Raw genomic sequence first — 230,686 nt, 5'->3', positions numbered from 1 at the left:
TTCCGCTACTGCACCTGTTAAGGAGTCACAAGAAGCAAACCTAGCAGCTTTCTTCCGTGATCAACATGCGCAAGTCGAAAATCAGCTAATTGTTGATTTACACAACACGACCAGCAATATGGGCGCGACATTGATTTTGTTGTCACACGTTCCTTTTTATCGGCAGATGGGAGCCTATGTGAAGCATCGTATGCCAGAGGCTAACGTATTGTTTGAAGACCGAAAACCATGGGCTGAGCAACCTTATTTATGCTCAGTCGGTCAATACGGTATTATGTTGGAAGTAGGAGCTCAGGCACATAGCTCTCTGACATATGAAACATTAGAGCTTATGAAGCAATTGCTCACTGCTATATTAGACTTTGTTGAACTGCATAATTTGGGTAAAGCGACCATGGGTGCAAGTTACGATGCCTATCGATATACAGAGGAAGTTTCATTCCCTCTGGATGGTGATGGGATGCGTCTTGCAACGGTTCATCCGACAGTTTGTGGGAAAGACTTTGAAGTTGTTAAGCCGGGGGAGCCACTGCTCGCTACTTTCTTTGGCTATGACGTGCATTGGCAGGGAGAGAAGGAAGTGTACCCGCACTTTATTAATGAAAGTGCCTATTGCACCAGCAATATTGCCATGGCACTAGCAGAGAAAATACGTATCACTCTATGACGATAGAAGCGGAGGGAAATGTGGCAACAATCCCTCCGAGATGATTAAGTGAGCAAGCAGGCCAGCAATTTCGCTTCTAGATTGTCGTCTAATTGCTGGGAAATGAATTCTACACGGCTTTCAAACCCATCATCCAATACCGCTTCGCTGAGCCCGTCTGAGGTCATATTGTAGCCGAGTACTCCTAAGTCAGTGATAAAGACGGCTTTCATACGCTCGACCTTGAGGTCAAGCAGCATTAGTGTCAGCTTCTTCCGGCAGAAAACTTTATCAGGTGAGAAGCGCCACCCAATACTTCGGAACCCTTCCCCTTGATTAACGGCTTTGATTATCCCACTTTCTGGCATAGGCAGATCTGCCGCTAAAACCTTGGGCTTACCGTGATCGTGGTGGTGATGAGCTTTTTCATTGGCCCGTGTTGGGCCTTCAAACTCGTGATAGGGTATGGCTCCGAACTTTGAAAAAATCACTCTTTTTTCTGAGCCCGATAGGGATTGTATATACGACTCAAGTTGTTGTTTCTCGTCGCCATGATATAAGTCGACCTTGTTACCTACTATAGTGTCAGAAATGGCGATTTGTTGGTTGAATGTATCGTGGTGTGTGTACTGTTTATCCGATAGTTGACGAGCGTCGACGAGAGTTAATGTTTTCTGTAAAGACAACACCTCACGATAGTGTGCTGATGACAGTACTTGTAATACCTCTTTGGGGTGCCCTAACCCTGTTGGTTCGATGAGAAGTCTATCTGGCTTGGCTTCGGTTAGCAGCTGGTTGAGCGCGATTTGCATAGGAAGGCCGGCCGCGCAGCACATACACCCACCTGGGACTTCACGAATGAATACTTGATCGGGTTGTTTGTGCTGACCTTTAAATAGACTGCCATCAACGCCAATTTCGCCAAATTCATTAACCAGAATTGCCCAGCGCTGATGGTCTGGCTTTTGTTTCATTAGTTGGAGAATTGCGGATGTTTTCCCCGCACCTAGAAAGCCAGTAATGATGTTGGTCGGTACCGCTGAAATTGGATGTTTAGAGCTCATTGATTATTCTCCTATATCCCTTAACCAAGGTGTGATTTGCAGAAACCACAGACTCTGAGAAAGCAGAATATTCAGGAGGCACTTTGGAAATGCTCGCTAACTGAAAATCTGCCCCAATATTGGTCATTGGCGGCACATGAAACCCTTCAGGTAAGTCCTGTCCATCAACAACGCAGTTATGGCGAATGACACACCCTTTGCCGATAGCGGCATTAAAAATCACGGAGTTAAAACCGATGAAGACATCATCGCGGATGTCACAGGGGCCATGAATAATTGAGCGATGGGCGATCGAAGAGCGTTCACCAATGGTTACTGAAGCGCCTGATTTTGAATGGATAACAACACCATCTTGAATATTGGTATCACGTTTAATGATAATAGGTTCCATATCGCCTTGGTCATTGACTTCATCAGCTCGAATGACGGCATAGGGCCCAATAAATACATTATCTTCGATAATCACTTTGCCACAGATGATGGCGGTTGGGTCAATGAATGCCGTTTCGGAGACGACAGGCATGTGCCCGCTCGGGTTTCTTCTTAACATGTAAGTATCTCAATGGTTTGATGTTACGTTAACGGTTGAATAGCAGTGCATGCGCGCCTGAAAATTGGCTGATGACGTGTTCGCCATCGAATACTTGTTGGCCGTTAACCCAAGTGCGTTGGACCTTTGAAGAGAAAGTATGGCCCGCAAAAGGACTCCATCCACAGTGATATAAACTATTGCTGTGGGTTACGTTTGTGGGGAAATTGATATCGACCAACACGAGATCAGCGTAGTAACCTTCACGTATAAAACCACGATCTTGAATGGCGTATCTGATGGCCGGGTTGTGCGATACCTTCTCTACCACTTGAGTTAGGCTTAGGCGGCCTTTACTGACGTGATCGAGTAAGCTCAGTAGAGCATGCTGTACCAGTGGCATCCCTGCAGGCGCTTGCTCATAAGGTACTTGCTTTTCTTCTAAAGTATGTGGCGCATGATCTGTGGCGATAATGTCGATGTGGCCTGTATGAAGAGCTCGGATCAATGCATCACGATCGCTAGGATATTTAATCGCAGGATTACATTTGATCAAATTACCTCGCTCCGCGTAATCTTGATGGCTAAACCACAAATGATGGACACACGCTTCTGCAGTAATGAGTTTTCCCTGAATTGGGCCTGGATCGAACAGTGAGAGTTCTTTCTCAGTGGTGATATGGAGAACATGCAGCTGAGAGCCATGTTTTTTAGCGAGTGACACTGCGTAAGATGAAGACGCATAGCACGCTTTATCATCTCGAATGTTTGGGTGATCCTTGATTGTGATCGGTTTGTTGGTTTGCTTTAAATCAGCAAGGTTTTGGGCAATGATTGGGCTGCTCTCACAGTGCGTGACAATTAATACTGGTGATTGTGCAAAGATGCGATCCAGAGCTTGTGGGTGTTCGACCAATAAATCTCCTGTCGAAGCACCCATAAAGACCTTGACACCACAATGCTTCGAAGGGTCAAGACGTTGTATTTCAGCTAAGTTATTCTCTGTCGCACCAAGATAAAATGCATAGTTGGCAGCGGAGTGCTGTGAGGCAATGGCGTATTTTTTCTCAAGAGCTTCAAGCGTGGTTGTAGAAGGGTTCACATTAGGCATCTCCATGTAACTGGTGATCCCGCCGGCTACAGCAGCTCTTGACTCTGAAGCGATAGAGCCTTTGTGAGTTAATCCTGGCTCACGAAAATGTACCTGATCATCAATCATGCCCGGTAATAGGTAGTGACCATTTGCGTCGATAACCTGATCATTAAAGTTTGCTGAAATGTTCACTTCAATCTTATCAATTCTCTGACCAACAATACGTACATCCATTTGCTTCACTATGCCTTCACTGACGATGTGGGCATTCTTAATTAGTATTGAGGCCATCACTTTTAGCAATCTCCTTTTCGATTATTGAATGTGGGAGTTATGAGGAGGTTTGACAGCATTCGTCGCACAGGCAATTAATTTCAACCTGAGGTGTGAGAAGCTTAAATCCAACTTGTTCAGCGTCTGATTCAAGGGTTGTGACCATGGAAGGATCTAAAGTCTGCTCTTGCGTTTTGTTGCATCGACGACAAATTAAAAACTGTGGGACACCGTGGGCGTGTTCGTGATGAATGTGAGCGCATGCGACGTATTTGCTAGAAACGTTAAGCCGGTGGACTAAGTGCTCTTCTTCTAAAAAATCCAAAATGCGATAAGCAGACATGGCTTGAATGGTTTCACCAAAATGTGCTTTTGCGTAATCCATTAACTCGTAAACAGATAGAGCTTTGTTAGCATGAAGAAGAGTAGCGAGCACTTGCTTCCTTTTTGATGTGAGTCGTTTACCTTTCGCTAGACAGTGCCTTTCTGCCTGCTTAACCATTGATTCGATTGTTTCCATAACCTTCACCCAAACTGCGTATTTTCTGGTGTTCCATTATTGTATTTTTAATATGTTATAACATAACATTTTTGGTCGCAATAAGCCCTTTCCCCATAATTGTCGAGCAAGAAAATGAACGTCTTCGAGCTTGGAGTGCTGTCTACCTCTTGCCTTTCTCTAAACACGCCAAATTATAAAAAATGTCATTGACCTCAAGTTAAGTTGAGCTTTTATAGTGCGTGAGAATTGAACATACAATAGAGAGAGCTAGAAATGTCAGATAAAACAATCACTTTTCATAATCCATCACATCTATTCAATCCTACGCCATATGGTTTTTGTCACACAGTAACGGCTCCATCTAATGGACAACTTGTCTATATCTCAGGTCAAAGTGGGGGAGAAGGCGTTGAGCACCGTTTAAGTGAAGACTTTCGCCAACAAGTACAGAGTGTTTTAACCAACTTGGATATTGCCCTGACTGCCCAGGCACTGAGTTTCGGCGATGTTTTAAAGATTACAGTGTTAATCGTTGATCATAATGAAAGCAAACTGAACATCTGGAGCGATGAGATGCTTAAGCGTTGGCCATGTGATCACTTACCAGCCAGTACGTTAATCCCAGTTCCAAGGCTGGCGCTTGATGGGATGAAAATAGAGGTGGATGCCGTTGCTTTTAAAGCGACGTAATTGATATTGCAATAAAACTTACTTGATTGAGAACGTAAATACACCAGTGAAAATGATGCACTTTAGGTTATCCAAATGATGTTTAAAAACTACTTAACGCTGCTTGCCATTGGACTCATTTGGGGCTTGCAGTTTATTTTTCAGAAACTCTCTTTAACAGGGTTTGACCCAGTTTGGATAGGTACATTTCGCGCCATCCTTGGAGCACTCTCGTTGATCCTAATTTGTAAGCTCATAGGAATTACAAGTACTAGCAAGCAGTGGGGGCTTTTCGCTTTGATTGGCTAATTGAGCCGTGGTACACGGACAAGCCCTTTTGTTACAATAGTGTGCAGACTGGATGAGCCGAACTCGCTATGACAATTAATGGCTTACCTTACCGCGTAAAGATTTGGTTTGTGACTTTATTCCCTTGGCTTTCAATCGCCTTTCTTTGGAGGCTCGGGTCGGTTTGGTAGGACGGCGCTTTTTTTGTACAACGTTAGCGGAGCGAATCAGCTCAGCGAGACGATTCAGTGCATCTTCTTTATTCTGCTCCTGAGTGCGATATTGCTGGGCTTTGATAGTAATAACCCCTTCTTTTGAGATTCGAGAATCCTGTAAAGCCAGTAAACGTTCTTTGTATATTGAAGGGAGTGTTGAATGCTTAATATCAAACTGCAAGTGTATTGCAGAGGAGACTTTGTTCACGTTCTGTCCACCAGCCCCTTGAGCACGGATTGCCGTTAGTTGAATTTCCCATGCCTGAAGTGTCACTGTGTTCGAAATTTTGAGCATGAATGGGGTGGGTTGCGGAGTGATAGGTCAAGTGTAAAGCGAAGAGAGGCTAAATACTATAAATCAAAGTGCTTAAACTTGATATCAATGCAGTAACTGGATCAGGTATTGGACGATCTAATCAGTGAGTAAGCCTATGTAGAGCTCGCTGGCTAAAAAACGAGATAAGATAATGGGAAGGCTCTGGTCAGTTTGAAAATAGCGAATCGTGGATTTCTTAGATTCGTCACAACTTCTTTCTTTTGTCACAAATAGTCACATTCGTTTCTATCACGGTGAGTTATAGTTCTTCTAACGTTCACTTGCTCACCTATCCTATGTTAACAGCCAACACGTATACGATAACTCTAGTTGAAGATGATGTGGAATTAGCTGATTTAATTAGAGATTTTTTGCAGAACTATGAGTTTGAGGTCAATGTTATCACCGATGGAATCCGCGCTGTAGATGCCATTTTGGAAGGGCAGCCGGATCTGGTCATTCTTGACATTATGCTGCCGGGCCAAAGTGGCATGGATGTCTGCAGAGCCATCAGAGCGGGTTATCAAGGTATGATCTTGATGCAAACAGCGCTGGATGACGATATTGATCAAGTGATGGGGCTTGAACTTGGCGCCGACGATTATGTGGTAAAGCAGGTTAAACCGCGTTTGTTACTGTCACGTATTCGTGCATTGTTACGTCGTCAGCAGCGTCAATCTGCAAGTAAACTCAATGATGAGTTGACGTTTGGGCACTTAATGATCAATTTAAAACATAGAGCAGTAACCATCGATAACCAGTTGATTAAGCTAACCACTTCCGAGTTTGACTTGCTCCATCTATTGGCTAAGAACGCAGGTCAAGTGGTGTCTCGCGATGAGATTGCACAATCGATTCGTGGCTTTGAATATGATGGCTTGGACAGAACGATCGATAGGCGTATTTCTCGTTTAAGGCGGACATTAAAGGATGATCCACAAGAGCCGGAGTTAATCAAAACAGTCCGAGGCATAGGTTACCAGTTGTGTGTATCTACAGAGGATGTGGCATAGTGATTCGAGCATTTTCTATTCTATGGTTGGCGGTGTTTGTTCCAATTGTCTTGCTGATTATTCCCACCTCTATTAATCCCATTCAACGTTTGAATGAGTCATTTTCAGAGCAGTTTTACAAACAAGTTTATGCCGTTAACTTTGATATTTTGAGTGGAAAGCTGCTCGCGCAACCACAAATACAATGGCAGGGTATTATCCAGTCCTATGCCGAGCATTTTGCTTATCCTCTAAAGTTGGAATCGCTTGATAAATACCAAGATGATGCAGAAGTCTTCCATTCTATTAAGAGTGGCGAGATTACCTTTCTGTTTGGGGACCCAATGGCACTGCTTAAACGCGTGGGCCAAAGCAATTACCTTATCTACTTTGCGTTAAATGAATCGACTCAATTGGCAGCATTGAATCAAGCTGCGGGTTCATTGTTCCTTGCTTCTGAACAGCTTCGGGCCTTGCCAAGAGAGGAGTGGCCTCAGGACTTAGCTGAGAAGAATACAATCATTCCGTTTCAGATTAGTTTAAAAAACGACGAGGACTTGTCTGACAATGCTTTATCAGCCATTGAAGAAAAGCCAGGAGAAATAGTCAGTTATATTAATCAACAAGGACAAATTGAGCTACTGGCCCCTGTTGCTGATGGAGTCTGGCTTCATGTCCATGATGATATGTCTCAAAGCACACAGTTAAAACTCACCTCTGCGATTGGTGGATTATTCTTCGTTATTATTTCTCTGGCCTTGGTTCTGTGGGTGCTTCCTCTTTGGCGAGATCTCAAGCGCTTGGTGCATACTTCGAACGAGTTTGGACAAGGGTTACTCTCCAAACGGGCAAAGGCTTCTCGCTTATCGGTGGTTTCGCAATTAAGCCATTCATTTAATACTATGGCGGACAACATTGAACGATTGATCGCCGGTCAGCGAGAGCTGACCAATGCGATAGCCCATGATTTACGTACCCCATTGTATAGGTTGCGCTTTGCTTTGGAGATGATAGAGGATGAGGCTTTACCTCGGGCACAAAGAGATAAATATCACACGACCATACAGTCGAGCATTGAAGATCTAGACCATTTGATCAATCAAAATTTATTGCTTTCAAGATACAATCGCATTGCAGATATAGCTCAATTTACCCAATGTTGTCTGGCAGATGAATTGGCGAAGGAGGTTGAATTTTTTCGTCTAGAGCATGTTGATCTGGAGGTCAAATTTTATTGTTCACCGCACTTACGCTCGCACTATGCCTTTATCGACAAAGCAGGGTTAATGCGTGCGGTGAAAAACCTTCTTGCGAATGCAAGTCGGTTTGCCAATAGAACAATATCGATATCTTTCGCTTATGAGAATGATGGGTATTCCCTCAATATTGAAGACGATGGTCCTGGTATTGATGAGCAAGATAAAGAAAAAATCTTTGAGCCTTTTATTCAGCTTGATAACCAAGAACGAAGCAGTGAGAAAGGGCATGGACTTGGTTTGGCCATCGTTCGTCAAGTAATGAAGTGGCATCAGGGTCAGGTGAATGTGACCTCATCACCATTGGGAGGGGCTCAGTTTATCCTGACATGGCCAACTATTAAAGGGTCAGCGCAACCAGTAGAAGATCAGGCTATAAACACAACGCCATGAATGCTAGCAGCAAAAGTATTACTGTGTTGCAGTTCCGCGCACTCATAGAGAGTGGCCATACCTAATCATATTTTGATGCACATGGCCATTTATTGCGCCTGTGAACTCCATTTATTTCTGCTTGTTGGTGGTGTCACGGTATATTCGACCGGAGTTTAAAACCGGTACATAGCCTGAAACGGTACGGTCTTCCATGATATTGACCGCAGATTCTGAGAGCGCTAATTCATGGTATCTGCCCCAAACATTGCCAAGTAAATGCACTTCTTTCAGCGATTCAATCGGCGCAGCCATTTCCGGTGGCTTCATGAAAGCCTTGCACACCGACTCACTGACTATGAGTTTATCGCCAACCCTAAGCTGAGTTGGGTCTGCATCATATTTAGGATTAAGCTGTAGCAAGGCTTTGGATGACAGCCCATATTGAGCGGCGATATCGGGCCATAATTCACGCTTACCTGTTTCAGGAACTCGCTGCACAATATGAGTCTGACTTGGCACGGTGTCATCTTGCTTTACTTTACTGGCTGGCTTTCGCTTAATGAGAGGTTTTCCTCGTTCAGCCACAATACCGGGTAAATCCAGAGTCATGGCATGTTGATTCAGCCAAGCATGATCTAGGCTTGCTAATGTTTCTGCGGAGAGTTTTTCTGAACGATATAGAAGGTGCTGGGGTGAGACTTCACGCCTTTCTATTTTATAGGGTAGTAATATGGCCGGGTAATGGTGCTCTGAGACTAATTCATCGGTTAGCAACTCATGAGTTGAGCGAGTGAGTTGCAGTGTCCATCGACCGTTTCCGACCACTTTGTATTCTTTTATAAGACGATTCTCAACAAAATGATAAAAATAGCCTTCTGTCGCCCAAGCTAACCGTGTTTCATTGGGCTGGATGGCTAATTTGACCGGGACAAACTCTGCATTGACATACTCTGAGGTGCATGTCGTTGAGGTAACCGTGTATGAAGTTGAGTGGCCTGCCTGTTGAAAAGCATCATGGTAAAGGGTTTTTTCTTCTTTTTCGAAACAGAGAGCTGTCAACAGTGTATTACCGTCATCAGACGACATTGCTGACCACTGCCTCACCGGCTTGTCCGCTTGGGTTCTACCAAGTGTCCATACTCCCACAGTTAATGCGTTCAGATCCTCTTTCTCACAATGTATTTTTATTCGACATTGATACTCAGGCGTCGGTTCAGGTGTATCGGGCGCAGAGTGGTAGAAAGAGGAGGATGTTTTAGGACGTTGAAAAGCGCCTTCTATGGGTTTATAGCCCGCATGAGTCACTCTTGTACGTGGTTTAAAATCCAATGCAGCCATAGGTGATCGTGTTTATTCATATGGTGAAGGGTGCGTATGGTAAACGAAAAAAGCCGCTTTAGCGATGAGTGGTTATGGGTGTATTAGTTAGGTTGGTGAAATTGTGACCATTGCGGACACAAACTGTCCATAACTGGGTGGAGATTGATTTGATTGGTGAATGTTACTTTTGATTGGCTTGATGAACAGTCACTCAAAAAGGAATTCGCATGTACGTCAGAACAAGGCCTTTATTGGTATGTCAATCACTACTTTTCATCATTTTTTCTCCGAGTACGTCTGCGCAAGTGGATCCATCAGTATTAGGTTTTAGCGGGGTCATTAGTGTTAATGCTGGTTATATACGCAGCCAATCCCAGCACAATACCCACGATGATAATGCTGTGACACAAGACTTATCCAACAGTGGGGAAAAAGTAAATCAAGTCTCGCCGATGTTATTAGGTCGCCTGCAGTACAATTTTGGTCAGACGATCATTTTCTTTGGCAATAGCGAAGATCAGGTAACAGAAGCCAACTTCCAAGCAGAGCTTGGTTTGTCACAAAAAGTAGGCAGAAACATGGCGATTACGACCGCTCTGTTTGGTAGCCTGCCTGGGCAAGATGAAGTGTGGCGAGACCCTTATTTAACGGGGGTTTCAAGAAGTGTCACCGACCATACGGTATCTGGCCTCAGGTTTGCGATGGATTTACATGGTCCATTGTCCGCTTCTTTAAAATATGCGTACGCGCAAAGTGAAGTCGAGACAGAAGAGATCGGTTTTTCTCAGTCACTGAGTGATGCGCAACGTTCGCTTCTCATGCGTGACAGTGATTACCATCGATTTGGAGTGGAGAGTGCTCTACCCATCAGTCGTTCGTTTACTCTTGTGCCAGCCATTTACTATAGCCTCAGAGATGCGGAAGGTCGTGCCCACTCTTTCGAGAAAATTGATGGCCAAATTGCTCTGGCGTTTCACCGCTCAAATCATACTTTGACCTCGACGTTCCGTCTTGGCTCCGCAGAGTATGACGCAGATAATCCCGTTTTCAATCGCAAACAAGATCAGCAAAGCTTCGGCTTTTTCTCGGTTTATAGCTATCAACGTTTACTTGGCTTACCTAATACCAATCTCAACCTGATGGCGGGATATCAACAAACAGACTCCGAGATCGACTTCTACAGCAGCGAAAACCTTTTTCTATCCACGGGTGTCAGCTTCCAATTTTAATGACGCGAGGAATAAGCATGTCTAATCTAGTTAAGTTTCTATTATTGTGCGCTTTGGTTATCTTGTCCGGGTGTGATAGTGATGCCAGCGATGCAGAAAAATATACCAAACCTACAGTTGATGCAGGCAGTGATAAGGTTTACAACCTACCCCAAAATACGATTTCACTCAGTGGCTCTGCAAAAACCTACCCGAAAAACGTCTACAGCATTAAAGAAACACAGTGGACACAAACATCAGGGCCAGTGCAGTTAGCTATTTTGAATTCTGATAGTTTAACTGCGACCTTAATTAACCCAACACAAACAGGCACTTACACCTTTGAGCTGTATGTAAAAGATAGTGGGGGAAGGACGAATACAGATAGTGTGAAAGTAGTGTTGACACAAAGTGCTCAAGTCGCAACGGTCCGAAGCAGCCTCGGTTACAGTGATGACTACGAGTTGATGTGGAAAACATTCGCTCAAGACACAAGCCGATATTCAGCGGTTGAAGATCAGTGGCAGCAACTCTATCAACCTTACCTAGTGGAAGCTGACCGTGTTAACTCTGATGAGGAATGGCAGGGGCTGGTGACTCATATGATCAGCGAGTTAGATACAGAACTTTTTGAGTTGCAAATTAATGATGAAACGACCAGTCAGCTGAATTCGACAACCGGCACAGTGTTTTGGGTAAAGCGCAATGGCGTAGGACGGATCGGATTTGAAACGATAGCTGCGTTGTCTAGCCACGAGTTGTTATCTTTGCTTTCTGCTGCTCTGCGCGATTTATCCGACTGTACGGATATTTACTTGGACTTTAGTGCCAGCGGTGACTTTGATGAGCAACTGTTCCTCACCTTAATTTCCACACTCGCTGCTCATGACGTCAGGATTTGTCCTACTGACGCTGACAGTGAGTGTGTAGAAGTAAACGCTAACCCTGATGCTGTTGATGCTCGATTTGTGGCCGAAGGAGCCAATAGCCATAAATACGCTCAACAAGTGGTCAGTTTCCTTGATTCTCAGGAACAAGGTGACGCGCGGTTTGTCTATCAACCCAGCTTATCTTTGACCTCAAAACTCATTTTGAAATGATGTGAAAAAAGTCTACCTTTAACTGATTGGGCAATACACAAGGAGAACAGGTTATGCAAACAAATCCGGTTGGTTGGTTTGAAATTTATGTTGATGATATGGAGCGAGCAAAGGCGTTTTATCAAACGGTTTTTGAGGTGTCTCTAGAGCAGATGAATGATGAAGCCAAGATGGGGGTGGAAATGTGGCTATTCCCAGCATCGATGGAGCAGTACGGTGCTACAGGCGCTTTAGCCAAGATGGAGGGCGTTTCCGCAGGAGGTAACAGTACCATGGTGTATTTTTCATGTCAGGACTGCAGTGTTGAAGAGGCGAGAGTGGCGGAGGCTGGGGGAAAGGTTGAACATTCGAAATTTTCTATTGGCCCGCATGGCTTTATCGCTATCGTATCCGATACGGAAGGGAATATGATCGGCCTACACTCTATGGCATGATCGCCGAATGCTTCCCTCACTGAACGATTCACCGAGGGAAGCATTGACATTATTCCCAAGAATAGCTCGTCTTTTTGTTTGGTTTACGCTTTTTCTCAACTTCTGTCACACAGAGGAAGTCTTCACGAAAGTCAGGATTGTCTTTTATTGCTAATGGCACGAATAGGCGGATCTTTGTGCCTGCGACTATTACGGTTTTGTTGCCCATTACGGCGATATCACCGCGATGTAATCTGATGCCTTTCATGGTTTGCACGGATGCACGAGAGGAAGAGAATACGACGGGGTAGCCAAACAGAGTCAGGTCTTGGTTGGTCAGAGTAACGGTTTCTTTGAATGTCACTTCGAAGTATTGCTCTTCAGAGCGAATGATGTTTTCCAGCTCACGTACTTTGTCTTCAACAGACGCGGAAAACACCCATTGACCGAGAATGCTTTCCCACTTTCCGCCTAATCTCAGGCATTTCTTGTAAAGAAACTGATTTTTACGACCACTGCTGAGTGTACAAATGTCGATATTATTTTGCTCTTCAAGGGGCAGCGTGAGTTTAAAGATGGCTTCGTTGGAGTAGTATTTGTATTTGTTCGAGACTTCTTCAACGTGCAACTCGACTTCACCGAGCGGCAAGTCGCGACTGTAATCGTCGATGATGATTTTACAATGGGAACGCCCTGTAGAAGCGAGAAAGAAATCTCGCTCTTTTTTTAGAATATTAAAGGTTCTCATCGTCGCCGTTTGTTTCTCGCAGAATTTGTTCCATTAAGGCTTGCTGTTCACGATCGATTTGTTCTCGCTTAGCTGGTTTTGTTGGCTCGGTGACGTCTTCCCATACGCTATGGTCTGTGTCTGGTTGAGGGGTAGCTTTCACAGCACCACGTAGCTTATCAATACGAGAAAGCATACTGCCGATTTTTCCACTAGGCCGTATTCCTTGAGCCATACGACGCTCAATCTCACGATCAGTGTCAGTCGGTTCTACTTTAAGGACACTCTGTTCTACGTCTTTTTCTCGTTGATCAAGTGTCTGATCGAGGTTGTTTTGTACTTCTTGATAAGCGTTGATGTACAGCACTTTAAATTCCTCGGCGAGATTTTTCTCAGACAGTGATTTTAGGTAGCTGTTTTTACGGTTGAAGATATACTTTTCAACGCGAGTTTGCGGATCCTTCTTAATTAAGATGCGATGGCGGGCTTCAAGAATTTCATTGTTGAGTGGTAAATCTTTTAACATCGAGAGCAAAGCGAGTGCGGGTGGCCACTCTTTACCTGCTACCAGACGTTCACGCAGATGGTGAACGATGCGCTCAACATCATCCATTGAAAGTTCTGATGCGAAAGCGGCAAATTCATCATCTGGTTCTGACCCATACATGTGGGTGAATTGGGTTGAGAAGTTCTCCTGCATTTTGCCGAAGAAGGCCATGATGTGCTTACGTTGTTCTACGGAATAAGGGCGCAGTACATCCTTCAACTCCTGATTAAACTCGCTATTGATTATTGCGTTTGAAATCGCCGCAGGAGTCGCAGGCTTTTGAGTCTGTTGCACCGTAGGGGGAGTCTGTTTGGTCACTGATTGAGTTTTCTGAACAGGCTTGTCCTGACTTTTTTGCTTCCAAGAAGAGGCGATCTCGTTGATATCTTTCATCTTTTACCTAATCGTCAAAATCAAAGTTGAAGTTTGCCATCTTTTTCTTGAAGGCTTGGTTGGGGGACATTTTCGTCGCTGCTGGCTTTTTATTACTGAAACCTTTGCCTTGCCCATAACTTTTTTCTGTATGCAGGTGTGCGTGAAGACGACTGTTCAGATCGTCTTGGTTCATCAACGGCTGACCAATGGCTTGAACTTTCTCTACGAAACTTGCCCAAACGTTGGTTTGATTGGCGAACCCACTGCGGAACATAATGACCTCCGCCCAAGACTCAATGACATTCGGTGACAGCTCTTCAACGTTAATCGCTTTACCCTTTGCACCAGAGGGATTGAGTGGTTTGACTTGAGTCTTGTGGAATTGCGGCACCTTGGCAATCGGTTCTGAAGTAGCATACACCGGAATAGAATGCTGGTTGCCCACATTCACTTTGCACTTAATATTGCCTTGCTTACGGGTGTATGTCTTGCTCAAGGAAATAATGGCTTGCTCAACCGCCAGTTTACCAAGGACATGATCAATCGTGGATTCAGAACCATTGGTCATTTCTTGTAGCTCTGCCATGGTGGTAATCACCGCGCCACTTCGATCGGACAATTCTGCCAGAGCGAGTAAGACGAGTTTTTCTTCCATAGTGACACAAGGATGAGACCAGGCTCGTTCAATAAACTTTGAAGACATGTTCTGAATCCAGCAATAACAGACTAATAAGGAAATTATACGATTTGATAGAGCGAACACCAACCATTGATCTTGGTGTTCGCCCTGATTTCATTATATCAATGACAGATTGGCGGCAGTTTGTTCGCCCATCTCGAACAGTTTGTCGAAAATACGCTCGCCGTCGGCTCTCAATCCGTTGTGCTCGTATTCATTGGTAATCCATGCTTTGGCATTAGGCATCATTGACAATGTTTCGCGGCTGATATCCATATCAACAAACATATCATCGGCGTAAACCGCGCAGGTCACAGGGACTTTATTTTGTGAAAGTTGAGTTTCACAGTACAGCGGTGACCAGTCCTGCTTTTCGGCCAACAACTCAGCGGCTTGTTTGAGTGGTTTTAGCGTTACATATTGGTCGAACATCCATGGGAATACCATTTCCCCAGTAAAGTAAAAGTCTTGCCCTTGCTGATAATTGAACGCTACGTTTTCCTGACGGATGCGATGTGCACTCCATTGTGAGGCGAATCCCTGACAGTAGATGGACTCATGCAAAATGGCATAAATTGGATTGGTCTGGAAATTTTGCTCCATGAGCATACTATTGAGGAATTCATAGCGTAGTTGAGGTTTCCCTTCTACGGTGATCAATGCATTTTCAAGTAAATAATACGTAGGCAAGAATGTATCACTAACGCCAAAGTTAATCCCAATCTGTTGGAACTGCTCAACGGTTAAACGCTGGCCATTGGGCAGGTACACTTCGTTGTGCAGAATATGATTGGCAATTTGCTGACATAATTGCTGTGCTTTAGGAAACTGACTGAAAAAGGCTTGGTTCTTTTCCATCGTGCGCTTAAACGTCGCACGATAGACATCGTCTGGGTGACGGGAAACAGAGGGTACGCCACCAGTGATGTAGCTTCTCGACAAGCTCTCAGGGAACAGAGACAGATAAGTCAGAGAGCAGAAACCACCAAAGCTCTGACCTAGGATAGCCCATTTATCGACACCGAACTGTTCACGGATGAATTCCGCATCTCGCACTATGTTGTCGGCGCGGAAATGACTCAGGTACTCTGCCTGTTGTTGCGGCTGTAAATGGGCCAATGTTTGGTGATTTACAACCGAGCTGTTACCAGTGCCACGTTGGTCAAGCAACAACACGCGATAGTTTTGCAACGCGCGCTTTATCCACCCGTTATTGCCGTTTTGGCGTGGTGATGGAAACCCAGGCCCTCCCTGAAAATAAACTAGCCATGGTTTAGACGAATTCTTGTCTGCAACGAGAGACACTTCACGAGCAAAGATATCGAGATGTCCTTTCTCCGGGGCAGAGTAATCTAATGGCACAGTGAATGAGTGGGGGATGTAATGCAGTCCTGCGTCGATAAATGCTTGAGCGTTCATTATTATTTCCTTTTGTGAAGTAGGCTACTTTACTCCGGTTGAAGCGGATAACCAATCCTATCAGGTCAAATCGGAGTGACAAAGGGGGTAAGCTTCAACTGGATGAGATGATATCGCTGTTCAAATATTTTGAATAACTAGCTCGAATCCTTAAGCTCAAGTTTCGATCAGAGGAAGATAGACTGTACTTATCACTCTTGAGGAGAAAAACAATGAGCCAGCTTCGAGAAATCCGTCAAATCATTTCAGCCCACGCCACATCTGATGGTGACGGAGTCAAAATTAGCCGTGTTGCGGGATTTAATAACGCCAACTTTTCACCATTTTTGATGATGGATGAGCTTAAGTCTGATCAACGTTCCGATTACATTGGTGGCTTTCCTCCTCACCCTCATCGAGGCATTGAAACCTTGACTTACATGTTGAAAGGGCATTTCCAACATAAAGATCATATGGGCAATGTCGGCGAATTACGTTCTGGTGGCGCTCAATGGATGGCGGCTGGACGAGGTGTGATTCATAGTGAAATGCCTATCATGCAGGATGGCGATTTGCATGGATTCCAAATTTGGATAAACCAGCCTGCGCGCGACAAGATGAAACCTGCTCAGTACCATGATTTCCAACCTGAAACTGTCACAGAATATCATAATGATAGTCATGGCTTACTACGGGTATTGGCAGGAGAGGTGTCGATCGATGGCCATTTAGAACAAGGACCGTTAAACAAAACCGGAGTGCTGTTATCAATTTCAGATTGGCGTTCTGAAACTCACCACAAGATTAAGTTAATCACGCCGCAGAAATTTAACATGATGCTTTATGTTTATCAGGGTGCAATTAGTGTGAAAGAACGCAAAGTGCAGCAAGGCGAAATGGCGCTTTTATCTGCGGGTGAGGCGGCTGAACTGGCGGCAATGGAAACCAGCGGCGTGCTGATTTTCCAAGGTGAACCGATCGATGAACCTGTGGTGCACTATGGACCGTTCGTGATGAACAGCATGCAAGAAATTGAACAGGCGATCAGCGACTACAACAACGGCGAGTTTGAAAAATATTGATATTAAACCGTGTGAATAGATAGTTGCACTATTTCGTCTAAACTTTACGTATTAGCTCCTGACTTTGGGGGCTATAAAACGCAAAAAGCGAATAATCCACTGCCATTCACTTTTTGTTTTGCCACGTGTCTAAGATACGTGGCTTTTTTCTTTATTTACTTCTTTTGATTTTTTAGAAAACCCCTTTGACCTACTTAAAGGTTAATCATTGTTAACTATTAATGATTACTCCATTTTGTCTCTATGCTCAGAAGATCAACTTTGAACAGAGTTAAAGTATGTCTACCCCCTCCTCGTTTACGATATTACGCCGAGCGTCTCTTTTCCTTATAACCACTTTGAGCCTGATAATGTGGCCATCTGCTAGGGCGGCGTGCACTACGGGCAGTCGGGTTGGAGATGCGAATTGGCAGTTTGATATCAGCCAGTATGACCAACGATTTCCGCTGAGCCTAGAATGGGCAAAGGCTGGAGTCAGAGGGGGGATTCCGTGTTTTGATCCTGAACGAGTGGTTGCGAAGATAACGTCTAAGGATGATATTCAAACTGCAATTGATAAAGTGGCTCGTGCTGGCGGAGGAATAGTAATACTGGAAGAGGGTGTTTATCGGCTGGCTAAAACGGTGGAGATGCGCTCAAACATAGTATTGCGTGGCAGCAGCAAAACAGAGACACATATTCTGGTAACCATGCGTAATACTTGGCAAGGCTATGGTACAGATAGATTTGCTTTCCAATTCTCGGATGTCTCTGGGGCGGGTTTGGAGAACATGACGATTCAGCTTGCGGTTGACGGATTTGAGCCTCTAGATAGAAACAATTTCGATGAGCCTCATGTTGAATCTGCGTGGCCATTTATCAATGACGTCAAGGTGGCTCGCTCTGGAGACAAAAACAAACCTATATCAGACCCAAACCTCTATGTCGGCTTGGTTAAGTTTTCTGAAAAGAGTCATGATTCTTGGGTACAAGATACCCGCATGTTGGAAGCAGGGACGAATCCCATCTTTGCAGCTAGCGATACCTCACACATGACATTTCGCGGTAATGATATCTACCGCTGCTACAACAAGGGAATCAATGGTCACTGTTATTACGATATACGCGGCCAGTACATTTTAGTGACGAACGAGAGGGTGCGAAAAATTCGCCATGTTACTCTGCATCAGCAAGCTAAATACAATGTGGTTTATGACAATCACCTTGAAGTGGACGTGAACTTTCACAATGGCGATGGTGGGAAAAATTTAGTTGAACACAACCTGATTCAGCTGCCGTGGAGCCATCATTGGCCTTTGATTGCGACTGGGGAGTTGGGCAAGCATCAAGCTCCGGGAGCTGACAATCTGATTTACCGTAACAACGTAGCACATCTAAGAGAAGGAAAGAACAATATTCCCAATTCCGAAAAAGTTTATACGTTAGCGGGCTTTGATGAGGTTATCGTGTTACCGAGTCACTTACAGCAACCCAAAGCTGGCACTTTATATCCGATGAAGCACTTTGACTGACATCATACGGCCTGCCAGCAACAGCTGGCAGGCTGGGGTGCGTTACAATACTGCTGATTTGACCATGCCAGCTTCCGCGTGTCCTGGGATGTTGCAGGCAAACTCAACGTTGTTGTCACCATGGAAATGCCACAGTAACTGTTTGGCTTTGCCCGGAGCAACCGTCACTGTACTGCCAGAATCATGAGCGTGGTTGCCCATTTTCTTCATCATCTCACGGTGCTTGAGTTGCTCTTGTGCTGAGCCTATTGAAAACTCATGGTCGATTTTCCCTTTGTTCATAACCACAAATTGGACTACGTCATTCGGTTCTATATCCACCTCTTTTTTGAATGTAATGCTCATATCATCGTCTAGGATCACGTGGACCACTTTGTCCGGTTTAGCACCTTTGGCAGGCATACCGACATCGGACATCTCGTCCATGTTCATTTGTGAGTGGTCCATCCCCTTCATATCGCCCATCATTTTCGAATGGTCCATACCTTCCATATTCATTTTGGAATGATCCATGGATGAGTGATCCATTTGAGCGAGAATTTGAGTGCTAGCCAGAGTCAGTGCAAGTGCCAGAATTGTTTTTTTCATCATTGTTTCCTTAAGTAGTAGGGTGCCCCGAAGCACTGAGCTACGGGGACATGGTTCTATGGTTATGAGTGACGTGAGATTTCTCTTTGTTTCCACAATTTGAAAATGGCCGGTAGTACCAGAAGCGTGAGTAGCAGCGCCGATGCCATTCCACCAATCATAGGGGCGGCGATTCGTTGCATGACTTCAGAGCCCGTACCTTCGCCGTACATGATTGGCACAAGACCTATGATGACGGTCAGAACTGTCATCATCACAGGTCGAACTCTGAGACCTGCGCCGTCTCGTATCGCCATCGACAGATCATCGGAAGTAATGGCGTGATTCTGCTCTTGGGCATCCAGCTTTTTGTAGTGCCAGGCTTGGTTGAGATACACCAGCATGATGACGCCAATTTCGACGGCGACACCCGCGAGAGCAATAAAGCCGACCCCAACGGCAATCGAGAAGTTATAGCCGAGGTAATGCATCAGCCATAAGCCACCCACCATGGCGAGAGGGAGAGTCATCATTATGATCAGCACTTCGCCAATGCGACGGAAGCTGAAGTAAAGCAGCAGCATAATGATCGCCAGCGTAATCGGTACCACGACACTCAAGCGCTCTTTCGCGCGTTCCATATATTCGTACTGCCCCGACCAAGCCAGAGAATAGCCAGCGGGCAGATTGAGCTGATCAGCCACGACTTGTTGCGCTTCTGCAACGTACGAACCGAGATCTCGTCCATCGATATCAACGAATACCCAGCCATTAGGGCGAGCGTTTTCTGTTTTGATCATCGGTGGGCCGTCTTCGTAACGAATATCAGCAACATCAGCCAGTGCGATACGAGCGCCATTTGGAGTAACCAGAGGTAGGTTCTGTAGTTTCACCACTGAATCACGGTAGTCCTGCGGGTATCGAACATTAATCGGATAGCGTTCCAGCCCTTCTATGGTTTCCCCAACGTTCATGCCTCCCACCGCAGTGGAAATCACGCGTTGCACATCTTTTATATTGAGGCCGTAGCGAGCGGCAGAGCGACGCTTAATATTGATAGTGACGTATCGTCCTCCAGCGACACGCTCAGCATAAACAGACGCCGTACCATTGACCTGATTGAGAATAGGCTCCAGTTCTGCCCCGATTTGTTCAATGACGTTAAGGTCAGGGCCTGCAATTTTGATCCCAATAGGCGTTTTAATGCCAGTTGCCAGCATGTCGATGCGGGTCTTGATTGGCATGACCCACGCATTGGTTAGCCCGGGGAACTGCACGAGATCGTCAAACTCTTTGCGCAGCGATTCGGTGGTTACGCCTTCACGCCATTGTTCGCGAGGTTTCAGCTGTATGACGGTTTCAATCATGGTCAGTGGTGCTGGGTCGGTTGCGGTTTCGGCTCGTCCGATTTTCCCCCATACCGTCTCAACCTCAGGGACGCTCTTAATCAACTTATTGGTTTGCTGTAACAGCTCGCGTGCTTTACCAATTGAGATGCCCGGATAGGTGGTCGGCATGTACATCAAATCACCCTCATCGAGTGGAGGAATGAATTCGCTGCCAAGCTTACTGGTTGGATAGTAAGCCGATGCCATAAGTCCCATCGCAATGACGATCATGGTTTTAGGGTAGTTCAGGCTCAGGTTGAGCAAGGGTTTGTAAAGCGAGACTAACCCTTTGTTGACTGGGTTTTTGTGTTCTGGGAGCACTTTGCCACGAATGAAATAGCCCATCAGAACAGGCACTAGCGTAATCGCTAAGCCAGCAGACGCTGCCATGGCGTAGGTTTTGGTAAATGCCAGTGGTGAGAACATTTTCCCTTCCTGACCTTCCAAAGCAAACACAGGAACAAAGCTCAACGTGATGATTAGCAGAGAAAAGAACAGCGGTGCGCCGACTTCCTCTGCAGCCTTGCCAATGACTTGCCAGCGATTCTTATCGGTGAGTGGAGTGCGTTCAATGTGCTTGTGAACGTTTTCTATCATCACGATTGCGCCATCGACCATGGCTCCAATGGCGATGGCAATACCGCCCAATGACATGATGTTGGCGTTAATCCCTTGCCAGTGCATGATCACAAACGCAGTCAGAATACCCACCGGTAAGCTCAAAGCGATTACCAGAGATGAGCGGATATGGAACAGGAACAAAGCACAGACAATCGCAACCACGATGAACTCTTCAGCCAGTTTCTTCCATAAGTTTTCTACCGCAGAGTCGATCAACGTAGAGCGGTCATACGTTGGTACGATTTCGACGCCCTCAGGCAAGCTGCGTTGCAGCTCGGTCAGTTTGGCTTTGGTTTTGGCGATCACTTCACTGGCATTTTCTCCGAAGCGCATCACGATCACGCCACCAACGGCTTCCCCTTCACCGTTGAGCTCAGAAATACCACGACGCATTTGTGGGCCAAGGTTAATATCCGCGACATCACCCAACAGAAGCGGGGTGCCTTTTTCGGTTACCTTAAGTGGCAGTGAGCGGATATCTTCGATGCTAGTCAGGTAACCTGTGGTGCGCACCATGTGTTCGGCTTCAGCGACCTCAATCACGGAGGCACCTGTCTCCTGATTGCCGTTTTGAATTGCGTTGTTTACCTGCTGTAATGTCAGGTTGTAAGCACGCAGTTTGGCGGGGTCAATCTGGACCTGATACTGCTTGACCATGCCACCTACAGTGGCAACTTCCGATACTCCATCAACGGTTTGCAGTTCGTATTTGAGGAACCAATCCTGCAAGCTACGTAACTGGGCTAAATCATGTTGTCCGGTTTTATCCTGAAGAACATAGCTGTAAACCCAGCCAACCCCAGTGGCATCAGGCCCCAGCGTTGGTTTGGCATTGGATGGCAGGTTTGGTGCGACTTGGCTGAGATACTCCAGCACGCGCGAGCGGGCCCAGTACATATCAGTGTCATCATTAAAGATGATGTAGACATAGGAATCCCCAAAGAAAGAGTATCCCCTGACGGTTTCTGCACCGGGTACAGCCAACATGGCAGTGGTTAATGGGTAAGTGACCTGATCCTCGACCACCTGAGGTGCTTGACCCGGATAGCTGGTTTTGATGATAACCTGAACATCCGATAAGTCAGGAATCGCGTCCACAGGTGTGTTTTTTACACTGTAAAGGCCAGCAAAAACAATAGCTAAAGTGGCAATCAATACTAGAAGTCTATTACTGATTGACCAACGGATAATTGCATTGATCATCGTTAGCCCTCATCCGTTGCCAATTGCTTGAGCAGGTAATCTGCACCTTGTCGTTCAACTAGAAATCGAACGCGCTGGCCTTCCTCAAAACCCGATAGGTCCACTTCATCGCCAACGGAGAAGTTCATCTCACCGGCCTGCCAGTTCCACTCCGCGACAGGGAGATGGTTTAAGGTGATCATGCCAAAGTCGGCCATCAGCATAGAAATATCGCCTTGCAACCAAAGCTCACCAGCAACGACAGAGTCATCCACTTTGTAGTCGACAATTTCGTACTGTCCAGACTCGGTTTTTTGCATTTCAAACTCTATGCTTTGACCTGTTGTGAATGCACTCGCATCGACGTCTTTAGCGAGAGTAAAATTCATGACCATGCCCGGCCAATCCCATTCAGGTACTGGCTGGTGGTTGATCGTCAACATGCCATGATCAGCCATGACGTCGGTGATCTCTCCCTTCGCCCAAACGGTCTCCTCATCTGGTTCAACACCATTAATGCGCGCAAGGTCGGCAGACTGGCTGGATTCAGAGTCGAGCATAAAGTGTGCGGAAGTCACCACTTGATCGTCTTGGGTTAAGCCCTGCAACACTTCAACCCGATCTCCGGCTTCACGGCCTGTTTCGATGCGAGCAGAGCGGTATTTTCCTTGGCCTTCTGCCAGAACGATGCGAGCCATGCCGCCAGAGCGTATTACCGCAGATTTAGGAATAGTCAGTACTGACTCTTCGCTAACAGGTTGAAGAGCAATGTTGGCGAACATATTGGGCTTGAGCTCGCCATCTGGGTTAGGGAATTTAAGTCTGACGCGCAGAGTACGAGTATTAGGATCAAGAATCGGGTAGACGTAGTCGACCTTACCCTGCCATTCGTTGCCCGGAATCGCATCTAATGTCATCGAGGCTTCACTGCCAGCTTTAATCCATTGCGCCTGACGCTCGAACACTTCTGCGTCTACCCAAACATTGTTCAGTGGGCCAGCGCTGATCACTGCTTGCGCGGGTGACAAATAACCCCCTTCGCGAATGCTCAAACTTGCAATCACACCGTTAGCTGGTGCCTTTATTTCAATGTTTTGTGACGCTTTACCGCGTTTTAGAATCGCTTTAATCTGTGCGCGGTCTACACCTAGTGTCACGAGTCGTTCAGTGGCACCTTTGACTAAGCCGGTTCGGCCTGTTCGGGAGGCATTAAGTAACTCTTCCTGCGCTTTCACCAACTCAGGTGAATAGAGCGTAAACAGCACATCGCCTTTGTTGACTTTTTCACCGATCGCATTGATGAACAGTTTTTCAACCCAACCCGCGACGCGTACGTTGGTTTGCCACAGCTGGCTTTCATCAAACGCGATGTAACCGACCGTTTCAATACGGGGCGAGAGAGGTTCTAGGGTTACGGGTTCGGACTTGACGCCGAGGTTGTTTTCTACCGAAGGATCAATCGTAATGGTTCCGGGCTCATCTTGTTCTCCCGCCATGTCTTCGGCGTAAACTGGAATTAAGTCCATGCCCATTGGTGACTTACCGGGCTTATCTCGCTTGTAGTTCGGGTCCATCGGAGCAACCCAGTAGAGAGGTTCAGCAGAATCAGACTCCGCTTTGGCGTCCATTCCCATGCTAGATCCGGCTAGGAAATGATTAGCGGAATAGCCCAGTGCGCCTCCTACCAACAGAGCGATAGCAGCGATTTGTAATGTTTTCATGTCAGATACCTTATTCTTGTTCGCTTTGAGCCAAAGTGACTGGCTCAACTTGATAATCAAAACCGTCCAGTAGGGCAGCTAAGTTGCTGTTCACAATGTTTAAATCTGCAATCAGACGTTGCTGTTCGAGTTGCAGAGCAAGTTCATCGGCAGAGGCTGTAATGACATCGTTAAACTGAGACGTGTTGTTCTGATAACCTCGCTCAACCGCACGAATTCGTGCGTTGGCCTGAGGAAGAAGGGTGGACTGATACCGTTCTAGTCGTTGGGCTAAATTGCTTCGGTCGACAAGCAAGGCGTTGACTTTGGCATTCATCTGAGCCAGTAACGTGTCTTTCTGGGACTTGGCCGCGCCGACCTGATATTGGGCCGCAGCGAGATTTCTGTCCTGACGGTTTCCCGTGAACAGAGGAATGTCCATGGTCAGATAGGCACTGACTAGGTCTGATGCAGGTTCTCCCATCATGCCGTTGGCCTGACGGTAGGCGTACATGACTTCAACGCCAAACTGAGGTTGGTAAGCCTGCTGTGCAATTTCAACCTGAGTTTCGGAAGTGGATATAGTTTGGCTGGCCATTTTTACCATTGGGTGCAGGCTGATCTGCTGATAATACTCGGAGCTTGCTAGGTTCTCGTTCAGCTGTTGGTCGAGCTTGGCCCAGTTAAGTTGATTGGATGCGCTGACGTTCTGAATCTGTTCAGACCAATTGGTTCCCAACCATTCTGAAAGCTGGGCCATCAAGCGCTGTTGCATCTGCTGATTAGCCTGAAGCTTCTCATCCAGTTTGCTCACTTGAAGCTGAGCATTGAGCAGATCCTGAGCTTCACTTTTACCAATCGAATAGTTGGTCTGAATGAAGTTTTCCATTTCTTTGAGCAAACGACGGTTTTCCAGCATGATGGTTTTCGCCTGCTGCTGATAACCCAGTTCAAGCCAGAGTTGGGTCATGCTGTTAATGACGTCCAATTCTCGAGCATCGATTTGTAAACCGACGCCATCCGCTTGTTGATTGCTTTTCTTTTGTTGTAACTCCAGTGTCGAGCCACGCTCAAATTGTTGCATCAATCCGACGGAAATGTTCGTCATCGGATCTTCGTCGAATTTGAAGCTGTCTACAGGTAGGCCACCGAAGCTAACTTTGATTTTGGGGTCCATAAGCGTGGCACTGGCAACGCCGGTTTCGCGCAAAGCTTGTGACTGAGCAAAATATTGCTTTCGATTGCTGTCGTTGTTGAGTGCCATGCTGATCAATTGTGATAGCACAGCTTGCGGCTGGTGAGTCTGCTCTTGCAAGTTGCTTGCTGATACAGGCGCGAACCAGACCGCGGCGCTGACAGAAAGCGCCAGAATCCTTGGTTTGATTTTCACTTTATTGTCCGTTTCCGAGTGCCTGACAGGCACGAAAAACCATCTCCCAAAGCAATAGGCTGGGAGTCGATAATAGAGAACGGATTACGCTATCGGAGGGCGATAGAGTGAGCTTAAACGGGTAATGACCTGACCTTGGACATCTGAATGGATCAGAGCCAACTGAGTTGAGATTAGTAGAGGTTTATCAGTTCGGGGAATGGGGGCGAAAACCGTTGCACACATCACGCTACAACAGTTATGAACCATCTCTTCGCTGGTTTCACAATGGTCTGATGGAATTGAAGAATCTGTCAGCGCTGAGCTCATGTTCATTGCCATGCCACAGTGAACCTGCTTGCTACCGGAATCGCTGAGCATTTCGAACGTCATTAGGGTTTCGCTAGTAGCAAAACTGGATACCAACATGGCGCTCATGCTGATAAATAGAATCCAGTATTTACGAATCGAAGGGAAGCCCATACGTAACCTAAAATGACGATAACTCGGCTAGCATAAAGCTTCCCCTAGGGGGAAGGTCAAGCGGTGTATTAGGATTCTGCCGTCGCTTCTAAATTTAAAATGGACTGTTTGATTTGCTCAGGTAAGTTTGCTTTGCAGTTGTTTTTAAAATCAAACATCACACAGGTGGCGCGCCCTACGGTACTGACTTTACCGACTTTCTTGCTCACAACCTGATACTCCATAGTGAATCTGTCTTCCTGAATGTCAACGACTTTAGACCCTATCATCAGAGTGTCTGGATAGGTGATGGGCATTTTATAGCGGCAGCTTGTTTCGCCCAATACTGGGCCGATATGGCTTTGGCTTAGGTTGACGAGAAGATTGATGTGCTCAAAGTAGTCGAGTCTTGCGGTTTCAAAGTAGCGAAAGTAAACCACATTATTGACGTGTTGCAGAGCATCCATTTCACCCCAAGCGACCGGAATTTCTGTGATGACAGGAAAGCCTTTTAGTAACGATTCCATGCGTGTTCCTTGCATTGGTTTTTAGAAGAGCTTTTATTCTAATGCTGAATCAAGTGGTTTGGTGAAAATGTTATCAAAATGTGATCTTTAATAACTAAGTCAATACCCGTCTTTACTTATACAGATCAGAGGAGTAGGTTTTAAGGAGGTAACCTGATGGAGGATCTGCAATGACCGCACCCGATGGTTTTAATCTCGCCAAAGTCGATAAGCGTACTGACTGGACGCCAGAGTTATTCAGTTTACGCCTTACTGGCGCCCCTCTCACCTTTAAAGCGGGCCAATTTACTAAGCTTGCACTATATGACGATGATGGCCAATTGGTCAGCCGAGCGTATTCAGTCGTCAACGCACCACTCAACAGCAGCGATATGCTGGAATTTCTGATTGTATCCAACCCAGAAGGTAAGCTGACTCCAAAGCTTCAGCAGTTGAAAGAGGGGGATTCTATCTACGTAGGAACTACTGCCTACGGGGATTTAATTTTGAGCTCCATCCCTAAACCGACTCAAGACTTATGGCTGCTTTCAACGGGGACAGGAATCGGTCCTTTCTTGTCTTTACTTGATGATATTAATGTTCGCCCGGGGTATGAAAAGATTGTTTTGGTACATGGTGTGAGGCATGAAAAAGACTTAGTGTATCGATACTTGATTGAGCAGTTAGTTGAACAATATGAGGGGCGTTTGGTTTATGTGCCTGTCGTGTCAAGAGAGCAGTGCCCTAATGCCTTGTATGGCCGCATTCCTCAGCTGTTGGATCAACGTGAAATTCAAGAAAGAGCGCAGGCAGAGCTCACTCAGGAGAACAGTTTTGTCATGCTGTGCGGAAACCCAGAAATGATCAAAGAGACCACCAAGACTCTGCAAGGGTTTGGGTTAGAAAAATTCCGTCGAGCGACAGGCGGTAATATTACTTTTGAGCGCTATTGGTAGGGCTCAATTATCGTAGGGAACTTGTTTGAGTTTCCACATTTCAACCGTGTGCTTGGTTTTATCGCATAACCCAAGCAGGATTTGATATTTAGGATCGTAAGGTTCGCCAATGTATGTTGTTCTGATCAACTCATTGGTTTTTAAATCCACTTGAGTGACAACTCGGCCTTTAAAGTTTTGGAAGATCACAAACTGCTCGCTTTCATACACCATCTGCTCGCGATAAAACCAAAAGTTGTCAGCAGTATGGAGTAGACGACATTTCAAAGGTAAAGCGCTCGCATCGACTGTTGGTGCGGGCGTTGTCAGCAATAGCAAGTGCAAAAGTAAAGGGCTCATCTCTCCCTCCTTTACCACCTCTCAAATTAACTTAAGTATAGGTAAGAGACTTTATTTTGCTGATCTAGGTTGGCAGGTAAAACAAAGGCCCTGAAAGGGCCTTCGAAAAAAGATTGATTTGCAATCTGAGATTAGAAAATCAGATGAGCAATACCGGCAATCACAGGCAGTGTGATTAAGGTACGTAGAATGAAGATGGCAAACAGTTCAAAGATGTTCACTGGGATACGGCTGCCAAGTAACAGCGCACCAACTTCAGACATGTAAATCAGCTGAGTGACAGACATAGCAGCAATAACGAAACGTGTCATTTCGTTATCAATAGACGACGCTAGAATCGCTGGGATAAACATATCAGCAAAACCAACCACGATAGTTTCAGAGGCCGCTGCCGCTTCTGGGATGCCTAATAGCTCAAGGAATGGGATGAACGGTTGACCTAGGAAGCTAAACACCGACGTGTACTCAGCAATCACTAGAGCAATCGTACCTAGGCCCATTACTACAGGCAGCACGCCAAATACCATGTCTACCGCGTTACGCACGCCTTCACCAAAGACATCTTTAAATGATTTTACTTGGCTCGCTTTTGCTAGTGCCAGCTCCATACCCCAAGACACGCTTGTATGGCCTGCAGGAATAGCATCGGCATCTTTTGCTGGTTCAGTACCATCGATGAAAGCGTCTTTCTTCATGCTTAGAGGAGGCAAGCGAGGAATGATGATCGCTGCCACAATACCCGCCAGACAGATTGCACCGTAGAAGGGTAGGAACAAGTGTTCCAGTTCAACCTGAGCAAGAACGACTAAGCTGAACGTGATGGATACCGCTGAGAATGTGGTACCCACGACAGCCGCTTCGCGCTGTGTGTAGAATTTGTTTTCGTATTGCTTGCTGGTCAGCAGGATACCGACTGAGCCATCGCCAAGCCAAGAAGCCATACAGTCTATAGCACTACGACCAGGTAAGTTAAACACTGGGCGCATCACTTTACTTAGCAGCGTGCCAAACAGCTCTAGCAAACCAAAGTTAAGTAGCAGTGGGAGCAGTAGACCTGCAAAGATGAATACTGAGAATAGCGTTGGCAGCAAACCTTCTAGTACTAGGCCGCCAGTATTTTCTTCCCATACGGCTTCAGGGCCAACTTGGAAGAAGGTCATCGCAACAGCAAGACCACCAATAACACGCACTGCCAGCCAAAGAGAGCTTGGGTTAAATAGGCTGTTCAAAAATGGGTTGTTAGCAATAAATGCAGGGTTCTTAATACGGCATAACAATGATGTTGCTGCCATAAACAAGATGATAGACGTGACCATGCCTACAAGGTGATCACCAAATACAGCTTGGATGGATTTTGCCAGTACGGCGACTGGAATGGTGATATCACCGTCATAGCTAATCGGCGCCATGAAAAGAAACAGACCCAGTAAAGAAGGGATAAAGAACATCCAAAAGTTGCCTTTACCTTTCGTCTGTTTGATAGATTGAGCGTTATTCTGCATTACAATTCTCGTGTTACTACTAGTCAATATGATAGGCCAATCCACCTGGCATATATATTCACTATACATCTGCATTTAATCATCGGGCGCAAGCCTACTGTCTTTCGAATACCTTTGCAATACTATTCAATAAAAATCGCTAAATATTCATGATTAAATGTGCTATTTTCGTTCAATGGTGGATTTTTGTTTTGTTGATGTTAATTTGATTGAAATTATGTTGCAACCGTGAACTGTGTGTGGTCTTTATTTTTATTTTGAATAATAGAGGTGGGACTCATAAATTCGGTCTTGAGTCGCTAGGCAGGGCAAGGTGTTGAGCGTTTTTAGGTGAATTAAAGTGGGTAGAGAGAAAAATGTCGAAATCGGATAAATAGACATTTTGAGAGAATAAAGTCAGCGATTTAATGGTGAAAATAAAAAAACCGCCCAGTCAGGCTAGGCGGTTTTTACTCAGTTATCGCGCCGTTTTACTTGCCGCTTACCTGACCAAGTTTCAGCCAAGTATCAATCACAGTATCTGGGTTAAGTGACACTGAGCTGATACCTTGCTCCATTAGCCATTCAGCCAGATCATCATGGTCAGATGGACCCTGACCACAAATACCGACGTATTTACCAGCTTTAGTTGCAGCATCGATAGCCATTTGCAGCATGGCTTTAACAGCAGGGTTGCGTTCGTCAAACAGGTGAGCCACGTCGCCTGAATCTCGGTCTAGACCCAGCGTTAGCTGAGTCATATCGTTAGAACCGATTGAGAAGCCGTCAAAGTACTTGAGGAACTCGTCTGCCAGTACAGCATTAGACGGTAGTTCACACATCATGATGACTTTCAGGCCCTGATCACCACGGCGCAGATCGAACTTTGCAAGAAGATCGATAACCGATGCTGCCTCACTTGGAGTACGCACAAATGGGATCATGATTTCAACGTTCTTCAGACCCATCTCATTGCGAACACGCTTAATCGCCTGAGTTTCTAGCTCGAAACAGTCTTCAAATACAGGTGAGATATAACGTGATGCACCACGGAAGCCCAGCATAGGGTTTTCTTCATGCGGTTCGTAACCTTTACCACCAACCAGGTTGCTGTACTCGTTGGACTTAAAGTCAGACATACGAACGATGACGCGTTTTGGCCAGAATGCCGCAGCGATAGTCGCGATACCTTCAGTCAGCTTGCTGACGTAGAAATCGATAGGATTTTTATAGCCACGGATACGTTGAGTGATTTCTGCTTTTAGCTCGTCACTTTGTGCGTCGAAGTTCAGCAGCGCTTTCGGGTGAATACCAATCATCTTGTTGATGATGAATTCCAGACGCGCCAAGCCAACACCTTCGTTTGGAATCTGCGCGAAGTCGAATGCACGGTCTGGGTTACCGACGTTCATCATCACTTTAGTTGGTAGCAGTGGTAGTTCGTCAACCGCAGAACGCTTCACTTCGAAGTCCAGCTCACCTTGATAAACGTAACCTGTCTCACCTTCAGAACAAGAGACAGTAACGGTAGCGCCGTCTGTCAGCTTTGAAGTGGCATCGCCACAACCAACGATTGCTGGAATACCTAGCTCACGCGCGATGATGGCTGCGTGACAAGTACGGCCACCACGGTTGGTGACGATTGCCGAGGCCTTCTTCATTACTGGTTCCCAGTCTGGGTCAGTCATGTCAGTAACCAGCACGTCGCCATCTTGAACCAAAGACATTTGGTCTAGCGAGTCAACCAGACGTACTGGGCCAGAACCGATGCGCTGACCGATAGCACGGCCTTCGACCAAAACTTCTGCTTTGTTGTTCAGCTCGTAACGCTCAATCACGTTCTGTTCACTTTGAGAACATACGGTTTCTGGGCGAGCTTGAACAATGTAAAGTTTGCCATCAATGCCATCTTTCGCCCACTCGATATCCATCGGACGCTGGTAGTGCTTTTCGATGATCATCGCTTGTTTTGCCAGTTCTTTGATCTCTTCGTCATTAAGAGAGAACTGCTCACGCTCTTGTGCAGAGGTATCAATGATGTCGACTTGCTTACCAATTTCTTGGTTGGTCGAGTAGATCATCTTGATAAGTTTAGAACCGAATGTCTTCTTAACAATCGGATGCTGACCCGCCTCAAGCATTGGCTTGTGAACGTAGAACTCGTCTGGGTTTACTGCACCCTGAACGACCATCTCCCCTAGACCCCAAGAAGACGTAATGAACACAACCTGATCAAAGCCAGATTCAGTGTCTAAGGTGAACATAACACCTGAAGAGGCTTTATCTGAGCGCACCATGCGTTGGATGCCCGCAGACAGCGAGATACCACGGTGGTCAAAACCTTGGTGCACACGGTAGGAGATAGCGCGGTCATTAAACAGAGACGCGTAAACGTGTTTCGTTGCTTCAAGTACCGCATCAATGCCTTGAACATTAAGAAAAGTTTCTTGCTGGCCGGCGAATGAGGCATCCGGCAAGTCTTCAGCGGTTGCTGAGGATCGAACGGCGACTGAAAGCTCTGTATTGCCTTCAATCAGTTCTTGGTAGTTTTCTCGAATATCCTGCTCAAGATCAGCAGGGAAGGGAGCTTCTAAAACCCATTGACGGATGGTGGCACCTGTCTTACGCAGAGCTTCTACATCCTCAACGTCTAGTTCATCGAGCAGCTGGTGGATTCGTTCATCCAGACCTTCATAGTCAAGGAATTGGTTAAACGCGTAAGAAGTAGTCGCAAAACCATTCGGTACTGAAACGCCAGCATTCGATAGATTTGAAACCATTTCTCCAAGCGAAGCGTTTTTACCGCCGACTTTGTCGACATCTTCCATGGATAGGCTATTGAACCAGAGGGTGTTCTTTTGCATGTCTTTCTCCAGAAACATTGCAGCTTTGTAGGGAAAGGCAAACGATTACGCGTGGGCTCAAAAAATTTTAACAATTTTTCAAAGCTGTGGGGGACGTAACTGTCAGCCGGGTTTTATTATCGATATTATGGTGACCATCCTACTCAAAAGAATTTTAAAGTTTAAATAAAACATGCAAATTGATATTCAAAGTCGTGATGTATTCTATGTTTCTGACGGAACGGCCATAACATGTGAGACATTAGGCCATGTTGTTTTGGGTCAATTCCCGTTTAACGCTAACGAAAAAACGTTTCCGTTTGTCGAAAGTGAAGATAAATTGGCTGATCTTCTCAAAGAGATTGAGCTGTCTTACCAAGAGCACGGAGTGAAACCTTTAGTGTTCTTTTCCATCGTCATTCCAGAGATCAAGCAGAAGCTACTCGAGGCTCCCGCATTCGGTTATGACGTATTGGCGAGTATTGTCCAGCAGGTTAAGGACGATATTCAAATGGAGCCGAAGCCGAAGCTGCAGCGCTCACGGAGTGTGGGTAAAGATTCTGATACTTATTTTGATCGTATCGCAGCAATTGAGTACACCTTAGCGCATGATGATGGAATTACGCTTAAGGGGCTAGATAAAGCTGACATTATCTTATTGGGTGTATCGCGAAGTGGTAAAACGCCAACCAGCCTTTATATGGCGATGCAATTTGGCCTGCGAGTTGTGAACTATCCATTCATTGAAGAAGACATTCGTCGCCTAAGACTGTTGCCAGAATTCGAAATTCATCGCCATAAGTTGTTTGGCTTGACGATAGATCCTGAAAGATTGACGGAAATTCGCGAGAACCGTTTGGCAGGTAGTGAATATGCCAGCACCGAGCAGTGCATCAATGAACTCGAGAGCGTGGAGGCGCTATTCCGTAGAGAAGCGATTCCGTATATCAATACTTCATCGTTATCAGTTGAAGAGATTTCAACTCGTATCCTTGAGAAAGCAGGGTTAAGAAGACGTTTACTGTAAAATGAGTCGGCTTGTCGTTGGATCAGACAGTCTTCACTTGGTCTGACGTTCTCTCAAACCTTTATCGAGAATCCTTTTCAGCGCTGGCCCATGCTCATACTGCTTAGAAATCAGCATATAAAACTTATGCTTAGGCATATTTGGAATCGGCTTAGATTCAATGTCTTCACTGACGTAAGTAATTCCCCAAACGTTTCTAATGCCTTCCAGTATCTCTTGCCAAGACAGAATAACCTCGCATCGTTGTTCTTTGAGTTCTGTAACGAGTTCATGCATGTTGTGTGAGTATTGGTCAACATTGTTAAGCCAGAAATCGCCATAGTTGTAGCCGTGGATCCCACAGACCTTGTATTGCTCTAATTCTGCGACGCTATCAATGTTTAACCCCTGAGGGAATCTCGACTTTTTGTATAAGTAGTGGGGGGTGACGTGATAGTACCAAGTTGTATACAGGTAGTGCTTGGCACGCTCTTCTGAGTGTGAAGCGCTGACTGCAATTTGGAATTCACCGCTCTTCGCACCTTTAAGGCAACGGGTCCACGATGTCATAGTAAAATTGAATGTGATGTTTTGTGGCAGCAAAAGCTCATTAAGTACTTCGAGATCAAGGCCTTTGACATCTTCTCCATCTAGGTATGTATAGGGAGGCCAGTCAATAGAGTCGCCGCAGATACTCAGGTGCACATCACGTAACTCTATCGCCTTTGCTAGGGTGTTAGAGCTCATCAGAAGAATCAGAAGGCAAAAACAAACTCGTAAATTCATCGGGGTGTTTTCATTGTCACTGTTAAAGACAAGTATAGGCACCCCGAGAGGGTTTAAGCTACCTTGCGCGCTGAAACGGTCTTAGGTGTTGGCCGAAAACGTTAATCAGTGCGCCAATAACGATGAGTGAGCCGCCTAAATATGTCCAATAGGATGGGATTTCGTTAAACACCCAAGCGCCAAGCAGAGCTGAGAAAACAATTTGTACATAGGAATAGGCTGAGGCTTTCCCTGCGGCTTGAGTCTGCATCGCTTTGGTTAGCCCATACTGACCTATCTGAGTAAAGACGCCAACTAGGATCAGCATCATGGTCAAAAATAGACTTGGCCACACAAAATCATCGCCTATCAACATCAGAGAGGTTGGCAAGGCCATTAGTGGAAAATAGAAAATAATCACTGAGCTGTCTTCTGTTTGACTTAACTTTCGAACGATGACATAAGCAATAGAACTACCCATGGCTCCAAGCAGTGCCATCATCACGCTGAATAGCGGTAAGTCTGAGCTGGAACCGGCTTGCATGCTGGGTTGTACCATGACGCCTAACCCTAAAAGGCAAAGTGCGATGCAAAGCAGGGTAGAGAATTGAATACGCTCTTTTAGGAAGAAAACGCCCAATAATGCAGTAAATACAGGATGAACATATTGAAGTATGGTTGCTTCCGCGAGCGGAAGGGTTGTCACCGAATAGTAAACACACATGAGAGCGACCGTACCGACTGCACCGCGAAGCATTAACAAGGGCTTATTGTGCCCCCATACTGAAATTCGCTTGCGCTTGACATCCAAGTAACTGATCACCAAAGAAACTAGTGCCCGAGCAGCAACTATCTCAAACACGGGAATACCATAGTTGCTTACGTACTTCACGCAGGCTGACATCAAGGCAAAGCCAAGTGCAGAAAGCAACATAAAGCGCACCCCGACAGGAATGATAGAGAAAGTGGTATTCATAGAAAATAGGTCGCTAGCAGAAAGTAGAAGTCGAACTTTAACATATTTGCCAGTTTGAAAGCGTTAGGCAGATGAAAGAAGGGTTGGGATATAAAAAAGCGGCCGTTCAAGCCGCTTTAAAACCATTACTGTTTCTACTCTTGTATTTTAGTGGTCGAGGCTTGTCTGGTGTTCACTAATCAACATGTCCAGTGCAAGCTCCGCTTTTTCTTCCGCCACTGCGAAGCTATCTGCCTCATCAAATGCTTCGACGACTTCGTAGTAGCACTTCAGCTTAGGCTCTGTGCCTGATGGGCGAACGATGACGCGTGATCCGCCAGATAGTTGATAGATCAGAACGTCACTGGCTGGTAGGTCAATAGATTCAGTTTTTCCGTCTGCAAAGGTACGTGTTGAAGACTTCAAATCTTCAATCACTTCGACTTTACGGCCCGCGATTTGACTTGGCTGCGCGGCTCGAAGCTTATCCCCAACAGGTGGCGCTTTCGGATCCAGTGCAGTGCTATGTTGAGCGTTAATATACATGCCGTGCTTGCGATAAATGCTTTCCAATTGATCCCACACCGTTTTCCCCTGACTCTTTAACTCGGCGGTTAGCTGAGAGAAAGCGACCAGAGCAGACAAGCCATCTTTATCCCACACTTTATTACCCACGGTGTAGCCTAGTGCTTCTTCATAAGCGAACAAGAATTGCTTCTCTGCGGTTTGTTTTTGCATGGCGATATTGGTCAGCCATTTGAAACCAGTTAGAGTTTGGTAGTATTCAGCCCCATGAGAAAGCGCAATCTTCTTGAGTAGAGTGGAGGACACTATGGTGTTACCAATCAGTTGTTTGGTTGCATCAGTACGGTTCAGTAGGTAGTGACCAAAGAGAGAGCCCACCTGATCGCCAGTCAGCATCTGGTATTCGCCATCAGGTCGACGAGCAGCCACTGCAAAGCGGTCTGCGTCAGGGTCATTGGCGCAAGCGATGTCGGCGTTGTTAGCTTTTGCCAACGCGACCACCATATCCATGGCACCAGCTTCTTCTGGGTTAGGGAAGTTGACGGTTGGGAAAGCACCATCCGGTTCACGCTGCTCAGCGACACTGTAAACTTTGCTGAAGCCAGCATCTTTTAACAATGTTTCTGCCATATCAGCACCGACACCATGCATTGCGGTATAGGCAATGCCAACCGCCTCTGGCTGTTGATGATTAGCCAGCAGTGGGTTGTCATTCATCGTTTGACGATAAGTCTCGTAGTAGTCTTGTTTTAGCCACACGAGAAGATCATGCTTTTCTGCATCATCAAGATTCATCAGAGGGATGGGTTTTGTGGCGGCTTCGTCGATTTCTCCAGCAATACCCGAATCATGCGGTGGAATGATTTGAGCGCCATTTTCCCAATACACTTTAAAGCCGTTGTACTCGGGTGGGTTGTGGCTGGCCGTGACGACAACAGCAGCGGCGGCATTAAAATGACGAACACCAAATGCAGCGATAGGTGTCGCAGCTACATCGTGTGTCAGGTATACCTTGATACCTAAAGAGGTCAATACAGAGGCGGTATCATGAGCGAACTGTTTTGAATCTGGGCGTCCATCATACCCAATGACAACACCGCGTTTTTCCGCGTCTTGCACCTGTTGGGTGAGGTAGTGGCCAAGTCCAGCAGCAGTTTCCTGAATAACCAGTCGGTTCATGCGGTTTGGACCACAGCCCACTTTTCCGCGTAAACCTGCAGTACCAAACTCTAGCCTCTGACTGAATCTGTCTGTTAATTCTTGGTATTGCTCTTCATCAATTAAACGCTGAAGTTCTTCACGTGTACGTGGATCCGGATCTTTTTCCAACCAACGAGTAACTTGTTCCATCATAACTTATTTCTACCTTTGACTATTGTTATCCCAAGTGTATGACATTTGAGAAATAATGGATGGATATTAAATGATATTGATTATCACTTGCGAGAGCGCAATCGTTAAATCAAGTATTGTGATCAATCTTCAATTTAACCTGCTCAAATAAGCAACATTTCCATTAGCACTTTCTTGCACAATTCTTAAAGGCCAACTAGCTTTTATTAACATAACTATAACAAAATACGTCAAATTTGCTGTTTACAAGGAATTTTCCGCACCCATTTGCCCAATAGGACTTTTTTGTGTCATTTAGGCTTAGGGCGCCTTGACTAAATCATCAGAGATGATGCCTCAGGCAGAGGAGAGGTCTTTTGAAAAGATTACAGGTTTCACTGTGGCAACTGATCAATTTTTTGTTTGTTGGTTTTGCTACTTCAGTTAATGCTGAAGAAAACACCTTGAACATGACTAAAGGTGTGACAGGTATCAGTAATGAAGTCTATGACTTACACATGCTGATTTTCTATATCTGTTGCGCTATTGCTGTCGTAGTCTTCGGGGCCATGTTCTATTCCATGTACCATCATAGAAAATCAAAAGGGGCAGTGGCAGCCAACTTCCATGAAAGTACCAAAGTGGAAGTGATCTGGACGGTCATTCCTATTATCATTTTGGTTTTAATGGCGATTCCGGCAACGCGCACACTGGTGGCGATGGAAGATACTTCCCAATCCGATCTGACGGTCAAAATTACAGGTTCTCAATGGAAGTGGCATTACAGCTACTTTGGTGAAGATGTCGAATTTTTCAGCTTGTTAGCAACCAGCCAAAAAGCCATTGATGGTATAGAGGACAAAGGCGCACATTACCTTCTTGAAGTTGATAACCCTCTCGTGTTGCCAATCAATCGAAAAGTACGATTCCTCCTGACTTCCGATGATGTGATTCACTCTTGGTGGGTCCCTGATTTTGCAGTGAAAAAAGACACTATTCCTGGGTTTATTAATGAAGCATGGACACGTATTGATGAGCCTGGTGTGTATCGAGGTCAGTGTGCAGAGTTATGTGGCCGAGCCCACGGATTTATGCCAATTGTCGTTCATGCCATGGAAGAGGATAAATACGACGCTTGGTTGTTGGCGAAAAAAGCAGAGATAGAGAAAGCGAAACAAGAAGCTGCCGCCTCTTTGACCGCATCGCTGTCGCAAGAAGAATTGATGACGATAGGCGAGAAAGTGTATGTCGACCGATGTGCCGTCTGTCATCAGGTCAGTGGTGCGGGTATTCCGGGGGCATTCCCTGCAATCACTGGTAGTAAAGTCGTGAATGGTGATGTTTCGAATCACATTGATATCGTGGTCAATGGCCGATCAGGAACAGCGATGCAGGCATTTGCTAATCAGTTATCTGACAAAGAAATTGCCGCTGTCGTGACTTACCAACGTAACGGTTTAGGAAACAGTACGGGTGATGTGGTGCAAGCATCCGATGTGAATGCATTTAAGGCATCCAAGGAGGGACAATGAAAACGTCCAAACCTGAGTCAATGAATTCTGAATCAGTAAAATCAGCACCAGCGGCTGATGCCGAGTTAGGAAGAGCAAACAGTGCGATTGCCATTGATGAACACGATGATCATGAGCATCACGAAGCGCCTTCTGGCATAGCCCGCTGGATTTATTCGACCAACCACAAAGACATCGGGACGCTTTACCTTTGGTTCAGTTTCATTATGTTCCTGACCGGTGGAGCGATGGCGATGATCATTCGAGCTGAGTTGTTCCAACCCGGTCTGCAATTGGTCGAGCCTCAGTTCTTTAACCAGATGACCACAGTTCATGGTTTAATCATGGTGTTTGGTGCTGTCATGCCAGCCTTCACTGGCTTAGCCAACTGGATGATTCCGATGATGATTGGCGCACCAGATATGGCGTTGCCACGGATGAACAACCTCAGTTTTTGGATCTTACCTTTTGCGTTCTTAATCCTGATTGCTTCGTTATTTACCGAAGGTGGAGGCCCTGATTTCGGCTGGACATTCTATGCGCCGCTTTCTACGACTTATGGGCCTGACAGTACTGCGCTGTTTGTGTTCTCAGTTCACATTATGGGGATTAGCTCGATCATGGGCGCGATCAATGTGATTGTCACCATCGTCAATATGAGAGCGCCGGGGATGACTTGTTTTAAGATGCCTATGTTTGTTTGGACTTGGTTGATTACTGCTTTCTTGTTGATTGCCGTCATGCCTGTACTGGCAGGGGCGGTGACGATGGTGCTTACCGATAAGTACTTCGGCACATCATTCTTTGATGCCGCGGGTGGTGGTGACCCTGTTATGTTCCAGCATATCTTCTGGTTCTTCGGTCACCCGGAAGTGTACATTATGATTTTGCCATCGTTCGGTATTGTGTCGGCAATTATTCCTGCGTTCAGTGGTAAAAAGCTGTTTGGTTATCACTCGATGGTGTATGCCACTTGTAGTATCGCGCTGCTGTCATTCTTGGTTTGGGCGCACCATATGTTTACAACAGGGATGCCCGTGTTCGCCGAACTATTCTTTATGTATTGCACCATGCTGATTGCGGTGCCCACTGGTGTCAAAGTGTTCAACTGGGTGGCTACGATGTGGCGGGGCGCAATGACGTTTGAGACACCGATGTTGTTCGCCATTGCTTTCATCATTCTGTTTACCATAGGTGGGTTTTCTGGTCTTATGCTGGCGATTGTTCCTGCTGACTTCCAGTATCACGATACGTATTTTGTGGTTGCGCACTTCCATTATGTGCTGGTTTCAGGAGCGGTATTCTCGATTATGGCAGCCGCTTATTATTGGTTACCGAAATGGACGGGGCATATGTATGACCACAAGTTGAGCTTGTGGCATTTCTGGTGCTCAGTAATTTCGGTCAATGTCTTATTCTTCCCGATGCATTTCCTTGGCTTAGCTGGGATGCCACGACGTATTCCAGACTATGCGATTCAGTTTGCCGACATCAATCAGATAGTGTCGATTGGTGGTTTTGCCTTTGGTTTGTCTCAGCTCATTTTCCTCTGGTTAGTAATTAAGTGTATCCGTGGAGGAGAAAAAGCCGAGGCAAAACCGTGGGATCGTGCTGAAGGGCTGGAGTGGACAGTGCCAAGCCCAGCACCGCACCATACATTCTCTACCCCACCGAAAGTGGATTGAGGGAAGCGCTATGGATGGACAACAGCAATCCAATAACAGATTAACCTTAAAGCTGCTGGCAGCAGTGGTGGCGATGTTTGGCTTTGGTTTTGCTCTTGTCCCGTTATATGACGTGATGTGCGAAGCTTTAGGAATCAACGGAAAAACCAATACTGAGTCTGCGCTACAGCCACAGGGTATGGTTCCTGACACATCACGTCTTATTCGAGTTGAGTTTATGGCACACAGAAATCAGGGTATGCCTTGGTTGTTCGAACCTAAGCAACAGTCAATGGATGTACATCCCGGAGAAGTGATTCAGACGGCCTACATAGCAACAAACCAGTCATCCATAGCAACGATTGGCCAAGCCGTTCCTTCGGTATCACCGGGCATGGGGGCGTCATATTTCAACAAAATCGAATGTTTCTGCTTTAATCACCAACCACTGGAAAGTCAGGCCAAGGCCGAGATGCCTTTAATTTTCTACATTGAGCCAGATATTCCGGAGTCGATTCATACATTAACGCTGTCGTATACCCTCTACGACATTACGGATAAGGTTCCACGACCCGTTGAAGTAGCACGAATGGAACCGAGTGGCGACCTCACACAGCAAGGAGCTAAGCCATGAGTTCAAAACATCAATCATATTATGTTCCCGCTCAAAGCAGCTGGCCAATTGTCGGAGCGGTTGCGCTGTTTCTTATCGCGGTTGGCGCGGGGATCACGGTGCAGAACATGGCCGAAGGTGGAGAAGGCAGTATCTTCGGTAAGTTGATTCTTCTGGCTGGATTCCTGTTCCTGCTCTATATGTTTGCGGGCTGGTTTAGCAATGTGATTACCGAGTCGATGACGGGTAAGTATTCTGAGCAAATCTCTCGCTCTTTCAGGCAAGGGATGAGCTGGTTTATCTTCTCTGAAGTGATGTTCTTTGGCGCCTTTTTCGGAGCACTGTTTTATGCACGCATGATTTCCGTTCCTTGGTTAGGTGGGGCGAGCAATAATGCCATGACTCATGAAGTTTTGTGGCCCGCGTTTGAAGCACTTTGGCCGCTGACGACCACCCCCGATGGTGTCACAACGACAGCGATGGGATGGCAGGGAATTCCGTTGATTAACACCCTGATTCTTCTGACTTCCTCTATCACTTTGCATATGGCCCATACGAGTCTTGAGCAGAACAAACGTATGGCGCTCATTGTATGGCTAGAAATTACGATTGTTCTGGCTGGTTTTTTCCTTTATTACCAAGGTGTTGAGTATGCCCATGCCTATCAGGACCTGAATCTTACTCTGCAATCCGGAATATATGGCAACACTTTCTTCTTATTGACTGGCTTCCACGGCATGCACGTTTTCTTAGGGACGACATTCCTAATCATACTGCTCGCCCGTGTGGCAAAAGATCATTTTACTCCTAAGGATCACTTCGCGTTTCAGGCAGGCAGCTGGTACTGGCACTTTGTCGATGTGGTTTGGCTATGTCTGTTTGTCTTTGTTTATGTGCTGTAGGTGTGTGCGCCCTTAGTAAGGGCGGACATTAGGTTCAATAAAACCTGTAAGAAGGGCGGCGATCAATAACACAACCGCGAGTGCAGAGAGGAACACCCGTCGGCCAAGGTAATAACTCATAGGCTTATCTTGGCGAGGCTCCTCATCACTTTCAGGTTGAGGCCCTTTCACCATTTCGAGCATCGCTCTTGCGAGGTTTACGATGATAAACAGTAGTAACACTACCAACAGCGATTTGAAGATGAATACCATAAAGTCTTCCTTATCCGTTCAGATGAAGTCGTACTCGTTTTGGGTTGGTCTGTTATTAACTGTGGTTGCCTTTTCTATTTTGGTCAACTTAGGCCTTTGGCAACTATCTAGAGCAGGAGAAAAGCAGCAAATGGAGCAGTTTTTGGATGCACGAGAACAGGCTCCTGCAATCGATATTACGCAGCTAAACGTTACCGAGAACCGCTATCTTACAGGTATGCGTGTTACCGCTGAATTAAGACCCATCGAGGGAAAGTACCTATTGCTCGACAATCAAACCTATCAAGGTGAAGTCGGTTATTTGGCTTATCAGCTTATGGAGTTTGGGGTTGATCGCGCGGTTTTGGTGGAACGTGGCTTTATTCCTTCAAAGGGCCAGCGAGACAACTTGCCCAACGTTGATTGGCTGAACAGCCCACTAAAATCAGAAGCGAGAGTTTACCAGCGTTCTTCGAATCCGCTGAGTGATGAGCTGTATATTGAGCCGGGTGTTCCGCATCGAATTCAAAATCTCAATATTGCTGAACTTGAACAATATTGGCAGCACCCAATAGAGCCTTACATTTTACAGCCCCGCACGTCAGATTGGCCCTATGGGCAGCCTTGGAAACCTGTCCCGCTGGGTTCCGCTAAACACACAGGATATGCCGTTCAGTGGTTTAGTATGGCCGTGGCCCTAGTGCTGTTGAGTGGCTGGGTTTTTATCAGAGCATTAAAACAAGGAGGTCAGGATGGCTAATCCAGTTACAAGAGGCAGAATCATTCTGGTTGCCTTGGTACTAATGTTTGCTTTGCCCGCAGTCATTGCCAAGACATTTCTCGCCAATCATTGGTATGAGTCTGGCGTGACAAACAAAGGCCAATTGATTGAACCAAAGCAAAGCTTTGACGGGCTTGGAATCAGCAACCCTTATGCAAGCGAGCAATGGCAGTTGGGGTATTTGATTCCGCAGCAATGTGATGAATTCTGCCAGAAGCAGGTGTACTTGCTGGGTCAAAGTCATTTAGCACTGGGTAAATATCAGAGCCGCGTGGCGCCTGTGCTGCTTGTCTCTGAGCTCAGCGATACTTCGGTACTGGAAAAGGGTGGGTTTGAAGCCATCAAAGTGAATCAAGCCTTCCATCAGGTTGTGTCTGATTTTGAGTACGTCATTGTCGACCCATTGGGCCAATTGGTGATGCGTTATCCCAAAGTGGAATCACAAGACGATTTGGTCCGCCAAAGCAAAGATGTACTAGCGGACTTAAGGAAGCTACTTAAGTTATCAAGAGTAGGCTAACAGCAGGGAAGGAGTTTGGTTATGGGATTGACCAATTTAGTTCGCCTAAGTCTCGTATTAACGTTCATCGTCATCATGCTTGGTGCCTATACCCGATTGGCTGATGCTGGACTAGGATGTCCCGATTGGCCGGGATGTTATGGTCAGCTGACCGTACCTAACGATCAACAAGAAATAGCACTGGCAAAATCCTTGTATCCAGAGCTCACTGTTGAAGCGAATAAAGCTTGGCTGGAAATGATCCACCGCTATTTTGCGGGCACGCTGGGTTTATTGGTGTTTGCTATTTCATTTCGAGTAATTAAAGAGAAGTCGTTGCCTTATGGTCTACCGATTGTGATCTCTTTAGTGGTGGTTTTTCAGGCGCTCTTGGGTATGTGGACGGTAACCATGAAGTTGATGCCACTGGTGGTGATGGGGCATCTTCTTGGCGGGTTTACACTGTTTTCTCTACTTGCACTTCTGTATTGGCGGCTACTTGATCGCAAGTCACATATTGAAGCAGTCCCTCATGTATCTAGTTGGTTAAAGTTTCTCGCCCCTGTCACTTTGTGTTTTGTTGTTATTCAAATAGCTTTGGGCGGCTGGACGTCGTCTAACTACGCCGCCTTAATGTGTACAAGTTTACCTGTATGTGAAGGGAACTGGACAGAGCATCTGGATTTCGACCGCGCTTTTCAGTTGATACAACCCAAGCAAGAAACCTACGAGTTTGGCACATTAGACTATGGCGCTCGAATGACCATTCATGTGACACACCGATTCGGTGCTGTGCTGGTGGCCCTGTTGTCCATCAGTTTACTTTGTGCGTTGCTATGTGCCAGAAATCCTAAGCTAACAAGTGCCGCTTTCAAAGTGGGTGTGTTGCTGATTCTACAAATCAGTTTAGGTATTGCTAATGTCCTACTTAGCTTACCGCTTGTGGTGGCGGTTGCGCATAACCTAGTCGCCGCTTTGTTGCTGCTTTCAGTCCTCCATGTCAATTATCTGCTGCGACAGAAAGTCACTGCTAATGCCCATTCCACTCGATTTTTTCGTAAGGAGAGTTCGCGATGAGTAATTCTATCAGTCACATTTCTGAACAAGACCGATCGTTATGGCGAACCTACCTCACTCTGACTAAGCCGAAGGTGGTTGCTTTAATGCTGCTTACGGCTCTGGTCGGTATGTGCTTGGCGGTGCCAGGATCACTACCTGTGCAACAGTCGGTTTTTGGTATGCTGGGGATTGCCTTGATGGCAGGCTCTGCTGCAGCGTTTAACCACCTGATTGACCGACGAATTGATGCAGTTATGGCTCGAACGTACAAGCGACCTCTGCCATCTGGTGAACTCAATGTGCGCAATGTGTTTGCGTTTGCCACTGGAATCGGGCTCGCTGGATTTGTGGTCTTGTATGTGTGGGTGAATGCGTTGACGGCTTGGCTGACTTTTGCCAGTTTGCTGGGTTATGCCGTTATCTATACCATGTACTTAAAGCGCGCTACGCCACAAAACATCGTCATTGCAGGGATTGCTGGTGCGATGCCGCCATTACTTGGTTGGACGGCTGTCACAGGTGAAATGCATGCCAATGCCTGGTTACTTGTGATGATTATCTTTATATGGACCCCTCCTCATTTTTGGGCATTAGCGATTCATCGCAAAGAGGATTATGCCAAAGCCGATATACCAATGCTGCCTGTCACGCACGGTGAGGAATATACAAAAACATCAATACTGCTTTACACCGTATTGTTACTTATCGTTTGCCTGTTCCCTGTATTGGTTGGGATGGCAGGAGTTTTCTACCTAGCCTCCGTAACAATACTGTCTGCACTGTTTGTCTATCACGCTTGGAAGCTGAAATTTGGTACTGACGAGAAGCAAGCCATCAAAACATTTAAGTTCTCTATTTGGCATCTGATGTTGCTGTTTTCAGCGCTATTAGCCGAGCACTATTTGATTTGAGAGAAGTACCTGTCTAGCCATTTGCTTGATGTTTTAATGAATGACGCTCAAGCCTTTTAAACAAGGCGGAAAGCGTCAGGCAAAATATCAGGTAAGTGGCGCCTACAATTAGCCAAATTTCAAAGATAAGGCCGGAGGAATTTGCCATCTCTGTGCCAACGAAAGTCATTTCCTGAATTGAAATCAGTGACACAATCGAGGTATCTTTGACCAGTGAGATGGCTTGTCCGGCAAGTGCAGGAGTAATTGCGGCTAATACCTGTGGGGCGATTACCAAACGGTACTTAGCCCAAGTGGACAGCCCTAATGCGTCCGCGGCTTCCCATTGTCCTTTTGCTATGCCAGCCAAACCTGAACGTACTATTTCAGCAACATAAGCAGAGGAAAGGATCCCGACACAAAGTACGCCAGACAGTAGATTTTCCCATAGGGACTTAGGCCCGAACAACATCGACTGCAACGCATTCGCCTCTCCGGAGTACTCCCTTAGAACTCCTTCCAACCCGATAGCGGGAATGAGCTGATTTGAGATAAAAAAGTAGAAGATAAACACAAAGACCAGCGGGGGAATATTTCGGATTAACTGGATATGCACATTAGCCAGTGAACGAAATACGTAAATGGAAGAATGCCTAGCTACACCAATGAGTGTTCCCAGGGTTAGTGCCAGTAGCATTCCCCAAACACTGAGCCGTAATGTCGAGATCACACCCTGAATGAAGTAGGGCAACGACCCATCAGAGCGTGAAGTAAAGATCAGCGTTAATGCTTCGCTCCATCGCCAAGTGTAATTCACTCCGATAGAAGCACGTTGGTAAAGCCAGAACCCAAATCCAGCTAAAACAAGCAATAAAACTACATCAAGTTTATTGAAGTTCCAGCTGGGTTTTCTGTCCTGACTGGCGGTCAGTAAATTCGATTTATTCACCTAACGTCCTGCTAATCTTTATGTCTCATCAATCATTCTGGGTTTAAGAAACGTGGTTATTGGCCCGTTGCAACTTGCTGCTGCCAGTCGAGCGTCGCGAACCAGTACTCGTATCTTTGCTCAAGCCAGCCATCCTCGGTACGGGCTTGTATCCACTGGTCGAAGAAGGCTTGTTTGTCGCTTTCACCAAGACGAACGGCGAAAGCCTCGTTGCCCTTAGACAGGCGCTCATTAAACGGGATAAACAGTTTGTCGGCATTCTTCACAGCTTCATGTTCAGGTTTAGGGCTAGAAGCAATCACAGCGTGAGCGTTACCATTGAGGACTTCCTGAAATGCTTGAGCATCATCGTCGAACTGAAGAATTTTAGCTTTTGGAAAAGCTTCTCGAGCGACTTGCACCGTGAATGCGCCACGTCGCGCAGCGATTTTAACGCGTCGAGAATTGAAATCGCTCATTTCAGAAAAGCCTGAAGCCAGTTCTTTATTGGCTGCCACCTGAACACCAGAGTGTGAATAAGGAGTGGTAAATAAGACACTCTTAGAGCGTTCGGGAGTCACGCTCATGCCGCCAATAATGACATCAAATTTTTTCGCCAGCAGTGCTGGAATAATGCCATCCCAAGCGGTGGGTACAAATTCAACTTTCCAGCCAGAGTCCGCGGCAAGGCGTTCAGCCACATCGATTTCGAAACCGATTAAATCTCCTTGCTTGTCGCGCATTGCCCATGGGACAAAGGTCGACATTCCGACGCGTAAGGTACCGCGCTCGTTAATCTTATCCAAATTTGGGGTTTCACTGGCAAGCGTTGGTAGCGCTACTGCTAGCCCAAGCAAAGCGGTAATCGCTTGCTTGAAAGCTCTCAACGAACGAATCTTTTGTCCTAAGTGTTTCATTTGATTTCCTTATTATTGAGCACGCCATTGGGCGCCAAGTTTGTGTTCTAGCCAAGCGGAGATTCCCGAGAGTGACAGTGTGAGCAAAAGATATATCGCTGCCACGCTAAACCAAATTTCAAATGGCATAGCGGTTTCCGAAACAATGTTTCTTCCTTCTGTCGTCAGGTCGAATATGGCCATTACGCTGACAATTGATGAATTCTTAACCAGAGAAACCACTTCATTGGTCAAAGGCGGTAACGTTCTTTGCAGTAACTGCGGGAAGATAACGTCGTAGTAGGTAGAGAAAGGGCTTAGCCCAAGGGAGCGAGCAGCCTCAAACTGACCTTTAGGGATGCTGTTTAGGCCTCCACGAAAAATCTCAGCGGTGTAGGCACCCTGGAAAAGTGAGAGCGCCAGAATCGCAGTCGCGAATCTATCAAGGCCGATCACAGGCCCAAAGACGAAATACAAAAGGTATATCTGAACCAGAAGTGGCGTATTGCGAATCATCTCAATATAAGTATTTGCGATGGTTCGACCTACAACTGACTGAGAAAGCTTGAGTAAAGCCGTCAGCATTCCAATCAGCAGAGTAAACAATAGGCTCCAGGCCGATATCTTGATAGTGACCCACAAGCCTTCGAGCAGTTCAGCAGGCCACCACTCACCATCTTCATAGAAGGCGATATAGTCAGGTACTCGGTGCCATTGCCACTGGTAATCTATTGCTTTCGCACCCGAATCCAGCAGCCACCACAGCCCTAAACCTAGTATTAGGATTTGAGCGAAGGCGGACAAAACGGGCTTTAAAATTCGGCTAATCATTGGTGGCTCAGGATTTGCTCCAGAAACTGTTGTGTTCTAGGGTGTTGCGGCGCACTAAATAATTGCTCAGGAGTAGCCATTTCGAGTATTTCTCCTTGATCCATAAATATCACTCTATCGGCCACCTTTCGGGCGAAGCCCATTTCATGTGTTACGCATATCATTGTCATGCCGTCTGTGGCTAAATCTGTCATGACTTCCAAAACTTCTTTGATGGTCTCTGGATCTAAAGCGGAGGTTGGCTCGTCAAACAACAAAATCTCGGGCTTCATACACAAAGAGCGTGCAATCGCGACACGCTGCTGCTGTCCGCCAGACAATTGAACGGGATATTTGTTTGCCTGTTCCGTGATGTTGACGCGATCTAGAAAGTGCATGGCTGTATCGATAGCTTGTTGTTTCGACTGCTTCAATGTGCGCATCGGTGCCAGCGTCAGGTTCTCTAATACGGTTAAGTGAGGAAAAAGATTAAAATGCTGAAAAACCATACCGACTTTTCCCGGTGATACAGAAGACAAAGGCTGGCCGAGTACCTGAATATTGCCTTTTGAGATGGTTTCCAACCCGTTGACGGTACGAATTAAGGTCGATTTTCCAGAACCAGAGGGGCCACAAATGACTAACCTCTCTCCTTTTTGTACTGAGAGGCTAATATTCTTCAGTGCCTGAAATTGGCCGTACCACTTGCTGACGTGCGTAAAATCGATGGCGCTCATGCCGATTCTTTATATGCATTTATTTGTATTTCTACCTTAACAATATCAAGAAGATATTGCATCTCATGTGATTAAAATAGAGCTTTAAAGCCTGATATTGCTCACTCTTTATCGTATGTAATTTAAATTTTACATACGGTGTAAAATGTAAAAATAGAAGAAATATTGCCTTTTGGTTTAAAAAGTGGTTGCAAGCATCGTTTTTGATAGATAAGTTACAGGGAAGATGAAAAACAAAATAGAGCATTTATGCACCACTAATTTTTGGTGCGGTGTTCAAGCCAAGAGAAATAGGAAGACGTAAGCAATGTTCCAGACTGATGATGTACGAATTAGCAAAGTAAAAGAATTATTACCGCCAGTGGCTGTTTTAGAGAAGTTTCCGGCGACTGAAACTGCGTCTTCAACGACTTTTCGCTCTCGTGAAGCAATCTCTAAGATTTTAAATGGCGATGATGACCGTCTGCTGGTTATCGTTGGTCCTTGTTCTATTCACGATCCTGAAGCAGCAATCGAATACGGTAAGCGTTTGAAAGTATTGCGTGATGAGCTGGGTGACCGCCTAGAAGTCGTGATGCGAGTTTACTTTGAGAAGCCACGTACAACTGTGGGTTGGAAAGGTCTGATTAACGACCCGTACCTGAACGACACGTTTAAGATCAACGACGGTCTGCGCATGGGTCGTAAGTTGCTGCTGGATCTAACTGATCTTGGCCTACCAACGGCAAGTGAATTCCTTGATATGATCACTCCGCAGTACGTTGCAGACTTAATCAGCTGGGGTGCTATCGGCGCACGTACTACTGAGTCTCAGGTACACCGTGAACTGGCTTCTGGTATCTCTTGCCCAGTCGGCTTCAAAAACGGCACTGATGGCAACATCAAAATTGCATCAGATGCAATCCGCAGTGCGAGTGCTTCTCACCACTTCTTGTCAGTCACTAAGTACGGTCACTCAGCAATCGTTGAGACTGCAGGTAACCCAGACTGCCACATCATCCTACGTGGTGGTAAAGAGCCTAACTACAGTGCTGAGCATGTTGGTGCTATTAAATCTGAACTTGAAGCGTCAGGTCTGCCTAAGAAGGTGATGATCGACTTTAGCCATGCTAACAGCTCAAAGCAGTACCAGCGCCAGATGTTGGTTTCGGAAGATGTAGCGGGTCAAATTTCTGCAGGTGAAGATGCTATTTTCGGTGTAATGATTGAGTCGCATCTTGTTGAAGGTCGTCAAGATCTTGTTGATGGTCAAGCTCCAACTTACGGTCAGTCTATCACTGATGCGTGTATTGGTTGGGAAGATACTGAAAAGGTTCTTCGTCAGTTAGCCGATGCTGTAGAAGCTCGTCGTAACAAATAACCTCTCTCTTATTTGTAAGAAAAGCTCCCAAGTCGGGAGCTTTTTTCGTTTTAGGGGTTTAATTGAACACTGTTTAATATATTATGGAAATCAAACTTATCGACCCCAATGATTCATGAAGCGAACGTCAAAGATTATCTGGACTGTCATACTATGCTTGGCTTTATCCCCATGGACTCACGCGGCCCAAAACGAGAGTGATTTGTTTATTTACACTCTGCCCAAGTACGATGACTCGCGCAATGAGATGAACCAAGACCCGATTGATGTAAAGGTCGATAGTACATCGCCTCCACCAGCTTTGAAGCTAGATTATGAGGTCCCTTGCGATCTCAAATGTGGCATCGGTCATACAGGACTGTTCTTACTTTATATTGCAGCGGAAGGACAGAAAGATCAGCAATACCGGTATTCATTAATGAATCCAAACTACGAACCTTAATCTGACTAATTTGAACAAGGGCTCTCGGCAGAGAGCCCTTGTGTATTTATTTACCAACGAAACCTACAACAACCGTGTCGCCTTCCAAACTCCGAGAGAAAACATAGGCTGAATTGTTGCCAATTTCTTTGTGTACACCAGCTCCTATTGCTGGGTGGGATTGACGGAACTGGCCTAACGTTTGCCAGTGCTTGAGAAGTTGTTGGCGCTCTTTGCTTAGCTCCCACAGCATGTCTGAGCGAGTGCCCTGATGGAAGTCATCAGCATAGGGGCCTAAATCTCTTCCCACTTCATCACCGTAGTAAACCTGAACAGCGCCGGGGCTAAGTAATAAAGCGTTGGCGGCGTTACGCTGCATCTCAAACGAGTTGAAACGACTGAAAAACAGTTCTGTGTCGTGTGAAGACATGTAGCTGACAGGGGTAAAATCTGGCGTTTCTTGCATTGAATCGGCGTAGTTTTGATAGGTCTCCTGCATTTGGCTCAGACAAGCGGCACCTTTGTCGAGCTTCTTCTGCATATCAAAGTTGATTAGCGCATCGAAACCTTGGTCAGCATAAGGAGAGCGGTAAGCAGAATGACCCCAGACTTCACCCATCATCCAGAAAGGTTGTCCGATCTGATTATTATTGGCACGCCATTGCTCAAGGCTCTTTGTTGCCTCGCTTTTCAACCGTTTCCACACCTCTCCTTCAACGTGTTTAACGGTATCAACTCGAAAACCATCAATACCAAATCGTTTGACCCAGTCGGTTTGCCACTCGATGAGATAGTCGGATACAGTGTAGCTTTCGCGTATTTGAACGCGGGTTCCTGGATTGTTGAGTAACCATTCTGGTGGCGTTACGTGCTGCTCAGACTCGGTCAAAAAATCAGGTAAGCCGGCCAGTGTCATTGTGATGTCGCTTGAGCCGGGTTTGCTGTAGCCTGGCAGACCTGCACGAACCCAGTCTTTACCCCACCACTGATGCCAGTTAGAACTCGTATAATCAACGGAATCATTAAAGCTATGCCAGTTCTGCCCTGATTTGGGTTCCCAGTCTTGCCATTTATCGGGCATATTTTCGGTGTTAACAACGTTTATATTGTCGAACTGTAAGTCTGCCAGTGTTGAGTAACCTGAATGATTGACCACGGCGTCAAGGAAGATACGCATACCGCGTTTGTGCGCTTCTGTGACCAGCTGCTTTAGATCTTCTTCATTACCAAAGTTTTGGTCAATTTTAGTGAAATCACGAGTCCAGTAACCGTGGTAGCTATAGAATGGAAAACTGCCTTTCTCTCCACCACCGACAAAGCCGTGGACTTGCTCTACGATAGGAGAAAGCCAGATCACGTCAGTGCCAAGGCTTTGAATATAATCGAGCTTTTCGGTTAGTCCTTTAAGATCCCCTCCATGAAAGGTGCCTATCTCTTGTTTGCCATCTTTCTTTCGGCCATAGCTGTGGTCATTGGATGTATCTCCGTTGTTGAATCGATCCACCATGGCGAAATAGATATTGGCGTTTCGATAGTCGAATTGCGCAGAGGAGGCGCTGGCGTCGGCCTGTTCAAGTAGAACAAGTCCACCACTGTTCGGGGAGGGGGTTAATCTTACTTGGTTGTTTTGCACGGTAACGAGTTGATTTGACAATGCCTCTCTGAGCTGAGTACCATCATTGAAGGTGTCACCTAAAGAAAGTGTCACTTCTCCCCCTTTGTATTGCTCGCAAACGACATCAGGGATAGGGCGGGTAAACTTCTTGGCTGCGACTTTCTTGGCTTCCCGAGCGATTGTTATTGTGTGTTGAGTATCATCGTAGGCAAATGAGTAATCACCACTGAAGCGAATTTTGACCGATAATTCAGTGTCGCTGCTGCAATTGAGGCTCAGTGGCTTACGAAACTTAACTTTCTGTTCTGCTACTGATGGGCATGTACCATCAATCCCAGATATATTAACTTGATAAGTTTCTTTTTTGAGTGGCAGGATCAATGGATCCGATGCGCTTAAAGGGAAATCCCGACTTGTGGTGGTGGTTGAAATGGTGAGAGTCGGCGCGGCTATAGTTGCTGAACTGATTAAGGCAGTCAGCACAGCAAGAGATATATGTGTTGGCTTCACGTTCATTCCTTGATTGTTTTTTCATCAAGGCTAAACCGATTCCCTCAAGCTGACATCATTCCCCCAATCTACGCCCTAAAGTTTGCTCAAAATCACAGCAGTCATCCTTTGCGTTCTTCGAATGGTAGTTTTAGCGTTGTGTCTTTATCTGGCGATTTAAAAATTGCGCCATGGCAGATTCATCAAGGTAGCCATCAGCTTTCTTGTGACCTCGTAGATATTGATAGCCTGCAATGACATGGCGGTGTTGTTCGTGGTCTTTTGGCTCAAAGCCATGGACGTGTCGATAGGCCATTATATAGGCGTCCATGTCGACCACTTCAGCTTGTCTATATAGATATCCGCAGCCAGTGGCCAGCCATTCCAGTGAACAGTTGGCTTTCATGGCTATCTGATTAGCTTTCGACAAACTCGGTTCACTCCCGTTGAGGTATTTGCGAATCAGGGCTTCTGAAAGTTCTACTCGGCGAGCAAAACCAGAAACCGACTCCTCACCAATCAATTGTTTTAGCCGTTCGGAGAAACTCAATTTTTCGTACTCTGGTTCGAATTTGTTGTCAGTATACGTTGAGCATTGAATTAAACAAGAATACTGTAAAGGCAGTTTTTATTAGGAGGTAAGTGATGGTGTTTAAAGTCACAATTGCGCCGCAAGGCCCAGAGTTTTCTCAACTGGTTCAGGGTTACTGGCGCCTTGCTGAATGGGGTATGACGCCTCAGCAAAGATTGTCGTTTCTCAAGCAGCATATTGAGCTAGGTGTTACAACAGTCGACCATGCTGATATCTACGGCAATTATGAATGTGAAGCGCTGTTTGGTGAAGCGTTAAAGTTGGATCCTGCCGTCCGTGATGAGATAGAGATCGTTACTAAGTGCGATATTAAGACCTGTAATGACAAATTTCCTCAGCGCAAGGTGAACCACTATGACACCAGTGCGGGGCATATTTATGAATCTGTGAACAATTCGCTTGCACGTCTGAACATCGAGCAAATTGATGTCTTGCTTATCCATAGACCTGATGTACTGATGGATGCGGATGAAGTGGCTGATGCGTTTAATGAATTACACAAAGTGGGCAAAGTGAAGCACTTTGGCGTGTCTAACTTTACGCCAAGTCAGTTTGATCTTCTACAATCTCGTGTGGCCAAACCGCTGGTTACTAACCAGGTTGAAATCAATCCATTGAATTTTGAGGTTGCCCATGATGGTACGTTAGATCAGCTTCAAATGAAGCGCGTGCGACCAATGGCGTGGTCTTGTCTCGGCGGTGGAAGCATCTTTACTGGTGCAACCGAGCAGGCACAACGTGTGCGTGATGAGCTAGAAGCAATTCGATGTGAAGTAGGTGCGCAGAGTATTGATCAAGTCATCTACGCATGGGTAAATAGACTGCCATCACGACCTCTGCCTATTATTGGTTCAGGAAAAATTGAACGCGTGAAAAGCGCTGTTGAAGCTATGGACATTGAACTCACTCGTGAGCAATGGTATCGAGTTTGGGTCGCCTCTAAAGGTCATGGTGTGCCATAGACTGCGATTTTACATGAGAAAGTGTCGACTTAGCTGTCATGTAATCAATTAAGAACATCGAGAGCTGAGTGTCCGCTTCTTAAAGGCCTGACAAATCCGATATTAGGAAACTAATATCGGATTTTTATATTTCTTATCAGTCTATTCGTCACTACTTTTCACTTACGAAACATTTTTCATGGCCTTGACTCACTAATAACCTAAGTTTTTAGTGGTTATTCTCACATGTGAGATTGGTGTTTTAACTAATGAGTTAACTGTTTAATATCATGATCTTAGTTAATGCAACGAAGTCAATTAACCTGTCTATACTTACTCTAATAACGAGCAACGGTCATATTATGGAAATAAGCACTGGAATCACGTACAAATTTTGATATTTTTGTCGCCAATACGCTTGTTGAATATTATTAAATTTCTTAATTGCTGTTGACTGATTTGGTCAGATTGAGGGGATAAGTATGGAAGTCGAAATTGTACGCCAGGCTCGTATCGTAGAAGAAGTGAGCGGGGACGTTATCGCTGTTAAGCCTGATGGCACCGCGAGAAAAGTCATTCAAGGCGAGACTATCCAGTCGAATGAAATCATGATCACTGCTCGTAATGCCTCCGTGGTGTTGAGTGCTGGTGGTATTCCTTCAATTGTTGATGAAAATAGCATTTCCTTAGGATTAGAGAGTGTTGATGGTAATGCTTGGCATTCTGCGCAAGTGAACGGCGATGTTGAGTTTGATCTTGCCCAGCTTGGTGAAGGCGCATTAAGTGAAGATGACATTGCGGCAATTCAAGGTGCTATTTTAGATGGTGCTGACCCGACTCAAATCCTAGAGGCTACAGCAGCAGGCGCAGGCGGTGCAGGCTCTGCGAACGGTGGTTTTGTGACCATCGAATACAATGGCACCGAAGTGTTAGCAAGCACTTTCTTCGAAACATCTGCGCAAGCACAGGACGATGCAGAAGAGACAGAAGATGAGCGAAGAACGTTAGTATTTGCTGCTGGTGGTGAAAGCATTTCAGAAGCGCTTGTTGAGGGCTCTCTATCAGCAGGTACTTACCCCCAGTCAGAAACAGCAACAGTGACTATTTTTGCCGGTGACCTTCCCTTAGATGCTGATAGTTTTGTCCCTGAACCTGCTTCACTCGCTAGTTTATTGGCTGAACTCAATTCTGATATCACATCTTCAGGTGAAGCCGTTACGTTTACTTATGATTCGGCCGAAAACGCTATTATTGGTGTCAACGCTCAAGGTGAAGTGTTGCGCATTGATATTGATACGACTTTGGTCGGCAAAGATGTCAGCCTAGAGCTGACCACAACAGTAAGCCAGCCTATTGATCACGTAGACTCTGTTGGTGGTGGACAAGTCGCAATCAGCGATGATCAGATTTCAGTCAGCTTTGATATCACAGGTGCTGATTCAGGTGGTAACGCTATTCGAGCTCCCATCGATGCTCAGGTTTCAATTGGCGATGGCGTTAATCCAACACCTCAAGCGACGAATGTTCAGAACGTCGAATCTGGTTCAACGTTAATCCAAGGTGAACTCGCTGCAATTGGCAGTGATGCACTGGCCTCAGTAACGTTTGACAGTTCTGCACTTCAGCAATTTGATGGCTTACTCAGTGACAATCAAACCACGACGGCAACGCTGTCAGATGACGGGACAACAATAACATTAACGGCTGATGGTTCAGGAGATACCGTACTGACGGTTAGCGTTGATACGCAAGGGCAGTATGAGTACCAGCAGTTTAAACCTCTGGAACACAATGGCTCTGATACGATTTCTCTTTCGCTGCCTACCACTATCGTAGATTACGATCAGGATACGGTAACTAATGACATTAATATTGAGATTACTGACGGCGACAACCCTGTTATTACCAATGTTGATGGGTTGAGCCTTGATGAATCAGGTGTAGTTGGTGGTTCGCAAGTCGGCACAGTAGCAGTCTCGGGTAGTGGTTCTATTACAGCCACCGCAGGCAGTGATATCATCGATCACTTTGAGCTGGAACCAAGCGAATTTAATACTGACGGCTCACTGACTTCACAGGGGCAGCAGGTCACCCTTGAGCTAACGGCTAATGAGAACGGTGTTCGAACGTATGAAGGTGTGATTGATCTCAACGGCAGCCGTGTCACAGTGTTCGAAATTAAGGTGGATTCACCTGCGCAAGGTGATTATGAGTTCACGTTGTTTGAACAGCTTGATCATTTAGGTGCGAATGATGAGTCATTGACGATTGAACTCCCAGTTTACGCGGTTGATGCGGATGGTGACCGTTCTGAATTAGCGGGCGGTACGGGTTCCGAGGAAGCAGGCAAGATTCTCATCCAAGTGAAAGACGATGCACCGACGATTAGCGGTGCTGATGCTTTGTCTCTTGACGAAGATGATCTCGCTTCAGGTTCCTCACCAGACGCAGCTTCTTTGACGGCAAACGGTCAGTTTACTGTAACTGAAGGTGCAGATACGGTAGTTGAATACCGACTCGATACGAACTCTAATCCAGTAGCGGGTTTGAAGTCTGATGGCTTGGCGGTATCACTCAGTGAAATCTATGACAGCGCAACAAATACTTATACCTATACCGCTTCGACGTCTGCTCAGGATGTATTTGTCCTGACGATAAAAGGAGATGGCACCTACTCATTTGAGTTGAAAGGACCGATTGATCATGCTGCGAATGCTGATGATCAAACATTGAATTTCTCGGTTATTGCCAAAGATAATGATGGTGATACTGCTGCCCAAAATATTTCTGTCAATATTGTCGATGATGCTCCTTCGATAACCCATGCTGAGGCGTTGACCCTCAATGAGAATGACTTAGCCAGTGGCACTAGCCCGGACGCGACACGCGTGAGCAAAGACGGAGACTTCACCACGCTTGAAGGGGCGGATAAGGTCGTGAGCTACGAGCTTGACCTGACCACCAACCCGATTGATGGCCTGACTTCTCAGGGCAAAGCGGTGACGCTCTCTGAATCCATCGATGCGAATGGTGTGGCCACCTACACGGCTTCAAGCACTGATGGCGATGTGTTTGTGCTGACGTTGCGCCCTGATGGCAGCTACACCTTTGAGCTGAAAGGTCCGATTGACCATGACGCCAACAGCGACAGTGAACGCTTTGATTTCACGGTGGTGGCGACCGATACCGATGGCGACACCGACCGCATTACCCTGCCTGTGACCATTGGCGATGATAGCCCGAACATCGCATCGGCCGAGGCGTTAATCCTCAATGAGAATGACTTAGCCAGTGGCACCAGCCCAGACGCAACACGTGTGAGTCAAGACGGAGATTTCACCACGCTTGAAGGGGCGGATAAGGTCGTGAGCTACCAGCTTGACCTGACCAGCAACCCGATTGATGGCCTGACGTCTCAGGGCAAAGCGGTGACGCTCTCTGAATCCATTGATGCGAATGGTGTGGCCACGTACACGGCTTCCAGCGTGGATGGCGATGTGTTTGTACTGACGTTACGCCCTGATGGCAGCTACACCTTTGAGCTGAAAGGTCCGATTGACCATGGCGCTAACAGCGACAGTGAACGCCTTGATTTCACCGTGGTGGCGACTGACACCGATGGTGACACTGACCGCATTACCCTGCCGGTGACGATTGGCGATGATAGCCCGAACATCGCCTCGGCGGAGGCGTTAATCCTCAATGAGAATGACTTAGCCAGTGGCACTAGCCCAGACGCGACACGCGTGAGCAAAGACGGAGACTTCACCACGCTTGAAGGGGCGGATAAGGTCGTGAGCTACCAGCTTGACCTGACCAGCAACCCGATTGATGGCCTGACGTCTCAGGGCAAAGCGGTGGCGCTCTCTGAATCCATCGATGCCGATGGTGTGGCGACGTACACGGCTTCCAGCACTGATGGCGACGTGTTTGTACTGACGCTGCGCCCTGATGGCAGCTACACCTTTGAGCTGAAAGGTCCGATTGACCATGGCGCTAATAGCGACAGTGAACGCCTTGATTTCACGGTGGTGGCGACCGACACCGATGGCGACACTGACCGCATTACGCTGCCTATGACGATTGGCGATGATAGCCCGAACATCGCCTCGGCCGAGGCGTTAATCCTCAATGAGAATGACTTAGCCAGTGGCACCAGCCCAGACGCGACACGCGTGAGCAAAGACGGAGACTTCACCACGCTTGAAGGGGCGGATAAGGTCGTGAGCTATCAGCTTGACCTGACCACTAACCCGATTGATGGCCTGACGTCTCAGGGCAAAGCGGTGGCGCTCTCTGAGTCCATCGATGCCGATGGTGTGGCCACGTACACAGCTTCCAGCACTGATGGCGACGTGTTTGTACTGACGCTGCGCCCTGATGGCAGCTACACCTTTGAGCTGAAAGGTCCGATTGACCATGACGCCAACAGCGACAGTGAACGCTTTGATTTCACGGTGGTGGCGACCGATACCGATGGCGACACCGACCGCATTACCCTGCCTGTGACCATTGGCGATGATAGCCCGAACATCGCATCGGCCGAGGCGTTAATCCTCAATGAGAATGACTTAGCCAGTGGCACTAGCCCAGACGCAACACGCGTGAGCAAAGACGGAGACTTCACCACGCTTGAAGGGGCGGATAAGGTCGTGAGCTATCAGCTTGACCTGACCACTAACCCGATTGATGGCCTGACGTCTCAGGGCAAAGCGGTGGCGCTCTCTGAGTCCATCGATGCCGATGGTGTGGCCACGTACACAGCTTCCAGCACTGATGGCGACGTGTTTGTACTGACGCTGCGCCCTGATGGCAGCTACACCTTTGAGCTGAAAGGTCCGATTGACCATGGCGCTAACAGCGACAGTGAACGCCTTGATTTCACCGTGGTGGCGACTGACACCGATGGTGACACCGACCGCATTACCCTGCCGGTGACGATTGGCGATGATAGCCCGAACATCGCCTCGGCCGAGGCGTTAATCCTCAATGAGAATGACTTAGCCAGTGGCACCAGCCCAGACGCGACACGCGTGAGCAAAGACGGAGACTTCACCACGCTTGAAGGGGCGGATAAGGTCGTGAGCTATCAGCTTGACCTGACCACTAACCCGATTGATGGCCTGACGTCTCAGGGCAAAGCGGTGGCGCTCTCTGAGTCCATCGATGCCGATGGTGTGGCCACGTACACAGCTTCCAGCACTGATGGCGACGTGTTTGTACTGACGCTGCGCCCTGATGGCAGCTACACCTTTGAGCTGAAAGGTCCGATTGACCATGACGCTAATAGCGACAGTGAACGCCTTGATTTCACGGTGGTGGCGACCGACACCGATGGCGACACTGACCGCATTACTCTACCTGTGACCATTGGCGATGATAGCCCGAACATCGCCTCGGCCGAGGTGTTAATCCTCAATGAGAATGACTTAGCCAGTGGCACTAGCCCAGACGCAACACGCGTGAGCAAAGACGGAGATTTCACTACGCTTGAAGGGGCGGATAAGGTCGTGAGCTACCAGCTTGACCTGACCAGCAACCCGATTGATGGCCTGACGTCTCAGGGCAAAGCGGTGACGCTCTCTGAATCTATCGATACCGATGGTGTGGCCACGTACACGGCTTCCAGCGTAGATGGCGATGTGTTTGTACTGACGTTGCGCCCTGATGGTAGCTACACCTTTGAGCTAAAAGGTCCGATTGACCATGACGCCAACAGCGACAGTGAACGCCTTGATTTTACGGTGGTGGCGACCGATACCGATGGCGACACTGACCGCATTACACTGCCGGTGACGATTGGCGATGACAGCCCGACAATTCGATCTATTGATCCATCAAGCACGTTTGTCATTGATGAAGATGACACGGCAGCAGGTTCTGATTCGTCTGGTGTAGTCGCCGTTGCGACAGGCAGTTTTGTCACCTCACAAGGGGCTGATGGTGTTGTTGCTTATGAGTTGGTGAATATAGCTGATACACAAAATGGTCTAACGTCTAATGGGCAAGCCGTTACGATTTCCGGGGTTAATGGCGTTACCGGCGCGACCACTTATCAAGGTGTGGCTGGCGGTCAAGTGGTCTTCACTTTAGTGCTGTCTGACAACGGTGATTATACTTACACCCAATTCAAAGCTCTGGATCATGCACAAAACAGTGATACGTTGACCATTCCGTTTGATGTGGTTGCGATCGATAAAGACAACGACACTTCACCAGCTGTCCGCTTGCCAATTGAAGTCATTGATGATCAACCTGTACTAACTGGGACGACAGGGGAAACATCTGTCGACGAAGATGACCTAGCGAGTATTGGCTCGGATCGCTCTGAAGACACCACGATTGATGGTAACTTCATTATCGCTGAAGGCGCTGACAGTGTTGTGGAATATGAGTTAACTAATGCAGATGATACGTTAGATGGCTTGTCTGCTGACGGCGAAGCGCTTGAGTGGGCTGCTGTCCAAACCAGTGGTACGACGTTCACTTATACAGCAATGACTGAAAATGGTCATGAGCCAGTATTTAGAATTGTTTTTGACACATCAGACAACAGCTATCAATTTGAATTACTTAAACCTCTTGATCATCCAGACGGTGCGGGTGAAAACAGCGTCCAAATAGACTTTACAATCAAAGCGACAGATTTTGATGGAGATGAGTCCGCTGAGATTACTCTACCAATTACCGTCGTCGATGATGTTCCATTGTTGACTGACCACTCGATTTCTAGAGTTGAAGGCAGTGGTTTCAAGAGAGTGAATATGTTTGAAGCCTCCACTGATAAAGGGGCTGATGACGCTGCTATTACGATGATTGAAGGGACTACAGATGGTACTTCGGTGATTAAATTTGGCGGTGAAAATGGTACCTATGTCGATAGTGTCGATATTCAGTCTGGCAATCAAACGATCAAAGTTTACGAAGAATACGATACTGGTAGCGGAACAAGAGATATCCGCGAACTGGGTGAGTTGAGAGTCAACTCTAATGGTGACATCCGTTTCAAAGCGTACGATAACCTAGAACATGACGGTGATACGTTTGATTTTAGTATTGACGTGACTGCGATGGATGGAGACAAAGATACCTCAACGGCGCAATTGGATCTGACCATCGTCGATAGGAAAGCGTCAGCAATCGCTCTCAAAGTTACGACTTTCGAAGAGTCGGGGCGTGATCCGTCGATTGACTACGATCCAAATAATCCGAATACCCTTGATACTGCTAACGTTCAGGATAACCAGAGCGACATTACGGGTCTTGACTCCCCAACACAGATTTTGCTTCAAGCGAATTTGTATGATGCGGATAACAACGAATCTATCGGTGGCATGACGATCAAGGCGGGAGATCACCACGGTACCTTCTATTACTATGACGGCAGCCAATACGTCGAACTTGAGCCAGACAACAGAGGCAAAATTTACATTGATGGAGCTTTGATTGATCAGACATCGAGTGTGAATGGCGATGGCGATCAAATCACCACAATCACTAACCTGTATTTTGTGCCAGATAGAAACTACTCGACCAATGAGTCAGGTATCCGAATCAGGTACCAGCTTGAAATTGATAACGATGGAGTATTGGATCATCGGTTGAACTCTAGTTTCAGAATTGAAGTGGAAAGTGTCGCCGATATTGCCACTTGGGATGATGCTAATAGCACTTACGAGTACACCTTAACAGAAGATGGCGCTCATCAGACGCTCAACTTGAGTGCAGTGACACAAGATACCAGCAATCCAGAGACGATTACGTACCGTCTTGAGGTGACTCAAGGTCAAGGCGAGTTTGAGTTACTGGATGCGTCAGGAAACGTTATTTCAGAGTCTTCGTCAGGTGTGTATCTGATAAGCTCTGATGACATCAACAGTGTTCAGTTAAATCCGAGGGATAACTTCTCTGGTGCGATTAAGTTTGACGCGAAAGCATTAACTGAAGAAGACTCTAATGCTGTCTCGGGTAAAGAAATCGCAGAATCTGTGGTGCAAGAGCTGGTATTTAATGTTACACCGCAAGCCGATGAAAGTAGTTTCTCCGTTAATCGTATTGCCATTTTTGAGGATAATGCAGCGAGTCAAAATACGGTCGATCCTGACACGGATCATGAGCCGTTGACACTCGACAAAGTCATTACGCTCAACTCGACTGCCGATATTGATACTCCGGGAGATACGTCTGAAGTACTCTACGTTCGTCTGTCTGATTTTACTGACGAAAATGGTCAGCCGCTGGCTGGCTTTGAAGTGCGTTGGGTGAGTTCCGGTGATCCGCTACCATTGATTACTGATGGTAGTGGTAGCTACTATGAGATTGCACAATCTGACTTAGACAAGGTCGAGATTCAGCCACCGCTGCATTCCAACGAGGACTTCACCTTTGAGGCAACGGGTGTGGTGAAAGATACCGCAACACTTGGTGATGGCTCTCAGGTCACCGATGTGACTGAAATGAGTGCTGGTAAAACAGTCCATGTATCTGTCAAAGGTGTTGCTGATATTCCTTATCTTCCCGATGTTCCTGATGTGCCTATCACAGGTGCTGAACTTGATACTTGGTACAGCTATACAGACGGCAATGGTAATGCAGGTGCTCAGGTTGTTATTAACGAAAACTCAAGTATTGAGTTGAGTTTTGCTGTCCTATCGGGTGAAGAAAAAGATGGTGTCAATGATAACTCTGAATCGATCACTGTGCTGCTTTCAGATATCCCCGATGGCGTGCAATTGTACGACAGCAATGGCGGTGTTATTGATTTGGTATACGCAGGTAGTGACGCTAACGGTCCTATTTATCAGGCCAATATTACTCAAGAGCAATACAGTTCAGGTATTACGGTTGAACCGCCAAAACATTCGACCGAAGACATCAATATCACGACGAAAGTTATCGTTACGGAGAACGATGGCCACATCAGAGAAGTGGATGGCAGCATTCTGGTTAAAGTTGTGCCTGTGATTGATGCTGGTGGGAGTGATGATGCTTACAGCAGGACTTCTACAGGTAACGAAGACAGCTTTATTGTCGTCCCTTGGAATCTGCAAAATGCAGAGAATCCTGACAGAGCACCAGATGCCAATGATCGTGATTATGAGTTCGTCTCATCCATTACTATTTCAGGTTTCCCTGAAGATGTTGAGATTACGATTGATGGCGTTCCAGTAGCTAACTACACAGGCGGCACCGCGATGTATGATGACGTCAGCAATACGTTGACGATCACAGGACTGGATGAAAACTCCAGCCAACCTGTCGTTCGGGTTAAGCCGCCAGAAGACTCTAGCGTTGATATGAACTTACAGACCAAATTGGTCATCGAAGAGCATGATGCTGATAATAATGGCGACAGTGTTGCCACGAAAGAAGTGACTGGTTCACTCACCGTTGTTGTTAGGCCAATTGTTGAGAGTGATGGTGATCTTCAGGTCAAATCGAATAATGCTGTTGTGACCACGATTGACGATACAGATGATGATGGTCGTATAGACTTCACTATCAACGATCAGAATGGTGATGCGAATGTTATTGCCTTTGAAGACTTTGATCCGAGCTCGGACGAACTAGTCAAAGAAGTGGTGGTGCGTTTTGTCGGCATTTCAGGCGATGATTTGGATCAGCTGTTTGTTACAGGCGCGGTTAATAATGGTGACGGCTCTTGGACAGTCACTGACGAAGAAAACTTCAGTATCGTTGCGCCTGATGGCCTAAATTACACCGATAGTAATGGATTACCGAGCAGTACCTTGACCGTTGAGTTTGTCGCTCAGGTTTACGATAAAGGTGATGAAAACGAAAGTGGTTCGGTTAGTGAAAAATCAACCACGATAGATTTGACTTTCCCAAGTAGTGTTGTTGGCCAAAACAGTGAAGCAGCTGTGATTGAGCAAATAACAACTCCAGACGCCATTATCACGGGAGTCGAAGACAACTACATTGACCTTAGTAGTCAAATAAGCAATGTTGTCCAAATTGGTGTCGATGGTAGCAATGTGAGCACTGCTGATAGTGTCGCTGACCAGTTCACCATTGTGATTGACCCAAGCGACATTCCGGCAGAAGTAAGTGGTCTTAAGGTCATCGGGGCTGAGTACGATTTTGCTAATAACCTTTATCTGTTTGAAGCAACCATCAACCCTGACGGCAGTATTTCTATTCCTGATGGCCTAAAATTAGAACTGCCTGAAGATTATGCAGGTGACTTCAATCTGCCGATTACCTTTGTCACCACGGATAAAGCATCAGGTGATGAGAATCGCGTCGAACTAAATATCCCTGTCGCTGTGACACCGGTAGCTGATATAGCGGCGGGAGCGGGCGAGCAGGGTCAGCCTCTCGACAGCGATGTCACTCCTGAAATAAGCCTGAGCGCGACTTCAGTGGAAAAAGGCACGGGTACTCAGTTGGACGCTAATGCACTGGAAGATAATCTTATTAAGTTAGATCTTGATATTGATTTGGCAGATGTTCGCAACGATAGTCACCAAGGCCAAGAAACACTGACGAGAGTTGAAATCACGTTACCTGATTCTAGCTTGGGTTATTTCGCTGATGTAAATGGTGACCCGATTCAGCCAGACAGCAGTGTGTTTGTCGTTGATTCTAACGATCCTGCGGTCATTCAGGCGGCATTGGATGGTTTGTACTTTGTGCCTAAAGAAAATTATCCGACGGACAGCAGTGGTAATTCAATCTCCTTTACTGTGAAAGGTACGGTGGTCGACCAAACCACTTTTGATACCACAGGTACGACGCAAGTTTCCAATACGAGTAGTGAGCGCACCTTCACGCAGAACGTGGACATTGATATCACGCCGGTCCTAGATCCTGTCACTATGCCAACCGCAGCGGACAATATCGTTGTGGTTGGCGATGAAGATACCGACATTTCGCTCACTTCAGGTGGTTCTGGATTGTCGATCGCCTTGAATGACACGGATGGCTCAGAGCAATTCCTTTCAGCCAAATTAACGGGTGTGCCTGATGACTTTATAATAACCAGTACTTCGTCTGACTTTGTAGTGAAGAATAGTGGTGGTGGTGAATGGGTTATTCAATTGACTGACCCGAGCGTTACAGAAATTGATCTGTCAGCGATTGCTATTCGCCCAGCAGAGCACTTCAGTGGCACCGCCGATATTGGCATTACCGTGTTTACTCAAGAGCAACTGTTACAAGAGCCGACTGCACATCAAGGGCAATTCACCATTGATGTTACCCCTGTTGGCGATGTGGTAGACATTGACCCAATAAGCCGTGTGACAGGTAATGAAGGTGAGAACATCGACATTGCTATCAACGCGAGTATTGTTGATAAAACCGATCTGTTACCGGGTGATTCTGCTCAGGATCAGCCAGAGACATTGTTGATTACTGTTGAGCAAGTACCGGACGGTGCGACGATTTACTATCCAGATGGGGTGACACCTGCGACCAATTTAGGTAATGGTAAATGGGAGCTACGTGTCGATACTCAGGAAGTCGACAAGATTGTGTTTAATTCTGGGGATCACAACAAAGGTACTTGGAATCAAGACAGCCTGAAAATTACCGTCCAGTCGGTGGATAAAGATGCAGATGGCAATGAGTATCTTGGCCCGACAACGAATCAGGTCTTTGATGTCGCTGTTGATGTTGAAGCGGTGAATGACCGCCCAGAGTTTAACAATATTGCTGATATCCAGACCGCAGAAGATACTGTCGTGGCGATTAAAGGCTTCACGGTGTCTGATGTGGATTCTAGCCTTGATGAGCCTGATGCAGAATACACCTTGACTTTAAATGTGGACAGCGGCGAGCTATTCCAAAACACCACGATAGCAGCTAACAATGGGCTGACCGTTTTGGTGGATGCCTCAGGTCAGACTGTGACAATTACGGGTAAAGTTGCTGACATCAATACGGCTCTTGCTCAAGACCTTGTCACATTCAAGCCGGATGAAAACAGCAATGATTTGATCGACACTGATGGCGTTAAAGTGACGGCCCACATCGACGATCAAGGTAATGTGGGTTCGGTGGATGCTGTAAACCCAGATACCTCAAACACCAACGAAACGTCATTCGTTATTCATGTCTCTGAAGTGAATGACGAACCTCAAGCTGGTGATCTTGACCTAGGGGATATTCTTGAAGAAGGCAGTATTCAGATTACCGCTGCGCAACTGATTGCCGCTAGCAACGACATTGATAGTGATGATTTGGTGGTTAAGTCCATCTCCGTCCCTGCAGAGCAAGGTACACTGACTCTTAACCCTGATGGTGTTTCTTGGACGTTTACGGCAGCAGATGACTTTAATGGTGATGTGTCCATCAGCTATACCATAGAGGACAATGGTACAACGAACGGGGTCAATGACTTCCTTCAAGATACAGGTACGGTTTCATTGTCTGTGATAGGGGTAAATGATAAGCCTGAGATTGATGTGGACGACATTACGACCATCATCAATGAGTCTTCGGGTCAGTTGATCAGTGGAATCTCCGTTAGTGATGCAGACTATGTTGACGCATTTGCTGATGATGCTATGACAGTCACGCTCACGGTCGATTTTGGACAGCTGAATGTAACCATACCTACGGGTTCTTCAATCACAGCAACTCCGTCGTCGGGCAGTTCAATTACATTGACGGGCACCATTGGTGAACTGAATACCCTGCTGGATTCTCCATCTGCTGGCACTGGTGTAACCTTTGATGCGACTCACGCCCCATCTGACAGCGTGATGCTCACCATTACTGCGACGGATTCAGGTAACCCTTCAGGCATGGTGATGTCGGAGACAACGCAAAAACCGATCACGATTACGCCTGTTGCCAACGCGCCAACTCTATCGATTACGCCAGATAACAATTATGTGAAGAACATTAATGCCAGCCTAACAGCAAGCAATAATGGTATCGCTCTACTGGGGATCGTTGCGGCACTCACGGATGTGCATGAAGTTCTATCTATGGAGTTGTCGGGGCTTCCTGCTGGATCAACGGTGGAAACATCGTCAGGAACACTGGTTCCAGTGGACGGTAAAGTTGTCGTGCCAGCAGATGATATTGATAGCGTCTCTATTGTTGGTGCTCAAGAAGGGTCACATACCATTCAATTGACTGCGGTGTCGACTGAAACGGATAGCTCTTCGGCTGAATCAGCACCTATTGATATCAACCTTAACGTGACCAATGATGTCTCCGATATTGATGTTTCTTCCTCTAGCCAAGATAACCAGCTATTGGGAAGTGACGAAGGTATCGAGTTGCAGACCGGTTCCGGTGACGATCGAATCGAAGGAGGCACTGGCAATGATACTTTGATTGGTGGTGCTGGCGATGACACCTTACTGGGTGGTGCTGGTAACGACATTCTTGATGGTGGTTTAGGTTCAGACATCCTGACAGGCGGTACTGGTGAAGATATCTTTACTTGGCATGAAATTGATGATGGTACGACGGACACTATTACCGATTTCAGTATCGCTGAAGGAGATCAGATTGACCTGCGTGAAGTGTTACCTGAACTGAAACAAGCTAATGTGGATATGGATACTTTATTGTCCCATTTGGATGCCAAGTTAGTAGATGGGGATGATATTGAACTTAAAGTGCACCCTGATGGCAATGGAAATGGCGAGCAAACCATTCTGGTGGAGGATTTAGGTCAACAAATTGACTTCAACAGCATGGATTCATCGCAAATTATATCGACCTTGCTTGAGCAGCATATTATCGTCCACGATCAGTAATTCTGGATAGAAAAGCGCCCTCAACCTCGTTCAGGCTAGGTTGAGGGCGCTTTGTTTTATTTCATACTCTTAGCCTATAACAACCTGACCTAGCACGTATCCTAGGCAGCATGCACCAATCACACCTATCAAGCCGACCGACATAAATGAGTGGTTGAAATACCACTTACCGATTTTGGTTGTACCGGAAGTATCAAAGTTCACCGTGGCAATATCTGAAGGGTAATTCGGGATGAAGAAATAGCCGTAAACGGCAGGCATCAAACCAATCAATAGGGCAGGATCTAAGCCGAGCCCCAGACCAACAGGGAGCATCATACGAGCTGTTGCTGCTTGCGAATTGACCACAACAGAGACGATGAATAAAGCCAAGGCGAAAGTCCAAGGGTAGTTTGTCACCATTTCAACGATACCAGAGCGAAACTGTGGCATGGCATATTGAAAATAAGTGTCGGACATCCATGCAATACCAAAGATGGCAATCGCTGCGACCATACCTGACTTAAATACCACGCCGTTGGGAACATCGCGGGGGTCAGTTTTGGTCGCCAATAAGATCACACCACCGAAACACAACATCATCATTTGAATGATGACCGACATCTTAATCGGCTTATCCCCTTCAACGACGGTGCGAATTTCTGGCACCATCGCGATGATCACAATAGTGATAATCGAGGCAAGGAAGATCAGCACTGCATTACGCGCGGATGCCGGTAAGACTTCGTCGAGAGAAGTTGCAGTGGTACTTTCGATACGTTTTTTCCACTCAGGATCTTTAAGCCTCGCTTGATACTCAGGATCTTCGCTTAACTCTTTACCACGTTTAAGGCTGTATAGAGACATCAAAAGCGTGCCAAATAGCGTTGCGGGTACCGTAACCATCAAGATAGAAACTAAAGTGATATCGTGTTGAATATCGGCAAGCTGAGCGAGGTAATAGACTACTGCAGCAGATATTGGTGACGCAGTGATCGCTATCTGTGAAGCGACTGAAGAGGCTGCCATTGGCCGCTCAGGACGAATACCATTTTTCAGTGCTACATCGCCGATAATAGGCATGATGGAATACACAGCATGACCTGTCCCCAAAAGAAACGTCATGGAGTAAGTGACGAATGGAGCAATGAGTGTGACGCGTTTAGGGTTCTTGCGCAGAAGCCGCTCAGCCACTTGCAGCATATATTTCAGTCCTCCAGCCGCTTCTAAGATAGATGCACAAGTGACAACGGCGAGAATGATCAGCATGACGGTGACTGGCGGTGATGTCGGTGGCATCTTAAATATGAAGACTTCAATCACCAAACCAATTCCTGAAACGACACCTAAACCGATACCGCCGTAGCGAGAGCCGATATAGAGCATAAGTAACAGGAAAAGAAACTCAAAATACAACATAGAGCAATTCCTTAAATATATTGTGGATAAAGACATTGTCAGAAGCTAACGAATAAATTTCTTCGTTGGTGGTCACACAATACGGATGAGTAAAAATGGAAAGTGCTTTCTAAGATACTGCTCACAGAGATATCAATACAACTTACTGACTCTTAACAATAGTTTCACACTATTGGAACCTAAATGGGCGGTGGGTTTAGGATGTTGATCTTTTAAACGGAAGGCGTAGGTTTACCAGCTTGCAGTCATTCAATGTGCAATGACTTTCAATGGTTGTTTGAATAATTACTCAAATTTTATTCGGCAAATTATTTTATATACTCAAAATTGAGACAACTTCGCCAACACCAATGAGATACCCTATAGCCGATTTATGGTTTGCACGAAACCTATATAAATTTGGTAAGTAATTATGGAAAGTATGCCTTCTATCCTTATTGTTTGTATGGGTAATATTTGCCGTTCGCCACTCGCTGAGGTTGTTCTGAAAACAAAAGCAGACCAGCGAGGCCTAGCACTGGATATTGCTAGTGCTGGAACCCTCCGGGATCAGGTCGGGAATTCACCAGATAGGCACGTTCAAACGCTGGCGAGTCAGCATGGTTATAACCTAAGTGGTTTGACGGCAACTCAGGTTAAGGAAGAAGATTTTTCCAATTATGACATGGTCTTAGCGGCAGATAGAGCCAATTTGGCCTCTCTACATGACCTATGTCCTAGAGAGCACAGGAGTAAGCTGGCTTTGTTCCTCTCTTACTCGGACATTGAAGAAAAGGAAATCCCTGATCCTTATCAAGGTAGTCGTGCACGTCATCAAAAAGCGTTTGAACTAATTGAGAAAGGCAGTGACGGGGTGCTTAATTTTATAACGTCAATACAAGCGTAAGCTTTGTTGAAAGTGTATTAGAAGTGAGACGCTCCGAGGCAGTGTTTATTCGTTGAAACAGAGTCTTTCTTACCAAAAAGACTGACTTCTTATTTTTTATTTATTTTTGTTTATTTCTTGCCGAGCTTAGACTCGGTCGGATAGCTATTGATTGAAATTTATCGATGACGATAAATGATGCTTGGCTTAATTCAGGGAACAAGTGTTGTGAAAAAGGTTTTAATTACGTTTGGTACTCGACCAGAAGCGATCAAAATGGCGCCTTTGGTTCACCAAATGAAAGGTGACGCTCGATTCGAAACCAAAGTATGTGTGACGGGTCAGCACAGAGAAATGCTGCATCAGGTGTTAGAGCTCTTTCATGTCGAGCCTGATTATGATCTCGATATTATGGAGCCGGGTCAGACACTGACGACGGTAACCACCAAGATCTTAACTGGTATGGAACGAGTACTTAGTGAGTTTAAACCTGATGTTGTTTTGGTTCACGGTGACACGGCAACAACCTTAGGCGCAACGCTAGCCTCGTATTATCAGCAAATTCAGGTTGGCCATGTTGAAGCGGGCCTTCGTACAGGAAATATATACTCTCCTTGGCCTGAAGAAGGCAATCGAAAACTCACAGGCTGTTTGACGAATTTCCATTTTGCTCCAACCAAAACTTCGCGACAAAACCTTGTAGACGAGAATGTGGCTGACACGGATATTCACGTGACAGGGAATACGGTTATTGATGCTTTGTTTATGATCCGCGATAAGATTGAAAACGATTCGGATCTCAGAGCCACGCTAGACAGCGTATTTCCAATGCTGGAAGCAGACAAGAAGCTGATTTTGGTAACAGGTCACAGGCGAGAAAGCTTTGGTGGCGGGTTCGAACGTATTTGTCAGGCACTGTCCGACACAGCTAAACGCCACCCAGACTGCCAAATTTTGTATCCTGTGCATCTTAATCCTAACGTTCAAGAGCCTGTCAATCGCCTGCTTAAGAACATTCCAAACATTCATTTAGTTGAGCCTCAACAGTATCTCCCGTTTGTCTATCTGATGAATAAAGCTCACATCATTTTGACAGATTCAGGCGGCATACAAGAAGAAGCACCATCTCTTGGTAAACCTGTTTTAGTGATGCGAGATACCACAGAAAGGCCAGAAGCTGTCGAGGCGGGAACCGTCAAACTGGTCGGTACAGACAGTGACCTAATTTGCCGTGAATTAACTCAGCTTTTGACGGATAAGACCGCATACGAATCTATGAGTCAAGCTCATAATCCGTATGGTGATGGCCTAGCTTGCCAAAGAATAGCAGATATTTTAGCGCTTTAAAGATTAAGGAACACAAGATGTTTAACAAGGTTTCAGTTGTAGGTTTAGGCTATATCGGTTTGCCAACGGCTGCGGTGATTGCTTCTCGCGGAATTGAAGTGATCGGTATTGATGTCAACCAGCATGCTGTAGATACCATCAATAAAGGTGAAATCCACATTGTAGAGCCAGATCTTGATATCGTGGTTCGTAGTGCGGTAATGACAGGCAAGCTTAAGGCGACAACCGTTCCTGAAGCGGCGGATGCATTTATGGTCGCGGTACCTACACCGTTTAAAGGTGACAACCACGAGCCTGATCTTAGCTATATTGAGAGTGCAGCAAAGGCAATTGCCCCGGTATTAGAGAAAGGTAACTTAGTGGTTTTAGAAAGTACGTCTCCAGTCGGTGCAACAGAAAAAATGGCTGGATGGCTTGCAGAAGCGCGACCTGATCTGACGTTTCCACAGCAAAGTGGTGATGCGGCAGATATTAAAGTGGCGCATTGTCCTGAGCGAGTATTACCGGGTTACGTTCTTCAGGAACTGGTCAGTAACGATCGTGTGATTGGCGGTATGAGCGACGCTTGTAACAAACGTGCAGTTGAACTTTATCAGACTTTTGTGCGCGGTGAATGCATTCTCACGAATTCTCGCACGGCGGAAATGGCAAAACTGACTGAAAACTCATTCCGTGATGTAAACATTGCTTTCGCCAACGAACTCTCTCTCATTTGTGAAAAGCTTAAGATCAATGTTTGGGAATTGATCAAGCTATCTAACCGCCACCCTCGTGTCAACATCCTTAATCCAGGCCCAGGTGTTGGTGGACACTGTATCGCTGTTGACCCATGGTTTATTGTCAACAGCTGTCCTGATGAAGCGAAGGTGATTGCGACAGCTCGTCAAGTCAATGACGGCAAGCCTCATTGGGTCGTTGATCAAGTCAAACAAGCGGCAGACGAATTTAAGAAGCCTGTGATTGCTTGTTTAGGTCTAGCCTTTAAAGCCGACATTGACGATTTGCGTGAAAGCCCTGCACTAGACATCACTACTCAGTTGGCGCATGAAGATGTTGGACAAGTGATTGCCGTTGAACCAAATATTTCCTCTTTGCCTGAACATCTGATTGATGCGGGTGTTGAATTTATGGACTTAGAGCGCGCGCTTGAAATTGCAAATGTAGTTGTCGTGTTAGTGGATCACAAGCAGTTTAAAGCGGCAGATAAAATCGCATTCAGCAAGAAAGTGGTAATCGATACAAGAGGTGTTTTGGCGTGACCTATTTCAGAGAGCGGAAGAAATAAGTCATTCGCTCTCTGAATTAACTCGTCTAAGGTTCGATGATGAAAAAAGTCCTGCTTGTGATGCCATTGAGTACCCTTAAATGGGGAAGCGATAACGCAGGCGGCGTTGATTCTGTCTGCCAGCAAGTTGTTCAGTCACTTGAGTTAGACGCTCCTGAAGGTTATCAGTATGAAATACTGGCAATTAAAGTGGGTGCCTCTAAACAAGAGTTGAATAAAAGAATCCAACTTAATGAACAAACGCATGTCACTTTTATTGCTAAGAAAGGGAAAGTATTAGGAGTACCTGTACCTGGATTTGTCTTCCAAAACGTGATGTTAAGTAAGTTGGCTCGTCGTTTCCAGCCCGATGTGGTCCATAGTCATTTACCGAGTCTTCCACTGCTACCAAGCCGCAATCACCGTTCAGTGATTACTCTCCACTCATTAGGAAAGGTAGCCAGAAAAAGTCGCGGCTGGTTAAATGATTTGATTTTTGAAACCCTGCTACCTGCTATCAGTTTACGATCTGCTGATCGATTAACCTATGTCGGTGATATCTTGTTTGACTCTCTACCAAACGCTATGCGCCATAAAGCACGTAAGGTAGGGAATCCAGTCAATGATGTTTACTTTAAGCAAACCAACCGACTCCAGTTAGATTCACTGCGTTTGGTGACTTGTTCGTTAATTACTCCACGTAAACAGGTGGATCAGATCATCAAGTTAGTTGCTCAGCTAAATACCAGTCTTGATGCTGCCCTGAAGATCATTGGTCCCGTTGATGAGAGCTATGTGTCAGAGCTAAACAAGTTGGCTGAAGAGCTTAATGTAGCGGATAAAATCTCATGGCTGGGTCCAATGAATGTTGAGCAAATTAAGCAAATCTACGCTGAGTCCGATGTCGGGGTATTTCTTTCACGTGAAGAGACTTTCGGTCTTGTACCCTTAGAGATGCTAGCGTCAGGCTTACCCGTTATCGCTACTGCAGTCGGTATTTTACAGGAGGAGCAGGCGTTTTTTCGTAACGCTGGTGTCCACTATACCTTAGCGGATGGCTCGGCATCAGAAGCTCAAAACGTTTTACAGTTTTTAGATAACTTGCCCGCTGTTGATACAAAGTCTCTGAGTGCTAAGTTTTCACCACAGGCAGTGGTCGATGACTATCAAAGACTGTATGGAGAGCTGTTGTGATTAAAAAACTGCTCACTTATGCACCTGTTCAGATCCTTTCAGCTTTAAGTCTGTTCGCACTTATTGCGATACAGACGCGTTTTCTGTTACCCGAAGAATACGGCTTTCTCGCCGTGTTGATGGTCATTGTGGAAGCGTCACGTTCAGTGTTAGTTCAATGGATAAACAACTGTCTCATTCGTTTTTACCCAAGCGCTGAACAGGACCAACAGATACAAATCAGCGCGACGCTTGTGCGTTGGTTAATCGGTAACACGCTCTTGTCATGTTTTGTCATTGCTGCCTTAGTGGCGTTGTTGAGTGTGTTTGAGTGGCGTGTCTTTTTTGCTGTGTATGCTTTTTTCGTCGCAAAAGTCATCTATTTGTTTGTGATCGAATATGCACGCGTGAACCAAGAGTCAGGGTATTACCGTCGTTCTGTTATGACTCAAGCTGTCCTCTCAATCGTCATGACAGTAGTATTGCTCTCTTTTATACCTGCATTAGAAATGGCTTTACTTGCTTTAGTGATGAGCTATTCGGTAGCAGCCGTTATCAGCCTTCGAGCTGGAGAGTGGCACCTCAGAGTAGCGACCAACACTGAAACTAAGAAAGCGCTATTTTCTTACGGCGCACCGCTTATGTTGTCTGGTTTACTGGGTATATTGGCAGCAAGAAGTGATCGTATTTTTATTGCTAACCTCACCGGGCTTGAGCAAGCGGGACAATATGCCGCAATTGCGAATCTTTTGTTTGGCATTATGGCTCTGGTTTTTATGGCTATTGCATTGCCTCTTTATCCAGAACTCACCAAGCTTACTCAAGATCGAACACGTTTAATCGCTAAACACAAAGTATACAGTGGGTTCCTGATTGCTTTGAGTCTACCGGCGTATACGGGTCTGTGTTTATTAGCGCCGATGCTTGTCGGTATTTTTCTCGGTGACGCCTATGGGAATGTTGATCTGACGACGTTTTACTTGGTGGCCGCTGCTGCCTTACTTTTTAACTTACGTGCACATTTCTTCGATCATGGTTTGCAGTTTACATTGAAGACCAAGTATGTGCCTTTGATCATGGCGTTTGTTTTGTTGGTCCAAGTTTTGGCCGCATTTGCTTTGATTCCACAATTTGGTGCATTAGGTGCAGCGATAGGTATTGTGATAGCTATGTTTGTTGGACTGTTGCTGACAGCATGGATAGGTTGGAAAGCTGGTTATCATTATCCGGTACCTAAAGCCTTGTTGCGAACAATGATTGCGACAGCGGTTATGGCACTGGCAATACTTCAAGCTAAGCAATATATTGAGCTGGATAGCAGTGTGTTGACTTTGGCCCTTTTAGTGATGACTGCTTTAGTCGCGTATGGTTTAACGCATCTGCTTTTGAACAGTTTCCAGATCAGAACCTCGCTACTTAAGTTAAGGGGGCGTCAGCGTGCTGTCTAGGATTTACCTGTTGCCCTTTGTTGCTATCGCTTCATCAATTCTTCTTGGTGGTTACTTGCTAGAGGACCTTGGGGTACCTTACGTTTCTCAGGGGGGATCACCTCTCTTTAAGATTCATTTGTACTCTTACTTAATTCTTTTGGGCTTTGGGTTGGTTTTTCTGCTTGATGGCATTAAAGGAATTGCACTGAGGCTGGGTAACTACTACCGTTTTTGGCTGATGGCGCTGGCGTGTAATGTGTTTGTGATCCTCTACGGTTTTGCTATACACGGCACATCTGGGATGGCATATCTGATCAATACTTTTTTGGCGCCAGTTTTGATTGTCCCATTGCTTGCTTATCTTACTGACAATCAAAAATCCTTATTGCTTAAATTGATTGCCTATCTGATATTGCTCAATTCGTTTGTCGCTGTAATGGAGTACATGCTTCATTTCCGTCTGGTTAATGTTGAGTTCCAAGAGTTTTCATTCTTTCGCTCGACGGCCTTTTTGACCCACCCGCTCAACAACGCCTTGGTAACAGTCAGCATTGCTCTATTGGTGGCAAGTAGAACTAAGCTACCTAGTTTTGTTTATATGTTGATTGTGTCGCTCGCATTATTCGCATTTGGAGGGAGAGCGGCGCTGGCTATCTTTATTTGTGCGGTATCGGTTTCCATGGCACCAATGTTGTGGAGAGCCATTACCCAAGGGATTCCAGACAATAAACAAAAAATTGCCTTGTTTATGCTGATCGGGTATTTCGCATTTTGGGTTGGTGCATATTTGCTGGTGTCTTCGGGTATCACGGAGCGCATTGCCTCAAAACTCTATATCGATGGTAGTGCGTCTGCGCGATTAAATGTGTTCTATCTGATTGACCAGCTTAGTTTCCGAGAGTGGTTATTAGGTGCAAGTCATCGCTTGATGGAATCGATTGAGCTTTATATTGGTATCAATGTGATCGAAAACTACCTCATTGGCTGGATATTCACTTTTGGCTTGGTGGGGACTATTCCTTTGTTTTTAGTGGTGTATGTGCCACTAACCTATTTCGCAGTCACAGGAAACCTCATTGAAAGAATGAGTGTTTTTTCGTTTGCGGTAATCAGTATTACCAACAACTCCCTGACGACTAAAACACCAACTTTATTACTACTTTTCACCTGTCTGTATTTAAGCAAATCATTGCGTGAAAAGTGGGTAGATTCTCAGAATTCTCAATTAAACTCGGGTTACACACATGCCTAATGCTATTGCTATTTATCGAATTGCGCGCTGGTTTTATCTGAAAAAAGTCCCGCTGATTCCCAAGCTTTTCCAGTTATTTATTTTCATGTTTTATAACTGTCGAGTACCTGTTAAATGTCATATCGGTAAAGGCAGCTTTTTTGTCGTTAAAGGTATCGGCGTATCACTGCATGACAAAACGGTTATTGGTGAGCAGTGCAGCATCGGCATTGGATGCAAAACGGTCGGTAAAGGACCATTTAAAGAAGTCCCTAGAGTGGGTGACCGTGTATTTATTGGCCCTGGAGCCGTTTTAATTGGCCCGATTATTGTGGGTGATAATGCCATCATCGGTGCAAATAGTGTGGTGACGAAAAGTGTTCCTGAGGGGGCCATTGTTGGGGGGATTCCGGCCAAGATCATCGGTTGGGTTAAAGATAATGATTATGACATTCACGATAACCGCGCTGATGTTGAAGGAACAGCCCCCTTCTTGCAAGATACCCGTGGTTAGAGGGCGTTGATGTGTATACTTCGTCCATTTACAAGAAGTCTCCTGTCTTTGTTCAAAATATTATGGTGTCTCTGCGTGACTTAGTTCGTGGAGCCATTCGTAGTGAAAGTCGTATTGCTGGCTTAAAGCAGCAATTGAGAGAAAATGAGTATTCTCATGATGCACTAAAGGTATTTTGTGACAAGCAACTGGAAGCCGTTCTAGAGCGTGCAAAAGATGTGAGTGCTTATGGAGACAAGCAGCAATTAGACCAGTTTGATTTTATTGATAAACAAGATGTCAAAGCCTCACCGAATGCCTTCCTTAACACAAGTTTGAACCCTAAAGTGACGGTGAAAGGCAGCACCAGTGGTACGACTGGGACACCTCTTTCTATCCCTCAAGACCTCGACTCAGTTCTCAGAGAACAAGCTTTTGTCTCTCGTCACCTAGAGTGGGCAGGATACCAGAAAGGCGATAAGCGAGCTTGGATCCGAGGCGATATGGTTGTGCCGTTATCGCAGAAAGAGGGGCCTTATTGGCGTTATTCTATCTTTGAAAACATGATTGTCATGTCGTCGTTCCACCTCACGTCAGATGCGATTCCGAGTTATCTCAAAGCGATGGAGGATTATGGCGTAGACATAATCCAAGCATACCCATCTTCTATTGCTACGTTAGCCAAGTTTCTGGATAGCAAAGATGAGTATTACAAAGGTCAGTTAAAGTCGATTGTCACTTCCTCTGAATCTTTGTCTGATGAAGATCGCCAAGTGATAGAAAAACGTTTTCGATGCAAGGTCTTTGATTGGTATGGGCTATTTGAGCGTGTTGCTGCGATAGGCAGCTGTGAGTACGGTCATTACCACCTCATTTCAGATTACTCTCATGTTGAATTCCTACAAACGGAAGAGGGTAAACATGAGATCGTGGGCACTAACTACAATAATGCCCTCTATCCTCTGGTTCGCTACCGTACAGGTGACCACGTTGTTTTGGCCGAAAATCAACGTTGCTCATGTGGCAGAACTTACCCTGTAATTAAAAAAATTGAAGGGCGGGTTGGTGACTATCTGCTTGGAGAAGATGGTCAGAAAATTCATATTCTCAACCATATTCCTAAAGGGGTAGAAGGGTTAATCAGTTGCCAATTTGTTCAAGACAAAGCGCATTTAATCAAAGTGCTCGCTGTGGTTGATCAAACTAAATTTACAGTTCAGCAGGAGCAGCAATTGATCCTTAATACTCAGGAACGAGTTGGACAAAGCCTACAAGTCGAGGTGCATCAAGTGAGTGCATTACCGAGAACGAAAAATGGCAAGGTGCGTCAGGCGATATGCAGTGTGGAGAGCCAGAGTTGAAAAAGAACATCAATCTAACTATTGCGACTGACATTAAAGGACAAGGTGGCATTGCTACTGTGCTGAATGTTTATCAACAAGCAGGCTTTCTGTCTGATAATGCCGTTCGTTTGATCGCAACGCATTCTACTAACAATCGTTTTGGTTCTTTGGGCGCACTGATGCGTTATCTCAGCGCGCTAGTTAAAGTCATTTATTACTTTGTTTTTTACCGAGTGGGGTTGGCACATATTCATGTTGCTTCACGAGGTAGCTACTTACGAAAAGCATTACTAGTTAGGTTGATTAAAGTCCTCGGCGGTAAAGTGATTTTGCATTTGCACGGTGCAGAGTTTCGTGATTTTTACGCCAATGAATGCGATGAGAAGAGGCAGAAACACATACGTGACACATTTGAAATGGCGGATGTGGTGATTGTCCTTTCTTCTCAATGGATAGATTGGGCGCGAGCGACTTTTACCCGCTCAGAGCATTTCCAATTGGTATACAACGCTGTTCCATCACTTGAACTTCCCGCTAAAGCTAACCCTTCACCTGTGATTAGCTTCCTTGGCAGAGTGGGTGAGCGAAAAGGGATCCAAGATCTGCTAACCGCGATGGTGCGAGTCAAACAGCAATGCCCTAACGTCAAGCTATTGATTGGGGGAGATGGTGAGGTTGAGAAGTACCGCGCAATGGCACGGGATTTGGGATTGGAAGCACAAGTGGAATTCTTAGGTTGGGTCTCGGGTCAACACAAACTCGATGTGCTGCAGCGGACCCAAATCTACTGTTTGCCGAGCTACAACGAAGGTTTTCCAATGGGCGTATTGGAGGCCATGTCGGCTGGAATTGCCGTGGTATCGACGTATGCAGGTGGTATTCCGGATGCAATTGCCAACGGCAAGGAAGGTCTTCTTGTCGATGCGGGTGATGTAGACGCCTTAGCCGATGCACTTATTGAACTACTGAACAACCAAGAAATGAACCAATACTATACCCAGAACGCAAAACAGAAATTCGATGAGCATTTTTCTGTTCAAGCCATTATTCCTCAAGTGCAACGTATTTATGATGCCGTGCTTATCCAAAGGAGTCGCGCATGATCACTGATATTCAGCGTTGCTTGTTAGCTGATGCTTCAAGCAATGATTTTGCGGGTTATGATCCATTTGATGGTCTAAACGCTCGTCTCTTTGATGTGTTTCCACGTTTGCGCAATTCGCTATTTGGCCTTGCATGGATTCAGATGTTCAAACGCTCGAACATCAATATGCGCCATCTTCTTGGGGTACCTAAGAAGCGTAACCCTAAAGGGGTTGCATTGTTTATTTCTGGGATGTTGGAGCAGTACCAAGTGACCCAGGAGAAGCATTTGCTTAAAGAGGCTGAGAAACTGGCTGATTGGTTGCTAGAGAATCAATGTTGTCGCGAGACATGGGGAGCATCATGTTGGGGATATCACTTTGATTGGAAAGCGAGGGCATTTTTCGTACCTAAAGGCAAACCCAACGTTATATCGACAATTTACGTCAGCCGAGCATTATTTGATCTCGGTAAATTGACCAATAAGCAAAAATACGTGGATACCGCCTGTTCCAGCGCCAAATTTATTGTTGAACACCTTTATACAAAAGATCAGCAAAGACAGTTTTTTGCTTATATTCCTGGAGAAAAAGCATTTGTTCACAACGCGAGCTTGTGGGCCGCTGCTTGGGTTGGCTTTGTCGCATCCGAGACCGAGAACAATGAATATCGTGAGTTAGCTCGATCGGTTGCTTGGCAAAGTGTGAAAGAGCAGTCACCTGATGGCAGTTGGGTGTATGGCGCACGTAGCCATCACCAATTTATTGATGGCTTTCATACTGGTTACAATTTGGAAGCTTTGTACGAGCTTAAGTGCGCGTTGCAAACCGATGAATTTGACGAGTCAATTGATCATGGCATGGCTTACTACAAAACGCATCTTTTTGAAGCTGATGGGACGGCAAAGTATTACCACAATAATCGTTACCCTCTTGATCCACACTCAGTCGCGCAGGCGGTGATCACTTTGATCAAGGTTGGAGGAGAGCAGGAAGATGTAGACATGGCAGGCAAAGTGCTCAATTGGTCAATTGCAGAGCTTTACCTTTCAGACAAGAAACAATTCGTTTATCAAAAGAGTGCACGTGCAACCAACGCAATTAATTATGTACGTTGGACTCAGGCTTGGATGTACCTGTCGATGAGTGTTTATTTAAAGAATCACAAAGGAGATAAATCGTGAGCCGAGTAACTTTTCTAGGCAGCCCAATGGACACCATGACTATGTCTGAAACGGTTGAAGCGATTAAAGGTCGTATTGAAACCGGTGAATTTACTCAGCATGTAGTCGTTAATGTCGCTAAATTGGTGAACATGAAGAAGGATCAAGAACTGGCTCAATCGGTGACTGAGTGTGACATCATCAATATCGATGGGATGGGTGTTGTCTGGGGAGCTAGGTTTGTTGGACATCAGATCCCAGAACGAGTGGCTGGCGTTGATTTATTTTATGAGTTGAATGCTATGGCGGAGAAAGAGGCGTTTCCAGTTTTTTTCCTTGGTGCCAAGCAAGAGGTGGTCGAAAAAACCGCTCAGATTATGAAAAGCAATCATCCAAATCTTAATATTGCGGGATACCACCATGGGTATTTTTGGGATGACGAAGCCGCTCTGGTGAAGAAGGTTAAAGACTCAGGAGCAAAGTTGCTGTTTGTCGCCATTACATCACCTAAGAAGGAAAACTTTATTAATAAGTGGCAAGATGAGCTGGGTGTTGATTTCGTTATGGGTGTTGGCGGCACATTTGATGTCGTGGCGGGCAAAGTCAATCGAGCTCCAGCATGGATGCAAAATGCAGGGCTTGAGTGGTTATACCGTGTTATTCAGGAACCGAGAAGGATGTGGAAACGTTATTTGGTCACAAACTCAAAATTTGCTTTTTTATTATTGAAAGAGCGTTGGGGTAAATAATCAATCTCCCCCTCTCTCTTTGTCTTGTGACTTGTATCACTCTTTTTGTGTAACAACTGAAAACTTTGTCTTTGATTAATAAGTATAATGAATACTATAAATATACTTAGTTTTTAAATTGAATGTAAAACACTCAGTTGTTACGCTTTGTTCTGTTGTACTAATAATCCTTTTTACTAACATTCTGGTGTGAAAATGAAAAAACTAATTGCCGCTCTACTTTCGGGTAGTATAGCGTTGAGCACTTCTTTGTCTGTATTTGCTGCAGATAATCAATCAGAGAATGAAGAATTTCTTCTTGATGCACAAATTCAACTTTCTAAAAGCCAAGTACCAACAGAAGGTGGTTATTTATCTGCAAGTATTGACTTAACCAATATTGGTGGAGATGACGCTGACCTTAAATACTGGGTTTCGGTTAAAGGACCTAAAGGTATTGTATTTCCTGCTAAGTCAGTTGTTGGTTTAAGTAGTTCTGAATTCGATAGTGAAAATATTGAAGAAGGCTCAGCTCTTCATATTGAACGCGGTATTTGGGTTCGAGAATATATGGACGATGGTTTGTATCAAGTTTCTGTTGAAGGTGTAAATGTCGAAACAGGAAAAAGTTTCTCTAAATCAGAGACCTTTGCCAAGGGTGTGAGCCTTGAACAGCCAGCGGCTATTGATGGCTTAATACTTGAAGCATTTGCTGTGAACGACACCGTGTACCCAAGCGAAGGCGGTTATTTGATTCTTGATCTACAAGCTCAAAATACCAGAGAAGAAGCCGCGAATATTGAGTTTTGGGTAACCGCAATCGGTCCTGATGGTTTGGCTATCCCTGTCCATGCTCGCATACTTAAGTCAGTGCCAGCTTTTGATGAGCTGAGCATTATCCGTGGATTTACTTTAGATGCTAGTTACCCAGATGGTGAATATACTATCGTGCCTCAACTGTATGATGTAGACAGTGGCAAACGTGTCGAAGGCGCTATTAAAGTATACAAAGGTGATACTGCTATTATTGACTAACCTTTATCTTACTAAGCCCTGATTTTCAGGGCTTAATTCTCACCGACTATTATTTTTTTCTTGTTCTCTTCAATATTGATATTTTCAGATGACATATCAATAGATAAAAAATCACAACCGGACTCTTCATCATATTCGTTACCAATAATATTGATGTTATCAAATGAGTAACTACTATTCTGGCTATAAGTTCTGATTATTTTTTTATACTTTTCTTCGCTTATATTTTCACAAGTTACATTGCTGAATCGATTGTAAGAAATAGAAATGTTTTCTACTGATTTGGTTGGAGACTCATTAGATGTAAAGCTTTGTAGCCTGATCCCCATTGTACTATTTGATATGTCATTATTGTGAAATTCAATATTCCCCCAATATACTGGTTGTTCTGCTCGTGTATTAGGGTAAACGTTCATAATAAACCCTGTAATATCGTCAAAATTATTATCTTTTACTGATACATTCGAGTAATAACTTAACTCTAATGCGGTACTGTTTATCTCCTTAAAAGTATTGTGATAAACAAGGGCGCCTTGAACCTCTTTCCGGCTTGATAACTTGAGGGTACAAGCCTGAAACAAGTTATATTCGAAAGTGATGTTTTGCGTACCTGGAGCGCTAGAACCTTGAGTCGCTTGAGTCGTGGTTACCTGACTGCAGTTGCGAAATGTATTGGCGAATAAGGTGGCGTTTTGTGATAGTGAGTCCGTTGGGTTAGGCCCGGTTGTCACCCTTAATGCAGCGTCGCCAAAATTTTCAAAAGTATTATTGGATAGGTGAGAGTCGGAGGTACTGGCAAGGTAAACCCCTTGCTCTCCCCAGACTTGTGTTATATTGCCGTTATTGAGGCCGATGAAATGAATCCCCCCAATGAACACCTTTTGAGTCTCTTTGATGTACAGTAAATATTCGCCACTAAAGTCAGAACATTTACGTAAGATTGCCCCTTGGCTGCCAATTAAAGAAATTTGTTTGGTATTCGTTAAATACAGGGTTTGACACACATCATAGATGCCTTCAGGTATAACCAAAATATCTCCAGGATTGAGAGAAGATAGAGCAGTTTGAATCGCTTGGCTATCGTCTTGGGAGTCATTGCTAATCGCACCAAAGTGATCCAGCCGATACACTTTATCCTGAGATAGGGCGGGTAGTGCGAAAAGGACGGCAATGATAAATAACGGTATTTGCATAATAAACTGACCTAGCTTAGGCGTCGGTACGTTTTCTCGAATTATGGTTGCCATTCTATACGTCGTTGGATACTGAGATAAAAGTTTTTATCTTTTGTCTGTTAAATGAAGCGATATCCCACTTTAAATGTCTCGTTTCTAAGATGTCTCATTATTGAGTCATGTTCTTCTCGCTGAATTGTTGAACAGAGCAAATTACATACAGATAATCTGCGCGAAACAATCTAACCGCTTATTTCTGGGTGAAGCAACGTAACGGGAGAATTACGCCAGTCTTGAGCAATACATTAATTTGGCAACAAATCAGCGAAGGGTGTTCTAAATGGAACGTAAATTATTAGCAGTGGTATTTGGCTCATTTGCCTTAGCCAACATAAGCTTGCCTGCCTATGCTTCCGAACCTATGGGATGCATTATCAGTCAGCAGTCGGGGGAGAAGTATTGCCTTAAAGCGGGAGAGCGCTCAGGTTATTCACTTCCAAATTGGATTTATGCGCACCCGGTCGATGTACTCGCACCGAGTGGTGTTTCCGTTATGTTGAGTGACTGGGATAACCTGTCATACAACAGACTTGCCGTTTTTGACACTTATACGTCAAACGAACAACTTAAAAATGTGAAAGCGTATAATGGTCGTTACTTAGACTTTTCTAAGCCTCGTTCGATGCGAGTATTGGCGTCTGAGCAATACCCAGAGGCGTGTATTGTCAGCCTAGAGAATAATGAACGTTACTGTCTAAAAGAAGGTCAACGTTCTGGTTACTCATTACCAGAGTACATCAAAGGTCATGAAGTAGAGGTGCGTGCTCCAGAGGGACTTGGTGTGATGCTAAGTGACTGGGATAACCTTTCTTACAATCGCTTAGCGGTGTTTGGCGGTTACAAGTCAAATACTCAGCTTGAGTCAGTGAAGGCTTACAACGGTGAGATCCTAGATTTTTCTAACCCTCGTTCGATGCGAGTTCTTGCTTATTCAGAACCAGATAAAAAAATTGAAACTGAACTGAAATGGTCTTGGCAAGGCAGCAGCTTTAAGCCTGAGTCAGATCAGGTAATGGTCACGCCAGTAACCGGTCAGCTTAACGACGACAATGGTGACGGCCGAATCGATAACCAAGATGTCGCTGATGTGATTATTGTATCGTTTGAAGGTCGCAATTACTCACGTGGTGGTTTAGTTCGTGCGCTGAGCGGTGTGGATGGCTCAGAGCTATGGAGCTATGATAACGGCGGTGTTGTTGCTGATGCTCGTTACAGTCCTGCAGTTGCAGACTTAGATCACGATGGTATCGTGGAAATTGTCACAACCAGTACTGGCAGCGATTTCATCCAGGTGCTTGATAATCATGGTAATGTGAAGAAGCAGATTGCGACGGTTGAATCTGGCTGGAAAACGGTGGGTGACATCGCTTTAGCCGATTTGGATGGTGATGGTGATATCGAAATTCTGTCTGCTGATGGCGTTTACGATTATGAATCTGGTCAGCCAGTGTTTAGTCATAACTGGTCTCCAGCGTCAATCAGTGGTGACTTTGATGGTGATAATAGTCAGGAAGTCTTTGCCGACGGCACTTTATTCCAAAGCTCAGGCGCTGTTGACTGGCAGTACAGTGCTGCTGACAAAGTTTGGTTCTCTTCATTGGTGAATCTAGATTCAGACAAGCATCCAGAATTGGTGGTTTCTGTTCCGGCAAGCTACTCGTCTGCACAAAAGAGCTCTCTGGCGGTATTGGAACATGATGGTTCAACCAAGTGGGAAATAACCAATGAGAACAATCCTGGCGGTGGTGTTCAAGCGGTTTCAAGTTTCCTAGCGGCTTACAGTGAGTCAGTGACTCAGCAATCAGAAGTCTTTGGTTATGAGAAAGGCAATATGGAGTCGGCACAAGTTAGCGATGAAAACTTGCTCTATGTTCGTTCTGGCGCGGCTATCGATGCGATTGGTACTGAAGCCCATAACACGATCGGCGGTAACGGTGGAGCGCTTCGCGATCCTATCGATCTTTCGCAAGTGACAGCTATTGACGTCACTTACGGTAAGTACTTCTGGGGTGGTCGCCACCTTCTGGCCATGGAGTTTTCTCTGAAGAATGGCTCCTCAGTCATGTTGGGATCGAAAAACTATGGCTACCATCTGCAAACGAAACGCTTTGTTCTTCCTGAAGGTGAGAGTGTTACGGGTGTGAATGTGTGGTCACAAGGTTGGCTGGTAGAAGGCGTTCAGTTTGAGACGGCTACGTCAGTAGGTACTGACAGCATCGGTATCGTGTACGCAGGCTATAAAGCCGTAGACATGTACAACGCAAAAGGTGAGCTGGTTTGGTCGGTTGAAAACGATGATATCGGTAGTGGCAAGATAGGGGTATCTGCTTACGACTTTGATGCTGATGGCATCGATGAAGTGCTTGTTCAGGACCATTTCAAAGTGCGTATCCTTGATGGTCAGACAGGTAAAGAGCTTGCTGTGATCGATAACTCGACTGGAACCTTGTGGGAATACCCAATCGTTGCAGACCTAGAGGGTGACGATAATGCTGAACTGATTGTGGTAGCCAACAACTACGACAGCAAATACAACATTAACAAGGGCGTATATGTGTATCAGTCTGCTCAAGCTGATAAGCCATGGACAAACGCGACACGTATTTGGAACCAGCACTCGTTCAACCTGACTAATATCACTCAGGCTGGACAAATTCCTGAGACGTATCAGCCAAGTTGGTTAAGCCACAACACTTACCGCTCAAGCACGCTACGTGCGGGTAAAACGGAATTCTCTCCGATCTTTGGTTATCCGAATGGTGATGTTCAAAAAGCGGAAGTGACGACAAGTGATGTACTTTACGTACGTTCTGGTCTTGCGATTGATGCTGTTGGTACAGAACTTAATGCGCTTATTGGTGGACATGGTGGAGCACTACGTCACCCCGTTGATCTGAGCAAAGTTAAGAGTATTGAAGTGTCTTCAGGTCATTACTATTGGGGAGGTAACCATATCGTTGCACTTAAATTTAAGTTCAAAGATGGCTCTTCAGTCATGATGGGCTCGAAAGGTTATGCATCGCCAATCAAGGTTGAAACATTCGAGGTCCCTCAAGGGAAGCAAATTAAAGCCATCAATGCATGGACTGCAGGTTGGCTGATTGACGCTATTCAGTTTGAATTGAACTGATAGTTTGATGAAAACGCCTCACACATGTGAGGCGTTTTTTTAATAGGCAGTAATGCCAAACTCTCTTAATTTCGCGGGAAGCACATCATCAAGGTGGTCGATGTCTTCAGGCATCACTTCAATTAAGTCAAATTGGTGCTCGTGATATATACGCTTGATATCGGCTTTCTTATTCTCAGGGAAATCGCCATTATCGCGTCCCCAAAATTGTAAATAGACTTTGCCAGTCGGTAAGTAAAAATCGCTTAGCACATCTTCATCAATCGGTAATTGGCGATCATACGCATGCACGATGCCATTCATATAAAGCCAGTTGTCGATCTTGAGCTCTCCCTTAGATCGCACATAATGTCCATCTAGCGTTCGGTGTTTGGCTTCGAATTTCTGCCGGAAGCTGGATATTGATTTATCGGTAGCATGCGCTTCAGCATCCAGACCTGAAAACTCGATGACTGATTGTTTGAGACGCTTGTTGCGGACAATTGAGTCATGCCAAACAGCAAAATGATTTCCACTTTCTTTGTCATGGCGTTGATATCCACCGACTTTGAGGCCATTTGCCGTTACCTCCCAACCCGTATCCATTTTTTGCAGCCAGCCTAATTCCTGAAGAAGCTGGTTGATTTTCTTAGCGCTGAGCGAGAATCGCTCCCCGATTTGAGTCGCGCTGAGAGGTTTACCACTAGTGGCTACTGTATTAATCAGGAGGTTTTCTGGCCATATAATGAATTGGCCAAACTTTTGATGCTGAGCATATTCACCACCAAACGTTCGACCGAGCTCCGTCAATACCCATGCTTCATCAGAACGATTGATATAGCCCGCCAGCTTGAGATCTTGAAACAACTGTTTTGGCTCGATCTCTCGTAATTTTGCAAGAGCTGTGGTTGAGATTTTGTTCACTCTATTTCCTCCTCAGCCAGTTTGACTAGCGTAAGGTTATTCTTTGAGAAAAAGGAAATCTATTCAAGCAGATAGTTGCAGTTCTGATAAATGATCATCAGAACTGCGTCCAATTAAGCTTTTGCGTGGAAGATAGCCATTGAAGCCGGTGCAATAAGTACCTGCTTGTGATCAATCGTCTGGTGGAGATCATGGTTGTCAGTATTGCAGACCATGGTCCATTGCTGTCCATTGTCGCTTGGTAGTGTTAATCGTGCCGGAGCGTTGGTTTGGTTGATGCAATAGAACAACTCGTCGCCATGTTGTCCAATACCGAGCTGCAAGGCAACGGAGCTGAGCTGATTCCAATCATCGTGTTCCATGAAAGTACCGTCAATACGACGCCAGTGGATTCGGTTATCATTTCTGTTCTCACCACTGAATGCGCGGATAAATGGCACCATATAAGTTTGGCGGGCTTGAACCATGTTGGCTAACCAAGCTTTGAATTCGTCTTTTTCGGGCGAAGTTTGCCAATTCAACCAACTTAATTCGTTATCCTGACAATAGGCATTATTGTTGCCTTTTTGGCTATGCGAGAGCACGTCAGCTGTCAGGATATGCGGAATGCCGAAAGCAAACAGCAAGCTGGCCATAAAATTGCGTTTTTGCTTTTCTCTTTTTTCTGTGATGATAGGGTTCTCGGTTTCACCTTCTACACCATAGTTGTCAGAGCGATTATCGCCATGGCCGTCACGGTTCTGTTCTCCATTAGCTTCATTGTGTTTTTGGCGGTAAGACACCAGATCTTGCATAGAGAAACCGTCATGATAAGTAATGTAGTTCACGGTGAGTTTGTACGGCCAGTTAGCCGCACTGTAAAGATCACGAGAGCCCATTAGACGGGTGGCAAATTCTTTGAGGTAGCCTTGATCACCACGCCAAAAACTGCGGGTAATATCGCGTAATCTATCGTTACACTCATTCCAACCCAATGGGAAATTGCCCACCTGATAACCATTTGGGCCGATATCCCAGGGCTCAGCGATCAGTTTCACCTCTTTAAGAACTGGGTCTTGAGCTACTGCCTTGAAGAACCCTGAATTGGCATTGAAGTGTTCTCCTTCCCGACCTAACGTCGCGGCAAGATCGAAACGAAAACCATCAATTTGATACTCTTCAACCCAGTATCTGAGTGTATCCATGACCAAATTGAGAGTCGGTTGATATGACAAATCGAGGGTATTCCCACAGCCGGTATAGTTGGCGTAATGCCCCGCATGTTTAACGTAATAATGCTCATCTAGCGCTTTTAGATTAAAGACTGGGCCTTGCGCATCCCCTTCAGCAGTATGGTTGTACACCACATCGAGAATGACCTCGATACCATGTCGGTGCAGCTCTCTAATCGTTGTTTTTAGCTCAGTTACTGCATCTTGGGCGGCGTAGCGTGGATCGGGCGCCATAAACACGTAAGGGTTATAGCCCCAATAATTCACCTTATCCATCTTGAGTAAGTGAGCTTCATGCATACAAGCTGCAATAGGAAGTAATTGCAAAGTATTGATGTTTTGCTGCTTATAAAACGCAAGCATCGCTTCACTGACTAGTCCAAGGTATCGGCCTTGGTGCTCTGGTTGTACGTCTGGGTGGAGTTTAGTCACCCCTTTCACGTGGGTTTCAAACAGCACCATTTCTTCACGTGGACGATGTGGTCTATTGACACCTTGCCAGTCGAACTGGTCATCGGTCACCACACATTTTGATAATTCAAAACTTTTCGCTGAATTAAAGGGAATGGAATAAAAAAGAGGTTTATCCAGCGATTTTGCATAAGGATCTGAAATTAAGTGCGCTTTTCCTTTTTCAACAATAATGAATCCGTATTTCTGACCGGCTTTTATACCGGGAACGAAGGTGTGTTTTATTCCTGCATATTCATTTTCCAACGGATAGGTTTGGTAATGATTGCTTTCATCAAACAGAGCCAGCAAGAGATCTTTATTCTTAGGAGCATAAACCGCGAAGTTACAACCTTCGTGATTTAATGTAGCGCCAAGAGGATAGGGGCGAGAGAACGGCATGGTTAATCGCTTTATACGCTTGTAATTTAGTAACTGGAACTAAGTAAATAGCTTTGTTGTTAAGACGTCAAGAACCTTATGTATAAAATAAAAATGTAATTTTATTTCAAATTGAAGGTGCCTTTTTGTGTAAAAGGTGAGCTATGTGACGTTTTGTGAGGAAGCTATAAAAGAATCTTATACCTCCTCCCCCTTATATTTGTGACATAAGCCTAATGTACGGCGTTCGGTTATTCTTCTCATCCCTTCTCATCCCCCCAAAATAAGTGTTAGGTGGAGGAAGTCAGCCTTGAGCCTTATCGGTAATCTTGTCAGCAGTTGAAGCAAATGGGGTTTAGGCGATATAGCTTGGCCCATCTTACCTCTCTTTTTGATGGGTTCTGTTCCTGCCTTTTCAGAGCGATTCAACGAGTGAGCTAAAAGAATAATAAACCCTAAATGGAGTTAAAAATGAAAAAAGTAAGTGTAATTGCTGCCGCAGTGGCTGCGACATTAGCAGCGGGTTCTGCTTTCGCAGAAGACAAAGTTCAGCAAGGATGGCAAGTTAACGGTTATGGTCATCTTTTGTATAACGTTGGTCAGTCTCTGGCGCTAAACGAATCGTACGAACACCGACGTGACTACCGTGCGGCCGGCGCTCCTTTCTCTGGTAACCCAAACCAAGTGGAGTTCACTGTTACTCGTGGTGATAATTATGAGAGCGGTTCTTGGTCTAAATATGTTCTTAAAACAGAGTATGGAAACAACGAAGGTGGAAATGGTCGTGGATTCTATGGCTCTTCATCAGGTAATGAAGGTCACTTTGAAACCGGGCAGCTAGAATTTAAAGAAGCCTACGTTGAATTAGGCGATTTATCTTACTTTAAAGAAGGTACTAGTGTTTGGGCTGGTAAGCGTTACCTTAACCGTCAAGCTGGTATTATTACTAAAGAGTTTTGGAAACAATCATCAGGTGTTGGTGGTGGTATCCAGTACAATGACATGGGTCTTGCTGTTGTGTCTGCTGACTCAGGTGAGGGTAGCTGCCTAGATGCGAGTACTGGTGATGACTACAGCTGTAAAAATGATGGTCTAGACGATCAGCAAAGTAGTACGACGATGACGTCAGTAGACTTTTACTACTACGGATTTGAAGCATTAGGTGGTCGTTTTGACTTCGACGCTAAACTGATGACTCGTACCAATGTTGACTCTGCTAACACTGCAGAAGATGGATTTGGTCTTTCGGTGACGTACTCTCGAGATTACTATGGCTTTGATGGCTGGTCTCTAACAGCTTTGACTTATGGTCAAGGTGTTGCAGCAAACCGTGGGGTGAACTTTGGTCAGTGGAGTGGTAACTGGCAAAAAGATGATGAATCAATCTTCTTAACTTCTTACGGTGTTGCAAATATTACGGATAAACTACAGTTAGGCACAGAAGTGACATATTGGGATCTTTCAAATGATGAGACGAACCAAGTATGGGGCTCTCAGGATGGTTTATCTCGCTTAATTGTTGGTGCGACTCCTTCTTATAAAGTGAACGAAAACTTCCGTATGGAAGCGACATTTACCTACGCTCTTGAACGTTTGGGCTCTGATGGTACTTGGGGACGTGAAAAAGCAGATACGAGCTTCTACACCGCAACCCTTGCACCAGTTATGACTGTCAATGCTGATTATTGGGGACGTCCACAAATCAAGCCTTATGTATCCTATATGTCATCTAGCGATAGCGGTTATAAATGGAGTAATGGGGGAGATGATTCAGAAACACGCGTTGGTATTGAAGCAGAAATTTGGTTCTAACCATTGGCCATTACTTGGTAATATGTAATTGGAAGGCGGTCGTTAGACTGCCTTTTGTGCTTTCGAGAATAAGGAAAATCAAATGAGAAATAGCCTCATATTGCTGCTATCTGGTATCGGATTATTTGGATGTTCTGCTTCTAGTGAAAATGCTCAACTAATGGAGCAAAGCCTTTCTCCAGTGCAAGCTCAAGTTTGTTGTGGAACAAGTCAAGAATTCCCATGGATTTTCTTAAAACAGAATGAAGAGCTGGAATTTACCATAGATACCGCTTCCCCAGTGTTTGATTTTAATACGGGGAAAAGTTATTTCGCTCCGTTTGCGTTTGACTCTCAGTCTGGTGCTGTTGAGCTAGTGATACGAAGCAATATGGAAGATAACCGTGTTGCTATCCCAGTCATAGAGTTGCTCGATCAAGATTTTAATACCGTAAAAACGCTTAAACGTGATGATTTCCAAATAAAATTTTCAGATGCTTTTGCGAGAAATAGATTTGAATTACAGATAAGTGTAGACACGATTCAAACCCCTTATATGGTGATATATTCAGACAACTCTGATCTGGGTGAAAGAATAATGGTTCCTCATCCGGCGAAGTTGAGAGCACAAGAAACAGGAGATCCTATGCCAATTGTTACGGATCCCACGTACTACGCTGCGAATTTTGGCTCTTTTAGCGTGAATGTTAAAACGTTAACTTTGAGTGGATATAACCAAAAGAAACTCGTCGAGCAAAAGATAAGTTCAGACACGAAGAAATCGCCTTCAGCACAAATATTGGTGCCTGTTCCAGAAACTCAACAATACTACCATCAGGCGATTACCGCTGCGGTAGAGTCGAATGATTTAAACAAAGCCATTAGTTTGCTAGAAGAAGCAAAAGCACTAAATGTTGAAGGTGCACAAGAAATTTTCGTCAAAGCGGTAAACGCGAAGAAGTAAAAAATAATGGTTTAAAAAGCCGCAGCTAGAGGCGTCTGGCTGCGGATTTTTCGAGCAGGGGTTAGACTTTAAAGTACCTGAGCTGAGCTGTGAGATGTTCTGCTGTATTCGCCATCAGTTGGCTATCTTCTGCGAGTGACTGGGACGCTTGAAGCACTTCATTCGCTGCCAGATGAATACCGGACACATTTTCGTTCATTTCTGTTGCAACGGTACTTTGCTGCTCAGACGCTGCGGCAATTTGAGCGACCATATCATTTGCGTTTTGCATCTCATTGACGATGACATCAAGCTGTTCACGTGTTTTCGTTGATGCCGCAACACTTTCGTCGACTTTTTCATTACTGCTTTGCATTGCCGTAAAGGTTCTGCCTGCTTGCTCGATGAGTTTTTCAATGGTCATTTGAACTTCATTGGTCGAGTTTTGTGTTCGGCTGGCAAGATTACGTACTTCATCGGCGACAACCGCAAATCCTCGGCCTTGTTCACCCGCTCGTGCTGCTTCAATGGCGGCGTTTAATGCCAATAAGTTGGTTTGCTCTGAGACATCGCGAATAACCCCAACTACATTACTGATCTCATTAACGCCAGTTTGCAGGTCCGTTACCAAATCGTGAGCGGTGGAAATATTGCGAGAGACTTCTGCGATAGTGTGTGAAGTGGTTTGCATGGTTTGATCATTACGGTGAGCATGTTCGACCACTTTATTGGTGCTTACCGAGGTGTTTTCTGCATTGGTCGCCACATCTGAAATAGTCGCGCTCATCTCAGTCATCGCGGTAGAAAGTAGTTCTAACTGGGCATGCTGAGAATTAACGCTGGTCGCTGCTTCTTCACTGGCTTGAGCAATATTGCAGGCCATGGCACTGGATTGTTCTGCTGACTGGTGTGCGGTGCGCAATGTCTCTTGCAGTTTGCTGAGCATCTTGTCGATTTGTTGGCTCATCTCTCCCAATTCATCTTTTCTCGACATACTCATACGAACTCGTAAATCACCATCGGCAATTTTATGAGTGTTATCGATCAACCGATATAAAGGCGTAATAATATTGTTTGAAATGGTATAGCCCATGCCGAGTAAGATGGCTGAAAGGATAGCAGCGACAAACGCTTCTTTCAGAGCAAGGGCATAAAAAGCCTCCTGAATATCAGAAACTAGTAAACCCGAACCGACAATCCACCCCCATTCTGGGAACAGCTGAACATAGGAGATCTTATCCTTAAGCTTGCCTTGGGGGCTTTTCCATTGATAGTCAAGAAACCCTTTTTGTGCACTGGTTTGAGAAATAGAGACCATTTCTCGCCAGTGGAACTTTCCCGCTCCGTCTGTGAAGCTCTTGGCATTTTGCCCATTTAATGCAGGTTTAATTGGATGCATAACAATTTGCATTTGTTGGTTTAGAATCCAAAAATAGTTTGATTCGTCGTAACGCAATGCCTTGATGGCATTTAACGCTTGCTGTTTAGCGATTTCTTCTCCGATCTCTTGTCTCTGATCGTAATAGTACTGAACTAGGCTGATAGTCGCTTCCACTTGAGCACTGAGCTTGTCTTCTCGCTCGTTCATGGAAGATTCCCTTTGCTGGATCAAATTATAGATACAGGCCATAGCGATAAAAATTATTGCCAGAGCCACTATGGTCGCCAGTTTATATTTGATAGTGAGGTCGCTGAGTTTCATTGTTAAGCCATTTTTATAGTTTGTGTTTTCATTTTGAAGGTGAACAGAAAGGCTATTCAATGTTTTGGAGATGAAAATTGATTCTTGTCATGAATAAATAATATTCATTTGGTTGCTTAATGAGTGGTGAGCTGGATCAAGGTAAAGCAACGGAGAATCATTTTGTTTGATGCATAGGTTCACATATTGCGATTATATCGTTGCTGTGAATGCATTAATGTCGTTTCAATGAGTTATTGAATTTGGTGTTTGGTCATATTCCTACCACAATCTATTAATAAACCTATTTATTAGATTGCGGTTGCCTCTAGTGAAGTGGTGTATGAAAAGCTTATGAATAATGAAATTAATGTGTATAGGATGAAAAGAGATGAGAAATCTAGGTTTTAAAAAGCTATTGCTCATTTCCATTATTGCGCTGGTGGTCATATCTGTATCTGTTTCAAGTTATGTCGCTTATGTGAAGCAGGAAGAGACGCTGGTGGAGTTAATTACCGCCTCAAACCAAAGCTACGTGAAAGGGCAAGCACAAAAGATAGCGGATCAACTAGGAGAGAAGGTTGGTGGTTTAGAGAAGTTGGGTAAGCACTTTGAAAGTAAAGAAATAACGGGTACGCCTGACGATTTTATTGAGCTCACTCATGTCATTGCTAATGCCACTAATTTGAATAGCTCTGTCGTTGCCTTTACTAATGGTGACGCGTATTGGAACCAAGAAGCCAGCTCATGGCCTAACCACAAGTTTGATGGGGATGTGACCACTCGGGGCTGGTATCAGGCAGGGCGGCAAAGTACCACGACATCGATTACTGAACCTTATAAAGGCAGTGAGGGCAGTGAGTATTGGGTGTCGATTGTCCGTAAGACATTAAGTGGCATGATTTCTGTGGATATGCAGCTGGGTTTCCTTAATGAGATTGCTAAGAGTGCAAACAACATTCCTGGAGCGGTTGCTGTCATACTAAATAGTGATACTACCATTCTGGCTTCATCAATGGATGATGTGGAGGCCGGTAACAAGACAGACAAATACCCTTGGCTTAATACTGTCGCCAATAAAACAATAGGGAAGACGGATGTTGTTTACGATGGCCATGAAGGAGAGATCGAAAAACTGTTCTTTTCCCATGAAATCAATATTGCGGGCAAGAAGTGGTACTTTGTGGTCGGTCTGGACAAAGACATCGCCTTTGCTGATCTTGCGTCCGCTAAGCAAGCGGCCATCTTTACTGCAGTGATTGCGACGGTGATCAGTATTGTTGTTGCGTTACTTGTCATGCAGGTACTGTATCGTCCTATTTTGGTGTTAAAAGAAACCATCGCAGGGCTGAGTGAAGGTAATGGCGACTTAACACAACGTATCACAGTGACTACGAATGACGATTTAGGCCAAATTTCGGAAGGTGTGAATAAGTTTATTGCTAGTTTGCAAACCATGATGTTGGAAATCAGCGAAGCGACTAACCAGTTGAACGGCAGTGTAGATCGTATGCGTGATCAGAGTCAGCGTAACTCCTCCATTCTCCAAAGCCATGTACAGGAAACAGAGCAAGTGGTGACGGCGATAGAAGAAATGAACTCTACCGCTGAAGCGATGGCAACAGATGCGGCGAATACGGCTCAGCTGACGCATAAAGCTAACGAAGCGGGTTCAGCATCGAAGGTGACAGTCACTCAGGCGCAGAGCAATGTTCAGGACTTGGTCGATGATGTCAGTGTCGCTTCAGAGAATGTGAACAAGATGGCGGCGGAAACGGATGGTATCAATACTATTTTGGGTGTCATAGGCGATATTGCCGAGCAGACCAACTTACTGGCTCTGAACGCTGCTATTGAGGCTGCTCGTGCTGGTGAACAAGGGCGTGGTTTTGCGGTCGTTGCTGATGAAGTTCGCAAACTCGCGAGCCGAACTAAAGACAGTACCGAAGAAATTGAATCCGCATTGGCTAGTTTGCTTCGAGGTAGCCAATCAGTTGTTGATTCTATGGATTCCACCAAAGCAAAATGCGGTCAGACAGCGGAAGGCGCAGGGGAAGTAGCTGAAAGTCTTGATGTGATGACTGACTTCGTGACAGAGATTAATGATCTGAGCACGCAAATTGCGACCGCAGCTGAAGAGCAAAGTAGTGTCACGCAGGAGCTGAGCCGTAACATGAGTGCGATTAATGACATCGTGGGTGAACTCGATAGTAATGGTCAACGGGCACTTGAAGATGCGCACAGTATTGCTGATATCAATGCTCATTTATCGAGTATCGTCAGTCGATTTAAGCTGTCATAGCATTGAAGAGAACCTAACAAGGGCCTTGCTTAACCGCAAGGCCCTTTTCGTTTCTGGTTAAAGTATGACTGAGACAGGTTCAATAAAGCAATTGGGTGTTTTGTTAATTACTTGTTAATTCGTGACGACATTCTACGAACGGCACTTCTATGTGATACTTTTTATGCATCTTGTTGTCTACTCGTTCATCACCTATAGACATTAGGCGACTTGCCAAAACATAACAGGATGTGTGAGGAGGACAATTTGCGACACTCAGCGATTACTCAGGAGCAAGCTCCAGCACTGGCTGCGCTACTTGATAGTGACTACCGACTTAATTTTCAGGAGCTTATGGAGCAAATTAAGTTGTCTAACAAACCACTGTCGCTTGCAACGATTAGATTCATACTTGAAAACGTGGCTTTGAATGACACTGAAATAAAGGCATTAGCCAGCTTTGATAAAGACAGTTATTGCCGAAAGCGTCTGTTTAAAAATGACCATTGCGAAGTGCTCATATTGAGTTGGCTAAATGGTCAGAGAAGCAAAATTCATGACCACTTAAATACCGCCTGTGGAGTGCGTGTACTGCATGGTGAAGTAACAGAGACCTTATTTGAAACGGCAGCGAACGGCCATATTTACGCGTCTCAATCCTCCCATTACCAGCAAGGTAGCGTGACTGTTAGCAAAGATAACGATATTCACCAAATTTCCAATTTGCAGGCTGATGATGAGCCTCTGGTTACGCTGCATGTCTACTCTCCGCCGTTACAACAGTTCCATTTGTACCAGCTTGAAGGGGGCGAGCCAGAGCTGCTGGATTTGCAGCAAGATTCTTGGTTCTATGAAATTTGATATCGAACTGACAGCTAATAATGCGAAAGGCGAGCCATGTTGCTCGCCTTTTCATTTCTACCGATATTCTGAAATCAACATTGCTCGTGTATCTTCTTCCAACGCTTCAAACATATGTGGCAAATCTCCGGGGTAGGAAATGTAATCCCCTTCCTCTAGTTCATGAGGGTCCGATTGCAACCCGAGTTTCGCTCGCCCTTTGACAATAACCACATGCTCTACCACACCCGGGTGATGAGGCTCCGAGATAAATGGTTGACCGGGTTTGACTTCAATCCAATAGATGTCGCGGCACACATTCGCTGGGCTGGCTGCGAGTAACACGGCTTGGTAATCCTTTTGCTCCGAAAACACGCTCACTCCCTTACCGTAGCGAATGACTTTGGTCGTTGGAGTTGGTGTTTCGATTAGACGAGAAAAAGGAATGTCAAGGACAACGCAGATGGACCAGAGCGTCTCAATACTTGGGTTTCCAACGCCATTTTCGAGTTGTGAGAGCGTCGATTTCGCGATGTTAGCGCGTCTTGCGACCTCAGCGATACTTAAGCCAGCATTCAACCTTTCGGCATTAAGAGTGGCAGCGATTTGTTCGATTGGCGGTTTACTTTGATCCACAACGCTCTCTCTGGTCAGTGTGTTTACGTTCATTATAAAAAACGATGACATGATTTGACAAACGTTTTTCTGATGTTCATTATAAAATTCATTCGTTCATTATAATGTTTATTTTCGGTTGCATTCGGTGGTGGTAACCAATAAACGTCGAGGCTTTTATTATGGAATATCTACTCTCCGTCGCTTTGTTTGCCGTTTCATCTTCAGTGACCCCGGGGCCAAATAACATCATGGTGATGACATCTGGACTGAATTTTGGAGTAAAACGCAGCCTGCCGCTGTTAACTGGTATTTGTGTCGGATTTACTTTGATGTTGCTATTGGTAGGGCTGGGCTTTGGCGAAATTTTTTCTTTGTTCCCTCAGCTTTCTTTGGCGGTCAAAGTCATGGGAACGCTTTATCTTTTATATCTCGCATTGCAGATCGCCATGGCTGACAGTGTGAGTGCTGAGAAAGCTCGAAATCGACCGCTCGGTTTTCTAAATGGAGCTTTGTTTCAGTGGGTCAATGCCAAAGCTTGGGTGGTGGCAATTGGTGCGATATCCGCATTTACGACAATAGGTGAAGGGTATATGACTCAAAACCTGACCATCGCCTCGATGTTTTTTATTGCCTCGTTCCCTTGTGTTGGCGTGTGGTTAGTGTTTGGCTCTTCGTTACGCCGATACTTAGACAAACCAGCCTATTTGAAAGCTTTCAATAAGCTGATGGCGTTGCTACTCGTCATCTCTGTCTTACCTGTGGTTGGAGAGATCGTTAGGCAATTCTGAATGAAAAGCGCCAAGCGAAAAGCTCGGCGCTATGATGATTATTGAGGAAAGGCGTGAAGCAAGTGCGAGAATCCGTTGTCTTTTAGGCTTCGCTCCATGAGAGCAATCACCTGGCGACTGGTTTCATGAGGAACAAAGTCCGAGCTCGATTTACCATCAATGATCAGCTGGGATAAATGAGAAGCTTCAAACTCAAATCCACCGCCTGCAGGTAAGTGTGAGATCTGGGTATGTTCACCTTTGTAAGTGACATCAATGACGGTTGGATTCCACCACTTATCTTGGATAACAATTTCGACCTCTGTCCCACGTATTGTCGCGACGCGTTTTAGGTTTTGGCTGATTGAAGCGCCAATCTTACCCTGGATACCGTGAGTAAACGTAAACTCTACAGTTTCATCGACCTTGGATTTATTGTTGTGCTTCTGATAGGACACTGATGGCGGTTGGATCTCACTTTGCTTGAGCTGGCAAAGATCCGCGTATAGCCAGAGCGCATAAACGCCGACATCTAAAGTCGCACCGCCGCATAAATTAGGGTTGAAAATCTGCTGTTGAACATCAAATTCATGCCAGTTGCCGAACGCCGCTTCTATTGATTCTATCTCAATACTATTTTTTTGAATGAAATCCCGTAGCGCTCGGTAAGCTGGGAAAGTCACTGACTTCATTGCTTCCATGAGCACTAGGCCTTGTTTATCTGCCAGTGCTTTCATGTCGTCCCAGTCTTGGGTGTTAGTGAACGCTGGCTTTTCAACCAGAACATGCTTGCCGTGGTTCAAGAACAGTTCAACCATGCTTTTGTGAAACGGATGGATAGTCGCAATGTATACGGCATCAACGTTTGGGTCTTCTGCCATGGCTTGATAAGAAGAATAAGCGCGCTCAGCCTGATATTGCTGGGCAAAAGCAGCAGCGCGTTGTTCATCTCTGGCTGCGACGGCATATAGATAAGCGTTGTCGACATGCTGAGTGAGATCGGCGGCAAATCGATGTGCAATTTTACCCAGCCCGGCAATGCCCAAACGTACTTTTTGTTCTGCCATATTAATTTTTATCATTCTAGTATTTGTGAGGTTGATACTAGCGATGAGCACGGGATTACGTCAAATAGAAGTGGTTGGACTGAATGAGAAAGCCGCCGGAGTCGGCGGCTATAGATTGAGTTAAGCGCACACCTTTACCTAGGTTGTTTTTAGGACTTGTTTAGTGCCCAATACTGCTTAGCAGTTATACCGTAATACACTTTATCGTCGAATCCTGATTCAACCTTATAGTAGTCAACTTGGCGACCTTCAAATGTAAAACCGCATTTCTCCATAGTTTTGTACGAACCTGTGTTAGCGCCATAGCAGTCAGCACTGACTTTGTGGCTACCTAACTCAGTAAATGCAATATCAGTGAGCAAACGACAGGCGCGAGTAGCGATCCCTTTGCCCCATGCATGGACGGGAAGTTGATACCCGACTTCGTAGTTACCTTCGAGAAACATCACCTTTGATAATCCGCACATGCCCATGTAATGGCCTTGTTTGCCTTGAATCACAAATGTTGGGCTATCTGGCCATTCACCTTTGGTTATTGCGCGTTCAGTGTTTTCAATGATTGGGGTAAAAAACGCGTGGAACATGCTTTCCTCTGCGGGAGCAAAGAATAAGTAGGCGTTGACCTCTTGGTCGTTAAGCATTGGAACGATGTCATTTAGATCTTCGCGTTGAATTAGTTTGATGTTCAGTGAGTCGCCAAAGGAGATTGATTCACCACGTTTTAGTTTTTTGTATGTCATTGTGTACCTCTCAATTTGCTCAGCATGGTAGATCAACATCTGTGCCGAAAATTGGATATTTGCGACAAGTGTTATTCGAAGTCCCCGTAGATGTCGATGGTGAGGTCTCGGTCTTTGAGGTACTTGGCCGGTGTGCGATTTAGCTGATGTTTGAGTTGGCGGATTAAATGTGATTGATCACTAAAACCAAATGCTTGTGCAAATTCAGCCCAGTCGGGCTCTGCATCTTGCTCATAGATAGACAACACAATTTCTTCCAGTTTCATCATCATAAGGTATTGCTTTACGCTTAGCCCTGTAACTTGTTTGAAGTGCCTTTCTAAGGTTCTTCTAGAACATGCACATTGGCCGGCAATCTGCTCGATACTCCAGTCGGATAGGCGATTTTCTACTGTTTTGGTCGCTTGCTGTGTAATAGAGAAAGCGCGGTCTTTTTTGCGGTTTAGGTTGAGCTGATGGAAATGATGATGAAACACATCAAGCAGGTGTGATTTGTCATTCGATTGCCATAGCTGGTTGTGGAGTGCGGGGCCGAAAAACGTATCCAACCAAGTAGGCCAGCTGCATTGGTTAAGATGATGACCGACAAAAGAATTGAGTAGGTACAGCCCCTCGGGCCTGAAAGTGACACCGATACGTTTTAGTGGAGCAGAGTCGTCTAATGACAGTAACTGATCGCTCACCGAAAGCAGGTGACTCCCTTTACCTTCAAATTTAGTTATGCCGCTGTCGTAACTGTACTTTTGTTCGTCCGGCGTAAAGAGTATATGAGCCCTTGGATTGGGAATGAGCCTTGGTTGTTGCGTGGTGACATCGTCTGCCTCTAGCTCCAGATACCAGATTTGATGTATTAACCATTCGAAATCTTGCAGCGGTTGTTTCCAAGTAATCATGGCATATTTAATTCAGGGGTTTACTAAACAGTCTACGTGATAACACGGCAACCTAGCAAAGTGCTCTTACTTATCAGTGTGGTATAAAAAGTCAATCATTCCGGATAGTTAAGCATTTCGTGGGTTGATCCTCATATCAGTAAAACATGTCGTTTTAGTGACACTTAAACGATAAGCAATAAAATTCATATCAATAGTTATTGTAAATCTGTCTTAGATCTCAAATTGTTAACATTTATGTGTTGTTTTTTTAACCTAGTGCAAAGGCTCTCATCGGATGAGTTGAATAAAAGAGAGCCGAAGACTAATCCTATTTAACGAGCAAAAGTGGTTTCGATGTTTGGAATTTTGCTCGCTGATGACAAAGCAAATAACGCTAATTTCAGGACGAAAAGGTTAATAACATCATGAAAATAATGACAAAGATTGCCTCCATTGCAGTGGCAATTGCGTTTTCTAGTTTCACACATGCTGCCATAGGAAACTACAAGGTCGTGCTGATTCACGGCTTTCAATCGGATCAATTACAGTCCAAACCTAATGCTGCTCAGGTTGAACTGGAAGGTGAAGATTACTGGAAAGAGTACTGGCTCCAATACGCTGACGCTCGGATTGACTGGCCTGCTTATGAACGTGTTGAAGGCAAAATCTCCAGCGAATACGCTTGGCCTAAACTCCAAGAGCTGTCCCGCAATAGAACCTGCCAGTCAGGGTGTATTTTTGTGACGCACTCCGCTGGTGACCTTGTTGCACGATATCTGTTAGATAATCAGGAAAACTGGCTGACTAACGCTGGGTTAGAGCCTCTCAATGTTGTCGCTACCTACGATTTTGCTGGTGCTGGTGGCGGCTCTGAGCTTGGGGATATTGTGGTCAACATCATCGAAGGGGGAGGCTGGGCAAACAGTGCGATGCGCTACGCTATTTCACTGTGGCTGGGGGAAATGCCTAATCAGGAAAACTCAGGTGTACTCAATGATCTAAAAGTCTCCAATGCACGCCAGATAGCGCGCCTGTCAGAGCACCGCATTCCACGAATTCGATTTATTGGGAACGGGACCGACTATTTCAAAACGACTTCCGCTTTTCTTCCCGGCAATGATGATGGTGTTGTGGCGGCGCATTCCGCTTGTGGTGCTGCAGAGTCAGGAAGTTACGACAGCTGTTCAACAAGTTTAGCGATGAACGGCAAGATCGCCTCACAAAGCAAAGGCGTCTCTAACTTTATGCCTGAGCACTATCCCTTGATCATGGGAGACGACTACAGCCACAGTGATGTAGTGGGCCCGAAACACAAAGGAGAAGTTACCTCCAGTGTGACGGATGTGACGCTAGCCAATGGCCAATCTGTCGGGGTTACAACTTACAAGGAAAATGGCTGGTGGGGAACCAAATACCTGTACGTACAAGGGTCTAATAAAGACACCATGTCTGAAATTGCGGTTGGCCTAAACTGATCGTATGCAGGGCTGGGTAAGGTGTCTCAGCCCTGATTTTCTGGAGAACCTTATGAAGACTAAGTTATGGGTATTCAGCTTCATCACTGCGTTGACAGCAGCAGGCTTCATTTTTTGGCCAAACCCCGTTGAGACATCCGAATACGCCAAGCCTAGGGGAAAAGTGGGTCATGCTGCAGCTCCCCTTCCTGAAGGGGACAATCGCTTTGTTATTTCAAAGCAAGCCTCGACAGGGGGGGCAACACCCATCGAGACTAAAGCAGTTGCACTGAAGTTAAAGCAAGTAGCCATCAAACATCAACAAATTCTTCAATACCCATCATACTCTCAACCGATAGTTAATGAGAGCGGTCCTTACTTGAACTGGAATGCATTTGAAGTGGTAGAGATTCCGATATTGGACGGCAAATCAACGGCTTCGTTGGGCGTTAAAAAGTTCCGGCACTTCTACCCTGAACCGATACTGGTTGAACTTAAAACACAAGAAACCGTGCTTGGTGCTTCACTGGAGGTCGTCTCTGTCGCTACGCAGAAGAATCTCGCGACCTTATCTGCGGATGAAATGCAGTGGCAAATTACGCCGGGTAAAAATTGGCCTGAAGAGCTGAGATTAATCGCGCGTGTCGACTTTGAGCGAGGAGAAGATATTGTTAGTGCCGATGTGCGTTTGTATCATTCAGTCGCGAGCGTGGTGTCGGTATCAGAAGGATATGCTCAGGGGCCTGATATGAAGATTCCGGTCACGTTACAAATCGATAAAGAAGGCATATTCAGACTCCGTGCGAACCTCTATCAGAAAGGCGGTAAAGCCATTGCGTCTTTAGTTGATAAGCAAAGATTGTCAGAGGGTGAGCAAACAGTGGAGTTAAAAGCGTTTAAACGAGTCTTGCCAGAGGGCGAGATCGATCTAGAGCTACGTGATGTGGTGATTGAACGTATGTCAGGTCACCCCGGAGAAAAAGCCGGTTATGGGCAGAGTGATGCTGAGAGTTATCCAGTTGGTCGTTTTGATTCCGGTACGCTGACGGATGAAGAGTACCAAATGACAGAGCAGGAAGAGCAGCAACTGGCTTTTCTGCAACAACTGCTTTGATATGCACTGGAATAGGTATTTAGGTGTTGTGACCGAGGCAGAGTGCGTTATAAAGAAAAGGGAGACTCTGCGGTTTAATTTTTCTTGCGCCAGATTTGGTAACCACTTTCTCTGGTTGCCTTACCGAGCAAGTGTGCAGCCACAGGTGCAGTGATAAAAATAAATAGCATGGTGCCAATGACTCTTGAAACGACCGTAACATCCGGTATTGCAATTGCGACGGCTAATAGCAGTGAAGCTAAACCAACAGTCCCTGCTTTGGTCGCTGCGTGCATTCGCGTGTATAAATCGGGCATTCGCAAAATTCCGAGGCTGGCGATTAAAATAAACAGGGTGCCAAGACAGAGTAGTATTCCAACAGCAATGTTCATGACATGTCCTCTTTTCTTTTGAAGATCAGCCTTGCAAAGGCAATCGTACCTAGGAAAGCGACCAAGCCGAGTGTGATCGCGACATCCAACAATGACGCTTGTCCGCTGTCTAACGTGTAAACAGCAATGAAACCTACAGTGATAAATGCAATCAGATCAAGTGCGACTACTCTATCTGCTAATGTTGGCCCGAGAATCAAACGAATGAACGCCATGACGACGCTGAGCAATAAACCTAGGTAGGCAAACGTGATACTCATTGATAACCACTCAGCCACGAGTCACCTCCAAAATCCGTTTTTCTAGCCCATCTTTTATTTCCCTGATCACCTTTTGGTGTTCGGGAGCAAACATGGCATGCACCACCATATACTTCTTATCTGATGTGACATCTAAGCTCAGACTACCAGGGGTCAGTGAGACCATGTTGGCGAGTAACGAGATTTCTAAATCCGACTCAACGTCTAACGGAACATAAACAATATCAGGGTCACTTAAATGAGTGGGGGTGATCACATCCCAGACAACTTTAGCTACCGATATCATCATCTCATAACAGAAGTACAGCAGCAGGCTTATCAAAGATCGAAAGCGCCGGAAATAGCTGGTTTCCAATCCAAACGGTTGGCTTAGTCTCAAAGCAAAGAAGCCCACAACAAAGCCGACGATAAAGTTCACACTGGTATAGTCACCATTGAGTAACATCCATGCCAGCGCGAGGAATAGATTCAAAAAAAAGTAAATCACAGTGTCCCTCCCGTGGCATGTCCGTTGAGGTGTTCTACTCGACTTTCTCCCAACACGGCTTGGATGTACTCTTGCGGTTCAAGTAATTGCTCAGCGGCTTGAATGGCAAGCTGGTACACTGGCTCAGCAGCCAAACCAATAATCAGACTCAGCGTGGTTAATATTGTGATTGGCGCGTAGTACAGCCATTGCGTGTATTGATTCAGAGGTTTTTGCTTTATATTTTGCGGCGACGGTTTCCAAAAGACTTCATTCCAGATTTTGGTCATCGAGAATACCGTTAGTAGACCAACCAATAGTGCCGTTCCTGCTAACCAGTAATGCTCGGTCTGTAAACTCGCTTTGATAACAAGAAACTTACCCCAGAACCCAGACAACGGTGGAAAACCTGCCAGTGAAAATGCAGGTACAAGAAACAAGAACGCGAGCCAAGGCATGGCTTTGTACACGCCACCTAACTGGTTGAGGTTGCCAGAGCCATATTTACGCTCGATAAACCCCCCGATTAGGAATAGATTTGCTTTCACTAAGATGTGGTGGACGATGTAGAAAACCGCACCAGCGATCGCTATTGGTGTATAGACTGCTAAACCCATGATCATGTACCCGATCTGGCTGATGATATGGAACGATAGAATCCTTTTGATATTGTGCTGACTTGCGGCCCCTAATACGCCTGTCAGCATTGTCAGCCCCGCTACCCACATCAAGGTGGGTTGCCATCCACTTTCTGATAACGGAAAAATTAAAGTGAATGTACGTATGAGGGCGTATACCCCGACCTTGGTCAGTAAGGCTGCAAACAAGGCAACAACAGCGCTTGGTAAGGTGTGATAGGAAGCGGGAAGCCAAGCAAAAACAGGGAACAAGGCGGCTTTAATTGCAAAAGCAAATAAGAATAGAGCGGCGAGTAACGTTTTAGTGTCGGGTGCAATTAGGGAGGCCTTGGTATGTAAATCAGCCAGATTCAATGTGCCAGTCGCACCGTAAAGCAAACCAATTGCGAGTAAAAAGACTAAGGTTGAAATGAGATTGAGCATTACGTATTTCACAGCCCCATCTATTTGCTTCTTTGAACCGTCCAAGATCATTAAGCCAAAGGACGCAATCAACATCACCTCAAACCAGACGTAGAGGTTAAAAATATCACCAGTAAGAAACGCGCCATACACCCCGGAAAGCAATACATGTATGAGTGCATGGAAGGTGCCGTACGAGCGCTTGCTTTGCAGATCTGCCATGGCGTAAAACACACTGATAACACCAATAATGGCTGTCACCATTACCATCGCTACCGTGAGATAATCTGCCACAAAGACGATGCCAAATGGCGCTGCCCACTGACCAAAAGCCACCGCCTGAGTACCACTTTGAATAATACTCTGTGTCAGCATGATACCAATAACTAAAGTCGCGATTGCACTGGTACCGCTTATCGCATCGACCAATTCATTTCTTCGCTTTGCGCAAAAAATCGCAACAGCAGTGAGGAGTGAGATCACGACAGGTAATGTCAGCCAAATCGTTGTCATTCATCCTCCTCTGAGCGCTGCATGGCATCGATATCCGCTGAGTCTGCTTCTGAATACGCGCGATAAAACAGCATCAAAGCAAAAACCAGCAGGCCGAAACCAATAACAATGGCAGTTAAGATCAAAGCTTGAGGGAGCGGGTTTGCCGCCCCTTCTGGCGGTAATATGGACTGTGTATCAATCAGCGGTGGTAACCCTGGTGTTAGGCGTCCAGCGGTGAAAATCGCGATGTTTACGGCGCTGCTTAATAAGATCAAACCAAAAAGTAAACGTAATATGTGTCGCTCTAGCATGAGGTAAATACCAGAAGCAACAAACACTCCGACAACAAGGCTCCATAGTATTTCCATCAGTCCAGCTCCTCATTCACACGCAGCAGCATCCCCATCACGCCACCAATGATGGCGAGATAAATACCTACATCGAATATTAACGGCGTGCCGAGCGGTAAAATATCCTTCCACCATAAACCGGTTAAAAACGGCAGGTTGAAAGCAAAGCTCATCAAACCAGCCACAAAACTTAGGAAAATTCCGAATAGAGCGATACTAAATGGTGAGTAATACAAGCGTTCGCGAACATACTTTGGTGATTCGGCAAACATCAGGAGCGCAAAACCGATTACGGCGATTAATGCACCGATAAAACCGCCGCCCGGTTCGTTATGACCGCGTAACAAGAGATAAAGAGAAAATACCAACATCAATGCCGCCACAATATGAGCTGTCGTTGCAAAAATGAGGGAGCGGATACGATTGCGTTTATGATAATGCGTTTCCAATAGACTCACAGCTACAATCCCAGCCATAACAACGACGATGACTTCGCCCAAGGTATCGAAGGCACGAAAATCCACCAGAATCACATTGACGATGTTACGTCCATGCCCACCTGGAACACTGTTCTTTGCAAAGAAATCGGCCAGTGTGGAATCTAAAGGTTGCGCTGTAATGTTGATGAGTAGTGCTGTCACTGACATACCAATCACACCAGCAATGACGCCATGGATAAGTTTCCGGCGTATCGAATGTTGAGGCACTGTCAATAACCCTGGAATGTGGCGTATCAATAGCACCACAAATACCACCATTAAGGTCTCAACCAACAGCAAGGTCTTTGCGACATCAGGAGCGCTATAAAGCATGAAAACCAAAGTCGTCATAAAGCCTACCACCCCAAGGGAAGACACAGCCAGCAGTCGGGAAGTGGTAAAGGTACACACGAGCGCTGAAGCTATGAGCAACAAAGCAATACTGCTTTCATAAAAGCTGATGTCACCTAAAGCTGTAAAGCGCTCTTGTGGAACCGACAGTGGACTGCTCAATAACACACCAGCTAATACAACAAAGAAAAGCAGTACATAATGGCTTAAGCGTTTTTGCTGTAGTAACTGTGTCTGCCATTGTGCTAAGCGGATCATGTTACTCATTATCTTGTCGAACATGGACTCTGCGGTTGGCAGTGTCGTGACTTTGCTTTGCCAGTTCTCCAATAAGCTTGGATAGACGCGATACAAAACATAACCAAGCAGCAGGGTAAACACACTCAGCACTAAGGGTAAGTTAATCCCTTGCCATAACTTGGCGGCTTCTGGTGCTGAGTTTGGTAAGCTCGACAAAACGCCTGGCTTGACGATGTTGTTGTTAATCCACTCTAAGCCTAATATTGGTGCGATTGCGCTGGCTATCGCAAGCAGCATTGCCGGTATCCAAAGTCCTTTGTTCACTTCTATCTTCTTCGTGGGCGCTGGGCTTCCCTGATGTGCGCTAAAGAAAGGCTTAATGACCAGTGAAAGCGCGAGAGCCACCATGGTGACGTTAACCACAAAGAGTACGGCAGTCGTGAGTAAATTGACGTCTAATCCAGATTTGTACATGTACTCCTTACTCAAGAAACCAAGCAAAGGTGGAACGCCAGATTTCGACAAGGCAGCGATGATGGCAGCAATGAGACTGAGTACTAATACCGTTTTTAAGCTATGGAGTACTCGAATGTCACGCGTTCCTGCCGCTTTATCAATATTGCCCACGACCATAAACAGTGCTGCTTTGTAAAACGAATGTGCCAAAATAAACAGAAGTGCAGCTGTAATGGCAAACTCAGTCCCGATACTAATGAGTAGAACTAATTTGCCTAATGCTACATTGGTACTGTATGCCAACATGAGCTTTAAATCAGTCTGCTTAAGCGCTAGTAAAGCACACCAAATGGCCGTGAAGCTGCCAAAGATACCCAATGTATAAAACCAGATATCGCTGTGCGAATAGATAGGCGTAACTCGGGCAAGAAGATACACGCCCGCCTTAACCATAGTAGCGGAATGTAAATAGGCACTGACAGGGGTTGGGGCAGCCATAGCGTTGGGCAACCAGAAGTGAAATGGGAATTGTGCGGACTTGGTAAATGCCCCGAGCAAAATCAGAGTGAGTGAAGGAACGAACCAGTCATGCTGCGCGATGACTGCACTTTGCTCAATAATGGTGCTCATTTCATAACTGCCAGCCATTTCACCTAGCAGAATCAAGCCTGCCAATAAGGCGAGGCCGCCAGCTCCTGTGACGATCAAAGATTGCAATGCATTCTTGCGTGATTTGTCTTTCTCATGATGAAAACCAATCAAGAGATAGGAGGTGATGGTGGTCAGTTCCCAGAATACAAAAAGAAGAACAATGTTATCGCTCGTCACCAACCCCAACATAGCGAGCATAAATAGCGTCAGATAAAGATGGAAAGAAAACCGCGCAGAGGTACCCTTGAGATAAGCCAGTGCGTATGTCTGAATGAGTGCCCCGATACCACTAATCAAACATGCAAACAAGAAGGATAATCCGTCCAACTTAAAACTTAAGTTTATGCCTAGCCCTGGAACCCAACTGGCGTGCCAACTTACCCCTCCTGGCTGATAGAGGTCGATGAGCGTGACAAAAATAGCTAGCGGCAGCAGAGGAAAAGCCATCCAAGCTAGCGAATAAATGTTAGGTAATTGAATCTGTTTATTGAGAGTTGGTTTATTCAATAGCACTCATCCATTGAGTTGACAGTGAACAGGAAATAGCGGTGACAGATTTATTTATCTACCTGTGCAACCAGAGACCGCCTAATAATAGTAGACGGCCTCAACGGTGCTGCACTCTTTATTTTTACAAGATTACCATAGGGTTATTTGCACTCTGATACCGTATACGAGCGTAACTCTCTCATTGTCTGCTCCTGGTTTAGCACAGAAGCCGGCTCGTTCTCTCCGAGACTTAAGGCATCGAAAGAACAATCACCGATGTCATTTCTTGGGCAGATGTGGATATTGGAGCGTTCAAGCATTTCCGTATGACAAATTGGACATAGTGGTTTCATACTTTCCTCCTGAGTCGCTTTTTTAAGCGAACTTTCAAAACACTGAAATAGGTTGTAGGATCAGTAAAACAACTTGTGGCTTTATCCTATCGGCGAGACGAAGCCTTCAGGCTTAAGGGCCACCAATGAGCAATTGATGGATTGCAATATATTCTCCGCGGTGTTGCCGATCACAAAACCTGAAATACCGGTTCTTGCCAAAGTACCCATAACTAACACATCGACTTCCAGCTCATCGACATTTTCAGGTATTTTTTCATCTGGCTTGCCATGAATTCGATGTATCACTATATCTCCTGAGATACCAGATTCGTCGATAAGCATCTGCAGAGCTTGCTGGTGGTTTTTTCGTGCGTTCAAAATATCGTTGGTGAGTTGTTCTTCATCGACTTGAATCCATACGTGATTGTCGAGATAGTTCTCCAAGTAATGTTCCCAACAAGAAATGATGTGAAGGCGGCTGTCACAGGTATCTGCAATTGAGCGAGAAAGTTCAAGTAAACGCAACGAGAGATCATGTTGCTCTGCACTCGATGTCATTGGGTCAATAGCGACTGCAACACGGCGCTTTCCTCTAGGCTTATCACTCACTCGTTGTAACCAAACTGGGCATGGACATTTACGTAGCAGCGTCATATCAATGGCTTTGAATCCGTCAGTGCCTTCATTGAGTGGTTCAGCTTCTTTGATCACCAGATCGTGATTGGCTGTAATCGCTTCTTGAATGATACAAACCGCAGGTTGTTCGCTACTTTTAACGGTGAGTGGGAATGGCACTTGCTCAGGTGAAATGTCATTCTTTTCACGGATCTGCTCAATATTCTGTTGTACAGAGCTGCGTAGAGATTGTTGGTAGGTTTGCTGATACTGTTGCATGTCACCTGGGAAGTCAGGGCAGGCAACTAAGCCAGCAACAGGTACCTGATTGTTGGCAGCAATTCGAAGTGCTTGGCCTAGAGCATCACTATGGCCAGGAAATCCTTGTGTAGCAAAAAGTATGTTCTCGAATCGTCTCATGCATACCTCCTTGGTAGTAGTTAAATTAAATCACTTGAGAGACATATTCGCCAACATAGAATTGTAACGGCTTATGAGGGGAATGATATTTGTTCTCAATCAGGAGGTTGCATCCATATTCAAAAGGCTTTAATGCCGTAAATGAGTCATATGCTTGAGAGGATGTAACAAAATGATACGGGTTGGGTGTCGCTGCGTTGTTCGTTTAGAAGTTAGCGACCTAAGTGCTACTAAGACCCTCTCAAGTGACAAGTATTGAATGATCTCAAGACCCAGTGGTAATCTCATTAACAGTTGTCTCGCATAGTATGGTGGAAGCTAGTTGTCGCTTTGACCTGAACTGCTACTAACCAAGGCGTATTTATGCAAAGTGCTGAGCAGCGTCAGATGGGGTCCACCCCTGATCAACAAACCGGCTCATCCTCCCAAGGAAAAAGTAAGAATCTCGGCATTCTTCTAGAACTGATTAAATTCATTAGACCATATCAGTGGAAAGTTATCGCCGCGCTGGTGGCGTTGGTTTTGACGGCGTCATTAACACTGTCAGTTGGCCAAGGTGTACGACTTTTGATAGATGAAGGTTTTGCCCAGCAGTCGACGCAAGAGCTCAGTAATGCTATTCAACTCATCCTCTTACTGACGGTGATGATTTCAATTGGGACCTTTTTTCGCTTTTACCTTGTTTCTTCGGTAGGAGAGCGCGTGAGTGCCGATATTAGGTTAGCGGTTTTCAACCATGTGATAACTCTGCACCCTAGCTACTTTGAGACTCATAGTAGTGGCGACATCATGTCACGGATCACAACGGACACGACTTTGCTGCAAAGTATCATTGGCTCTTCATTTTCGATGGCGATGCGTAGCGCTTTGATGTGCATTGGCGCGTTAATCATGCTGTTTGCAACCAATATCAAATTGACGCTGATCGTTCTAGCATCGGTTCCTTTTATTCTCGTCCCTATTTTGTTTTATGGCCGCCGAGTAAGAGCTTTGTCCCGTCGGAGTCAAGACTCAATGGCTAATGTAGGGAGTTATGCAGGTGAAGCCATTGAGCATATCAAAACGGTTCAGAGCTACAGCCATGAAGCACAAGAAAGAGCTTCATTTGCTATGGAGGTTGAGCGGGCGTTTGAGATTGGTCGGCAAAGAGTTAAGCAACGCGCAATATTGATTTCGGGTGTGATTGTCATCGTGTTTAGCGCAATTGCAGGTATGCTCTGGGTGGGTGGTCGTGATGTTATCCATGGAACTATGTCTGGAGGTGATCTCGGCGCGTTTGTCTTTTATGCCATTATGGTGGCTTCTTCACTCGCAACCATTTCTGAGGTGCTGGGAGAATTGCAGCGCGCGGCAGGAGCCACCGAAAGGTTGGTTGAAATTCTGCACGTCGAAAGCCATATTGTTGCTCCAAACGATAAAGCCGTCTCGGCTCAGTACCTTACCAGCGAAGTGAAGTTTGAGGATGTTACATTCTATTATCCATCGCGACCAGAACATGCTGCAATTGAGAATTTAGTACTCAAGGCTGAAGAAGGAAAAGTATTGGCCTTGGTTGGGCCATCTGGCGCAGGGAAAACGACACTGTTTGAACTTCTACAGCGCTTCTATGACCCACAATCAGGGCAAGTGACTTTAGGGGGCGTTGATATTCGCCAACTGGATCCTAATCAACTGCGTCAGCAAATGGCGTTGGTGCCTCAACAACCTGCTTTGTTCAGCCATAATGTGTTACACAACATTCGCTACGGTAGCCCTGAAGCGACAGATGAACAAGTAATTGAAGCCGCGAAAAAAGCACACGCACATGATTTCATCATGAAATTACCACAAGGTTACGATAGCTTCCTTGGTGAGCGGGGAGTGCGCTTGTCAGGTGGTCAGCGTCAGCGTATCGCCATCGCACGGGCTATTCTCAAAGATCCTAAAATTTTGCTTTTGGATGAAGCGACCAGCGCACTAGACAGCGAGAGTGAACACCATGTTCAACAGGCGTTGGAAGCGCTTATGCAGAACCGCACGACCCTCATCATTGCTCATCGCTTGTCGACGATTCAGCATGCTGATCAGATTGCGGTGTTAGATAGCGGTCAGCTTGTGGATGTGGGCAACCATAATCAGTTACTGCAAAGCTGTGAGCTGTACCAGCGGTTGGTTGAATTGCAGTTTAAGCCTATGGACCGATAACGCTTACCCATAGGCGATGGCGGAAAACAAACATCTCTACAAACTCAAGGAAAGAATAATAATGAGCAGTCAGTTGAAACAGCTTTGTCATACGATTTTACCCGGCAATAAAGAAGAATCACCCGCCGAGCACTTTGCCAAAATGGCAGCATGGTGTGAGGAGCATAATGTCGCTCACGATATATATGGCGAAGGAGAAACCATTCAGGCGTTTGAGCAGAAAGTGGCGGATTTGCTTGGTTATGAAGCTGGTTTGTTTGTCATCACGGGAACGATGACACAACCAACCGTGTTGGAGTTGGTCACCAAACAGAAACGCAATCCAGTGGTGGCGATGCACCCTTCCAGCCATATCTATGTCCATGAAAGGCAAGGTTATCAACTGCAAAATCGTTTCAGTATTCTTCCGGTTGGTAACCTATATCAGACATGGTCATTAAGTGATCTCCAGGCATGGCCGGATGAAATTGCGGCGGTATTGTATGAATTGCCAATGCGTGAAATTGGTGGCCAACTGCCAAGTTGGGAAAGTTTAGAAGAGATTAAGTCTTACTGCTCAGCGAATGATATCCATCTCCATATGGATGGTGCAAGACTATGGGAAACCGCTGCCTATTATCAGAAGGAATATCATCAAATCGCTAAAGGCTTTGATACCGCTTATGTATCACTTTACAAAGGGATCAACGGTCTGGGTGGCTCTATGCTACTAGGATCAAAGGAATTTGTTGAGCGCGCATCGATTTGGATGAAACGTCAGGGAGGAAACGTTTATCATCGCACACCTTATATTGTGTCAGCGGCAATGCAGTTTGACGATAGGTTGGCAAAACTGCCTGCTCTTTTTGAGCGAACTAAACAAGTTTACAAGATTATCCGAGAGTTTCCGGCTCTTGCAGTGAGACCCGCTGAGCCTCAGTCAAATATGCTGCATCTAATTGTTCCTTTTAGTTGTCAAGAAGTGAAAGAGCTACAACACGCTTTTGCCACTAAAGAAGGTATTTGGTTTGGTCACCCACAAGTTACCGCGCATCCAAATCAATCCATCATAGAATGGTATGTTGGTGACAATCTATTGGAGTACGAAGACAATGCTCTGAGAGATTTTTTCGCTAAGCTGCTGGGTGACAAGGCGTGAGTCAATCACATGGGCTCTCAATCTGAGAGCCGGTTAACATGCCTAATTGGAAGCTTAATGTATTCTAAGTGGATTCTTTATAGAGGACTCTATCAATGTCAAAAAACTCCAAGCTGCACAATGAAGATAAGCTGGTTAAGAAAGCGCTAGAAATAGGTGCAAAGATGGCTAAGATGCAGGGATTCGAGCTGCCTCAGTCGCCTCAACCAGTGAGAGTCAAAGCGATTTACCTATTTTTAGTTGATGCTAAGCAGATAACACCGTTACCTGATAGCAAACTTGACGGTGCCAATATCAAGCATAGACTCGCATTGTGGATCCACAGTGCATTGCCTGATAACGATCCTTTAAAATAGAAAAGATCCAGATGTAAAAAGGCGAACCAAATGGGTTAGTGCCGAGCGGTCTAGAGGCTTGAAGCATCCTAGGATCGTATGATAATCCTCACTAACTTTTTTAGTGGGGATTTTTTATATGTGCTCAAAAATAGTTTTGGAATATGAAACTATTTGGGCTCCACCGCTTTGTTTAAAACTTCTATAGCGGTGGGAGAGCAATTATCGACCCCGTATTGAGGTAGCCTGTCTGCGGGCCGAAGGAAAAAGTTATAGGTACCACCACGTGCCTGCTAGGGGGTAGCCAGTAGGCGCCTATGAAAAACCACCGGCTATGCCGGTGGATACTTTTACCTGCTAATTAATAATGTAATATAAATTTAAATTAGTTATTGAAACTAAAAATTAATTCAATTTCGTCATCAAGCCTTCTGCCTGTCGGGGTAAAGCCAAGCTTTTGATAAACAGAGAGCGCATTACCTTCTTCTTTATCCATTGTGGTCAGGGACACTCCTTGTAAACCGATCATTGAAGCATATCGCTTACTGAAGTTAATCGCTTGATTTCCCAATCCCTTACCTTGAAAGCGATGGTCAATCATGACACGCCACACGTACAAGTGCTCTTTTTGAAAGTGATCATCGAACTTGTCGAGTAGTCTTGGATCGATAAGGGAGATGAGCCCTGCCGGCTTTTGGTCTAAATAAATGGCGTAGCTGATACTGCTGTCGTTGAAACTTGCCTGAGCAAGCCACTCTGCGTTGCTAGCAATGAGATGTTTTTGAGACTCTTCCACCGTGAGATCAATTATATCATCGATGATGTTGCCGTTTACTTTTAAAAAGCTAGCGTTATTCATGGTTATTTTCCTCGGATAGGTATTAATCTAAAGCTATTTACGCAATATAAAGATCTTGATAGGCAATTCCTGATCTATAAAAATAGTAATGTCTTTTTTCCTTTCTTTAATCGAAGCTTGCTACCGAACTGATAGGGTTCTTTATCTGTAGCATGCCGGAGCTCACCAATCGTTTTTGACCGAGATAAATGATCACAATAGAGGGTGACGTTCTCAAATCATGATGGTGGAAGCTCCTGTTTTCCTATTTAATCTGTTTCCATTGTAGAAATATGAACTCCGAATTTTACTCACAACGCCTCTTGTGAGGACTTGTTCTTCGCCCTGCGCTAATTGGTTAGGATAAGTCTGATTTCTACCAACAATCAGTACGCTAGAGAAGTCCTAACTTTTTAAATGGTAAGCGTTTAATATTTGGCTTTATGACCCGTGCCAAATAACGCGAGTACCGATGAATCTACTCAATATGGGTGATGAAACTATATTTGTCTGAGTCAGATTTGGTCATCCAATGTTCGCCACTTGCCGGTGCAGAATCCAAAGTGAAAATATAGAAGTCAATACCCTTTTCTCCCAGCATTTGCTTAAAGTAAGTTGCTTGTTTACGATGACTTTCGTTAGTGTATGGGAACTCTTTGGCTGTTTTATTGCCTTCACCCCAGCTATGCACACCGATTTGCTTATTTAACTCAATGGCCTTAGTGTTGTCTGCTCGTTGTAACACTCGTGGATTACCCGCTGCGAATAGATCTGTGCCGCCAGAAAACACAGAACCCACTGGAGTAACGATTGTGGCCATATTATTTCTATTTATCATGAGACCAGTGTACATGTTGATATCATCATCAGCACTACCACCGATATGATTATTAAATTTCAAAGTCATCTCAAAACCTTGATATAGCTTAACGATATCGAAAAGTTGTGAATAAGTTGTCGCGCCAAGAGTAGATCTAATACGCTCAACAGTGCCTGTGTCCTGAAGTACATCACGATAAAATGCGTTGAAGGCAAAGGATGTAGTGATCGTTACCTTGTTTCCATTTTTGGTGTTATTCAGAATGGTAGACCCGAGGGTAGTAACGTATTGAATCCCTTCATTGTGATATTCAAGTGTCACTTGTTTTTTAGTATTCGTCGTTGTTTTAATTAACGTTGTATCATTTCCAATTGAGCGTTGAGCCGCACCACAATCAAAAAAATCAATAAAATTACCCTCACTATAAATTGCACAGTCATCAAATCCAGCATCAGGAAGGTATAGATCCACACTTTGACCTAAGCTATCCGCAATCTTAACTACTTTTTGCACACCACTGATATCTTCCGCAAACAAGATGGTTTTATATTGAACACCATCATAATCAAGCTTTATGGCTTCTTGTTGGAGCTCTTGTTGCTCTTTTAACAACTCTTCAAGTTTAGCTGATGAAAATACGTAATCAGCCTTGGGCTTCACTTGAGCTTTGGTTGTCTCTTTACCTGAATTACATCCAACTAAGAGAATAAAAGGTAACGCAAATAATATATTTCGAAAGTGGTTCATGTCGTTTTCCCAAAAATTTAAGATAGGAAAACTCTATTATTTGTCTATTAAATTATCTGTCCTGAGAATGTAAGAGTTTGTATGTGTTTTTGGTCATTATCTTTTTTTCTGATTAAACTCATATCAGAATTGAATTCGTTGACTAGATTGAAAAGTATTTGATTATTAATTTCAGTCACTTATCACGAAGATACTTAGCTCAATATGAAATATTGAATAACTAAAAAAAGACTTACTTACGTAGCTTCGTATAAGTTAAAAGTACTACAAGGGTATAATCTTAATGTTGACCGTAAGCAATGACGACTTGATTATTTCGGTGGTTTAGAAACAGAGACTGATGGCTGTGTAACCAAACCAAGAGTGACCATGGTTAGAGGATATCTGTGCTCAATACAATACAACCGTAAGGGCTTGTCAGAGCGAGCCTTAAAGGGTGAGGTATTTATCATTGTTATCTAGTAAGGGAATTATTAGCTATGTAACAATTAGTCTTACAAACTCATACAGTAATTACAAAACAGCTCTGGAATAATGCTCCACATTGATAGGGATACTGTTTCCTTATGAATTTATTTAGTCTAGATAATTATGCCTCTGCCGTAGATGGTTTGTCATTACAGCTAAAATTAAATATTAGCAAAGTAAACCTTTAAACGTTAATTCACACGTTGTTGGCAGTTGGAACCATAGACTTACTATCTAAACTCTCCATTATCCTTAAGGTATTTTTATGAAAAAGTTATTGTGTGTCTTAGGCATTGTATCTCTAGCAGGTTGTTCAGGTATTACTCATAACGATGAAGTTTACACAGCGCACGCTGAAAGCTTCAATATTGTCGGTTTCCAAGTTCCTGGTAACACTCAAGATCGTGCAATGGAATTAGTACCAGAAGACGCTACGGTTGAAACAATTCACTCAACAAATTCTGATACAAGCTCTGTTATGGGTATCATCAACCGTATTATTGGCATCGATTACGTACAAGTAAGCGGTAAGAAGCAGTAATTCGCCATAGTTGCGTACCTTAACCGCTAGCCTGTACAAACTAAGCACATATCAGCCAGTGACATCGTCGCTGGTTTTTTTGTATAGAGACCCTCAGCCTAGCTGAGTTTTTCTCTATACAAAAAACCACCGGCTATGCCGGTGGATACTTTTACTTTTATCTGTACAGGAACAATAACTTAGTCTTCGTAGTTCTCGATGCTAGGACAAGAACAGATTAGGTTACGGTCACCGTATACGTTGTCTACACGGTTAACGGTAGGCCAGTATTTCCAAGACTTAGTGGCAGGTGAAGGGAAACAGCCAAGCTCGCGCGAGTATGGGCGATCCCATTCTGTAGCAGTCAGATCAACTTGAGTATGCGGTGCATTAACCAGAGGGTTATTCTCTAGTGGCCATTCGCCATTCTTCACTTTGTTCATTTCTTCACGAATGGCGATCATCGCGTCACAGAAGCGGTCGATCTCTTCTAAATCTTCGGATTCTGTTGGCTCAACCATTAGCGTACCTGCAACAGGGAACGACATAGTTGGTGCGTGGAAGCCGTAGTCCATCAGACGCTTCGCGATATCTTCTTCGCTGATACCTGTTTCTTCTTTAAGCGGACGAATATCAATAATACATTCGTGTGCTACGCGGCCGTTCGTACCACGGTAAAGAACAGGGTAGTGAGGGCGTAAGCGCTCCATCATGTAGTTCGCGTTCAGAATCGCAACTTTAGTTGCATCTGTAAGGCCAGCTTCACCCATCATGGCGATGTAAGCCCAAGAGATAGGTAGAATAGAAGCGCTGCCTAGGTCTGCCGCAGAGACTGCAAAGTCTTCGCCTTCAACACCGTTTTCGATGTGGCCAGGAAGGAATGGCGCTAGGTGTGATTTCACACCGATAGGGCCCATACCCGGACCACCACCACCGTGTGGGATACAGAAGGTTTTGTGAAGGTTTAAGTGAGAAACGTCAGAGCCAATGAAGCCTGGAGACGTCAAACCAACCTGTGCGTTCATGTTTGCGCCGTCTAGGTAAACCTGACCGCCAGCCGCATGAACCATTTCACACACTTCTTTCACTTGCTCTTCGTACACACCGTGCGTAGAAGGATAAGTGATCATAATGCTAGAGAGGTTGTCTTTGTGCTTCTCGATCTTAGCGGCAAGATCTGCCATATCAATGTTACCGTCGTCATCACATTTCACTACGACCACTTTCATTGAGACCATAGAGGCTGTCGCAGGGTTAGTACCGTGCGCTGAGCTTGGGATCAAACAAACGTTACGGTGACCTTCACCGCGGCTGTCATGGTAGCGTTGGATCGCGATGAGGCCTGCGTACTCACCAGACGCACCTGAGTTCGGCTGTAGGGAGAAATCGTCGTAGCCTGTGATTTCACACAGCTTCTCTTTCAAGTCTTTCGCTAGAGCTGAGTAGCCCGCTGCTTGTTCGATTGGTGCGAATGGGTGAATTGAGCCAAATTCAGGCCAAGTCACAGGGATCATCTCAGCCGCGGCATTCAGCTTCATAGTACAGCTGCCCAGCGGAATCATACCGTGCGTCAGCGAGAAGTCTTTGTTCTCAAGCTGTTTCAGGTAACGCATCATCTGCGTTTCGCTGTGATGTGTATTGAACACTGGGTGAGTTAGGTATTCTGAAGTACGACGAAGCGCTTCAGGAATTGCTGCGAACTCGTTGCCTGCGATTTCAGAAGAAAGCGCGTTGATTTCTTCTTTTACGCCGAATACGGCAAATAGCGCTTCGATGTCGCCTGTTGTCGTTGTCTCATCGAAGCTCACACCTAGCTTGCCGTCTAGCTTGCGTAGGTTGATGTCTGCTGCTTGTGCTTTCGCGTACAGCTCTTCTGTCTTACCAGCAGTGTTGATAGTAATGGTATCGAAGAAGCTGTTGTGCGCGAGCTCATAGCCTGACTTAGTCAGACCAGCTGCAAGAATAGCTGTCATGTGGTGAGTACGACGAGCAATAGTACGTAGACCTTCTGCGCCGTGGTATACCGCGTAGAATGACGCCATGTTTGCCAGTAGCGCCTGAGCCGTACAGATGTTTGATGTCGCTTTCTCACGGCGGATGTGCTGCTCACGAGTCTGCATGGCCATACGTAGCGCTTGGTTGCCTTTTGTATCGATGGATACACCGATAACACGACCAGGCATGGTACGTTTGTGCTTGTCACGTGTCGCCATAAAGGCTGCGTGTGGACCACCGTAACCCATAGGCACGCCGAAACGTTGAGCGGAGCCGATGACAACGTCTGCACCCATTTCGCCTGCTGGCTTCAATAGTGCTGAAGCAAGTAGGTCAGTGGCGACGGCAACCAGTGTTTTGTTGGCTTGTGCTTTGGCGATGATGTCTGTTAGGTCGCGGACTTCACCCGTAGTACCTGGGTACTGTACCAGTGCACCGAAGACATCGTGTTCCGGAAGTGACTCAAGGGAGCCGATGAGTACGTCAAAGCCAATGTATTTGGCGCGAGTCTTAACTACCTCTAGCGTTTGCGGGTGAACATCATCTGCGACGAAGAAAACGTTGCTCTTGCTCTTACCGGCACGCTTACATAGTGTCATAGCTTCAGCAGCAGCAGTTGCTTCATCAAGAAGAGACGCGTTAGCGATATCCATTCCCGTCAAGTCCATCACCATTTGCTGATAGTTCAGCAGTGCTTCTAAACGGCCTTGAGAAATTTCTGGTTGGTAAGGGGTATAAGCTGTGTACCAGCCTGGGTTTTCCAATACGTTACGTAGAATCACGTTTGGTGTAAAGGTGTTGTAGTAACCCTGACCGATGAATGTACGTTTAATTTGGTTTTGATCTGCGAATTCACGCATCGCAGCCAGCATGTCTGCTTCGCTCAATGCTTCAGCTATTGTCATTGGCTGTTCTAGGCGAATTTGAGCTGGTACGGTTTCGTCGATCAGTGCGTCAAGACTGGCAACATTGATCGCATCCAACATTTTTTGTTGGTCAGATTTATTTGGGCCGTTGTGGCGAGCAACGAACTCATTTTGTGTGCTGAGGCTTTGAAGTAATTCAGTCATTGTCCTTTACCTACTCCATCATTCGGGTATCGGATATCATTACTGATATAAATAATTATACGTCCGAACTTTGAAAAAAAGCTGCCTCCCGTTTGGGGGCAGCTTTAAACTCGTCCTAATTACTCGTCTTCGATCGAGTTTAGGTACTCTTCTGCGCTTTTCAGATTGTCTAGCTCTGATGCGTCTGACATCTTCACTTTAACAATCCAACCGCCTTCGAAAGGTTCTTCGTTGATTAGCTCTGGGCTATCTTCTAACTCTTCGTTGATTTCTAGAATCTCACCAGTGATTGGTGCGTAGATATCTGAAGCTGCTTTTACAGATTCAACCAAAGAGAAGCTATCACCCGCTTCGATCTCTGCTTCAACTTCAGGTAGGTCTACGAATACAACGTCACCTAGCATTTCTTGTGCATGCTCTGAAATACCGATAGTTACTGTGCCGTCACCGTTGTCACGTACCCACTCGTGGCTATCTGCAAACTTCAGTGTGTTGTCCATTGCTTAATCTCCAAAATATAACTTTGATTAAATTGTTTATTGGTAAAGTGGGTAGCGATTACACAGCGCTTTCACTTCTTTGCGAACGCGTTGTTCTACTTCTGCGTCACCTTCAGGGTTGTTCACCAATCCGTCCAGTACATCGCCAATCCAGTTACCGATGAGTTTGAATTCTTCAGCGCCAAAGCCGCGGCTTGTTCCCGCAGGCGTCCCCAAACGGATGCCCGATGTAATCATAGGCTTCTCTGAATCGAATGGGATGCCATTTTTGTTACATGTGATCCCCGCACGTTCCAACGCTTCCTCAGCCTTGTTACCTTTCAAGCCCTTAGGGCGAAGGTCCACCAGCATTAGGTGCGTGTCTGTTCCGCCAGTCACAATGTCACAACCGCGAGTTTGCAACACTTCAGCGAGAACTTTTGCGTTATTGATCACCGAATCAATATAAGTCTTGAACTCAGGGCCCAAAGCTTCACCGAAAGCGACGGCTTTAGCTGCGATAACGTGCATCAGTGGGCCACCTTGAAGGCCAGGGAATACCGCCGAGTTGATTTTCTTAATAATGTCTTCGTGGTTGGTCAGAATCATACCGCCGCGTGGGCCACGCAATGTTTTATGCGTTGTCGTTGTGACAACGTGTGCGTGTGGTAGTGGGCTAGGGTGAGCACCAGTTGCAATCAGACCTGCGATGTGCGCCATATCAACCATTAGAATCGCATCAACTTCATCAGCGATTTCACGGAATTTTGCGAAGTCGATAGTACGAGGAATAGCACTACCACCAGCGATGATCATTTTTGGTTTGTGCTCAAGGGCTAGAGCACGAACATCTTCGTAGTTGATTTCTAGTGATTCACGATCCACACCGTACTGAACGGCATTGAACCATTTACCAGAAAGAGCAGGGCGCGCACCGTGAGTTAGGTGGCCGCCAGCATCCAGAGACATGCCAAGGATAGTGTCGCCAGGTTGAAGCAGAGCAAGTTTGACTGCGCCGTTTGCCTGTGCACCTGAGTGAGGCTGAACGTTAGCAAAATCGCATTTGAACAGCTGTTTAGCGCGTTCAATCGCAATGGCCTCTACGGTATCAACATGTTCACAACCGCCGTAGTAACGACGACCAGGGTAGCCTTCTGCATATTTGTTGGTTAGGCAAGTGCCTTGAGCTTGCATCACTGCTTTAGAAACAATGTTTTCTGAAGCAATGAGCTCGATTTGTTCACTCTGACGAGTATTTTCCGCTTGGATTCCTGCGAAAACCGCGTCGTCTGTAGCAGCAAGATTAGTCGAGAAAAAGTTCTCTAGGCTGTGATTTTGGTAAGTGTTGTTCATGGTAGATGACCTTCCATTCGTGCTAACGAGATTATTAATAGGGTTATCGTTCTCGTTAGTCCTCTTTCTGTTTACTGCCCTCAAACACCGAAGACAGGGTGAATTCTATACCCCTAAGCGATGTGTCAAATCTCGGGGAAAAGCCGAATCTCACTGTTAAATCAATCTATCAGTCAGCTCGGAAATCGCATCTCTACAACTAACAAGTTGGTAACATAGCGGTTGTTACAGGAACAATCAACCAAAAATTTCCTATTGGAAACATGGTTTCTAAAATTGTTACCAAGAGCACGGTTTATTTCCTGTGCTCATCTTTCCACTCTGATGATGTTCGGGCACAATGAAAATGGAACAGGAAGTGGACGTTTAATAAGAGGGAAACATGCCCGAAGATATCTATGATGAGTACCCATCTTTGACATTGGCGAAAGAAGCTGCCGATCAAAATATCGAACCCCTAAAATTGGGCGAGAGAATCAAGGATATTCGCGGTAAGTTGGGGATTACTTTGGAAGAGGCAAGTCAACGTACTGGGCTGGCGCGTTCTACCTTGAGCAAGATTGAGAATGAGCAGATTTCTCCTACGTTTCAGGCGATGCAAAAATTGGCGCTTGGATTACAGATAGATATGCCACAACTCTTTGAACCACCAAGGAAAAAAGTCGCAACAGGCCGTAGGGATATCACCAAAAATAATCAGGGGAAACCACACCCAACACCGACCTACGAACATGAGCTCTTGGCGACTCAGCTTTCCAATAAGAAAATGATGCCTTTTAAAAGCCAAGTTCATGCGCGAAACTTTGAAGAGTACGGTGATTGGGTACGTCATGACGGTGAAGAGTTTTTGCTGATTTTGTCCGGTTCAGTCATGTTCTATTCGGAGTTTTACGAACCGGTAGAATTGAGTGAAGGTGACAGTGTTTACTATGACGCGAATATGGGGCATATGCTGATCTCGACCAGCGAAAAAGACGCTAATATTTTGTGGGTGACTGCTAAATAATGCGATTTATAAAGAATTTCGTATAGTGAAAGCAAACGATTGCCTTTGTCGTTTATATAAGTACAATAGCGCCATTTCAGGCAGAGATAGCCTGAAATGGCGTTTTATTTTTGGTGCGCTGAATGTGAATGTGATGTTAAATATCACACTTTAGACTGTTCCCCTGCTGTTAATGGTGCAAAAATTCTCCACTCGTGTTTATTATTGGAAACAAGGTTTCCTTGAACGGAAAACGAACCTGATTAAATGGAGACAACAATGACTCAAGATCTACTCAAAACACCACTTCATACGCTTCACGTAGAAGCTGGTGCGAAAATGGTTCCTTTCGCAGGCTACGACATGCCAGTCCAATACAAACTGGGTGTAAAGAAAGAGCACTTACATACTCGCGACGCTGCGGGTCTTTTTGATGTGTCCCACATGGGACAACTTCGTTTACACGGTGAAGGTGCAGCAGCATTTCTTGAGTCGTTAGTTCCAGTTGACATCATTGACCTACCACAAGGTAACCAGCGCTATGCTTTCTTTACTAATGAAGAAGGCGGCATCATGGATGACCTAATGGTGGCAAACTTAGGTGACCACCTATTTGTTGTGGTTAACGCAGCATGTAAAGAGCAAGACATCAATCACCTTGAAGCTCACTTACCTGCAGGTGTAGAACTAGAGATCATCGATGATCGCGCTTTGCTGGCTCTTCAAGGCCCTAAAGCAGTCGATGTGCTTAAGCGTTTCAATGCCGAAGTTGCTGACATGCTATTTATGGATGTGAAGAAGTTAGACATCCTAGGTGTTGAGTGCATCGTTAGCCGCAGTGGCTACACAGGTGAAGACGGTTACGAAATCTCTGTGCCGAACACGCATGCAGAAGAACTTGCGCAGAAGCTAACAGCGGAAGAAGAAGTGGAATGGATTGGCCTTGGTGCACGTGATTCTCTACGTCTAGAGTGTGGTCTGTGCCTATACGGACACGATCTTGATACAACGACGACACCGGTAGAAGCAAGCCTTCTTTGGGGAATTCAGAAAATTCGTCGTATAGATGGCGAGCGCGCTGGTGGTTTCCCTGGTGCGGAGATCATCCTTAAACAGATTGAAACTAAAGACGTATCACGTAAGCGTGTAGGCCTAGTCGGCCAGACGAAAGCGCCTGTACGTGAAGGCACGGAGCTGTTTGATGCTGATGACAACAAAGTCGGTATTGTGACAAGCGGCACAGCAGGCCCAAGTGCTGGAAAGCCGGTTTCAATGGCTTACGTTCGCGCAGATCTTGCAACTATTGGCACTGAGCTGTTTGCAGATGTTCGTGGTAAGAAACTGCTTATGACGATTGAAAAAATGCCATTTGTTCCACAACGCTATTACCGTGGGTGATAGAAAAATTTAATTCTATGACGTCATATCAGAGAGTTCACGTTAGGTGAACTCTTTTTTATTGGTACTCCTCATATCAACTGAATACTCTAAAACGAGAGGTAGCTTAGGTCATTAAATAGCTCGAAGTCATCTGGATGTGATAGATTATCGTCATTTGATATTAATGATAATAATTGAATGGAAAATTTGTATGAGAAAGCTATCCATACTTTTGCCTTTTGTCCTAGCTTCTAAGAGCTTCGCATTTGACGTCAACCCATATATTGTTAATGGTACAACGGCATCCATTAGTGATTACCCTTCCTTTGCTAGTCTTTACTACGATGACGGCAGTCAGTACGGAAATTACTGTGGCGCAACAGTCATTAACTCGCAATATATTTTAACGGCTGCCCACTGTATTTATAACGATAATAGTCAAAACCTACATACTTGGGTTGTCCCACAGTTAACTGATCAGTCGCAATATCCTTATGGTAGTTATCAATCATCGAGAGCTAAAGAGTTTTATTTCCCTGATGATTATGTTGATTCTGAAGAGCAAAGGTGGCCCAACGACATTGCCATTATTAAATTGGAGTCGCCGCTTAATACTCAAGATTATCAATACTTATTGAATACCACGGAAAATAATACTTATGCCCAAAATAACGGCTCTGATTCATTTAAGGCAATTGGTCATGGTCTGATAGAAGGTAATGTCTCTTCTGATGGTACGTTATTAGAGACAAGTTTGGAGTTAGAAGACAAGTCCGTTTGTAACTCTACTGATAAGCAATTGTGTTTTGATGGTGCACAAAGTGGTTCATACAAGAATTCGACGTGTAACGGCGATTCTGGAGGTCCTGTTTATTGGTATGATGGCAGCAAGTATGTACAAATTGGCATAACGAGTTTCGGACCTACTGACTGTGGTGATATCAATGAGCCTGCCACCTCTGTTTTTACAGAAACTTACGATTATAATTCATGGATCAACAGCGTAATATCCGGTGGTCAAACACCGAAATATTATATCTCAACTGACAGCAGTGGCACCCGCTCTCTCGTTGATAATACTGCACAGAGTGGTGGTAGCGGCGGCGGTGGCTCTCTTGGCTTCCTATCTTTCTTATTTATCGGGGCAGCTCTATTTAGAAGAAAACTAACAAGTTAGAATCCAGCCCGTTGCCCTTTCGTAAGCTAAACTTAAAGTTGATGGTTGCGAAAGGGAGACGGGAAGATGAAAAAGCCAATTTGGTTCCTTAGCCTGATACTGGTTAGCTCCCGATTGCTGGCGATGGAAATTTCGCCTTACATCGTGAATGGCAGTAACGCGGACATTACTAATTACCCTTCTTTTGCCAGCCTGTTTTATCGCAACGGCAACACCTACAGTACGTCGAGTTATTGTGGGGCCACTATGCTTAATAGCCAGTTTGTCTTAACTGCTGCTCATTGTATTTATGACAATGAAAGTACTATGTTGTATACCGTGGTGGTTCCCCAGTTGGAGGATGAATCGAACTTCTTGTCCACTCAGCAGGCAAAAGCAGAAGAATTTTATTATCCGGATGATTATATTGATTCAAGTTCAGAGCTTTGGCCAAATGACATTGCCATTATTAAACTTGAGACGCCACTTTCTGTATCTAATTACACCTCTCTCCTCAACACTTCGATCAATAACAGTTTCCCCAGCCCCGCAGATTACAAAGCAATTGGTCATGGATACATTGAAGGTAATGTCGCAGGTGGTACTCAACTTTTGGAAACCTCTTTGGAATATATCTCTCTGAGTAGTTGTCAATCTGAGTATGGTAGTAAGCTGACGGACAAGCAGATCTGTTTTGGTGGTCCTGAATCTGGAGGTTATCAAAACTCCACTTGTAGCGGTGATTCGGGAGGGCCTGTCTATTGGTATAATGGGAGCCAGTACATACAGGTTGGTATCACCAGTTTTGGCCCGAGTTTATGTGGCAATACGGCATTCAATGTAACTTCGGTATTCACGGATGTCTATGACTATACTGGCTGGATCAATAGTGTTATGAATGGGCAGGTTACACCCAAGTATTACGTCACCACAATCAATGGTAACCGTGTCTTGAATAGTAATGTCGATGACAGTGTGAGTGCTCGCTCTGATGGTGGTAGCGGTGGAGCCGTTAACTTTGCTGTATGGCTGATAATCGCAGTGTTCGCATTGAGAGGGAGGCGTCTCAACCAGCTTAATTAGGCATAATTGAGATTTAAATAAGTATCATAAATGAGAAATTACTATAATTATTTGAAACCTCCGCCTCAAATAGTGCGCGTGAGCATCTATTAATGATTTGTCGTGTTGACTATTTATAACTAAAAGATAATTTTAAATTACATAATAAGTTGAGCCGGAGAGTTCGCAGATGGCAAATCAATGTACTCACGAGATAACCTTTCTTTCAGATATAAGCATGCAATCCAAATTGTTTAAAGACTCTTTAGAGCAAGGCATTCAATTAAATGTATCGATTGTTCCAATTGAAGAGCTTGAAGCATGTGAAGGCAAGACATCTATCCTAGGCGATTACATTCTGTTTGACTACCACTACCTGAACGATGAGAAGTTTGATGTTTACAGTCAGATCCGCTCATTAAGCACTAAGAATCCGAAAGAAATCGTAATTAACTGTCCGAAAGATGTCCCCTCGACCCAGCTATTCAAATGGCGAAATTTAGTGGGTGTTTTTTATATTGATGATGATCTTTCTTTGCTACTCAGGGGCATGGAAAAGATTATGAAAGACGAAATGTGGCTATCACGAAAAGTTGCTCAAGATTATATCGAGCATTTTCGCTGTGCAAATAGTGTTACCACCTCACAAGCTTATGCCAATCTTACCAAACGAGAAAAAGAGATCATGCGTTTGCTTGGACATGGGGCTTCTAATCTCCAAATCGCTGACGAGTTGTTCGTGAGTGAGAATACGGTGAAAACGCACTTACACAATATTTTTAAGAAAATAAATGCTAAGAATCGCCTTCAGGCACTGCTGTGGGCCAATAATAATGTGGCACTAGAAGAAAGAGTGTAGAGTTCTCTGGCGTGAGTAAAACGGGAGCTTTGAGCTCCCGTTTTGGTTAGTCGTATATGGTAGGGATCGGTTGACGCTTATGCTGAGTTGCTTGATAAATCGCGACAAGCTTATCTGAGACATCTTGAGAGACAGGCTTGCCTTCCAAAAAGTCGTCAATTTGGTCGTAGCTTAAGTTCAGTGCATCTTCATCCGCTTTTTGTGGATCAAGCTCTTCCAAATCAGCGGTGGGCGTTTTCTTCACCAGTAGTTCAGGTGCTCCTAGCGTCGCAGCAACTTCACGGACTTGACGCTTGCTCAAACCAAACAATGGTGCCAGATCGCAAGCCCCATCGCCAAATTTGGTATAGAAGCCAGTAATGTTCTCTGCTGAGTGGTCTGTGCCTAGTACCAAGCCACCCACATAACCAGCAATTTCATATTGAGCAACCATTCGAGCTCGCGCTTTTACGTTGCCTTTGACGAAATCGATCTTGGAGGCTTGTGTTGGAAGAAGGTTGGTGTGTGCAAGCGCCTCATGAGAGGCTGCGTGTAAGCCATCAACGCCTGATTTGATGTTTACAGAAACCGATTGTGAGGGTTGAATGAACTGCAAGGCGATTTGTGCTTCATCTTCGTCTTTTTGCTCTCCGTAAGGGAGACGTACGGCAATAAATTGATACCCACCTTCTGTTTCTTCATTCAGTTCATTAATGGCGATCTGAGCTAGGCGACCACATGTTGTCGAATCGACACCACCACTGATACCAAGAACTAATGCTTTGCAACCTGCTTCCTGCAATTTGCGCTTAATAAATTCAACACGACGCGAGATTTCGAATTTAGGGTCGATTGACGGCAATACGCGCATCTCGTCGCGGATGAGCTGTTCCATGATGTTTCCTTCCTGCAAGCAATGATTTTAAGAAAATGATGGTAGTATCATACCTAAATGAACAAATTAGAAAACTGTGAACAATGAATTCACATTTATCAGGAAAGAAAATGAACAAAATCGCTGTATTCGGTAGTGCTTTTAACCCGCCCAGCCTTGGACACAAGAGTGTTATTGAATCACTCACTCATTTTGATCGTGTGCTTTTGATTCCTAGCATTTCACATGCTTGGGGAAAAGAGATGCTTGATTACAAAGCTCGGTGCGAGCTAGTTGATGTATTTATTGAAGATCTACAGTCGAGTAACGTCGAACGAAGCGGCGTAGAGGAAGTGCTCTATAAACCAGAGCAGAGCGTGACAACCTTTGCTGTGTTAACGGAACTACAGCGTCAGTTCCCTGAATGTGCCATCACCTTTGTTATCGGGCCGGATAACCTATTTAATTTTGCTAAATTTTATAAAGCAGATGAAATATTGAGTCGATGGTCAGTCATGGCATGTCCTGAAACGGTGAAAGTGCGTAGTACGGACATAAGAAGGGCTTTGAGCGATAAGAAAGACATTCACTCACTTGTGACACCAAAAGTTTACCAATTATTGGTCGAAAGAGAGTATTATTAAGGAATGACGTACCAATTATTTTGGTGGTGAATGAAAGGGTATTTACTGATATTTCTGATGGGGTTGGTTTCTTATGCTGCGGATGGATGTGAGCTGTATAGTACTGACTATCAATCGGATTCGGTGTTGTTTCATTCTCAGCAAGGCGTCTGCTTCTCGTTACTCGATGGTATTCAATACACGGCAGATAAGTTAGATGCTTTTGAACAATGGGTGTCGGAAGAGTCTTCGGCTGATTATTCCTCTTATTGGGCTGATTGGGTTCTACAAACTGAGACCAGCCCTATTTTAAGCCAAAGCCTTGCTTCTAACTATATCGGAATCGGGGTCTGGATGCCGTCTGAATTGGAAGAGCAAGTCCATTTGTCCGAAACTGAAGATTGGATTATGAGTCATGGGTTACAACTAAGCCTTGGCTTCGGTGAAAAGAAACTTGGTGAGCCAAGGTTACGCTTGGACTATCGCTGGCATGATGACTATGAACGTGATGTTATTATGCAGCTTGAGCTTCCCTTCTGACGCCTTCCACTTACCACTTTTCATGATTTGAACATATTTACTACCGCAGGCTGCTCACTGGGTATGGAATGTTTAGCTTGTGCTTTAATGATGGCCTTTGGTTTTTCTGGACGTGAGTAGTAATAACCTTGTATTTGGCTACAACCCATATCGTGCAACTTATCTAACGCTTCTTTGTTTTCCACCCCTTCGGCGACCAGATCGACCTTGAGCTGTTTTGCCAGCTGAATGATGAGCCAGACGACACGTTCAGAGGTTTCATTACTTAGCATGTTGCGAATGAAAGTAGCGTCGATTTTGATGCAGTCAATTGGGTAGTTGTGAATATAATTAAGGCTTGAGTATCCAGTACCAAAGTCATCCAAAGCGACGGTGAAACCAAGCAAACGCAGTTGCTCAAGTATGAATTTTACTTCATTGGTTTGTGACAGTAGTACAGTTTCAGTCAGCTCAATCGTGAACTCTTCAGGCTTAAAACCGTGTTTACTTACTGTTGAAGTGAGATGTTCCAAGTAGCGATTAGTATCATTGAGTTCATGGGCGGAGCAGTTGATGCCTAGTTTGACTTTATAGCCTAGCCCTTGTTCGAGCTCTTTTTTTGCTTGGCAAGCAAGGTCGATAATACGCTCTCCCAACTCTATAATGAGCCCTGACTGTTCGGCAGCTTCAATGAATTCTAATGGAGAAATCATCCCTAATTCACTGCTCTCCCATCTGGCTAGGATTTCAAAGTAATCCCAATGACTTTGATTACGGCGCACAATCGGTTGTGCTAAGACATAAATTTCACATGGGTTTAGGTTCGCTGGTGATAGTTCGTTACGTAACGCGTCAATCACCATAGTTCGTCGGTAGTATTGTGCACTTAAGTGGGTGTCATAGCATTGAACCTGAGAGTTCCTCGATTGTTTGCAATCTTTTAACGCTAAACTGGCGTTGAGAATTAATTGGTCAGCAGTCAGCCTCTTATCCGTTCTGCGTGCAATACCTATATTGACACTGACTTTAATGTTATGGGCAGGGTCTTTGTACCCTGACTCTAGCTTACTGAGAATGTTTCGGCATACTTCAAGTGGATCGCCGCTGTAAGTGATAAATGCGAATTCATCACCAGCAATTCTAAAGGCAAGTTGCTTGTCGTGTATCGATGACTCGATAGCATGGGCGACAAACTTAATGACCTGATCGCCAACGTAATTACCATATAAATCATTGATGGATTTAAAGCTGTCGATATCGACGTAAGCGAGTGTGAATGAATCACTGCTGGTTTCTGACAATCTTTCCAATTTGTCTGACAAGAAGCTTCTATTGAGTAAGCCTGTAAGGTTGTCATGCGAAACTTCATAACTCAGTTGATTAACCAAGCTTTCAGATCGGGCGGAAAGCCACTTCGCTCTCAAACTGTGCACAATGACGTGAGCAAAAAGAGTGTGGTAGTAAATGAGCTCTTTGCTGGTTTCAATAGGAGCCTTGAATGTAGAAAGCAATACACCGAGTACATCACCTGAACGGGTCCTCAAAGGCACACCGAGATAGGCTTGTAACTGGTGGTCTCGGATATACACATCTTCAGGGAAGTCTTGCTCCACATTACTGGCATATAGGACATAATCGAGCTCGGATTTACTGACATGGGCACAAGGGGTGCCCTGTAGAGAATATGAGGTCGGTTTATTCAGAGTCTGATTACATGCATAGGACAAGGTATGCGCATTAAAATTGAATTTATCAATTTCAATGATACAAGTGCAAAAGGATTCAAAATGTTTGTTTAGGACAAGGGTGACCTGATCCAGCAGCGCTGAACCATCGAGCTGGAGCGTTTTATTCACCACATCTAAATCAATAGATGCGGGTTTTCCTTGTAACCTAGCCATTTAATTAACCTACCTTATCGTGATTGAAATCACTTATTTGTTGGTATTGGTTCAATTAAAATATGGTACAAGTCTCATAATAATTCAAATCAATAAAATCTTTTTGGATTCAATGAGACTGTCCTTGCTCTTTGGCCAAACGTTCCTTTAAGTAATCCAGAAATAGTTTGGTTCGGGTATGTTGGTAGTCAAGCTTCGGATAATAAGCGTAAACGGTGGCTTCATCTGCGGTTATTCGGGGAAGAATCCGCTTCAATGTGCCGGTTTTGAGCTCATCTTTGATCATGACATCATTGGAAATTAAAATGCCCATGGCATTTTTGGCAGCATAAAAAAGCGCTTCCGGGTTAGTGGTCGCAAGATTACCCGATAACACTATTTTTTTGCCATTAGTCAATGTGATTTCTCGATGAGGCCGTTCTCCCCATATCAAAGCATTGTGTGCTGTCAGCTCTTCTATGGTTTTGGGCTCACCATACTTTTCTAGATAGTCTGGAGAGGCATAAAAGCCTGCTTTATGTTCGAAAAGGGCTGAAGCTTTGAAACTCAGTGAGTTAAGTTGTTCAATCTCACGGCTGATGAACAGATCTAGGCTGAGCTCAGGTAGCTGGCCGGGAGTGGTGGTGATTAACTGAATGCGAATGTCAGGGTACATTTGCAGAAAATCATTCAGATACTGAACTAGAAATTTAGAACCAACGGCAATGGTTGCCCCGATCTTAAGCAGCCCAGCGGGTGTCTGGTTGACTGAGCGGGTTTCATCTACGATGGATTGCCAACCTTCTATTTGGACCTTCGCTCGTTCATAAAATAAAGCGCCAGCTTCCGTTTGGGTGACGGTTCGAGTTGTCCGCTTAAGTAACTGCACGCCAATACGTTCTTCCAGCCAATGGACACGTTTACTGATCGCTGAGCTAGTAGTGTTCATCTTTCTGGCTGCGCCGTTGAAGCTGCCTTCATCCACTACTCGTATGTAGCTTTGAACACTTTGTATCCAGTCCATGGCATTCTCCAATTGATTCTTATTAGGAAATAATCAGTTTCCAATTGAGGATATTATCATTCATCAGCAACGAATTTAAACTTTATTGCATACAGATGCAACGAGGTGAGGCTATGAAGAAAACGCCAATTTTGCTGGCGATGATGATAATTGCAACGGGCCAAGTCGGTGTGAGTATCTATCTACCATCCTTACCTATGATCAGCGAAACGTTGCAGATCAATCAAGCTGACGTACAGCTTCTTGTGACGTTATTTTTAGTCGGTTTTGGGGCTTCTCAACTGTTCTATGGCCCGCTATCCGATGCGATAGGGCGTCGCCCCGTGTTTCTCCTTGGGCAAGGAATCTATCTGATCGGGACGGTAATATGTGTGCTGTTCTCTCATAACTTGTGGATGCTGGTGTTTGGACGTTTGCTACAAGGACTCGGGGCGGGAAGTGCTTCGGTCCTAGGACGAACGACTGTTATGACGGTGCGGAGCTGACCAAGGCCCTTTCTTATGTTTCGGTCACCGCCTCTATTATGCCGGTGATTGCTCCGGTGTTTGGGGGTTGGGTGGCATTCTATCTAGGTTGGGAAGCGGTATTCATATTCGTTCTGTTCTACTTGGCGGCAATTTTTATATTGGGTTACCTCGTCTTACCTGAGACTATGAGTTATGGTCGTTCCCCATTTAAAATCAGGAAAGTGGTGAAGAACTACGGTAAATTGATAACGAACAAACAAGTGCTCAGTAGTGCGAGTTATAACTGGACGACTTACCTCGCTTGTCTGGTTTCTTTATCAGTTATGCCATTTATGCTACAGCATGAGTTGGGGTTAACCGCCGCAGAGTACGGCTCGGTAATGGTTATTCCGTCTGCAGGATTACTTGTAGGGACATTGGCTTTAAATGTTTTGAACCGTTATTTAAGTACCCAGCAGCTTATGGCGTTGGCCATTTTTATCATGATGGCTTCTGGAGGATGGTTAATCTTCACGGGCTTTACCCTGTTTAATGTTATCTGGTCTTTCACTTGGATGACCATAGCACAAGGCTTATCATTCCCTTTGTCAATCAGCCTGTTACTCGCTCCTCATAAAAGGCAAGCAGGTTCTGTGTCCGCCCTGACTGGCTCCATTCAGATGTGTCTTGCTGGTGTACTGGGGGGGTATTTAGTTGAAAATTGGATACAGAGTCAATCTGCATTAGGCATGTTCTATATGGTATCAGCCAGTATCATGGCAATGGTGCTTTACTCAAGCCGAGTTAAGGCTACTGCCCAACAAGAGTTTGCTTGAAAGGCGTTGGGTGGCTGATACAATGCGCCCCAATAATTGAAAAGACGATCTGAGAGGTCGACGATGGAACATAAACAGTTCGAAGAATTAGTCATGGCACTTTGTTCAAAAGAGAACCTACCGCAAGCTCTTGAAGTGTTGAAAAAACATGAAAATGAAGACGTTGCTGAGGCGGCGCAGTCTCTTACTGGTCAGTTTGCTTTGGCAGAAGTTGACGGTGAACAGCGTATTTACCATGTGACGATGCAAGAAAATGAGCAGGGTGAAGAGCAAGAATACGTTGAGCATGTGATGAATGAAGGCGATGACGTGATTCGCTTTGTTGCTTGGTTCTTTGAAGTAATGTTCGATGTAAAGCGTAAAGACACCTATCAGGTCGCAGGTAAAACGTACCAACAACCCAAACGCGCTAAATAGTCGAGTTTACGTTTTCTGTAAAAACAAAGCCCCATATTTGGGGCTTTGTTTCTTTTTAACCAACGGAGCTTTGGTTGTTATCCATAGTGACCACATTGTCGGGTACGCCACTTAACCCTTTTTCCGCTAGCCAAGCTTGCAGATTGTCGGCGCCACCGATGTAATGACCGTCAAGCCAGATCTGAGGAACGGTTACCGGTGTTTTTTCTCCGATAATGGCTTTCACCTCCGGGATCATGCGATACAGAGCCGCACTGTCTTTAACGACATCGTGATACTGGTAGTCAATTCCAGCGTCATCAAGTAACTTCTTGGCTTTCACGCAGTAAGGGCAGGTCGCTTTTCCATAGACAATGTTCCCTTTCAACGTATCGCGTTTGGTCCATTCTTGGATAATAGACTGAACCAACACACCGCGATTCAAGGCTTCACCTTGGCTGACCACTTTGCCTTCGACCATAAGAATAGGAGCATGCCAAGCTCCAACCTTCAACGGTTCCCACCAATGAGAGAGCCAATCTTTCACTTCCAATTCAACGGGAACATCGGCCAATTCGTTCTCAAATGTATCTTTGAGAATGTCTTTGGTCAGGGTGCATTCGCCACATGGAATTTTTACACTGAACGGTCCCCAACTACCGGCCCAGCGATATAGTGTTACTTTGATTGGATCTGTCATAGAGCTCTCTCCCTTAAATGCCTTTAACTAATAGAACGGCGCGCGCTGATATTTATTTCAATTTGCGGGATTTTTTTGATTCCCATTGAGTAATAAAAGCGACAGATGCAATGATGATCGCGGCTCCTAACCACAGTCTACCTGGTGGTACCCAACTGAACACGATCCAACCTGCTAGCACATTGAGTGGTAATTTTGCATGATCAAAAGGTTGAACAAACGATGCATCGGCCACGGAATACGCTTTTACAATAGCCCATTGAGCTAATGCAGTCAGTGCTCCAGCGGCGAACAGCACAAGCCAAATAGTCCCGCCAGAGGGTGTCTGCCAGTCAGGGATAGCCAGTAGAATGTTAAAAGGGGTAATAAGAAGGAGCAGATAAACCACCATGGTAGAGGGGGAGTCATTAGAAGACAGTTTCTTAACCATTAAGGAATAGCAAGCCCAGAAGAAAGCGGCGCCAATGGGTAGTAATGCTGCCCAGCTAAAATCAGTAGACCAAGGCTCAAGAATGATCATTGCACCAATGAATCCAGCGAGTGTCGCGCTCCAGCGAGCGAGCCCCACCTTTTCTTTTAGGAACAGGCCAGAGCCAACGGTTGCGAACAGCGGTGAAGTCATCAATAGGGCAATGCCTTGCCAAATCGGTACAGGATAGGCGAGTGCCCATAGCCAAAGTTGAATACCAATCACAGAAAGAAAGACACGGAAAATATGCCAGCCGAGATGCTCAGTGCGTAAGGAGCGTCTAATACCTAGCGTTTTTAGGTAAGGTAGAATCACAACTAATGCGATCGCATACTGAATGAAAGCGACGGTTGTCGAAGATAAGCCAAAATTGATGCTGGCGATTTGTGCGAGGCTGTTAACCAAGGCAAAGGCTAAACCAGCCGTGAGCATCCAGCTCGCGCCTTGAATAGGATGGTGGGGTCTTGAAGCCATAATCGTTGTGTTAAGGAATGTAGTAGGCTGAATCATACGATGTTCTTTGTAGTACGTCATCAGCCTATCCTGTTGTACTTCATCAAAAAACTGAAGAAACAAGATGTGCATATTGCTTGGCAGCGTGTTGTATCACTCGTTTTGGGGCGTTTTTGTTGCCAGATAAAACCAAATGTGAGTAGCCGCAATCTGTTCTATTGTTCCAGCTTCTCTTCAATTTGCTTCAGGGCTTTTTGATACATTATCCATGCACTCGCTCCAGCGAATATGTTCCCAGCGAGAGCTCCCCAGAAAAGCCCTTCAATACCACCTATTTCTGCACCTAACCATAGGCAAGGTAAGAAGAAGGCGAAAAGGCGAAGTGCTGAGATGGTTAGGGCGGTGTAAGACTTACCGAGTGCATTGGCAATGGAAACCATCAACATACATATTCCGAGTGGCCCTAAACTGAAAGGGACGATTAGTAGGTGCCAAACAAGGATCTCAGAGACCTGCGCTTCACTGGTCATTAGAGAGGCTAGCCAATCTGCCGACAGCCAAGTCAGCAACGCAATCAGCAGTTGAAATCCGACCACAAACTGGCTAGCAATGATGACCAGACGGCGAATATCAGCGATGTTTTTGGCCCCGAGTAATCGTCCGATCATCGGTGGCATGGACATAGTCAAGGCTAACACCGAGACAATGGCGAAGAATTCAAACCGGGAGCCCAGTGCCCATGCGGCAACCGCGGCAGTACCAAATCCTGCGAGTAATTTTGTAGCTAGCATCGACGAAAGAGGGGGAAGGAGTTGGCTTATCATTGCTGGCCCCATGATATTACCAATAGATTTCACACTCTTTATGATGTTGAGATCACTCCAGTCAAAGCTCATCCAATGTTTACGTGTGACCTTAGGTGCAACGATCAGGATACCGATACCAAAGGCGATAATGGTCGCGATGGCAGCGCCGTTCAGCCCGAGATCGAGAGTAAAAATGAAAATTGGATCCAGTATAAGATTAAGTACACTGGTGACCATCATCATCGTGCCTGGCAGCATAGTATTACCATTGGCTCGGCAAACACTGTAAAGGAAGTAGAGTAGAGCGCCGGTCCATGCACTGGCTAGCCAGTAGAGCCAATAGCTATCGATAACAGGGTAGATTGTTTCAGGAGCACTGAGTAACTGAAGAATAGGAACACGAATCAGATAGATCAGAACTGAAATAATGGCAACACCGATGGTTCCTATCGCAATCACTAAACCGCCAAGCTGGTGGGCAAAGCGTGTTTTTTTGGCTCCTATCGCCTTTGCTATGACAGCCGTTGTTGCGATACCCAGCCCCACTTGAATACCGATAATGACCATTTGTATCGGCAATGTGAATCCTTGCGCAGCAAGTGGCAATACCCCGAGTTGGCCAATAAATGCACTGTCAACCAGTTGGAAGCTCATCAGAGACAACACACCAAATAACATCGGCCAAGTCATCTTGAATAGTTGTTGCCCCAGAGATGGGGATGTTTCAATGTATGTAGCAGTCATATTGTTTAATCATTCGGTAAAATAAAAGACCGAGGCATTGCCCCGGTCTGAAATCATTCTTCTTTGAACTCTTCAGCGTAACCTTTGGGGGGCGGTGTCCAACCTCGCTCACCAGTTTCGTGCTTGTCTGAGCGATCAGTGTTCATCGCCTGCTTTATTTGTTCTTCAAGGTGCATGAAGAGTTTTCGGTAATTGTTGTCAAATCGCTCGCCCTCAGAGTCGTCTTCCCAAGCTTGATAAAGCGCGTCAGATTTTTTGTCCTCAATTTGGCGATAGGCGGCTTTTTGTTGCTCTACATGAAATGGGTGGTAACCAAGATTTTTCAAGGCCTGGGATCCAAGTTCAAGGGCAGAATGGTAGGTTTCAAGCTCAATAATGTCAGCACCGGCTTGACGTAGCAAGTATCCATGGCCTCGGTCAAACGCCCGGGCTAACACAGCTACCTTAGGATAGGTGTGTTTGACATATTTAGTCAGCTCGACACTTGCTTCTGGGTTATCAATCGCGATAACCAGCATAGAGGCCTCTTCGATACCTGCAGTATGTAGCATGTCTGGCCTAGTGGCATCACCGAAGTATGCTTTAGTTTCAATCCGACGTACAACATCGATTTGTGCCGCTTGATGATCAAGGACAACCGTTTTAACCCCATTGGCCACCAATAAACGGTTAACGATTTGTCCAAATCGACCAATACCAGCAATGATAACGGTGCCTTTCTCTTCGATATTGTCTGCTTCACGATCATTCGATTCAAGCTCGAAGCGAGGCAAAATTACTTTATCAAATAAGATAAAGAGCCCTGGAGTGAGGAACATAGAAAGTGCTACTACCAGAGACAAAGTTTGCGCAACATCCTGTGGAATGACGTGATTTTGCACTGTGAAACTGAGTAACACGAAACCGAATTCACCAGCCTGTGCAAGACTGAGTGTAAATAGCCAGCGGTTGCTGTTTCTGATTCTAAAGATAAGTGCTAACAAATACAGGGTGGCCGCTTTTAGTAGCATAACCCCCAAAGTTAAGCTGATGATAAAAAAGAAGTCGTTGAACAGTATGCCAAAATTGATGCCTGCGCCAACAGTAATGAAGAACAGACCTAACAGCAGACCCTTAAAAGGATCGATATTAGACTCCAGCTCGTGTCGAAACTCACTGTTTGCCAGAACGACACCTGCAAGGAAAGTCCCAAGAGCAGGAGAAAGCCCGACTAAACTCATTAATGCTGCAATACCAACCACTAACATCAAAGCCGTCGCAGTGAAAATCTCTCTAAGCCCTGAGCTTGCGACAAAACGAAATAATGGCCGACTTAAATAGTGTCCACCGACGACCAAACCGATCACTGAACCGACAATCACGAAGGCGTATGCCCATCCAGCAACCAAGCTCAATTCGTCATGATGCTTTGCCGCAGTGCCTACGGTATGCTGTGCTTGTTCGACCAACTCAGGGAGGGTCAGTAACGGGATAAAAGCCAGCATAGGAATAACGGCAATATCTTGGAAAAGCAATACCGAGAAGGCATTTTGCCCGCCTTCGGTTTTGTTCAGCCCTTTCTCGTTAAAGGTTTGTAGGACGATAGCGGTTGAGGAAAGAGCGAAAATCAAACCAATCGCGAGGGCAATTGTCCATGGTTGCTCAAAGACGAGGACGATTGCCGTAATCACAGCAGCAGTGCCGCCTACTTGCAAGCCGCCTAAGCCCAATAGTCGGTTTCTCATTGACCAGAGCATTTTAGGCTCCAGCTCTAGGCCAACCAAAAATAGCATCATAACCACGCCAAACTCAGCGAAGTGTTGAATAGTGGTGGTCTCTTCGCCAACCAAACCTATTATCGGGCCAATGACTACGCCTGCAATCAAGTAACCGAGCACTGAACCAAGGCCCAGCCGCTTAGCGATAGGAACGGCGATCACGGCCGCAATAAGGTAGATGAATGCTTGTAGGAAATAGCTGGTCATTGAACGCCTCCAACAATAATTTCATCAAGGCAGTGGCAAAGTTTCTCTACCTCCGCGGCCTTGTGATAATCAACTCTGTCATCGACTAAGGCGCCCAGTAAATGTTGCCAAGCCTCCACGTGGGACTTAATACGCCCATCTTCTTTCGCAGTACGTGAGCCAAATAAAGCAAATGGCGCTAGGTAATCCATTCCTGTGAGAGCTGCCATTTGCTCTAGAGGATGAAGTAGCTCTCGAATGGTAAAGTGGTTGTAGCCTTCGGATTGATATGCCTCTTCCTGACCACCAGCCGTCAGTGCACATAGGAATTTCTTGCCATGTAAGGCTGTACCGTCATGGCCGTAAGCAAACCCGTACTCCAGTACTAAGTCTTGCCACTCCTTTAAGATGGAAGGCGTTGAATACCAGTACAGTGGGAATTGGAACACAATAACATCGTGATCGATTAAGCGTTGCTGCTCACGATCAATGTTGATGTTGTAAGTGGGGTATTCGTAATACAGGTCTACAGCGGTTACCCCTACAATTTTTTGGCTGGCTTGAAACAGCGGTTGGTTAACTTCGGAACGTCGTTGAGAGGGGTGCGCATAGAGCACTAAAACTTTATTTTTTGACATTATCCAGTTCGCAGATCGTAGACTGAAAGTTTTATTGTGGCATATCGATCAACTTTTAACCATTGGTTACTTTTTGGTGGCTGACGAAATGGTTTCAACCGTCTGTGGATATTTGTCTGAGAACAAATCGAGGAGATCATTCAGATGATCGACGCTCAATGAAGCGTGTTGATTGAATGTGGTTGGCTTACCGTGAGTGACGAGACAAGATGGCATACGCGCATTGCTTGCCGCTTGCAAGTCATACATATAGTCACCCACATAAAGGATTTGCTCTGGGGGCAATTGCCACTCTCTGGCGAGTGCAAGCAATGAATCTGGCGCCGGTTTAGGTGGGAAGTGTTCACGGCTGATGATACGAGAAATATTGAGCTGATTGTGGTCAACTTTACGTTGGGAAGCCTGTTGGCAATTGCGAGTAATAATCGCAGTATGGAGATGATTGAATGCAATAAAGTCCAGTAGTGCGAGGCATCCAGGCATGGGAGTTGATTGTTCGGCATCATCCAATTCGTGCTGCAGTACCAGCTGTTTCGCTCTAAGCGCCGAATGAGAGCAATCCAGCTTGTCGATAAAAGTGAGCAAGTCGACGTCCCTTGGGCAGCCGACTTGAGCTCTTAACCACTGAAAGTCTAGGTTTGAGCTGACCAAGGTGTTGTCCAGATCAAAGACAATCGCTTTAATTTTGGCAATGTCCAGAGGAATGACATCCATGGCACTTTCCTGATTGTGGTTTAAGCAAATTCTTGTTCCAAGTAGGCAACAATATCAGAAGACTCGTACATCCATTCCACTTTGCCTTCTTTTTCAATTCTTAAGCAAGGTACTTTCACTTTGCCACCACCAGCTTCCAACTCTGAACGGTGGGCTGGGTTTGCTTTCGCATCACGCAGTTCAATATTGACAGATTGACGCTTCATGGCTCTGCGAACTTTCACGCAAAATGGGCATGCCTCAAACTGGTACAAGGCAAGCGATTGTGCTTTTTCATTGACCGCTTGTTGCTCTTCTTGTGAACGCTTCACCCCTTTTGGTGAAAATACAAAGTTAAGCAAGAGGATAATACGGCCAAGGAACCAACGGATAAACTTCATAATATTCCTTTAAAATACAGATAAATAGTACGACTTTAGTGTGGGTGTTGCCCCACTTTTGTATTGCTAATAATGAGCGCTGGCATTGTACCCAAGTTACCGATTAATTAGTACTTATCTTGTGCTGCTTAGTGACTGTTATACCCAGTCGTTTTGCCAGTCTAATTAAGTTTGCTCGGTCGGTTTTTAGTTGTCGTGCGGCTTTTGCCCAGTTGTACTCTGCTTCAGTCAGGGCAAGAGTGATGAGCTGTCGCTGATATTCTTCTGTTGACTCGCGCAGCCCTTTAGTCCAGTCGATGGTAGGCATGCTCCCTGTTGAGCTAGGGATTACCACGGAGTCTTCGACAGGGAGAGAATGGAGTTCGCCTATATCATCAATAGAAACGGTGATCAGCTTACGGTTGTTACCTCTCGCTCGAGCTTTTAGAGCGGCGCGGTTGATTACATGTTCTAGCTCTCTTACGTTACCCGGCCAGTTGTAGCGCGACAGTAACAGCTGAGCTTCTTTCCCTAGCTTGATTTGGACGATACCTAGCTTGCGACGAGCTTGCTCTAGGAAATAACCGGCTAACAGGACAATATCCCCTTCTCGCTGACGAAGCGGCGGTACGTTGATTGGGTAAACACTGAGGCGGTGGTAGAGATCGGAACGGAAACGACCTTGGCTGACTTCTTCCTTCAAATTACGGTTAGTCGCTGCGAGCACACGCACATCGATTGTCTCGACCTTGTCCTGACCAACCGGCTGGATTTCGTTGTTCTGTAAAGCCCGAAGGATTTTGCTTTGTGCGGCAAGTGGTAGTTCACCTATCTCGTCGAGAAACAGGGTACCACCATCTGCAAGCGCAAATTTGCCCAGCCGTGATTTATCAGCCCCAGTGAATGCGCCTTTTACGTGCCCAAACAATTCACTTTCAACTAAGTTCTCAGGGATGGCTGCACAGTTGACGTAGACTAGAGGCTGTTTACGACGATGAGACAAATGGTGAATGCTGCGCGCGACTAACTCTTTGCCTACCCCTGTTTCGCCATTGATCAGAATGTTGAAGTTGGATGGAGCAACGACCTCTATATCGGACTTTAACGTAGCCATCTTATCGCTTGCGCCAATAATCTCTCCCCCTTCACGCTCCCATGCATCTTCATTGAGTTCTTCAAATCGTTGTTGAGTCTGTTTGGCCTGCTGCTCAAACTGACTGACAGTCATCGCAACTTTGAGAGTTGAGGCCACGATTGCAGAGAGAGCGTCTAAACTGCGAGTAGGGATCTGGTCAAAAACATTGGGGGTCAAACTATCGAGAGTCAAAATGCCAAGTAACTTGTCAGCATACAGTAAGGGTAAGCCCATACAGGCGTGCATGGGTAAATCACCATCGCAATCAAGAAGTAAGTTATCGAATGGGTCAGGAAGTTCACAATCCGCATCGAAGCGTACAGCGGATTTTGAAGCGCAAATGGCCTCAAACCTAGGGTGTTCATCGACTCTAAAGCGGCGTCCCAATGTATCCCTTGTTAGCCCTTGAATCGCGAGGGGCACCAAGGTGTCTCCTTGTAAGGAGAGCAATGCAACGCTGTCACACTGGATAGCTTTTCGGATAGCATCAAGCAATTTATTGAAACGGTCATGTTCATTGTGACCTGTTGCTAGGCCGATTGTCATATCAATCAGAGTGGATACTGAAATATCTTGCATGGTACAGCTAGGCTCCTGAATACGTAGTTTACGTTGGCTGAGAATAGAATGAAGTAAAAGTAACCAGTATCATTATGTGATTATTTTATTATAGAGTCATTTAGACATGGTTCAACAGTGTCACTATGACTTTTTAATAACGAATAATGCTTGATAATCCAATTGATTAGGCCATGTTCCAACTTGGCATCAATTGTGCTCTTGGAAGGGTAAAAAGATAATACCCATATGAGGAGAAAATGAAAATGCTCAACAATCAACATATCGAAGTCGTAAAAAGTACTATTCCTTTGCTTGAAGGTGCGGGCCCGGCTTTGACACAGCATTTTTACCAACGCATGTTTTCGCACAACCCTGAGCTTAAAGATATTTTCAATATGACGCATCAGAAAACCGGTCGCCAAAGTGTTGCGCTATTTGAAGCCATAGCGGCTTACGCGAAGAATATCGAAAACCTTGATGCACTGACTTCCGCAGTTGAACGTATAGCGCACAAGCATACTAGCTTTAATATTCAAGCGAAGCATTATCAAATTGTAGGGCACCACTTGATTGAAACATTACGAGAATTGGCGTCAGAGGCTTTTACTAAAGAAGTGGAAGAAGCTTGGACAGCGGCCTACCTATTTTTAGCAAAAGTATTTATTGATCGTGAAGGGGAGCTGTACCTTCAGCGTAAACAAGCGGTGGGCGGTTGGGAAAACGCACGAGAGTTTGTTGTAAAGAAGAAGCAGCCAGAATCAGAATTTGTGACCAGTTTTGTGCTTGATCCAGTGGATGGTAGTGATGTTCTAGATTACTACCCAGGTCAGTATGTGGGGGTAGAAGTGAAGCCTTCCTCTGGTGAGCACAACGAGATTCGCCAGTATTCTTTGTCGCAAAAAGCTAACGGCAAAAACTACCGCATTTCTGTGAAGCGTGAAGTGGGAGAGCATCATGGTCTAGTGTCTAATTTCTTGCACGCAGAAGTGAGTGAAGGCGATACGCTTCATTTGTATGCGCCAGCAGGTGATTTTTATTATCAGGAAAAAGAGGCACCAGTTGTCCTTATCTCGGCGGGTGTTGGCGCAACGCCAATTCAGGCGATGTTGCAAACATTGGCAGATATGGGCAAAAAAGACGTGTCTTACCTCTATGCATGTCACAGTGCTGACCAGCATACGTTTAAGCAAGAGACAGAGCAGTTGGTTAGAGAGAATAGCTGGCAGCAATATACCTGGTACCTGGATGGCCAAGCGCATTTCTCAGGTCAGATGAGCTTGTCTGCAGTGGAAACCGAATTACCACTCAGCCGCGGCGACTTTTACCTGTGTGGTCCCGTCGCATTCATGGAAGTCATGGTTAAACAATTAGAGGAATTGGGCGTGTCGCGAGATCGTATTCATTATGAGGTCTTCGGTCCTCACGCCTATCTATAAAGGTCAAAAAGGGCTTCCTGAAAAGGAAGCCCTTTGAGGTATTAGCTGAAGATTTTTTTAAACCAGTCCCAAATCGGATGGTGAGGCTTTGATATCGGAGAATTTTCTGAACCGAGGTAATAACTGGCAAGAAACTGAGTTCGAATCGTGTCTACATCCAAACCAGATAAGTCACCTTGTAATTGTGCTGTTGTTTCAGCATGGTCATTAGCAAGGCTGAAGTCCATTTTGAGGTAACCTTGGACGTAGAGCCATACATGAGTAACCAGAGTCAGCATCTGGTAATCTTGATATTCAAAGCGTTTAGCGTTGTCTGTACCGAGGTTTTCGTGCAGTGCTTGCCACATGACCTTGACGGCTTCGCGATTGACCTCAACACGTGACAGACATTCAATATGTGCTTTGGTCATAATACCGAGTAAATGGGATTCGTCTGCACTGTCTGGTTTATGCTGCTTCACTTTCTCGAATAAGGTAGTGTGTTGTTGCAAAAACTGTTGCCACAGGGCTGGGTTTTCGGCTACTGCGTTAATGGCATCGGCACCTATCGACGCAAATGCCTGATGAAGATCAGTCATTGGATTGCAGTGTCTCAATCTGAACTTCAAATGAGCCTTTATCACAGTCAATGAAGAGGCTATTGCCAGTAATCATGATTGATAAATCCATACCACGTTCAACCACTTCTGATAAAGACTCAATACCCTCTGAGCTGAGGCGATAAATATGAGCGTCGTACTGATGGGATTTATTCTTTGTTTGCTCCCACCAGACATCGGACTTACTTGTGAATGTGAATATATCCACTCGTTTGGCTAAGCGTGTCGCTTTCTTAATACGATCCAGCGAAGGCTCACCGATTTCAATCCAGTGCAAAATAGAATCATCTAGATCCTTTATCCAGAGATCAGGCTCTTCAATCGATGACAGACCTTTAGTAAAAGCCAACTCAGGCTGATATTTAATACAATAAGCCAATATACGAGCAACCATCCTTGGAATCGTTTCAGAGGGATGTTGCGCAATAGTGAGTTGTGGGGAGTCGTACACATCTCGGTTGGTGTCCGAGAGAGAGATACGAAACTTATAAATGGTGGGTTTGAGTGCCATAGTTATTTGCTACACATAAAAAAATAGCCAGCGTGATGCTGGCTATTGTAAATCTTTTCCAGTTTAAAATTAAACTAGTTTGATGTTCTCAGCTTGAGGACCTTTTTGGCCTTGAGATACAGTGAACTCAACTTTCTGACCTTCAACTAGAGTACGGAAGCCGTCACCAGTGATTGCAGAGAAGTGAGCGAAAACGTCAGGGCCGTTTTCTTGTTGGATGAAACCAAAACCTTTAGTTTCGTTGAACCATTTAACTGTACCAGTAACAGTATTAGACATAATATGTATCCTTGATAAATCTTTGTAAAAGCCATGACGGCAACGATAGCGTGGAAAAGGAGATTGCTATTGCGCACGACGTTACGGAAGAGATACAAGAAATCCAACGAAACGGCGAAATAAAAACAAGAACCGTTTTCTAGCTGCCATCCAGTCTAAAGCTAAGTGGAACTAAGTCAATAAAATTCATATGATACTTTTCAGTTACCAAGGTCTTTTCATCCAAAATTTGCGCTAGGTAGAGTTTCGAAAATATTACTGATTAGGCTGTAGATAGTGTAACATTCTTTTGTATGGTGATTTATCCTGCTAAATTCAGGTTTGGTGAGTGGGTTGTCATCAGTATCTAGTTATTTATAAAACATCGATAGGACAAAGTTATGGGCAAGAGATCCAGAAAAAATAATTTGCCGAATGAGTCGCTTCAGGCGCATTTAGAGGTCGGACGAGGTGAAATAAAAGACAATGCACTAAAAGCAGTCGTTACTAGTCCACTTTTTAAAACACGAGTTGAACAAGCGAAAAAAGGAAAAGGGAGCTTCTCACGTAAGACGAAACATAAGGGTAAAGAGCCCTATTCAAAAGCGGCTTAAAAGTCATTTTTGAATAGGGCTCTTTAAGAGTTAACGTTCGATTTTTGGAGAGTAAATTGAGTAAGCGGTGACCTGCCCCGCGACAATAGCTGAAAACATGAACAGTGCAGAAAGGCCAATACTTGGAATAGGCAAAATAGATTGTTCAAACACGGATTGCCCCGCACTGACAAGGACTCGACTTCCTGGTACGAGAATAATAATCCCTTGCACAATGTAGATGGATCCGGTTAAGTCCATTTTCTTTGCTACCCATGTACCATATAAGGTAATCAAAACGGTGGTTATCCATGTGCCGACGACCCACCCACTTTCAAACCCTAGATAGAATGGCCCCCACATCCCCAACACCGCCACGGGTAAACCCAATAAAATGTCTGTTGGTCTGGCGTTAAAAATGATGCCAAGAGAGACTGAAATCAGAAACAAACCTGAAATATGGAGCCAAGTGGGTATCTCATTAATATAAGCAGTGACATCTGCTTGCCCCCAAATGGACTCACCTATATTCAAGCCCATGATAATACCGACAAAGAGCTTGATAAGAGTGAGTGAGCTTTGCCCCAGTAAACTGGTGCCGGAGACTAAATCATTGAAAGCGAGACATTCAAGTGAGTTAGCAATCGACAAGCCAGGCACGAAGAGAACGATGGCGGCGATACATAGAGCCCAGACTGGAAGATCGGAACTTGTACTGGCAAAAAACGCCACCAAGATGCCTGTGACCAACGCAGCAACAAACTCAACAGCTATAGAGCGCCTTGCTTTACAAACTTGTTGTGCCAACCACGCTAGGAAGCCAAGAAAAATGGATATATACACGGCCTCTAATGTACTGCCAACCAGCATAAGGTACGCAGGAGGAATACCCATATTCGCCAAAGCAGTCACCCATTTAGGGTAACCTACGGGCTCCGGGACAGGCTCTTTACTTGGCTGATTAATCCGAATAATAGTATTTGCCAGCAAACTAAGGTTAATGGACGCCGGCTGGTGCCGTTTCATGACCACCGCATTGTTATCGTCAGGGAATTGATAATTGACCGTTGTCGGTGTGGCCTGAATCATGACATCCACGCTATGTTTACGGGCATAAAATTGGGTATATTTTTCTAATTTATATGGCGCGCAGCCACTGCGATGTAGGGTGTCGCCGATCTCAACGATCTTTTTGATTCTGTACTCTGAAGGCATGGTATGTAGTACGAAATATTGAATGCGCGCAAAGGTAACAAAGCCCTATGGTCTATTCGAGTCTAAATCTACCGAACAGTGGCTAGAGTCACACTCTTTTTGATATTTCAAAAGATAGTGAATTTTAAAAGTGAAAACTTAGGTTTCAGAAGCCCATTTTACGACTCAATCGATGGCTAAAAATGCATCTGATCACAAAATTACCAATGAGTATAGATGTAAACGTTGTTACTTAAATGTAACTCTTTGTTTCTCTTTTGGCTTGAATTGTGTGCTTTGGGCTTGAGTAGCAAGGAACCTTACTTATTGTTTTTTTAACCACTATTTTACATATGTTACAGAGCCATCAGCTGTACAAAAAATGTATCATTTTAGGGGTTGTAATTCGTATTGGATAGGCGAAAATATGCACAAAATGAGTTTGCAAAAATGAAAGGAAGCTTTTTCCAAGTTTAAAAAGCGAGGCAATGATGAAACTATTTCTGATAATAATGGCGTCAATATCAGCAGGTGTACTATCCGCTGATCACCTTCACTCTTTCATGTTAGGTCTGTCTATCTCTGCTCTAGCGGTAGGTAGTTGTTACTGGTTTGCATTCAGAACGACGCGTTTCCCTCAGCTAGCGCTGTTGCTACTTATTTGTGGCATGCTTTCTAAATTAACTATTACCGTGGTCGGTGTGAGCTGGAGCATGTCGGAAGAGTTAATAACCTCACCACTAGTATTTGCATTGTCGTACCTGTTCTTCTCTTTAGTAGTGACTTACTTGTGGTTCAGCTATCGAGACAGCATTACACCTAATCCGAAGAAGGTGCAGGAAGCACAAGCATAATCGTTAATCTTGCCCAAATTGATAAAGCCAGTGTTGTGAACACTGGCTTTTTTGTATTAACTTTCCGGTATATGGAGTCAAACTCTCATAATTTAGTAAAACTTTCTAATAAGAGTAACGATTGATTACAAAGCAAATAAATATCATTGCGGTTTGTTTATATTCGGAACAATATAAAAACTCTAATTGTGACTTAAGTTGGTAACGTCCCATGAAAAAAACGTTTCTCCTCAAAGCAGCCCTTTTCTCCTCAATTGCTGTGTCATTGAGTGCACTTGCTGCACCAAGCATTATTCCTGATCCCCCTACACTAGGGGCAAAAGGGTATGTTCTTATTGACTATAACACCGGGCAAGTATTGGTCGAAAAAAATGCGAATATTAAGTTAAATCCGGCCAGCTTAACCAAACTCATGACCGCTTATGTAGCTGGGCAGGAAGTTAAAGCAGGTAATATCACGCTAGATGATCAAGTTGTGATCAGTAAAAATGCTTGGGCGAAAAACTTCCCTGATTCATCAAAGATGTTCATCGAAGTGGGTACCACTGTTCCGCTCATAGATTTGTATCGAGGTCTGATCGTGCAATCGGGTAATGATGCCAGCGTGGCGATTGCAGAGTACGTCGCTGGAAGTGAAGATGCCTTTGTCAACCTGATGAATTCGTGGGCTGAAAAGCTTGGCCTAGAGAATACTGCTTACACCAATCCACACGGTTTGGACAGTAACGGCCTATACTCGACACCGTTGGATATCGCTAGATTAGGCCAAGCGATTATTCGTGATTTACCGGATATCTACCCTCTCTACAGCGAAACCTCATACACATACAATGGTATTACCCAATACAATCGAAATGGTTTACTGCGAGATCGCAGTATGAATGTTGATGGTATGAAAACCGGCTATACCAGTGGGGCTGGTTACAGTTTGGCTACTTCAGCGACTAACGGGGATATGCGTTTGATTGCTGTTGTGATGGGTGCAAGTAGCACTAAAAGTCGTGAATCAGAAAGCAAGCAATTGTTAAGCTATGGCTTTCGATTCTTCGAGACAGTATCACCGACGAAAGCGGGTGATATCGTTACGGAAGCAAAAGTCTGGATGGGTGAACAAGATAAGTTGAGTGTAGGTGTGGAGCAAGACGTCTATATGACCTTGCCAAAAGGTAGTGCAGGCAAACTTACGGCGGAAGTAGAGTTTGACCGTGAGTTGGTGGCTCCTATTCGTTCTGGAGAAAAAGTCGGTAAGATAATCTACGGCGTTGAAGGAGAGGAAGTCGCTACGGTGGACCTTGTCGCCCAAACGGATGTGGACGAGGGAAGCTTGTTTAAAAAAGTACTCGATTGGTTTAAACGTTTGATCTCAAGCTGGTTCTGATTGAGAAGCGGATGTGTGCAGCATCCGCTTTTTAGTTCGCTTTAGATCATCAATTTGAGAATCTTGTTTTTTCTAATGACATGGTGATGAATCACGGCAAGGATATGAAGCGTGACTAATGAGGCAAGAATAAGGCAGGAGAATCGGTGTACTTTAAAGAAAAATGAGCTTACCTCGGGTTCGGTAATGAAGTGGTTAATTTCAATAACCCAGAAAAAATAATAAGGGTGCTCTAACATAAGAAAGCCTGATGTAAATACTCCAAACATTGTGAAATACATTAATGAATGTATCAGCTTAGCCATATTTTTCTGAAAGCTTGAGGTGTTTAGTTCATCATTAAAGCTTGGTCTAAAATATTTCCAAACCCATCGGGCTAAAAACACTGGAACGGCAATAGTGGCGAGAGACATATTTAATGTCGATAAGAAATTAAATGTCGGTGAGCCTACAGTCGTGAAGTGCATCCCATAGCCTGCTATTGTTGTGTATAAGATGATGATAGCCATCAGCCAATGAAATACCTTGGAAGCTCTATCATAGCTAAAATCGCTTATGTTCATATCTTCCCTCAATATTTACACCAGATAGAATCAATTATTATTTGCCCACTAAAATATAAAAATAACATATGATAATGCCATTATTTTATATTGCTAATTAAGTGAAGATCTAACGAAAAAAATTTAATATTGGCAACTGGTTGTTATTATTTTGGAAGGGTAGTCCCGAATAGATTCATGGAAGAATATCCATTAATAAACCTACAACTGGTTTTACTGTTGATTTATTACTGGAGTTAATCATTGCCTTGTTAGTTATGTCTAAGTCAATGACTGACCATCAAAGTCGCTATGCTTTCAAGAGCGGTGCGTGTCGAGCCAACCAAACTTTTAACTAACGTTAACGCCTTGCTGACATCTCCGAGAAAGAAAGTGCACAGAATCCCCCTCATTAAGCAATACAAGGATTCACCAATGGAATTTACTGAGAAGGATAGAGAGGCGCTGTACAACACGTGGATGTCTCAGAAATCTAAAATGCGTCTCACACAAATGGAGTTTGCTAAAAAGTTAGGGATCAGCCAATTGAACTTTTCGCAGTTGTTGCGCGGAGAAGAGCCTTTGACTATGTCGTTTATTAGCCATTTTTGTCGATTGCTTCACCTAGATGCGAAACAGATTTTTCCTTCCCTCAAGGAAGCTAATGAAAACGGACCTAAGGTGGTCTACCTTCAAAGTCGCATGAGTGTTGATGGCGAAATTCAGAATGCTTACATCGAAGGTAATCAAATAGTGGTCGAATACGCTCACACGGTGAATTAAGCATAATGTTAGTTAATGGTGATCGCGCTTTGTACGACAAGCAGTTTCAATGATACCCTAAGCTAAGAATGAGTTCTGAGCAGCCCTACCATCATGCTAGAAAAAGAAAACCTTATAAAATTAGCCCGCGTCCAGATGCCATTTGGCAAATATGCTGGGCGTGCTCTAATCGACCTCCCTGAAGAGTATTTGCTTTGGTTTGATAAAAAAGGCTGGCCGAGTGGTGAACTTGGGCAGCTATTGCAACTTTGTCTGGCGTTGAAAATCGAAGGGTTAGACAGTGTGGTAAAGCCCTTAAAGCGAATGTAATCGACCAAAAAATCTCTCCATTGTAATGAAAAAGACTGACTATGAATTTTGATATTGATGCATTGAGGCATCACCAGCTGGTCGAAGATGGTCCACTAGAAGGGTGCTACATTCATCAGCCTGCCCAAGGTAGCCATCAAGATGATAAGGCTGTGTTAGCTGAGCGCCAAGCGTTGGAAAAGATGGGCTATCAAGTAATGCAGGTTCAAGCGAAAGGTAAAACAACAACGTTTGCCGAAGCAATGCAAAAGTTTGCGAGGCAGAGTGGTCATCAGCCGAAGTAATAATCTACCTAATTTAGCAGTTGCAACTAAAGCCTCTTTCTTACTCCTAAAAGACTCATTGTCTTCATTTGAAAAGTCCGAATATTGGGTTTGATTCATTTCTGCCCCAAAACGTTTCAGGCGGTATAGATCTGGAAAAATGCACATTACTTATTAAATAACTACCTAGGACCTTCAGTGGTTGCAAAATAAGCAACTACTGCCATCTAAGCCATTCTATAGATGTTCTCGACTAGATAATCAATCAACAATCTCACACGTGTCGGCAAATACTCTCTGGATGAGTAATAAACCCAAATTGTGGTCGGTGCGCCCCAATATTGTTTCATAATGGGCTTTACCTCGCCTGAGACCAATTCGTCTCGAAATAACCAGCTACCAAGCATAGAGATCCCAGCCCCCGCTAATGTTGCTTGTTTGGCCGCAGCGAAGTTATTGACCACAAGTCTGCCATTAGGCTCGTAGAGTTTGGCATGCTCAGCATCGTTTATACGCCAGTAATGAAAACGTCCACTGGTGAGCGAACGCACAGGAATGCAGTGGTGATTGGCAAGATCCTCTAGTGCCTTTGGTTCGCCATATTGCGCTAAATAGCTTGGGGCTGCATAGATACCGATGTCTTGTGTCAGTAGCGGTCTTGCGATAAGTCGAGAGTCTTGATTTATGGCGACACCAATCCCCAAATCAAACCCGTGTTCAACCAAGTCCACGTTACGATCATCAAAATGTAAATCACAATTGATTTGCGGATACTTAGCCATAAACTCGATGACCAGCGGCAGTATGTGCTCCTGCCCGATTGAACTGGAGGGTAAGTTAATTTTTATGGTGCCAGCGGCTGCACTGGAATGCTCGGCCAGTTGTTCAATAGTGGTTTGTATCGATTCCATTGACGGAGTGAGACTCTCTGCCAGCTGCTGGCCCGTTTGCGTCAAGCTAAGAGAGTGAGAGGAGCGAAAGAACAGTTTAACTTGCCACTCTTGTTCTAGCTTTGTGATGGCTTTACTGACCGCGGGTGCGGAGATCCCTAACTCCCTCGCTGCGGCTGCAAAACTACCACTTTTCGCGACTTGAATAAATATCGGTAACTGAGTTGGAAGTGATTTCATTAACTAATGGTTATCTTAAAAGTAAATAAGTAAAACCTACAAGTTAACAATATTCTGGTCAATACTAAGCTCAAAATATCAACCGAGTGATAGTGAGATCAACATGACATTACCCACCCTTCATCAAGCGATTATTTCTAATGACTATGAGCGATTTATTCAGCTTATTGAACAAGATAGTGATGTGAACCAACTCGATCCTTCGATGGGCAATGCTCCACTACACATTGCTGCCCAGAAGCACGATGAAAAGTGGGTGTTAGGTTTGATTGAGGCCGGTGCATTTATCAATCTTCAAACACCTAAGCATGGCGTTACCCCATTGATGGTTGCGGTATGGCATCGTAAGCCATCAGTGGTGAAGGCGCTTCTTGAACAGCCGCTTATTAATATTGAGCTCGTATCAACATTTGGTCTAAAAGCACTGGATTTGGTTGATTTCGGAGCGAGTAAAAAGGACGTATTTGGGCAAACACAAGCAAATGATCTTCAGCTGCTGTTTACTCGGTATTTCAATCAACGTGAAGATCTTGAATCTTCACTTGCGGCCTATCAGGTTGTCACTGATTCGGGGAATAATGATGAGCAAAAAGCCGCTCAATTAAAGGCATTGTCTGAATGGTCTTCTCTCAATACCCCATCACCTGTCACCGCTTCTGGTAATGATGAACATACGGCAGTGATGGTAGCAGCACGAGATGGCCTAACACACTCACTGAAGATCTTGATGGAGCAAGGTGGTGATCAAACTATTCCTGATCACTACATGAAAGCCATTCCACTTCACAAAGCGGCATACAACGGCAGGGCAGACGTTATTCGCTTGCTTTCTGACTATCCGGGATTTTGCGAAACCTTAAATGCACAAGGGCCGAACAACGGATACACCCCATTACATGATGCGGTGTGGCACGGCCATGTTGAAGCAGCAAAGGCATTGATAGAGGTGGGTGCTGATACTGAAATAAGAGCCTTTGATGGTCAAACTCCGTTAGACCTTGCCAAGGAATATCACTACCAAGAGATTATCGATTTATTGGAGAGAAAATAATGAATGTACTTGTTGTTTATTGGCACCCAGAGCCACAAAGTTTTAATGGTGCGATGTTTCGACGCGCGGTAGAAAGCCTCGAAGCGGAGGGTCATTATGTGAAAACCTCTGATTTACATGAAATGGCGTTCAATCCAGTATCGGGCCGTCATAACTTTGCTAGTCAACATGATGGAGCGTTTTTCAAACAACAGCTTGAGGAGATGTATGCCACTGAGGTTGGTGGTTTTTCTGCCGACATTGAAGTTGAGCTTGAGAAGCTTGAGTGGAGCGACTTAGTTATCTTTCAGTTTCCTTTATGGTGGTTCGGTCTGCCAGCGGTGTTGAAGGGCTGGGTAGACCGCGTGTTTGCTATGGGCAAAGTATATGGCGGTGGACGCTTCTATGGGGACGGCGTGTTTAAGGGTAAAAAAGCGATGCTCAGTGTCACCATGGGCGGTCCTGAAGACTTATATGTAAAAGGGGGCTGGAACGGCGACCTTGATGCTATATTGCGTCCTATTCATCGTGGAATATTAGAGTTTACAGGCTTCTCTGTCTTGGCTCCGCAAAAAGTCTTTGGTCCGGCACGCATGGCCCAGCAAGAGCGCGAATCGGAGCTCGATGAGTACGCAGCAAGGTTAGCTACGATTTTTGATGAAGTGCCGATCCAAGTAGGTGAATATTAAAAAGACTTGTAGTGGCCAAAAACATTTGGCCACGTGAAACAACGAACTCTAAAAAGTTTAAGGCTTTTATGTGGTGGAATGCTTTGGGGTTTTGGAGTTGGATAATGGTTTTCTTTCTGGCTATCCTCGAGAAAGGTCTAGGTATTGGAATCTGACTGAATACAACTACATTATCCGCACCTCAACTAAGCCTGTTCGCTAGTGCGATTTAATTCGTCGCACTGGCTCGAAAGTGTCCAAAAGTGAACTAAAGAGTCAGACCGCTAGGCTGACTCTTTTTGTCAAAGTTAGAAAATAGCAAGATAAAGAGGCTAGCTATTTAGCGCTTTGATTTATCTATATGAATAGGTCTGGTTGTAATAATGCGTCGGGGTTATTTATTTTCTGTGGGTTGTCTATACTTGTAACAACGACAAAATTATGGTTGAGACTCGTCAGGATATCTTATGGAAGAGACAAACTACCTGAAGTCAGAATTATACAATCTTGTATCCAAAGATGACTCCATCTTTGAGTTCATATATCAGTATGCCCTAGATGGTATTTGGTATTGGGATACGGTCGATGGCAATAATGAATGGATGAGCCCTGGCTTCTGGGAGTTACTTGGCTATGACCCTCAAGAAATGGAGCATCTGGCCTCTGAATGGCAAGACATTATTAATTCTGAAGATCTAGAAACGGCCATCGTCAATTTTCAAAAGCATTGTGAAAACCCTGAACACTCTTACGATCAAGTTGTACGGTATCAACATAAAGATGGCTCAACCATTTGGGTTCGATGTCGTGGTGTTGGAATACGTGATGAGACAGGTAAAGTCATCAGAATGCTTGGAGCTCACACCGATGTCACTCAAATCAAGCTAGCTGAAGAGCAACTCAAAGAAGCGAATGAGCAGCTCAAAAAAGCGAATGCACAGCTTGAAAAAATGAATTTACAAGATCACATGACTAAGCTCCTAAATCGTAATGGGCTGGAAAAGAAATTTGAAGAATTATTAGCCTTATGCAAGCGCAAAAAGTTACCACTTAGTATTTCTGTCATAGACGTCGATAACTTCAAGGCGATCAATGACAAATATGGGCACCTTGTTGGCGATGAATTTCTTATTATCATTGCGGATTCAATTAAAAGGGCACAGAGAACAACGGATGCATGTGCTCGGCTAGGTGGGGATGAGTTTATGGTACTTATGCTGGATGCCGATCTGGATCAAGCAAAGCAAGGTGCGGAAAGAATTCGATCTACCATACAAAAACAGTTTGTTGAACCCTATGCACTAACCGTGAGTATTGGCGTGTCTTCTATCAACTATCAAGAGTTGGCTTTATGCCAATCCGATAAAGAAAGCATACAAAATATCTTGCGACATATGATAAAAATAGCCGACAAAGCAATGTATCAGTCTAAGGCGTCAGGTAAGAACACGGTATCAAGCCATGCAATTAAAACTATCTCTTACGTTGTTCCACCACATATATCGGACTTGTATAGCCGTGAGATAAAGAGCTGAAAAATAATAAACGCTTATCAGGACAATTTGCCGTAATAATGTTCAGAGATAGCAATCATCCAGTGTGAACAGATGATTTTTTATTTATTGGTTTTATACAAATCTGGCGCTGATAATTGCAGGTCTTGATAGTGTTTTAAATCATGAAAGCGAAGGTATTGCGCTATGTGGGGAGTTTAATCTCTAGGTGACTTACCCAAGTGTGTCGTGGCGTTTCTGCTTGAGACTGTATTGCATCAACGACAAAGTCCACGAAGAGCTTTACTCGTAAAGGCATATATTCACGTTGATGGTAGAGAAGGTAAACTCCTTCGTTTTGTGGGCGAAAGCTGGGAAAAATAGGAACTAACTCTTCACTTTTAAGCCAGTCTCGGGCGATAAAATGAGGAATTTGGGTGAGCCCTAACCCTTGAGCACAAAGCTCTGCCATTGATTCACCATCATTAACGACAATGCTCCTGGCTGTTTCGATTCGGTGAGTATGTTCAGTGGTAGCAAGTCTCAGCCCGAGTAATTTTCCGGTTTGTCTAAAGCGAAAGCGTATCCAAGTGTGTTGGTGAAATTCCTCCGGTCCTCTGGGTGCACCGTATTGCTCAAGGTATTCTTTGCTCGCACAAATCAAGTAATCGATAGGACTCAGTTGTCGAGCGATCAGCTGCCGATCTTGCACAACACCTGACCTAATTGATATATCGACGCTTTGATCAATCATATCAACGTAAGAGTCATCGTAGCAGATGTCTAAGTCAATACTTGGGTATTGACGACGAAACTCTTTGAGCAAAGGCTGGATATAACGGCGCCCATAAGAGACAGGCAGGTTAAGTTTTAATGTACCTGATGGTGAACTGTTTGCATGTTTTAAATCTTTTTCACAAGTGCTGAGTTCTTCAATAACTCGTCTTGCGGTTTGTTCATACTGCTGGCCAGCAAGTGTTAACTTAAGTCGCCGGGTTGAGCGGAGAAATAACTGTACGCCAAGTTCGGACTCCAACCTATGCACGGCTTTACTGACGGTCGATGGGTCGCTGCCGTACTTTGTCGCTGCTGCCGCGAAGCTTCCTGTGTCTAACGTTGCAATGAAAAACCGTAACGAGCGTAGTTTATCCATGCCAACTCCATTATTTATTCGTGAATATTATTCACTATAGATATGTAAGCATGCCACTTCAATCATTAAAGATACCCGATAAGATAGTGATAACTATTTTGTTTCAACAGTGGAGTAAACAATAATGATTGGAAAACTTAAAGTCCGCATCGCGGCGCTATGTACACTGATTCTCGCCTTAATTGTATTGGGGCCAACCGCATCGGCAGCAGACAAGAAGATTGGTATCTTGGTCTATGATGGCGTTCTCACATCAGATGTGACAGGACCACTGGAAGTATTTGGGGTTGCTGACCGATTAACCTGGTTCAGTGACTATGATGTAGTGACGGTTTCCGTTACGAATACGACTACAGTGACAACAGAAGAAGGATTAAAGCTGGGGGTGGACACTTGGATTGGAGAGTCCCCTAAGCTTGATGTATTAATACTCACGTCGAGCTACGATATGGATCCATTGATCAACAATAAGGCTTTGATTAACTATATTTCCTCTACCGCCAAAAACGCAGAGTGGATGGCAAGCAATTGCTCAGGGGCGTATTTGTTAGCTGAAGCTGGTGTGTTAAATGGCAAGCAAGCGACGACATGGGCAGGAGGTGAGGGTGATTTTCAAAGTGACTATCCAGAAGTTAAGGTACTGAGCGATAAAAATTATGTTGTGGATGGTAATGTACTTACATCCAATGGCAGTTTGGTTAGCTATCAAGCTGCGTTAAAGCTGTTACATTTAATGAGCTCTCAATCTAAAGCTCAGGAGGTGGCGGATACGTTACAATACTCTCGCTTCTCCAATCAGGCTTTTTAGGAATAGCGTGCAGGGTTCAGCAATAGGCGAAGAACAAGGTAATCACAATGCAGCAAATAGGTAATCAGAGTTTAGTGTCTTTCATGGTGTCGGATCAGGACAGAAGTGTTGCGGTTTACAACCCCGCGACGCAAGAGCTGCTGGGTTATGCACCGGTTTTCACTCAGGAGGAAATCGAACAAGGAATTGTTCGGGCTCATAACGCTCAGAAAGAGTGGGCCAAGCTGACTGGTAAACAGCGAGCGGCCATCCTGCAGCGTTGGTTTCGATTACTGGTTGAAAACCAAGATGACCTCAGTCGTTTAATGACACTAGAACAAGGTAAGCCACTAGCGGAAGCGAAAGGTGAAGTGCTCTATGGCGCGAGCTTTGTTGAGTGGTTCGCTGAAGAAGCAAAACGCACTTATGGTGAAACCATCCCAGCGCCAACGCCGGACAAGCGTATGGTGACTATTAAGCAGCCAGTGGGTGTCGCAAGTGCGATTACGCCGTGGAACTTCCCCATAGCAATGATTACTCGTAAAGCTGCGCCAGCTCTTGCCGCTGGGTGTAGCTTTATCGTCAAGCCCGCTGAACTGACTCCTCTGTCTGCATTTGCGGTTGCAGAGCTTGCTTATCAATCGGGTATTCCCCGAGACTTGCTGCAAGTCGTACTTGGGGAAAGAGCATCTGACGTTGGGGAGTTATTCACGTCACACCCATTGATTCGTAAGCTTTCTTTCACGGGTTCAACCCGTGTCGGTAGCCTCTTAATGCAGCAGAGTGCCTACGATATTAAACGCACTTCAATGGAGTTGGGTGGTAACGCTCCGTTCATCGTATTTGATGACGCGGACATAGACGCTGCGGTTGATGGAGCCGTGGCATCTAAATTCCGTAATGCAGGCCAGACGTGCGTATGTGCCAATCGTTTCTACGTTCATCGCAATGTATACGATGAATTTGTGGCTAAATTTGATGAAGCGGTAAAACAGCTCAAACTTGGTAACGGCTTGGAAGAAGGCGTCAATATTGGGCCTGTCATTAGCCAAGTCGCCAAAGAGGGTATTGAGAGTTTAATTCAAGGGGCGATTGAACAAGGGGCGCAGCCTGTTTCACCTATAGTGCCTCAATCTGGTCAGTTTATCGCGCCGGTTATCCTGAAAAACGTGACTCAAGAAATGGATATTGTCTCCAAAGAGATTTTTGGCCCTGTGGCACCGGTATTGGCGTTCGAGAGCGACGAAGAGTTGATTGAGATGGCCAATGACACTATCTATGGTCTGGCCGCTTATTTCTACAGTGATAACATTCGTCGTATCTGGAAGGTGGCTGAAGCGCTTGAATACGGAATGGTTGGGATTAATGATGGGATTATCTCATCAGAAGTCGCGCCTTTTGGTGGCGTTAAACAATCCGGTATTGGCCGCGAAGGTGCCAAGCAAGGTATTGATGAGTATATGGATGTGAAATACCTGTGCTTTGGTGGCCTGAGCTAACTGCTTAAACACCTGAATTAAAATAGCCCGCAATTGCGGGCTATTTTAATGGCTTTTCTTCGGTCCGTTGCGGACTAAATCCTGACCTGTTTGGAAGATTTCGTCGGTTACCCAGCGAGCTAGCAGCAGTTGGTGATTATCATCCAGCACTGCCACAAAGTGGCGACCATCAGCGTTGTTTGTCGCAAGTGCGATACCCGCAATGCCTTCCAAACCAAAACTGCCGCTTTCTACAGCGAGGAGAAAAGCTTCAAGCTCTTCCAGATTATCAATGATGCGATCATCGCTAAACATAATTTCTTCTCTCTCGTCACATTGAATTTCAATGCGATAACTAATCATGGCGCTACTTTAACGATCATAGCCGTTGATTTCCAGATAAGCCGCAGAGGCTGAACAAAATCTCACCATTCACGCTCTATTTTTACCATTCACGTCTTCCAACCACCGTTCGTCGCATACCCAAGCAGCCTTGCTCATCGCTGATTAACCTTTGAACATCAGCTAAGAAGAAGGAACGACAAAATGAAACTGACGTATCAATTAGGTCTGTGTTTACTGGTTAGCGCTCAAGCGGTCGCAGCGCCAAGTGACAAGTTAATAGAGCAATATAATCAAGCCGCTCAAGGCGATGAAGATCAGGTTGAATCCGTCTATGAGCAACTGCAAGGTCAGATCGAAAGACAAGGTGGTGATGCTCTGACATTAGTCTATCTCGGTAGCACACAAACCTTGATGGGACGCGATGCTTTTCTTCCTTGGAACAAGATGAAATACGTCGAGCAAGGGCTGGGTACGATTGCCAAAGGGTTGGATATGCTATCGGATGATACAACCCCTGTTCCGCTGCAAGAGATTCGTCAGGGGCTGCCAGAGTCACTATTGGCAAGAGCCGTTGCGGCGGCGACCTATACATCATTGCCCGACATGTTCAATCATTTCGAACGTGGTTATGAACTGTATTCGGGGCTTCTCTCTGAACAAGCATTTACGTCTCAATCCTTTGATGCGATTGCCTGGGTTTACATCTACGCCATTCAGGCCGCTATTCGCGCAGAAGACAGCTTACAGGCACAAAAATGGGCACAGGAAATGTCAGCGCTTAATGGCCAACATCCGATGACGTTACAAGCGATAGCGCTGGCCAATAACGCCTAAGGAGAGAGCATGTTGCAGTTTCAAAATCTAGCCAAGCAGTACCAACTCGGTCAGCAGCGAGTGGAGGCACTCAGCAACGTCACTGGCGAAATCAGTAATGGTGAAATGGTCGCGCTTTGTGGCCCGTCAGGCTCTGGCAAAAGCACGCTACTGAATATTCTTGGTTTGCTTGATAATGAGTATGAAGGTTTGGTTACGTTCGATGGTTCGGCATACCCGAAAGAGCCACAACAATCGGCGCAATTGAGGCGGACCAGCATGGGCTTTGTATTCCAGCGCTTTAACTTGGTTCCCGTAATGAGTGCATGGGAAAACGTGGCGTACCCACTAATGTTGAACGGATACTCTGCCAAACAGCAGCAACGGCTCGCCATGGAAATGCTTGGCAAAGTGGGGTTGGAAGAGTTTGCTCACCATCGACCTGATCATCTCTCGGGTGGTCAACAACAGCGCGTCGCCATTGCACGGGCGCTGGTGCATCAACCCAAGCTGGTTATTGCCGATGAGCCAACCGCCAGTCTGGATAGCCATACCGCACAGCGTGTGATTGAGCTGATGAAAACCCTTGGTCATGAGTTGGGAACGACCTTCATTGTGGCTACGCATGATCAGCGAATGGCGAATCAGTGTGACCGCACACTCTCGTTGGTGGATGGCAGAATAAGCGAGGAGGCGATGAAATGGGCCAGTTAGTTCCTCAATCAGTGCGCATAGCGTATCTGAATTTGCTGCGAAATCGTCGTCGCAGTGTGTTGTCCGCTCTTATCATCACGATTGCCGTTTTTGCTTTGACGTCAGCGGGTGGGTTTGGGCTTTACACCTATGAATCACTCCAAGAATCAACAGCGCGGGATACGGGCCATCTGACAATCAGCATTCCCGGATTTTTCGAGAAAGATGAAGACATGCCATTGACGAATGGTCTGGAAGACAGCGCTGCGATCTACAAGCAACTGATATCGAATCCGGATATACGAGGCATTCAGCCTAGGATTGAGTTCACAGGGCTGGTCTCAAATGGCAATAAATCGACCATTTTTGTCGGTACTGGCGTGAATGAACGTGAGTTCGATATGAAGGGGCCGTTTCTCGACGTGCGTCAGGGTAAAACCTTGTCTGATATTCGCTCTTCGCGGTATCAACCCTCGGAGCCTGAGGTGATGCTGGGCGTCGATTTGGCCCGTAACCTCAACGTATCAATTGGTGACTGGATCACCGTGCTTGCGACGACGAGTGACGGCGCGTTGAATGCACTCGACTTTAAAGTTCATGGTATCTATTCAACGGGTGTACCGGACTTAGATAAGCGTCAGCTATACCTGCATATTGAATCGGTACAGGAACTGCTGGTGAGCGATAAAGTGAGTACCTTGTCGGTCTTCCTCTACGAAACACAGAACACATTGAAGCTTCAGAGTTGGGTGGAAGAACGACTCGCTTCTTTACCACATAGTCAAGCACTGGAAGTCACGCCGTGGCAGCAAAGAGCCTTTTTCTACACCAAAGTGAAAGACTTATATGATCGAATCTTCGGCATTATGGGGGCGGTGATGTCGCTGGTGGTGTTCGTTGCTCTGTTTAACACCATGACAATGTCGGTGACGGAAAGAACGCGAGAAATCGGAACCTTGTCCGCATTAGGCACATATCCTGCGGAAATCGTGGCGGGGTTTGTGCGCGAAGCAGCACTGTTAGCTGGCATCGGCACACTCTTGGGCGGGCTTTTGACTGCCTTCACCAGTATTGTCCTGATGGTGGTGGATGTGCAAATGCCACCACCACCGGGTCGAACCGACGGTTATCCACTCAATATCTATTTTTCACCCGAGCTGCTGAGTTATAGCGCATTGGGTGTCATGGCGATTTGCATTCTCGCTGCGTTTCTATCCGCCCGAAAGGGTGTCAATAAGCCGATAACGGAGGCATTGACCTATGTTTAAATCACTTTCTATCGTCATCGGATTGAGTCTGTTGAGTATTGGTGCGTTCGCTAATGACACGGCCACCATGGTCAAAAATGCAGATGCCTATCGCCTTGATACGGCGTCCGCCAAAGTGGTTTCTCTCGTTACCTTGTATAAAAACGGAGAGCTGGATAAAACACGCCAATACAATGTTTATACGCGCCCCGAACGAGAGTCTTTGGTTGTGTTTAAGTCACCGGTTGAAGCGGGGCAAAAGATGTTGATGTTGGGAGACAACTATTGGCTAGTGATGCCTAAAAGTCGTCGCCCGATCCGTATAACACCAATGCAAAAGCTACTCGGTGAAGCCTCCATTGGCGATGTATCTACTCTCACTTGGAGTCAGGATTACCGAGCAACGCTGACGGCTCAGGAAACCTTGACCATCAATGAGCGGCCAGTGCTGGCAAACCAGCTTTCTCTGCAGTCTGTAACTCAAGGTGCGAGTTACGATCGCATCGAATTATGGTTGGAATCGGAGAGCGATTTCCCGATCAAAGCCGACTTGTACTTAAAATCTGGCAAGCTGGCTAAGCAGGCATTGTTTGAGCAGGGTGAGCGCGATGGCCAGTCAAGAGTCGTGAGCATGACCTTGATTGACAAGATTCAGCCAGCGAAGAAAACGGTCATTGAATATCAGCAAGTGACGGCTCATCAACTTGAAGATAAGTACTATATTCCGGCATTTTTGACACGTAACGCACTGTCGGAGCTGTAACGTGAATTGTCGTTTGATTTTCGCGTTGGCAGCAATGGTTCCAGGCAGTGGCCTTGCTCAGCCAAGTTTCAACTGGGACTGGACGGTCAGTGGTAGCCAGAATCAGCACAGAGATTCCGTCTGGTTTGAACCACATACGGCGTCGCACACTGAGCAGCTAGACGCGTTGCTTCGTGTGCAAGCCGAGTGGCAAAATTGGAGCGGCCTGTTAGCAGCAAAGAGTAGTCAACTGGCGTCGAGCAACTCATCCGACTCTGCTGATAGTGAGTTGATTGTTCAGGAGCTATTTTGGCAAGGCGTCTGGGAGACAGGCGTACTGCCGGTTGATATGACGCTGGGTAAAGTCCGCCTTGATTGGGGAGTAGGGTATGGATATCGCCCCTTAGACTTGTTCAAACCTTATCGGCGCAACCCAGTGGGAATTCAGGTAGAGGAGGGCGCAGGTGTCGCAATGGCATCATATTTTGACCTTTCGGGAGAGTGGAGTTTGCTTTACAGCGATTCCAGCTGGACAAAGCAAGAGTCTAGCGAGCTCGAACAAAGAACTGAGCAACAGGGCATTGGTCTGCGTCGTTACTGGCTGACAGACGAGACGGAATGGCAGGGCATTGCTTACTATGACGATGTAAGACAAGGCTTAATTGGCGGATCCATGGTGTCTGTTTATGATACGTCATGGGCGTACCACGCTTCTTTTGTGTACCAGAGAGACTACCTAGGGTTTGAGCAGCAAGGCCTCTACTCACCAGTGATTCTGGCTAACAAAAGTAGTGGCTTTCAAGGTTTGGTTGGGCTTAATTGGGCTAGCCAAGCCGGCAATCAAATCATTGTCGAATATTGGTATGACAATCGGGCATGGAGCAAAGAGGATTGGCGTCAGGGACTGGAAAGAGCGGCTGCTTTATCAGAAAGTTCCAGCACCGCTGGTCTTTCACATTCGTACGCTCAGGGGCTCAACCATATCAATCTGGTGCAGCATAACATCATGTTTCATTGGAGTTTGAATCCTACTAGCTGGAGTCAGTGGCAATGGAGTAAAAATACCTTATGGCTGGAGAATGTAGAGCCTACTTTTGATCTCTTATTATCGCCACAAGACGGCGGTGTCATTGCAACACAGTGGATTAACTACAGTGCTTATGACTCGGGACAGACTTCGGTCGACGTTGAACTTGCTGCCCGTTTTATGACGGGAAGCCATGAATCTGTATATGCAAATTTAGCTGATAAGCGTATGATTTTTATAAATCTAAAAGGAAAATTTTGATGACTGACGTTACTACTCGTACGGTTGATTTCTTAAAAAGTCTTGTCTTCACCTCGGTGTTTTGCCTGATTATTGCGTTTGTGACACAAACGATTTGGCCGAGCCCATTTTGGGAACATATTCTGATTAGCTTTGGTTACGGGTACAGTGCGGTTTTGAGCTCGCATTTGTTACAGTGGTCGAGTGAGCGTTGGACTCGGCGTCAACTCAGCATAATGGCCATTGGTAGCTCAATGGTATTTGGCACACTAAACGCATACTACTGGCTGAGTAGGTACGATAAGTTTGCAGACTTTAGTCAGATGAAGCCAGTGATTATCCTTGGGTTTATCTTCTCCATGGCGTGTTTGCTTTACTTTTATATGCATGAGCAAAAATTACAGGCTCAAAAGGAGCTCGAACGTGCTCGTCGTATTCAAACGGAGCAAGAGAAGGCACTGCTACTAAGCCAACTGAAACAGCTGCAAAGCCAGATTGAACCTCATTTCTTGTTCAACACATTGGCGAACATTATGGTGCTGATTGATGACGACACTAAAGGTGCCAAGCTGATGCTGGAGAAACTGACCGAGCTATTACGCGGGACGTTGCAGCAAAATCGCCAGAACAGTACGACCTTGAAAGGCGAACTAGAGTTGGTGGATGCTTACCTTGCCATTCAAAAAATACGGCTCGGAGAGCGCTTGAATTATGAAATATCTGCCCATTGTTTGGGTGACCTCAATATACCGCCTCTGTTGGTTCAACCGCTAGTGGAGAACGCAGTACAACATGGCATTGAACCCAGCTCTGTCGGTGGAAAAATAACAGTAGAGGTTGCTGAAAATCAGGATAGTGTGACCATTTCTGTTATCGATAATGGGATTGGTTTTAGCGATACGCCTAGTCATGCTGGGCAAGGTATTGGGCTGGACAATATTCGTCATCGGCTCACCACTTTGTTTGGTCAACATGCGTCACTGAAGCTGAAAGAGAATGCATCGGGTGGTGTGATTGCTCAGTTGTCTGTACAACGTCGCTCATTGGAGAAACTTGAGGAAAACATGGATGCAAACTGATCTTCTTACCGCCGTCATTGCCGACGATGAGCCGTTGCTGCGTCGTCATCTTAATCAGGCGCTTGCTGAGTATTGGCCAGAGCTCGATATTGTCGGGCAGGCTGCAAATGGTGAGCAAGCCCTTGAAATGATCGAGCAACATCGACCTCAAGTGGTATTTCTGGATATAAAAATGCCCGGGCTGGATGGTATGTCACTGGCGAAGAAGCTCTCTAAGCGTGATTGCCAGCCTCATATTGTGTTTGTGACGGCGTATGACGAATACGCTGTCCAAGCTTTTGAAACTAATGCGGTGGATTATCTGCTTAAACCTGTTTCTGATGCTCGTCTTACTCAATGCGTTGAAAAACTGAAAGCGAGGTTACATAGAGCTGAACCCGCGACGGAACTTGGCACTTTGCTGAATCAGATTCAGCAGATCAACGCGCCTGCTCAGCCGAAATATTTAAGTTGGATTAGAGCAAGCAAAGGTGAAGAGATCCATCTCATTGCTTTATCAGAGGTTCTCTACTTCAAAGCGGAAGACAAATACGTTTCTCTGTACAAGCGAGAGCAGGGCAACAAAGTCGAGTATGTGCTGCGAACGTCACTAAAGGAACTACTGGCTCAACTTGATCCGGAGTTGTTTTGGCAAGTGCACCGCTCGAGTGTGGTTAATGTCTCGATGATAGACAAAGTGAAGAAGGATTTTACCGGAAAAATGGTAGCAGTAATTGGTGACGACAGCATTCCCATCAGCAGAGCGATGCAAAGCAAATTTACCAGTATGTGGTAATCATGTCAGGAGAGAGTGGCTAGAGGCTTAGTCACTGTGTTGTCTATTTAGGCATTGTGTTTTGAGTCAATAATGTTATTTTTCTGTGATGAAAATTGATTGAGGTAGAACCATGACCGTTGAAAGTGCGATCACCTTTTTTATCGCTATGTTGATCTTTAGCATCACACCTGGGCCGGGCGTATTTGCCATTGTTGCTCGTGCGATGGTTTCAGGCGCAAAACACTGTATTTCGCTCTCTGCTGGAATGGTTGCCAGCGATGTTATCTATCTCCTTTTAGCCTGCTTGGGGTTGGCTGCAATAGCAGAAAACTGGGCGACACTGTTTGTCGTGATTCGCTATGTCGGTGCGGCTTACCTCATCTATCTCGGCTATAAGATGATCAAAGCACTGCCTCAGGCCAGTGAAGCGATTCACCAAGATCAAACACCAAAAGCACCGTCTCATATCGCCGGATTTGTACAGGGCTTTCTGATCTCGGCTTCAAACCCTAAAGTGATCCTATTCTATATTTCATTCCTGCCAACGTTTATGGACTTAACCGTTCTTAATAGTCAGGATATTGCACTGGCTGCGGTATTAAGCATTGTTGCTCTGATGACAGGGTTAATGATGATAGCGATTGGTGCTGGGCGACTGGTTAAAGTGCTGAAAACTCCAAGTGCTCAGCGCAAGCTGAATCAAGGGGCTGGTGGTGTAATGATTGCGGCTGGTACTTACCTCGCAATCAACAAATAGACAGATAAAAGCAAGCGCTTAGCAATGAGGGTTGCTAAGCGCTTGCTGCTTAAACACTCTGAATCAACAGTTCAATTAGTTCGTCTTCTGTTTCAGGTATTTTGCTAAATTCTACACTCACGTCTGCGCCGCCCTTGAGCATATACGCTTTACTGGTACAGTGATCATGGTGAAACCATTTACCACCTACACAAACGTCAGTGTAACATCTTGGGTCTTTTTTCAGTTCCATGGGCATCCCTCTTGTTAATCTCCGTAACATTATGTCAACATAAATGATGTAATCACTTTGTTAAAATGATCTTGATCAAGCAGAGGGTACAATTACCTCTATGGGGCTAAGAGAAATAGACGAATTGGTGATGTAGACCCTGATTCGCTACTCAGTATTATAAGGATGAACTCATGCAAGCAGCCAAACTCTACTACGTTTACGACCCTATGTGTTCTTGGTGTTGGGGTTATAAACCCACTTGGGAAAAGATCCAGAGTGCGTTAGCTGATGAGGTGACGGTGCAGTATGTGGTGGGTGGATTGGCGCCAGACTCCATGGAGCCTATGCCCATCGCCATGCGTGAACAAATTGCCTCATATTGGAAAAAGATCGAAAACTATCTGGGCACTGAGTTCAACTATGACTTCTGGACAAAAAATACCCCTAAGCGCTCAACTTATCCTTCTTGTCGAGCAGTGTTAGCGGCACGTAAGCAGGGAGCGGAGAAAGAGATGCTATGCGCCATTCAGCACGCTTATTACCTTCAAGCACGAAACCCGAGTGACAGTGAAGTTTTGATTGCGATAGCAGGGGAGATTGGTCTTGATGAAGCGCAGTTCTTGCAAGATTTTCAGTCTGAAGCTCTGAACCAACAACTTATGGAGGAGCTGGGTTTCGCTCGCTCTATCGGCGGGAATAGTTTCCCATCCTTGTTTGTAGAGACGGCCAATGGTGTGGTCGAGCTGCCCGTTGATTATGAATCTGCTCAAGATACTATTGAGCAGATTCATCGTTTAATAGCCTAGAGTATTGCGCATTAAGTCTTAATACAGGTGAGAGCAGAGGAACAGCGATCGCCTTATTCTAAAGTGTGTGATGTAAGCTCTAGAAGCAGGCTTGCCAGTGGTGAAAGCAGCATAGAAATGGAAGCTGATGTTTGAGTCACATTCAGGGTGTACTCCGAGTTACCCATCCTATCTATCCAACGATATTGTCCGGGAAGCAGCTGCCAGTCAGTAATGAGTGAGTAAGGGAGAATCAGTTCGACTTGTTTACCTTGTCGCGCGCTGAAATTGGCAACAACAATCAGCTTTTGTTCTTCACTGGATCTGGCAAAAGCGAACAACTGATCTTGCATTTCACCGAAGTTGTCAAAGTTTGCGGCGTAAAGGTCGTGGTAGTCTCCCAATAGTGCAGGGCTTTTTAACGTCAGGTTAAGCAGCTTTTGGTAGAAGGCTCTCAGCGCTTTTTCATCCTCACTCAGTTGGCCGCAGTCAAAAGCACCATGGTTCATCCAACGCTGATGGTGAGGGACGCCCACATAGTCGAATATCGACGTGCGGCTAGGTGTGCCAAATCCACCGAATTCCGCTCCAGGCTCACCGACTTCCTGACCAAAATAGATCATGCTAGGAGAGCTTGATAGGCAAGTAGACACCAACATGGTGGGTTTGCCTTTTTGAGCACATCCCGCAAATTCAGGCGAGGCAAATCTCTGTTCATCATGGTTGTCGAGAAAGTGCAGCATATGGTGCTCAATATCGCGTAGCTGATACTCAATGCGGCCAATCTCTCGCGTAGAACCGTGACCTTGTATAATTGATTTCAACTGGTCATAGAGATCAACCTTGTCGTAGAGATAATCCATTTTTCCGAGCTGGATATAGTTGCGATAAAGTTCCGGCTGATAGACCTCAGCCATCAGAAAGGCATCTTGGTTAGCCATTTTTATCGAAGAGTTGAAATAGCTCCAGAACTCGACAGGCACCATTTCGGCCATATCGTAGCGAAAGCCATCGACGCCTTTTTTAAGCCAGTAAAGTGCGATATCCCGAAACTTTTTCCACGCATCCGGAACGGATTTATCCTGCCAGAATTGATGGTGCTCCGAATGAGGCTTAAAGCGGTACTCTTCTGGCAAGATAGGAAAGTCTTTGCTGCCGTCAGGGCGAACACCATAATTGATTTTTACGGTCTCGTACCAATCATCAATGGACGGTTGAGCTTTCCTTGAGCCATTGCCTGTCCATTTCGCCGGAAACTCCTGATAGGGCGTCTCCAAGTGAGGATGTGCTTCTCCTCCAAGGATCTTTTCAGGCGATAATTCGCTTGGCAGTTCAAAAGGAGCATCTGGAATATAGTAGAAGTTGTTGTCTTTGTGATAACAGACATTGGTGTCATCGTGAGCTCCAAAATCTTCCACACCCGAAGGGTTGTTTAATCCTTTATAAACCCGAGCTACATGATTAGGTACGATGTCGATGATCACTTTGAGGCCAGCATTGTGGGTGCGACTGATTAAATCGTCGAATTCCTGATTTCGTCGACTGGGGTCATCAGCTAGATCTGGGTTGACCGAGTAATAGTCCTTTACCGCGTAAGGAGAGCCTGCGCGGCCTTTGATAACCGAAGGGTGGTCATTGTCGATTCCTATATGCGTGTAATCATTGACTAGGGCATGGTGTGGTACGCCAGTAAACCAGATGTGTGTGATGCCCAAATCACGAATTTCATTTAAAGCCTTTTCAGTAAAGTGACTGAACTTGCCAACCCCATTGGTATCTATGTTGCCCCATGGCTGATTGGTGGTATTCGTATTGCCAAATAGGCGGGTAAAGACCTGATAAATACTGTACTTCTTCATTCAACAATCTAGCCATTCTTATTGAGGTTGATTTAAGGCTAGTGGAAGTTGGTGGGGTTTGACTCCTCCTTTTGGCGAGAGTGTGGGGCGTAGAAAGAAGCTCAGTGATGAAAACGTGAGATAGAACGAAAAACGCCGTGCGAGGCACGGCGCTTGTATTACGAAAGGTGATTATTTCAGGTCTTGATCAAAATCACCGTGGAAGTGATCGTGGTCGGAGACGCTGTCTGCTGCTTTGAGTCTTTCGCCAATGCGTAGTTTCTCTTTTGGCGTCTCAGCTGTAGAGAAGGCACGTAGCGCTTGCACTTCCGGCTCTTCTGGTTGCTCTGGGAACAATTGCTTGCTCATTGCGTAGTAAGTCGTTACGTACGCAAGTGATTGAGTGTTGGTAAACAGTGCTGTTTGGCTGACGTTGTTCACGTCATCACAACTCTGGTGGTAACACTTATCGTAAGCCACATCGATGTCGCCACCAAATTTCTCAACTTCTTCAGCTGTTTTTACTTTCTCAGCACCCGTGAACAGACCGCCAAATGCTACGCCCCAATCTGCAAATCCAGCGTAGTCTGAACGTTTTGACAGAGCTTGAGGAATGGTTGCTTCTTCTTTTTCAGTAAAGAACTCTTGGAAGATAGACTCAATATCAGAGGTGCCATATGGCGGTTTGAAATCGCCAGTGTAAGCGTTATCTGGACTATCTTTGGTATCAGATAAGTCACCATCCATCACACCATAGATGTAGTTCGGTGAGCCGATCATATCGAAGTTGAGGTACAGCTTCACTTTGTTGAGTTCAGTGTAACGGGCTTCAACCAGCTCAATCTGCTCCTCAGTCAGCTGGCTAGGATCCTCTAAACCTAATTCTTCAAGAATTTGAGCCTGTGCATCATTGTAGATTGGTTGGAATAAGTCATTGGTGTAGTACTCAGAACCTACTAGACCTGCTTCTTCAGCCGCCCACCATGCGAAGCGAACTTTGTTTTTAACAGGTACTTTAAGCTCAGACAGTGTGACCGCGTATTCAAGCAAACCCGCTGTGCCCGTGCCGTTATCATTGATCCCTGGGCCTTCTGGAACAGAGTCAAGGTGTGCACCGAGCATGACGACTTGATCAGCGTTACCACGAGGGGTTTCCGCAAGAATGTTTTGTGTTACTACGTCTTCATCTTGCACGTTGACCGTCAGGTTTGCCAATACCGTTTCAGATTGCGCTTTGCTGTACCACTCTTGACCAAGATCGAAACGCGCACCCAAAGCGGCGATAGTCGCTTTAGTATCACTACCGAGCGTGCCGTTAACGACAGATTTTCTGCCTTCATCATTACCTTGGTTGAAAACAATGACCGCTTTTGCTCCTGCATTTTCGGCGTTAACCACTTTTGCGTCAAATGAGCAGCCACCACGTTGTATCACCGCTATTTTCCCAGCCACATCTTTGCCTGTGAAATCAGAGGCTTCACAGCCATCAGTGCTGTCGTAATCAGGGGCATCGAAACGGAAGTCTGGTGTCACGAAGGCAATCTCACCGCTCACTGGCCCATTTGAGCTACCTGAGTAAGACATGACGGCAAAATCGGGTTCAACACCGTCATCGGCCTCACGTACGCTAATAAGATCTTTACCATCGATATTGGCTTTCGTGCCAGCCAGCTCTTCCCAAGCACGGAAGTCAAACTCTTGCGTTGTAACTATGTAACCATGCTTTCTCATGGTTTCAACAATAAACTCAACCGAGTTAGCATAGCCTTGTGTGCCTGCTGCACGAGTAATAGAGTTGCCATCGGTAGTCGTAGAAGCTAAGCCTTCAAGTGTGACTAAGTGGCTAACGACTTCATCTCTGTCGATATTTTCACTGACGTATTTTGCCACCTCACGTGGGTCATCCCAGAAACACCCTGATAACATGGTGGTACTGATAACAGTTGCGAGAATGGATTTTTTTGTTGTTATGCTTACTTGCATGTGTGACTCCTTGTTAAACAATCCATTCCATTCTTCATAAAAGATTAAGTTATTAAAATGTTAAAAAATACATTTTTTATAAAAATGAATGCATATCAAATAATAAAAATGAGAAAGATGTAATTCATAGCTAGAGCTAATGTTCTAGATCTCAAAATCAACATTTTCAATTAGTTACATAAATTATAAGGTCTTTTAATTGATAGATTTAGTATCGGTAATTTCGTGATGTATCGCTATTTGATATGTGTGTTGTTTTCTATTCGTGGGCCTTGGTCGTTGGTGGTGGTTGATGAGCGTTTTACCAGCTTTGACAGATTGATTTTCTTTTCTACGCTTAAACTCGTGTATACGTAAGACGAAAAGGAGAATAGAAAATGGCGACATTTAAACAGGACATTCCACATCGCGTTACCGTTTACCATGATGATCTTGATCAGGAGAACGCGTTGAAAAATGCCATGCTGCCTGAAAAACCACGATATTTTAACGGCTCGCCCACTTATCAGGCGGACAGTATTGAAGAGTTTAAGACTAAACTCGGCCAGGTAGGGATGTCGCTTGATGAGTAAGTCATGTTAGGGGCAGATTTATTGTGATTCTACAAAAGCCCACATAGTATTAGTGTGGGCTTATCGTTTCTTGAAACTTAACTTGATTTCGCCCTTCCTTTTTAGCCATGTATAAGTGTTTATCAGCTCTCGAGAGTGCTCTGTCAAAGTCATCATCCAGCCACTCGACAACCCCAATACTTACTGTTACCTGGCTACTTACTACCGAGCGTAAGCTGGCGACAAGCTGTATTTCTACTCGACTTCGAATTCTTTCCGCTAGGTTCACTGCTTCTTCAAGCTGGGTCTCCGGTAAGATTAATGCGAACTCTTCGCCACCGAGTCGGCCAAAGATATCCGATTCTCGAATTTCGCTCGTAACCAAAGTGCAGAAGGTTTTCAGTACCGAGTCTCCAATAGCATGGCCGTAGTTGTCATTAATTTGCTTGAAGTGGTCAAGATCCATCATACAAATACAAGAAGGCGCATTATGGCGGCTGATATCTTCAGCGTGGTCGACTAATGCACGTCGATTAAGAATGCCAGTCAGAGGGTCTTCACGTACCAGTTTAACCAGTTGAGACTCTTTAGTCTTGATGCTGTAAGCCATGTCGGAAAAGGCACTAAAAAGTTGGCCAATCTCATCATCACGGACTGAAAAGTCAGTATTTGCTTTTCCTGTTCTCGATAGTATGGAAATACGGCGGCGCAGGTCAACAATAGGTGATGCGATATAACTGGAGAGAAAAAGTGTCAAAGAAACGAATAAAAACAGTGCAATCATTAAGTAAAGTAACACTTCACGTAGTAACAATAGATTTCTCGATTTCAACTCGTCCATCGATACAAATACTATCAAACTGACACCCTTTTGGCTGTTGGGAACCGTTGGGAGATGGTTATTAACCGAGATGAGGTGGTTCTGAGTATGGAGAACAATTGGTTGATTGATGAGAATTCCTCCAAGGTCATTTCTCATCTGTGGCTTATTGGTTGGATTCAGCCCCGTTGTGGCAAGAGAGTCCAGTGGTAAGTGGTTGACAGAGGATAATGAACGAAGACCTTGGTTGCGAACCATAAGAACATCCACATGTTCAAGTCCACTTTGGGTAAGAGTATTTTTTATTTGGTACAGATGGTCTTCAACAATAGTGCGATCCAACACGGCGGTATAGAAGCCGATGATTTGTTGATTACAGTCAATAAGGGGGCGAGAGTAGAAGTAACTTGCAGTATCAAAGATTAGACCAAGCTTTGAAATGGTTTCTGCACTGGCTAAGCTGATGACTTGGCGAGGAAGGCTCCGTCCTTCGCGAATCTTTACCAATAAGTTACTCAAATTTCGGCTTGCCTGAGAGTTGATTTCGCCACGTTTGTTTAGGGCGAGTAATTGTTCGAGTGTTTCTTTTTCCAGCTTGAGGTTTTCAGGGTAGGAGGTTTGCCATTCTTGGTAAGAAGTGTGTAGCAAGGCTAGGACATGTTCGGGAAGGAGAATCAGTCCTTTGATATTTTTACGCAGTACGTAGCGATTACTTTTATTTGATGACAGACTAAAGTGTGTCACTTGACCTGATAAATCGGAAATCGCGAGCGCGGAAAAACCACTGGTGAAACTTAGAGCGTCTGAAGCGGATAAAGATAGAGACGTTTCCCCTTCTTTACAGGTACTTATTTCATTACTGAGTCGATCAAACTCAGTGAAACGACCCTCAACATAATGGCTAATTTCATTCGCTCCTAACGAAGCAGAAAGCTGTACAGATTGATAAATATGGTCAATGGTGAGCTTTTCTCTCGCGTTATAATAGGCGTAACTGAAGATCAGCAATGAAATTGCTAGAGGCAAAAGTATGATGAAAATCTTTACGCTGAGTTTATTCATTGCCTACAGATCTTTGATCCTCAGGTTTAATGATCCCTAGTCGCTCGATGACGTTAAGCTGTCCGGCCGCAAATTGGCCTAAGTACATTGGTAGCTCAAAATGATGGTCATCTCTGAGTTTAATTGCTAGATCTTTTTCGTATAGGGTTAATCCCGGTAGCTGATTGATGACGGCTTCTTTATCAACAACCCCAGCTTGTTCAATCGCGGCTTGTAGCAAGTAAATGAGGTCATAATGAGCTTTACTAGAGTAGGTCACAACAGATTCGGTGCCATGATGAGCTTTGTAGTCATTGACGAATTTTTGCAGAATGGGATCGTCGTTGCTACTGAAAAAGTGCAGAGCCGTCAGTATGCCTTCCAGTGAATCGTTATCGAGATTGGATAGATAGGTTTCATCAGCAGCGAAAGCAACAACCTGAACATCGCGGCCAAAGTCAAAAGATTTCATCTGTGATAAGAACGTAAAACCGTCAGCCCCTGGCAGGATGAGCATCAATGTTTCAGCGCCAGATTCTTTTATACGTTCGAATACGGGAGTGAAGTCTTTTATACCAAATGGGGTAAATTCAATATCGGTGACGTTTCCCTGATGTGTACTGACTGACTTTACAATACTCTTAGCCATCCTGTGCGGCCAAATGTAGTCATAGCCAAAGATATAGAAGTTTTTACCGATATTCTCTATCAAATAAGGGACAATGGGTTCAATGTAGTGCTCAGGTATTGTGCTGTAGCAAATCAAATATCGGCTGTAATGACGGCCTTCGTAATCGATCCCATAAAAAAGGGGCGTATAAAAAGTTTCTGCAACTTCTGCCATCGCGTAACGGGCTGCACTGCTTACAGGGCCAAACAAGGCAAATACTTGATTTTGCTGCACAAGCTCACGGCTGTATTTCACGGTTTTCGCTGGATCGGTTTGATTATCACGGATAACAAGCTCCAGCTGGCGATTGAGTACCCCACCTTGTGCATTGATTTGGTCTACTGCCAGTTGGGCGCCTTTTAATGCTTGTTGACCGTATATGGAAAAGCTTCCTGTTAGGGGTAAAACAACACCAAGTTTGATATTGGGTTGCTGGGGAAGGCAACTGACGGTGAACAGCAAAATCAATGCTGTAGAAACCAATTTTATCTTATGCCTAATCCGTATCACCATAAGCTACCTTGAGAATCCTTTCTCGTATTCTATTAATAAAAGTTTAAAAAGCGCATTAAGTAAAGTGTTGTAAGGCAATGAGATATATTACTTTGCTAACAGCAAAAATCGCTCAGGAGATAGCGAAATGCATTCATGATTCATTCGCTTGAGCAGGTCGGCGCCCTTTTGACGACGACCTGCGCCTTTTCATCAGGTACATATTTTTATCTGCTCGTGTAATTGCCGAAAATAATTCACCATTCTTGCTGCCGGAAACGCCATAGCTGAATTCAATCTCGGAGTTTGCCACATAATCTAGTAAACGCTCAATAAAATCACTACTGCGACCTGGCCGGACATAAGCAATAAACTCATCACCTCCGTAACGAACTAAATATTCATTCTTCAAAACACAGTGTGACAAATATCGTGCGAAGAGTACCAGTAGAGCATCTCCATAATCGTGCCCTAATGTGTCGTTAATCGTCTTGAAGTTATCAATATCCAAATAGATCACATCGTAGTTTTTTTCCGGTATCTTAGGCATGAACTTTCGATTATGAAGTTGAGTAAGGTGATCTTTCTCAGATTCTTCTTTGAGTTTAAAATATAACGAAGATACTCCAGATAGCATCAATGCATGAGCTATAAGCAGCGTTATCGATGAAATCAGTAAGATGACATCTTGATGCTCAAAAGTAATCGTTGGCCACGATAACTGATAATAGTTGATGTATAGCTCAATGATCATCGAGACCATAGCTAATACACATCCATATAATATTTTATTGCTCACTTGATGGCGCAATAAAAGGTAGGAAATGTAGAGAAGAATTATGATTTTTATCAGTTGTATGGCGAGGTCGAGTTCAGAAATCATTGTTGTGTCTATCCAAAACCGCAAAGATGCTAACTTATTGTTTTTGAATCCCTTCTAGTATTTTAAGAATATCAAGCTTTGTTGTTTCACTGTGGCTGGATGCTTCTATTATGATATTTGCTAGTGTATCGTCATCACAGTAGAAGTAAGCGACGGTTATATCTAATACCGCAGATATGCGTTTTACAGTCGTGTAATCAGGAGCATGTTTACCAGTTTCGTATTGACTAATTCTAGCGCTAGCGCTTCCTGACTCCATTCCTAGTTTTTGTCCCAGCTCTTCTTGAGTGATCCCTCTTTTCTTTCTTATGTCTCTTAGCCTTCTAGGTAATGGGCTGGTCATGCAGTGAGTACCTCCACTATCAAAGCAGAGCCATTTTAACCTTATAGTATTAGATATATTACTAAGGAATTTTTAGATTCTAAGTTTTTAGGTATATCTATTAAATAAGTAATGACTTTTTCACTGTTATCGACAGGGATTTTATAAACTTGAGAATAATGTTTTGTCAATTTAGGGTTATATTTGAATAATGTATCGTATGAATTTTTATAATTGTTTTTCTAGTACTTTAATATTAGTTTTGCCTAGTTACTTTGGGTTATTGATTGATCAATAAGTGGGCAATAACCTCGCAAAAAACAAATAATATTTAATGCGAGCTTATAATTTCTAAAAAATAAATTATTTGATTTATTTGTCTAGACCTAAAGTGCCAGATTGGTATTTCAAGCTATCAAGAATATCAGTACCTAATAAAACAGGGCCATCTAAGTCAACGATGTCCGCACGTGTGGCAATAGGCAGAGCGGCTTTCATTGCTAAAGAAGTGCCCAGCATGCAGCCCACCATGATGTGGAACCCCTTGGCTCTGGCTTGCTGATCCAGAGCTATCGCTTCAGTCAGGCCTCCTGATTTATCAAGCTTAATGTTAATCATCTCATAGCAGCCTTCTAGTTTTGTAAGATCGTCACTAGTGTGGCAACTCTCATCAGCGCACAAAGGAATAGGGTGAGGTATCCCTTTGAGCATATGGTCGTAGCCTTTAGGCACGGGTTGTTCAATCATGGTGATGTTGAGCGTGTGGAGTGCCTGAAATAGAGTCGTTAGGGATTCATTTTGCCATGCTTCATTGGCATCAAGAATAATTTTACTTTTGGGGGCGGCTTGCCTGACGGCTGTGACCCTTGGCAGAATTTGCCTGTTATCCAGTTTGACTTTCAGTAGAGTCGCGCCCTGAGAGACGTATTCTTTGGCTTGCCGGGCCATCTTCTCTGGTGTGTCGATCGAAACTGTCATCGCTGTTTCCATTTTAGAGCGAATATCAAAGTATGGAGATGGAAAGTGTAATCCGTCCTCTTTTGCCATCAAATCCCATAGTGCGCAGTCGAGCGCATTCCTCGCTGCACCTGCAGACATGCCTTGCAGTTTAGTTTTTGCTTCTTTAGGTGGAAGCGTATTGAGTCTAGGGATCTCCTGTTGAATTTGTTCTAACACTGATTCAACACTTTCGCCATACCTTGGGTAAGGCGTGCACTCACCTAATGCGACATGTGAACGATAGCAAATCTTGACTCTGACGATGTCACAGTGGGTTCTGACACCACGTGAAATAGCAAACGGTTTTGCGAGAGGGATCGATTCACTCCAAGCGGTAATGTCCATGTTACCCTCTCAGAGTTTTAATATTGGCGGCAATGGTTGCTATACCAAAGCGTACCGGATCGGTGACAGGCACTTGATATCTGTCCTGCCAGTCTGCACATAGTGTTTTTGCTTCTTCTTCACTTACTGCTGATGTATTGAGGCTGATCCCCGCAAGCAGTGCCTGAGGGTTGGTCAGTCGTGCAGCGTTTAGGTTCGCCTGGATCGTGGTTTCAATACTGGGTAGTTGGCAATGAGGTAAATGGCGAATGTGCGGGCGGCCTATTTCATGGCACAGCACAAGTGCATCAGCTTGTGCACCGTGAAGTAAACCAAGGCTGACACCAGCAAAAGAAGGGTTGAACAAGGAGCCTTGGCCTTCGATGATGTCCCAATCATGATCGACAAATTCCGGACTGATTTTTTCTACGGCGCCTGAAATGAAATCCGCAACAACAGCGTCAATTGAGATACCTTGGCCGTCAATGAGGATACCGGTTTGTCCAGTTGCCTTGAACTGTGCTGAGACCTCAATGTCTTTTAATGCTTTTTCTAATGCGAGTGCTGTGAACATCTTACCCACGGAACAGTCAGTACCTACCGTTAATAATCGCTTACCTTGACGTGGAATGCCTTTGCCCACTTCAAGGCTTTGATCGTAATGACGGACATCGTGAAGGCGAGTTATTCCTTGCTTTTCCAACTCAGCAAGCGGTGGGATCTCTTTTAGCTTCTGATGCATGCCTGAGGCAATGTCAAAACCAAGTTCTGCCGCTTGGATTAGGCAAGTTAGCCAGTTGTTGGGTATGTAACCACCAGCGTTGGCAGTACCAATTACCAGAGTTTTTGCTCCTTGGTTTTTGGCTTCTTGTAGAGATAGATTAGGTAGGTTGAGAGTGACAGTGTCATCTGTCAGGCGGAGCTCACCGACACACTGTTCCGGTCTCCAGAGTGCAATACCTCGTGCAGTTTTGGCGGCAATAGGGTCAGTGACATCGCCTAGGAAGAGTAGGTAGGGTTGAGTGATAGACATAAGCATCCTGGTTATCGGGTTAGAGATTCTCTCACTCTATTAAAACCAGTGTTTAGAGCCGAATACTTATTCGTTTGTAGGGTATAACATCAAGTTATACGTTTAAATCGTATCTTTCTTAAGTTGCTCTGCGAACCATTTGGCAGACACTGACAGTGGCGAGTGCTGGCAATAGAGTAACGATACCGTCACTGGTATAGCAGGGGTAAGTGAGGCGCAATGAACCTGAGGGTTGAATTGATAATGCTGAGCCGTCCAAGGATCGACAACGGCGTTTGCAGCGCCATGTACTACCATTTCTGCGGCAACGTTATAGCTTCTCACACTGATTGTGGAATGAAAGCTGGGGAAAGTGGCAAGGATACTTTGATGTAGTTGAATTCCAAGTGGGTCTCTTGTGTCGAGGGTGACTAATGGCAACGAGCTTTCAAGTAAATCCGCGAGTGTGACCGAAGTGTTTTCGCATGTTCCTGTGGGAAGTAATGCTTTCATTTCGGTATTATATAGTGTGCTTTGGACGATGGGGGACGCTGTCTCTTCTCCAAAACATACTGCGAGATCCCATTCATTTTTGACCAAACCTTCAATGAGCTCATCTCTGTTTGCTGTACACACCTCTAAGGTATAATCGGTATACTTACACACTTGGGCGATCATTGGAGAAAGAAACCCCGATGCTAGGATGGGCGGAGCACCAATACGAAGATGATGTTGACCGTGTTTGAGCTTACTGGTTAAGCGTCGAAACTGTCCGAGCTGCTGATATATTTTTTCGGCTTCTGCAATCAGAAAGTGTGCTTCTTGAGTTGGTATTAGTCGACCTTTAATCCGCTCAAATAAGGTGAAACCAAGTTGTTGCTCAGTATGCGCCAGTACTCGGGTTACATTGGGTTGTGAAACATGAAGCTGCTTCGCTGCGCCTGAAACCGTACCAGTCTGCATGACGGCATAAAACACTTCTATCTGACGTAGGTTCACAGCCAATTTCCCTCTAAGAACGTGAATAACTTAGCGTCACTTTAAAACAAACAGAACAAGTTAAAAAGATTTAACCAAACCGGGTTGACCTGTTTATGCGGGTAGGCTTTACTGTGCGGCCCTATTTTGGCAGAAGCATAGAGAGGTGATTAATGGCGATTGGATTCGATTACGGAACGGCGAACTGTTCGGTGGCAGAGTTAGTCAATGACGAGGTCAGACAAATCCCTCTTGTTGGAGATAACTACTATATTTCGTCAACACTGTGCGCACCAACGGCAGAAGTGGTATCGGAGTATTTGTTTCGCTGCTTGGATATTTCACCTGGAAGTGATATCAGCGAAAGTGTTTTGCGTCGGGCGATTAAGCTAAACCGTGAAGAAGGACTGGAGGTACGTTTTGATGATGTGCGATTTGGACAGCAAGCATTAGAGCTTTATTTGGAAGACCCGAAAGATGTCTATTATGTCAAATCACCAAAATCTTTTCTTGGTGTCACTGGCTTACGCGATATGCAGTTGGCTTTCTTTGAGGATTTGGTTTGTGCCATGATGGCCAATATTAAGACGCAGACTGAGTACGCACTACAAAAAGAGGTTTCACAAACCGTTATTGGGCGTCCGATTAACTTTCTTGGCCGAGGGGGTAATGAATCGAATGTTCAAGCGGAAGGCATTTTGCGTCGTGCTGCTTCACGAGCAGGCTTCAGAGATATTGAGTTCCAGTTTGAGCCTTTGGCGGCTGGCTTGGATTACGAAGCGAGTCTAACAACCGACAAAAATGTACTGGTTGTAGATATTGGTGGCGGAACGACAGACTGTTCATTTGTTCAAATGGGACCAACTTGGTGTGGTAAACAAGATCGTACCCAGTCATTGATTGCGCATTCAGGTCAAAGAATAGGCGGCAATGACCTAGATATTTTCACTGCCTTTAAATGCTTTATGCAGGCGTTTGGGATGGGGTCTACTAGTCAGTCTGGTTTGGATATACCCACTACTCAGTTTTGGAACCCCATTGCAATTAATGATGTTCAGGCACAGCGAAAATTTTACGCGCATGACAACCTCAAGCTACTACGACAAATGTGGAAGGAAGCACGAGAGCCTGAAAAGCTGGCTCGACTAGTACAAGTGCATCAAGAGACGCTTGGCTATTCAGTGATTCGTGAAGCAGAGCGAACCAAGATAGCACTGGCTGATGCTGAAACGTATGACGCAAATTTAGATCTACTTTCTGAAGTCGTTTCTCTTTCTGTGACGCGCGAACAAATAGAGCAAGCGATCTTGAATCCGACCGAAAAAATTAAAGCGTTGGTGGTTGAAGCTATTAAACAAAGCAGTACAAAACCCGATGTGATTTATATGACAGGAGGTTCTGCTCGCTCACCTATTCTAGCAGGAGCAGTAAGATCAGTATTACCCGAGATACCTTTGGTTAGTGGCAACTATTTTGGCTCTGTGACAGCGGGACTTGCACGTTGGGCGAATACCATTTTCAGATAGTCTATTAATGGATAACAAAGCTTGCTTCTTGTCGTTACATTTCGTCTAGTCGTTATCCTGTTAATTTGACTGGATTTAGCTTAAAAAGGCCTCTATTGATAGAGGTCTTTTTACTTTTTTCAAAAAAGTTCCGATTAAATTTTAAAAAATGTGAAGTCGATCGTTCAAAGTGAAAAATTATTGCCCCTCTTAAAAAAGGTAGGTTTTTCATATGGTTAAAAGTTGTTCATATTTTTATTATTTGAGTATTTGCTAATAAAACCCCATCATAAGCAATCAATTGCACTTAATTTTTGAATATTTCGTACTACGTTTTAAATGTTCGTGATGCTTTGGCCCTTCAGGCCATACACGGACAGAGGTTACAACCCTAAACGGACGTTAAGTTATGAAAATTAAATTATTAGCCGCTGTCATTGCGGCAACAGCATGTGGTACTAACGCTTTCGCGGCAGAAATTTACAATAGCGAAGGTTCAACAATCTCTATCGGTGGCTACGTTGATGTAGGTATTGGTGAGTATGACTCTGCAGATGAGGTTGAAGTGCATGATGTCTCTCCTCGAATCAACATCTCGGGTACGCAAGATCTGGGTAATGGTGTGACAGTCGATGCAAAAGGTGAATGGGCACTCGATTACTTGGATGGTGGTGATACTTCCTTTACTACCCGTCTGGGTTACATAGGAGCAACTCATGATCAGTTTGGCCGATTTGTTGTAGGGACACAGTGGTCTCCATACTATGACGTAGCAGGTGTTGCGGATTTACCTATCGCGTTTGCCAACGAATACCTATATGACGATCACAACAATCTAGGTACGGCTCGGGGCGAGGACATGGTCAGTTACCGCAAGGCGATCGAGCTTGGTGACATGGGAAGCTTAAACTTAGGTCTCGCTTGGCAAGGAGAGCACACTGACTCGACGTCTAGCACGCTGTATGATGCTCGTGGACAAATTGCACTATCAATGGGCGTGTATGGTTTCAACCTAGGCTATTCATACAATGGCGGTGACGTTGCAAATGTAGATGCGCATTCGCATGTGTTTGCATTTAGCTCAGGCTCATACGGAGATGGACTATACTCGGCCGTTGTTTATGCAATGAATGAAAACATGAACGATGATGTAGTGAGTAGCGGAACCATGGCTGAAAGCGATCAATATGAAGTTTTATTGGCTTATGCATTCGGTAACGGCTGGAATTTAAGTGCTAACTATGAAGCAGAGATTAACGATAAAACCAGTAAAACGCAGTACAGTGAGTCTGCATTGCAGGCGGAGTATACCTTCACACCTAAGTTTATGGGGTTTGTGGGTTATCAGTTTGATCTAGGCAATGATATCAACGTGAAAGAGGAAGACAATTGGACCATTGGTGCTCGTTACTTCCTATAAAATAATAACATCTACTGCCTCAACACATACTTGTGTTAGCGCCTATCCTGTATTGGGTAGGCGTTTTTCTGTTATATAGGCTTTGAGTGCATCAATATTGGGTATTGGATCTTAGTTTCGATACGCAATTGGTCAATTCATCAATCGGTTGAATTAACATGACCGTCAGCGTTAATCATCAAGGAAGAAGCATGCATTCGGTTAAAATTGGCGAGAAAACTATCCACCCGACCAAGATCCTCTGTGTGGGACGAAATTATCTTGAACACATCAAAGAGCTGAATAATGCGATTCCTGATGAAATGGTGATATTTAATAAACCTTCCTCCTCTATCTCTTCTCAGTTGATGGCTCATCATGGTGAAACTCTGCATTACGAAGGGGAGATCTGCTTTATTGTACGCAATGGTCAATACAGTGCGGTCGGTTTAGGGTTAGATTTAACTAAGCGTGGGTTGCAATCCAAACTCAAAGACAAAGGCTTACCTTGGGAGCGTGCTAAAGCATTTGATGGTTCTGCGGTGTTCAGCCCGATTTATTCCATTAAATGGTATTGCGATTGAATCACTTGAGCTTGAGTTATTCATTAATTGTGTCCGTGTTCAAAAAGGGGCGGTAACACAGATGCTCTATCCTCCTCAAACGATTCTTGAAGAGCTGAAAACTTACACGACGCTTTGTGACGGTGACATTATCATGACGGGGACACCACAAGGGGTGGGAGAAGTTCACTTGGGTGATGTATTTCTTGGCCGTTTGATCGCTAACGGCAAGACTTTAATAGAAATTGAGTGGGTAGCGCAATAGTTCTCTACCGTTAAGCCATTGGGAGGGATAGCCTCTGAAGGAAAATGCATTCAGAGGTTATCATTATGGAATGCTGTCACTCGCTACCAAAAGGTTTCAGTCAGTCGCAGGGGGGCTCGTCACCTGAATGATGACATTGAGCTGCTTAATTGTATTGCTGGCCTCGATGTTGGGTTAAATACATTGTAGAACGACAAACACAACCATGCTTACTAAGGTTGTCAGCAGCACATTTTTTTGTCTTCCATGCCAATATTGCCGCTAACATAGCTGAGATTAGATAAGGGTTGTCTGGTGCTAGCCAGAGTTGCTTTTCGGGCATGAATACGATCGGTGCCCAAATGGCGGTTAAGACAGCCGGGCTTGAATAGCTGAGTAAGCGATGTGCTTTAGGATTTAATCTAAGGGGTAATTTAGGTTCAAGAAACAAATAACGGCTGAGAAAAACCAGCATTGTCATTGCGAAAATGGACAGCATAACCATTAATTTTCCCCTCTTAACGTCTCGCAGCTATAGCCTGCTACCATGCCACAAACGCTTGCGATCATAAGACCTGAATCGATCATCAAATAGTGACACAGAACAGAGACAACCAGGGAAACCAGAACGGCGATGAGTGTTGGCGAACTCTTAATGTTTGGTGTCACGATTGCGATGAAGGTTGCGGCGACCGCAAATTCCAGACCAAGCTCATTCATTGCGGGTATTTGGCTTCCAGCTACAATACCGGCCAATGTCGCTAGGTTCCAGCAGACATAAAAGCTCAGCCCCGCCCCAAGTGCATACCAAGGATCAAATTGTTTCTCAGATTGTTGACCGCATATAGCGAACAGTTCATCTGTTAATAAAAAACCAAGCGCTAAGCGCCAATTGAGTGGTAATGGACTGACTTTGCTGCGCATAGAGACGCTATATAAAAAGTGGCGTGAGGTGATAAAAAATGTGGCTAAAAGCATAGTGGTGAGCCCAGCCCCAGCTTTTAACATGCCAGTAGCGACGAGTTGAGCGGAGCCGGCAAAAAGAATCGCTGACAGCGCTTGGCTTTCTGCCACACTCAGTCCTGCATCTATCGCAAAAGAGCCGGCCAGTAGTCCCCAAGGAATAACGGCAATGCTCAATGGCATCATGGCCAAGGTTCCTTGTATGAATAAGCGTGGTTTGCTTGGCGAGTAAGAAGGGTTCAATGTTGTGCTACTCATAAAAATCAGATTAGTTGTTAGACTTGCTATTTATTAAGGCATACGTCGAAGCGTGTGCCTTGTATAAAATTGCTCAGTTAAATGCTGCTGGAGTACTGCTTTGGTGTGACGCCCATCGCTCGTTTGAAGTGGCGATGGAAGTGGCTTTGATCGTGGAACCCGGATTCCTGAGCGACATCGGAAATTGTCATCCCCTGCCTGAGAAGACGTTTTGCGTATCTCAGCCTTGACTGAATTTGGTACGAATGTGGAGGCAAACCATACAGCTTTTGAAAACTTCGAATCAAATAAAACGGGCTTAACTCGGCGAGTGTTGCTAAGTCTTCGAGAGATACATCGGCTTGGGGAAAATCATCAAGAAATTCTTTCACTAAGCTGAGGCTGGCAGAGCTCGATGTGATCAAATCACTGGAATGACGGTTTTTACTGTGTCGAGCCATCAACTTAATGAGAGTGCCATAAACTAAGGTTTCTCGGAGAAGTTTATTATCTGATTTCTCCAAAACATCAAATACAAGCCTAAGCTGCTGCGCCATCTCTGGGTCGTAGACGACGGGATCAGGGAAGTAGGGAGTAGACAAATTTGAAGCTAAGCCGCTTGCTAATTGTGTGAATTGTTCAGGAAGAGGGTACATGGCTTTGTATTCCCACCCTCCTTCAGTGGCTGTCTGACCGTTATGAACTTCATCTGCATTGACCAAAATAATGCTGTCTTGTGGAGCTATATGATTGCCTCCAGTTCGATAGAACTTTTGCGCTCCTCTTTCTATGACACCCACGGTATAGCCTTCATGACTATGACGAGAAAAGTTTTGATTCGTGTATTTTGCGTCTAGTAATTCAAGCCCGCCAAGCTCAGAGGCAAGTTGAAAACGTGCCGATTCCTTTTTGTTCTTCTCAGCCATAAAGACACCCTGTTATTAATCCCTCACCAGTCTAGCTTATAAGTTTCATTTATTTTTGTACAAAATTGCTGTCTGACTAAGGATGTATGAAGGATTTATTGTGAATTTATGTGTCGATTTTTTGGGTATTTTATGAATTAAAAATCTGGTTATTGATTTTAGGTTGCTATAAAATTCCGCCTTTTCTTTTCTGGCTAATATAATAACTATGATTGATATTTCAGTGCTTCCTGTTTATTTAACCGCGGTAGTGGCACTTTTGTTACTGCCTGGCCCAGATATGCTTTTGATCGCTAGCTCAAGTATGAGTTATGGCCGCAGGGTCGGCGTGTTTGCCAGTTTGGGGAATGCTACATCAGGCGTGATCCTGACCCTTCTCGCAGCAGCGGGTGTTTCTGCTTTGGTAGCAATGAGCCCTTTAGCGCTCAAAGCACTCCATCTTTTAGGTGGAAGCTATTTGCTAAAAATGGGTTGGGATTGCTTGCGAGCCAATGACAGTGGAAACCCTGAACTAGAGTCATCAACTAAAATGGCAGGGGCTTTTTATCAAAGAGCGCTGGTCAGTAATTTACTCAACCCGAAAGCGTTAGTCTTTTTTGTTATGTTCTTGCCACAGTTTGTTTCGGCTAAGATTGAAGCATCATCTGGTGAGCAAATGTTAGTCTTGGGATTATTGCTCAATGTGCTGGGGTTGCTTTTCAATTTTCTGCTCGTGGCGTTGGTCGGTACCTTGGGCAAACCCTTGCTGGAAAATGCAAAGTTCAGGACTTATCAGCATAAATTTATGGGAATGATCTTTGTCATTTTAGCAATTTGGATGCTAAGCTCGTTTATCGCAGATTTGTAAGGTAAGGCCGGCTTTAGCTGGCCTTACTTATTGTTAGGAAAGGAATTCTATGCACATTAGTTTTATGCTAAACCCGCCGAAAAATATTAAAGATGCCATCTACAATGGTCTGAAGTCATTTAATCTTAAGCATTTTCCAGATGAAGATATTGTCTCATTGGCTTGTATTGCAGAAGATGAAAGTGGCAATTTTGCTGGTGGCTTAACGGGAGAGATATTCACGAATACTTTATTTGTTGAATTTTTGTGGGTTGATGAAGCCAAACGCTCTGCTGGAACTGGTTCAAAGCTGATGGCGCGTGTAGAGCAAGAAGCCAAAGCTTACGGTGTCACGGATATTTATCTGGATACTTACTCGTTTCAGGCGCCAGATTTTTATCTTAAGCTAGGATTTAAAGAGGTTGGACGTTATGACGGCTTTCCTACCGCTGGTGTTGATAAGATTTTTTTACAAAAGAAAGTTGTCTCGTAAAGTTCTGACACTACACTAACACTCACTTTGACCGCACACCGATAATGGGGCGGTTTAACACTCGGATTTAAAAGAGTTGATGATCAAGCGTTTGAAATCTGCTGCAATGGCGAGAATTACCCTACTTTTAGTTGGGTGGGTTTTTGCTATCTGCTTTATGCAGAACACCAGTATCATCAGTATGTGCTCGTTTAAGCAGTCTGTGGTTACCGACACTATCCAGTTCAGCGATAATAGTGACGAGATTCAAAAACAATGCGATCTGACAGAAAAACTGCTCAGTAGTGCCAAGGTTAACCTTGATAACATGATGGTACCGATGTTTTTGCTCTTTGTGATTATCGTTGCTTGGCTGACTCAGGGACGGCCAGAGACTCCTTCCTTTACTGAACCCATTATTCCCAAGTCTAGGGTTCACCTCACCTTGTGTGTTTTTAGAGAATAAATTTAGTCACTGATTTCTGACTTTTGTCAGAGGATTCAATACGTCTGTTACATCAACCATTGAATAAAATGGTGACTATTTTGGAAATACACATGAGAAGTTTATTTAAAGGCACCGCTGTCAGCATAATATCTTTGTTGCTTGCGCTGAGTGCGGTGCTGTCTATGGCTTATGCGTCAACACCAGTCGATACAGGCTGGATGAGTAAGGAAGAGCACCCGCCACTCAAAACCCGCTTCGTTCTTACGGGTCAAATTGACGAATCGGCAAAAACAGTCGAGGGGTTACTTGAGGTCGAGCTTGATGATGACTGGAAAACCTATTGGCGTAGCCCTGGTGAAGGGGGGATAGCACCTTCCATTGACTGGGGTGAATCAACGAATTTAGCCAATGTGAAATGGCATTGGCCTTACCCCGATCAGTTCAGTCTATTGGGTATCAACACTCTCGGTTATAAGGAAAAGGTGACCATACCGATGACGTTGCAGGTTGAAGATTTCTCTCAGCCGGTGTCGATCGATGCTAATTTAACGATGTCATCTTGTACGACGATCTGCGTGCTTACCGATTATCCATTCTCGCTCACGTTTATGCCAAGTGACTTAATGATTAATCAAGAAGCGCTCTATAAACATGCTCAGGCGATCAGTCAGGTACCTAAGTCTTCTCCTTTATTATCGAATGCAACAGCGACTTGGGATACGAGCGCGAATGTTCTTCAGGTAAAGATGACTAAGGCGCTGGGCTGGCAAGAACCTGAGCTAATTGTGGATGGGCATACCGATGAGGCTAAAGAGTATAGCTACAAGTTAACCAATGTTAATGTTGATGAAAACACGGTCATTGCTACGTTTGAAGTGTCGAGTTGGCTCGGGGAGATTGAGTTTGATGACCAGAGCGTGTTTGTCACAGTTAAGGACAAAAATTTCCTTGCTGAGCAAGATGTTGTTGTCGTTAATGGTGCCATCGTTAAGGAAGATATATCTCTGTTGCCGATGATCGGCTTTGCCTTATTTGGTGGCCTAATCCTGAATGTAATGCCCTGTGTATTACCTGTTCTGGGGATGAAGCTGAGCAGTATCGTTGCGGTTCAGGGGGTAGAGCGACGCCAGATTCGTTGGCAATTCTTGGCGTCTTCGGCAGGTATTCTTACTTCGTTCTGGTTACTCGCGGCATTTCTTTTGGTGCTCAAGCTGACGGGCAATGCCGTCGGTTGGGGAATCCAATTTCAAAGTGGATGGTTTCTTGCCATTATGGTGCTGGTTACTGGTCTGTTCGGTGCCAATATGCTGGGTCTGTTCGAAATTCGTCTTTCATCACAAGCCAACACTTGGGCGGCATCAAAAGGGGATAACTCCTACACCGGACACTTTACCCAAGGTATGTTTGCCACTCTGTTGGCAACTCCGTGCTCGGCTCCGTTTTTAGGCACCGCGGTTGCGTTTGCTTTAGCCGCCAGCTCGTTGGAGTTATTGGCTATCTTTACGGCATTAGCGTTGGGTATGGCGCTGCCATGGATTGGTGTTGCACTTTTCCCTGGAATCGCCAACTTACTGCCTAAGCCTGGCGCATGGATGAACCAGCTCAAACTTTTGTTTGGCATCATGATGCTAATGACCAGTGTGTGGTTACTATCACTGTTAAACAACCATATTCCTTCGTTCTGGATCGTCTTAATAGCGTTGCCTTCAGTAGTGCTGATTCTGGCCCGCGTTAAGAAGGTTTATGGCGATAAAGCGATGGCAATTTCTGGCTCTGCAGCCGTACTCTTGCTGGCAGGTGGATTTGTACTAGCCAGCTTGACGACCGAACATTGGGCGACACCATTACCCAATGATCTTGTTTGGCAGCCTCTGTCTGACGAACGCATTCATCAAGCTGTGGAACAGGGGCAAACCGTATTTGTGAATGTCACGGCAGATTGGTGTGTCACCTGTAAAGCAAATGAGATTGGAGTCATCCTTCAGGATCCAGTTTACCCTGCACTGAAGCATCCTTCGATGACTCTGATTGAGGGAGACTGGACACACCCAGATGGTTCAGTCACTGATTACCTAAGAGCGAATGGTCGCTTTGGTGTTCCTTTTAATATCGTCTATGGTCCTGAAGCACCTCAGGGTATCCCTCTACCCGTCATTTTATCAAGTGACGCAGTTATGGAAGCGATTGCAACTGCAGGGGGAAACCGCTAGTGAAACGTTCTGTACGTTACTGGCTTAAAGAGGTTCTGATTCTGGTGGTATTGGGTATTGCCATTACCTCTGCTATGGATTGGTTTCGTAGTCAGAGTCTGCCTACGGAGTCTGCGCCACCGATTATGGGGAGGACTATGGATGATCAATTCGTCGACGTTATTGCGATGAGCTATGAAGAACCTGTAGTGGTTTATTTCTGGGCAACATGGTGTCCTGCATGTAAGTTTGTCAGCCCTACGGTTGATTGGCTCAGCCAGTATTATCCAGTGGTCGGTGTTGCCGGTTCGTCAGGTCCTTCAGAGCGTGTTAAGCAGTTCATGCAGGCAAAAGATTATCAATTTAGCAATATTAATGATCAAAAAGGGGAGATATTCAATCGTTGGAATATCTCTGTGACCCCAAGCATTTTTATAGTCAAAGAGGGCAAGGTGGAAAGTATTACAACAGGAATCACTACACCACCAGGAATGCTGGCCAGGCTTTGGCTAAATCAATAGGAATAAAAAGTGATGAAAAAATTAGCAATTATCTTAGCGATGAGCACTTTTGCTATCGCCCCCTTAGTCCAAGCACAAACGCAGGATGAGAAGATCAGTGAGATTGTCGAAATGCTTAACGCCAACCCGAGTATTGTCGATGGGCTTCATGATAGTTTGGGTTTGTATGTCAAACAACAGCAGCAGTTTGATCAACTTTTGTCGAGCAGCAAAGCGTATATTAATGACCCGAAACACACTTCTATGGGGGCAGAAGACGCTGAGCTGACATTAATCAATGTGACGGATTACAGCTGCCCTTACTGCAAAAAACTTGATACTGAATTGGAGAAGTTAATTGAGGATTATCCTCAGGTTAAAATCATTAACTTATACGTCCCTCTAAAGGAAGGGATGTCTAACGTCAATTCAGCAGGCTATGCCTTAAATGTATGGCATAACGCACGGGAGAAATACCCGCAGGTGCATGAATTGTTGGTTGCAAAACCCGGAGTTCATGATGCGGTTTCTCTGGCTAAAATTGCCAAGAAAACAGGCACGGAGCAATACTTAAATAATCCTGAAGACGTCGAACAACAGTTAGAGAACAATTACGCTTTGTTCAATGGTTTTGGCTTGCGAGGAACACCTGCATTGATCGTCGGACAAGATGTTATCCCAGGGTACGTACCATACCAAAAGTTAGAAGAAGTGGTTGAAAAACACCTGTAATTAAAAAAGGAACACTCCTTCATTGAGAAGGAGTGTTCGCTTACTCGCTAATCATTTGGGCGTTTACGCTTTACGGCAGGGATGGTAACAGCCCAGTGAGCGATGAGTAGACAAAGTAAGAAATAGAGAGTAGTAGCAGGTGCTTGCAATGGAAAGTCGACACTCATATGGATTAACATTCCCAAGATAGCCATAAAAGCCCCTAGCCCGGCCCCTTTCATTTGGCGGCTGCGACGTTGTTTAAATGCCACTATAGATTTACGAAGAGAGGCAATAACGATAAGAGCTAGTATTGAGCTACCAATTAGTCCATATTCAAAAACAAACTGTACATAGTCGTTATGGGCATGGTCATAAAATAATTGGATGTTTCCATTATTAAATGCCTGAAATGAAGAGTAAAAGCTTCCTCCACCATAACCAAGCCATGGTTGTTGCTGAATGGCCTCCAAGGCAGCATAAATCACATCGTCTCGCGACTCATTACTCAGGCTGGTTTCGACTAAACGCTGCTTGACCTTGTCTAAACCAAACCATGTACTCACGATCACAGTATCAATCATGAACAGGCTGGCAATAAGAACATACATACTTTTAGGTTTATTTTTATACAGCAGTAATAGGAGTAAGCTGCCCGTTGTTAAAGCGACAAAAAAAGCGACGTTCCCCATTCGCGACCGGGTCAAAACTAAAGCAATGACCATAATGATCAAGCCCAAACGAATAAAAGCCTTATCGGATAAGAACACGGCGAAAAAGCGTTGTGCAGACAGGCGAATACTTTGCTTTTGGCTATCTTGCAATTGTGCGATTAGCAAGCCAAAGCCGATACAAAGATTGATCAATAAGAAGTTTGCCAGATGATTGTGATAAACAAAACTCCCTGAGGCTCGATGACCCACTGGTAAATCAAACATGGGTGAGAGAGGCAGGTCGAGCAATTGAATGACCCCCGCATAAAAACCTTGGCACACCCCGCTGCTGACCATGACGATGAGCAGGGTTTTGAGTCTTGACATGCTAGTAATGACCACTGATGCGACTAAGCAAAGCTGTAAATAATGCAGTGTTTTAACGGAAGAAACGAGTGCCAGCCCTGTGTCTTCAAAAGACCCAAAAGGGAATAGAGGCTGAGCAAAAGCCCATACCGTAAAAATAGTTAATGGTACTAACAGCGACTGAGTTCGTTTAAGGCTATGTCGCCAATGATCGCTGGAATAACAAATCACACAGAGAAGCAGCATTCCCGCGATGATAAATTCATTAATCGACCATGCCCATGGACGGTTACCTCCCAAAGGAACTGGTAGCCAAAATACAAACAGAAGAAACGCAGGATAAATGAGTCGTTCAAGGAAACGTGTCATATAAAAAGCACAAAAAAAGAGGCAGGCTCAAGGCCTGCCTTAACAATACAAATTCAACTTAATTAGGCGAGGCAGTACCGCCGCCACTACCGTTGCCCGTGCCAAGTGCGGTCGTAGCACCCGGATTCACCGCCAAAGGTGGAGCTGTCGCAATACCTGCTGCGGTTGGTTCACTGATTAACGCCGGGTCGGCACCACCTGAAATAGCAGCGACAAGAATGTCGGTTGGGTCAAGAAGGTTGAGCTCTGCAACGGCATCCACAATGTCTTGCGCGTAATCTGGAGCAGCCAGCACAGCTTGCTGGATAAGTTGTTCGTAGGCATCAGGCGCTGCATGGCTGACAATAATTGCTGTCGCTTTAGCCATTTGTTCTGGAGCGAGTGTTTGAATGGCTGCATCCAGAACCGCAAGGCTCTCACTTGTATGTGTTTGTGAAGCCATTGCCAAAATATCAGTTGATTGTTCAGGACAGCTCGAGAGTAAGCTAATCAGTGTCGAGGTGACATCTGTTGTGTCGTTTAATGAAGCCTCAATGGCATCAATATCTGAACAGGCAACGTTAGAGACTTCTTCTGCCATGCTGTGTGTTGAAAACACTATGCTGGTTATCAACATCCATATTTTGTGGTTCATTATGCTAATTCCTACTTACTCACAGTGAGGCGACAATCCAGCCAGTATATGGCTTTACGCTGATTAATCGACAAATATTGAACTAAGATTATGTTTTTCTTAAAAATGATTCTCTTGCTTACTCATTTTTGAAACACTTATATGTTTAGGTAGCGACATGAGGCTAAAGATGCGTAGTCGATATCCGGCATTTGCTTCATTACGATACAAGCGAAGCGGAATTTCTTGTTTTGTGTCAGGTAGTCACGAAATCTCTGTCGGACATCTTTATGCTTAATCGCCCTATAGATGTGGGGCATCGCTAGCTTGCGCTCATTGGGTGAGAACTGTTGCCAGTTGGACAAAGCTAAAGTGGCGATTTTAAAGTTTACCTGAGGTATGTAGGGGCCTTTTATATCCGCTTGATGCAGATACTGCTCTCGGTTAGCTCCTAGAAGCTGAGTCTCTAAAGTCGCTAAATCGGCCCAAGTATTGGGCCAATTGGGTCGAAGCTCAGCACTAATAAGATAAGCACTTTTCGCGAGTTCAAGATAAGCCTGTTTCTCTGCATCATCGCTGATGTAAGCTTTCCACTCGTACACTTTTCCTTGTAAATCGAAATAGTGTGGATGTGAAGAGTGGTGCTTAATGCTCGATTCAATGAGCATTTCAGCCTGCTCGATGTCACTGAGTTTAGGTTTATCGGCTGATTTATCCCATAGTTCAATTTGGTTCGATACCGCTTTGGCGTAGAGAGACGCTACGCCAAAGTGATATGAGAGATAAAGGACAAATATAGCGGACAATGCTAATCCTAACTTAGATAAAGAAGCGGCCAACTTACCTTTCATTAGGCGTTCTCGACCCCGTAGTATGATTGGTACTGTTTATAACCGCTATAGGCTGAAGCTTTCTTTACATTAAGTTTGTTGAGGATAACGCCATCGATTCTTGTTCCTTGCTGAGCGAGCTTACCGACGACATCACGTACTGTCTTGGTTCGGGTTTGAGACGCGTTGATAACGATAACAGCAGAGTCGACATAGCGAGACAGCATAAATGCGTCACTGACGGCGAGGCATGGTGGTGTATCGATGATAATGCGATCGTACTTCGTTTTTAACTGCTCAATAAAGTCAGAAAAGCTGGTAGAAGAGATCAACTCAAGCGGGTTGTTGGTGTATGTGCCCGCAGCGAGTATATCCAACTCTGACTCATCATCCCGATATATACAATCTTCAATGGCGTGGGTTTTCGTCAATACGTTTGTCACCCCAGGCTGCGCTGATGGCAAACCAAATCGACGTGCGATGGTGGGTTTTCTCAAGTCGCAGTCGATTAATAAAGTCTTTTCCATCTGAGCCAGAGATAGCGCAAGGTTTAGTGCTGAGGTGGTTTTCCCTTCATCAGGCTGCGACGAGGTTACCATGACTACAGAGCTAGGCTTATTTGAGTTTGCCAGTAGATAACCCGTACGAACAGTACGTATAGCTTCTGTTAACTGGCGATTACGCTCATCAAAATAAGCTTTGCTATCCAGTGGACGTTTGCTTTTTAGTGACGGCACAATTCCCAGAATCTCCAGAGACAGTTGCTTGGATACCTGCTTGATATCTGTGAAAGTATCATTTACAGCATCCGCGACAAATGCCATTACACAACCAAAGCTCAGAGAGGCCAAAAACGCCAGAATCACGATCATTTTACGATTTGGCTTACTTGGTGCTAACGGAGGGCTAGCGTAGTCCGTAAAGCGTGCAATATTGGCGTTGAAATCGCTTGATGCACTGGTTTCTTTTTGGCGACTTAAGAATAAATCAAATAGCTCACGGTTGGTCTGTACCTCACGTTTAAGCTCTGAATATTTGGCATTTTTAACCGTTAGTGCCTGAAACTCGACTTTGCGATTTTCGAGTTCTCGACGAATGGTTTGCTCAGCCTGCTTTGCAGCTTTAAGCTCATTATTGATGCCGTTCAGTAACTGGTTTAATTCTGAACGAAGGTTTTTCTTCACGGACTCTCGCTCGGCGATCGCGGCTTTGAGTTTTGGGTGTTTAGGCCCGTAGCGCTTTGAAAGCTCAGAGACCTTTCGCTCTGCCTGTACTTCCGCCACTTTGACGTCACGAATCGTCGGGTGATTTGAGATTTCAGGGACCGAGGCAAGTGCTGATAGCTGGCTTGAATCAGATTTATAATTTCTGGCCACTTGGTATAAGGTTTCCGAAGCGACTCGGCGATCCCGAGCTTTGTTGAGCTGGGACGTCAGCTCTGCGAGTTCTTGCGAAGCCAGACTCTCGACCCCTTGGATATCAACCAGCCCTTCAGCCTGCAAAAAGGCTTGGAGCTGAGATTCCGATTGGCGCAACTTCTCACGTAAATCACCAATACGCTCATTAAGCCAGCTGGAAGCTTGTTGAGTGACCTCGATTTTGGCTTCTATGTTGCTATCCATAAACACACGGCCAATTTCATTGGCAATTTGTGCTGATAATTCTGGATCTCTGCTGGTATAAGAGATCTGTACAAGCTGAGTCTTTCGAATCGGATTGATCGCTAAACCGCGTTTGAATTTGTACAAGACTAATTTGTTTCTGGCGTACTCCGACTTTTCAAGATCCTGCTCTGGTAGGGATTTTCTAAAGGCTTGTAATACAGGAAACCATTCAATTAACTTGTCTTTCAGTGAAGTGTCAGATTCCTCTTGTGCACGAGGATCAAACTCAGGATGGTTAGCCAAATTCAAGCGACGGATCACCTCTTCAGACACGCGATCCGATTTTAGAATCTCGATTTGAGTGAGGTAGTATTCTTGGCTTTTGGTATCTAAGCCGTAAAACTCCTCGATTGAGATAATATTAGCCTGTTTGGACTCAATTAATAATGTGGCTCGGGCGGTGTATTTTGATGGTAAAGACAATACAACCAATACCGCAATAGCAGTCACCAATAGTGAAAAAACAATGATGCGCCACTTGTAGTTAAGCAGCACTTTGAAATATTGGCGGATATCAATGAGCTCTTCTTTGCTCACCGGAGAATTCTGGGTATTTTCCATAATATTCAATTAAAAGAAGCTTTCTTCAACGGTGATAATGTCACCAGGTTGGATTCGGTGAAGTAGGGAAACACGAGTCGGCTCAGAGTTGGGTTCATCACTGGATGAGACAAAAATTTTGGTTTTTGACGCACGCTCGGTGAAGCCTCCGGCAATAGTGATCGCTTTGTTGACGGTTAACCCCGGATGAAATGGATAGCCACCGGATGCGATGACTTCACCATTGATAAAGTAAGGACGGTACTCGACAACGCTGACATAAACGTTAGGGTTCACTAAATAACCATCGAGTAGGCCATCATGGATCGATTGTTTTACTTCTCTGAGCGTACGGCCTTTGAGAGCGATGCTGCCTAGAAAAGGATAATCGATGGAACCGCTGTCACTGACTCGAGTTTCAAGTGACAGTTCAGGTTCATCATAGACCTGAACTTTGATCAGATCACCAACGCCAAGACGATAAAGCTCATCGCTAGCCATAGCTTGAAATGAAAGACATAGCAGCAGAATTGAAAATAGAGACTTCATGAGCTTACATTACACCTTCTAGCGCTATGTAATAGACGGATTGGTCATAGCTAAAGTTGTTTAGGTTTGAATCACGTGATTCATAAGACACCCCGCCTTTGAACGTCAACCAACGACGGAAATCATAATCAAGATAAACGCTGGCTTTCGACGTATCGTCTTCTCGCGTGCTGTCCGTATAGTCCTCTGACATATAAGAAAGCTCAGTGTTTGTTGAGATGATCTCCGTCCAGTTATGAGACCAGTTCGCATTGTAAACTGAGGTATCAATTGCACCGCCAAGTCCATTAGGGTAGGTCGACTTACGGTTGGTTTTCAGTTCTAGTGCCGAGTAGCTTCTTAACAAGTAAGCGACATCAATATCCCAAGAGAAAGAATCGAAATCTTTTCGTTGCGAGGCATCAAACTCTTTATTTTGATAACCTACCTTCACACTCCCGCGAAGTTTTCCTGTTGCATCCCAAGATGTGCCTAGATAAATGAAGTGATGCAAGCTATCACGTTCACTAGAGCCTGGAGCGACTTCGTTGTAACTTCTGTCATTGACAATGTACTGTGCTAATAAAGAGGTTTTTGGAAATGCCTTGTAGAAGAAAGCGGTACTGAATCGTCCTTCATCCCAATCCTGGTAACGAGTTACATTGCGGTTATTCTTGTACGACAAGTCCCCCCAACCGACATTGGTCTCTATTTGCCCCTTAGCTTCGGTACTGCCATAACGATAACCAAGATTGAAAGAATTCGAGACATACTTGTTGTAGTCGAGGTCAGTCGTTGTGTCGTTATCACCACGATTTTCATGCGTTTTTGCTAAGCTGTAACGCAGGTCGAGTGCGTTTCTTGAATTTGCTTCCCAGTAACTGGTGAGATCCAGAAAATGATCGGTGTAGTTGTCCCGCTGAGAGCTAAAGAATTCACCGCGTTGGATACGGTATCCTAGGTCGTGCTTATGTTTGCCATTTTCAAGCTCGAACCCAACGCCGGGCTCGTACACGCTAAACCAAGAACTGGTTTCATTGAATTCTTCTTTCGCTACGTTGCTGTTATGGCCACTGTATAGGTTCAGATAAGGCACAATAGCGATGCCTGACTCTGTTTCAATCGGCACTGGTGTTGGTGCAGCACAGATGGAATAAGACATCGCAATCGTCAGAAAACCGCTAGTGGGTGAGATGAGTTTGTTGAATCTATTCATAATAAAATCATGTCCATGACTTAGTAGGCGTTTTTGCCGACAAAACCTTTAAAAACAGTGAGGAAAACGATCTTTATGTCGAACCATAGTGACCATCTGTGGATGTAGTCGAGATCGAACTGAACTCGCTTCTCCATTTTGTCGATAGTATTCGTTTCGCCGCGCCAACCATTAACCTGAGCCCAGCCAGTGATGCCCGGTTTAACCTTATGACGTAGCATGTATCGGTTCACGATCGTACGATATTCTTCATTGTGTGCCACGGCATGTGGACGCGGACCAACGATAGACATGCGTCCTTGAAGGACATTGATAAACTGAGGTAGTTCATCCAGTGATGTACGACGAATAAAAGCCCCAAACTTAGTGACACGTGGATCGTTTTTCGTCGCCTGAGCCACTTTTTCTCCGTTATCCATGACCTTCATACTGCGAAATTTCCAAACCTTGATTGGCTTTCCATCTAAGCCATATCTAAGCTGTTTGAATATGATAGGTCCTGGAGATGAGATTTTGACGCCTATCGCAACGGCAGTGAGCACTGGGCTTATCAGCACTAGGATCAGGCTGCTTAGGACAAGGTCTTCTAGGCGTTTAAGCCAGGTTGATAAACCATTAAATGGGGTATCAAATATGCTGAAAGCGTTGACGTCACCAATGGTATACCAGCGAGAGTGGAGCAAGTTAAAAGTAAAGAAGTCCGGTACGACATAGGTGTTAACGGTACTATCCGAAAAAGCTTCCAAGATATCGGAAATGCGCTTTTGTGCCTGCATAGGTAAAGCGATATAGATATTTTGTACTTCCCCGTTCTTTGCTAATGCCAACGCATCTTTTATTGTCCCTAGTATAGGCAAATCGCTAGAGAGTCTTTTAGGTTCTCTGTCATCATAAAAACCGGTAAGTTTAATGCCTAACTCTGGGTGATTACTCAGGTTTTTCGATAATTCTAAACCTTGAGGCGTCAAGCCAATAATAGCGGCTTTTTTGGTATGAACCCCTCTCTGATGAAGATAATAAAGAGCCATAAAAGCGAACGTTCGCCAAATAAGCAAAGTGGCAAAGGTCAGTACGATCCAATAACCAATGATCAGGCGAGAAAAGTCGGGGCCTGTTTTCGAAAAATAGCTAAGTAAAGTGAGCCCACCAACGGTCGAGAACCAGCAAAACGAGGTGTAAAGCGCAAGGGAGCGAAGCTTAGCTGTGCGCCAATGGCTGTATATATCTAGGCTTTCAGCGATGAAAGAGTAGATGATGACACCTAACAGCCCAGCAGAAATGTAGCCTAAAGTAACAATGTGATCGTTGGCTTTTATTGCAATATACAACGCGCTGAGTATTACCAAGCAGTCAATCAAACGGTAAAAGACTTTACCGTGATAATTGGTAATACGTATCCTGCCTCGTTCACTCATTGGGGCTCCTGAAATACATGTAACCTCTGTAAGGTTTTATTGATGTGAAAATAGCAAGGCGCATTTTTATAACATCTTTATATATGTTGCAATGATATAAGGTGGCTCATTATTAAGACTGGCGATGTATTATTTTTGTATAGAGGGAAATGGATAGGATAGTTACTAATAAATAATCACTTAGAACAATATTAGGCTTTTTACTCAATAATTTACGGGTTATTTTAATGAGAGAATTTTATTTCAAATTTTTCCTTTATTCTTAAATTGAAGACGAAAGCGGAGGCTTTACTTTCTCATTTATAAGAATGGGGAGTAATTGGTATTTACTTTTTATTAAATACAGTATTGGTTTTTAGGGCCGGTAATGCCTAATGAGTGTTCTAAGAGAGGAGCTAGGCAAGAACAATGGTTAATACTCTTGCCTAAGTTAGGGTTATTTCTTGGTGTATCTGGCAACAAAAGTTTGTGCTGCGTACTCAACCGTTGATTTCAGCTGTTCGCAGCTTGCGGGTGGTTGGTGTCCCAATAATTGTGGCCAGAAAACGATGGCCTTAATACTGCCTATGAATTGCTCGATAGCCATGGGGATGTCCTCAACCTCAAGAGCACCGGCATTAATTCCTTGCTGCACCCATTGATTTAAACCGTACGAGTCCTCTATGGCTGCAAACTGTTTCATCAGTAATTGAGAAGTATGAGAGCAGCGAATGCACTCGGCCATCACTAAGCGAGCAGTCATTTGAAAGTCTTCGGTGTTGATGTAACACATCTGCTTGAGCGTGATATCAACAAGCTGCTCCGCCACTGACACAGAAGGTTCAAATTTCAGCTCACATTGTTCATTAAAGCGACACATTAGCTTATCTACAATGACCTCAAACAGAGCATCCTTGTTTGGATAATATTTATATAACGTGCGCTTGGAGACTCCAGCGTGTTTAGAAATACCTTCCATACTCGCTTGCTCAAAGCCTTTTTGAGAAAAAACTTCAATGGCGGATTTGATGATATCTTCTTGTTTTATATCGCTTCGTTTAATCATGCATTCATCTCAAAATACTTAAAGTAAACGATGGTGTTTACTTTTAATGCTGCAGTAACTAAAGTATACACCATCGTTTACTTTCTTGGGTAGCCAGTAGGTCATGAAAATGAGCAATATGATCAAAGCATCGATAGTTTCAGCACTAGGTGTTATGGGGTTCAGTCAGCTTCTTAAAGCGGAGAACAATGTTGAGTTGCGACAAAGTGAGCGTTTAAGAGCTGAACGGATTGACAACTCAAAGCAATTTCAGAACGGTAAGGCTATCGCTCGAATGCCGAACGTCCCAAGCTCCGAAAGTCTGTCTTCGGTTATGTGGAAATTTTTCTTTGAAAGAGCAGCCTTGAAGCCAAATTCACCCTTGCCACATACACTTGTCGATGCTGATAAATTGGCTCATCGTAGTGATGAGATACGCGTAACCTGGTTGGGTCATTCAAGCTTATTTATTGATATCGACAGAACACGAATTTTGATCGACCCTGTGTTTGAATATGCATCCCCCTGGATTGCCAAGACGCTATTTTCACGAAACGTAAAAGCTCCTGTTGAGCGCGATAACTTACCGCTTCCAGACGCTATCGTTATTTCTCATGATCATTATGACCATTTAGAGGAATCGACGGTCCGCTACTATGCCAATAAAGACGTAATGTTTATGGTTCCGCTGGCTGTAGGCCGACACCTTGAAAAATGGGGAGTTAACCCAGACAAGATTCAAGAGCTTGATTGGTGGGAGTCCACTTCAATTAATGGTGTCACACTTACGGCAACGCCAGCTAACCATAATTCTGGTAGAACGGGGCTGGATTCGAATAGTACGCTATGGGCTTCTTGGGCCATTCATGGCCAGTCTGGCTCTATGTTCTACAGTGGGGACTCTGCTTATGATTCACATTTTAAAGAGATAGGTGAGAGGTTAGGCCCTTTTAATATGGCATTTATAGAAGTCGCCGCGAACGTGAAAGATGGTAAGGGCTTCCCGGTGGAAAATTGGGGTCATATGCAGGCTCGTCATACGATGCAAGCCTTTAAGGACCTAGAAGCGGAAAAGCTCTTCCCTGTGCATTGGTCTACTTTTGAATTGTTTGCTCACAAATGGGACGAGCCGATGACAGATCTGATTGCTGAGGCGAATGACATAGGAGCGGATTTAGTCACTCCTATGGTTGGAGAAACGATTGAACTCAATAATGAGATTAAGACATCATTCTGGTGGGAAAATCATGATGAAATCTTGGCAAAATCTGACTTAAGCTTGCAAAGTCATACATTCTAACTTTCTAAAAAATAATGATATTTAATAAGAAGCCCACAGATTGTGGGCTTTTTTGCTAGATGTACAAATAACTCTGTATTTTTGGTTGGAAACTTATATACTCAATTTGATGGCTATGCAATAGATTGGTTAATAAGGGAGTGAGTCAATGGATGTAGAACAGAGTCTTTTTCAATGGGAAAGAGTGAAGCGTTTCAACTTTTCTGTCTGGACGGTTTTGATTGGAGTACTCATTGCAAGAACCAGCTATTTCATGGCTTGGCCTTTTTTGATTGTTTTCCTCTATCAAGATTATGATACATCTGCGATTGAAGTCGGTTCAATGCTTGCCGCTTCAGCTCTTATCGGTTCAGTTACTGGTCTTTATTCAGGTTATCTTTCAGATAAGTTTGGTCGAAAATGGTTAATGTCAGCCGGATGTATTGTTGCCTTTTTTGCTTATAACGGCATTGCTTTGGCGAGCGAAGTTTGGCATTTCTACGTTCTGATTTTGTTTACTGGTTTAATGCATCCTCTTATCGATGGACCTGCCAAAGCAGTGTTAGGCGATTGTCTGGATGATATAAAAGACAGAGAGCTAGCGCTCAATACTCGTTACTTCTTACTTAACATCGGTGGCGCGATTGGCCCTCTTGTTGGTGTTACTCTGGCGTTATCCAATCCACAGAACCTATTTATGATCACAGGATTTACTCACCTAGCATACAGTTTCTGGATTCTCTTCGGTATCGAGAGAAAAGGGAAATATCAACAACCCGATCGTTCACAGTTACCCCATTTTCGTCAAACGCTCAAAGTGATCAGTCAGGATAGAATTTTTGTTCTATTGATGTTAGCTAACCTGATGCTAATGTTTGTGTACGCCCAGCTAGAGTCTTCGGTACCTCAGGTTATAGTCAGAAGTGGCATTGAGGATTCCGCAACCTTGATCGCCATGCTGTTATTTATCAATACAGCAACGATTGTTCTATTTCAATTTCCTTTGCTCAAGCTTATGGAGAAGTTTCCGCTTTTTACTCGCACTCGTATCGGGATGATTCTGATCGCAATGGGACAATTGGCTGTCATTTTGTCACCAAAAGATGCAGTTATAGGTTGGGCTATCGCCAGTTTTATTATTAGTCTTGGAGAGGTCATCACTTTTCCAACGATTAACGTTCAAATTGATCGTCTGGCGCCAGCACATTTGCGTGGTTCCTACTTTGGAGCAACTGCCTTGTATACACTAGGTTTCGCTATTGGGCCGCTGCTAGGTGGAGTCATGATCGAATGGCTAGGGTCTAATTGGCTATTCGGTTTCTGCTTTGTCGTATGTATGTTAATGATTTGGCTCTATTGGTATGCGGAACACGTTGACGATCCTATGGAAAGGGAGCCTGCAACGCAAACATGAATAGAAGCCCACAGATTGTGGGCTTCTTATTAGGCTTTGTCTTGTAGATCTTCGCCTGAAATAGGTGGATCAAACTTCAGTGTTTGAGTTGGGTAGGCGATATCAGCGTCATGTCGGTGAATAATAGACATGATTTTAAGTAACACATCTTCTTTAACTTCATGATAGCGAATCCAGTTTACGGTTTTAGTAAAGGTATACACCATCATTTGTAATGAAGAGGGGCCAAAAGCGTTGAAATTCACGATTAAGGTTTGTTTGGTATCAATGTCAGGATGATTTTTGAGCATTGTTTTGATGTCTTTTACGATTTGAGCAACCTTCTCGCCATCGTCGTAGCGGACACCGATTGTTTCTTTGATTCGTCGGTTGAGCATACGCGATGGGTTCTCTACCACGATATGACTAAACACTGAGTTTGGGACGTATAGAGGGCGTTTATCGAAAGTACGAATGATGGTCATTCGCCATCCAATACGCTCTACGGTACCTTCGATTTGACGGTCCGGAGAGCGAATCCAATCCCCGACTTTGAATGGGCGATCGAAGTAAATCATCATTCCACCAAAGAAATTCGAGAGCAGATCTTTCGCGGCTAAACCCACAATCAGGCCACCGACACCACCAAAGGTCAACAAGCCAGATAGACTCAGGCCAAAGGCTTGCATGATGGTTAGCATACCTATAATGATGAAGAACAGCCTTGATACTTTAGCGATCGCTTGAACCGTTGTTTCATCACGAGAATGCTGCTTTAGTACGTATTCTTCAACATTGTTGATCAACCGCATGATAATCCAGATGAAAATGGCAATCACAAGAAGAAGCTTAAGCGTGCTAAGCCAATTTAATTTGGAATCCAAGTAGTCTTCGAGAATGAAACCGAGTGAAACGGTCGCAGGCCAGCACCAGATAAGAGTACTGATAGGGGTTTTTAGAGCGTGGAGAGTTAAGTCATCCCAATGGAAGTGAGTTTTCTCAACAAGAATATCTAATCGGCTATAGATAATGCGCCAAGCTACCCAAGCAAAAAAACTGGCAGCGGTAATAAATAAAACATTGGTATCCCAGCTTTGCAGTAAGGCGACAAGATTCTTAGGCAAATATGCAACTAACTCATTCATTACACAGTTCTTATTGTTAATTTTACTGAGTCCAGTATAAAGGCTTGAAGGTAGGGAAACTACCGTCAATTTATGAGATGGCAACTGTAAGAGTGTATGTGGTTTGTTATTGAACTGGCATTGTTATTTTTTACTGCTGAAGTGCTCTGATAGGGCTGCTCGACGGTTTTTCGCTGAACCACTACTACCACTCATATCGACAGTATTTTCGTAACCCGCTTTGATGAAACGTTGAGTTGGGCTGTTGGGTTCTAAACGACGAAGTTGTGGAGACTTGAATGTGCCAGCAACCTGATAAATAGAAATGCCTCCCCCCGTAGTCACTGTGATAACTTTACCGTCAAAATCAAAGTTGGTCGTGACCAATCGATCGTTACGATAAACTCCTCTCTCATTAAAGGTTAGAACCTCGGTATTATATTCAGGTGTACCAATTTCTATCCATCGCCCATAAACGTGTTTTGGGTGGACGTAATCTTGATAGCTGAAGAAAAGAAGAGACGAGAAAGCTACCGCCAAAGTGACTAGTAGCGTAACAAAAGACAATTTTAGAAAAGCTTCTTTTTCCATATAAGAGCGCTTTTTCCATCTTGGTGCATTGGTTGCTGCTCTGTTTAACGCCACATTCAACTGCTCTGATCAGTAAACTGGTTGAGAAGTTTACCTGTATTTCGCTGAGTCTGGTGTAAGAGTTTAAACATTGATGTTTACTATCAATGATAAGTTTGATCTTAAGCCCAAAAAATACACGGTTTATTTACGTTAATATAAGGTTTTACCAATGCCTTATATTCTATTTTACTGCCAGTAAGTATAGCCTGTCAGTCTTGTGATGCTGCAAAATACAATGAATGATAAGATCTACAAGGTGCTTAAGACACTGATAAGAGTTCTACCTTCCTGTTTGTGCAGCGCTCGATTAGCCATCTATACGAGATAATCTCTTGGTTGGAATCTAAGCTTCATCTTTAGATATCAAGTTCCTTCTTGCCCATGGACGTTTATACGGTGACTTATGGCTTTTGTATTACTTTATAAACTTGCCGTCTAATACGGGAAGCTATTTCGAGCTTGATTGGGGAGAATGATTCCGTTACAACAAGCCCTAGGTTACAGAAACATAAAGCAATTTTCATGGAGGATACATGATCAAAATAAATAAGTATTTTGAAGGCAATGTTCAGTCGCTAGGATTTGAGCAAGAAGGTAAGCAATCGAGTGTCGGTGTTATGGCTCCTGGTGAGTATACGTTTGGCACTGCAGCTCCAGAGCGTATGACAGTGGTGAAAGGTAGCCTGACGATTAAGCGTGTAGGAGAAGATGCTTGGACGACTTATTCTAGTGGGGAATCATTTGATGTTAGCGGAGGTTCTTCTTTTGATTTAAGAGTGTCTCTAACGACGGCTTATTTATGTGAGTATCTATAAATCCCAACTCCACGTGTGATAATACACGTGGTGATTTTCTTTTGATCTTGCTTCGATAGGTAATAAATTGGCAAAGAGTTTGCTTAAATTATTTTTAATTTAGGCATGAATACAAGGGAACGTGAGGTTTTTGTCGGTCTATTGTTCGGGAATCCCGAAATGTCCCGTAGTAATAAACAAATTTATCATTTAGGACATTGGCTATACTTAATCTGACGGAACCGGTTCGAGAGGAGGTCGATGATGGCTGTAGTACCTAAACACAAAGACCCACATGCTCGTTACGATCCCAGTCAGGAGCTTACTGCAGATCAGTTGCACCGATTTGGTAAAGTAGCGAATAAAGCACAGCAACGTCGAGATGAAGTTTCTCAGCGCAGTTCACTTAGAACCGCAGCGAGAGCGGCTAAAGAAACGGCAATGAAACCTGTTGTGGTACCCAGGAAAGACAAACCTAACTCTACCCGTTATGCAGCGTGGATGCTCGTTGTAATGGCGTTCTGCCTGTGGCTCATGTTTATGAGCCGTTAAACTTTTTTATTGGCGTTACTTTATTTGGGTCAGGGTTTTCCACGCTTTTAACCATGTCCGCATGGTCAAGTTGATAGTAGCGATACTGATTCTTGCCCCCGTGTTTTGCCGCGTACATCGCCTTGTCTGCACAGCGAGTTAGTTCGGGTAACGAATCCCCATCTTCAGGAAAAATAGCGACCCCAGCGCTGACAGTGAGCTTGTTGATTCTTTCCGTGCTTTGGTAACTGTCTTCAAATAGATGACAAATACGATTCAAAATACCATTAAGATCTTTGATGCTGCGTACGTCATAAAGGAGCAAAACAAACTCGTCTCCAGCGTAACGTGCGATTGAATAATCGTGCTTCTTTGTTTTCCTATCTTTGGAGCGAATATTATTTCTTAACCTTTTGGAAAAGTGTTGTAAAACACGGTCACCAACTTCATGCCCGTATGTATCATTAATAGCTTTGAAATTGTCTATGTCGAGAAAGACCATTGCAGTAATAGTGTTACTATCTCGCACTTCTTCTAGTTTCTCCAGCGCCCAACTTTCAAAACTCCAACGGTTAGCAAGGCCAGTTAACTGATCACGATAAGCGAGATCCTCTATACCTTCCTTATAGAGAGACTGAATATAGTTAACGACTTTTGCGTAAAAGTATGATGATGTATTACATAATAGATAGAGAGCAAATAGGCTGATGAGAAAGCGGTCGATGGAAATCGGTAGGGGAATCGTAATGATATTGGTAAACAAGCAAGTCGAAAAGGTAAGTAAATAAAAAGCAGAGCTTAGTATTAGACCAGTACGAAAGTCACATACAAAAATCACGGCAGCAAGTATTGGATATAACCAAAACAGCCGATCAGATGCGTTGTCACCATATACCAATAATAGGGTTGCCTGAAAGAGTAAAACACCTGAGAGTATTAAGTCTGAAAGGTTGTCTGATTGGTTGAAATTCAAATACCAAAGATTGGCAATTAAGATACCCACACACAAAATATTGAGTGTACCAAACAGGTAATTCTGATTCGTGATGTGCATGAAACCATAATAGGCAAGAATAGCCAGAGTGACGATCGAACAAAGAAGAACGACTTTACACTTACGAGCTGAGTGCATATCGGCCATTTCTTCTAAATGTTGTCCTACAAATCCTGCCATTTAATTCCCTGCCTGTAAATTCACAATCCGGCAATTAAAGTCTAGAAGAAAAAATGAAGTTTGAATGAAGGTATTATTCAAGGCAGTTTAGTGAGAAGAAATAATCATATGAATACTATTTCTTATTATATGACTGGCTAGTATTAATCACTAAATTTTGGCGCTTATGTAACTAATTGTATTTGATGCTTAAATACACAAGGCGTTAATATTTTGTCGTTTTTAAATCTATGATTAAATTGAAAAAATAAAATGCTAGGTCTGTTCCTTATAATAAAATAGTCTATAGAAAATACTAAGCACTGAATTCATTTCTCAGCCAGTTACGCAATGTAAGGACGTGTTCATTTTTAAGCTTTTCTCGCTGACAAGCGAAGTAAAAGTCTTGATGAGGGTTGAGTACGGGGTTTCCGACTTCGACTAGAGAACCATGATGAACATCGTCACGAATGAATTGTCGGTGGGTCACAAATACCCCTAACTGACGGATTGTTGCCTGAACCGCCTGAATGGAAGCCGAAAAGCTTAAGTTATTGACGGAGCTTGGTATTGGTAGTTGGTGGCTCTCACACCATACTTGCCAGTCATACTTTCTTCTATCATTTGCGGCGATAATTGCGGGGTAGTGTGCGAGAAGTGACTCTGGCGTTGTGCCCGTACGGACCAGTTCAGGGCTGGCGACCATCACTAACTCATCATGAGCCAGTAACTCGCAATAGTAATCTTGCCAGTCATCCGTTTTGCCGTGAATAATTGCAACGTCAACACCTTCATTTTCCATTACAAAGTGGCCAATTAAGTTAGAGATACGAATATCCAGTTGAGGCGCGTATTGATTAAAACGGTTCACTCGCGGAATCCACCAATGCATTGCTAATGAATTGACCATGTTAAGTGTTATCCGCTGACTTTGCTGCTCATCAATTAGGTGTTGAGTGGCGGTTATAATTTGCTCTATTGCTGGCGCGACTTGTTTGTAGTAACGGCGACCGGCAGCGTTGAGTGTAACTGTTCGTCCAGTACGAATAAACAGCGCTTGTCCAATCTGAGTCTCTAAAGATTTAATCGCTTGGCTTACTGCTGAGTGGCTCACATTCAGCGCTTTTGCTGCTTCCGTCATGCTGCCAGTCTCGGCAATTGCGATAAATGAATAAATTGATTTAAGAGGCGCTAGTTTTCTCATTTGTAAGTTTTTCTTACTTATTGTGTCAATATTACTCGTTTTTAATTTGTACTGACGGCTTCTAAACTAAGTGCTAAATACGGAGGAGTTATGCCTAGTCAGTTGTACCCAGTTTTATTCATGTTGTCTTCTACATTCAGTTTGTCATTAACCGGATTATTTTCCAAGTTTTTGAGTGAGCACTTTGACGCTAATCTACTCAGTTTTCTTAGATTTATCCTGCCTGCAATGGTATTAATTCTAGCGTTTTGTGGCAAAGATGTGCGTTGGCCAGACCGCAATGAACAGAGACCAATTTGGTTGAGAGCCTTGTGTATCGGGGCATGCCAAGTTTGTTTTGTTTACTCACTCCAGCATCTGACCTTGGTGGAAAGTGTGGTTCTATTTGGGACGGGCCCGTTGTTTATCCCATTGTTAGAAAAGCTTATATTTTCTATCAGTATTGGAGCAGTGAACCTGTTAGGGCTCCTGACTACCTTTGTTGGTGTGGTTCTACTGGCGGGAGATGTCAGCGGGTTCAACTTCAGAGCTGAGCTTTTAGTGGGACTTGCAGCGGGCGTGTTTAATGCTGGATCCCAACTCAGCCTTTATCGTATTAGTCAAAGTCGGTTGAATGCATTTGAAATCAATTTGTGGACTTTCCTATTCGCCGCTGTTGTTATCACACCGTTAGTCGCATTCAGCTTAGTGAATCATCATGCTATGTATCAAGCATCGGACGTAAGTCCTTGGCTTATTGTGATGGCGCTTGGTACTTTATCAGTGCTGATCATTAATACGCAGGTGTTTCGATCAAAAGCGTACAAACTGGCTGAGTCAGGCTCACAACTTGCGCCACTTATTTTTACCAATCTGTTGTTTACCGCGGCCTGGCAGGTGCTGTTTTATAACGAGCGTTATAACTCGTACCAAGTATTGGGGCTAACTCTGATTATTGCAGCCAACATTGCCTGTGTTGTGTTACCTAAGTGGTTAAAAAATAAAAGTTTAAAAGCCGCATAAAGCAAGGACTAGTAGATCATCCTGAAAGTCAGGTTTATTCTTTCTCCAATCTGTTGATTGGTTTTCGGTAAGCTGTGTTTCCAGAAGTGTTGCATTTCACCTGCCATGATTAATAGGCTGCCGTGAGACAACTCTAAACGGTAAGTTTGTCCTGTGTGAATGTGTTTCAGTACGAAGCGACGCGTGGCTCCTAGACTAAGTGATGCGATGGTCGGATTGCTTCCAAGCTCTGGTTCATTATCCTGGTGTGCTCCCATCGAGTCCTGGCCGTCTCGGTATAAATTGAGTAATACCGAGTTAAAAGGTTGACTCGCAACGTCTTCACATCGTAATTTGATCGAGTCTAGTGTTTCTGTCATGGGTATCGCTGGCATGGTTAAGCCGGAGTAAGTGTAAGCTTTATCGCCGTACCAAGCTTGCAAACGGGGTTGTTTGACCATACGTCCAAACAGCTGTATTTCTTCTTGTGACCAAGGTGTGACCTGCTTAAGGCAGGACATCAAACTATTGGCTTCATTGGGTGGCATAAAGTCGTTAATCCACAACAAACGGCCATTGGGCAGTTCTATCCACCTTTGTTCATAAGGTAGAGCATTAAACAAATCCAAAATCTACTCTCTTATCAATAATTTTATCTTTAATCGATGAAAACTTACCCAAGTTCATGTAGTTTTTATGTAAGTGCTAAAACAATAGCCATAATAATAATTATATACCTCTAACAGGTTAGGACTAGAAGCAGTACTTTCATTAGTATTGAAATATGGTTCAAACAATGTGTTAGAGAGCTTGATCTGGGGGTGGAATGAAGTATCGATTTAGCAGTCGTGGGTTCGTTTTTTTGATGGCACTGACACTGCTTTGTTTTGCAACAGGACTGATAGAGTGGGCTGACCGTAGCCAAAAAAACTTCCTAAGAGGTAGCCTGCTCGATAAAGCAAAAGAGGAGCTGTCTATTGTTCGCTCAGAATTAGAGTCAGCTATTGTGTACGATATTTTTGCTGTGAATGATCTTACGGCATTGGTTGCAGGTCACCCTAGCTTCGAGTATTCAGGGTGGGATTTACTCGCTTCCAGTATTATGCGTAAGGCCAGTCACATCACGATTATTGGTTTAGCACCAGATGATGTTATTAAATACATTTACCCGTTGGAAGGAAACGAAAAAGCATTAGGACTTGATTATCGGACCGTGCCAAGCCAATGGCGGACAATAAACAAAGCCCGTGAAATTCAAGAAATCTTCATTGCTGGCCCCGTCAATCTGGTACAGGGAGGGAGGGCTTTGATAGCGCGTATTCCTATTTTTACCGATCCGCTTTATAACCGTGACTATTGGGGGGTATGCAGCGTTGTTATTTCCCTCGAGACTTTGTTTATTGATGCCGGCGTGGAAGAGTTATCCTTCAAATACAATATAGCGATGCGCGGAGTGGATAGCTCTGGGCAGGATGGGGAAGTTTTCTATGGTTCGCAGAGTACTTTTAATAATGCTTTTGCGACTGAAACTGTTCACTTCCCCTATGGTAGCTGGACGATTGGAGCCTCGACGAAGGACGATTTGCTGCAACAGAGTGAATGGTACCGAGTACATGTTGTTCGTCTGCTAGGTTACCCAATGGTCCTAGTTCTTTTGATTGCTTTTGTCGCAATTTATCGCCTTTACCAAGCTGCAGATCAGCGTTCCTTGCATGATGAGTTAACATCTCTACCTAATCGAAGGTATTTCATGTACACCCTTGAAAGTCATTTTGAGGCTGTGTCTCACTCTGAGAAAGGCGAGACGTTTGCCATCCTCAATGTAGACCTTGATAAATTTAAGCTGATTAACGATACCTATGGCCATGTGGCAGGGGATAAGGTGTTGATTGCCGTAGCAGAAAGGATTAAGAGCGTGCTTAGATCTTCAGATGTGGTAGCCAGAATCGGAGGGGATGAATTTTTGATCATGTTGCCTCGGATGTCTGTCGCTAGTGATGTAGACGTTCTCAATATTGAGCTACAGAGAGCCATTTGCCATACACCTGTTATCTATGAGCAACACCTTATTAATATCCACGTCAGTGTCGGTTATGCGATGTATGTTCCTGAGTTTAAAAATGTAGATGATATGTTGAAAGTCGCTGATGCCAGAATGTATGAGGAAAAACGCCGTCAAGCTCAGCGTAGCGGAATGTAATCACGAATCTCTCAGTATAGGTCAGCAGAATCTCTGAATTCGTGCTATAGACAATACTATAAGAGCATGATTTAGAGAGATAAGAATGCGAGATCTGACCCAGTGGCTAAGCGATTATGGTGAGAGCCATCAAAATCCAGTGAACCAGAAAATCCACAAAGTAGCAGTGCCGGGGATTTTCTTATCCATTGTTGGCTTAATCTGGTCAATTCCATCGATTTCGTTTTTTGGTTTTACCCTAAACTGGGTTTGGGTTGCGATGCTACCTGTCATGATTTTCTACTTTAAGCTGTCGCTGAGCGTATTTCTTATGATGCTTGGTTTTACATTGGCGTGTATTTCTTTGATCTGGTCTCTGGAAATTCTTCAGGCGCCCGTGCTCCTCGTTTCGCTGATCTTATTTGCCGTATTGTGGATGTTGCAGTTCATTGGACATAAAATTGAGGGTAAGAAGCCTTCATTCTTTGAAGATCTTCTTTTTCTTCTTATCGGTCCTGTCTGGGTATTTCGCCAGAAATAGCACACCCTTTTTTAACAAAACGTTTGTCTCTAACAGTCCCTCAACTGTTGGAGCGTCGTATGTGTTTTAGATCACACTTCTTCTGCTCTTAAGTCATCTTGCTATTAACAAAATTGAAACTTGTGACTTTTGTCATGGAAAACGTTTTCTTGTTACCGGTAACATTGGCGTCAGAGTTACCGGTAACATAAAATAATAAGCCGGTTTCATACCGACAGCTTAAAAGCTGTATTGGAATAAATGAAACAATCTAAGGACACCCCTACTATGAAAGCGATGACAAAACCTTTGCTTGCTGCCACTTTGACAGGACTTTTTGCGACTTCGGCCTTGGCCGCTGACTTTAAACTGAAGATTCAGTCTTCTGACCCATCTGGTGATTTGAACTTTAAAGTTCAACAAAAATGGGCAGAGCGCGTAGAGAAAATGTCGAATGGCCGAATTGACATCGACCTTCTACCAGTAGGGGCAGTGGTGAAACACACTGAAACTTTAGGCGCGATCAAAATGGGTATTCTAGATGGGCAAGTGACAGCAACGGGTTACTTCTCGGGTAAGGATCCTGCTTTTGGCCTAATTGGTAACATGGTCGGTGCATGGTCAGATACGACCCAGCTTCTGCAGTACATGAACTACGGTGGCGGTAATGAACTGATGACTGAGCTTTATGCACCGTATGGTGTGAAGTTTGTTGGTGCTTCAACAACGGGTGTTGAATCTTTTATCTCTAAAAAGCCGCTTAACGGTGTTGATGACTTGAAAGGTTTGAAATTACGTGCGCCAGAAGGTTTGGTTCAGCAAGTGTTCGCCGCTGCCGGTGCAACGCCTGTAAACCTACCTGGCTCTGAAGTCTTCACTGGTTTGAGTAAAGGTGTTATTGATGCAGCGGACTATACGGTATTTTCAACCAACCAAAAAGCGGGCATGAATGACATTGCTACGCACCCTGTTCAACCGGGTTTCCACTCATTACCACTGATCGATATTTCTGTATCTCAGAAGAAATGGGACAAGATGCCTGAAGATTTGCAAACTATTCTACAAACTTCAGTCCGTGATTTTTCTTACGACATGACAACTCAGTTGAAAATGGCGGATCAGGCTGCAGTGAAAGAAGCACAAGCGAACCCATCCATCACTATCCATAATTGGTCTGACGAAGAGCGTAAGAAATTCCGTGAAATTGCTAAGTCCCAATGGAAAGTGTTTGCTGAGCGTTCACCAAATGCGAAAAAAGTGTATGACTCAGTGACTGGTTTCCTAGAAGAAAACGGCCTTCTTTAAGCTGAACATGTGTTCTAGCTTCTCTCAGGAGGGCGTAGCCCTCCTTCTTTTTGGAATTGATTGGTATGAATGACAACGTCACACATCCACCTCAACAGCAGGATGAGCAACCGAGAAACTTTCTCGACAGAGCCATTATAAAAATCAGTAATTTGCTCAGCTGGTTATTCATCTTCACTGTATTTATTTCGTTTTATGAAGTTCTGATGCGTTATGCCTTTAACGCGCCAACAACTTGGGTTCACGAAACGGCGTCCTTCATTGGTGGTTCACTGTTTATTGTTGGAGGTATCTATGCCTTTGCTGCTAATAAGCATGTGCGAGTGGTATTAATTTACGATTCTGTGTCCGAACAGACACGTAAATACCTCAATATTGTTCACCATCTCGTGGGGCTGGCATTTGCTGGCATGCTGGCTTACGCGTCTTTTGCGATGGCGAAAGAATCTTGGTATGCCCCGTGGGGTGAGCTTCGCCTTGAAACATCGGGTTCTGTACTGAATGCACCTTACCCAGCTTTACTCAAGGGCCTGATTTTTGTCGTCCTTTGTATTCTTGTTATCCAGTTTGTCTTACACCTCATTCAGGAAGTTATGGGGCTAAGGAAGAATAACGATGTTTGATTTATCTTCTATTGGCATCGCATGGGGTAGTGTACTCATGCTGGTGATGATGATTGCCTTGCTGCTCACAGGTATGCAGTTGGCCTTTGTCACAGGCTTTGTCGCCATTTTCTTCACTCTTTGCTGGTTTGGACCAGATGCACTGCCTTTGATCGCGAGTCGCACTTACAGTTTTGCTTCAGGTTATGTGTTCCTTGCTGTGCCTATGTTTGTTCTCATGGCTGCGCTGCTTGATCGATCAGGCATTGCCAGAGACTTGTTTGACGCGATGAAATCTGTCGGCCGTAAAGTACGCGGTGGTGTGGCTGTGCAAACTTTGCTGGTGGCGGTTCTTCTAGCCTCAATGTCAGGCGTGATTGGTGGAGAAACGGTCCTGCTTGGTATTCTTGCTTTACCGCAGATGCTACGTCTTGGTTATGATCGAAAATTAGCGATTGGTACCACCTGTGCAGGCGGCGCACTGGGCACTATGCTGCCACCAAGTATTGTTCTGATTATCTATGGTATGACGGCGAGTGTATCAATCGGTGATTTGTTCAAGGCTTCGTTCTTACCAGCATTCATTCTTGCTGGTTGTTACATCGCTTACGTATTAGTTCGCTGTAAGCTCAATCCTTCATTAGCCCCTATTCCAAGTGATGGTGATGAAGAAGATGAAAGGCAAGTTAGCTACTTCAAGGCTCTGTTTTTTCCGCTGTTGTCTGTCGCGGTTGTCCTTGGGAGCATTTACACCGGTGTCGCCTCTGTAACCGAAGCTTCTGCTCTGGGCGTAGTGGGTATTATGATTTCAGCAATCATTCGTGGTGAAATGAATATCAACATGCTCAAAGAGAGTGCGATCGCGACCATGCGCACTTGCGGCATGATAATGTGGATTGGTATTGGTGCGAGCGCATTAGTTGGAATCTACAACCTAATGGGCGGTATCGATTTTGTTGAAGAAGTCATTCTTGGCCTGAGTGGCGGTAGCCCTCTCGCAACATTGTTGATCATGATGGTAGTTCTGCTGGTTCTCGGTATGTTCCTTGACTGGGTTGGCGTTGCACTGCTGACTATGCCGATTTTTGTGCCGATTATTACCAGTTTGGGTTATGACCCAGTTTGGTTTGGTGTGGTGTTCTGCCTCAATATGCAGGTTTCATTCTTATCACCACCGTTTGGGCCGGCAGCATTCTATCTTAAGTCCGTCGCACCAAAAGACATCAGTTTAGGGGAAATCTTCAGCTCATTATTACCATTTATTGGCCTGCAGATCTTGGTATTAAGCCTAGTGATTATGTTCCCAGATCTCGCTATGTGGTGGAAATAACCGCAAAGCATTTTGAATTAGTAAAGTATTGAAATTGGTATTCACAGCCTTCTGATAGTTGGAAGGCTAAGGATAGTATTACCCAATGAAAGTGAAAAAAATATTAGTAATGGGCGTTTCGGGTTGTGGTAAAAGCCTGATTGGTAAAGAGATTGCCGATAAGTTATCTCTGCCTTTCTATGATGGGGATGATTACCACCCAAAAGCCAATGTGGAGAAAATGGCGCAAGGAATTCCACTGGATGATTGCGACCGCCTAGGCTGGCTCGAAACGCTAAACCGAATTTACGTTGAGAATGATGCGGCGGTGATTGCCTGCTCTGCACTCAAACCAACATACAGAGATATTCTTCGTCGTAACAATCAGCAACTGGCTATCGTCTATTTGAAAGGTGACTTCGATACTATATGGTCTCGACACAAGCAACGTGCTAACCATTATTTTAATGGCGAAACGATGCTCAAAAGTCAGTTTGAAGCCTTAGTTGAACCAAGCGACGATGAAGCGTTGTTTATCGATATTACGTCGGATGTCGATACCGTAGTCGAATCAGCACTTATAGCGCTGAAGGAGCGAGCGTTATGAGCCAGTCAAACATTGCGATGATTGGCCTTGGTGTGATGGGTAAAAGCCTCGCGTTGAATCTACTTGACCATGGCTTTAATGTCACAGGGTTTGATATTGATGAAGCTAACCGTCAACGGGCTGTATCCGAAGCGGATCTCGTTTCATGCATTGCCAGCAAAGGTCAATTTGTTGCGGCGTCTAATCTCTCTGAGTTACTGAAGACTTTGGAAAGACCACGTGTGATTGCCTTGTCTGTTCCAGCCGGAGAGATTGTTGATAAGGTGATTGATGATTTACTCATTGCTGGTATCGATAGCGAAGATATTGTGATTGATACCGGCAACAGCCTTTGGACGGACTCTGAGCGCCGAGAGACTCACTACCAGGGCAAATTGCGTTTCTTTAGTACTGCGGTTTCTGGCGGTGAAGTCGGGGCTCGAACAGGGCCGGCTCTTATGGCTAGTGGTGACCCAGCAGCTTGGGAATATGTGCGTCCGATGTGGGAAGCGATTGCCGCCAAAGTGGATGAAAAAGGTCTGCCAGTCGGACAATTTGAACAAGGTGAATCATGTGCAGCATACCTAGGGCCTGCGGGAGCTGGGCACTACGTTAAAATGGTTCACAATGGTATTGAATACGCTGATATGCAGCTTATCTGTGAAGCATTTCATTTCATGTCCGATGTTCTTGAGATGTCGGCTAGAGAAATCAGTGCAGTATTTTCAAGTTGGAACAAGGGTGTCCTCAATAGTTACTTGATGGAAATCAGCGCAGAGATATTGCAGACAGAAGATCCAGTAACAGGAAAACCGTTTGTTGATGTGGTGCTTGATAAAGCGGGTCAGAAGGGGACTGGGCTGTGGACGGCGGTGAACAGCCTGCAAATGGGCGCACCTGCACCGACCATTGCTCAAGCGGTATTTGCCCGAGCACAAAGTGCACAAAAACAACTAAGAGTGAATGCGGCAGCAGTACTAAAAACGCACACCAAACCTGCGGGTGGCTTCGACAAGCAAGCTATGCTCGATGAACTACACGACGCATTATACTGCGCCAAACTCGTGGTATACGCTCAGGGTTTTGACCTGCTGAAGACAACCTCTGTTGAAGAAGGCTGGAATCTAGATTTTGGTGATATTGCTAAAATTTGGCGAGCAGGGTGTATCATCCGGGCCATCTTTTTACAGGACATCACCAAGTCCTACCAAAATGAACCTGAGTTGGAACACCTTCTATTCGCCGATGTTTTTATAGAGCAAATCGCGCTGAGATCATGTGGCTGGCGAAGCAGTGTGTCTAATGCGGCTATTCATGGCGTACCAGTGCCAGCTATCTCTTCTGCATTGAGCTATTTCGACTCGCTCCGTTGCGGTGTTTTACCAGCGAATTTGCTTCAGGCTCAGCGAGACTACTTTGGAGCACATACCTATTCCAGAGTGGATAAACCAGAAGATGAAAAGTTTCATTTAACTTGGAGTGAGCCAAACAAAACGCAACTCACGGTGTAAAAACAGAGCGTTCGCTGCAAAGCGAGCGCTTTTTTGTTATCTGAACCAATAAATTTGTTTTGTTTTATGAGTAAAATGTTACCAGTAACATTAAAAGCAGAAAGAAACATCATCAATGGCCAATAAGAAAAAACGCCCTACGTTGCAAGATATTGCAGATAAAGTTGGGGTGACAAAAATGACTGTCAGTCGTTGTTTACGCGACCCTTCTCTTGTCTCTCAAGCAATACAAGAAAAGGTTAATCAGGCGGTGGAAGAGTTGGGATATATTCCCAACCGCGCACCGGATATTCTGTCCAATGCGAAGTCGAATGCTATCGGTGTGCTGGTTCCTTCCTTAACTAACCAGGTTTTTGCTGAAGTGATACGTGGTATTGAATCGGTGACCACACCAGCAGGTTACCAAACGATGATCGCACACTACGGCTACAGTGAAGAGCTTGAAGAAAAGAGCATTGCTTCTCTGCTGTCATATAACGTTGATGCCATTATCCTCTCAGAGAATGTTCATACCGACAAGGCCCACAAGATGCTGGAGACCGCATCAATCCCTGTGGTAGAAATCATGGATTCATTCTCGCCTCGCATTGAGCAGGCTGTTGGGTTTGACAACAGGCTTGCGGCTCGAGACATGACAAAAGCCATGTTGGCACAGGGAAGAGAGAACATTGCGTACTTTGCTGCGCGGATGGATGAACGGACTCGATTAAAGATGGACGGTTATCAGTTGGCACTTCAAGAGCAGGGAAAAGTACCAGTTACTCTCCAGACGGAGGAAGCTTCGTCTTTTACCTTGGGCGCTAAACTATTAGGTGAGCTTTTACAAAAGCACCCTGAGGTAGACGGTATCTTCTGTACTAATGACGATTTAGCTATTGGTGCTTTGTTTGAATGCCAGAGACGTGGAATAAAGATCCCAGAACAAATGGCGATTGCTGGATTTCATGGTCATGATATCAGTCAGGCAATGACGCCAAAACTAGCGACAGTGATTACGCCACGTGAAGAGATCGGCCAAGTTGCTGCACAGCAATTAATTCAACGCCTTAAAGGTGTTGAAAGCTGGAAAGCGAGTATTGATTTGGGATATCAAATCGAATTAGGAGAAAGTCTGTGATTTGCAAAATGCATTTGTTTGATATTTGCATTTTGCAACCAAGTGCAATTTAGAAATGGATTATGCGTATGGTTTTCATGCATCTGATGCAGAAGTGAACAAAAACAATGGTTTTTATTGATAATTAAAGTTGGCACGCTTCATGCTTTAATAAAAGTGACCCTTATTAAGCCGAGGGTCACCTAGCCAACTGACGTTGTTAGTGAACCTTATTTTTTGTTCACATTCATATATAGCCAATCACGATTATTGTGATTGGCTTTTTTTCTTTTAGGCCCTTACGACTCACATCAGTACATTTTCCTGACATCCGTTATAGCAGCTTGGTTTTCGAGGGCACACTGCGCCTCTGGAGCAGATCACCCTAGCGTCGGTCTGAATACCCCGCTCAATCCAGTTAATATTAAGAATCTTGGCAATCGTGGTGAATTCTCTCTGGATATGGCGAGGAATCGAAGCACTGCCCCCGTTATCAACACACAAAGACTTCAGTTCTTCGGCGATACTACGTGAATCACCACCTTGAGCATCTATCGCTGGGTTCAAATCGATACCCGCGCAGAGAACTCGATTGTTGCCCGCAGGGTCTGTCATGTTGACTGACTCACAGCAGTAGATTCTTGGCTCGTCACCAACATTGAGAATAGAGATTTGCGCTGAGCTGCCGTTTTGAGGCTCAGAAAGCCTTCTGAATACCGCCCAGTGCTGACAAGGGTCGTTAACCTTACGCATGTTTCCCCAAGGAAGTGGGATGCCATTACCGCGATAAACCGCTTTCAGCTTGTTCTGCCCATAGGCATCAAAGTAATGCCAATGTGGATAAGGTGACACCACCGTCATTCGGCGCATTGCTACAGAAGGGGAGACCCCTGCTTTGAGGTGTACATCAATCTCGTAGCCGCTACGGTCGAGCAACTGGCGGAAAGGCACCTTAGGACATAACAGAGCACCAGCAAAAAAGCTCGATTCAAAATCTCTCCATGCTTGTAAAATATCCTGAGAGTTGAGATCTGAGGTTGGTGCGGCTTGGTTGTGTTCTTCCCAGCTATTGGCATGGCCAACAGACAAGACACTTTTTAGTCCTTCTTTACTATGCAGAACACAATGGCCGATGTAGACCGCCAAATCGTACTTCAAGCGAGTCGGGTATTGTTTCAGAATCTCATTTAAATAGATAAAACCGGGTGGCTCAAAGAAAGACGTGACGATCTGCTTTGCGCTGACTCCAAGCTCATCGACGATATCTTGCGGTGGACGTGACACCCAGCGTATCGTTAGCCCCATACTACGAGCAATATCCATTAGATCTTCTGCAGACAAATTAAGGCGTTTCAATCCGACTTCTTCCGCAGCACGTTCTAGATCAGGAAAGTGGTTTTGGTTGCTTTCTTGATGGGCACGGATCAATAAGTGAGCAAACTGGCGGCCAGTAATACCGGTTTGAGAGAGCATTTCTGGAATAGCAATTTGTAAAATCTCATTCGAGAAGAGGAAGCTTGGCTCAAGTGCCATTCCACTAATGCCACCTCTATTACCTTTATCAGGTGTGATGTCGGCCTGCTCAGGTTCATCATCCAGAAACCAAGTCGGATCTTTTTGGAAGACTTCAGCGATGACCTCCAACATATCAATACTAGGGACACGCTTCCCACGCTCAATCATTGATAGATAGGAGACAGAAGGGGCGTATTCTGGATTAACCCGTATACAGCGAGCCGAGAGATCTTCCATGGTCAAATGGTTGCGTTTACGTAGGTTTCGAATCTTGGTCCCTAAAAAGTGGGACTGACGAATTAGACTTTTTGACAGCATCATTTTGTAAAATTCACATTGTAAAATTTTTGTTGTGAAATTGTAGTCAAAATTTCACTAGTATAGAAAGTAAGCAAAGTCACAAATCTGCAAACAGTTAAACGCAAGTTTGAAATATTTGCTCTAGGACAGAAAAGTTGTGAAATATCCGCGAGGGAAACACTATGAATATGCTTACTTTCGATAAAACAGAAATCCAAAAACAAGACAAGCCATTTATCGCTGAAGCAGTCTTCGCGGTAGAAAAGATGAATTCAAATCAAACCACCGAGAAGCAAGTAAAAGCAAAACAACTGCTAGATCGTTTATTTCCACTTGAGAGTGGATCACATAAAGATGTTACTGCATATGTTATCGACTATCGCCATGTAATGGCTTATTTCAAAGATGGTAGTCACAGTGGTTTGAAGCACTCTAAACACTTTGTTGCTTACACTGGTGAGAAAGAAGACCCTGAATCTATCTTGTTTAGAGATGGTACAGGAAGCCATGTTGAACTGACATTCGGCAATCAAAAAGGCACAGGCTGTGTCGAGTTGGTTGAAATTGATGACATCCAACTAGAGACCTGCACTATGTTTCCTCAGGAAAGCAGTGAAATTTCCGCGATGCGCCATTGGATCAGCTTGGTGAAAGGGGATGAGAAAGGCAAACCACGTGCATGTACTGAAGCAAAAGAGTATACGGCAAAGAATGGTGACGACTATGATTTGGAGTGCTGCTACACACTAAGTCGCTAATCTAACTACAATTTGTTATGTCATTAAGGCTCTACAGCGTGTAGGGCCTTTATTATATCTGATGTTCTGTAAATTTATGAAATGAAAAGGAAAAAAGTGACTGAGCATCACGTGTCACTAATGATAAAAATATGTCCTCTTTTGATTGCATAAAATTATCATTAGTTGCTATCTGTTTGTTTTTATGAACGCTTTCTGATCGAATTTTCTTTAATTAAAATTTTAATGAGTAATTGGTGTGGATTTTTGTTGCCACCTAATGAATTATTTTTCTGTATGTAACTTGCTTGAATGTGTGGCTATCACTCATGTTATTGGTGCGATTTATCGCAGAGATACTTCCTATTGAGCCGTTGGGGAGAAGGATTTTATACCAATAACAGGAAAGTAAAATGAAACAACGTCAAATGCTTTATCTGATTGCTGCTGGATTAGGAGCTAGCCTACCAGCAACAGCCGCAGAGATGGTTAAAGTTGAAAATGATGCATTACTACAGCAAGTGTTAAACGCTCAATCAAACAGCGTCGTCCCATTGGAAACCGGCTTCGCTGAAGTGAAACGAGTTGTTTTGCCGAATGGTAAAGTAAAGGTTCGTTATCAACAAACCCACATGGGTCTTCCGGTGTTCAACACCTCAGTGGTCGCCACTCAGACAAAAAGCAGCCAGAGTGAAGTTTACGGCGTCATGGCACAGGGAATCAGTGGTGACTTGGCAACTGTTGCCCCCACTCTGGATGAGAAACAAGCGCTCGCAGCAGCGAAAAACGCATTTAAGAAGCACTCTCTCGGGGCTTCTGATGCTCCGTTCGAAAACTCCCAATCGAAGCTGATGGTGTGGCTTGATGACTCTCAAACTGCAAAAGTCGTTTACATGGTAGACTTTTTTGTTGCGGCAAAGGTACCAAGACGCCCATTCTACTTGGTTGATGCTACAACTGGCGAAGTGCTGAAACATTGGGAAGGCATAAACCACGCTCAAGCGACAGGTACAGGCCCTGGTGGTAACGAAAAGACAGGTCAATACAACTACGGTACGGACTATCCGGGTTTTATTGTCGATAAAACAGGTACAACCTGTACGATGAATACCCCAGCGGTAAAAACGGTGGACTTGAATGGCGGTAAGTCAGGCAGCTCAGCATTTAGTTACCCATGTAGTGATGATACCAACTACAACGACCACAAATATGTGAATGGTGCGTATTCGCCTCTCAATGATGCGCATTACTTTGGTAAAGTTGTTTTTGATATGTACCAAGACTGGATGAATACATCGCCGTTAACTTTCCAGTTAACCATGCGTGTTCATTATGGAACTGACTACGAAAATGCTTTCTGGAATGGTTCATCCATGACATTTGGTGATGGCAAGAACACATTCTACCCGCTGGTTGATATTAACGTAAGTGCACACGAAGTGAGCCACGGTTTTACAGAGCAAAACTCAGGGTTAGTGTATTCCAACATGTCAGGTGGTATGAACGAAGCTTTCTCTGATATCGCAGGTGAAGCAGCGGAATTCTACATGAAAGGCTCGGTTGACTGGATTGTAGGTGCGGACATTTTTAAGTCTGAAGGCGGTCTACGTTACTTCGATCTGCCATCCAAAGACGGTCGTTCTATCGACCACGCTTCTCAGTACTACGATGGCCTAAATGTTCACTATTCAAGTGGTGTGTATAACCGAGCATTCTACTTGTTGGCGAACAAAGCGGGTTGGGACGTACGTAAAGGTTTTGAGATCTTTACATTGGCTAACCAGCTTTACTGGACGGCGAACAGCACATTCGACGCAGGTGCATGTGGTGTAGCAAAAGCAGCAGCCGATATGGGTTACAACGTGTCTGATGTTGAAGAGGCATTTACTACAGTAGGCGTAAACGCATCTTGTGGTACACCTTCTCCAAACGTTCTGGTAAAAGGCACTCCAGTGACTAACCTATCAGGCTCTAGTTCTTCTGAAACGTTTTACACGTTTACGGTAGATTCTGCGTCAAGTGTTGTTGTTTCTATCTCTGGTGGTACTGGTGATGCGGACCTTTATGTTAAAGCAGGTAGTCAACCTACAACTGGCAACTATGACTGTCGCCCATACCGTTACGGTAACAGCGAACAGTGTAGCTTATCAGCAACACCGGGTACGACTTACCATGTGATGCTAAGAGGCTACTCTAGCTACTCAGGCGTGACATTAAGATTAGATTAAAAACACAACTTTTTAAGTGAAAGGGCCCGCGATTGCAGGCCCTTTGTTTTTATTTAGGCTTTATTCCCATAAACCGAGAACATGAAGCCGAGTATTTAGTCTTAGTCTAGTTCTGAAGTTTTGCTTTTGCTTCTTCGACTTTAGAGAAGTCTAACCCAAGCTCTTCAACGGCTTCCTTGATGAGAGCAGGGTTTTGCATCACTTGGCCCATAAGAAGTTGTAGCTTCTCTTGTGGCAGACCAAGTTGGCTGAGGGTGGCCATTGCTGCTAGAGGGTTTTGGGTCAATGTCTGAAACAGTTCGTTGATTTGCTCGTCGCTGATGTTGTTCTCTTTCAGCGTCTCTAAAATTGGGTTCATCGAAATACCTTTTAACCACTAATTGAATAGAAGGGCAGTTTAACATCAAGCCGGTTGGCGTTGTAGAGTCAGCTAACTGACTTGAGTGAATATTACCTTTGTGAAATGTGGGTTCTCTATAAGAGCTGTCATGGATACCAAACTTTCAGTAGGTACGTGACGATCGCCTGTAGAGGATACTATAACGATACACTCTCTGCGGTGTTCATCGTAGCTAGTGGTTTTCGCTTTGCCTTCAACAATCTGGCCTGACTCCATTACCAACCGAACAGGAATATGGTAGAGACAAGCTATTTCGATGTAATCGTATTGGTTACAAGAGATCATGCTCAGTCCTTATAAAAGATGGCAAGCCAGATCGTTTCTTCATCTGGCGTGGTGTAGCTGACTCTATGCTTAGTATGGGCCGGGATCTTGAGATGGTCACCGGCTTTCAACTCTATTTCTTCACCCGTTTGATACTGAAGACGAGCATAGCCTGTTAGTACGATGACCCATTCATGTTCGTCTTGATCATACCAAAAACCTTGCTCGGAACTTTGCCCCTTTGAGACGATGCGTTCCAGACGAAAGCTACTTCCAGACAACAGATCTTCAAACACTTCTTGAGATAAATCTTCAGGGATGGATTGCAGAAGGTTCATTGCGCTATACAGTGTAATCAAATACAACAATGTCTTCTAGGATAGGTCTGAAGATGTCTTTCAAAGCCTCATGTTCAGGATGTGGCAAGTAATGGTTGCGACCATCTTCATCAGAAAATGTCATCATTACACAGTGTGTGTAATGCTTGTTTTTTCCTTCTGGGCTGTCGTTGAGCCCCCACTCTACGCTATCGACACCTTCGACTTTGGTTGTCATAGATAGGAAAGACGTCTTCAGATCTTCCACCTGTTGTGGTGTAGTTTCGGGTTTAAACTGAATGAGAAGAATATGTCTGATCATGATTATTCCTGAAGTAAGTGTGCTCTATATTTTTTGACGAGTTTGCCACTTTGCGATTAGCAAAATGGCAAAACTGAAAGTTAGTTTGGTGGTTGGAGCATAGCCGTTATTCTATACTGCTATGGCGTTAGTTTTGCCTTGAGTTCGACCACATTGCTTTCTGGGTCATAGACATAGATTGAACGACTGAAGCCTTGTGCCCCATAACGCTCGGCAAACGGTTCGTAATTTAGGCCACATTGATCGAGGTAGCTCAGCAGTTCATCTTCTTCGAACGGGGCAATTTGTAGGCAGAAGTGATCGACATTACGGCCATTCTGGCTGGGGGCCTTGCCTCCTAGTTTACCCAGCTCACTATCAACACGAACAAGATCGATGAGGGCGTCACCAGCTCGGAGCTGTGTTAGGCCCAGTTCTGGAAGTTCCCGTTCAATAGGGCAATGAAAGATGTCTTGGTAGAAGTGGAGCATATCTTTAATCTTGTTTGTTCGTAGGACGACGTGATCTAATCCTTTTACTTCAATCATATTTGGCTACTCCATAGCAATCAGAATAATTATTCATACGCTAACACAAATTAAGCTGGTCAGAAAATAGAGCCCTGTTAATGACTTGCTTTATAAAAAAGGGCTTTACTGCCCATCATTAAGCGCTGTGATGGGCAAAATGCAAGTTGAAAAACCAATAGGATCAAAAGCTAGAGTCTGGCTGAGTTAGAAACTCAATTTCTTCTTCAGTACTTTCACGACCTAGTATTTTATTTCGATGTGGGTAGCGGCCAAATCGGTCAATGATGACTTTATGCTTGATTTCGAACTCGTAGTTGTTTTCCATTCCTGGCGCTTGAAATAATTCCACCGCACGTTCGTGGATTAAGGCAGATTCACTGTGCATGAAAGGCATGTAAAGAAAAGCGCGCTGCTGGGGCGTTAATTCAGCGTCTTTTCCTAAAGCGATAGCTTCTTGTGCTAATGAAAGAGCAAGAGGATCTTGCGCGAAAGCACTCGGAGTCCCTCGGTAAATATTACGGGAAAATTGGTCGAGTACTATCACTTCAGCTAGGCGACCTAAAGCATTGGTTCGCCAGCTGTACAGTTCGCATTGGGCTGCACGCTTTATAAGATCGCCGAAGCGTTGTTGAATCTTATTGTCTATAGTTTCACTACTGATGAACCAATCTTTTGGCTCTAATTCCTCAAACCAAAATGACAGTACTTCCTCTGCGGTGATTGGAGTCATAGTGTTTGTCCTTGTGATGGATAGGCTTGTATGTCGTTTCAATATACGAGAGAGATAACTAAATTTAAATGTTTGATCAGAGGTTTATTGCTGTTTCTTTTTCACTGTGACGGGTGAACTGTTGATAGACCAGCTTTGCGAAAAGTTCGAGACCTCGCTGCCATCCTGAGTTATCTTCAAAATTAGCGCAGCTTAAGCGAACGCAATGGCTAAACTGACCTTCCGTGGCAAAGACCGTGCCGGGTAAGATGCTGATTCGGTGCTTCTTACATTGCTGATAAAGTTCAAAACTGTTTACCGACTTTGGTAAAGCCAACCAAACTAGAAAAGAACCTTGAGGCTGGGAAAGATGATAGTGGTTTTTCAGTTCAGAGTATTGATTTAATGCCTCTGTAAGCTGCTGGCTGAAACGCCGTGTGTTGTGTTGATAGATGCGTTTCATTTTATTAATGTGCTGACGATATTTACCACTAGAGAGAAATTCTCCTACCGCGGATTGCATCAAATTAAGGCTACCCATGTTATCGCAGATCAGATACTTCTCAATTGCAGAGTGATATTGACCCGCAAGAATCCAGCCAATTCGCAAGCGAGAATCTAATACTTTCGATAGTGAATTTACGTAGATGACACGATCTTGAGTATCGAGTGTCTTTAAAGGGGGGATTCCATCATCGAAGGTAAGTGCGCCAAACACATCGTCCTCGATAATTGGAATATCCCGAGAAACTTTGAGTAGCTCTAATCGTCTTTCTTCTGGGATCCGAGAGCCAGTTGGGTTAGCAAAGTTGGGTGTGATAAGAATCACTGCGATAGGCCATTCTTGTATTGCATTGGCTAACGCTTGTGGATCCATTCCGTGGCGGATACTGCTAGGAACTTCAACGACTTGCAACCCAAGAGATTCCATTAAAAGTAAGTTGCCAAAATAGCAGGGAGACTCTACAGCTACAATATCTCCGGGCTTAGTCAAGGCTCGTAGAGCAAGGCTGATAGCTTGCTGGGCACCGTGAGTAATGGCAATGTCATCCAAGCTGGTTTCTACTCCGAGGTCGCGGCTGATTCTAGACAGTTGTTTAATCAGTTTCTTGTTGCCCGGCGGTAATTGATAGTGGCTGGGCATATGGCTCTGTATTCGGCTGTGGCGACCGATTTCGGCATAAAGTGTTTTGATCGCTGGCGCGTTAATGTTTGGATGAGCTGAGCCCGTTGGTAAAAGTTCTTTTTCCTCCGGATAGCTAAGTATCTCTCTGGAAACGGACAGTAAGTCGACTGATTGCGGTTGGTGTCGCTGTGTTTGCGTTGAGCGCACGGCTTTAACACGATAACCAGACTTTGGTACAGCATAAATGAGTTCAGCGGCTTCCATCTCCTGATAAGCACGAATCACGGTATTCTTGCTGACATTGAGATCTGCACCCAACTGTCGGATAGAGGGAAGCTTGTCATCGGGTTGATATACACCTTTGCTAATTGCCAGCCGTATATGCTGTTCCACTTGCGTGAACTTCTTGTCGGTTTGAAAATCTGTACCCATTTAAAATGCCTAATCTGTGTCTTTTTGTATTTTCTGTCCCTTATTAAAGTAGCGCTAATTAGAGTATAAGAGCCAGAGGAAATCACATGTTGGTGAAGTTGATCCCGTTTGTATTTGTCGTGCTTTGGGCATCGGGTTTTGTTGGAGCAAGATTTGGCTTGCAGTATGCAGAACCGGCGACATTATTGACGCTACGCATGTTGGCAAATGTTGGATTCTTTTGGTTACTGGTTACCTTGCTTCGACGGTCCATACCGAAGGGAAAGTTATTCTGGCACAGCTGTATGGTCGGTGTTTTGATTCATGGTTTTTATTTGGGTGGCACTTATATAGCAATAAAACTCGGTATGCCGGCTGGTTTGAGTTCATTGTTAGTAGGAATACAACCCATATTAACTGCGGTATTACTGGTCGTCTTCCAGCGGGAGTACTTCAAGCTTTCGCAGTGGTTTGGTTTAGCCTTGGGATTCGTTGGTATTAGCCTTGTACTGATAGGCAAAACCCAATGGCAAGATGAAACCCATAAGGTGGTGGCAATTGGCTTGTGTATTCTCTCTTTAGTTGGTATTACGCTAGGCACTCTTTATCAGAAGCGTTTCTGTCAAGGTGTCGATATGGTGGGTAGCGCTTTGATTCAGTATTTAGCAGCGGGATGTGTATTTCTGCCTTATGCGATGAGCTTTGAAACTATGCAGGTTAACTGGACGCTTGAATTCGTTCTAACGCTAGGATGGTTGGTGGTCGTACTCTCTTGCGTCGCCATATTACTGTTGCTCTATATGGTGGAAAATGGCGCATCTTCAAAGGTTGCATCGGTGTTTTACCTTGTACCACCGATGACGGCAATACAAGCATGGTTCATTTTTGATGAGTCGTTTGATCGCTTGGCCATGTTAGGGTTTGCGCTAGCAGCTCTCGCTGTTTATCTCGTTGTTAAAGTGCCCAAACATCAATGCCCGAGTAAGCCGCGTTCAAATATGGCAACCAGTAATTCTTAGTGGGTATTGGCAGCCCTTTCTCGAACTTTATAATGCCTGTTTCAGAATGACCACCATGACAAGTTATGAATCAAAAGCCAGATAGAGTGAGCGCTATGCTTGCTATCATAGAACAAGTGAAGCAGGAACTACCCATTTACGCTCCAGAGACATTTATTTGCGGCTCAAAGGGGAATTGTGTGGGTTGCCCTAAAAAATTGTTAGAGTTGCTAGACTCCGAACTGTGTTATTGGGAGTCTGCGATAGCCCGAGGTATTATTCCTCAATTCGATGAAATTCGTCGTTTCGGCAAAATGTGTACTGGCGTTCGTCGGGGGTTGAAGCGTAGCGGCTTACTTTAATTGCTCTATTTTCTTTAGAACTCCCATTTGGTGGACTAAATTTATAAAGTACTCACTAGCGGGAAGTTTGTCATGAAGCGAATAATTTCTCTTCAGTCACTAATTTTTGTGTGGTCAATATTCTTTTCTTCGGTCTCTGTCTCCGGCTCAACAGATGACCTACGCGAGCTTTCTTATTTCACCGAATCTTATCCTCCTGCAAACTATATTAAAAATGATCAGATTACAGGATATGCGGTCGAAATTCTGCGTGCAGCAAGCAAAATGGTAGGCGAAGAAGTTGAGTTGTCACAAGTGACTTTACAGCCTTGGGCTCGTTCCTATCGAACTGTCCTAACACGGGATGATTCAGTGTTATTTTCTACCACTCGCTCCGAGCATCGAGAGCCTTTATTTCATTGGGTTGGACCAATAGCAGAGATACAGATTGTCGTGATGGCTCGTAAAGACGCCGGTATTACCATTGATAAACCAATGGATATGGCGAATTATCGCATTGGCGTTATTAGGGATGATATTGGGGAGCAGACATTGCTAGCCATGGGGCTACCTAGAAATTCGATGCAAGAAGCCAATTATGTCACCACCTTAGCAGAACAACTGATGAAAAAGCGGATTGATCTTTTCGTATATGCGCATCGTGCAGCCATATGGTGGGCGAAGCAGGCAAATGTGGATCCTGATCTCTTTGAGTCGGTGTATGTGGTCAGAGAGGGGCAGGTCTATTTCGCATTTAATGTAGATGTAAAGCAAGAAGTCATTGCTAAGTTGCAGAAGGGTATGGATATGCTCAAAAGTACGAAGGGAGAGTCTGGTCAGTCTTTGTATCGAGAAATTATGGAAAAATATGAATAACAAAAATGCAGCTATTTAGCTGCATTTTGAGATTTTAGACTTTAGCTTTTTTTACGAAATACGGATTGTCGAATTTCTTTTCCGGGCCAAGCTCTGATTTGACCAATCGGTTCCAAAGTGCTTTATCGAAGCCGCCTTTAGGGATGGACGGATATAATGTTTCTTCCTCTTCACGAGCGTAGCGTAGAAATTCCTTTTTCTTAATTTGGTTGTATTTGCGTGCAACGTGGTTATGTTTAGAAATCCACTCGAGCTTAAATTGGAGTAATGCAGGCTCGGCTTCTTCGATAGGCATACGTGTTAAATAAATACGTTTGTAGGAAACTTTCCTGTCCACCATGGTTCTCATCGCTGTCTGGATATACTTGCCATGATTGGTAATCGAAATGTCTTCTTTGTTGAACAGACTTACACTCCAGCCTGTCGGAAAAAAATTAGGCTTACGATATTGCTTATTCCGTGTTTCTATCGCCTGATGTAGCACCAAATCCGAAGTGCCATTAAATGTTTGCTGCCATTTGGCTATGCGAATTTGAGTCGCGGTCGGCAAACGATAGATATGAGTAAACTTATCTTGGTCCATAAATGAATACACTAATTGCTTCTAGTTTATGAGAAAGCCTATTTCAAAGGTAAATGAACTGAGTGGAGCTTCGAAATAGGGAAGAGTGAGATGAGGTATGCACCCACAACAGCGATAGTTTAGTGAAATCTTAAACAGGCTGCCACACTTTATTGGTCAATTTTTGGTAAAGACCTGTTACGGCTTAAATGTGCGTTTTGAAAATTATAACCCTTAGGTATCAGTGTGGAAAGTCATTGACTACGCTACGCTTACTGGTAAGTAGGGAATATAACTCTAAAGGTAAGTATGGCTGGGACAGACTTTATGTCTCTTCTGTGGTTGCTAGTTTGCACGTGTATCGCCTTTTTCATGCAAGCTGGTTTTACTCTGATAGAAACAGGCTGTGTTCGTGCGAAAAACTCCGTTAATGTCGCAATGAAGAACATGGCTGACTTCCTAGTCGTGTCTGTGGTTTATGTGCTGGTCGGTTTTCATTTAGCTCAAGGTCGCTCACTACTGTCATTCGATACTTTCCCACTTGCGGCTGATGATTTACCTGTTGTGATGTTTAATCTGATGTTTGTTGCAACAGCGGCCACTATTGTCTCTGGTTGTGTTGCGGAGCGGATGAGTTTTCGCGGCTACATTTATGCTTCTGCGTTTATAGGTATTCTCACTTATCCGGTAGTGTCGTATTGGACGTGGAATCCAAACTCTTGGCTTTATACATTAGGTTTTCAGGACTTTGCTGGCGGTGCTACTGTTCACGTTGTGGGTGGAATGATTGGTTTAGTCGGTACTATG

Annotated in this window: 208 protein-coding genes and 4 pseudogenes (2 of these 212 cut by a window edge); 107 read left to right on the top strand and 105 right to left on the bottom strand. The window is 44.8% G+C overall.

The annotated features are described in order from the left end of the window. Nucleotides 1-667: the 3' portion of an aspartoacylase gene (locus tag CTT30_RS21445; protein WP_252036943.1), read on the top strand. The gene continues 197 nt to the left of window position 1, outside the view; 667 of the gene's 864 nt are visible here — the last part of the coding sequence; the start codon falls outside the window, past its left edge; it ends in the stop codon at nucleotides 665-667. Nucleotides 668-711: 44 nt separating this feature from the next. On the opposite strand, the gene CTT30_RS21440 is transcribed toward CTT30_RS21445, so the two are convergent. From CTT30_RS21440 to CTT30_RS21425, 4 genes are read right to left on the bottom strand one after another with little or no spacing between them, the layout of a single operon-like run. Continuing rightward, a complete protein-coding gene (locus CTT30_RS21440) occupies nucleotides 712-1,710 on the bottom strand; it encodes a CobW family GTP-binding protein (protein ID WP_252036942.1) in 999 nt (332 codons plus the stop codon). Then, nucleotides 1,700-2,260 carry an LbetaH domain-containing protein gene (locus tag CTT30_RS21435; RefSeq protein ID WP_252036941.1) on the bottom strand — a complete coding sequence of 187 codons (561 nt, stop codon included), beginning with the start codon at nucleotides 2,258-2,260 and terminating at the stop codon, nucleotides 1,700-1,702. The genes CTT30_RS21440 and CTT30_RS21435 overlap by 11 nt, the downstream gene beginning before the upstream one ends. Nucleotides 2,261-2,288: 28 nt before the next feature. After that, entirely contained in the window at nucleotides 2,289-3,623 is a 1,335-nt protein-coding gene (locus CTT30_RS21430) for a dihydroorotase (RefSeq protein ID WP_252036940.1), read from the bottom strand. Nucleotides 3,624-3,663: 40 nt separating this feature from the next. Further along, nucleotides 3,664-4,125, bottom strand: a complete 462-nt coding sequence (locus tag CTT30_RS21425; protein ID WP_252036939.1) for a Fur family transcriptional regulator — start codon at nucleotides 4,123-4,125, stop codon at nucleotides 3,664-3,666. Between the two features lie 255 nt (nucleotides 4,126-4,380). Here CTT30_RS21425 and CTT30_RS21420 point away from each other — a divergent pair, with 255 nt between their 5' ends. Further along, nucleotides 4,381-4,797 carry a RidA family protein gene (locus CTT30_RS21420; RefSeq protein WP_252036938.1) on the top strand — a complete coding sequence of 139 codons (417 nt, stop codon included), beginning with the start codon at nucleotides 4,381-4,383 and terminating at the stop codon, nucleotides 4,795-4,797. A gap of 78 nt (nucleotides 4,798-4,875) precedes the next feature. Then, nucleotides 4,876-5,082: pseudogene (locus CTT30_RS21415) on the top strand (EamA family transporter); the annotation flags it as partial. A 78-nt stretch (nucleotides 5,083-5,160) separates the two neighbouring features. Here the strand turns inward: CTT30_RS21415 and arfB are convergent. Then, complete coding sequence (gene arfB / locus CTT30_RS21410; RefSeq protein ID WP_239835547.1) at nucleotides 5,161-5,574, bottom strand: alternative ribosome rescue aminoacyl-tRNA hydrolase ArfB; 414 nt, start codon at nucleotides 5,572-5,574, stop codon at nucleotides 5,161-5,163. Between the two features lie 317 nt (nucleotides 5,575-5,891). On the opposite strand from arfB, the gene CTT30_RS21405 reads away from it, so the two are divergent. Further along, nucleotides 5,892-6,608, top strand: coding sequence for a winged helix-turn-helix domain-containing protein (locus CTT30_RS21405; RefSeq protein ID WP_239874363.1), 717 nt, complete (start codon nucleotides 5,892-5,894; stop codon nucleotides 6,606-6,608). Then, on the top strand, nucleotides 6,608-8,236 hold the full coding sequence (locus tag CTT30_RS21400; protein ID WP_239864637.1) for an ATP-binding protein: 1,629 nt from the start codon (nucleotides 6,608-6,610) through the stop codon (nucleotides 8,234-8,236). The genes CTT30_RS21405 and CTT30_RS21400 overlap by 1 nt, the downstream gene beginning before the upstream one ends. Nucleotides 8,237-8,347: 111 nt before the next feature. Here CTT30_RS21400 and CTT30_RS21395 read toward each other — a convergent pair whose 3' ends face one another. Continuing rightward, entirely contained in the window at nucleotides 8,348-9,556 is a 1,209-nt protein-coding gene (locus tag CTT30_RS21395) for a LysM peptidoglycan-binding domain-containing protein (RefSeq protein ID WP_252036937.1), read from the bottom strand. Between the two features lie 209 nt (nucleotides 9,557-9,765). Between CTT30_RS21395 and CTT30_RS21390 the strand changes: the two genes are divergently transcribed. The 3 genes from CTT30_RS21390 to CTT30_RS21380 are packed head-to-tail and all read left to right on the top strand — an operon-like array spanning nucleotide 9,766 to nucleotide 12,280. Further along, nucleotides 9,766-10,767 carry a DUF2860 family protein gene (locus CTT30_RS21390; RefSeq protein WP_239874366.1) on the top strand — a complete coding sequence of 334 codons (1,002 nt, stop codon included), beginning with the start codon at nucleotides 9,766-9,768 and terminating at the stop codon, nucleotides 10,765-10,767. A 17-nt stretch (nucleotides 10,768-10,784) separates the two neighbouring features. After that, entirely contained in the window at nucleotides 10,785-11,846 is a 1,062-nt protein-coding gene (locus CTT30_RS21385) for a PKD domain-containing protein (protein ID WP_252036936.1), read from the top strand. A gap of 53 nt (nucleotides 11,847-11,899) precedes the next feature. After that, nucleotides 11,900-12,280, top strand: coding sequence for a VOC family protein (locus CTT30_RS21380; protein WP_239864633.1), 381 nt, complete (start codon nucleotides 11,900-11,902; stop codon nucleotides 12,278-12,280). 49 nt (nucleotides 12,281-12,329) lie between these two features. Here the strand turns inward: CTT30_RS21380 and CTT30_RS21375 are convergent, their stop codons facing one another. From CTT30_RS21375 to CTT30_RS21360, 4 genes are all read right to left on the bottom strand, one after another. After that, a complete protein-coding gene (locus CTT30_RS21375) occupies nucleotides 12,330-13,007 on the bottom strand; it encodes a hypothetical protein (RefSeq protein WP_252036935.1) in 678 nt (225 codons plus the stop codon). Then, the gene (locus CTT30_RS21370; protein WP_239874369.1) at nucleotides 12,994-13,926 is read right to left on the bottom strand and encodes a hypothetical protein; all 933 of its coding nucleotides are present in this window, start codon (nucleotides 13,924-13,926) and stop codon (nucleotides 12,994-12,996) included. Before CTT30_RS21370 ends, CTT30_RS21375 begins: the two co-directional genes overlap by 14 nt. A gap of 7 nt (nucleotides 13,927-13,933) precedes the next feature. After that, a complete protein-coding gene (locus CTT30_RS21365; protein WP_252036934.1) occupies nucleotides 13,934-14,611 on the bottom strand; it encodes a hypothetical protein in 678 nt (225 codons plus the stop codon). A 93-nt stretch (nucleotides 14,612-14,704) separates the two neighbouring features. Then, nucleotides 14,705-16,006: an alpha/beta fold hydrolase gene (locus CTT30_RS21360; RefSeq protein ID WP_252036933.1), complete on the bottom strand. Its 1,302-nt coding sequence runs from the start codon at nucleotides 16,004-16,006 to the stop codon at nucleotides 14,705-14,707. Between the two features lie 212 nt (nucleotides 16,007-16,218). Here CTT30_RS21360 and CTT30_RS21355 point away from each other — a divergent pair, with 212 nt between their 5' ends. Next, a complete protein-coding gene (locus tag CTT30_RS21355) occupies nucleotides 16,219-17,067 on the top strand; it encodes a pirin family protein (RefSeq protein ID WP_252036932.1) in 849 nt (282 codons plus the stop codon). A 350-nt stretch (nucleotides 17,068-17,417) separates the two neighbouring features. Beyond that, complete coding sequence (locus CTT30_RS21350) at nucleotides 17,418-18,578, top strand: hypothetical protein (RefSeq protein ID WP_252036931.1); 1,161 nt, start codon at nucleotides 17,418-17,420, stop codon at nucleotides 18,576-18,578. 42 nt (nucleotides 18,579-18,620) lie between these two features. Here CTT30_RS21350 and copI read toward each other — a convergent pair whose 3' ends face one another. The 6 genes from copI to CTT30_RS21320 all read right to left on the bottom strand — a co-directional run bounded on the left by copI (nucleotide 18,621) and on the right by CTT30_RS21320 (nucleotide 26,394). Then, nucleotides 18,621-19,166: a copper-resistant cuproprotein CopI gene (gene copI / locus CTT30_RS21345; protein WP_019275418.1), complete on the bottom strand. Its 546-nt coding sequence runs from the start codon at nucleotides 19,164-19,166 to the stop codon at nucleotides 18,621-18,623. A 62-nt stretch (nucleotides 19,167-19,228) separates the two neighbouring features. After that, nucleotides 19,229-22,357, bottom strand: coding sequence for an efflux RND transporter permease subunit (locus tag CTT30_RS21340; protein WP_252036930.1), 3,129 nt, complete (start codon nucleotides 22,355-22,357; stop codon nucleotides 19,229-19,231). A 2-nt stretch (nucleotides 22,358-22,359) separates the two neighbouring features. Next, nucleotides 22,360-24,057, bottom strand: a complete 1,698-nt coding sequence (locus CTT30_RS21335; protein ID WP_252036929.1) for an efflux RND transporter periplasmic adaptor subunit — start codon at nucleotides 24,055-24,057, stop codon at nucleotides 22,360-22,362. A 10-nt stretch (nucleotides 24,058-24,067) separates the two neighbouring features. After that, the gene (locus tag CTT30_RS21330) at nucleotides 24,068-25,459 is read right to left on the bottom strand and encodes a TolC family protein (RefSeq protein ID WP_252036928.1); all 1,392 of its coding nucleotides are present in this window, start codon (nucleotides 25,457-25,459) and stop codon (nucleotides 24,068-24,070) included. 51 nt (nucleotides 25,460-25,510) lie between these two features. After that, entirely contained in the window at nucleotides 25,511-25,888 is a 378-nt protein-coding gene (locus CTT30_RS21325; RefSeq protein ID WP_252036927.1) for a hypothetical protein, read from the bottom strand. Between the two features lie 68 nt (nucleotides 25,889-25,956). Next, nucleotides 25,957-26,394, bottom strand: a complete 438-nt coding sequence (locus CTT30_RS21320) for an acyl-CoA thioesterase (protein ID WP_239835529.1) — start codon at nucleotides 26,392-26,394, stop codon at nucleotides 25,957-25,959. A 170-nt stretch (nucleotides 26,395-26,564) separates the two neighbouring features. On the opposite strand from CTT30_RS21320, the gene CTT30_RS21315 reads away from it, so the two are divergent. After that, nucleotides 26,565-27,329 (top strand): ferredoxin--NADP reductase, encoded by a 765-nt coding sequence (locus CTT30_RS21315; protein WP_239874377.1) that lies wholly within the window; start codon nucleotides 26,565-26,567, stop codon nucleotides 27,327-27,329. Nucleotides 27,330-27,332: 3 nt separating this feature from the next. Here the strand turns inward: CTT30_RS21315 and CTT30_RS21310 are convergent, their stop codons facing one another. From CTT30_RS21310 to ppsA, 3 genes are all read right to left on the bottom strand, one after another. Beyond that, nucleotides 27,333-27,668, bottom strand: a complete 336-nt coding sequence (locus tag CTT30_RS21310; protein ID WP_252036926.1) for a hypothetical protein — start codon at nucleotides 27,666-27,668, stop codon at nucleotides 27,333-27,335. Nucleotides 27,669-27,799: 131 nt separating this feature from the next. Beyond that, entirely contained in the window at nucleotides 27,800-29,170 is a 1,371-nt protein-coding gene (locus CTT30_RS21305; RefSeq protein WP_252036925.1) for a YjiH family protein, read from the bottom strand. A 470-nt stretch (nucleotides 29,171-29,640) separates the two neighbouring features. Next, nucleotides 29,641-32,013 (bottom strand): phosphoenolpyruvate synthase, encoded by a 2,373-nt coding sequence (gene ppsA / locus CTT30_RS21300; protein ID WP_252036924.1) that lies wholly within the window; start codon nucleotides 32,011-32,013, stop codon nucleotides 29,641-29,643. A 172-nt stretch (nucleotides 32,014-32,185) separates the two neighbouring features. Here ppsA and ppsR point away from each other — a divergent pair, with 172 nt between their 5' ends. Next, on the top strand, nucleotides 32,186-33,019 hold the full coding sequence (ppsR, locus tag CTT30_RS21295; protein ID WP_239864613.1) for a phosphoenolpyruvate synthetase regulatory kinase/phosphorylase PpsR: 834 nt from the start codon (nucleotides 32,186-32,188) through the stop codon (nucleotides 33,017-33,019). Nucleotides 33,020-33,052: 33 nt separating this feature from the next. Here ppsR and CTT30_RS21290 read toward each other — a convergent pair whose 3' ends face one another. The 3 genes from CTT30_RS21290 to CTT30_RS21280 all read right to left on the bottom strand — a co-directional run bounded on the left by CTT30_RS21290 (nucleotide 33,053) and on the right by CTT30_RS21280 (nucleotide 36,596). Then, complete coding sequence (locus tag CTT30_RS21290) at nucleotides 33,053-33,745, bottom strand: substrate-binding periplasmic protein (protein WP_239874381.1); 693 nt, start codon at nucleotides 33,743-33,745, stop codon at nucleotides 33,053-33,055. Between the two features lie 97 nt (nucleotides 33,746-33,842). Beyond that, nucleotides 33,843-34,739 carry a DMT family transporter gene (locus CTT30_RS21285; RefSeq protein WP_252036923.1) on the bottom strand — a complete coding sequence of 299 codons (897 nt, stop codon included), beginning with the start codon at nucleotides 34,737-34,739 and terminating at the stop codon, nucleotides 33,843-33,845. A gap of 147 nt (nucleotides 34,740-34,886) precedes the next feature. Further along, nucleotides 34,887-36,596 carry a phospho-sugar mutase gene (locus CTT30_RS21280; RefSeq protein WP_252036922.1) on the bottom strand — a complete coding sequence of 570 codons (1,710 nt, stop codon included), beginning with the start codon at nucleotides 36,594-36,596 and terminating at the stop codon, nucleotides 34,887-34,889. Between the two features lie 386 nt (nucleotides 36,597-36,982). Here CTT30_RS21280 and coxB point away from each other — a divergent pair, with 386 nt between their 5' ends. The 4 genes from coxB to CTT30_RS21260 are packed head-to-tail and all read left to right on the top strand — an operon-like array spanning nucleotide 36,983 to nucleotide 41,265. Next, nucleotides 36,983-38,107, top strand: coding sequence for a cytochrome c oxidase subunit II (coxB, locus tag CTT30_RS21275; RefSeq protein WP_370689733.1), 1,125 nt, complete (start codon nucleotides 36,983-36,985; stop codon nucleotides 38,105-38,107). Beyond that, complete coding sequence (ctaD, locus tag CTT30_RS21270; protein ID WP_252036921.1) at nucleotides 38,104-39,771, top strand: cytochrome c oxidase subunit I; 1,668 nt, start codon at nucleotides 38,104-38,106, stop codon at nucleotides 39,769-39,771. The genes coxB and ctaD overlap by 4 nt, the downstream gene beginning before the upstream one ends. 10 nt (nucleotides 39,772-39,781) lie before the next feature. Further along, nucleotides 39,782-40,384, top strand: a complete 603-nt coding sequence (locus tag CTT30_RS21265) for a cytochrome c oxidase assembly protein (RefSeq protein WP_239874384.1) — start codon at nucleotides 39,782-39,784, stop codon at nucleotides 40,382-40,384. After that, complete coding sequence (locus CTT30_RS21260) at nucleotides 40,381-41,265, top strand: cytochrome c oxidase subunit 3 (RefSeq protein WP_006960388.1); 885 nt, start codon at nucleotides 40,381-40,383, stop codon at nucleotides 41,263-41,265. Before CTT30_RS21265 ends, CTT30_RS21260 begins: the two co-directional genes overlap by 4 nt. A gap of 12 nt (nucleotides 41,266-41,277) precedes the next feature. Here the strand turns inward: CTT30_RS21260 and CTT30_RS21255 are convergent, their stop codons facing one another. After that, the gene (locus tag CTT30_RS21255) at nucleotides 41,278-41,517 is read right to left on the bottom strand and encodes a DUF2909 domain-containing protein (RefSeq protein ID WP_006960389.1); all 240 of its coding nucleotides are present in this window, start codon (nucleotides 41,515-41,517) and stop codon (nucleotides 41,278-41,280) included. On the opposite strand from CTT30_RS21255, the gene CTT30_RS21250 reads away from it, so the two are divergent. The 4 genes from CTT30_RS21250 to cyoE are packed head-to-tail and all read left to right on the top strand — an operon-like array spanning nucleotide 41,507 to nucleotide 44,746. After that, the gene (locus tag CTT30_RS21250; RefSeq protein WP_229629529.1) at nucleotides 41,507-42,256 is read left to right on the top strand and encodes an SURF1 family protein; all 750 of its coding nucleotides are present in this window, start codon (nucleotides 41,507-41,509) and stop codon (nucleotides 42,254-42,256) included. The two genes, CTT30_RS21255 and CTT30_RS21250, sit on opposite strands and share 11 nt — an antisense overlap. After that, complete coding sequence (locus CTT30_RS21245; protein WP_019276032.1) at nucleotides 42,249-42,797, top strand: redox-active disulfide-containing membrane protein; 549 nt, start codon at nucleotides 42,249-42,251, stop codon at nucleotides 42,795-42,797. Before CTT30_RS21250 ends, CTT30_RS21245 begins: the two co-directional genes overlap by 8 nt. Nucleotides 42,798-42,818: 21 nt before the next feature. Beyond that, nucleotides 42,819-43,853, top strand: coding sequence for a COX15/CtaA family protein (locus tag CTT30_RS21240; RefSeq protein WP_021457927.1), 1,035 nt, complete (start codon nucleotides 42,819-42,821; stop codon nucleotides 43,851-43,853). Continuing rightward, entirely contained in the window at nucleotides 43,850-44,746 is an 897-nt protein-coding gene (gene cyoE, locus CTT30_RS21235; protein WP_252036920.1) for a heme o synthase, read from the top strand. The genes CTT30_RS21240 and cyoE overlap by 4 nt, the downstream gene beginning before the upstream one ends. Nucleotides 44,747-44,759: 13 nt before the next feature. On the opposite strand, the gene CTT30_RS21230 is transcribed toward cyoE, so the two are convergent. Genes CTT30_RS21230 through CTT30_RS21215 form a run of 4 tightly spaced genes read right to left on the bottom strand, consistent with a single transcriptional unit; the run spans nucleotide 44,760 to nucleotide 48,096 of the window. Beyond that, nucleotides 44,760-45,674 (bottom strand): amino acid ABC transporter permease, encoded by a 915-nt coding sequence (locus CTT30_RS21230; protein WP_252036919.1) that lies wholly within the window; start codon nucleotides 45,672-45,674, stop codon nucleotides 44,760-44,762. 56 nt (nucleotides 45,675-45,730) lie between these two features. Next, a complete protein-coding gene (locus CTT30_RS21225; RefSeq protein WP_006960395.1) occupies nucleotides 45,731-46,570 on the bottom strand; it encodes a transporter substrate-binding domain-containing protein in 840 nt (279 codons plus the stop codon). A 12-nt stretch (nucleotides 46,571-46,582) separates the two neighbouring features. Further along, nucleotides 46,583-47,380, bottom strand: coding sequence for an amino acid ABC transporter permease (locus CTT30_RS21220; protein ID WP_252036918.1), 798 nt, complete (start codon nucleotides 47,378-47,380; stop codon nucleotides 46,583-46,585). After that, nucleotides 47,377-48,096, bottom strand: coding sequence for an amino acid ABC transporter ATP-binding protein (locus CTT30_RS21215; protein ID WP_252036917.1), 720 nt, complete (start codon nucleotides 48,094-48,096; stop codon nucleotides 47,377-47,379). The genes CTT30_RS21220 and CTT30_RS21215 overlap by 4 nt, the downstream gene beginning before the upstream one ends. A 307-nt stretch (nucleotides 48,097-48,403) precedes the next feature. Here CTT30_RS21215 and aroG point away from each other — a divergent pair, with 307 nt between their 5' ends. Further along, a complete protein-coding gene (gene aroG, locus CTT30_RS21210; protein ID WP_252036916.1) occupies nucleotides 48,404-49,456 on the top strand; it encodes a 3-deoxy-7-phosphoheptulonate synthase AroG in 1,053 nt (350 codons plus the stop codon). Between the two features lie 202 nt (nucleotides 49,457-49,658). After that, on the top strand, nucleotides 49,659-49,898 hold the full coding sequence (locus CTT30_RS21205) for a hypothetical protein (RefSeq protein WP_235202584.1): 240 nt from the start codon (nucleotides 49,659-49,661) through the stop codon (nucleotides 49,896-49,898). 46 nt (nucleotides 49,899-49,944) lie between these two features. Here the strand turns inward: CTT30_RS21205 and CTT30_RS21200 are convergent, their stop codons facing one another. After that, nucleotides 49,945-52,008, bottom strand: coding sequence for an alpha-amylase (locus CTT30_RS21200; RefSeq protein WP_370689722.1), 2,064 nt, complete (start codon nucleotides 52,006-52,008; stop codon nucleotides 49,945-49,947). 124 nt (nucleotides 52,009-52,132) lie between these two features. Continuing rightward, nucleotides 52,133-52,531 carry a helix-turn-helix domain-containing protein gene (locus CTT30_RS21195; RefSeq protein ID WP_252036914.1) on the bottom strand — a complete coding sequence of 133 codons (399 nt, stop codon included), beginning with the start codon at nucleotides 52,529-52,531 and terminating at the stop codon, nucleotides 52,133-52,135. Between the two features lie 95 nt (nucleotides 52,532-52,626). Between CTT30_RS21195 and CTT30_RS21190 the strand changes: the two genes are divergently transcribed. Both CTT30_RS21190 and CTT30_RS21185 read left to right on the top strand, forming a co-directional pair. Continuing rightward, the gene (locus tag CTT30_RS21190) at nucleotides 52,627-53,535 is read left to right on the top strand and encodes an aldo/keto reductase (protein WP_252036913.1); all 909 of its coding nucleotides are present in this window, start codon (nucleotides 52,627-52,629) and stop codon (nucleotides 53,533-53,535) included. Nucleotides 53,536-53,996: 461 nt separating this feature from the next. Beyond that, the gene (locus CTT30_RS21185) at nucleotides 53,997-67,253 is read left to right on the top strand and encodes a retention module-containing protein (protein WP_286037076.1); all 13,257 of its coding nucleotides are present in this window, start codon (nucleotides 53,997-53,999) and stop codon (nucleotides 67,251-67,253) included. Nucleotides 67,254-67,322: 69 nt separating this feature from the next. Here the strand turns inward: CTT30_RS21185 and CTT30_RS21170 are convergent, their stop codons facing one another. Continuing rightward, a complete protein-coding gene (locus CTT30_RS21170) occupies nucleotides 67,323-68,651 on the bottom strand; it encodes an anaerobic C4-dicarboxylate transporter (RefSeq protein WP_239835507.1) in 1,329 nt (442 codons plus the stop codon). Nucleotides 68,652-69,063: 412 nt separating this feature from the next. Here CTT30_RS21170 and CTT30_RS21165 point away from each other — a divergent pair, with 412 nt between their 5' ends. The 12 genes from CTT30_RS21165 to CTT30_RS21110 all read left to right on the top strand — a co-directional run bounded on the left by CTT30_RS21165 (nucleotide 69,064) and on the right by CTT30_RS21110 (nucleotide 81,805). After that, a complete protein-coding gene (locus CTT30_RS21165) occupies nucleotides 69,064-69,537 on the top strand; it encodes a low molecular weight protein-tyrosine-phosphatase (RefSeq protein WP_239864581.1) in 474 nt (157 codons plus the stop codon). A 207-nt stretch (nucleotides 69,538-69,744) separates the two neighbouring features. After that, the gene (gene wecB, locus CTT30_RS21160; protein ID WP_239835505.1) at nucleotides 69,745-70,863 is read left to right on the top strand and encodes a non-hydrolyzing UDP-N-acetylglucosamine 2-epimerase; all 1,119 of its coding nucleotides are present in this window, start codon (nucleotides 69,745-69,747) and stop codon (nucleotides 70,861-70,863) included. A gap of 17 nt (nucleotides 70,864-70,880) precedes the next feature. Beyond that, nucleotides 70,881-72,122 carry a UDP-N-acetyl-D-mannosamine dehydrogenase VpsB gene (gene vpsB, locus CTT30_RS21155; protein ID WP_239835504.1) on the top strand — a complete coding sequence of 414 codons (1,242 nt, stop codon included), beginning with the start codon at nucleotides 70,881-70,883 and terminating at the stop codon, nucleotides 72,120-72,122. A 62-nt stretch (nucleotides 72,123-72,184) separates the two neighbouring features. Continuing rightward, a complete protein-coding gene (locus CTT30_RS21150; protein WP_252036912.1) occupies nucleotides 72,185-73,321 on the top strand; it encodes a VpsD family glycosyltransferase in 1,137 nt (378 codons plus the stop codon). Next, nucleotides 73,318-74,748 carry an oligosaccharide flippase family protein gene (locus CTT30_RS21145; protein ID WP_252036911.1) on the top strand — a complete coding sequence of 477 codons (1,431 nt, stop codon included), beginning with the start codon at nucleotides 73,318-73,320 and terminating at the stop codon, nucleotides 74,746-74,748. Before CTT30_RS21150 ends, CTT30_RS21145 begins: the two co-directional genes overlap by 4 nt. Then, nucleotides 74,738-75,982 carry a VpsF family polysaccharide biosynthesis protein gene (locus CTT30_RS21140; RefSeq protein ID WP_252036910.1) on the top strand — a complete coding sequence of 415 codons (1,245 nt, stop codon included), beginning with the start codon at nucleotides 74,738-74,740 and terminating at the stop codon, nucleotides 75,980-75,982. Before CTT30_RS21145 ends, CTT30_RS21140 begins: the two co-directional genes overlap by 11 nt. Next, nucleotides 75,975-76,475: a serine O-acetyltransferase gene (locus tag CTT30_RS21135; RefSeq protein ID WP_239835500.1), complete on the top strand. Its 501-nt coding sequence runs from the start codon at nucleotides 75,975-75,977 to the stop codon at nucleotides 76,473-76,475. Before CTT30_RS21140 ends, CTT30_RS21135 begins: the two co-directional genes overlap by 8 nt. Before the next feature lie 11 nt (nucleotides 76,476-76,486). Continuing rightward, nucleotides 76,487-77,815, top strand: coding sequence for a phenylacetate--CoA ligase family protein (locus tag CTT30_RS21130; protein ID WP_252036909.1), 1,329 nt, complete (start codon nucleotides 76,487-76,489; stop codon nucleotides 77,813-77,815). Beyond that, on the top strand, nucleotides 77,791-78,900 hold the full coding sequence (locus CTT30_RS21125; RefSeq protein WP_286037075.1) for a glycosyltransferase family 4 protein: 1,110 nt from the start codon (nucleotides 77,791-77,793) through the stop codon (nucleotides 78,898-78,900). The genes CTT30_RS21130 and CTT30_RS21125 overlap by 25 nt, the downstream gene beginning before the upstream one ends. Further along, entirely contained in the window at nucleotides 78,897-80,063 is a 1,167-nt protein-coding gene (locus CTT30_RS21120) for an aspartate-semialdehyde dehydrogenase (protein ID WP_239835497.1), read from the top strand. The genes CTT30_RS21125 and CTT30_RS21120 overlap by 4 nt, the downstream gene beginning before the upstream one ends. Then, complete coding sequence (locus tag CTT30_RS21115; protein WP_286037074.1) at nucleotides 80,060-80,791, top strand: WecB/TagA/CpsF family glycosyltransferase; 732 nt, start codon at nucleotides 80,060-80,062, stop codon at nucleotides 80,789-80,791. Before CTT30_RS21120 ends, CTT30_RS21115 begins: the two co-directional genes overlap by 4 nt. Before the next feature lie 195 nt (nucleotides 80,792-80,986). Further along, nucleotides 80,987-81,805, top strand: coding sequence for an RbmA family biofilm matrix protein (locus CTT30_RS21110; RefSeq protein WP_252036908.1), 819 nt, complete (start codon nucleotides 80,987-80,989; stop codon nucleotides 81,803-81,805). 32 nt (nucleotides 81,806-81,837) lie between these two features. Here CTT30_RS21110 and CTT30_RS21105 read toward each other — a convergent pair whose 3' ends face one another. After that, nucleotides 81,838-83,052, bottom strand: coding sequence for a right-handed parallel beta-helix repeat-containing protein (locus CTT30_RS21105; protein ID WP_252036907.1), 1,215 nt, complete (start codon nucleotides 83,050-83,052; stop codon nucleotides 81,838-81,840). A gap of 268 nt (nucleotides 83,053-83,320) precedes the next feature. Here CTT30_RS21105 and CTT30_RS21100 point away from each other — a divergent pair, with 268 nt between their 5' ends. Next, on the top strand, nucleotides 83,321-86,170 hold the full coding sequence (locus CTT30_RS21100; protein ID WP_252036906.1) for a beta-prism lectin domain-containing protein: 2,850 nt from the start codon (nucleotides 83,321-83,323) through the stop codon (nucleotides 86,168-86,170). 39 nt (nucleotides 86,171-86,209) lie between these two features. On the opposite strand, the gene CTT30_RS21095 is transcribed toward CTT30_RS21100, so the two are convergent. Continuing rightward, entirely contained in the window at nucleotides 86,210-87,073 is an 864-nt protein-coding gene (locus tag CTT30_RS21095) for a glycerol kinase (protein ID WP_239864563.1), read from the bottom strand. A gap of 113 nt (nucleotides 87,074-87,186) precedes the next feature. Further along, nucleotides 87,187-89,136 carry a glycogen debranching protein GlgX gene (gene glgX, locus CTT30_RS21090; RefSeq protein ID WP_252036905.1) on the bottom strand — a complete coding sequence of 650 codons (1,950 nt, stop codon included), beginning with the start codon at nucleotides 89,134-89,136 and terminating at the stop codon, nucleotides 87,187-87,189. Between the two features lie 450 nt (nucleotides 89,137-89,586). Between glgX and CTT30_RS21085 the strand changes: the two genes are divergently transcribed. Then, nucleotides 89,587-90,927 (top strand): carbohydrate porin, encoded by a 1,341-nt coding sequence (locus tag CTT30_RS21085; protein ID WP_252036904.1) that lies wholly within the window; start codon nucleotides 89,587-89,589, stop codon nucleotides 90,925-90,927. Nucleotides 90,928-91,009: 82 nt separating this feature from the next. Next, nucleotides 91,010-91,870, top strand: coding sequence for a MalM family protein (locus CTT30_RS21080; protein WP_252036903.1), 861 nt, complete (start codon nucleotides 91,010-91,012; stop codon nucleotides 91,868-91,870). A 61-nt stretch (nucleotides 91,871-91,931) separates the two neighbouring features. On the opposite strand, the gene CTT30_RS21075 is transcribed toward CTT30_RS21080, so the two are convergent. After that, on the bottom strand, nucleotides 91,932-93,551 hold the full coding sequence (locus CTT30_RS21075; protein ID WP_252036902.1) for a methyl-accepting chemotaxis protein: 1,620 nt from the start codon (nucleotides 93,549-93,551) through the stop codon (nucleotides 91,932-91,934). 370 nt (nucleotides 93,552-93,921) lie between these two features. On the opposite strand from CTT30_RS21075, the gene CTT30_RS21070 reads away from it, so the two are divergent. Further along, nucleotides 93,922-95,832, top strand: a complete 1,911-nt coding sequence (locus CTT30_RS21070) for a methyl-accepting chemotaxis protein (RefSeq protein WP_252036901.1) — start codon at nucleotides 93,922-93,924, stop codon at nucleotides 95,830-95,832. 246 nt (nucleotides 95,833-96,078) lie between these two features. Further along, nucleotides 96,079-96,672: a cysteine dioxygenase gene (locus CTT30_RS21065; RefSeq protein WP_252036900.1), complete on the top strand. Its 594-nt coding sequence runs from the start codon at nucleotides 96,079-96,081 to the stop codon at nucleotides 96,670-96,672. 57 nt (nucleotides 96,673-96,729) lie between these two features. Here the strand turns inward: CTT30_RS21065 and CTT30_RS21060 are convergent, their stop codons facing one another. Further along, a complete protein-coding gene (locus tag CTT30_RS21060; protein WP_239835487.1) occupies nucleotides 96,730-97,287 on the bottom strand; it encodes a helix-turn-helix domain-containing protein in 558 nt (185 codons plus the stop codon). Nucleotides 97,288-97,448: 161 nt separating this feature from the next. Between CTT30_RS21060 and CTT30_RS21055 the strand changes: the two genes are divergently transcribed. Next, on the top strand, nucleotides 97,449-98,057 hold the full coding sequence (locus CTT30_RS21055) for a LysE family translocator (RefSeq protein WP_252036899.1): 609 nt from the start codon (nucleotides 97,449-97,451) through the stop codon (nucleotides 98,055-98,057). Between the two features lie 38 nt (nucleotides 98,058-98,095). On the opposite strand, the gene CTT30_RS21050 is transcribed toward CTT30_RS21055, so the two are convergent. From CTT30_RS21050 to CTT30_RS21040, 3 genes are all read right to left on the bottom strand, one after another. Further along, nucleotides 98,096-99,103, bottom strand: coding sequence for a Gfo/Idh/MocA family protein (locus CTT30_RS21050; RefSeq protein ID WP_252036898.1), 1,008 nt, complete (start codon nucleotides 99,101-99,103; stop codon nucleotides 98,096-98,098). Nucleotides 99,104-99,252: 149 nt separating this feature from the next. Next, a complete protein-coding gene (locus tag CTT30_RS21045; RefSeq protein ID WP_252036897.1) occupies nucleotides 99,253-99,843 on the bottom strand; it encodes a GNAT family N-acetyltransferase in 591 nt (196 codons plus the stop codon). A 71-nt stretch (nucleotides 99,844-99,914) separates the two neighbouring features. Further along, on the bottom strand, nucleotides 99,915-100,736 hold the full coding sequence (locus CTT30_RS21040; RefSeq protein WP_252036896.1) for a helix-turn-helix transcriptional regulator: 822 nt from the start codon (nucleotides 100,734-100,736) through the stop codon (nucleotides 99,915-99,917). 407 nt (nucleotides 100,737-101,143) lie between these two features. Between CTT30_RS21040 and CTT30_RS21035 the strand changes: the two genes are divergently transcribed. Together CTT30_RS21035 and CTT30_RS21030 are read left to right on the top strand one after the other, a co-directional pair. After that, the gene (locus CTT30_RS21035) at nucleotides 101,144-102,193 is read left to right on the top strand and encodes a hypothetical protein (RefSeq protein WP_252036895.1); all 1,050 of its coding nucleotides are present in this window, start codon (nucleotides 101,144-101,146) and stop codon (nucleotides 102,191-102,193) included. 52 nt (nucleotides 102,194-102,245) lie between these two features. After that, nucleotides 102,246-103,286 carry a hypothetical protein gene (locus CTT30_RS21030; RefSeq protein WP_252036894.1) on the top strand — a complete coding sequence of 347 codons (1,041 nt, stop codon included), beginning with the start codon at nucleotides 102,246-102,248 and terminating at the stop codon, nucleotides 103,284-103,286. Nucleotides 103,287-103,360: 74 nt separating this feature from the next. Here the strand turns inward: CTT30_RS21030 and mnhG are convergent, their stop codons facing one another. The 8 genes from mnhG to CTT30_RS20990 form a co-directional block, all read right to left on the bottom strand. Beyond that, a complete protein-coding gene (gene mnhG, locus CTT30_RS21025; protein WP_239874416.1) occupies nucleotides 103,361-103,657 on the bottom strand; it encodes a monovalent cation/H(+) antiporter subunit G in 297 nt (98 codons plus the stop codon). After that, nucleotides 103,654-103,917 (bottom strand): monovalent cation/H+ antiporter complex subunit F, encoded by a 264-nt coding sequence (locus CTT30_RS21020; protein ID WP_239875098.1) that lies wholly within the window; start codon nucleotides 103,915-103,917, stop codon nucleotides 103,654-103,656. The genes mnhG and CTT30_RS21020 overlap by 4 nt, the downstream gene beginning before the upstream one ends. Before the next feature lie 10 nt (nucleotides 103,918-103,927). After that, nucleotides 103,928-104,404, bottom strand: a complete 477-nt coding sequence (locus CTT30_RS21015; protein WP_239864536.1) for a Na+/H+ antiporter subunit E — start codon at nucleotides 104,402-104,404, stop codon at nucleotides 103,928-103,930. Continuing rightward, nucleotides 104,401-105,936, bottom strand: coding sequence for a Na+/H+ antiporter subunit D (locus CTT30_RS21010; protein ID WP_252036893.1), 1,536 nt, complete (start codon nucleotides 105,934-105,936; stop codon nucleotides 104,401-104,403). Before CTT30_RS21010 ends, CTT30_RS21015 begins: the two co-directional genes overlap by 4 nt. Further along, nucleotides 105,933-106,286 (bottom strand): Na+/H+ antiporter subunit C, encoded by a 354-nt coding sequence (locus CTT30_RS21005; protein ID WP_239864534.1) that lies wholly within the window; start codon nucleotides 106,284-106,286, stop codon nucleotides 105,933-105,935. The genes CTT30_RS21010 and CTT30_RS21005 overlap by 4 nt, the downstream gene beginning before the upstream one ends. Further along, on the bottom strand, nucleotides 106,286-108,892 hold the full coding sequence (mbhE, locus tag CTT30_RS21000; RefSeq protein WP_252037631.1) for a hydrogen gas-evolving membrane-bound hydrogenase subunit E: 2,607 nt from the start codon (nucleotides 108,890-108,892) through the stop codon (nucleotides 106,286-106,288). The genes CTT30_RS21005 and mbhE overlap by 1 nt, the downstream gene beginning before the upstream one ends. 203 nt (nucleotides 108,893-109,095) lie before the next feature. Then, nucleotides 109,096-109,287 carry a hypothetical protein gene (locus CTT30_RS20995; protein WP_252036892.1) on the bottom strand — a complete coding sequence of 64 codons (192 nt, stop codon included), beginning with the start codon at nucleotides 109,285-109,287 and terminating at the stop codon, nucleotides 109,096-109,098. Between the two features lie 81 nt (nucleotides 109,288-109,368). After that, nucleotides 109,369-110,304 (bottom strand): universal stress protein, encoded by a 936-nt coding sequence (locus CTT30_RS20990; protein WP_252036891.1) that lies wholly within the window; start codon nucleotides 110,302-110,304, stop codon nucleotides 109,369-109,371. Between the two features lie 387 nt (nucleotides 110,305-110,691). Between CTT30_RS20990 and CTT30_RS20985 the strand changes: the two genes are divergently transcribed. The 3 genes from CTT30_RS20985 to CTT30_RS20975 all read left to right on the top strand — a co-directional run bounded on the left by CTT30_RS20985 (nucleotide 110,692) and on the right by CTT30_RS20975 (nucleotide 113,982). Beyond that, nucleotides 110,692-112,488 carry an ABC transporter ATP-binding protein/permease gene (locus CTT30_RS20985; RefSeq protein ID WP_252037630.1) on the top strand — a complete coding sequence of 599 codons (1,797 nt, stop codon included), beginning with the start codon at nucleotides 110,692-110,694 and terminating at the stop codon, nucleotides 112,486-112,488. 61 nt (nucleotides 112,489-112,549) lie between these two features. Then, nucleotides 112,550-113,626: a threonine aldolase family protein gene (locus CTT30_RS20980; protein ID WP_252036890.1), complete on the top strand. Its 1,077-nt coding sequence runs from the start codon at nucleotides 112,550-112,552 to the stop codon at nucleotides 113,624-113,626. Nucleotides 113,627-113,721: 95 nt separating this feature from the next. After that, nucleotides 113,722-113,982, top strand: a complete 261-nt coding sequence (locus CTT30_RS20975; RefSeq protein ID WP_239864528.1) for a DUF5062 family protein — start codon at nucleotides 113,722-113,724, stop codon at nucleotides 113,980-113,982. 364 nt (nucleotides 113,983-114,346) lie between these two features. Here the strand turns inward: CTT30_RS20975 and CTT30_RS20970 are convergent, their stop codons facing one another. After that, nucleotides 114,347-114,820 carry a GNAT family N-acetyltransferase gene (locus CTT30_RS20970; protein WP_252036889.1) on the bottom strand — a complete coding sequence of 158 codons (474 nt, stop codon included), beginning with the start codon at nucleotides 114,818-114,820 and terminating at the stop codon, nucleotides 114,347-114,349. A 457-nt stretch (nucleotides 114,821-115,277) separates the two neighbouring features. Beyond that, complete coding sequence (locus CTT30_RS20965) at nucleotides 115,278-116,366, bottom strand: alpha/beta hydrolase (protein WP_252036888.1); 1,089 nt, start codon at nucleotides 116,364-116,366, stop codon at nucleotides 115,278-115,280. 733 nt (nucleotides 116,367-117,099) lie between these two features. On the opposite strand from CTT30_RS20965, the gene CTT30_RS20960 reads away from it, so the two are divergent. After that, a complete protein-coding gene (locus CTT30_RS20960; RefSeq protein ID WP_239863704.1) occupies nucleotides 117,100-117,375 on the top strand; it encodes a hypothetical protein in 276 nt (91 codons plus the stop codon). A 179-nt stretch (nucleotides 117,376-117,554) separates the two neighbouring features. Here the strand turns inward: CTT30_RS20960 and gcvP are convergent, their stop codons facing one another. From gcvP to glyA, 3 genes are all read right to left on the bottom strand, one after another. Continuing rightward, complete coding sequence (gene gcvP, locus CTT30_RS20955) at nucleotides 117,555-120,419, bottom strand: aminomethyl-transferring glycine dehydrogenase (protein WP_252036887.1); 2,865 nt, start codon at nucleotides 120,417-120,419, stop codon at nucleotides 117,555-117,557. Nucleotides 120,420-120,538: 119 nt separating this feature from the next. Continuing rightward, a complete protein-coding gene (gene gcvH / locus CTT30_RS20950) occupies nucleotides 120,539-120,919 on the bottom strand; it encodes a glycine cleavage system protein GcvH (protein WP_006961445.1) in 381 nt (126 codons plus the stop codon). Nucleotides 120,920-120,955: 36 nt separating this feature from the next. Beyond that, nucleotides 120,956-122,251, bottom strand: a complete 1,296-nt coding sequence (glyA, locus tag CTT30_RS20945) for a serine hydroxymethyltransferase (RefSeq protein WP_252036886.1) — start codon at nucleotides 122,249-122,251, stop codon at nucleotides 120,956-120,958. A gap of 382 nt (nucleotides 122,252-122,633) precedes the next feature. On the opposite strand from glyA, the gene CTT30_RS20940 reads away from it, so the two are divergent. The 5 genes from CTT30_RS20940 (at nucleotide 122,634) to CTT30_RS20920 (ending at nucleotide 127,693) form a co-directional block, all read left to right on the top strand. Next, nucleotides 122,634-123,257 carry a helix-turn-helix domain-containing protein gene (locus CTT30_RS20940; RefSeq protein ID WP_239835475.1) on the top strand — a complete coding sequence of 208 codons (624 nt, stop codon included), beginning with the start codon at nucleotides 122,634-122,636 and terminating at the stop codon, nucleotides 123,255-123,257. Between the two features lie 258 nt (nucleotides 123,258-123,515). After that, nucleotides 123,516-124,634 carry a glycine cleavage system aminomethyltransferase GcvT gene (gcvT, locus tag CTT30_RS20935; RefSeq protein WP_252036885.1) on the top strand — a complete coding sequence of 373 codons (1,119 nt, stop codon included), beginning with the start codon at nucleotides 123,516-123,518 and terminating at the stop codon, nucleotides 124,632-124,634. Nucleotides 124,635-124,827: 193 nt separating this feature from the next. After that, nucleotides 124,828-125,793, top strand: coding sequence for a S1 family peptidase (locus CTT30_RS20930; RefSeq protein WP_252036884.1), 966 nt, complete (start codon nucleotides 124,828-124,830; stop codon nucleotides 125,791-125,793). A 66-nt stretch (nucleotides 125,794-125,859) separates the two neighbouring features. Then, complete coding sequence (locus CTT30_RS20925) at nucleotides 125,860-126,855, top strand: S1 family peptidase (RefSeq protein ID WP_252036883.1); 996 nt, start codon at nucleotides 125,860-125,862, stop codon at nucleotides 126,853-126,855. Between the two features lie 169 nt (nucleotides 126,856-127,024). Continuing rightward, nucleotides 127,025-127,693, top strand: a complete 669-nt coding sequence (locus tag CTT30_RS20920) for a LuxR C-terminal-related transcriptional regulator (RefSeq protein WP_239863718.1) — start codon at nucleotides 127,025-127,027, stop codon at nucleotides 127,691-127,693. Nucleotides 127,694-127,739: 46 nt separating this feature from the next. Here the strand turns inward: CTT30_RS20920 and nadE are convergent, their stop codons facing one another. Next, nucleotides 127,740-128,567 (bottom strand): NAD(+) synthase, encoded by an 828-nt coding sequence (nadE, locus tag CTT30_RS20915; protein WP_239835470.1) that lies wholly within the window; start codon nucleotides 128,565-128,567, stop codon nucleotides 127,740-127,742. Between the two features lie 110 nt (nucleotides 128,568-128,677). Here nadE and CTT30_RS20910 point away from each other — a divergent pair, with 110 nt between their 5' ends. Both CTT30_RS20910 and CTT30_RS20905 read left to right on the top strand, forming a co-directional pair. After that, complete coding sequence (locus CTT30_RS20910) at nucleotides 128,678-129,190, top strand: nicotinate-nicotinamide nucleotide adenylyltransferase (RefSeq protein ID WP_239835469.1); 513 nt, start codon at nucleotides 128,678-128,680, stop codon at nucleotides 129,188-129,190. A 30-nt stretch (nucleotides 129,191-129,220) separates the two neighbouring features. Then, nucleotides 129,221-129,709: a hypothetical protein gene (locus CTT30_RS20905; protein WP_252036882.1), complete on the top strand. Its 489-nt coding sequence runs from the start codon at nucleotides 129,221-129,223 to the stop codon at nucleotides 129,707-129,709. A 20-nt stretch (nucleotides 129,710-129,729) separates the two neighbouring features. On the opposite strand, the gene CTT30_RS20900 is transcribed toward CTT30_RS20905, so the two are convergent. Together CTT30_RS20900 and CTT30_RS20895 are read right to left on the bottom strand one after the other, a co-directional pair. Beyond that, nucleotides 129,730-131,589 carry a putative bifunctional diguanylate cyclase/phosphodiesterase gene (locus CTT30_RS20900; protein WP_252036881.1) on the bottom strand — a complete coding sequence of 620 codons (1,860 nt, stop codon included), beginning with the start codon at nucleotides 131,587-131,589 and terminating at the stop codon, nucleotides 129,730-129,732. A 109-nt stretch (nucleotides 131,590-131,698) separates the two neighbouring features. Then, nucleotides 131,699-132,592, bottom strand: a complete 894-nt coding sequence (locus CTT30_RS20895) for a LysR family transcriptional regulator (protein WP_239863722.1) — start codon at nucleotides 132,590-132,592, stop codon at nucleotides 131,699-131,701. 113 nt (nucleotides 132,593-132,705) lie between these two features. On the opposite strand from CTT30_RS20895, the pseudogene CTT30_RS20890 reads away from it, so the two are divergent. Both CTT30_RS20890 and CTT30_RS20885 read left to right on the top strand, forming a co-directional pair. Further along, nucleotides 132,706-133,874 (top strand): annotated as a pseudogene (locus CTT30_RS20890) (multidrug effflux MFS transporter). A gap of 63 nt (nucleotides 133,875-133,937) precedes the next feature. Next, complete coding sequence (locus CTT30_RS20885; protein ID WP_252036880.1) at nucleotides 133,938-134,291, top strand: hypothetical protein; 354 nt, start codon at nucleotides 133,938-133,940, stop codon at nucleotides 134,289-134,291. Between the two features lie 55 nt (nucleotides 134,292-134,346). Here the strand turns inward: CTT30_RS20885 and CTT30_RS20880 are convergent, their stop codons facing one another. From CTT30_RS20880 to norR, 8 genes are all read right to left on the bottom strand, one after another. After that, a complete protein-coding gene (locus tag CTT30_RS20880; RefSeq protein WP_239863725.1) occupies nucleotides 134,347-134,970 on the bottom strand; it encodes a glutaredoxin domain-containing protein in 624 nt (207 codons plus the stop codon). Nucleotides 134,971-135,022: 52 nt separating this feature from the next. Beyond that, complete coding sequence (locus CTT30_RS20875; RefSeq protein ID WP_370689732.1) at nucleotides 135,023-135,913, bottom strand: DMT family transporter; 891 nt, start codon at nucleotides 135,911-135,913, stop codon at nucleotides 135,023-135,025. Nucleotides 135,914-136,107: 194 nt separating this feature from the next. Then, on the bottom strand, nucleotides 136,108-137,442 hold the full coding sequence (locus CTT30_RS20870) for an MATE family efflux transporter (RefSeq protein ID WP_252036879.1): 1,335 nt from the start codon (nucleotides 137,440-137,442) through the stop codon (nucleotides 136,108-136,110). Between the two features lie 53 nt (nucleotides 137,443-137,495). Beyond that, a complete protein-coding gene (locus tag CTT30_RS20865; protein WP_252036878.1) occupies nucleotides 137,496-139,406 on the bottom strand; it encodes a monovalent cation:proton antiporter-2 (CPA2) family protein in 1,911 nt (636 codons plus the stop codon). Further along, nucleotides 139,403-140,023, bottom strand: coding sequence for an NAD(P)H-dependent oxidoreductase (locus tag CTT30_RS20860; RefSeq protein WP_252036877.1), 621 nt, complete (start codon nucleotides 140,021-140,023; stop codon nucleotides 139,403-139,405). Before CTT30_RS20860 ends, CTT30_RS20865 begins: the two co-directional genes overlap by 4 nt. 66 nt (nucleotides 140,024-140,089) lie before the next feature. Continuing rightward, the gene (locus tag CTT30_RS20855) at nucleotides 140,090-140,737 is read right to left on the bottom strand and encodes an HAD family hydrolase (RefSeq protein ID WP_252036876.1); all 648 of its coding nucleotides are present in this window, start codon (nucleotides 140,735-140,737) and stop codon (nucleotides 140,090-140,092) included. Nucleotides 140,738-140,757: 20 nt separating this feature from the next. After that, the gene (locus tag CTT30_RS20850) at nucleotides 140,758-141,117 is read right to left on the bottom strand and encodes a glutaredoxin family protein (protein WP_239863731.1); all 360 of its coding nucleotides are present in this window, start codon (nucleotides 141,115-141,117) and stop codon (nucleotides 140,758-140,760) included. Between the two features lie 103 nt (nucleotides 141,118-141,220). Further along, entirely contained in the window at nucleotides 141,221-142,810 is a 1,590-nt protein-coding gene (gene norR / locus CTT30_RS20845) for a nitric oxide reductase transcriptional regulator NorR (protein ID WP_252036875.1), read from the bottom strand. 245 nt (nucleotides 142,811-143,055) lie between these two features. Between norR and hmpA the strand changes: the two genes are divergently transcribed. Further along, nucleotides 143,056-144,228, top strand: a complete 1,173-nt coding sequence (hmpA, locus tag CTT30_RS20840) for an NO-inducible flavohemoprotein (RefSeq protein ID WP_252036874.1) — start codon at nucleotides 143,056-143,058, stop codon at nucleotides 144,226-144,228. 41 nt (nucleotides 144,229-144,269) lie between these two features. On the opposite strand, the gene CTT30_RS20835 is transcribed toward hmpA, so the two are convergent. The 3 genes from CTT30_RS20835 to CTT30_RS20825 form a co-directional block, all read right to left on the bottom strand. Continuing rightward, nucleotides 144,270-144,806 (bottom strand): hypothetical protein, encoded by a 537-nt coding sequence (locus CTT30_RS20835; RefSeq protein ID WP_252036873.1) that lies wholly within the window; start codon nucleotides 144,804-144,806, stop codon nucleotides 144,270-144,272. Beyond that, complete coding sequence (locus CTT30_RS20830; protein ID WP_239863735.1) at nucleotides 144,799-145,338, bottom strand: YaeQ family protein; 540 nt, start codon at nucleotides 145,336-145,338, stop codon at nucleotides 144,799-144,801. The genes CTT30_RS20835 and CTT30_RS20830 overlap by 8 nt, the downstream gene beginning before the upstream one ends. Before the next feature lie 69 nt (nucleotides 145,339-145,407). Then, nucleotides 145,408-145,617: a cold-shock protein gene (locus CTT30_RS20825; RefSeq protein WP_006960450.1), complete on the bottom strand. Its 210-nt coding sequence runs from the start codon at nucleotides 145,615-145,617 to the stop codon at nucleotides 145,408-145,410. A 380-nt stretch (nucleotides 145,618-145,997) separates the two neighbouring features. Between CTT30_RS20825 and CTT30_RS20820 the strand changes: the two genes are divergently transcribed. Continuing rightward, nucleotides 145,998-146,210: an alternative ribosome-rescue factor A gene (locus CTT30_RS20820; protein WP_239835449.1), complete on the top strand. Its 213-nt coding sequence runs from the start codon at nucleotides 145,998-146,000 to the stop codon at nucleotides 146,208-146,210. 30 nt (nucleotides 146,211-146,240) lie between these two features. Here CTT30_RS20820 and CTT30_RS20815 read toward each other — a convergent pair whose 3' ends face one another. Beyond that, nucleotides 146,241-147,404: a threonine/serine exporter family protein gene (locus CTT30_RS20815; RefSeq protein ID WP_252036872.1), complete on the bottom strand. Its 1,164-nt coding sequence runs from the start codon at nucleotides 147,402-147,404 to the stop codon at nucleotides 146,241-146,243. 470 nt (nucleotides 147,405-147,874) lie between these two features. Between CTT30_RS20815 and CTT30_RS20810 the strand changes: the two genes are divergently transcribed. Both CTT30_RS20810 and CTT30_RS20805 read left to right on the top strand, forming a co-directional pair. Then, complete coding sequence (locus tag CTT30_RS20810) at nucleotides 147,875-148,237, top strand: NADH:ubiquinone oxidoreductase (RefSeq protein WP_239865341.1); 363 nt, start codon at nucleotides 147,875-147,877, stop codon at nucleotides 148,235-148,237. A gap of 211 nt (nucleotides 148,238-148,448) precedes the next feature. Beyond that, nucleotides 148,449-149,615: a D-alanyl-D-alanine carboxypeptidase family protein gene (locus tag CTT30_RS20805; protein ID WP_252036871.1), complete on the top strand. Its 1,167-nt coding sequence runs from the start codon at nucleotides 148,449-148,451 to the stop codon at nucleotides 149,613-149,615. 41 nt (nucleotides 149,616-149,656) lie between these two features. On the opposite strand, the gene CTT30_RS20800 is transcribed toward CTT30_RS20805, so the two are convergent. Beyond that, complete coding sequence (locus CTT30_RS20800; protein ID WP_239863737.1) at nucleotides 149,657-150,178, bottom strand: cytochrome b; 522 nt, start codon at nucleotides 150,176-150,178, stop codon at nucleotides 149,657-149,659. Between the two features lie 414 nt (nucleotides 150,179-150,592). Here CTT30_RS20800 and CTT30_RS20795 point away from each other — a divergent pair, with 414 nt between their 5' ends. The 3 genes from CTT30_RS20795 to CTT30_RS20785 all read left to right on the top strand — a co-directional run bounded on the left by CTT30_RS20795 (nucleotide 150,593) and on the right by CTT30_RS20785 (nucleotide 151,533). Further along, nucleotides 150,593-150,940 carry a helix-turn-helix domain-containing protein gene (locus tag CTT30_RS20795; RefSeq protein WP_239835445.1) on the top strand — a complete coding sequence of 116 codons (348 nt, stop codon included), beginning with the start codon at nucleotides 150,593-150,595 and terminating at the stop codon, nucleotides 150,938-150,940. Between the two features lie 93 nt (nucleotides 150,941-151,033). Further along, the gene (locus CTT30_RS20790) at nucleotides 151,034-151,249 is read left to right on the top strand and encodes a DUF3820 family protein (RefSeq protein WP_239835444.1); all 216 of its coding nucleotides are present in this window, start codon (nucleotides 151,034-151,036) and stop codon (nucleotides 151,247-151,249) included. A gap of 41 nt (nucleotides 151,250-151,290) precedes the next feature. Next, entirely contained in the window at nucleotides 151,291-151,533 is a 243-nt protein-coding gene (locus CTT30_RS20785) for a hypothetical protein (RefSeq protein WP_252036870.1), read from the top strand. 206 nt (nucleotides 151,534-151,739) lie between these two features. On the opposite strand, the gene CTT30_RS20780 is transcribed toward CTT30_RS20785, so the two are convergent. Further along, complete coding sequence (locus CTT30_RS20780) at nucleotides 151,740-152,642, bottom strand: LysR family transcriptional regulator (RefSeq protein WP_252036869.1); 903 nt, start codon at nucleotides 152,640-152,642, stop codon at nucleotides 151,740-151,742. A gap of 103 nt (nucleotides 152,643-152,745) precedes the next feature. Between CTT30_RS20780 and CTT30_RS20775 the strand changes: the two genes are divergently transcribed. The 3 genes from CTT30_RS20775 (at nucleotide 152,746) to CTT30_RS20765 (ending at nucleotide 155,875) form a co-directional block, all read left to right on the top strand. Beyond that, on the top strand, nucleotides 152,746-153,693 hold the full coding sequence (locus CTT30_RS20775) for an ankyrin repeat domain-containing protein (protein ID WP_252036868.1): 948 nt from the start codon (nucleotides 152,746-152,748) through the stop codon (nucleotides 153,691-153,693). Next, nucleotides 153,693-154,361: an NAD(P)H-dependent oxidoreductase gene (locus CTT30_RS20770; protein ID WP_252036867.1), complete on the top strand. Its 669-nt coding sequence runs from the start codon at nucleotides 153,693-153,695 to the stop codon at nucleotides 154,359-154,361. The genes CTT30_RS20775 and CTT30_RS20770 overlap by 1 nt, the downstream gene beginning before the upstream one ends. A gap of 446 nt (nucleotides 154,362-154,807) precedes the next feature. Next, nucleotides 154,808-155,875, top strand: a complete 1,068-nt coding sequence (locus CTT30_RS20765; protein WP_252036866.1) for a sensor domain-containing diguanylate cyclase — start codon at nucleotides 154,808-154,810, stop codon at nucleotides 155,873-155,875. A 163-nt stretch (nucleotides 155,876-156,038) separates the two neighbouring features. Here CTT30_RS20765 and CTT30_RS20760 read toward each other — a convergent pair whose 3' ends face one another. Next, nucleotides 156,039-156,986: a LysR family transcriptional regulator gene (locus CTT30_RS20760; RefSeq protein ID WP_252036865.1), complete on the bottom strand. Its 948-nt coding sequence runs from the start codon at nucleotides 156,984-156,986 to the stop codon at nucleotides 156,039-156,041. A gap of 124 nt (nucleotides 156,987-157,110) precedes the next feature. Here CTT30_RS20760 and CTT30_RS20755 point away from each other — a divergent pair, with 124 nt between their 5' ends. Together CTT30_RS20755 and CTT30_RS20750 are read left to right on the top strand one after the other, a co-directional pair. Continuing rightward, nucleotides 157,111-157,794, top strand: coding sequence for a DJ-1/PfpI family protein (locus CTT30_RS20755; RefSeq protein ID WP_252036864.1), 684 nt, complete (start codon nucleotides 157,111-157,113; stop codon nucleotides 157,792-157,794). A gap of 47 nt (nucleotides 157,795-157,841) precedes the next feature. After that, nucleotides 157,842-159,272, top strand: a complete 1,431-nt coding sequence (locus tag CTT30_RS20750; protein WP_252036863.1) for an NAD-dependent succinate-semialdehyde dehydrogenase — start codon at nucleotides 157,842-157,844, stop codon at nucleotides 159,270-159,272. A 45-nt stretch (nucleotides 159,273-159,317) separates the two neighbouring features. Here CTT30_RS20750 and CTT30_RS20745 read toward each other — a convergent pair whose 3' ends face one another. Beyond that, nucleotides 159,318-159,566 carry a hypothetical protein gene (locus CTT30_RS20745; RefSeq protein WP_252037624.1) on the bottom strand — a complete coding sequence of 83 codons (249 nt, stop codon included), beginning with the start codon at nucleotides 159,564-159,566 and terminating at the stop codon, nucleotides 159,318-159,320. Nucleotides 159,567-159,797: 231 nt separating this feature from the next. On the opposite strand from CTT30_RS20745, the gene CTT30_RS20740 reads away from it, so the two are divergent. From CTT30_RS20740 to CTT30_RS20705, 8 genes are all read left to right on the top strand, one after another. Beyond that, nucleotides 159,798-160,430, top strand: a complete 633-nt coding sequence (locus CTT30_RS20740) for a hypothetical protein (RefSeq protein ID WP_252036862.1) — start codon at nucleotides 159,798-159,800, stop codon at nucleotides 160,428-160,430. Nucleotides 160,431-160,439: 9 nt separating this feature from the next. Continuing rightward, nucleotides 160,440-161,123 (top strand): ABC transporter ATP-binding protein, encoded by a 684-nt coding sequence (locus tag CTT30_RS20735; protein ID WP_252036861.1) that lies wholly within the window; start codon nucleotides 160,440-160,442, stop codon nucleotides 161,121-161,123. Next, nucleotides 161,111-162,370, top strand: a complete 1,260-nt coding sequence (locus CTT30_RS20730) for an ABC transporter permease (protein WP_252036860.1) — start codon at nucleotides 161,111-161,113, stop codon at nucleotides 162,368-162,370. Before CTT30_RS20735 ends, CTT30_RS20730 begins: the two co-directional genes overlap by 13 nt. After that, entirely contained in the window at nucleotides 162,363-163,112 is a 750-nt protein-coding gene (locus CTT30_RS20725; RefSeq protein WP_252036859.1) for an outer membrane lipoprotein-sorting protein, read from the top strand. The genes CTT30_RS20730 and CTT30_RS20725 overlap by 8 nt, the downstream gene beginning before the upstream one ends. Nucleotides 163,113-163,146: 34 nt before the next feature. Beyond that, nucleotides 163,147-164,379 carry a hypothetical protein gene (locus CTT30_RS20720; protein WP_252037622.1) on the top strand — a complete coding sequence of 411 codons (1,233 nt, stop codon included), beginning with the start codon at nucleotides 163,147-163,149 and terminating at the stop codon, nucleotides 164,377-164,379. Beyond that, nucleotides 164,379-165,437, top strand: a complete 1,059-nt coding sequence (locus CTT30_RS20715) for a sensor histidine kinase (protein WP_252036858.1) — start codon at nucleotides 164,379-164,381, stop codon at nucleotides 165,435-165,437. The genes CTT30_RS20720 and CTT30_RS20715 overlap by 1 nt, the downstream gene beginning before the upstream one ends. Further along, a complete protein-coding gene (locus tag CTT30_RS20710; RefSeq protein ID WP_252036857.1) occupies nucleotides 165,427-166,212 on the top strand; it encodes a LytR/AlgR family response regulator transcription factor in 786 nt (261 codons plus the stop codon). Before CTT30_RS20715 ends, CTT30_RS20710 begins: the two co-directional genes overlap by 11 nt. Nucleotides 166,213-166,324: 112 nt before the next feature. After that, entirely contained in the window at nucleotides 166,325-166,951 is a 627-nt protein-coding gene (locus tag CTT30_RS20705; RefSeq protein ID WP_239874453.1) for a LysE family translocator, read from the top strand. Nucleotides 166,952-167,000: 49 nt separating this feature from the next. On the opposite strand, the gene CTT30_RS20700 is transcribed toward CTT30_RS20705, so the two are convergent. Further along, nucleotides 167,001-167,183: a hypothetical protein gene (locus tag CTT30_RS20700; protein WP_019274709.1), complete on the bottom strand. Its 183-nt coding sequence runs from the start codon at nucleotides 167,181-167,183 to the stop codon at nucleotides 167,001-167,003. Between the two features lie 173 nt (nucleotides 167,184-167,356). Between CTT30_RS20700 and CTT30_RS20695 the strand changes: the two genes are divergently transcribed. Continuing rightward, nucleotides 167,357-167,971, top strand: a complete 615-nt coding sequence (locus tag CTT30_RS20695; protein WP_252036856.1) for a DsbA family protein — start codon at nucleotides 167,357-167,359, stop codon at nucleotides 167,969-167,971. Between the two features lie 53 nt (nucleotides 167,972-168,024). Here the strand turns inward: CTT30_RS20695 and CTT30_RS20690 are convergent, their stop codons facing one another. After that, nucleotides 168,025-169,809: an alpha-amylase family glycosyl hydrolase gene (locus CTT30_RS20690; protein ID WP_252036855.1), complete on the bottom strand. Its 1,785-nt coding sequence runs from the start codon at nucleotides 169,807-169,809 to the stop codon at nucleotides 168,025-168,027. Nucleotides 169,810-169,980: 171 nt separating this feature from the next. Beyond that, nucleotides 169,981-171,771: a M28 family metallopeptidase gene (locus tag CTT30_RS20685; protein WP_252036854.1), complete on the bottom strand. Its 1,791-nt coding sequence runs from the start codon at nucleotides 171,769-171,771 to the stop codon at nucleotides 169,981-169,983. 377 nt (nucleotides 171,772-172,148) lie between these two features. On the opposite strand from CTT30_RS20685, the gene CTT30_RS20680 reads away from it, so the two are divergent. Beyond that, nucleotides 172,149-172,343, top strand: coding sequence for a hypothetical protein (locus CTT30_RS20680; protein WP_239835429.1), 195 nt, complete (start codon nucleotides 172,149-172,151; stop codon nucleotides 172,341-172,343). Between the two features lie 49 nt (nucleotides 172,344-172,392). Here CTT30_RS20680 and CTT30_RS20675 read toward each other — a convergent pair whose 3' ends face one another. From CTT30_RS20675 to CTT30_RS20645, 7 genes are all read right to left on the bottom strand, one after another. Beyond that, nucleotides 172,393-174,204 (bottom strand): GGDEF domain-containing protein, encoded by a 1,812-nt coding sequence (locus CTT30_RS20675; protein WP_252036853.1) that lies wholly within the window; start codon nucleotides 174,202-174,204, stop codon nucleotides 172,393-172,395. Next, nucleotides 174,197-175,366 carry a substrate-binding protein gene (locus CTT30_RS20670; RefSeq protein ID WP_252036852.1) on the bottom strand — a complete coding sequence of 390 codons (1,170 nt, stop codon included), beginning with the start codon at nucleotides 175,364-175,366 and terminating at the stop codon, nucleotides 174,197-174,199. Before CTT30_RS20670 ends, CTT30_RS20675 begins: the two co-directional genes overlap by 8 nt. 133 nt (nucleotides 175,367-175,499) lie before the next feature. Next, on the bottom strand, nucleotides 175,500-176,108 hold the full coding sequence (locus tag CTT30_RS20665) for a GGDEF domain-containing protein (RefSeq protein WP_252036851.1): 609 nt from the start codon (nucleotides 176,106-176,108) through the stop codon (nucleotides 175,500-175,502). A 154-nt stretch (nucleotides 176,109-176,262) separates the two neighbouring features. Beyond that, a complete protein-coding gene (locus CTT30_RS20660) occupies nucleotides 176,263-176,571 on the bottom strand; it encodes a helix-turn-helix domain-containing protein (protein WP_239835425.1) in 309 nt (102 codons plus the stop codon). Nucleotides 176,572-176,922: 351 nt separating this feature from the next. Then, a complete protein-coding gene (dgcA, locus tag CTT30_RS20655) occupies nucleotides 176,923-177,894 on the bottom strand; it encodes an N-acetyl-D-Glu racemase DgcA (protein WP_252036850.1) in 972 nt (323 codons plus the stop codon). Between the two features lies 1 nt (nucleotide 177,895). After that, entirely contained in the window at nucleotides 177,896-178,906 is a 1,011-nt protein-coding gene (gene dgcN / locus CTT30_RS20650; protein ID WP_252036849.1) for an N-acetyltransferase DgcN, read from the bottom strand. Between the two features lie 102 nt (nucleotides 178,907-179,008). After that, complete coding sequence (locus tag CTT30_RS20645; protein WP_252036848.1) at nucleotides 179,009-179,884, bottom strand: LysR family transcriptional regulator; 876 nt, start codon at nucleotides 179,882-179,884, stop codon at nucleotides 179,009-179,011. Nucleotides 179,885-180,036: 152 nt separating this feature from the next. Between CTT30_RS20645 and yegD the strand changes: the two genes are divergently transcribed. The 3 genes and pseudogenes from yegD to CTT30_RS20630 all read left to right on the top strand — a co-directional run bounded on the left by yegD (nucleotide 180,037) and on the right by CTT30_RS20630 (nucleotide 183,595). Then, nucleotides 180,037-181,389, top strand: a complete 1,353-nt coding sequence (gene yegD, locus CTT30_RS20640) for a molecular chaperone (protein WP_252036847.1) — start codon at nucleotides 180,037-180,039, stop codon at nucleotides 181,387-181,389. A 388-nt stretch (nucleotides 181,390-181,777) separates the two neighbouring features. Further along, a complete protein-coding gene (locus tag CTT30_RS20635; protein WP_239835420.1) occupies nucleotides 181,778-182,788 on the top strand; it encodes a porin in 1,011 nt (336 codons plus the stop codon). Between the two features lie 191 nt (nucleotides 182,789-182,979). Further along, nucleotides 182,980-183,595: pseudogene (locus CTT30_RS20630) on the top strand (fumarylacetoacetate hydrolase family protein). A gap of 174 nt (nucleotides 183,596-183,769) precedes the next feature. On the opposite strand, the pseudogene CTT30_RS20625 reads toward CTT30_RS20630, so the two are convergent. From CTT30_RS20625 to CTT30_RS20615, 3 genes and pseudogenes are all read right to left on the bottom strand, one after another. Beyond that, nucleotides 183,770-184,079, bottom strand: a pseudogene (locus CTT30_RS20625) (branched-chain amino acid transport AzlD family protein). Next, nucleotides 184,079-184,795, bottom strand: coding sequence for an AzlC family ABC transporter permease (locus tag CTT30_RS20620; protein WP_252036846.1), 717 nt, complete (start codon nucleotides 184,793-184,795; stop codon nucleotides 184,079-184,081). The pseudogene CTT30_RS20625 and the gene CTT30_RS20620 overlap by 1 nt, the downstream one beginning before the upstream one ends. A 77-nt stretch (nucleotides 184,796-184,872) precedes the next feature. Then, entirely contained in the window at nucleotides 184,873-185,700 is an 828-nt protein-coding gene (locus tag CTT30_RS20615) for an AraC family transcriptional regulator (protein WP_252036845.1), read from the bottom strand. A gap of 208 nt (nucleotides 185,701-185,908) precedes the next feature. Between CTT30_RS20615 and CTT30_RS20610 the strand changes: the two genes are divergently transcribed. From CTT30_RS20610 to CTT30_RS20585, 6 genes are all read left to right on the top strand, one after another. Beyond that, the gene (locus CTT30_RS20610) at nucleotides 185,909-186,547 is read left to right on the top strand and encodes a LysE family translocator (RefSeq protein ID WP_239874465.1); all 639 of its coding nucleotides are present in this window, start codon (nucleotides 185,909-185,911) and stop codon (nucleotides 186,545-186,547) included. Between the two features lie 49 nt (nucleotides 186,548-186,596). Further along, the gene (locus CTT30_RS20605; RefSeq protein WP_252036844.1) at nucleotides 186,597-187,019 is read left to right on the top strand and encodes a GNAT family N-acetyltransferase; all 423 of its coding nucleotides are present in this window, start codon (nucleotides 186,597-186,599) and stop codon (nucleotides 187,017-187,019) included. Between the two features lie 79 nt (nucleotides 187,020-187,098). Beyond that, nucleotides 187,099-187,464: a hypothetical protein gene (locus CTT30_RS20600; protein WP_252036843.1), complete on the top strand. Its 366-nt coding sequence runs from the start codon at nucleotides 187,099-187,101 to the stop codon at nucleotides 187,462-187,464. 92 nt (nucleotides 187,465-187,556) lie between these two features. Then, nucleotides 187,557-189,656: a protein-disulfide reductase DsbD family protein gene (locus CTT30_RS20595; RefSeq protein WP_252036842.1), complete on the top strand. Its 2,100-nt coding sequence runs from the start codon at nucleotides 187,557-187,559 to the stop codon at nucleotides 189,654-189,656. Next, nucleotides 189,656-190,156, top strand: a complete 501-nt coding sequence (locus tag CTT30_RS20590) for a protein disulfide oxidoreductase (RefSeq protein ID WP_252036841.1) — start codon at nucleotides 189,656-189,658, stop codon at nucleotides 190,154-190,156. The genes CTT30_RS20595 and CTT30_RS20590 overlap by 1 nt, the downstream gene beginning before the upstream one ends. Before the next feature lie 12 nt (nucleotides 190,157-190,168). Further along, a complete protein-coding gene (locus CTT30_RS20585; RefSeq protein WP_370689721.1) occupies nucleotides 190,169-190,867 on the top strand; it encodes a DsbA family protein in 699 nt (232 codons plus the stop codon). A 47-nt stretch (nucleotides 190,868-190,914) separates the two neighbouring features. Here the strand turns inward: CTT30_RS20585 and CTT30_RS20580 are convergent, their stop codons facing one another. The 8 genes from CTT30_RS20580 to CTT30_RS20545 all read right to left on the bottom strand — a co-directional run bounded on the left by CTT30_RS20580 (nucleotide 190,915) and on the right by CTT30_RS20545 (nucleotide 200,085). Then, complete coding sequence (locus tag CTT30_RS20580; RefSeq protein WP_252036839.1) at nucleotides 190,915-192,234, bottom strand: O-antigen ligase family protein; 1,320 nt, start codon at nucleotides 192,232-192,234, stop codon at nucleotides 190,915-190,917. A gap of 58 nt (nucleotides 192,235-192,292) precedes the next feature. After that, nucleotides 192,293-192,868, bottom strand: coding sequence for a hypothetical protein (locus CTT30_RS20575; RefSeq protein WP_239835408.1), 576 nt, complete (start codon nucleotides 192,866-192,868; stop codon nucleotides 192,293-192,295). Between the two features lie 137 nt (nucleotides 192,869-193,005). Continuing rightward, the gene (locus CTT30_RS20570) at nucleotides 193,006-193,698 is read right to left on the bottom strand and encodes a VpsP family polysaccharide biosynthesis protein (RefSeq protein WP_239835407.1); all 693 of its coding nucleotides are present in this window, start codon (nucleotides 193,696-193,698) and stop codon (nucleotides 193,006-193,008) included. Then, entirely contained in the window at nucleotides 193,698-195,902 is a 2,205-nt protein-coding gene (gene vpsO / locus CTT30_RS20565; RefSeq protein WP_252036838.1) for an exopolysaccharide regulatory tyrosine autokinase VpsO, read from the bottom strand. The genes CTT30_RS20570 and vpsO overlap by 1 nt, the downstream gene beginning before the upstream one ends. Nucleotides 195,903-195,911: 9 nt before the next feature. Continuing rightward, the gene (gene vpsN / locus CTT30_RS20560; RefSeq protein ID WP_239835405.1) at nucleotides 195,912-196,430 is read right to left on the bottom strand and encodes an exopolysaccharide export protein VpsN; all 519 of its coding nucleotides are present in this window, start codon (nucleotides 196,428-196,430) and stop codon (nucleotides 195,912-195,914) included. 4 nt (nucleotides 196,431-196,434) lie between these two features. After that, nucleotides 196,435-197,625, bottom strand: coding sequence for an outer membrane beta-barrel protein (locus CTT30_RS20555; protein ID WP_252036837.1), 1,191 nt, complete (start codon nucleotides 197,623-197,625; stop codon nucleotides 196,435-196,437). Between the two features lie 20 nt (nucleotides 197,626-197,645). Beyond that, on the bottom strand, nucleotides 197,646-199,040 hold the full coding sequence (vpsL, locus tag CTT30_RS20550; RefSeq protein ID WP_239863794.1) for an exopolysaccharide biosynthesis glycosyltransferase VpsL: 1,395 nt from the start codon (nucleotides 199,038-199,040) through the stop codon (nucleotides 197,646-197,648). Between the two features lie 436 nt (nucleotides 199,041-199,476). Beyond that, complete coding sequence (locus CTT30_RS20545) at nucleotides 199,477-200,085, bottom strand: TetR/AcrR family transcriptional regulator (protein WP_239835402.1); 609 nt, start codon at nucleotides 200,083-200,085, stop codon at nucleotides 199,477-199,479. Nucleotides 200,086-200,194: 109 nt separating this feature from the next. Here CTT30_RS20545 and CTT30_RS20540 point away from each other — a divergent pair, with 109 nt between their 5' ends. Together CTT30_RS20540 and CTT30_RS20535 are read left to right on the top strand one after the other, a co-directional pair. Continuing rightward, on the top strand, nucleotides 200,195-201,364 hold the full coding sequence (locus CTT30_RS20540; RefSeq protein ID WP_252036836.1) for an MBL fold metallo-hydrolase: 1,170 nt from the start codon (nucleotides 200,195-200,197) through the stop codon (nucleotides 201,362-201,364). Nucleotides 201,365-201,512: 148 nt separating this feature from the next. Continuing rightward, entirely contained in the window at nucleotides 201,513-202,757 is a 1,245-nt protein-coding gene (locus CTT30_RS20535; RefSeq protein ID WP_252036835.1) for an MDR family MFS transporter, read from the top strand. A 29-nt stretch (nucleotides 202,758-202,786) separates the two neighbouring features. Here the strand turns inward: CTT30_RS20535 and CTT30_RS20530 are convergent, their stop codons facing one another. After that, entirely contained in the window at nucleotides 202,787-203,881 is a 1,095-nt protein-coding gene (locus CTT30_RS20530) for a mechanosensitive ion channel family protein (RefSeq protein WP_252036834.1), read from the bottom strand. 123 nt (nucleotides 203,882-204,004) lie between these two features. Next, the gene (locus CTT30_RS20525; RefSeq protein ID WP_252037621.1) at nucleotides 204,005-204,451 is read right to left on the bottom strand and encodes a DUF2850 domain-containing protein; all 447 of its coding nucleotides are present in this window, start codon (nucleotides 204,449-204,451) and stop codon (nucleotides 204,005-204,007) included. 575 nt (nucleotides 204,452-205,026) lie between these two features. On the opposite strand from CTT30_RS20525, the gene ppnP reads away from it, so the two are divergent. After that, a complete protein-coding gene (gene ppnP, locus CTT30_RS20520; protein WP_252036833.1) occupies nucleotides 205,027-205,308 on the top strand; it encodes a pyrimidine/purine nucleoside phosphorylase in 282 nt (93 codons plus the stop codon). A 243-nt stretch (nucleotides 205,309-205,551) separates the two neighbouring features. Continuing rightward, nucleotides 205,552-205,839, top strand: a complete 288-nt coding sequence (locus CTT30_RS20515) for a hypothetical protein (RefSeq protein ID WP_252037619.1) — start codon at nucleotides 205,552-205,554, stop codon at nucleotides 205,837-205,839. On the opposite strand, the gene CTT30_RS20510 is transcribed toward CTT30_RS20515, so the two are convergent. Beyond that, nucleotides 205,826-206,992: a GGDEF domain-containing protein gene (locus CTT30_RS20510; protein ID WP_252036832.1), complete on the bottom strand. Its 1,167-nt coding sequence runs from the start codon at nucleotides 206,990-206,992 to the stop codon at nucleotides 205,826-205,828. The genes CTT30_RS20515 and CTT30_RS20510 overlap by 14 nt on opposite strands. A 295-nt stretch (nucleotides 206,993-207,287) precedes the next feature. Further along, on the bottom strand, nucleotides 207,288-208,175 hold the full coding sequence (locus CTT30_RS20505) for a LysR substrate-binding domain-containing protein (RefSeq protein ID WP_252036831.1): 888 nt from the start codon (nucleotides 208,173-208,175) through the stop codon (nucleotides 207,288-207,290). Between the two features lie 90 nt (nucleotides 208,176-208,265). Here CTT30_RS20505 and CTT30_RS20500 point away from each other — a divergent pair, with 90 nt between their 5' ends. Continuing rightward, nucleotides 208,266-209,177 (top strand): DMT family transporter, encoded by a 912-nt coding sequence (locus CTT30_RS20500; protein ID WP_252036830.1) that lies wholly within the window; start codon nucleotides 208,266-208,268, stop codon nucleotides 209,175-209,177. Nucleotides 209,178-209,185: 8 nt separating this feature from the next. Here the strand turns inward: CTT30_RS20500 and CTT30_RS20495 are convergent, their stop codons facing one another. Further along, on the bottom strand, nucleotides 209,186-209,785 hold the full coding sequence (locus tag CTT30_RS20495; protein ID WP_239863807.1) for an alpha-ketoglutarate-dependent dioxygenase AlkB family protein: 600 nt from the start codon (nucleotides 209,783-209,785) through the stop codon (nucleotides 209,186-209,188). A gap of 197 nt (nucleotides 209,786-209,982) precedes the next feature. On the opposite strand from CTT30_RS20495, the gene CTT30_RS20490 reads away from it, so the two are divergent. From CTT30_RS20490 to gntR, 8 genes are all read left to right on the top strand, one after another. Further along, nucleotides 209,983-211,356 carry a diguanylate cyclase gene (locus CTT30_RS20490; protein WP_370689720.1) on the top strand — a complete coding sequence of 458 codons (1,374 nt, stop codon included), beginning with the start codon at nucleotides 209,983-209,985 and terminating at the stop codon, nucleotides 211,354-211,356. Nucleotides 211,357-211,441: 85 nt separating this feature from the next. After that, nucleotides 211,442-211,876, top strand: a complete 435-nt coding sequence (locus CTT30_RS20485; protein ID WP_006960565.1) for an Mpo1 family 2-hydroxy fatty acid dioxygenase — start codon at nucleotides 211,442-211,444, stop codon at nucleotides 211,874-211,876. A 267-nt stretch (nucleotides 211,877-212,143) separates the two neighbouring features. Beyond that, nucleotides 212,144-213,160 (top strand): TRAP transporter substrate-binding protein, encoded by a 1,017-nt coding sequence (locus tag CTT30_RS20480; RefSeq protein ID WP_006960566.1) that lies wholly within the window; start codon nucleotides 212,144-212,146, stop codon nucleotides 213,158-213,160. Between the two features lie 65 nt (nucleotides 213,161-213,225). Further along, a complete protein-coding gene (locus tag CTT30_RS20475) occupies nucleotides 213,226-213,783 on the top strand; it encodes a TRAP transporter small permease subunit (protein WP_252036829.1) in 558 nt (185 codons plus the stop codon). Next, the gene (locus CTT30_RS20470; protein WP_252036828.1) at nucleotides 213,776-215,092 is read left to right on the top strand and encodes a TRAP transporter large permease; all 1,317 of its coding nucleotides are present in this window, start codon (nucleotides 213,776-213,778) and stop codon (nucleotides 215,090-215,092) included. Before CTT30_RS20475 ends, CTT30_RS20470 begins: the two co-directional genes overlap by 8 nt. Nucleotides 215,093-215,177: 85 nt before the next feature. Beyond that, nucleotides 215,178-215,678, top strand: coding sequence for a gluconokinase (locus CTT30_RS20465; RefSeq protein WP_252036827.1), 501 nt, complete (start codon nucleotides 215,178-215,180; stop codon nucleotides 215,676-215,678). Beyond that, nucleotides 215,675-217,168: an NADP-dependent phosphogluconate dehydrogenase gene (gene gnd, locus CTT30_RS20460; protein ID WP_252036826.1), complete on the top strand. Its 1,494-nt coding sequence runs from the start codon at nucleotides 215,675-215,677 to the stop codon at nucleotides 217,166-217,168. The genes CTT30_RS20465 and gnd overlap by 4 nt, the downstream gene beginning before the upstream one ends. A 115-nt stretch (nucleotides 217,169-217,283) precedes the next feature. Then, a complete protein-coding gene (gene gntR, locus CTT30_RS20455) occupies nucleotides 217,284-218,285 on the top strand; it encodes a gluconate operon transcriptional repressor GntR (protein ID WP_252036825.1) in 1,002 nt (333 codons plus the stop codon). Between the two features lie 285 nt (nucleotides 218,286-218,570). Here the strand turns inward: gntR and CTT30_RS20450 are convergent, their stop codons facing one another. Continuing rightward, nucleotides 218,571-220,100 carry a DUF3612 domain-containing protein gene (locus CTT30_RS20450; protein WP_095664237.1) on the bottom strand — a complete coding sequence of 510 codons (1,530 nt, stop codon included), beginning with the start codon at nucleotides 220,098-220,100 and terminating at the stop codon, nucleotides 218,571-218,573. 161 nt (nucleotides 220,101-220,261) lie between these two features. Between CTT30_RS20450 and CTT30_RS20445 the strand changes: the two genes are divergently transcribed. Together CTT30_RS20445 and CTT30_RS20440 are read left to right on the top strand one after the other, a co-directional pair. Next, nucleotides 220,262-220,837, top strand: a complete 576-nt coding sequence (locus CTT30_RS20445) for an aldolase/citrate lyase/malate synthase family protein (protein WP_239863814.1) — start codon at nucleotides 220,262-220,264, stop codon at nucleotides 220,835-220,837. Nucleotides 220,838-221,229: 392 nt separating this feature from the next. Further along, a complete protein-coding gene (locus CTT30_RS20440; protein WP_239863816.1) occupies nucleotides 221,230-223,044 on the top strand; it encodes a M4 family metallopeptidase in 1,815 nt (604 codons plus the stop codon). A gap of 106 nt (nucleotides 223,045-223,150) precedes the next feature. On the opposite strand, the gene CTT30_RS20435 is transcribed toward CTT30_RS20440, so the two are convergent. The 7 genes from CTT30_RS20435 to CTT30_RS20405 form a co-directional block, all read right to left on the bottom strand. Then, nucleotides 223,151-223,402, bottom strand: coding sequence for a DUF2999 family protein (locus tag CTT30_RS20435; RefSeq protein ID WP_239835386.1), 252 nt, complete (start codon nucleotides 223,400-223,402; stop codon nucleotides 223,151-223,153). A gap of 72 nt (nucleotides 223,403-223,474) precedes the next feature. Beyond that, nucleotides 223,475-223,729: a Rho-binding antiterminator gene (locus CTT30_RS20430; protein WP_252036824.1), complete on the bottom strand. Its 255-nt coding sequence runs from the start codon at nucleotides 223,727-223,729 to the stop codon at nucleotides 223,475-223,477. A 2-nt stretch (nucleotides 223,730-223,731) separates the two neighbouring features. Next, entirely contained in the window at nucleotides 223,732-224,046 is a 315-nt protein-coding gene (locus CTT30_RS20425) for a cupin domain-containing protein (RefSeq protein WP_239835384.1), read from the bottom strand. A 4-nt stretch (nucleotides 224,047-224,050) separates the two neighbouring features. After that, complete coding sequence (locus CTT30_RS20420; RefSeq protein WP_252036823.1) at nucleotides 224,051-224,347, bottom strand: Dabb family protein; 297 nt, start codon at nucleotides 224,345-224,347, stop codon at nucleotides 224,051-224,053. Nucleotides 224,348-224,466: 119 nt separating this feature from the next. After that, complete coding sequence (locus CTT30_RS20415) at nucleotides 224,467-224,874, bottom strand: VOC family protein (RefSeq protein WP_252036822.1); 408 nt, start codon at nucleotides 224,872-224,874, stop codon at nucleotides 224,467-224,469. 163 nt (nucleotides 224,875-225,037) lie between these two features. Beyond that, the gene (locus tag CTT30_RS20410; RefSeq protein WP_239863822.1) at nucleotides 225,038-225,586 is read right to left on the bottom strand and encodes a DUF924 family protein; all 549 of its coding nucleotides are present in this window, start codon (nucleotides 225,584-225,586) and stop codon (nucleotides 225,038-225,040) included. Between the two features lie 76 nt (nucleotides 225,587-225,662). After that, nucleotides 225,663-227,123, bottom strand: a complete 1,461-nt coding sequence (locus CTT30_RS20405) for an aminotransferase-like domain-containing protein (RefSeq protein WP_252036821.1) — start codon at nucleotides 227,121-227,123, stop codon at nucleotides 225,663-225,665. An 86-nt stretch (nucleotides 227,124-227,209) separates the two neighbouring features. On the opposite strand from CTT30_RS20405, the gene CTT30_RS20400 reads away from it, so the two are divergent. The 3 genes from CTT30_RS20400 (at nucleotide 227,210) to CTT30_RS20390 (ending at nucleotide 229,317) form a co-directional block, all read left to right on the top strand. Continuing rightward, on the top strand, nucleotides 227,210-228,121 hold the full coding sequence (locus CTT30_RS20400) for a DMT family transporter (RefSeq protein ID WP_252036820.1): 912 nt from the start codon (nucleotides 227,210-227,212) through the stop codon (nucleotides 228,119-228,121). Between the two features lie 65 nt (nucleotides 228,122-228,186). Then, nucleotides 228,187-228,462, top strand: coding sequence for a hypothetical protein (locus CTT30_RS20395; RefSeq protein WP_239863827.1), 276 nt, complete (start codon nucleotides 228,187-228,189; stop codon nucleotides 228,460-228,462). 72 nt (nucleotides 228,463-228,534) lie between these two features. Next, nucleotides 228,535-229,317 (top strand): substrate-binding periplasmic protein, encoded by a 783-nt coding sequence (locus tag CTT30_RS20390; RefSeq protein ID WP_252036819.1) that lies wholly within the window; start codon nucleotides 228,535-228,537, stop codon nucleotides 229,315-229,317. Nucleotides 229,318-229,351: 34 nt separating this feature from the next. On the opposite strand, the gene CTT30_RS20385 is transcribed toward CTT30_RS20390, so the two are convergent. Further along, nucleotides 229,352-229,900 carry an MSHA operon transcriptional regulator gene (locus tag CTT30_RS20385; RefSeq protein WP_239835376.1) on the bottom strand — a complete coding sequence of 183 codons (549 nt, stop codon included), beginning with the start codon at nucleotides 229,898-229,900 and terminating at the stop codon, nucleotides 229,352-229,354. 306 nt (nucleotides 229,901-230,206) lie between these two features. Here CTT30_RS20385 and CTT30_RS20380 point away from each other — a divergent pair, with 306 nt between their 5' ends. After that, a protein-coding gene (locus CTT30_RS20380) for an ATP-binding protein (RefSeq protein WP_252046710.1) crosses the window boundary here: on the top strand, nucleotides 230,207-230,686 show its 5' end (the start). It continues 1,785 nt past the right edge of the window; the window shows 480 of its 2,265 coding nt (coding positions 1-480); the start codon lies at nucleotides 230,207-230,209; its stop codon lies off the right edge, out of view.

Origin of the sequence: Vibrio coralliilyticus, from assembly GCF_024449095.1 — a bacterium.
In the GTDB taxonomy this organism is placed as follows: Bacteria; Pseudomonadota; Gammaproteobacteria; order Enterobacterales; family Vibrionaceae; genus Vibrio; species Vibrio coralliilyticus_A.
Note: the sequence above shows the minus strand (reverse complement) of the source record. Positions and strands in the feature narration are given on the sequence as shown.

Coding starts and splice junctions, on each gene's coding strand:
- CTT30_RS20725 (WP_252036859.1), top strand. CDS start 162,363: ATGTTTAAATCACTTTCTATCGTCATCGGATTGAGTCTGTTGAGTATT.
- CTT30_RS21350 (WP_252036931.1), top strand. CDS start 17,418: ATGTGGCCATCTGCTAGGGCGGCGTGCACTACGGGCAGTCGGGTTGGA.
- CTT30_RS20395 (WP_239863827.1), top strand. CDS start 228,187: ATGAATCAAAAGCCAGATAGAGTGAGCGCTATGCTTGCTATCATAGAA.
- CTT30_RS21010 (WP_252036893.1), bottom strand. CDS start 105,936: ATGACAACGATTTGGCTGACATTACCTGTCGTGATCTCACTCCTCACT.
- CTT30_RS21215 (WP_252036917.1), bottom strand. CDS start 48,096: ATGAGCGCCATCGATTTTACGCACGTCAGCAAGTGGTACGGCCAATTT.
- CTT30_RS20405 (WP_252036821.1), bottom strand. CDS start 227,123: ATGGGTACAGATTTTCAAACCGACAAGAAGTTCACGCAAGTGGAACAG.
- norR (WP_252036875.1), bottom strand. CDS start 142,810: ATGCAAGATATTTCAGTATCCACTCTGATTGATATGACAATCGGCCTA.
- vpsO (WP_252036838.1), bottom strand. CDS start 195,902: ATGGAAAATACCCAGAATTCTCCGGTGAGCAAAGAAGAGCTCATTGAT.
- CTT30_RS20635 (WP_239835420.1), top strand. CDS start 181,778: ATGAAAATTAAATTATTAGCCGCTGTCATTGCGGCAACAGCATGTGGT.
- CTT30_RS21255 (WP_006960389.1), bottom strand. CDS start 41,517: ATGGTATTCATCTTCAAATCGCTGTTGGTAGTGTTACTACTGTTTATC.
- CTT30_RS21425 (WP_252036939.1), bottom strand. CDS start 4,125: ATGGAAACAATCGAATCAATGGTTAAGCAGGCAGAAAGGCACTGTCTA.
- CTT30_RS20810 (WP_239865341.1), top strand. CDS start 147,875: ATGAAACTATTTCTGATAATAATGGCGTCAATATCAGCAGGTGTACTA.
- CTT30_RS21220 (WP_252036918.1), bottom strand. CDS start 47,380: ATGATTAGCCGAATTTTAAAGCCCGTTTTGTCCGCCTTCGCTCAAATC.
- CTT30_RS20940 (WP_239835475.1), top strand. CDS start 122,634: ATGCCCGAAGATATCTATGATGAGTACCCATCTTTGACATTGGCGAAA.
- CTT30_RS20510 (WP_252036832.1), bottom strand. CDS start 206,992: ATGGCAGGATTTGTAGGACAACATTTAGAAGAAATGGCCGATATGCAC.
- CTT30_RS20485 (WP_006960565.1), top strand. CDS start 211,442: ATGCGAGATCTGACCCAGTGGCTAAGCGATTATGGTGAGAGCCATCAA.
- CTT30_RS21320 (WP_239835529.1), bottom strand. CDS start 26,394: ATGGAATCGTTACTAAAAGGCTTTCCTGTCATCACAGAAATTCCGGTC.
- CTT30_RS20835 (WP_252036873.1), bottom strand. CDS start 144,806: ATGACTGATCTTCATCAGGCATTTGCGTCGATAGGTGCCGATGCCATT.
- CTT30_RS21260 (WP_006960388.1), top strand. CDS start 40,381: ATGAGTTCAAAACATCAATCATATTATGTTCCCGCTCAAAGCAGCTGG.
- CTT30_RS20735 (WP_252036861.1), top strand. CDS start 160,440: ATGTTGCAGTTTCAAAATCTAGCCAAGCAGTACCAACTCGGTCAGCAG.
- mbhE (WP_252037631.1), bottom strand. CDS start 108,892: ATGGCTTTTCCTCTGCTGCCGCTAGCTATTTTTGTCACGCTCATCGAC.
- CTT30_RS20860 (WP_252036877.1), bottom strand. CDS start 140,023: ATGTCAAAAAATAAAGTTTTAGTGCTCTATGCGCACCCCTCTCAACGA.
- CTT30_RS21190 (WP_252036913.1), top strand. CDS start 52,627: ATGGTGTTTAAAGTCACAATTGCGCCGCAAGGCCCAGAGTTTTCTCAA.
- vpsN (WP_239835405.1), bottom strand. CDS start 196,430: ATGAAGTCTCTATTTTCAATTCTGCTGCTATGTCTTTCATTTCAAGCT.
- CTT30_RS20500 (WP_252036830.1), top strand. CDS start 208,266: ATGCCTAGTCAGTTGTACCCAGTTTTATTCATGTTGTCTTCTACATTC.
- CTT30_RS20965 (WP_252036888.1), bottom strand. CDS start 116,366: ATGAACCACTTTCGAAATATATTATTTGCGTTACCTTTTATTCTCTTA.
- CTT30_RS21420 (WP_252036938.1), top strand. CDS start 4,381: ATGTCAGATAAAACAATCACTTTTCATAATCCATCACATCTATTCAAT.
- CTT30_RS20675 (WP_252036853.1), bottom strand. CDS start 174,204: ATGAATAAACTCAGCGTAAAGATTTTCATCATACTTTTGCCTCTAGCA.
- CTT30_RS20755 (WP_252036864.1), top strand. CDS start 157,111: ATGATTGGAAAACTTAAAGTCCGCATCGCGGCGCTATGTACACTGATT.
- CTT30_RS20830 (WP_239863735.1), bottom strand. CDS start 145,338: ATGGCACTCAAACCCACCATTTATAAGTTTCGTATCTCTCTCTCGGAC.
- CTT30_RS20535 (WP_252036835.1), top strand. CDS start 201,513: ATGGATGTAGAACAGAGTCTTTTTCAATGGGAAAGAGTGAAGCGTTTC.
- CTT30_RS21285 (WP_252036923.1), bottom strand. CDS start 34,739: ATGAATACCACTTTCTCTATCATTCCTGTCGGGGTGCGCTTTATGTTG.
- CTT30_RS20690 (WP_252036855.1), bottom strand. CDS start 169,809: ATGAAGAAGTACAGTATTTATCAGGTCTTTACCCGCCTATTTGGCAAT.
- dgcN (WP_252036849.1), bottom strand. CDS start 178,906: ATGTCTATCACTCAACCCTACCTACTCTTCCTAGGCGATGTCACTGAC.
- CTT30_RS20920 (WP_239863718.1), top strand. CDS start 127,025: ATGGCAAATCAATGTACTCACGAGATAACCTTTCTTTCAGATATAAGC.
- CTT30_RS21080 (WP_252036903.1), top strand. CDS start 91,010: ATGAGAAATAGCCTCATATTGCTGCTATCTGGTATCGGATTATTTGGA.
- CTT30_RS20420 (WP_252036823.1), bottom strand. CDS start 224,347: ATGATCAGACATATTCTTCTCATTCAGTTTAAACCCGAAACTACACCA.
- CTT30_RS20580 (WP_252036839.1), bottom strand. CDS start 192,234: ATGACACGTTTCCTTGAACGACTCATTTATCCTGCGTTTCTTCTGTTT.
- CTT30_RS20875 (WP_370689732.1), bottom strand. CDS start 135,913: ATGGCTTCAAGACCCCACCATCCTATTCAAGGCGCGAGCTGGATGCTC.
- arfB (WP_239835547.1), bottom strand. CDS start 5,574: ATGCTCAAAATTTCGAACACAGTGACACTTCAGGCATGGGAAATTCAA.
- CTT30_RS20465 (WP_252036827.1), top strand. CDS start 215,178: ATGAAAGTGAAAAAAATATTAGTAATGGGCGTTTCGGGTTGTGGTAAA.
- mnhG (WP_239874416.1), bottom strand. CDS start 103,657: ATGAACATTGCTGTTGGAATACTACTCTGTCTTGGCACCCTGTTTATT.
- CTT30_RS20620 (WP_252036846.1), bottom strand. CDS start 184,795: ATGAGTAGCACAACATTGAACCCTTCTTACTCGCCAAGCAAACCACGC.
- CTT30_RS21225 (WP_006960395.1), bottom strand. CDS start 46,570: ATGAAACACTTAGGACAAAAGATTCGTTCGTTGAGAGCTTTCAAGCAA.
- CTT30_RS20760 (WP_252036865.1), bottom strand. CDS start 156,986: ATGGATAAACTACGCTCGTTACGGTTTTTCATTGCAACGTTAGACACA.
- CTT30_RS20975 (WP_239864528.1), top strand. CDS start 113,722: ATGTCAAAAAACTCCAAGCTGCACAATGAAGATAAGCTGGTTAAGAAA.
- CTT30_RS21405 (WP_239874363.1), top strand. CDS start 5,892: ATGTTAACAGCCAACACGTATACGATAACTCTAGTTGAAGATGATGTG.
- CTT30_RS20800 (WP_239863737.1), bottom strand. CDS start 150,178: ATGAACATAAGCGATTTTAGCTATGATAGAGCTTCCAAGGTATTTCAT.
- CTT30_RS21335 (WP_252036929.1), bottom strand. CDS start 24,057: ATGAAAACATTACAAATCGCTGCTATCGCTCTGTTGGTAGGAGGCGCA.
- CTT30_RS20475 (WP_252036829.1), top strand. CDS start 213,226: ATGAATGACAACGTCACACATCCACCTCAACAGCAGGATGAGCAACCG.
- CTT30_RS20995 (WP_252036892.1), bottom strand. CDS start 109,287: ATGAAACCACTATGTCCAATTTGTCATACGGAAATGCTTGAACGCTCC.
- CTT30_RS20885 (WP_252036880.1), top strand. CDS start 133,938: ATGGAACATAAACAGTTCGAAGAATTAGTCATGGCACTTTGTTCAAAA.
- CTT30_RS21035 (WP_252036895.1), top strand. CDS start 101,144: ATGAAAATAATGACAAAGATTGCCTCCATTGCAGTGGCAATTGCGTTT.
- cyoE (WP_252036920.1), top strand. CDS start 43,850: ATGAGTAATTCTATCAGTCACATTTCTGAACAAGACCGATCGTTATGG.
- CTT30_RS21355 (WP_252036932.1), top strand. CDS start 16,219: ATGAGCCAGCTTCGAGAAATCCGTCAAATCATTTCAGCCCACGCCACA.
- CTT30_RS21360 (WP_252036933.1), bottom strand. CDS start 16,006: ATGAACGCTCAAGCATTTATCGACGCAGGACTGCATTACATCCCCCAC.
- ppnP (WP_252036833.1), top strand. CDS start 205,027: ATGATCAAAATAAATAAGTATTTTGAAGGCAATGTTCAGTCGCTAGGA.
- CTT30_RS20680 (WP_239835429.1), top strand. CDS start 172,149: ATGGCGACATTTAAACAGGACATTCCACATCGCGTTACCGTTTACCAT.
- nadE (WP_239835470.1), bottom strand. CDS start 128,567: ATGGAACAGCTCATCCGCGACGAGATGCGCGTATTGCCGTCAATCGAC.
- CTT30_RS20850 (WP_239863731.1), bottom strand. CDS start 141,117: ATGAAGTTTATCCGTTGGTTCCTTGGCCGTATTATCCTCTTGCTTAAC.
- CTT30_RS20855 (WP_252036876.1), bottom strand. CDS start 140,737: ATGGATGTCATTCCTCTGGACATTGCCAAAATTAAAGCGATTGTCTTT.
- CTT30_RS20970 (WP_252036889.1), bottom strand. CDS start 114,820: ATGAATAACGCTAGCTTTTTAAAAGTAAACGGCAACATCATCGATGAT.
- CTT30_RS21280 (WP_252036922.1), bottom strand. CDS start 36,596: ATGATGGAACAAGTTACTCGTTGGTTGGAAAAAGATCCGGATCCACGT.
- CTT30_RS21440 (WP_252036942.1), bottom strand. CDS start 1,710: ATGAGCTCTAAACATCCAATTTCAGCGGTACCGACCAACATCATTACT.
- CTT30_RS20895 (WP_239863722.1), bottom strand. CDS start 132,592: ATGGACTGGATACAAAGTGTTCAAAGCTACATACGAGTAGTGGATGAA.
- CTT30_RS21390 (WP_239874366.1), top strand. CDS start 9,766: ATGTACGTCAGAACAAGGCCTTTATTGGTATGTCAATCACTACTTTTC.
- CTT30_RS21265 (WP_239874384.1), top strand. CDS start 39,782: ATGGATGGACAACAGCAATCCAATAACAGATTAACCTTAAAGCTGCTG.
- CTT30_RS20660 (WP_239835425.1), bottom strand. CDS start 176,571: ATGACCAGCCCATTACCTAGAAGGCTAAGAGACATAAGAAAGAAAAGA.
- CTT30_RS21315 (WP_239874377.1), top strand. CDS start 26,565: ATGACCGCACCCGATGGTTTTAATCTCGCCAAAGTCGATAAGCGTACT.
- CTT30_RS20530 (WP_252036834.1), bottom strand. CDS start 203,881: ATGAATGAGTTAGTTGCATATTTGCCTAAGAATCTTGTCGCCTTACTG.
- CTT30_RS20720 (WP_252037622.1), top strand. CDS start 163,147: ATGGTTCCAGGCAGTGGCCTTGCTCAGCCAAGTTTCAACTGGGACTGG.
- gntR (WP_252036825.1), top strand. CDS start 217,284: ATGGCCAATAAGAAAAAACGCCCTACGTTGCAAGATATTGCAGATAAA.
- CTT30_RS20910 (WP_239835469.1), top strand. CDS start 128,678: ATGAACAAAATCGCTGTATTCGGTAGTGCTTTTAACCCGCCCAGCCTT.
- vpsL (WP_239863794.1), bottom strand. CDS start 199,040: ATGAGTGAACGAGGCAGGATACGTATTACCAATTATCACGGTAAAGTC.
- CTT30_RS21325 (WP_252036927.1), bottom strand. CDS start 25,888: ATGGGCTTCCCTTCGATTCGTAAATACTGGATTCTATTTATCAGCATG.
- CTT30_RS20870 (WP_252036879.1), bottom strand. CDS start 137,442: ATGACTGCTACATACATTGAAACATCCCCATCTCTGGGGCAACAACTA.
- CTT30_RS21365 (WP_252036934.1), bottom strand. CDS start 14,611: ATGTCTTCAAAGTTTATTGAACGAGCCTGGTCTCATCCTTGTGTCACT.
- CTT30_RS20775 (WP_252036868.1), top strand. CDS start 152,746: ATGACATTACCCACCCTTCATCAAGCGATTATTTCTAATGACTATGAG.
- CTT30_RS20540 (WP_252036836.1), top strand. CDS start 200,195: ATGAGCAATATGATCAAAGCATCGATAGTTTCAGCACTAGGTGTTATG.
- ppsR (WP_239864613.1), top strand. CDS start 32,186: ATGCAAATTGATATTCAAAGTCGTGATGTATTCTATGTTTCTGACGGA.
- CTT30_RS21290 (WP_239874381.1), bottom strand. CDS start 33,745: ATGAGCTCTAACACCCTAGCAAAGGCGATAGAGTTACGTGATGTGCAC.
- CTT30_RS20615 (WP_252036845.1), bottom strand. CDS start 185,700: ATGGCTGAGAAGAACAAAAAGGAATCGGCACGTTTTCAACTTGCCTCT.
- CTT30_RS20445 (WP_239863814.1), top strand. CDS start 220,262: ATGAATATGCTTACTTTCGATAAAACAGAAATCCAAAAACAAGACAAG.
- CTT30_RS20385 (WP_239835376.1), bottom strand. CDS start 229,900: ATGGACCAAGATAAGTTTACTCATATCTATCGTTTGCCGACCGCGACT.
- CTT30_RS20750 (WP_252036863.1), top strand. CDS start 157,842: ATGCAGCAAATAGGTAATCAGAGTTTAGTGTCTTTCATGGTGTCGGAT.
- CTT30_RS21370 (WP_239874369.1), bottom strand. CDS start 13,926: ATGAAAGATATCAACGAGATCGCCTCTTCTTGGAAGCAAAAAAGTCAG.
- CTT30_RS21200 (WP_370689722.1), bottom strand. CDS start 52,008: ATGAACGTGAAGCCAACACATATATCTCTTGCTGTGCTGACTGCCTTA.
- CTT30_RS20900 (WP_252036881.1), bottom strand. CDS start 131,589: ATGGCTAGGTTACAAGGAAAACCCGCATCTATTGATTTAGATGTGGTG.
- CTT30_RS20740 (WP_252036862.1), top strand. CDS start 159,798: ATGAAACTGACGTATCAATTAGGTCTGTGTTTACTGGTTAGCGCTCAA.
- CTT30_RS20470 (WP_252036828.1), top strand. CDS start 213,776: ATGTTTGATTTATCTTCTATTGGCATCGCATGGGGTAGTGTACTCATG.
- CTT30_RS21395 (WP_252036937.1), bottom strand. CDS start 9,556: ATGGCTGCATTGGATTTTAAACCACGTACAAGAGTGACTCATGCGGGC.
- CTT30_RS20600 (WP_252036843.1), top strand. CDS start 187,099: ATGATCAAGCGTTTGAAATCTGCTGCAATGGCGAGAATTACCCTACTT.
- CTT30_RS20430 (WP_252036824.1), bottom strand. CDS start 223,729: ATGATCTCTTGTAACCAATACGATTACATCGAAATAGCTTGTCTCTAC.
- CTT30_RS21020 (WP_239875098.1), bottom strand. CDS start 103,917: ATGAGTATCACGTTTGCCTACCTAGGTTTATTGCTCAGCGTCGTCATG.
- CTT30_RS21310 (WP_252036926.1), bottom strand. CDS start 27,668: ATGAGCCCTTTACTTTTGCACTTGCTATTGCTGACAACGCCCGCACCA.
- CTT30_RS20815 (WP_252036872.1), bottom strand. CDS start 147,404: ATGCCTTCAGAGTACAGAATCAAAAAGATCGTTGAGATCGGCGACACC.
- CTT30_RS21430 (WP_252036940.1), bottom strand. CDS start 3,623: ATGGCCTCAATACTAATTAAGAATGCCCACATCGTCAGTGAAGGCATA.
- CTT30_RS20555 (WP_252036837.1), bottom strand. CDS start 197,625: ATGAATAGATTCAACAAACTCATCTCACCCACTAGCGGTTTTCTGACG.
- CTT30_RS20880 (WP_239863725.1), bottom strand. CDS start 134,970: ATGACAGATCCAATCAAAGTAACACTATATCGCTGGGCCGGTAGTTGG.
- CTT30_RS20695 (WP_252036856.1), top strand. CDS start 167,357: ATGCAAGCAGCCAAACTCTACTACGTTTACGACCCTATGTGTTCTTGG.
- CTT30_RS20785 (WP_252036870.1), top strand. CDS start 151,291: ATGAATTTTGATATTGATGCATTGAGGCATCACCAGCTGGTCGAAGAT.
- CTT30_RS20765 (WP_252036866.1), top strand. CDS start 154,808: ATGGAAGAGACAAACTACCTGAAGTCAGAATTATACAATCTTGTATCC.
- CTT30_RS20865 (WP_252036878.1), bottom strand. CDS start 139,406: ATGACCAGCTATTTCCTACAAGCATTCATCTACCTTATTGCGGCCGTG.
- CTT30_RS20570 (WP_239835407.1), bottom strand. CDS start 193,698: ATGAAAGGTAAGTTGGCCGCTTCTTTATCTAAGTTAGGATTAGCATTG.
- CTT30_RS21340 (WP_252036930.1), bottom strand. CDS start 22,357: ATGATCAATGCAATTATCCGTTGGTCAATCAGTAATAGACTTCTAGTA.
- CTT30_RS21070 (WP_252036901.1), top strand. CDS start 93,922: ATGAGAAATCTAGGTTTTAAAAAGCTATTGCTCATTTCCATTATTGCG.
- CTT30_RS20820 (WP_239835449.1), top strand. CDS start 145,998: ATGGGCAAGAGATCCAGAAAAAATAATTTGCCGAATGAGTCGCTTCAG.
- CTT30_RS20990 (WP_252036891.1), bottom strand. CDS start 110,304: ATGAGACGATTCGAGAACATACTTTTTGCTACACAAGGATTTCCTGGC.
- glgX (WP_252036905.1), bottom strand. CDS start 89,136: ATGCCGTTCTCTCGCCCCTATCCTCTTGGCGCTACATTAAATCACGAA.
- CTT30_RS20770 (WP_252036867.1), top strand. CDS start 153,693: ATGAATGTACTTGTTGTTTATTGGCACCCAGAGCCACAAAGTTTTAAT.
- CTT30_RS20390 (WP_252036819.1), top strand. CDS start 228,535: ATGAAGCGAATAATTTCTCTTCAGTCACTAATTTTTGTGTGGTCAATA.
- CTT30_RS21100 (WP_252036906.1), top strand. CDS start 83,321: ATGGAACGTAAATTATTAGCAGTGGTATTTGGCTCATTTGCCTTAGCC.
- vpsB (WP_239835504.1), top strand. CDS start 70,881: ATGTTTAACAAGGTTTCAGTTGTAGGTTTAGGCTATATCGGTTTGCCA.
- CTT30_RS21385 (WP_252036936.1), top strand. CDS start 10,785: ATGTCTAATCTAGTTAAGTTTCTATTATTGTGCGCTTTGGTTATCTTG.
- CTT30_RS20705 (WP_239874453.1), top strand. CDS start 166,325: ATGACCGTTGAAAGTGCGATCACCTTTTTTATCGCTATGTTGATCTTT.
- CTT30_RS20410 (WP_239863822.1), bottom strand. CDS start 225,586: ATGACTCCAATCACCGCAGAGGAAGTACTGTCATTTTGGTTTGAGGAA.
- CTT30_RS20575 (WP_239835408.1), bottom strand. CDS start 192,868: ATGAACCACAAAATATGGATGTTGATAACCAGCATAGTGTTTTCAACA.
- CTT30_RS21085 (WP_252036904.1), top strand. CDS start 89,587: ATGAAAAAAGTAAGTGTAATTGCTGCCGCAGTGGCTGCGACATTAGCA.
- gcvP (WP_252036887.1), bottom strand. CDS start 120,419: ATGACTGAATTACTTCAAAGCCTCAGCACACAAAATGAGTTCGTTGCT.
- CTT30_RS20480 (WP_006960566.1), top strand. CDS start 212,144: ATGAAAGCGATGACAAAACCTTTGCTTGCTGCCACTTTGACAGGACTT.
- copI (WP_019275418.1), bottom strand. CDS start 19,166: ATGAAAAAAACAATTCTGGCACTTGCACTGACTCTGGCTAGCACTCAA.
- CTT30_RS20440 (WP_239863816.1), top strand. CDS start 221,230: ATGAAACAACGTCAAATGCTTTATCTGATTGCTGCTGGATTAGGAGCT.
- CTT30_RS20425 (WP_239835384.1), bottom strand. CDS start 224,046: ATGAACCTTCTGCAATCCATCCCTGAAGATTTATCTCAAGAAGTGTTT.
- gcvT (WP_252036885.1), top strand. CDS start 123,516: ATGACTCAAGATCTACTCAAAACACCACTTCATACGCTTCACGTAGAA.
- ctaD (WP_252036921.1), top strand. CDS start 38,104: ATGAAAACGTCCAAACCTGAGTCAATGAATTCTGAATCAGTAAAATCA.
- CTT30_RS20930 (WP_252036884.1), top strand. CDS start 124,828: ATGAGAAAGCTATCCATACTTTTGCCTTTTGTCCTAGCTTCTAAGAGC.
- CTT30_RS20700 (WP_019274709.1), bottom strand. CDS start 167,183: ATGGAACTGAAAAAAGACCCAAGATGTTACACTGACGTTTGTGTAGGT.
- CTT30_RS21005 (WP_239864534.1), bottom strand. CDS start 106,286: ATGGAAATACTATGGAGCCTTGTTGTCGGAGTGTTTGTTGCTTCTGGT.
- CTT30_RS20685 (WP_252036854.1), bottom strand. CDS start 171,771: ATGCAAGTAAGCATAACAACAAAAAAATCCATTCTCGCAACTGTTATC.
- yegD (WP_252036847.1), top strand. CDS start 180,037: ATGGCGATTGGATTCGATTACGGAACGGCGAACTGTTCGGTGGCAGAG.
- CTT30_RS20665 (WP_252036851.1), bottom strand. CDS start 176,108: ATGGTCTCGATGATCATTGAGCTATACATCAACTATTATCAGTTATCG.
- CTT30_RS21050 (WP_252036898.1), bottom strand. CDS start 99,103: ATGGCAGAACAAAAAGTACGTTTGGGCATTGCCGGGCTGGGTAAAATT.
- hmpA (WP_252036874.1), top strand. CDS start 143,056: ATGCTCAACAATCAACATATCGAAGTCGTAAAAAGTACTATTCCTTTG.
- CTT30_RS20545 (WP_239835402.1), bottom strand. CDS start 200,085: ATGATTAAACGAAGCGATATAAAACAAGAAGATATCATCAAATCCGCC.
- gcvH (WP_006961445.1), bottom strand. CDS start 120,919: ATGGACAACACACTGAAGTTTGCAGATAGCCACGAGTGGGTACGTGAC.
- CTT30_RS20905 (WP_252036882.1), top strand. CDS start 129,221: ATGAAAGGGTATTTACTGATATTTCTGATGGGGTTGGTTTCTTATGCT.
- CTT30_RS20980 (WP_252036890.1), top strand. CDS start 112,550: ATGAGCAGTCAGTTGAAACAGCTTTGTCATACGATTTTACCCGGCAAT.
- CTT30_RS21030 (WP_252036894.1), top strand. CDS start 102,246: ATGAAGACTAAGTTATGGGTATTCAGCTTCATCACTGCGTTGACAGCA.
- CTT30_RS21435 (WP_252036941.1), bottom strand. CDS start 2,260: ATGTTAAGAAGAAACCCGAGCGGGCACATGCCTGTCGTCTCCGAAACG.
- CTT30_RS20595 (WP_252036842.1), top strand. CDS start 187,557: ATGAGAAGTTTATTTAAAGGCACCGCTGTCAGCATAATATCTTTGTTG.
- CTT30_RS20450 (WP_095664237.1), bottom strand. CDS start 220,100: ATGATGCTGTCAAAAAGTCTAATTCGTCAGTCCCACTTTTTAGGGACC.
- CTT30_RS20985 (WP_252037630.1), top strand. CDS start 110,692: ATGGGGTCCACCCCTGATCAACAAACCGGCTCATCCTCCCAAGGAAAA.
- CTT30_RS21125 (WP_286037075.1), top strand. CDS start 77,791: ATGCAGTGTGGAGAGCCAGAGTTGAAAAAGAACATCAATCTAACTATT.
- CTT30_RS21245 (WP_019276032.1), top strand. CDS start 42,249: ATGGCTAATCCAGTTACAAGAGGCAGAATCATTCTGGTTGCCTTGGTA.
- CTT30_RS20825 (WP_006960450.1), bottom strand. CDS start 145,617: ATGTCTAATACTGTTACTGGTACAGTTAAATGGTTCAACGAAACTAAA.
- CTT30_RS20415 (WP_252036822.1), bottom strand. CDS start 224,874: ATGATTGAAGTAAAAGGATTAGATCACGTCGTCCTACGAACAAACAAG.
- CTT30_RS21040 (WP_252036896.1), bottom strand. CDS start 100,736: ATGATTACTTGGAAACAACCGCTGCAAGATTTCGAATGGTTAATACAT.
- CTT30_RS20505 (WP_252036831.1), bottom strand. CDS start 208,175: ATGAGAAAACTAGCGCCTCTTAAATCAATTTATTCATTTATCGCAATT.
- CTT30_RS21150 (WP_252036912.1), top strand. CDS start 72,185: ATGATGAAAAAAGTCCTGCTTGTGATGCCATTGAGTACCCTTAAATGG.
- CTT30_RS20435 (WP_239835386.1), bottom strand. CDS start 223,402: ATGAACCCAATTTTAGAGACGCTGAAAGAGAACAACATCAGCGACGAG.
- CTT30_RS21240 (WP_021457927.1), top strand. CDS start 42,819: ATGGGATTGACCAATTTAGTTCGCCTAAGTCTCGTATTAACGTTCATC.
- CTT30_RS21045 (WP_252036897.1), bottom strand. CDS start 99,843: ATGACATACAAAAAACTAAAACGTGGTGAATCAATCTCCTTTGGCGAC.
- CTT30_RS20670 (WP_252036852.1), bottom strand. CDS start 175,366: ATGGTGATACGGATTAGGCATAAGATAAAATTGGTTTCTACAGCATTG.
- CTT30_RS20805 (WP_252036871.1), top strand. CDS start 148,449: ATGAAAAAAACGTTTCTCCTCAAAGCAGCCCTTTTCTCCTCAATTGCT.
- CTT30_RS21075 (WP_252036902.1), bottom strand. CDS start 93,551: ATGAAACTCAGCGACCTCACTATCAAATATAAACTGGCGACCATAGTG.
- CTT30_RS20585 (WP_370689721.1), top strand. CDS start 190,169: ATGAAAAAATTAGCAATTATCTTAGCGATGAGCACTTTTGCTATCGCC.
- CTT30_RS20780 (WP_252036869.1), bottom strand. CDS start 152,642: ATGAAATCACTTCCAACTCAGTTACCGATATTTATTCAAGTCGCGAAA.
- CTT30_RS21250 (WP_229629529.1), top strand. CDS start 41,507: ATGAATACCATAAAGTCTTCCTTATCCGTTCAGATGAAGTCGTACTCG.
- glyA (WP_252036886.1), bottom strand. CDS start 122,251: ATGAACAACACTTACCAAAATCACAGCCTAGAGAACTTTTTCTCGACT.
- CTT30_RS20960 (WP_239863704.1), top strand. CDS start 117,100: ATGAAAAAGTTATTGTGTGTCTTAGGCATTGTATCTCTAGCAGGTTGT.
- CTT30_RS20525 (WP_252037621.1), bottom strand. CDS start 204,451: ATGGAAAAAGAAGCTTTTCTAAAATTGTCTTTTGTTACGCTACTAGTC.
- CTT30_RS20400 (WP_252036820.1), top strand. CDS start 227,210: ATGTTGGTGAAGTTGATCCCGTTTGTATTTGTCGTGCTTTGGGCATCG.
- CTT30_RS20925 (WP_252036883.1), top strand. CDS start 125,860: ATGAAAAAGCCAATTTGGTTCCTTAGCCTGATACTGGTTAGCTCCCGA.
- CTT30_RS20790 (WP_239835444.1), top strand. CDS start 151,034: ATGCTAGAAAAAGAAAACCTTATAAAATTAGCCCGCGTCCAGATGCCA.
- CTT30_RS21380 (WP_239864633.1), top strand. CDS start 11,900: ATGCAAACAAATCCGGTTGGTTGGTTTGAAATTTATGTTGATGATATG.
- CTT30_RS21055 (WP_252036899.1), top strand. CDS start 97,449: ATGGAATATCTACTCTCCGTCGCTTTGTTTGCCGTTTCATCTTCAGTG.
- CTT30_RS21105 (WP_252036907.1), bottom strand. CDS start 83,052: ATGGCAACCATAATTCGAGAAAACGTACCGACGCCTAAGCTAGGTCAG.
- CTT30_RS20795 (WP_239835445.1), top strand. CDS start 150,593: ATGGAATTTACTGAGAAGGATAGAGAGGCGCTGTACAACACGTGGATG.
- dgcA (WP_252036850.1), bottom strand. CDS start 177,894: ATGGACATTACCGCTTGGAGTGAATCGATCCCTCTCGCAAAACCGTTT.
- CTT30_RS20605 (WP_252036844.1), top strand. CDS start 186,597: ATGCACATTAGTTTTATGCTAAACCCGCCGAAAAATATTAAAGATGCC.
- CTT30_RS20490 (WP_370689720.1), top strand. CDS start 209,983: ATGAAGTATCGATTTAGCAGTCGTGGGTTCGTTTTTTTGATGGCACTG.
- CTT30_RS21375 (WP_252036935.1), bottom strand. CDS start 13,007: ATGAGAACCTTTAATATTCTAAAAAAAGAGCGAGATTTCTTTCTCGCT.
- CTT30_RS20745 (WP_252037624.1), bottom strand. CDS start 159,566: ATGTTTAGCGATGATCGCATCATTGATAATCTGGAAGAGCTTGAAGCT.
- CTT30_RS21110 (WP_252036908.1), top strand. CDS start 80,987: ATGAAAAAACTAATTGCCGCTCTACTTTCGGGTAGTATAGCGTTGAGC.
- CTT30_RS20515 (WP_252037619.1), top strand. CDS start 205,552: ATGGCTGTAGTACCTAAACACAAAGACCCACATGCTCGTTACGATCCC.
- CTT30_RS21135 (WP_239835500.1), top strand. CDS start 75,975: ATGCCTAATGCTATTGCTATTTATCGAATTGCGCGCTGGTTTTATCTG.
- CTT30_RS21170 (WP_239835507.1), bottom strand. CDS start 68,651: ATGTTGTATTTTGAGTTTCTTTTCCTGTTACTTATGCTCTATATCGGC.
- CTT30_RS20715 (WP_252036858.1), top strand. CDS start 164,379: ATGACTGACGTTACTACTCGTACGGTTGATTTCTTAAAAAGTCTTGTC.
- CTT30_RS20610 (WP_239874465.1), top strand. CDS start 185,909: ATGATTGATATTTCAGTGCTTCCTGTTTATTTAACCGCGGTAGTGGCA.
- CTT30_RS21305 (WP_252036925.1), bottom strand. CDS start 29,170: ATGCAGAATAACGCTCAATCTATCAAACAGACGAAAGGTAAAGGCAAC.
- aroG (WP_252036916.1), top strand. CDS start 48,404: ATGTTCCAGACTGATGATGTACGAATTAGCAAAGTAAAAGAATTATTA.
- ppsA (WP_252036924.1), bottom strand. CDS start 32,013: ATGCAAAAGAACACCCTCTGGTTCAATAGCCTATCCATGGAAGATGTC.
- CTT30_RS20710 (WP_252036857.1), top strand. CDS start 165,427: ATGCAAACTGATCTTCTTACCGCCGTCATTGCCGACGATGAGCCGTTG.
- CTT30_RS21120 (WP_239835497.1), top strand. CDS start 78,897: ATGATCACTGATATTCAGCGTTGCTTGTTAGCTGATGCTTCAAGCAAT.
- gnd (WP_252036826.1), top strand. CDS start 215,675: ATGAGCCAGTCAAACATTGCGATGATTGGCCTTGGTGTGATGGGTAAA.
- CTT30_RS21165 (WP_239864581.1), top strand. CDS start 69,064: ATGGAAAGTATGCCTTCTATCCTTATTGTTTGTATGGGTAATATTTGC.
- CTT30_RS21185 (WP_286037076.1), top strand. CDS start 53,997: ATGGAAGTCGAAATTGTACGCCAGGCTCGTATCGTAGAAGAAGTGAGC.
- CTT30_RS20730 (WP_252036860.1), top strand. CDS start 161,111: ATGGGCCAGTTAGTTCCTCAATCAGTGCGCATAGCGTATCTGAATTTG.